Origin of the sequence: Streptohalobacillus salinus, assembly GCF_003201605.1 — a bacterium.
GTDB lineage: Bacteria > Bacillota > Bacilli > Bacillales > Amphibacillaceae > Streptohalobacillus > Streptohalobacillus salinus.
Genome location: NZ_QJJR01000004.1, coordinates 115343 through 290202 on the forward strand (window position 1 = coordinate 115343; position 174860 = coordinate 290202).

The 174860-nt window shown below is 39.2% G+C and carries 175 protein-coding genes, 1 other RNA gene, 1 CRISPR repeat array and 3 riboswitches (1 of these 180 cut by a window edge); of the genes, 107 read left to right on the forward strand and 69 right to left on the reverse strand.

Going from position 1 to position 174860, the window contains the following annotated elements; translation table 11 throughout:
- The 3 genes in view from rnz to DES38_RS04960 are tightly spaced (at most 24 nt apart) and all read right to left on the reverse strand, a layout consistent with a single transcriptional unit that may run on beyond the window.
- Positions 1–284 carry the 5' portion of a ribonuclease Z gene (gene rnz, locus DES38_RS04950; RefSeq protein WP_110250991.1) on the reverse strand. Its footprint begins 640 nt before the window's first position, so the window shows 284 of its 924 coding nt (coding positions 1–284); it begins with the start codon at positions 282–284; the stop codon falls past the left edge of the window.
- Positions 285–1295: an NADPH dehydrogenase NamA gene (namA, locus tag DES38_RS04955; RefSeq protein ID WP_110251157.1), complete on the reverse strand. Its 1011-nt coding sequence runs from the start codon at positions 1293–1295 to the stop codon at positions 285–287.
- 24 nt (positions 1296–1319) lie between these two features.
- Positions 1320–2051, reverse strand: coding sequence for a glycerophosphodiester phosphodiesterase (locus DES38_RS04960; RefSeq protein WP_110250992.1), 732 nt, complete (start codon positions 2049–2051; stop codon positions 1320–1322).
- 86 nt (positions 2052–2137) lie between these two features.
- On the opposite strand from DES38_RS04960, the gene DES38_RS04965 reads away from it, so the two are divergent.
- The 17 genes from DES38_RS04965 (at position 2138) to DES38_RS05045 (ending at position 15294) form a co-directional block, all read left to right on the forward strand.
- Positions 2138–2926, forward strand: a complete 789-nt coding sequence (locus DES38_RS04965) for an SDR family NAD(P)-dependent oxidoreductase (protein WP_110250993.1) — start codon at positions 2138–2140, stop codon at positions 2924–2926.
- Positions 2927–3057: 131 nt separating this feature from the next.
- Positions 3058–3285: a YqkE family protein gene (locus DES38_RS04970; protein ID WP_170114336.1), complete on the forward strand. Its 228-nt coding sequence runs from the start codon at positions 3058–3060 to the stop codon at positions 3283–3285.
- Between the two features lie 14 nt (positions 3286–3299).
- Positions 3300–3842, forward strand: a complete 543-nt coding sequence (locus DES38_RS04975; protein WP_110250995.1) for an NUDIX hydrolase — start codon at positions 3300–3302, stop codon at positions 3840–3842.
- A 165-nt stretch (positions 3843–4007) separates the two neighbouring features.
- Positions 4008–4457 (forward strand): ferric iron uptake transcriptional regulator, encoded by a 450-nt coding sequence (fur, locus tag DES38_RS04980; RefSeq protein WP_110250996.1) that lies wholly within the window; start codon positions 4008–4010, stop codon positions 4455–4457.
- A 66-nt stretch (positions 4458–4523) separates the two neighbouring features.
- On the forward strand, positions 4524–5411 hold the full coding sequence (xerD, locus tag DES38_RS04985) for a site-specific tyrosine recombinase XerD (RefSeq protein WP_110250997.1): 888 nt from the start codon (positions 4524–4526) through the stop codon (positions 5409–5411).
- 118 nt (positions 5412–5529) lie between these two features.
- Positions 5530–6825 carry a diaminopimelate decarboxylase gene (lysA, locus tag DES38_RS04990; protein WP_110250998.1) on the forward strand — a complete coding sequence of 432 codons (1296 nt, stop codon included), beginning with the start codon at positions 5530–5532 and terminating at the stop codon, positions 6823–6825.
- A 17-nt stretch (positions 6826–6842) separates the two neighbouring features.
- Positions 6843–7280, forward strand: a complete 438-nt coding sequence (locus DES38_RS04995) for a peptidylprolyl isomerase (protein WP_110250999.1) — start codon at positions 6843–6845, stop codon at positions 7278–7280.
- A 99-nt stretch (positions 7281–7379) separates the two neighbouring features.
- Positions 7380–7730, forward strand: coding sequence for a GNAT family N-acetyltransferase (locus DES38_RS05000; protein ID WP_110251000.1), 351 nt, complete (start codon positions 7380–7382; stop codon positions 7728–7730).
- Positions 7731–7840: 110 nt separating this feature from the next.
- A complete protein-coding gene (locus tag DES38_RS05005; protein ID WP_110251001.1) occupies positions 7841–8578 on the forward strand; it encodes a segregation/condensation protein A in 738 nt (245 codons plus the stop codon).
- Between the two features lie 3 nt (positions 8579–8581).
- Positions 8582–9151, forward strand: a complete 570-nt coding sequence (gene scpB, locus DES38_RS05010) for an SMC-Scp complex subunit ScpB (protein ID WP_110251002.1) — start codon at positions 8582–8584, stop codon at positions 9149–9151.
- Between the two features lie 36 nt (positions 9152–9187).
- Positions 9188–9928: a pseudouridine synthase gene (locus tag DES38_RS05015; RefSeq protein ID WP_110251003.1), complete on the forward strand. Its 741-nt coding sequence runs from the start codon at positions 9188–9190 to the stop codon at positions 9926–9928.
- 48 nt (positions 9929–9976) lie between these two features.
- Positions 9977–10687, forward strand: coding sequence for a response regulator transcription factor (locus tag DES38_RS05020; protein WP_110251004.1), 711 nt, complete (start codon positions 9977–9979; stop codon positions 10685–10687).
- The gene (locus DES38_RS05025; RefSeq protein WP_110251005.1) at positions 10687–12333 is read left to right on the forward strand and encodes a sensor histidine kinase; all 1647 of its coding nucleotides are present in this window, start codon (positions 10687–10689) and stop codon (positions 12331–12333) included. Before DES38_RS05020 ends, DES38_RS05025 begins: the two co-directional genes overlap by 1 nt.
- Positions 12326–12489: riboswitch (cobalamin riboswitch) on the forward strand. (Overlaps the previous gene by 8 nt.)
- 84 nt (positions 12490–12573) lie before the next feature.
- Positions 12574–12939, forward strand: coding sequence for a DUF4430 domain-containing protein (locus DES38_RS05030; protein WP_110251006.1), 366 nt, complete (start codon positions 12574–12576; stop codon positions 12937–12939).
- Positions 12939–13469 carry an ECF transporter S component gene (locus DES38_RS05035; protein ID WP_110251007.1) on the forward strand — a complete coding sequence of 177 codons (531 nt, stop codon included), beginning with the start codon at positions 12939–12941 and terminating at the stop codon, positions 13467–13469. Before DES38_RS05030 ends, DES38_RS05035 begins: the two co-directional genes overlap by 1 nt.
- 66 nt (positions 13470–13535) lie before the next feature.
- Positions 13536–14063 carry a sigma-70 family RNA polymerase sigma factor gene (locus DES38_RS05040; RefSeq protein WP_110251008.1) on the forward strand — a complete coding sequence of 176 codons (528 nt, stop codon included), beginning with the start codon at positions 13536–13538 and terminating at the stop codon, positions 14061–14063.
- Between the two features lie 4 nt (positions 14064–14067).
- Positions 14068–15294 carry a hypothetical protein gene (locus DES38_RS05045; RefSeq protein ID WP_110251009.1) on the forward strand — a complete coding sequence of 409 codons (1227 nt, stop codon included), beginning with the start codon at positions 14068–14070 and terminating at the stop codon, positions 15292–15294.
- Between the two features lie 71 nt (positions 15295–15365).
- Here DES38_RS05045 and DES38_RS05050 read toward each other — a convergent pair whose 3' ends face one another.
- Positions 15366–15599, reverse strand: coding sequence for a ferredoxin (locus tag DES38_RS05050; RefSeq protein WP_110251158.1), 234 nt, complete (start codon positions 15597–15599; stop codon positions 15366–15368).
- Positions 15600–15701: 102 nt separating this feature from the next.
- On the opposite strand from DES38_RS05050, the gene DES38_RS05055 reads away from it, so the two are divergent.
- The 43 genes from DES38_RS05055 to DES38_RS05265 all read left to right on the forward strand — a co-directional run bounded on the left by DES38_RS05055 (position 15702) and on the right by DES38_RS05265 (position 58538).
- Entirely contained in the window at positions 15702–16754 is a 1053-nt protein-coding gene (locus DES38_RS05055; protein ID WP_170114337.1) for a YpbB family protein, read from the forward strand.
- A gap of 40 nt (positions 16755–16794) precedes the next feature.
- Positions 16795–18312, forward strand: a complete 1518-nt coding sequence (locus DES38_RS05060) for a RecQ family ATP-dependent DNA helicase (RefSeq protein WP_170114338.1) — start codon at positions 16795–16797, stop codon at positions 18310–18312.
- A 31-nt stretch (positions 18313–18343) separates the two neighbouring features.
- Positions 18344–18913, forward strand: a complete 570-nt coding sequence (locus DES38_RS05065) for a hypothetical protein (RefSeq protein WP_110251012.1) — start codon at positions 18344–18346, stop codon at positions 18911–18913.
- A 103-nt stretch (positions 18914–19016) separates the two neighbouring features.
- Positions 19017–19988: an asparaginase gene (locus tag DES38_RS05070; protein ID WP_110251013.1), complete on the forward strand. Its 972-nt coding sequence runs from the start codon at positions 19017–19019 to the stop codon at positions 19986–19988.
- Between the two features lie 43 nt (positions 19989–20031).
- The gene (locus DES38_RS05075) at positions 20032–20691 is read left to right on the forward strand and encodes a flagellar brake protein (protein WP_110251014.1); all 660 of its coding nucleotides are present in this window, start codon (positions 20032–20034) and stop codon (positions 20689–20691) included.
- A gap of 37 nt (positions 20692–20728) precedes the next feature.
- A complete protein-coding gene (cmk, locus tag DES38_RS05080; protein ID WP_110251159.1) occupies positions 20729–21403 on the forward strand; it encodes a (d)CMP kinase in 675 nt (224 codons plus the stop codon).
- Positions 21404–21985 (forward strand): lysophospholipid acyltransferase family protein, encoded by a 582-nt coding sequence (locus tag DES38_RS05085; protein ID WP_110251015.1) that lies wholly within the window; start codon positions 21404–21406, stop codon positions 21983–21985.
- A 93-nt stretch (positions 21986–22078) separates the two neighbouring features.
- Positions 22079–23224, forward strand: a complete 1146-nt coding sequence (rpsA, locus tag DES38_RS05090) for a 30S ribosomal protein S1 (protein ID WP_110251016.1) — start codon at positions 22079–22081, stop codon at positions 23222–23224.
- 145 nt (positions 23225–23369) lie between these two features.
- Positions 23370–24680: a ribosome biogenesis GTPase Der gene (der, locus tag DES38_RS05095; RefSeq protein WP_110251017.1), complete on the forward strand. Its 1311-nt coding sequence runs from the start codon at positions 23370–23372 to the stop codon at positions 24678–24680.
- A 10-nt stretch (positions 24681–24690) separates the two neighbouring features.
- Positions 24691–25749 (forward strand): NAD(P)H-dependent glycerol-3-phosphate dehydrogenase, encoded by a 1059-nt coding sequence (locus DES38_RS05100; RefSeq protein WP_110251018.1) that lies wholly within the window; start codon positions 24691–24693, stop codon positions 25747–25749.
- A 355-nt stretch (positions 25750–26104) separates the two neighbouring features.
- Entirely contained in the window at positions 26105–26377 is a 273-nt protein-coding gene (locus DES38_RS05105) for an HU family DNA-binding protein (protein ID WP_110251019.1), read from the forward strand.
- Positions 26378–26449: 72 nt separating this feature from the next.
- Positions 26450–26665, forward strand: coding sequence for a trp RNA-binding attenuation protein MtrB (gene mtrB, locus DES38_RS05110; protein WP_110251020.1), 216 nt, complete (start codon positions 26450–26452; stop codon positions 26663–26665).
- Positions 26643–28064, forward strand: a complete 1422-nt coding sequence (locus tag DES38_RS05115) for a polyprenyl synthetase family protein (protein WP_110251021.1) — start codon at positions 26643–26645, stop codon at positions 28062–28064. Before mtrB ends, DES38_RS05115 begins: the two co-directional genes overlap by 23 nt.
- 85 nt (positions 28065–28149) lie before the next feature.
- Positions 28150–28920: a CheR family methyltransferase gene (locus DES38_RS05120; protein ID WP_110251022.1), complete on the forward strand. Its 771-nt coding sequence runs from the start codon at positions 28150–28152 to the stop codon at positions 28918–28920.
- Positions 28921–28966: 46 nt separating this feature from the next.
- Positions 28967–29293: a hypothetical protein gene (locus tag DES38_RS05125; RefSeq protein WP_146206354.1), complete on the forward strand. Its 327-nt coding sequence runs from the start codon at positions 28967–28969 to the stop codon at positions 29291–29293.
- A 222-nt stretch (positions 29294–29515) separates the two neighbouring features.
- Positions 29516–30682 carry a chorismate synthase gene (gene aroC / locus DES38_RS05130; protein ID WP_110251024.1) on the forward strand — a complete coding sequence of 389 codons (1167 nt, stop codon included), beginning with the start codon at positions 29516–29518 and terminating at the stop codon, positions 30680–30682.
- Positions 30682–31761, forward strand: a complete 1080-nt coding sequence (gene aroB / locus DES38_RS05135; protein ID WP_110251025.1) for a 3-dehydroquinate synthase — start codon at positions 30682–30684, stop codon at positions 31759–31761. The genes aroC and aroB overlap by 1 nt, the downstream gene beginning before the upstream one ends.
- Complete coding sequence (gene aroH, locus DES38_RS05140) at positions 31758–32123, forward strand: chorismate mutase (protein WP_110251026.1); 366 nt, start codon at positions 31758–31760, stop codon at positions 32121–32123. Before aroB ends, aroH begins: the two co-directional genes overlap by 4 nt.
- Positions 32124–32136: 13 nt before the next feature.
- Positions 32137–33240, forward strand: coding sequence for a histidinol-phosphate transaminase (gene hisC / locus DES38_RS05145; protein WP_110251027.1), 1104 nt, complete (start codon positions 32137–32139; stop codon positions 33238–33240).
- A complete protein-coding gene (locus tag DES38_RS05150) occupies positions 33237–34334 on the forward strand; it encodes a prephenate dehydrogenase (protein WP_110251028.1) in 1098 nt (365 codons plus the stop codon). Before hisC ends, DES38_RS05150 begins: the two co-directional genes overlap by 4 nt.
- Positions 34335–34348: 14 nt before the next feature.
- Positions 34349–35641, forward strand: a complete 1293-nt coding sequence (gene aroA, locus DES38_RS05155; RefSeq protein ID WP_110251029.1) for a 3-phosphoshikimate 1-carboxyvinyltransferase — start codon at positions 34349–34351, stop codon at positions 35639–35641.
- Between the two features lie 103 nt (positions 35642–35744).
- The gene (locus tag DES38_RS05160; protein ID WP_110251030.1) at positions 35745–37007 is read left to right on the forward strand and encodes a tetratricopeptide repeat protein; all 1263 of its coding nucleotides are present in this window, start codon (positions 35745–35747) and stop codon (positions 37005–37007) included.
- Positions 37008–37022: 15 nt separating this feature from the next.
- Positions 37023–37589 (forward strand): ReoY family proteolytic degradation factor, encoded by a 567-nt coding sequence (locus DES38_RS05165; protein ID WP_110251031.1) that lies wholly within the window; start codon positions 37023–37025, stop codon positions 37587–37589.
- A 32-nt stretch (positions 37590–37621) separates the two neighbouring features.
- On the forward strand, positions 37622–38200 hold the full coding sequence (gene lhaT, locus DES38_RS05170; RefSeq protein WP_484421907.1) for a lipoprotein heptaprenylglyceryl N-acetyltransferase LhaT: 579 nt from the start codon (positions 37622–37624) through the stop codon (positions 38198–38200).
- A 125-nt stretch (positions 38201–38325) separates the two neighbouring features.
- Complete coding sequence (locus DES38_RS05175) at positions 38326–38661, forward strand: nucleotide pyrophosphohydrolase (protein ID WP_110251033.1); 336 nt, start codon at positions 38326–38328, stop codon at positions 38659–38661.
- 4 nt (positions 38662–38665) lie between these two features.
- Positions 38666–39475: a 4-hydroxy-tetrahydrodipicolinate reductase gene (dapB, locus tag DES38_RS05180; RefSeq protein ID WP_110251034.1), complete on the forward strand. Its 810-nt coding sequence runs from the start codon at positions 38666–38668 to the stop codon at positions 39473–39475.
- A gap of 37 nt (positions 39476–39512) precedes the next feature.
- A complete protein-coding gene (gene mgsA / locus DES38_RS05185; RefSeq protein ID WP_110251035.1) occupies positions 39513–39917 on the forward strand; it encodes a methylglyoxal synthase in 405 nt (134 codons plus the stop codon).
- Between the two features lie 1030 nt (positions 39918–40947).
- Positions 40948–42696 carry an ABC transporter ATP-binding protein gene (locus tag DES38_RS05190; RefSeq protein WP_110251036.1) on the forward strand — a complete coding sequence of 583 codons (1749 nt, stop codon included), beginning with the start codon at positions 40948–40950 and terminating at the stop codon, positions 42694–42696.
- Positions 42693–44714 (forward strand): ABC transporter ATP-binding protein, encoded by a 2022-nt coding sequence (locus DES38_RS05195; RefSeq protein ID WP_110251037.1) that lies wholly within the window; start codon positions 42693–42695, stop codon positions 44712–44714. Before DES38_RS05190 ends, DES38_RS05195 begins: the two co-directional genes overlap by 4 nt.
- A 306-nt stretch (positions 44715–45020) precedes the next feature.
- On the forward strand, positions 45021–46220 hold the full coding sequence (locus DES38_RS05200) for a CCA tRNA nucleotidyltransferase (protein WP_170114339.1): 1200 nt from the start codon (positions 45021–45023) through the stop codon (positions 46218–46220).
- A complete protein-coding gene (locus tag DES38_RS05205) occupies positions 46193–47182 on the forward strand; it encodes a biotin--[acetyl-CoA-carboxylase] ligase (protein WP_110251039.1) in 990 nt (329 codons plus the stop codon). Before DES38_RS05200 ends, DES38_RS05205 begins: the two co-directional genes overlap by 28 nt.
- Before the next feature lies 1 nt (position 47183).
- The gene (panB, locus tag DES38_RS05210; RefSeq protein ID WP_110251040.1) at positions 47184–48029 is read left to right on the forward strand and encodes a 3-methyl-2-oxobutanoate hydroxymethyltransferase; all 846 of its coding nucleotides are present in this window, start codon (positions 47184–47186) and stop codon (positions 48027–48029) included.
- Positions 48016–48864, forward strand: coding sequence for a pantoate--beta-alanine ligase (gene panC, locus DES38_RS05215; RefSeq protein WP_110251041.1), 849 nt, complete (start codon positions 48016–48018; stop codon positions 48862–48864). Before panB ends, panC begins: the two co-directional genes overlap by 14 nt.
- Before the next feature lie 32 nt (positions 48865–48896).
- Positions 48897–49283 (forward strand): aspartate 1-decarboxylase, encoded by a 387-nt coding sequence (gene panD, locus DES38_RS05220; protein ID WP_110251042.1) that lies wholly within the window; start codon positions 48897–48899, stop codon positions 49281–49283.
- Between the two features lie 53 nt (positions 49284–49336).
- On the forward strand, positions 49337–52042 hold the full coding sequence (dinG, locus tag DES38_RS05225; RefSeq protein WP_170114340.1) for an ATP-dependent DNA helicase DinG: 2706 nt from the start codon (positions 49337–49339) through the stop codon (positions 52040–52042).
- A gap of 133 nt (positions 52043–52175) precedes the next feature.
- The gene (locus DES38_RS05230; RefSeq protein ID WP_110251044.1) at positions 52176–52349 is read left to right on the forward strand and encodes a YpmA family protein; all 174 of its coding nucleotides are present in this window, start codon (positions 52176–52178) and stop codon (positions 52347–52349) included.
- Positions 52315–52839: a hypothetical protein gene (locus DES38_RS05235; protein WP_110251045.1), complete on the forward strand. Its 525-nt coding sequence runs from the start codon at positions 52315–52317 to the stop codon at positions 52837–52839. The genes DES38_RS05230 and DES38_RS05235 overlap by 35 nt, the downstream gene beginning before the upstream one ends.
- 15 nt (positions 52840–52854) lie before the next feature.
- Positions 52855–54042 carry a pyridoxal phosphate-dependent aminotransferase gene (locus tag DES38_RS05240; protein WP_110251046.1) on the forward strand — a complete coding sequence of 396 codons (1188 nt, stop codon included), beginning with the start codon at positions 52855–52857 and terminating at the stop codon, positions 54040–54042.
- A 43-nt stretch (positions 54043–54085) separates the two neighbouring features.
- Positions 54086–55378 carry an asparagine--tRNA ligase gene (gene asnS, locus DES38_RS05245; RefSeq protein ID WP_110251047.1) on the forward strand — a complete coding sequence of 431 codons (1293 nt, stop codon included), beginning with the start codon at positions 54086–54088 and terminating at the stop codon, positions 55376–55378.
- 106 nt (positions 55379–55484) lie between these two features.
- Positions 55485–56165 (forward strand): DnaD domain-containing protein, encoded by a 681-nt coding sequence (locus DES38_RS05250; RefSeq protein ID WP_110251160.1) that lies wholly within the window; start codon positions 55485–55487, stop codon positions 56163–56165.
- A gap of 9 nt (positions 56166–56174) precedes the next feature.
- Positions 56175–56849 (forward strand): endonuclease III, encoded by a 675-nt coding sequence (nth, locus tag DES38_RS05255; RefSeq protein ID WP_110251048.1) that lies wholly within the window; start codon positions 56175–56177, stop codon positions 56847–56849.
- Entirely contained in the window at positions 56830–57153 is a 324-nt protein-coding gene (locus DES38_RS05260) for a YpoC family protein (protein ID WP_110251049.1), read from the forward strand. The genes nth and DES38_RS05260 overlap by 20 nt, the downstream gene beginning before the upstream one ends.
- 512 nt (positions 57154–57665) lie before the next feature.
- Positions 57666–58538 (forward strand): DUF1295 domain-containing protein, encoded by an 873-nt coding sequence (locus DES38_RS05265; protein WP_170114341.1) that lies wholly within the window; start codon positions 57666–57668, stop codon positions 58536–58538.
- A gap of 236 nt (positions 58539–58774) precedes the next feature.
- Here the strand turns inward: DES38_RS05265 and DES38_RS05270 are convergent, their stop codons facing one another.
- Together DES38_RS05270 and recU are read right to left on the reverse strand one after the other, a co-directional pair.
- Positions 58775–61273, reverse strand: a complete 2499-nt coding sequence (locus DES38_RS05270) for a PBP1A family penicillin-binding protein (RefSeq protein ID WP_110251051.1) — start codon at positions 61271–61273, stop codon at positions 58775–58777.
- A 2-nt stretch (positions 61274–61275) separates the two neighbouring features.
- Positions 61276–61878, reverse strand: a complete 603-nt coding sequence (gene recU, locus DES38_RS05275) for a Holliday junction resolvase RecU (RefSeq protein WP_110251052.1) — start codon at positions 61876–61878, stop codon at positions 61276–61278.
- 197 nt (positions 61879–62075) lie between these two features.
- On the opposite strand from recU, the gene DES38_RS05280 reads away from it, so the two are divergent.
- The 7 genes from DES38_RS05280 to DES38_RS05310 all read left to right on the forward strand — a co-directional run bounded on the left by DES38_RS05280 (position 62076) and on the right by DES38_RS05310 (position 67048).
- Positions 62076–62435, forward strand: coding sequence for a DUF1798 family protein (locus DES38_RS05280; protein WP_110251053.1), 360 nt, complete (start codon positions 62076–62078; stop codon positions 62433–62435).
- Positions 62436–62441: 6 nt separating this feature from the next.
- Complete coding sequence (locus DES38_RS05285) at positions 62442–62984, forward strand: SLOG family protein (protein ID WP_110251054.1); 543 nt, start codon at positions 62442–62444, stop codon at positions 62982–62984.
- A 142-nt stretch (positions 62985–63126) separates the two neighbouring features.
- On the forward strand, positions 63127–63432 hold the full coding sequence (gpsB, locus tag DES38_RS05290) for a cell division regulator GpsB (RefSeq protein WP_110251055.1): 306 nt from the start codon (positions 63127–63129) through the stop codon (positions 63430–63432).
- Between the two features lie 78 nt (positions 63433–63510).
- An RNA gene (gene rnpB, locus DES38_RS05295) (RNase P RNA component class B) lies at positions 63511–63900 on the forward strand.
- 100 nt (positions 63901–64000) lie between these two features.
- Entirely contained in the window at positions 64001–65134 is a 1134-nt protein-coding gene (locus DES38_RS05300; RefSeq protein ID WP_110251056.1) for a THUMP domain-containing class I SAM-dependent RNA methyltransferase, read from the forward strand.
- Between the two features lie 11 nt (positions 65135–65145).
- Positions 65146–66633, forward strand: a complete 1488-nt coding sequence (locus tag DES38_RS05305; protein ID WP_110251057.1) for a carboxypeptidase M32 — start codon at positions 65146–65148, stop codon at positions 66631–66633.
- Positions 66634–66787: 154 nt separating this feature from the next.
- Positions 66788–67048 carry a DUF6123 family protein gene (locus tag DES38_RS05310; RefSeq protein ID WP_110251058.1) on the forward strand — a complete coding sequence of 87 codons (261 nt, stop codon included), beginning with the start codon at positions 66788–66790 and terminating at the stop codon, positions 67046–67048.
- On the opposite strand, the gene DES38_RS05315 is transcribed toward DES38_RS05310, so the two are convergent.
- Both DES38_RS05315 and DES38_RS05320 read right to left on the reverse strand, forming a co-directional pair.
- Positions 67032–67445: a ribonuclease HI family protein gene (locus DES38_RS05315; protein WP_110251059.1), complete on the reverse strand. Its 414-nt coding sequence runs from the start codon at positions 67443–67445 to the stop codon at positions 67032–67034. The two genes, DES38_RS05310 and DES38_RS05315, sit on opposite strands and share 17 nt — an antisense overlap.
- Positions 67446–67519: 74 nt before the next feature.
- The gene (locus DES38_RS05320; RefSeq protein ID WP_110251060.1) at positions 67520–67720 is read right to left on the reverse strand and encodes a cold-shock protein; all 201 of its coding nucleotides are present in this window, start codon (positions 67718–67720) and stop codon (positions 67520–67522) included.
- Between the two features lie 212 nt (positions 67721–67932).
- On the opposite strand from DES38_RS05320, the gene DES38_RS05325 reads away from it, so the two are divergent.
- From DES38_RS05325 to DES38_RS05355, 7 genes are all read left to right on the forward strand, one after another.
- A complete protein-coding gene (locus tag DES38_RS05325; RefSeq protein ID WP_170114342.1) occupies positions 67933–68508 on the forward strand; it encodes an HD domain-containing protein in 576 nt (191 codons plus the stop codon).
- Between the two features lie 55 nt (positions 68509–68563).
- The gene (locus DES38_RS05330) at positions 68564–69523 is read left to right on the forward strand and encodes a thymidylate synthase (protein WP_110251062.1); all 960 of its coding nucleotides are present in this window, start codon (positions 68564–68566) and stop codon (positions 69521–69523) included.
- A gap of 13 nt (positions 69524–69536) precedes the next feature.
- On the forward strand, positions 69537–70034 hold the full coding sequence (locus DES38_RS05335; RefSeq protein WP_110251063.1) for a dihydrofolate reductase: 498 nt from the start codon (positions 69537–69539) through the stop codon (positions 70032–70034).
- Positions 70034–70258: a YozE family protein gene (locus DES38_RS05340; RefSeq protein WP_110251064.1), complete on the forward strand. Its 225-nt coding sequence runs from the start codon at positions 70034–70036 to the stop codon at positions 70256–70258. Before DES38_RS05335 ends, DES38_RS05340 begins: the two co-directional genes overlap by 1 nt.
- Before the next feature lie 62 nt (positions 70259–70320).
- Entirely contained in the window at positions 70321–71469 is a 1149-nt protein-coding gene (locus DES38_RS05345; RefSeq protein WP_110251065.1) for an exonuclease SbcCD subunit D, read from the forward strand.
- A 1-nt stretch (position 71470) separates the two neighbouring features.
- On the forward strand, positions 71471–74575 hold the full coding sequence (locus DES38_RS05350) for an AAA family ATPase (protein ID WP_110251066.1): 3105 nt from the start codon (positions 71471–71473) through the stop codon (positions 74573–74575).
- A gap of 30 nt (positions 74576–74605) precedes the next feature.
- A complete protein-coding gene (locus tag DES38_RS05355; RefSeq protein ID WP_110251067.1) occupies positions 74606–74854 on the forward strand; it encodes a DUF2584 family protein in 249 nt (82 codons plus the stop codon).
- Between the two features lie 135 nt (positions 74855–74989).
- Here DES38_RS05355 and DES38_RS05360 read toward each other — a convergent pair whose 3' ends face one another.
- Entirely contained in the window at positions 74990–75517 is a 528-nt protein-coding gene (locus tag DES38_RS05360) for a hypothetical protein (RefSeq protein WP_146206355.1), read from the reverse strand.
- Positions 75518–75712: 195 nt separating this feature from the next.
- On the opposite strand from DES38_RS05360, the gene corA reads away from it, so the two are divergent.
- From corA to DES38_RS05395, 7 genes are all read left to right on the forward strand, one after another.
- Entirely contained in the window at positions 75713–76771 is a 1059-nt protein-coding gene (gene corA, locus DES38_RS05365) for a magnesium/cobalt transporter CorA (protein WP_110251069.1), read from the forward strand.
- A 206-nt stretch (positions 76772–76977) separates the two neighbouring features.
- A complete protein-coding gene (msrA, locus tag DES38_RS05370) occupies positions 76978–77937 on the forward strand; it encodes a peptide-methionine (S)-S-oxide reductase MsrA (protein WP_110251070.1) in 960 nt (319 codons plus the stop codon).
- A gap of 431 nt (positions 77938–78368) precedes the next feature.
- Positions 78369–79211: a GIY-YIG nuclease family protein gene (locus tag DES38_RS05375; RefSeq protein WP_110251071.1), complete on the forward strand. Its 843-nt coding sequence runs from the start codon at positions 78369–78371 to the stop codon at positions 79209–79211.
- A 260-nt stretch (positions 79212–79471) separates the two neighbouring features.
- Entirely contained in the window at positions 79472–79978 is a 507-nt protein-coding gene (locus tag DES38_RS05380; RefSeq protein WP_110251072.1) for a YehS family protein, read from the forward strand.
- Between the two features lie 348 nt (positions 79979–80326).
- Positions 80327–80536: a DUF6501 family protein gene (locus tag DES38_RS05385; RefSeq protein WP_110251073.1), complete on the forward strand. Its 210-nt coding sequence runs from the start codon at positions 80327–80329 to the stop codon at positions 80534–80536.
- A gap of 84 nt (positions 80537–80620) precedes the next feature.
- Complete coding sequence (locus DES38_RS05390) at positions 80621–81160, forward strand: histidine phosphatase family protein (RefSeq protein ID WP_110251074.1); 540 nt, start codon at positions 80621–80623, stop codon at positions 81158–81160.
- A 55-nt stretch (positions 81161–81215) separates the two neighbouring features.
- Positions 81216–81455: a ferredoxin family protein gene (locus DES38_RS05395; protein ID WP_110251075.1), complete on the forward strand. Its 240-nt coding sequence runs from the start codon at positions 81216–81218 to the stop codon at positions 81453–81455.
- Between the two features lie 78 nt (positions 81456–81533).
- Here DES38_RS05395 and DES38_RS05400 read toward each other — a convergent pair whose 3' ends face one another.
- Positions 81534–81815, reverse strand: a complete 282-nt coding sequence (locus DES38_RS05400; protein ID WP_110251076.1) for an acylphosphatase — start codon at positions 81813–81815, stop codon at positions 81534–81536.
- Positions 81816–81973: 158 nt separating this feature from the next.
- Here DES38_RS05400 and DES38_RS05405 point away from each other — a divergent pair, with 158 nt between their 5' ends.
- Positions 81974–82966 carry a peptidase U32 family protein gene (locus DES38_RS05405; protein WP_245881961.1) on the forward strand — a complete coding sequence of 331 codons (993 nt, stop codon included), beginning with the start codon at positions 81974–81976 and terminating at the stop codon, positions 82964–82966.
- Between the two features lie 15 nt (positions 82967–82981).
- A complete protein-coding gene (locus DES38_RS05410; RefSeq protein ID WP_110251078.1) occupies positions 82982–84208 on the forward strand; it encodes a peptidase U32 family protein in 1227 nt (408 codons plus the stop codon).
- Between the two features lie 304 nt (positions 84209–84512).
- Here the strand turns inward: DES38_RS05410 and DES38_RS11975 are convergent, their stop codons facing one another.
- On the reverse strand, positions 84513–85031 hold the full coding sequence (locus tag DES38_RS11975; protein WP_170114343.1) for a DUF5412 family protein: 519 nt from the start codon (positions 85029–85031) through the stop codon (positions 84513–84515).
- A gap of 356 nt (positions 85032–85387) precedes the next feature.
- Between DES38_RS11975 and DES38_RS05420 the strand changes: the two genes are divergently transcribed.
- From DES38_RS05420 to DES38_RS05430, 4 genes are all read left to right on the forward strand, one after another.
- Positions 85388–86113 carry a carotenoid biosynthesis protein gene (locus tag DES38_RS05420; RefSeq protein WP_170114344.1) on the forward strand — a complete coding sequence of 242 codons (726 nt, stop codon included), beginning with the start codon at positions 85388–85390 and terminating at the stop codon, positions 86111–86113.
- Positions 86114–86709: 596 nt separating this feature from the next.
- Positions 86710–87111, forward strand: coding sequence for a YbaN family protein (locus DES38_RS05425; RefSeq protein WP_110251080.1), 402 nt, complete (start codon positions 86710–86712; stop codon positions 87109–87111).
- A 147-nt stretch (positions 87112–87258) separates the two neighbouring features.
- Positions 87259–87345: a putative holin-like toxin gene (locus DES38_RS12240; protein ID WP_425450535.1), complete on the forward strand. Its 87-nt coding sequence runs from the start codon at positions 87259–87261 to the stop codon at positions 87343–87345.
- A 471-nt stretch (positions 87346–87816) separates the two neighbouring features.
- Positions 87817–88299: a MepB family protein gene (locus DES38_RS05430; protein ID WP_245881962.1), complete on the forward strand. Its 483-nt coding sequence runs from the start codon at positions 87817–87819 to the stop codon at positions 88297–88299.
- A 95-nt stretch (positions 88300–88394) separates the two neighbouring features.
- Here DES38_RS05430 and DES38_RS05435 read toward each other — a convergent pair whose 3' ends face one another.
- Positions 88395–90191, reverse strand: coding sequence for a methyl-accepting chemotaxis protein (locus tag DES38_RS05435; RefSeq protein ID WP_110251081.1), 1797 nt, complete (start codon positions 90189–90191; stop codon positions 88395–88397).
- 721 nt (positions 90192–90912) lie between these two features.
- Between DES38_RS05435 and cas9 the strand changes: the two genes are divergently transcribed.
- The 5 genes from cas9 to yaaA all read left to right on the forward strand — a co-directional run bounded on the left by cas9 (position 90913) and on the right by yaaA (position 98452).
- The gene (cas9, locus tag DES38_RS05440) at positions 90913–94938 is read left to right on the forward strand and encodes a type II CRISPR RNA-guided endonuclease Cas9 (RefSeq protein WP_110251082.1); all 4026 of its coding nucleotides are present in this window, start codon (positions 90913–90915) and stop codon (positions 94936–94938) included.
- A 2-nt stretch (positions 94939–94940) separates the two neighbouring features.
- Positions 94941–95813 (forward strand): type II CRISPR-associated endonuclease Cas1, encoded by an 873-nt coding sequence (gene cas1 / locus DES38_RS05445; RefSeq protein ID WP_110251083.1) that lies wholly within the window; start codon positions 94941–94943, stop codon positions 95811–95813.
- 11 nt (positions 95814–95824) lie between these two features.
- A complete protein-coding gene (cas2, locus tag DES38_RS05450; protein WP_245881963.1) occupies positions 95825–96151 on the forward strand; it encodes a CRISPR-associated endonuclease Cas2 in 327 nt (108 codons plus the stop codon).
- A complete protein-coding gene (gene csn2 / locus DES38_RS05455; RefSeq protein WP_170114345.1) occupies positions 96138–96800 on the forward strand; it encodes a type II-A CRISPR-associated protein Csn2 in 663 nt (220 codons plus the stop codon). The genes cas2 and csn2 overlap by 14 nt, the downstream gene beginning before the upstream one ends.
- A 113-nt stretch (positions 96801–96913) precedes the next feature.
- A CRISPR array of direct repeats spans positions 96914–97675; the repeat unit is 36 nt; unit sequence GTTTTAGAGCCATGCTGAATTGAATGATTCCAAAAC.
- A gap of 33 nt (positions 97676–97708) precedes the next feature.
- Entirely contained in the window at positions 97709–98452 is a 744-nt protein-coding gene (gene yaaA, locus DES38_RS05460; RefSeq protein ID WP_110251086.1) for a peroxide stress protein YaaA, read from the forward strand.
- A 592-nt stretch (positions 98453–99044) separates the two neighbouring features.
- Here yaaA and DES38_RS05465 read toward each other — a convergent pair.
- Positions 99045–99764 carry a YwaF family protein gene (locus tag DES38_RS05465; RefSeq protein WP_110251087.1) on the reverse strand — a complete coding sequence of 240 codons (720 nt, stop codon included), beginning with the start codon at positions 99762–99764 and terminating at the stop codon, positions 99045–99047.
- Positions 99765–100104: 340 nt separating this feature from the next.
- Here DES38_RS05465 and DES38_RS05470 point away from each other — a divergent pair, with 340 nt between their 5' ends.
- Entirely contained in the window at positions 100105–101397 is a 1293-nt protein-coding gene (locus DES38_RS05470) for a hydroxymethylglutaryl-CoA reductase, degradative (protein WP_110251088.1), read from the forward strand.
- 25 nt (positions 101398–101422) lie between these two features.
- On the opposite strand, the gene DES38_RS11980 is transcribed toward DES38_RS05470, so the two are convergent.
- Both DES38_RS11980 and DES38_RS05475 read right to left on the reverse strand, forming a co-directional pair.
- On the reverse strand, positions 101423–101581 hold the full coding sequence (locus DES38_RS11980; protein WP_170114346.1) for a hypothetical protein: 159 nt from the start codon (positions 101579–101581) through the stop codon (positions 101423–101425).
- A 106-nt stretch (positions 101582–101687) separates the two neighbouring features.
- Positions 101688–102857, reverse strand: a complete 1170-nt coding sequence (locus DES38_RS05475; protein ID WP_110251089.1) for a hydroxymethylglutaryl-CoA synthase — start codon at positions 102855–102857, stop codon at positions 101688–101690.
- 220 nt (positions 102858–103077) lie between these two features.
- Between DES38_RS05475 and DES38_RS05480 the strand changes: the two genes are divergently transcribed.
- Entirely contained in the window at positions 103078–104256 is a 1179-nt protein-coding gene (locus DES38_RS05480) for an acetyl-CoA C-acetyltransferase (RefSeq protein WP_110251090.1), read from the forward strand.
- A 94-nt stretch (positions 104257–104350) separates the two neighbouring features.
- Here DES38_RS05480 and DES38_RS05485 read toward each other — a convergent pair whose 3' ends face one another.
- The 9 genes from DES38_RS05485 to DES38_RS05525 all read right to left on the reverse strand — a co-directional run bounded on the left by DES38_RS05485 (position 104351) and on the right by DES38_RS05525 (position 110535).
- Entirely contained in the window at positions 104351–104587 is a 237-nt protein-coding gene (locus DES38_RS05485) for a hypothetical protein (RefSeq protein WP_110251091.1), read from the reverse strand.
- 256 nt (positions 104588–104843) lie between these two features.
- The gene (locus tag DES38_RS05490; RefSeq protein ID WP_110251092.1) at positions 104844–105308 is read right to left on the reverse strand and encodes a hypothetical protein; all 465 of its coding nucleotides are present in this window, start codon (positions 105306–105308) and stop codon (positions 104844–104846) included.
- Between the two features lie 276 nt (positions 105309–105584).
- Positions 105585–106976 (reverse strand): sensor histidine kinase, encoded by a 1392-nt coding sequence (locus DES38_RS05495; protein ID WP_110251093.1) that lies wholly within the window; start codon positions 106974–106976, stop codon positions 105585–105587.
- Entirely contained in the window at positions 106976–107659 is a 684-nt protein-coding gene (locus DES38_RS05500) for a response regulator transcription factor (protein WP_110251094.1), read from the reverse strand. Before DES38_RS05500 ends, DES38_RS05495 begins: the two co-directional genes overlap by 1 nt.
- Positions 107660–107861: 202 nt before the next feature.
- The gene (locus DES38_RS05505) at positions 107862–108554 is read right to left on the reverse strand and encodes a hypothetical protein (RefSeq protein ID WP_146206356.1); all 693 of its coding nucleotides are present in this window, start codon (positions 108552–108554) and stop codon (positions 107862–107864) included.
- A gap of 99 nt (positions 108555–108653) precedes the next feature.
- Complete coding sequence (locus tag DES38_RS05510) at positions 108654–109226, reverse strand: chromate transporter (RefSeq protein WP_110251096.1); 573 nt, start codon at positions 109224–109226, stop codon at positions 108654–108656.
- Positions 109223–109771, reverse strand: a complete 549-nt coding sequence (locus DES38_RS05515; RefSeq protein ID WP_110251097.1) for a chromate transporter — start codon at positions 109769–109771, stop codon at positions 109223–109225. The genes DES38_RS05510 and DES38_RS05515 overlap by 4 nt, the downstream gene beginning before the upstream one ends.
- A 35-nt stretch (positions 109772–109806) precedes the next feature.
- Positions 109807–110262 (reverse strand): GNAT family N-acetyltransferase, encoded by a 456-nt coding sequence (locus tag DES38_RS05520; RefSeq protein WP_110251098.1) that lies wholly within the window; start codon positions 110260–110262, stop codon positions 109807–109809.
- A gap of 18 nt (positions 110263–110280) precedes the next feature.
- Positions 110281–110535: a hypothetical protein gene (locus tag DES38_RS05525; RefSeq protein WP_110251099.1), complete on the reverse strand. Its 255-nt coding sequence runs from the start codon at positions 110533–110535 to the stop codon at positions 110281–110283.
- A 153-nt stretch (positions 110536–110688) separates the two neighbouring features.
- On the opposite strand from DES38_RS05525, the gene DES38_RS05530 reads away from it, so the two are divergent.
- Both DES38_RS05530 and DES38_RS05535 read left to right on the forward strand, forming a co-directional pair.
- Complete coding sequence (locus DES38_RS05530) at positions 110689–111009, forward strand: zinc ribbon domain-containing protein YjdM (protein WP_110251100.1); 321 nt, start codon at positions 110689–110691, stop codon at positions 111007–111009.
- A 75-nt stretch (positions 111010–111084) separates the two neighbouring features.
- Entirely contained in the window at positions 111085–111624 is a 540-nt protein-coding gene (locus DES38_RS05535; protein WP_110251101.1) for a dihydrofolate reductase family protein, read from the forward strand.
- Positions 111625–111804: 180 nt separating this feature from the next.
- Here DES38_RS05535 and DES38_RS05540 read toward each other — a convergent pair whose 3' ends face one another.
- From DES38_RS05540 to DES38_RS05560, 4 genes are all read right to left on the reverse strand, one after another.
- Positions 111805–112467: a hypothetical protein gene (locus DES38_RS05540; RefSeq protein WP_110251102.1), complete on the reverse strand. Its 663-nt coding sequence runs from the start codon at positions 112465–112467 to the stop codon at positions 111805–111807.
- Positions 112468–112517: 50 nt separating this feature from the next.
- Positions 112518–113783: an MFS transporter gene (locus DES38_RS05545; RefSeq protein ID WP_170114347.1), complete on the reverse strand. Its 1266-nt coding sequence runs from the start codon at positions 113781–113783 to the stop codon at positions 112518–112520.
- A gap of 697 nt (positions 113784–114480) precedes the next feature.
- Complete coding sequence (locus tag DES38_RS05550; RefSeq protein WP_110251104.1) at positions 114481–115392, reverse strand: SMR family transporter; 912 nt, start codon at positions 115390–115392, stop codon at positions 114481–114483.
- 733 nt (positions 115393–116125) lie between these two features.
- The gene (locus DES38_RS05560) at positions 116126–116641 is read right to left on the reverse strand and encodes a hypothetical protein (RefSeq protein WP_110251106.1); all 516 of its coding nucleotides are present in this window, start codon (positions 116639–116641) and stop codon (positions 116126–116128) included.
- Positions 116642–117185: 544 nt separating this feature from the next.
- On the opposite strand from DES38_RS05560, the gene DES38_RS05565 reads away from it, so the two are divergent.
- Complete coding sequence (locus tag DES38_RS05565; protein WP_110251107.1) at positions 117186–117443, forward strand: hypothetical protein; 258 nt, start codon at positions 117186–117188, stop codon at positions 117441–117443.
- Between the two features lie 85 nt (positions 117444–117528).
- Here DES38_RS05565 and DES38_RS05570 read toward each other — a convergent pair whose 3' ends face one another.
- Positions 117529–118338 (reverse strand): YitT family protein, encoded by an 810-nt coding sequence (locus DES38_RS05570; RefSeq protein ID WP_110251108.1) that lies wholly within the window; start codon positions 118336–118338, stop codon positions 117529–117531.
- A 681-nt stretch (positions 118339–119019) separates the two neighbouring features.
- Here DES38_RS05570 and DES38_RS05575 point away from each other — a divergent pair.
- Complete coding sequence (locus DES38_RS05575; protein ID WP_110251163.1) at positions 119020–119562, forward strand: site-specific integrase; 543 nt, start codon at positions 119020–119022, stop codon at positions 119560–119562.
- A gap of 157 nt (positions 119563–119719) precedes the next feature.
- Here the strand turns inward: DES38_RS05575 and tenA are convergent, their stop codons facing one another.
- The 4 genes from tenA to DES38_RS05595 all read right to left on the reverse strand — a co-directional run bounded on the left by tenA (position 119720) and on the right by DES38_RS05595 (position 126037).
- Positions 119720–120409: a thiaminase II gene (gene tenA / locus DES38_RS05580; RefSeq protein ID WP_110251109.1), complete on the reverse strand. Its 690-nt coding sequence runs from the start codon at positions 120407–120409 to the stop codon at positions 119720–119722.
- Between the two features lie 77 nt (positions 120410–120486).
- Positions 120487–120597, reverse strand: a riboswitch (TPP riboswitch).
- A gap of 55 nt (positions 120598–120652) precedes the next feature.
- Complete coding sequence (gene htpG, locus DES38_RS05585; protein ID WP_110251110.1) at positions 120653–122530, reverse strand: molecular chaperone HtpG; 1878 nt, start codon at positions 122528–122530, stop codon at positions 120653–120655.
- Between the two features lie 289 nt (positions 122531–122819).
- Positions 122820–123185: an IDEAL domain-containing protein gene (locus DES38_RS05590; RefSeq protein WP_110251111.1), complete on the reverse strand. Its 366-nt coding sequence runs from the start codon at positions 123183–123185 to the stop codon at positions 122820–122822.
- 104 nt (positions 123186–123289) lie between these two features.
- Positions 123290–126037: a putative bifunctional diguanylate cyclase/phosphodiesterase gene (locus DES38_RS05595; RefSeq protein WP_110251112.1), complete on the reverse strand. Its 2748-nt coding sequence runs from the start codon at positions 126035–126037 to the stop codon at positions 123290–123292.
- 174 nt (positions 126038–126211) lie between these two features.
- Positions 126212–126394, forward strand: a riboswitch (Lysine riboswitch).
- 135 nt (positions 126395–126529) lie between these two features.
- Here DES38_RS05595 and dapA point away from each other — a divergent pair.
- Entirely contained in the window at positions 126530–127399 is an 870-nt protein-coding gene (gene dapA, locus DES38_RS05600) for a 4-hydroxy-tetrahydrodipicolinate synthase (protein WP_110251113.1), read from the forward strand.
- 394 nt (positions 127400–127793) lie between these two features.
- Here the strand turns inward: dapA and DES38_RS05605 are convergent, their stop codons facing one another.
- The 10 genes from DES38_RS05605 to DES38_RS05650 form a co-directional block, all read right to left on the reverse strand.
- Positions 127794–128423, reverse strand: a complete 630-nt coding sequence (locus tag DES38_RS05605; protein ID WP_110251114.1) for a V-type ATP synthase subunit D — start codon at positions 128421–128423, stop codon at positions 127794–127796.
- Between the two features lie 7 nt (positions 128424–128430).
- Entirely contained in the window at positions 128431–129807 is a 1377-nt protein-coding gene (locus DES38_RS05610) for a V-type ATP synthase subunit B (protein WP_110251115.1), read from the reverse strand.
- Entirely contained in the window at positions 129800–131584 is a 1785-nt protein-coding gene (locus DES38_RS05615; protein ID WP_110251116.1) for a V-type ATP synthase subunit A, read from the reverse strand. The genes DES38_RS05610 and DES38_RS05615 overlap by 8 nt, the downstream gene beginning before the upstream one ends.
- 16 nt (positions 131585–131600) lie before the next feature.
- Positions 131601–131912, reverse strand: coding sequence for a V-type ATP synthase subunit F (locus tag DES38_RS05620; RefSeq protein ID WP_110251117.1), 312 nt, complete (start codon positions 131910–131912; stop codon positions 131601–131603).
- A complete protein-coding gene (locus tag DES38_RS05625; RefSeq protein WP_110251118.1) occupies positions 131902–132909 on the reverse strand; it encodes a V-type ATPase subunit in 1008 nt (335 codons plus the stop codon). Before DES38_RS05625 ends, DES38_RS05620 begins: the two co-directional genes overlap by 11 nt.
- A 13-nt stretch (positions 132910–132922) precedes the next feature.
- Positions 132923–133513, reverse strand: a complete 591-nt coding sequence (locus DES38_RS05630) for a V-type ATP synthase subunit E (protein WP_110251119.1) — start codon at positions 133511–133513, stop codon at positions 132923–132925.
- Between the two features lie 28 nt (positions 133514–133541).
- Positions 133542–134018, reverse strand: a complete 477-nt coding sequence (locus DES38_RS05635; protein WP_110251120.1) for a V-type ATP synthase subunit K — start codon at positions 134016–134018, stop codon at positions 133542–133544.
- 22 nt (positions 134019–134040) lie between these two features.
- Positions 134041–136005, reverse strand: a complete 1965-nt coding sequence (locus tag DES38_RS05640) for a V-type ATP synthase subunit I (protein ID WP_110251121.1) — start codon at positions 136003–136005, stop codon at positions 134041–134043.
- Positions 135992–136318, reverse strand: coding sequence for a hypothetical protein (locus DES38_RS05645; RefSeq protein WP_110251122.1), 327 nt, complete (start codon positions 136316–136318; stop codon positions 135992–135994). Before DES38_RS05645 ends, DES38_RS05640 begins: the two co-directional genes overlap by 14 nt.
- A gap of 231 nt (positions 136319–136549) precedes the next feature.
- A complete protein-coding gene (locus tag DES38_RS05650; RefSeq protein ID WP_110251123.1) occupies positions 136550–137407 on the reverse strand; it encodes a CvfB family protein in 858 nt (285 codons plus the stop codon).
- 71 nt (positions 137408–137478) lie between these two features.
- On the opposite strand from DES38_RS05650, the gene DES38_RS05655 reads away from it, so the two are divergent.
- On the forward strand, positions 137479–137910 hold the full coding sequence (locus tag DES38_RS05655) for a YaiI/YqxD family protein (protein ID WP_245881964.1): 432 nt from the start codon (positions 137479–137481) through the stop codon (positions 137908–137910).
- On the opposite strand, the gene DES38_RS11985 is transcribed toward DES38_RS05655, so the two are convergent.
- From DES38_RS11985 to DES38_RS05665, 3 genes are all read right to left on the reverse strand, one after another.
- A complete protein-coding gene (locus DES38_RS11985; protein ID WP_170114348.1) occupies positions 137895–138050 on the reverse strand; it encodes a hypothetical protein in 156 nt (51 codons plus the stop codon). The genes DES38_RS05655 and DES38_RS11985 overlap by 16 nt on opposite strands.
- 90 nt (positions 138051–138140) lie before the next feature.
- Positions 138141–139400, reverse strand: coding sequence for a threonine ammonia-lyase IlvA (gene ilvA, locus DES38_RS05660; protein ID WP_110251125.1), 1260 nt, complete (start codon positions 139398–139400; stop codon positions 138141–138143).
- A gap of 149 nt (positions 139401–139549) precedes the next feature.
- Complete coding sequence (locus tag DES38_RS05665; protein ID WP_110251126.1) at positions 139550–140476, reverse strand: manganese-dependent inorganic pyrophosphatase; 927 nt, start codon at positions 140474–140476, stop codon at positions 139550–139552.
- Positions 140477–140667: 191 nt separating this feature from the next.
- On the opposite strand from DES38_RS05665, the gene DES38_RS05670 reads away from it, so the two are divergent.
- Positions 140668–141072, forward strand: a complete 405-nt coding sequence (locus tag DES38_RS05670; RefSeq protein WP_110251127.1) for a VOC family protein — start codon at positions 140668–140670, stop codon at positions 141070–141072.
- Between the two features lie 121 nt (positions 141073–141193).
- Here DES38_RS05670 and DES38_RS05675 read toward each other — a convergent pair whose 3' ends face one another.
- From DES38_RS05675 to gltB, 5 genes are all read right to left on the reverse strand, one after another.
- The gene (locus tag DES38_RS05675; protein WP_110251128.1) at positions 141194–142441 is read right to left on the reverse strand and encodes a glutamate-5-semialdehyde dehydrogenase; all 1248 of its coding nucleotides are present in this window, start codon (positions 142439–142441) and stop codon (positions 141194–141196) included.
- Positions 142438–143559, reverse strand: a complete 1122-nt coding sequence (gene proB, locus DES38_RS05680; protein ID WP_170114349.1) for a glutamate 5-kinase — start codon at positions 143557–143559, stop codon at positions 142438–142440. The genes DES38_RS05675 and proB overlap by 4 nt, the downstream gene beginning before the upstream one ends.
- Before the next feature lie 344 nt (positions 143560–143903).
- Complete coding sequence (locus DES38_RS05685; RefSeq protein WP_110251130.1) at positions 143904–145001, reverse strand: branched-chain amino acid aminotransferase; 1098 nt, start codon at positions 144999–145001, stop codon at positions 143904–143906.
- Between the two features lie 180 nt (positions 145002–145181).
- Positions 145182–146675 carry a glutamate synthase subunit beta gene (locus DES38_RS05690; RefSeq protein ID WP_110251131.1) on the reverse strand — a complete coding sequence of 498 codons (1494 nt, stop codon included), beginning with the start codon at positions 146673–146675 and terminating at the stop codon, positions 145182–145184.
- Entirely contained in the window at positions 146675–151246 is a 4572-nt protein-coding gene (gene gltB, locus DES38_RS05695; protein ID WP_110251132.1) for a glutamate synthase large subunit, read from the reverse strand. Before gltB ends, DES38_RS05690 begins: the two co-directional genes overlap by 1 nt.
- A 125-nt stretch (positions 151247–151371) precedes the next feature.
- On the opposite strand from gltB, the gene gltC reads away from it, so the two are divergent.
- Together gltC and msrA (DES38_RS05705) are read left to right on the forward strand one after the other, a co-directional pair.
- Entirely contained in the window at positions 151372–152280 is a 909-nt protein-coding gene (gene gltC / locus DES38_RS05700; protein WP_110251133.1) for a glutamate biosynthesis transcriptional regulator GltC, read from the forward strand.
- Positions 152281–152295: 15 nt separating this feature from the next.
- On the forward strand, positions 152296–152823 hold the full coding sequence (gene msrA / locus DES38_RS05705; protein ID WP_110251134.1) for a peptide-methionine (S)-S-oxide reductase MsrA: 528 nt from the start codon (positions 152296–152298) through the stop codon (positions 152821–152823).
- A gap of 225 nt (positions 152824–153048) precedes the next feature.
- Here the strand turns inward: msrA (DES38_RS05705) and hisIE are convergent, their stop codons facing one another.
- The 8 genes from hisIE to DES38_RS05745 are packed head-to-tail and all read right to left on the reverse strand — an operon-like array spanning position 153049 to position 159379.
- A complete protein-coding gene (gene hisIE / locus DES38_RS05710; RefSeq protein WP_425450531.1) occupies positions 153049–153699 on the reverse strand; it encodes a bifunctional phosphoribosyl-AMP cyclohydrolase/phosphoribosyl-ATP diphosphatase HisIE in 651 nt (216 codons plus the stop codon).
- On the reverse strand, positions 153689–154447 hold the full coding sequence (gene hisF, locus DES38_RS05715) for an imidazole glycerol phosphate synthase subunit HisF (protein ID WP_110251136.1): 759 nt from the start codon (positions 154445–154447) through the stop codon (positions 153689–153691). Before hisF ends, hisIE begins: the two co-directional genes overlap by 11 nt.
- Positions 154444–155151: a 1-(5-phosphoribosyl)-5-[(5-phosphoribosylamino)methylideneamino]imidazole-4-carboxamide isomerase gene (gene hisA, locus DES38_RS05720; RefSeq protein WP_110251137.1), complete on the reverse strand. Its 708-nt coding sequence runs from the start codon at positions 155149–155151 to the stop codon at positions 154444–154446. The genes hisF and hisA overlap by 4 nt, the downstream gene beginning before the upstream one ends.
- Positions 155148–155747: an imidazole glycerol phosphate synthase subunit HisH gene (gene hisH / locus DES38_RS05725; protein WP_110251138.1), complete on the reverse strand. Its 600-nt coding sequence runs from the start codon at positions 155745–155747 to the stop codon at positions 155148–155150. The genes hisA and hisH overlap by 4 nt, the downstream gene beginning before the upstream one ends.
- On the reverse strand, positions 155744–156331 hold the full coding sequence (gene hisB / locus DES38_RS05730; protein ID WP_110251139.1) for an imidazoleglycerol-phosphate dehydratase HisB: 588 nt from the start codon (positions 156329–156331) through the stop codon (positions 155744–155746). Before hisB ends, hisH begins: the two co-directional genes overlap by 4 nt.
- A 53-nt stretch (positions 156332–156384) precedes the next feature.
- Positions 156385–157665 (reverse strand): histidinol dehydrogenase, encoded by a 1281-nt coding sequence (gene hisD, locus DES38_RS05735; RefSeq protein ID WP_110251140.1) that lies wholly within the window; start codon positions 157663–157665, stop codon positions 156385–156387.
- A complete protein-coding gene (gene hisG, locus DES38_RS05740) occupies positions 157662–158282 on the reverse strand; it encodes an ATP phosphoribosyltransferase (RefSeq protein WP_110251141.1) in 621 nt (206 codons plus the stop codon). Before hisG ends, hisD begins: the two co-directional genes overlap by 4 nt.
- Complete coding sequence (locus DES38_RS05745; protein ID WP_110251142.1) at positions 158279–159379, reverse strand: ATP phosphoribosyltransferase regulatory subunit; 1101 nt, start codon at positions 159377–159379, stop codon at positions 158279–158281. The genes hisG and DES38_RS05745 overlap by 4 nt, the downstream gene beginning before the upstream one ends.
- Before the next feature lie 158 nt (positions 159380–159537).
- Between DES38_RS05745 and hisJ the strand changes: the two genes are divergently transcribed.
- Positions 159538–160353 (forward strand): histidinol-phosphatase HisJ, encoded by an 816-nt coding sequence (gene hisJ / locus DES38_RS05750; RefSeq protein ID WP_110251143.1) that lies wholly within the window; start codon positions 159538–159540, stop codon positions 160351–160353.
- 70 nt (positions 160354–160423) lie between these two features.
- Here the strand turns inward: hisJ and DES38_RS05755 are convergent, their stop codons facing one another.
- The 4 genes from DES38_RS05755 to DES38_RS05770 all read right to left on the reverse strand — a co-directional run bounded on the left by DES38_RS05755 (position 160424) and on the right by DES38_RS05770 (position 165912).
- Positions 160424–160891 carry a flavin reductase family protein gene (locus tag DES38_RS05755; protein WP_110251144.1) on the reverse strand — a complete coding sequence of 156 codons (468 nt, stop codon included), beginning with the start codon at positions 160889–160891 and terminating at the stop codon, positions 160424–160426.
- Positions 160892–160973: 82 nt separating this feature from the next.
- Positions 160974–163421, reverse strand: coding sequence for a DNA topoisomerase IV subunit A (parC, locus tag DES38_RS05760; RefSeq protein WP_110251145.1), 2448 nt, complete (start codon positions 163419–163421; stop codon positions 160974–160976).
- Between the two features lie 14 nt (positions 163422–163435).
- Positions 163436–165391 (reverse strand): DNA topoisomerase IV subunit B, encoded by a 1956-nt coding sequence (gene parE / locus DES38_RS05765; protein WP_425450532.1) that lies wholly within the window; start codon positions 165389–165391, stop codon positions 163436–163438.
- 113 nt (positions 165392–165504) lie between these two features.
- Complete coding sequence (locus DES38_RS05770; protein WP_110251146.1) at positions 165505–165912, reverse strand: CoA-binding protein; 408 nt, start codon at positions 165910–165912, stop codon at positions 165505–165507.
- Between the two features lie 204 nt (positions 165913–166116).
- Between DES38_RS05770 and plsY the strand changes: the two genes are divergently transcribed.
- From plsY to yidD, 3 genes are all read left to right on the forward strand, one after another.
- Complete coding sequence (gene plsY / locus DES38_RS05775) at positions 166117–166704, forward strand: glycerol-3-phosphate 1-O-acyltransferase PlsY (RefSeq protein ID WP_110251147.1); 588 nt, start codon at positions 166117–166119, stop codon at positions 166702–166704.
- A 177-nt stretch (positions 166705–166881) separates the two neighbouring features.
- Positions 166882–167814, forward strand: coding sequence for a GTP cyclohydrolase FolE2 (folE2, locus tag DES38_RS05780; RefSeq protein ID WP_110251148.1), 933 nt, complete (start codon positions 166882–166884; stop codon positions 167812–167814).
- Complete coding sequence (gene yidD / locus DES38_RS05785) at positions 167811–168047, forward strand: membrane protein insertion efficiency factor YidD (RefSeq protein WP_110251149.1); 237 nt, start codon at positions 167811–167813, stop codon at positions 168045–168047. Before folE2 ends, yidD begins: the two co-directional genes overlap by 4 nt.
- Positions 168048–168102: 55 nt before the next feature.
- On the opposite strand, the gene DES38_RS05790 is transcribed toward yidD, so the two are convergent.
- From DES38_RS05790 to DES38_RS05815, 6 genes are all read right to left on the reverse strand, one after another.
- A complete protein-coding gene (locus DES38_RS05790) occupies positions 168103–168402 on the reverse strand; it encodes a hypothetical protein (RefSeq protein ID WP_110251165.1) in 300 nt (99 codons plus the stop codon).
- A 4-nt stretch (positions 168403–168406) separates the two neighbouring features.
- Positions 168407–168826, reverse strand: coding sequence for an acyl-CoA thioesterase (locus DES38_RS05795; RefSeq protein WP_110251150.1), 420 nt, complete (start codon positions 168824–168826; stop codon positions 168407–168409).
- A gap of 3 nt (positions 168827–168829) precedes the next feature.
- The gene (locus DES38_RS05800; RefSeq protein ID WP_110251151.1) at positions 168830–171127 is read right to left on the reverse strand and encodes an AAA family ATPase; all 2298 of its coding nucleotides are present in this window, start codon (positions 171125–171127) and stop codon (positions 168830–168832) included.
- Positions 171128–171249: 122 nt separating this feature from the next.
- Positions 171250–173943, reverse strand: a complete 2694-nt coding sequence (acnA, locus tag DES38_RS05805; RefSeq protein ID WP_110251152.1) for an aconitate hydratase AcnA — start codon at positions 173941–173943, stop codon at positions 171250–171252.
- A gap of 246 nt (positions 173944–174189) precedes the next feature.
- Positions 174190–174420: a YneF family protein gene (locus DES38_RS05810; RefSeq protein WP_110251153.1), complete on the reverse strand. Its 231-nt coding sequence runs from the start codon at positions 174418–174420 to the stop codon at positions 174190–174192.
- A 206-nt stretch (positions 174421–174626) separates the two neighbouring features.
- Positions 174627–174860, reverse strand: a 234-nt coding sequence (locus DES38_RS05815; RefSeq protein WP_425450533.1) for a transketolase-like TK C-terminal-containing protein, incomplete at its 5' end; no start/stop codon positions are given.

Genomic DNA, 174860 nt, shown 5'->3' on the forward strand with positions numbered 1-174860 from the left:
CCAGCAGGTCCATAAATTTCGACAGGTGAGTGACCATCCTGAAATGAACGACTGCTCAGTAAACCGAGCAAACCATAAATATGGTCACCGTGAAGATGAGTAATAAAAATCTTTTCGATTCGGCCGGGTTTAATCGTCGTTTTTAATATTTGATGTTGTGTTCCCTCACCGCAATCAAATAACCAAATGCTTCGATTGATCGCACGCAAATCAAGTGCGATACTTGATACGTTGCGTAATTTTGAAGGCATGCCAGCACCGGTCCCGAGAAAGGTTACCTCCATCTAAGCCCAACCTCTCGCATATGGTTTTGGTGCTTCAATGACGTAGCCAAGTTCTTCAGCGGCACGTTTCGGCCAATAAGGATCATTGAGCAGAGCACGGCCAACGCAAATGAAATCAGCTCGTTGATTTTTTAAGATTTCTTCTGCTTGTCGACCACTGGTGATTAAACCAACAGCACTTGTTTTAATCTGTGCTGCTTTTTTAATGGTCTCAGCGTGCGGTACTTGATACCCAGGAAAAACATCAATGGGTGCTTGGACAAGTCCACCTGTACTTACATCAATTAAATCAACGCCTTGTTTTTTCATTTCCTTAGCGAAGTAAATAAAGTCATCCATTGTGTTACCATCCTTATGATATTCTTCTGCAGAAATGCGGACGAATAGTGGTCCCTCGAAAACAGACTGAATCGCTGTTATGGTTTCGCGTAAAAACTGATAGCGTCCTTCCCGCGTTCCCCCGTAGCGATCAGTACGAGTATTAGCAAGAGGAGAGAGGAATTGATTGATTAAGTAACCATGAGCGCCATGAATTTCAATAATATCAAACCCACTTTCTTTCGCTCGAAGTGCTGCTGCTTTAAAAGCATCAATTGTTTCAGTTACTTTTTCTTCGTTCATTTCAGTTGGGATCGCTTCATCTTCGCTAAAGGCAACGGCACTTGGGGCATAGGCAGGTTGATTCGTTTTAGCTTTGCGCCCAGCATGTCCGAGTTGAATGGCCGCAGTTGAACCATGCGCATGTATACGTGATGTTAGTGTATGTAAGCCTTCGATTTGTTCATCACTCCAAATACCAAGATCTAACGGGCTTATGCGACCATCTGCAGTGACGCTTGTTGCCTCGACCATTATTAAACCGACTTGACCGAGTGCACGTGATTCATAATGTGTGAGATGAAAAGGTGTCACAATACCGTCTTCTTTCTCTACTGAAAACATGCACATTGGTGCCATCATCACACGATTCTTAATGGTAATATTTTTAATCGTACTACTTTCAAATAACATGACCATGTTGATTCCTCCTAATGATTATTTCATTAAAGCGTGCTGGATCGCAATCGCTTTATTTGGTACATCTGTAATTACCATATCACAACCACTTCTCAATAGATGCATCAGTTGCTGTTCATCATTAACTGTGTAAACGGCAAGGTACACATCGAGTGATTGTAATAAGGTGTAAAACGAAGATTGGTAAGCTTTTTCTAACAAATGAACCCCATCTATATAGGGGCTGTGCTTCTTTAAGAGCCGCTTATGGAGTCGTTCCTTTGTTAGTAAAGCAGTCATCACGTTGGCATCAATCGCTTTTAATTGCTTGAGATAATGTAAGTCAAAGCTTGAATAGATAATCTGTGTTGCAGTTTGCGATTGTTGAACAACGTCATACACTTTTTCTGCTAAATGGGCACGATTATTTCGAGAAGGCTTAAGCTCGATATTCAAGGTAAGTGTTGCGTCATTGATCTCTGTTACCACATCCGCTAAGGATTGGATTCGCATGGTACTAAACGCTGTGTTAAACCACGATCCATTATCCATCGCCTCAAGTTCTTTAAGGGTGTAATTTCTAATGTAACCTGAATGACGCGTGACACGATCGACAGATTTGTCATGAATCACAACGGGTATGTTATCTTTCGATAAATGGACATCAAGTTCAATACCGTCAGCACCCGCCTTAAGCGCTGCATCAAAACTCGCTGCAGTATTTTCTGGGAAGGCATTACTGAATCCACGATGGGCTATTATTAAGCTCAATCAAATCACCTCGTTATTATTTGCAGTCTCTTAAAAAGAGTAGCATAATATAAGATAAAGTAACAGTAACAAGGGAGACGAAATTTATGGATTTAGAAAATAAAACAATAATTGTAACAGGTGCAACAAGTGGCATTGGGCTAAGTTTAAGCGAGCAGTTAGCTGAACAAGGGGCAAACCTCGTCCTTATTAGTCGGAATAAAGAAAAGTTAGCAGATATTACTGATCGGTTAATGAGCAAGCATCGCATCAATTGCTGGTATTTCCCCTACGACCTAACAAATACAGAAGGGATTCCCACTCTTATTGAGCAAGTATTAATTAAAACGAAGCAAATTGATGGCATTATAAACAATGCAGGGTTTGGATTGTTCGCGTATGCGGCAGATACATCTGCTGAGATTACGGAAAAAATGTTCCGGTTAAATGTGTTGGCGATTATCGAACTTAATCGCGTATTACTTCCGCACCTAAGGACACGTACCTCAGCGCAAATTGTTAACATTGCTTCTTTTGCTGGTAAGATTGCTACACCAAAAGCAAGTACTTATGCAAGTACGAAGTCTGCAGTCATTGGGTATAGTAATGCTTTGCGACTTGAACTGAAAAAGTTACCCGTCCAAGTGATGACGGTTAATTTAGGGCCAGTGAAAACTGCCTTTTTTACGGAAGCAGATCAATCAGGAAGTTATCAAGACCAAGTTGCCGCGATCATGCTTGACCCAGATCGTGTCAGTCAAAAAATTATTCAGCATCTCTTTACAAAAAAGCGTGAGATAAACTTACCGGGCTGGATGAGCATTGGAACTAGTCTATACCACTTAGCTCCGAGTCTCTTTGAAACAATCATGGCGAGACAGTTTGATAAAAAGTGAAGCCCGTTGTTGTTTAGTGAGTGAATAAAAAAATAAACACGACCTTATCAGGTTGCGAATTCAAGTACGACTGTCCTTATGGTACACTGATAGTAAATAATCTATTTATTGAACTAAAGAAGGTGATTACAGTGAGAAAACGTGAAGAAAAGCAAATAAAAGAGACGTTTGCAGCACGAGTAGGTGAAGACAAGTTTTCTAAATTAACCACATTAAAATCGAATTTGCTTGAACAAGAAGCGGCGGACCAAGCCGCGCAAAAAAAGAGAAGCGAAGCAGAAAAACTTGAACGTGAGAAGAACAAAAGCTTTGCTGAACTTCTAGAGGAAAGTGGTATGGACACAAATAAATTTAACTAATAGGAGGCATTAAGATGTGTAAATACGAAGAAAAAACAATTAAATCAACACCAATCTTTAAGGGACGAGTGATTGATGTATCCGTTGATGATGTACAATTACCGAACGGGGAAACGTCCATTCGAGAATTAGTCAAGCATCAGGGGGCTGTAGCCATTATCGCGGTAACACCTGATCAACGGTTTTTAATGGTTGAACAGTTTCGCAAACCGTTAGAGAAACAGCTCATTGAAGTACCGGCTGGTAAATTAGAATCTGGTGAAGCGCCTGATTTGTGTGCGCTACGTGAGCTAGAAGAAGAGACCGGTTTTACGACCAATCATTTAGAACTAGTCACGTCTTTTTATACAACACCTGGCTTTTGCGATGAGCTCATTTATCTGTATTTCACTGATCAGCTTGTTCCGCTTGAAGAGAAAAAGGCATTAGATGAAGATGAATTTGTTGATTTACATACGATGACGATGGAAGAACTGGATCAAGCCATAGTAGATCGTCGGATTCACGATTTAAAAACGATGTATGCTGTTCAATTACTCAAACTGAGAGGCTATTAATCCCTATGTGTCTCAATTATTTAGCAGATAGAGTCAGACTTCTCAATAAATAGTTTAAAATCATTCTTATTAAATCAATTGAGAATCATTCACAAATTATAATGATTTTAATTGACACCTTTGTTTGTTCACCTTATAATTGAGAAAGCAGGGGAGGTTTGCGTTATGGAACACCGAATTGAGCGGATCAAGAAACTATTACATGCACAAAGTTATAAATTAACACCACAACGCGAAGCGACCGTTCGCGTGTTATTAGAACGAGAGGAAGACCATTTAAGTGCTGAAGATGTTTACTTGTTAGTCAAAGAGAAAGCACCGGAAATTGGTTTAGCTACGGTTTATCGGACCTTAGAATTATTATCTGAATTAAAAATTGTTGATAAGATAAATTTTGGCGATGGAGTTTCTCGCTATGATTTAAGAAAAGAGGGCGCTGCTCACTTTCATCATCATCTTGTCTGCATGGAATGCGGCACGGTTGAAGAAATTGTTGAAGATTTACTGGAAGACGTTGAAAAAATCGTTGAACGTGATTGGCAGTTTAAGGTGAAAGATCACCGTCTCACGTTTCACGGCATCTGTCGCAAATGCCAGCAAAAAGAATTAGAATAAACATTGTGAAGATCACAGGCAGTTGCTGTGATCTTTTCTATTTATCATTTGTTAAGGGGGGATAACATGCGGGATGATATTGAAGATTTTTTGCATTACATCAAGATTGAACGCGGTTTATCTGACAATACCTGTGAATCATACTTGCGAGATTTAACCTACTACCAATCTCATTTAAGCTCGGTAGAACAAATTGCGTCGTGGGAATCTGTCACACGAGACCAGTTGTTGAATTATTTATATGTATTGAATGATCAAGGTAAAAGTCAGGCAACACTTTCAAGAACCCTGTCATCATTACGGTTATTCCACCAGTTTTTAAAAAGAGAAAAACGTGCGTCCATAGATGCGAGCCTGCACATTGAGACGCCTAAAAAGGCCCGTTACCTACCGAAAGTGCTATCAACAGATGACATTGATGCACTACTCGCAATTGAAGGAGAAGATCCTTTATCTCTCCGGAATAAAGCGATGCTTGAATTAATGTATGCAACTGGTCTTAGGGTGACGGAGTGTGTCTCACTTACCATAGCGGATGTTCACTTAGAGATGGGATTTGTCCGGCTGATTGGTAAAGGCAGTAAGGAGCGGATCGTTCCATTAGGGGAAGAAGCAACCGACGCAGTCGTGCAGTACCTGAGAAGTGGCAGACCAACATTGACGAAACATAAGAAAACCGAAGAATTATTTGTTAATCATCACGGAAACGCACTCTCACGACAAGGCTTTTTTAAAATCCTTAAACAATTAGCAAGAGATAAGGGTGTCAACAAGGACATTTCGCCGCACATGTTGCGCCACTCCTTTGCAACCCATTTATTAGAAAATGGAGCTGATTTACGGGCAGTTCAGGAAATGCTTGGACACACAGACATCTCGACTACACAGATTTATACACACATTACAAACCAACGATTGCGTGAGGTCTATCAACAATTTCATCCGCGAGCATAACAATATCATCTGAGTTTATCATAGATAGTTGATTCGATTCGGTATATGTGATAAATTAAGCCTATTCTTTATAAAGATGATAACCATCATGTACTATCGGATTTGAGGGGGAATGGGGATGCGAGAGAGAATAGAAATGAATACAAAAGGTCATATGGTTTATGCTGGAATGGATACGGTAGATTTAGCAAACCAATACGGCACACCATTATTTGTTTATGACGTGGAACGGATTAGGAAAAATGCGCGTGCATTCGTTGAAGGATTTAAAGCACTAAATGTCAAAGCACAAGTGGCATACGCGAGTAAAGCTTTTTCATCGGTGGCAATGTTACAAGTAGCAAAACAAGAAGGATTAAGCTTAGATGTTGTATCTGAAGGCGAACTCTTTACCGCAATTCAAGCTGGATTCCCTATGGATAAAGTACACATGCATGGAAATAATAAAGCCCGTCATGAATTAGAGATGGCGATTAAGCATAAAATCGGCTGCATTGTGGTTGATAATTTTCATGAGATCGAATTGTTACAGGAATTGTTAATGGAATATAAACAAGACATTGATGTTTTACTAAGGGTCACACCTGGTATTGAAGCGCATACGCACGATTATATTTTAACCGGTAATGAAGATTCTAAATTTGGCTTTGATCTCACAAAACAAGCAAGAGAGGCTTATGAACTACTTAAATTAAATCCACATGTTCATTTGAAAGGCTTGCATTGCCACATCGGCTCACAAATATTTGAAACCGACGGTTTCCTGATGGCCATTAAGCGCTTGTATGAAACATTAAATGAATGGCATGTACGCGATGGCTTCAATGCTGAAGTATTGAATTTAGGTGGCGGCTTCGGTATCAAATATACAGATGAAGATGAACCACTCGAATTATCATCTTATGTAAAAGCGTTGGTCGAACAAGTCCAAGAAGAAATTGATCACTATCAGTTGTTGTATCCTGAAATTTGGATTGAACCGGGTCGAGCCATTGTTGGAGATGCGGCAATTACCTTATACACAGTCGGATCAAAAAAAGAAATCCCGAATGTAAGAAACTATGTAGCCATTGATGGTGGTATGACCGATAATATTAGACCTGCGCTTTACCAAGCAAAGTATGATGCTTGTGTGGCAAATAAAATAACTGAAGCGCCTACTTATCAAGCATCAGTTGCCGGAAAATGTTGTGAATCCGGGGATATGTTAATGTGGGACGTGTTATTGCCAGAAGTAAAAGCAGGTGATATACTAGCTGTATTTAGTACAGGCGCATACGGTTATTCGATGTCTAGCCACTACAATCGCTTTCCAAAAGCTGCGGTTGTATTTGTTGAGCACCAACAAGCAAAACTTGTGGTGAAACGTGAATCTTATGAAGACCTAGTCAAAAATGATTTATCATACGAATAATGAGGAGGAGACAATAGATGTCTAAACAAGCAACGATTACATTTGAAAATGGTGAAAAAATTATCATTGATTTATTTGCAGATGCAGCACCAGGTACAGTTGAAAATTTCGAGAAATTAGCAAATCAAGGGTTTTACAATGGGGTAATATTCCACCGTGTTATTCCTGGATTTGTTGCTCAAGGTGGCGATCCAACAGGAACAGGCATGGGTGGACCAGGCTATACAATCGACTGTGAAACAGACGGGAACCCGCATAAACATATTGCCGGATCACTGTCAATGGCGCATGCAGGTAAAGATACCGGTGGAAGCCAGTTCTTCCTTGTTCATGAACCACAACCGCACTTAGATGGGGTACACACTGTGTTTGGTCAAGTAACAGAAGGTTTGGATACTGTACTTCGCATCAAGCAAGGGGATGCAATGGAAACAGTCGTTGTTGAGGAAGTTTAAAAACCAGTGTATAATAGACAGGTCGTAAAGGAAGTATACGTTTGCTTCTTCTTTACAAAATGCTAAAAGACTAAATGATTGGTCTAGTAAGGGGTTACTATGTTAATACGTTTTAAAAAATCAATGGAAAAAATCGCAATGGGCTTACTATCGTTTATGCCTTTGGAAAAAGATGTAAAAGTTTTGCAAGAAACGATGAAAGACTACATGGAAGATGATCAACAGCAATTGTTCTTGTGGAAGGAAAACGAAGACATGGTTGGAGCAATTGGGATTTTAGTTGATGATACGAAAAAGCTGGTCACTGTCCAGCATATTAGTGTAAATCCTTCTCACCGTGATGCAGGGATCGGTCAAGCGATGGTAAATGCAATATGCACACGTTTCGGAGATACACATGCGATTGAACCAAATGAACTAACAGAAGCCTTTTTAAGCAAATGTAAATAAAAACGTTAAAATACCACAGCTTAGTCTGTGGTATTTTACTGTCAAGTGTGTGATGTATGCTATACTATAAGAAATTTGTAATGGGCGATTGTGACGTGAGGAGAGAGAAAATGGTAAAACATTATCAAGTGAATTTAGATGTATTTGAAGGACCATTAGATTTGTTGCTCCATCTGATCAATCGCTATGAAATTGATATATATGATCTACCTGTTGCACAAGTGACTAAACAGTACATGGAATTCATTCATACCATGCAAGAGTTAGAACTAAACATTGCTAGTGAATATTTAGTCATGGCTGCCACGCTGTTACAAATCAAGAGTACGATGTTATTGCCACATCCAGAGCTAGATGATGACTACACATACGAAGAAGAAGAGGAAGATCCACGAGAAGCTCTAATTGAACGGTTGATTGAGTATCGAAAATATAAAGAGGTTGCCTCTGATTTAAAGGAACGTGCTGATGATAGTAAAGAAAGCTATACACGGCCACCAGAAAAAGTGTCGGTTGAGGCTGCGGTCGTTCCGATGAATGAAACGGGCTCGATATACGATATGTTAGCGGCCATGCAAAAAGTATTTGAACGAAAAAAATGGCAGCAGCCGATGACCCGAACAATAGAAAAAGTCGATATTCCGATTAAGAAGCGAATGGAACAAGTGTTAGACGTACTTAATGAATACCCGGATGGCATTATTTTTGATGAATTGTTTCCTTACCCATCCAAAAGTCATATGGTGATTACATTTATAGCTATGTTAGAATTAATGAAAGAACGTCAGATTTATTGCGAACAACAATCGACATTTGATGCGTTAAAGATATATAAATGGAGGTCGTAGTGATTGAATGACAAAGTGTATCAAGGTATTTTAGAAAGCTTATTGTTTGTTTCGGGCTCTGATGGTGTGTCGTTGAAACAAATCAGTCAGACATTAGAAGTGCCAATGGATAAAGCGATGACTTTAATAGAAATAATCAATGATTTTTATCACGATGATTCACGAGGTATTCAATTGATTGAAGCGGACGATCGATATTACTTGACCACAAAAGCTGAACATGCAGATTATCTTAGAGCTTTAGTGACGGGGAATCAAAGGCAAAAATTATCACAAGCAAGTCTAGAAACCTTAGCAATCGTTGCCTACAATCAACCGATGACACGATTAGAAGTTGAAGAGGTGCGTGGGGTTAAGAGTGACCGCCCTATCCAGACCTTACTATCAAGAGGATTAATCGAAGAAGCAGGCAAGAAAGACGTTTTGGGTCGTCCAATGATGTTTAAAACAAGTGTTGATTTTTTAACTTATTTCGGACTGAAATCGATTGACGAACTACCACCACTTACTGAGCAGATCAGTGAGCTATCGTTTGAAGATGAAGAGGATTTATTTTTTTCGAAACAAAGCTAGTGAAGGATAAGGTAATAAATAAAAAGGAATGATGAGATGGAACAATTTGAAGAACGTTTACAAAAGGTGATCGCACACAGCGGTGTCGCTTCGCGGCGTAAAGCAGAAACAATGATTACTGAGGGACGGGTGAAAGTGAACGGGAAAGTCGTCACTGAATTAGGAACAAAAGTGACGAATCAAGATAAAGTGCAAGTCGATGAAGTACCATTGACAAAAGAAGAGCCGGTCCATTATTTACTTTACAAACCACGTGGTGTCATTTCAAGTGTAAGTGATGATAAAAATCGGACGGTTGTAACAGACTTGATTCCTGCCATTCAAGAACGCGTATATCCTGTCGGTCGACTTGACTATGATACGTCAGGGTTACTATTGTTAACCAATGATGGTGAGTTAACCCAATTACTGATGCACCCGAGTTATGAAATAGAAAAAGTTTATGTGGCAAAAGTAAAGGGAATTCCAACTAAAACAGAATTGAATCGCTTTACCCGTGGTGTGAAATCAGACGGAGAAAAATTACAAGCCATTTCGGCACGAATTATTTCTGCTGATCATGAAAAAGGAACATCAATTGTGGAAGTGATTCTACATGAAGGAAAAAACAGACAGGTCAGACGTATGTTTGAAGCAACTGGCTATGATGTACAAAAATTAAAACGTGAACGGTATGGCTTTCTTGATTTAAAGGGGTTAAAATCAGGCGCATATCGAGAACTGACACCACATGAAGTGAAGCAATTACGCGCATATGCGCTAAGAGATAAGAAATAAGTATAAAGATGGATGGGTTAAAGTGCAGAGTAGAAAGGGGTTCATCAGATGGAGCAATCTATTTTAGTGGTTGAAGATGAGGATCGGATTCGTAAACTACTAACTATGTATCTTGAACGTGAAGGATTTATCGTTGAAGAGGCTAACAATGGGATCACGGGAGAAGAAAAAGCTTTAGAAAATGATTATTCAATGATCCTTTTGGATCTTATGTTACCGGAGCGAGATGGCATCACCGTCTGTAAAAACATCAGAGCTGAAAAAGCAACACCAATTTTGATGTTAACAGCCAAAGGAGAAGAGACCAATCGGATTGAAGGGTTTGAAGCTGGCGCTGATGACTATGTTGTCAAGCCGTTTAGTCCTAGAGAAGTGGTCTTGCGTGTGAAAGCAATGCTTAGACGCGCTGGTAATGGTGAAACAATGGGTCAAATTTCCTCGACAAAAGATGTGCTAGATTTCAAGCACATGACGATTGATAATGACGCGCATAAAGTGACAGCAGATCAAACAGAAATTACATTGACGCCGAAAGAATATGAGTTGCTCTATTTTTTAGCGAGTCACCAAGATCGTGTTTATGATCGTGAACAACTCTTAAAAGAAGTATGGAAATACGAATTTTTTGGCGACCTACGCACAGTGGATACCCATGTCAAGCGATTACGTGAAAAACTCAGTAAAGTGTCAAAAGCAGCTTCTCAAATGATTGTAACGGTATGGGGCGTTGGCTACAAGTTTGAAGTGGAAGATGAGTAATGATATGGCGCGGGCTTGTCGGTAAGTTTTGGTTTTATTTGTTTGTGCTTTTTATAGTCATTAGCTTTGGCCTATTTATTGTTCTTAGACCCGTGGTAAAAGAAACGCTCATTGACCAGCAACGGGCTCACTTATCTGAAACGTTGCTAGCATTTGAAGGTTTATCCAACGACCAAACCTGGTTACCGGTAACACTGCCGGGATTGATTTATGTTTTTCGTGAAGATCAAACAGATGCTGTAGATCTATTGCACAATACCGCCGATCTACCACCATCTGTTGCGGGTGAACAGGTTACCTTAGTTAACATCGAAACCCGTACCGGTCATTTATATGCATCTCAGCCAATAGCAAAGGTAGAGGCACGTCTTGTTCAGTATGAGCAGGTCTATATCATCACGATTCTGCTCATTCTAGGAATCACGGCATTATTTGCATACGTCTTGTCACGTCGATTAAATCAACGTCTAATGCAAATCCGTACACTCGCACTATCCTATGCGAACGCTGATTTCTCTTCAAAATTAATCGTTGATAAAAACGATGACGTTGCAGAGGTATCTTTGGCGTTTAATCGGATGGGTCGTCAGTTAAAGAACCAAATGGACCAATTGCAGCGTGAAAAGCAAATACTGTACCGTATCATAGGAGCAATGCAAGAAGGTGTCATCACCGTCAATCTTGATGGCGAGATCTTATTAGTCAATCAACCAGGGGAAACGTTGATTCGGGCAATGCGTTATCAAAACGATTCAGATTCAGATGAAGCGATCGCTCCACAACGCTTACTTGAATTATTTAATCCAGTGATGACCCATCAAGAAACAGTAATGCACAACATCCATATCCACGGACGGGATTACGTCCTTGTGGCGACACCACTCGTTGGTGAAACAGTCTTACAAGGTGTGGTAAGCGTGGTGAGAGACATCACTGAAGAGAAGCGATTAAATGAGCTGCGAGAGTCATTTATCGCCAACGTTAGTCATGAGCTTCGCACCCCGATTTCTCTAGTGCAAGGGTACAGTGAAGCGATTGTGGATGGTGTTTCAACGACCGTTGAGGACCAACAATCATTAGCATCAATCATTCTCGATGAATCACTAAGAATGGGCCGATTGGTTAATGATCTACTCGACTTGGCGCGGATAAAATCTGGTCAGTTAGAACTTCACTTGGATGAGTATCCGATTGAGGCATTTTTGATTCGTGTGACCCGCAAGTTTGCTAAAAAGGCAAGCGATAAAGGGCTCATGATCGATTATCAAGTTATGGATCAAGCATTGACACAGCTCACGTTTGATTACGATCGTTTAGAACAAGTACTGACTAATTTAATTGACAACGCAATTAGACATACGGAGTCGGGTAAGGTAACCGTTCAAGTTAAACGTGTGAGAGATGCTTGTCAATTTGATGTGATTGATACTGGAACGGGTATTCCAGCTGATGATTTACCATTTGTTTTTGAACGTTTTTATAAAGCGGATAAAGCACGCACAAGAGAGAAAAAGAATAAAAAAGGTACAGGGTTAGGTCTAGCCATTGCGAAAGAGATTGTGTATACGCATGGTGGAGATATTTCCGTTCATAGTAATGAAGGGGTCGGTACAACGTTTAGTTTTACCATCCCATATAAACATTAATAAATAAATAGGTGATTAACAGGGAATTTGGTGGAAGTCCAAAGCTGTCCTCGCAACTGTAAGTAGTATCGAACTGAACACATCCACTGCATTCGCGGGAAGGGTTCATAGTAGCACGCTACAAGCCAGTAGACCTACCTAGTTATTTTATTATATAAAATGCTTCGAGGATTGAGCGTTTATCAACGACCTACGGGTTAGCTTGCGTTTAATCCTCCAGATTAATGGAGGAATGTAAAAATGAAAAAAGTATGGTTAAGTTTAATTGTTGGGTTATTGTTACTTGTCGGTTGTAATACAGAGACAGCGTCTGATGATAAGATTGATATATCGGTAATCATCTCGATTGATAATGACGAAGAACGATTAGTTGATGAGACCTTATCAGTTGAGGAAGGCGCGATTTTACTTGATGTATTAGATGAGCAATATGACATCCAAAAAAGTGACGAAGGTTTTATTGAAGGCATCGAAGGACAAGAACAATATGACAATCATTATTGGTTCTATGAAGTAAATGATGAAGAAGCTTATGTCGGTGCTGGAGAATATGAATTAGCGGATCAAGATGTCGTTCATTTTGACTTGCACGAGTATGAAGGATAATGAAATTATCAACCCACCAACTCACCCTCATCGCTGTATTAGCAGCGATGAGCGCAGTGGGTCGAATTTTCTTTCAACAAGTGCCTAGTGGACAGCCAACAACAGCGATCATTATTTTATCTGGCTTTTTTTTAGGGCCAACGCAAGCAATGATTTTAGCTGCTTTAACAACATATTTATCGAACATGATGATGGGCATGGGGTTATGGACCCTCTGGCAAATTCTTGCCTGGTCAATGATTGGTTTAATAGCTGGACTTATTGGCAAAGTAGTGAAAAAACATGCCTACCCGGTACTTATTAGTTTTGGTGTTTTATCTGGCTTTATCTACGGGCTTTTTTTTGCCTTAATTAATTTCATGGTTTCTGGGAAGTTTTGGGGCTATTATCTCGCAGGCGTTATGTTTGATTTAAATCATGCAATAAGCAATATTATTTTTATTGTCGTGTTATACAAACCATTTTTGCTGCTATTCAAACGATTTAATCATCAACAAGTAAGGACACGTGCGGATATTAAAAAAAGGTAACATTAACGTGTAACCTTTTTTTAATGTCTAACGACAAATCTATTAAGAAAGATTGGGGGTCTGGTGTTGAAGACCACATTTGATCATTTATATGAAACGTATCATCGTGATGTATATCAATATATTTTTTACATGGTGAAAGATAAAGCAATAACTGAAGATTTATTGCAAGAAACTTATATAAAAGTGTTGCAGGCGTATGAAAAATTTCGAGGTGAGAGCAGTGAAAAAACATGGTTATTTTCTATTGCACGCCATACCGTTATGGATTATTTCCGCAAACAACAACGACGAAAACAAGTTTTTTTTGGTTTATTCTCTAAAGACGATGAAGAAGTAACCAATCAATTGATTGATAAAGCCCCTTTGCCGGAAGAACTTACCGCTCTAAATGAAGAGCTTCAAATGATATATCATTATCTGGATGCCTGCAGTCTTGATCAAAAAAATGTTATCATCTTACGTTTTATCCAATCGTTATCTATTCACGAAACAGCTAGAATTTTAGAATGGACAGAGAGCAAGGTGAAAACAACGCAGCACCGAGCGTTAAAAAAATTACGGCACTTAATCGAGCAGAATGAAAAGAGGTGACGTCATGAGTGCAACTGATGAAAAGGATCAGCAATTAATTAATGACCTCCAAAAATTGCCTAAATTAAATGACGGGTTGTCAAAAGAAGAATGGTACCAAAAGATAAAACAAAAAGAATTTTCAAATAGTAAGCCAAATCGAAAGCCACTGCTTTATATTGTCCCTTCATTGATGGGAGTGCTTGTTCTTGTATTATTATTTATTATTACTGAAGGATTTAATTTTAATTCTACCACGAATAATCGAGCAGAAGATCTAGAGGAAGCAGAAATGTCGACGTCACAGGATGTATCAATGGAAATCCTTGAAAAATCTACGCATGCCGATGACACATTGGCTTTTACCTTTCATGAAGAGACAACTTTAAATGAGGTGACACGGGGGGAACATGTCTTATTTCAAGATGAACAAGACATCATGAATTTACCGATGGCACCCGTTGGAGCGATGGATGAATCGGTCATGTTTGCTGTTCCTTTGACGATGATAAATACACCAAATGAACAGGCAGTTTTTTATAATGAAATAATTAGAGAGATAAACTTCAAGTCCCATGGTCTTACAAGTTTACCTTTTTCGCTCGTTACTTTCGGTTTTCAAAATCAACAATTAGCTGAAATCGTTGTCGATGATTCCGATCAGTTAGCAGGAACTTCTGCACAAGCAACGCTGTTTTTACAAACTCTGAGAACGATGTTTGCGACTGATGAGCCTACGTCAATCCCGATTCGTACAAGTGAAACAGATGATGTCGACCTAGGTGCTTATGGTGAGGTAAGTACGTTTGAATTTATGCCAGTTAAACAAGTAGCCTATAAATATTATCGATTTGATGAGACGCATACCTATATGGTGCCGGTTGAACAAACGTTGGCGGGCGAAAATTTCATGACGATTGATGAAGCTTTATTTAATATGCAAGAGAGTAATGAGGAACTAAAATTGTTCGGTGCGATTCCGGCAGATGCTGAGTATCAACTGGATTTATCAGATACAGGTCTATTGCAAATGACCTTTGCTGAACATGATATGTTCGGTGACAATCTCGCAACGATTGAAATGATCGAGAGCATTTTGATGACAGCCAAAAGTTTTGACTTTGATGCAGTTAATTTCTCAATTGCGGGAGTGGATTCAACGGTTGGTGCGTATCAATTAAATGCACCGCTTGATGTACCACTAGCGATTAACCCTACAACGCTAGAGCATTGGTTAGAGTATAGCGAGTAACAAAAAATGGGCTAGACGCTTATTCATTAAACGTCTAGCCCATTTTCAAGCGATATAAAAGCCGAAAAGTGTTACTCTGTCTTGTAAGGGTTACGCTTTAAACTGATGGCATCCGTTGGACAAGCCTCTTTTGCATCAATTAAATCGTCCTCAAATAATTGGGGTATTTTAGCGATGCCTTGGTTTTCATCAAGCAGATTATAGGCAAGTCCATCGTCATCATAGTCATAAATATCAGGGGCTAATGCCCCGCAAGAGCCACAAGCAATACATAAATCTTTATCAACTTTTGTATAAAAACACATCATTTTCCCACGCTTTCCTATCAATCGTCTATAATTGAGTATAGTATGTATTGTACGAGATTCATGACCTTAAAATCAATGGATAAAAAAGGATGTCATCAAATGTTTGAATGGTTGTGTCTTCATGGTTTAAATCAAATAAACGGGGATCGAACACTTTCTGCTTTTTATCATATCATGACCGGAAAGCGCTCGATACAAACGATTCAAGATACACGGTTATACCAACTAGAAAAGTACTATCACGTACTACCTGCACTTGATCGTCATAAATATGATGAGCTAATCCTTTCTTTTGAATCTAAAAACTGGATCAAAAAAATTGCCGATCAAAAAGTGATTGTGACAGAAAAAGGTCGCGCCTTTTTAACAAACAATCCAGTGTCAGCTGTCAATCATCTGTTGGAAGGCTTGGAGTATTATTTAGTCGCGCCAATCTTCATTGCGCGTTTTGAGCTAGCTGTTCAAACGTATACCCATTTATCAATGAATCAACATGCCTTTGATCCCATTCAGCAAGCTACTGATGTCCAGCAGTTTATCAAGCAGCATTATCATTTGCATCGTTCAAATCTTAACGATTGGCTTACACAACTTTATCAGCGCATTCATAAATATTTATTACCATTCCAAGCTTGCTACGCAGAGATTTTTGTTGAACGGCTGACAGCATACCAATCCAGTGGGCAATCAATCCAACAATTAACAGCAAAACACCAACTAAGTAACGAAGATGTAGAGCTTATTCTTTTAGGTTTGTATCATCAATTAATTAAACAAATAGAACAGTCATCAGACGATTTGCTGGGTTCGTTCGTACTTCTTAATCATCAAGAAGACGGTCTTAAGCTTACACGAACAGCTGCAATCACCAGTCGTTATTTAGCAAGAGGATTTGATATAGAAGCAATTGCTACACATCGAAATTTAAAGCAAAGTACCATTGAAGATCATCTCGTTGAGATATGTTACCATCGTTCCCAGTTTGATATTCGCCCCTATGTGACTGAAGCAGCGGAAGAACTTATTCTTGCCGCAATAGATGAACGGCATACTTATAAGGTGGCGACAATTAAGCAAGCACTTAATGATACCGTGAGCTACCTCGCCATTCGGCTTGTATTAGCAAAGATTTATCACCGGAAAAAGCACTAATTAACTAATGAGAATTCCAATCTCAAAGGAGGTGTTTGTTGTGACAGCGATAGAAGTGCTTAGTCGAATTTTTGATTATGAGACGTTCCGTCCAGGTCAACTTGAAGTTATTGAAAGTTTACAGGCTGGTGACGATGTCATCGCAACATTACCAACCGGTGCGGGGAAATCACTCTGTTATCAGATCCCGGCGTTAATGTCAGAAGGTTTAACCGTTGTAATCACTCCCCTACTCTCACTGATGGAAGACCAAGTTAACAATTTGAAAAAACGTGGTGTTAAACGTGTGGCGGCGATCAATAGCTTTAATACAAGAGATGAGCGTCAAAAGATTATTGCTTCTTTTTCGACATTGAAATTATTGTATTTATCCCCAGAAATCATCCAAGAATCATGGATGATTGATCACTTGAAATCACGAACAATTGCTTACGTAGTTGTTGATGAAGCGCATTGTGTTTCACAATGGGGCCATGAGTTTAGACCGGATTATTTAAAAATAAGTCCGGTTGTCCATCGCTTAGGTCAACCGACACTGTTATTGCTTACAGCAACACTAACACCGGATGTTAAACAAGATATTTTAAAGCATTTTGCTAATTTTTCTTTTATTGAACACATTTATCCGATTGACCGTGAAAATATCAGCTTTGTTGTTGAAAAAATGGCCTCACGACAAGCCAAAGACCAACAGTTATTGCAGTGGGCAACTGATTTTTTTGTTCCTAGCTTGGTTTACTTCTCAAGTAAAAAAGAAGCTGAACGACTAAGTCACTGGTTAAGTGCGCACTTACCGCATCGAAATATTGCGTATTACCATAGTGAGCTTGATAAAAAAGATCGACTATTGATTCAAACGCAGTTTATCGCCGGCGACTTAGATTTAGTCTGTGCAACAAGCGCCTTTGGTATGGGAGTAGACAAACCGGATATACGTTTAATTATTCATTATCATATGCCAACACAATTGGAAAGCTTTATTCAAGAAGTTGGTCGCGCTGGACGAGATGGTAAACATAGTGTTAGTGCAACGCTTCTCGGTCCCCACGATTTTCAAATTCCAGAGCATCTTATTGAAAATGAACTACCTGACGAGTCAGTGATCGATAAGCTCTACCAAACTTTATTTAGTTCTGAATCAACAAGCTTTGACCTTATGGAATGGGCAAATGCATTAGGCCTAAATGAGGTGAATTATCGGTTTATAAAAAACTATCTTGAAAATAAGCAGATAATCAATGATAATAAAGATATCAACAAAACAAGAATTCAACCTCAGTTATTTACCGAATGGAAAATACAGATTAGAAAGCGTCAACGCTTTAAGCGCCAAAAACTTATGGATATTTATCAGTTTTTAACAACAGAGGATTGTTTACGTCAGGCATTATATCAGCCGTTTCAAACAGTTGTAAGGCCATCAAAATGGGGCTGTTGTTCGTCGTGTGGGTTTCAGTTAACTGACTTTACCCCAACTATTTTAGAACAATCAAATCTTCAGCTAACATGGGAAGAGAAACTGAAGCAGAAGTTATTACCACATCGCATGACAAATTAGTTCAGATGTTTAGCAGGGAAGGGTGTTTGTGATGCCAGGACAAAATGAAGATCAAGCAAAGCGATTACGGGAACAATTTGAAGAAATAGAGCAAGATGATCACGTTACTGACCGTGAACCAGGCGATATTGATGTATTAGCACTGCCACCAAGAAGTCACGTGCATGAAGAGAAACAGGCGAAGGTGCGTTTTAAAGTAAGTTATGCATTGGTTCGTTTATTAGCCATATTATTTATTTTAATTGTTGTACTCGTCTTAACATATAATTATTGGGGCAGCTATTTTTTAATAAATGGTAAAGATCCAATTATTCGAGCAAATGACAGATCAGAAGAAGTATTGATCGATGCCGATCACCATCAACTGTCACAAGAAGTAACAAAGACATTTTACGATGGGAATGACGGAACTGGTAAAACATTAACGGGACGCTTTTATTTAACTCAAGGAGATGAAACGCTTGTACAAATCATTGATCGTTTCTATCCGAATATGTATCAATTACAAGATGTGCAAGAAATTAATGAAATTGCAGTAAGTGATATGATTTTGGAGAAAAATGTCCGTTTATTTTTACCTGATGTCGAGGCGACTAAATGATATAAATGAGAGACGTATATTTCTGCGTCTCTTTTCTTTTGTAACCGTCAAAGAGGATAGTCATGTGATATACTATTTAAGTTGTCGTATAAGGAGGTAAGCTATGGAAAAGATATTAATTATACACACAGGTGGGACAATTTCAATGACTGAAAATCAGTCACTAGGTATTGTAGTCCCCTCGGACAGTCATCCATTATCAGAAAACCTGGCGTATCTTAAACAAACAGCATCCATTGAAGAAGATCATCTATTTGACTTACCTTCGCCTCATGTTACGCCGACACATATGCTCAAACTAGCCAAACATATTGAAATGAAATTAAAAGAAAAACCATATCAAGGGGTTGTCGTCACCCATGGCACAGACACATTAGAAGAAACAGCCTATTTCCTTGATCTATACTTAACCGTTGATGCGGCTGTGGTGATCACGGGTGCGATGCGGTCAAGCAATGAAGTGGGTGCGGATGGTCTGTACAACTTAATTGGTGCGGTTCGAGTAGCGAAAGATCCAGAATCAATGAATAAAGGTGTGCTCGTTGTGATGAATGATGAAATTCATTCGAGCGCCTATTGTATAAAAACGTCTTCAAGTTCTGTTGCCACTTTTCAAAGTCCTCAGTTTGGACCGATTGGCATATTAACGAAACAAGAAGTATACTTTTATCATAAATGGATTGAGCGCGAAAAAATTCATTTCCAAACCGTCACTAAATGCATTCCGCTTATTAAAGCATTTGCAGGAATGGATCAGGCTTTCATGCGAGCTATTCAAACGTTACCGATTGATGGTTTAGTAATTGAAGGATTTGGTCAAGGCAATTTACCGCCTGAAACCGTTGCTGTAATTGAAGAAATTGTAGCGGAAGGCATTATTGTTGTGATGGTCTCGCGCAGTTTTAAAGGGGTAGTCCAACCGACTTACGCCTATCCAGGCGGAGGGAAAGATTTAAAAGATAAAGGTGTAATTTTTGTAAAACGCTTGTCAGGACCGAAAGCACGTCTGAAGTTACTTGCTTTATTAGAAGCGGGTTATCATCGAGCGCGGATTGAAGCTATTCTAGAAAAATAAAGGTAAAAGTGAATATATCTAATGCGATTTAAGAGGTGAACACATGATAAAGATAGGGACAACCCTTACGTTAGAACAACGAAATAAAGAGGATGAAGTGACACGCTTTAAATGCCGTATTGTCGAACATCAAGGCCATACCCTTTATATTGATTATCCAATAAATGTACAATCCGGGCGAACCGATGTTTTTCCGAAAGGTACAACATTTGAAGCATTTTACGTCGGTGAACAAGAAGCGGTATTTCATTTTTCTACGGAAATTAAAGGCCGGAAGAAAGCGAATTTACCGATGTTGTTGTTGCATTTTGATGAAAAGAAAATGAAGAAAATCCAGCGCAGAGAATATGTCCGCGTTGATGCAAATATCGATATTGCCCTTGAAGACCAAGGGATGGAAATCCCTTCCTTCTCAACATTAACCTCTGATATTAGTGGGGGTGGGGTGGCCGTAAATCTAAAAGATGGCATCAAAGTTAAACCGGGCACAACATTTAAAACGGTGCTCGTTCTCCGCACTGGACCTACTGAATATCATTACATTTATGCGACAACTGAGGCAATTCGAACACAACAAAAAAAAGATCACCGGACAGCGACCTTATCGATGAAATTTACCGACATAGATGAAAAGGATCGACAAAAAATAATTCAGTATTGTTTTGAAACACAATTAAAAAACCGTAGACAAACTAACCGATAAAAAGCGCGTGTTAAAGATTGGAGCAACTGAAATGAATATTAACAAAAAAATAGCGATTGCTATTGATGGACCGGCTGCAGCTGGAAAGAGTACCGTGGCAAAAAAAGTGGCCGAGCAATTAAAGTATACGTATATCGATACAGGTGCAATGTATCGCGCAGTAACTTACCTTGCCTTACGTCAGGGCGTTAATTTAGCGAGCGAAGAGGCTTTAGCAAAAATTGTAGAATTAATTGAACTGGAGCTGAGCCACACAGAGAACGGCCAACGTGTCCGTGTAAACGGTAAAGATGTAACGGAAGAGATTCGCTCAGATGAAGTTACACAGAACGTGTCGGAGGTTGCTGCACACGGTGTGGTTCGTGAAGCATTGGTTAAACAACAACGATTAATGGCTGAAAAACGTGGTGTGGTAATGGACGGTCGAGACATTGGCACGCACGTTATCCCAGATGCAGAGATTAAAATTTTTATGATTGCTTCTGTAGAAGAACGTGCTGAAAGACGTTACAATGAAAATAAGGCTAAAGGTTTTGAACCTGACTTAGATCAATTAAAGGATGAAATTAGAAAACGTGATCAACATGATCAAGAACGCATTGTTTCTCCGCTTATAAAGGCAGACGATGCAATAGAGCTTGATACGACGTCGATGTCGATTGAACAAGTAACAGAATTAATTCTAGAAATTATACAAGAAAAGGTGAAATAGATGTCGTTTCAAAAATTCGTAAAAACAGTTGTCTGGTATGGACTTAAACCATTCTTTCGAATGAAGGTTGAAGGAAGAGAATATATTCCAAAGGAAGGTTCTGCAATCATTTGTGCCAATCATATTTCGAACTGGGATCCCCCTGTTTTTGGTAGTTCAATTAAACGAGAAGTGCATTTTATTGCAAAAGAGGAATTATTTCATAAAAAATGGTTAGCAGCCTTAATGACGAGTTTAAAAGTTTTTCCAATCAAGCGCGGGATGAGTGATCGACAAGCGCTACGTAAGGCATTAGGCTTATTAAAGAATGGTGAAGCGCTGGGACTATTTCCGGAAGGCACACGTAGCAAAACAGGAGATCTACAAAAAGGGATGTCGGGCGTTGGCTTTTTCGCTTTGCGATCAGATGCAGTGGTTGTACCATGTGCTATAATTGGACCATATAAGATTGGTAGACAAATGAAACTTGTTTATGGTCCGCCAGTTGATATGACTGAACTTCGCGAACGAAAAGCCGATCCAAAAGAAGTAACGGAGAGAATAATGGCTGCAATATCTGAATTAATTGAAAATAATCGTTAAATCACATGGTTATCACTTGACAAATTGACTGAAATGTTAGAACTTAGAAACTGGATGATTTAATTTTTGTTGTAAACTAAGGAGGCTTTTTTGATGGAGGAAATGAACAATAGTTTATCAGATTTCAAAACATTTGAAGCAGGTGAAATTGTAACCGGAAAAGTTGTCGCGATTGAAGACAAATCAGTTTTGGTTGCATTTGGTTCAAAAGACGACGGTGTCGTACCTATTAATGAACTTTCTAGTATTCATATTGAGTCACCAAATGAAGTGGTAAATATGGATGATGAGTTAACACTAAAAATCATTAAAATTGATGATGAAGGCAAAGCAGTGCTTTCTAAACGTGCAGTGGATAGTGAAAAGGCTTGGGATGAACTTGAAGCAAAATTAGCAGCAGGTGAAGTGTTCGAAGCGACTGTCCAGGATGTTGTTAAAGGCGGTCTTGTCGTTGATGTAGGTGTACGTGGTTTTATCCCTGCTTCACTTGTAGAAACGCATTTTGTTGATGATTTTGAAGAATATAAAGGCCAAACATTAACGTTAAAAGTAGAGGAATTAGATCGCGAGAAAAATCGTGTTATTCTTTCGCACCGAGCGGTGGTTGAAGAAGAAACTTCAAAACAAAAAGAAGAAGTTCTTGATACGTTAGAAGAAGGACAGATTGTTGAAGGCAAAGTAGCGCGTCTTACTGACTTTGGTGTCTTTGTTGATTTAGGAGGCATTGATGGGTTAGTTCATATTTCTCAACTTTCTCATGAACATGTTGAAAAAGCGAGTGATGTTGTGAGTGAGGGAGAAACGATTAAAGTTAAAATCCTTTCGGTTGATAAAGAAAAAGAACGTATTTCGTTATCAGTGAAAGCGACACAAGCTGGCCCATGGGAACAAGTAGCTGAAAAGATTCAACCAGGTGACGTGGTTGAAGGAAAAGTGAAACGTTTAGTGCAGTTTGGTGCATTTGTTGAAGTATTGCCACAAGTTGAAGGTCTCGTGCATATTTCGCAAATTTCTACTGAGCACATTGGTACACCACAAGAGAAACTTGAAGAAGGTCAAGTGGTTGATGTGAAAGTTCTTGAAGTAAATCCGAAAGACAAGCGTATTTCATTAAGCATCAAAGAATTAGAAGCTGAAAAAAACAAAAAAGAATTTAAAGCATATGAGAAAGAAGATGATGATCAAGGATTCTCATTCAGTGATATGATTGGTGATCAACTTGATAAATTCAAAAAATAATTACGCTTTATCTTGAAGTTTTTTAGACATGCAGCTTGCTGCATGTCTATTTTGCATTATGGATTGTTAAATGGTGCAACTTTTGCTAAACTGTATAAGTTAGATGTATCTAACAATAAAGGATAAAAGAAAGGATGAACCTTTCATGCGTAAATCTATTGTTGCAATTGTAGGTCGACCGAATGTTGGTAAATCGACAATTTTTAATCGTCTTGTAGGCGAGCGTATTTCGATTGTTGAGGATGTCCCAGGCGTCACTCGTGATCGTATTTATGCACAAGCAGAATGGTTAACAACTGAATTTAATTTAATTGATACCGGTGGTATCGAACTAGGAGACGAACCGTTATTGGTTCAAATGCGCGAACAAGCGGATGTCGCGATTCGTGAAGCAGATGTTATCATCTTTATCGTAAATGGCCGTGAGGGCATTACCGCAGCCGATGAAGAGGTAGCGAAAATCTTGTATAAATCAAACAAACCAGTCGTACTAGCGGTTAACAAAACAGATAACCCTGAGATGCGTAGTGAAATATATGAGTTTTATAGTTTAGGATTTGGCGAACCCTATCCAATCTCTGGTACACATGGATTAGGTCTCGGTGATATGTTGGATAAAGTCGTAAGCTATTTCCCGACGCTAGAAACGGAATCAAAAGATCAAGATACCATCTATTTCAGTTTGATTGGCCGACCAAACGTTGGAAAATCATCACTGGTAAATGCGATCTTACAACAAGAGCGAGTAATTGTAAGTGAAATTGCAGGCACAACACGTGATGCAATTGACACGCCATTTACAAAAGAGGAGCAAGATTTTGTTATTATCGATACGGCAGGTATGCGAAAGCGTGGAAAGATTTATGAATCAACCGAACGTTACAGTATCTTGCGTGCCCTTAAAGCAATTGAACGCTCAGATGTTGTTTTAACCTTGATCGATGCAGATGAAGGCATTATCGAACAAGATAAAAAAATCGCCGGCTATGCACACCAAGCGGGTAAAGCAATTGTGATTGTTGTGAATAAATGGGATACCATTGAATCTGATGAAAAAGCAATGAAGGATTTTGAAGCAAAGGTACGTGTTCACTTTCCATTCCTTGACTATGCACCAATCGTATTCTTATCAGCATTGACAAAAAAACGCCTGCATACCTTAATACCTAAAGTATTAGTTGCAAGTGAAAATCATGCCCGTCGTGTCGAAACAAATGTGTTAAATGATGTGGTTATGGATGCCGTTGCGATGAATCCTACCCCTACCTCACATGGACGTCGTTTAAAAATTCTCTATACAACCCAAGTGGCAGTTAAACCTCCTGCTTTTGTCGTTTTTGTAAATGATCCGGAATTGATGCACTTTTCATATGAACGTTTCTTAGAGAATCGTATCCGTGATGCATTTGGATTTGAAGGCACACCGATCAAAATCTTTGCGCGTCGAAGAAGTTAGGAGTGATAGTATGGAGAAAATCGCTGTTTTAGGTGCGGGGAGCTGGGGAACGGCTCTCGCGATGGTACTAAATGATAATGGTCACGAGGTACGATTATGGACCCATGTGGCGGAACATGCTGAAGAAATTAATCGAACACATCAAAACAAAGCGTATTTGAAAGATGTTGTCATACCTGAAGCAATTCATGCAACAAGCGATTTAGTTGCTGCGCTTAAAGAGGTGAGTGCGGTTGTCTTCGTCTTACCGACAAAAGCAATACGTCCGGTTTGTCAACAAGTCAAAGCGGTTCTGGATCATCATGTAACGATAATTCATGGGACAAAAGGAATCGAACCGGAGACGTTTAAGCGCGTTTCGGAAATGATGGAAGAAGAGTTGGATGCTGCATGTTATGATGAGATTGTGGTGCTTTCAGGACCGTCTCACGCAGAAGAAGTGAGTGTCAAACAACCAACCACCGTCAGTGCCTCATCAAAATCAATTGCGAGTGCTGAACATGCACAGCAATTGTTTATGAATGATCGTTTTCGTGTCTATACGAATAAAGACGTTTTGGGTGTTGAGTTAGGTGGTTCTTTAAAGAATATTATTGCTCTAGGAGCTGGTATTTCCGATGGCCTTGGCTATGGTGATAACGCAAAAGCTGCGCTTGTTACGCGTGGTTTAGCAGAAATTGCACGACTAGGTACAGCAATGGGCGCAGATCCACTTACGTTTATTGGTCTAACTGGGATTGGTGACTTAATTGTTACATGTACGAGTGTGCACAGTCGTAATTGGCGTGCGGGAAATTTACTTGCGAAAGGGAATAGTTTAGATGATGTTCTTGAACAAATGGGAATGGTCGTCGAAGGTGTACGAACTGCACAGGCTGCCTATCATTTAGCAAAAGTAAAAGGGATTGATATGCCAATAACCGCGGGTATTTATCAAATTTTATTTGAAAATGCGGATGCGCAAGCAATGGTTGATCAATTGATGACGCGAACGAAACGACCAGAAACTGATGAAATTCATGAAATGTTGAAAGCACATTATTTAAAAGCATATTTAACAAACGAATAATTAAGCTTTCTTAAATTGAAACTACGTTAAAAATCTGCAAATATATGGGTAACGTTTGCAATGAAAGGCTTGCTATGATAAGCTTTTTATAATTGCAAGCCGACGTAATTTGTAAATCACTTAAGTGGTATTATCTCGATTGGGAAATAGTTCAAATATTTTTGACGAGAACTGGATATTTTGAATTATTATTGCGATTTTTGTTGAATTTCTGGTAAAAGTCGTATATCATAAGGCTTGTCATCATTTCCTTGATGACAAGAAGTGTAGAATTACAGAAACTTGTGAACAAATGGATGATTACCATTTAAATTCTAATGCTTCACGAATTTAAATGCGGGAGGAGGTGAATATCATGAACAAGACAGATCTAATTAACGCTGTTGCTGAAAAAAGCGAGCTATCTAAAAAAGATGCGACAAAAGCTGTAGATGCAGTTTTTGAATCTATCATGGATTCACTTAAAGATGGTGAGAAAGTACAATTAATTGGTTTTGGTAACTTTGAAGTACGTGAACGTGCAGCCCGTAAAGGCCGTAACCCACAAACTGGCGCTGAGATTGAAATCGCAGCGAGCAAAGTACCTGCTTTCAAACCAGGTAAAGCCCTTAAAGAAATCGTAAAATAATTTACATAGGGCGTAAAAAGGGTGCAGTTTACTGCACCCTTTTTCTATTACAAATAAAGCACGTGAGGAGCGATGGCGATGCAGTCAGATTTTATGATTATTAAAGCGTTAGAAAATGGTGTGCAAGTGATTGGGCTTACGAGAGGTCAGGCAACTAAATTTCATCATGCTGAAAAACTAGATCAAGGTGAAGTGCTTGTTGTTCAATTCACGGACCATACGTCTGCAGTGAAAATAAAAGGAAAAGCAACAATTCAAACGAGTCATGGTCAAACAGAATCAGAGTAATCATACGTTCACCATAGAAGAAATAATCGCTGATGTTGACCGTCACCATCATCCGGTTATTCATTTGAGTTGGTTAAATAGACGTAAAGAACACATATTTGTTGAACAATTAATGACGACCGTGTTATGGTTTAACGCACTGACTAATCAAGAGGTAGGCGCACTGATTTGTTTAAGACGCTCGCTACTTGCTCATCAACAGATGGCTAGTCGTCAGAATGATTTAGACCTAGTACTGGCAGGCGATTATTATAGTGCGCGTTTCTATGCTTATCTTGTTGAAACGAGATCTGTAAAGCGCTACCAGCCCGTTTTAAAGGGGTTAGAAAAATATGACCTGGCCACGGGGGATTGCAATGACATTGATGCAGCGATTTTTACTTGGTTTAAACAAGTAGATGCAGCTAAGATGAAAGAGCAAGGCACGGAGTTGAAGTCGCAGACATTTCCGTTACCACTTATTGATTCAGAAAGCGATTTTTTTAATGCACTTAAACACGCATTAATTATCGGCGTGGAAAGTCTTGATACACCTTTAAAAGATAATCTTATTGAGCTGCTGATTAGCGGCAAGCAATTACGACCATTACTGGTCTATTTGACACATGGCGAGGTTAATCTGAGCGCAGATGCTTTAAAATTAGCTGTAGTCGTGGAATATTTACATACAGCAAGTCTGATCCATGATGATATCATCGATCAAGCAAACACGCGTCGGGAAGGACAAGCCCTGCATCGCCGGGTCGGGAACTTAGAAGCTCTGAAACTGGGAAATTATTTATTTACTCAAAGTTTACTTGTTTTAACCGATATAAATAACGATCAGATTCATCGATGTATTAGTCAGTTGATGGTATCAATAACAACGGGGGAATGTGATCAACAAGCTTTACGCTATCAAACGGATGTCTCGTTAAGAAGCTATCTACGTGTAATTAATAATAAGACAGCGATGTTCATTCGGACAGTTAGCGAAGCCTCAGCATTATTAATGGATGTCTCATCGGTTCAACTCAAACACCTTCGACTATTTGGTGAATATTTTGGGATGAGTTATCAAATTAAGGATGATTTAAAAGATGTGTTAGCTGACGGGGCGGCAGGGAAAGATACACGCTACGATCTACAAAATGGTTTTTTAACGATGCCCTATTTAATGGCCAGTCAAACAACTCAGTTTAGGGAAAACTTACAGTTATACTTTAAAACAGGTGATTCTGTGATTGAAGCAAGTTTGCAGTCCGGTGAAATTTTTTCACAAGCAGTGGATGCGACAGAAAAATGGCAACGTCACTATTTAAATAAGAGCATGCATCATGCGAAAAAACTTAATAATCATGACCAGCGTCAAGCATACTTGCGTTTATGTGGCTTGCTTTTGGTACGGATAAAACGTTAATTTTCGCTTGTTTTAAAGTCATAGTAGGGTGGTGACTTTAAAGCAATTATTGCTTAATATCATTGTTAGAGAAGAGGAACTAGTTATGCCAGATTATCAACAATTTATTAATTCGATTAATAAAAAAACCGGTATAAATCTAAGCTTATACAAAGAAGTTCAAATGAAACGACGTTTAACATCATTGCGTGATAAACGAGGATTTAAGGATTTTAGTGCCTATTTCACTGCTTTAGATAAAGACCAGACAATGATGGCTGAATTTCTGGATAAAATGACAATCAATGTTTCAGAATTTTTCAGAAATAAAAGTCGCTGGGATGTGTTAGAAAAAACGATAATTCCTGAGTTGATCAAGCACAATAAAAAACTAAAGGTTTGGAGTGCTGCTTGTTCAACAGGAGATGAGCCCTACACAATTGCGATGATGTTAAGCCAACAAATGGACTTAAAAAACGTTGAAATTCTTGCGACTGATATTGATGATAAGATCTTAGCGCGAGCTAAAGAAGGCATTTATACGGAACGGGCTCTAAAAGAAGTACCACAAGCTTTAAAAGATAAATATTTCACGCATAAAGATAATCTTTTCTATTTAGATGAAAAGTTAAAGGAAGCCATCACCTTTAAAAAACACAATCTATTGAATGATCCCTATCCAAAGGGTTTTGATTTAATTGTCTGTCGCAATGTGATGATCTACTTTACTGAAGAAGCGAAAAGTGAAATTTATCATAAGTTTTCAGATAGCTTATATGACCATGGTGTCTTTTTTGTTGGCTCGACCGAACAAATTTTTAATCCGGAGCGATACCATTTCAAAGTACTTGATACCTTCTTTTATGAGAAAAATTAAGTAGACATAAAAGATAAAAGCAAGTTAAAAAGAAAAGGGGCTTGTTATGAGTAAACCGGTAATATGTGACCACTGCCATACAATCATAAAATCTAAGGATGAGTTAGTGACATCCGTTTCTTTATTTGAAGTCTTGGCTTATCATGAGCATTGCTATATAAAAGAACTTAAAGGTGTTCAAGCTTTTTATGTTTCACGTACACCAATTAACGGTTTTTCATACAATTTGAGCGTAGGCATTTCAATCATATTTGCCATTGGTTGGGGCTTGTTTGCGGATGGTCAAACAAAGTGGCTCGCCTTTTTGGTTATTTTCCCTATCTATTTTCGTCTTTATTCCTATTTTGTCTATGAGCGACATTTAGCGAAATAAGTGGGTGTGATCTGTTAAAGGTTAAGTGGTTTTTAATTATTTGAGGCGGATGCTTAAACAGAGCCCGCCTTTTTTTGTTATAATGGAAAAGATACGTATAGTACACGGCATAAAAATAAGGCGAAATATTCGAAAAAAATGAATTATCTATCAATTTAATCCACACAGACACCGTTAGATATGTTATATTAATCTAAAATTAGATAAATTGGGGGAAAAATGATGCGCTATCTTACTGCTGGAGAATCACATGGTAAACAATTAACAACGATTGTTGAGGGTGTACCTGCGGGTATGCCACTTACATCCGCAAATATAAATGCGTCACTTTTAAGGCGACAAAAAGGTCATGGGCGTGGTAAACGCATGCAAATTGAAAAAGATCTTGTTGATATTTGTGGGGGTGTTCGTCACGGTTATACGTTAGGTTCACCGATTGCAATGGTTGTGAAAAATGATGATTTCAAACATTGGGAAGATATCATGGGTGAAGACCCCGTTGATGTAGATAAAGAAATTAGACGGACAGTTTCTCGTCCGAGACCAGGTCATGCGGATTTAAACGGTGCAATCAAGTATGGTCACCGTGATATGCGAAACATTCTGGAACGTTCATCTGCGCGGGAAACGGCAGCGCGTGTAGCAGCTGGAGCGGTCGCCAAAACAATGCTTAATCATTTGGGAATAAACATTGTTGGATTTGTTCATGAAATTGCTGGGATTACTGCGCAAGATAAACCAGAATTGTCAATGGAAGAAAAGATTGAACAGTCAGAAGCATCATCGGTGCGATGTTTGGATAAGACGGTTGAGCAACAGATGAAAGATGCTATAGATCAAGCGAAAAAAGACGGCGATTCAATTGGAGGTATCTGTGAAGTACATGTAGAAGGCATGCCTGCTGGCATTGGTTCTTATGTGCACTATGATCGAAAATTGGATGCGCGAATTGCTTTTGCGGTGCAAAGTATCAATGCGTTTAAAGGTGTTGAATTTGGAATTGGTTTTGAAGCTAGTCGTAGACCGGGGAGTAAAGTCCATGATGAAATCATCTGGTCAGAAGAAGAAGGATTTAAGCGCCGTACGAACAATTTAGGAGGGTTTGAAGGTGGAATGACCTCAGGGATGCCAATTGTAGTTAAAGGTGTAATGAAGCCGATTCCTACGCTGTATAAACCCTTGCAAAGTGTGGATATCGAGACGAAAGAAGTATTCAACGCGAGCATTGAACGTTCTGATTCATGTGCGGTTCCTGCAGCGGCAGTTGTAATGGAACATGTGGTGGCATTTGAAATTGCCCGCGCGATTCTAGAACAATTCCCTAATGATCAATTTGAAAAGCTACAGGTAGCGATTGACCAATACCGTGAAGAAGTAAGGTGCTTTTAATGGAAACCATTACGATAAAAACCAGTACGCATGACTATGACGTATCGATTGGGAAAGGTCTTCGTTTTCAATTGAAGACCTTTATTCCTAATACACATAGTCATGTCTATATTATTTCGGATAGCAATGTTGCACCGCTGTACTTAGATGATGTGATTAATCATTTAAGTAGTACATACAAAGTTTCTTATACGATTGTTCCCGCAGGGGAAGGATCAAAAAATAGTCGTCTATATTTTGATGTTATGACTGAACTGATTGATTCAGGACTCGATCGTCACGGTTTGATTATTGCGTTAGGTGGTGGCATGATTGGTGATTTAGCTGGATTCGTGGCAGCGACGTACATGCGAGGTGTTGATTTTTTACAGATGCCAACAACAATTTTAGCACATGATTCGAGTGTCGGAGGGAAAGTTGCGATTAACCACCCTGCAGGCAAGAACTTAATTGGTGCGTTTTATCCACCAGTCGCAGTCGTCTATGATGTCGATACACTTCACACCATTCCATTTACGGAAATTCGTTCTGGGTATGCGGAAATTGCTAAGCACAGCATGATTCATCACCCACCATTTTGGAATACGATTCAGTCCGTTCAACTTGGCGAACAACTAAATGATGAAGCGCTCATGCGTGATTTATTGCAGGGTATTCGTGTAAAAGCAAATATTGTTGAATTAGACGAAAAAGAGTCAAACATTCGCCAGTTTTTAAATTTTGGTCATACTTTAGGCCATGCTTTAGAAGCTGAACTTGGTTATGGTGTTTTAACACATGGTGAAGCAGTTGCGATTGGAATGTTATTTGCTCTAGAGGTGAGTGAGAAGACCTTTCAAGTTGACTTGCCAAGAACGGCTTTCTTCCAATGGTTAGAACGTAATAATTACCCACTAAGTTTACCCAAAATCACTACGCAAACGTTAATTAATCGTATGAAACGTGATAAGAAATCAAAAAATGATACCGTCACTATGGTTTTACTCGAAGAATTAGGGAAGCCGGTTATGGTCGATATGGACGAACCCCGATTGTCACAGTGGTTAGATGAATTCATGAGAAAGATGGTGATTCGATGATTCGTGGGATTCGAGGTGCAACCACGGTAGAGGCTAACGATGCAAAAATCATCCATTCTCAAACTGAAGCTCTTGTAAAAACCATGATAGAGAAAAACAAGATTGAACCCGAAGACGTGGCCCATGTGATCGTATCTGTCACAGATGACATTGATCAAGCATTTCCCGCCCGGCCAATTAGAGAATTACCGGGTTGGCAGTTTGTTCCTGTTATGTGCACGAAAGAAATGTCAGTACCTGGGGGATTACCTTATTGTATAAGAGTGATGATGACAGTAAATACCTCAAAAGAACAACAGGCAATCAAACACATATATCAACACGATGCACGACAATTACGACCAGATTTATTGGATGAGTAAAGGGGAGAATGCAATGAAGGCAAAATCAGTATTTAATGGCATGTCAGCATATAAACCAGGAAAACAAATTGAAGAGGTAAAGCGTGAACTAGGTCTGGACCGAATTATTAAATTAGCCTCGAATGAAAATCCGTTTGGTTATTCCAGTAAAGTGGATCAAGTCGTAAAGGATTCAGCCAATCACTTTGAGCTTTATCCAGATGGTTATGCAACAGCTATTCGTGAAGAGATTAGTCAAGATTTAAATATTGACGGTGATCAACTTGTTTTTGGTTGTGGTTCGGATGAGGTGATTGATTTTATTTGTCGCAGTTATTTAGATGAAGGTGACAATACGATCATGGCAACGCCAACGTTTCCGCAATATAAACATAATGCAATCATTCAAGGTGCTACGAGTAAAGAAATTCCTTTAATTAATGGCTATCATGACTTACAAGGCATGTTGGATGCGATTGACGAGAATACACGTGTGGTATGGTTATGCTCACCAAACAATCCCACTGGATGCATCATTAATCAGCCTTCATTAGAAACGTTTTTAGAGGCATGTCCGCGTGATGTGATGGTGGTGATGGATGAGGCTTATGTAGAATATATTAGTGCGGATGATGCACCAGACTCTCTTTCCTATATCAAAGAATATCCTAACCTTGTCGTTTTACGTACCTTCTCAAAAGCTTATGGGCTTGCTGGTCTTCGCATTGGATTTGGGGTTTGTGATATGACTGTTGCAAATATCTTGAACATTGCCAGAGGACCATTTAATACGACTAAATTAGCGCAATTTGCTGCGCTTGAAGCATATCGTGATCAAACGTTCATTACGGAAACAGTTAAGACAACCAATCGTAATAAATTTGAATTTATGGAATTTTTAGATCGGATGGATCTAGACTACTATGACAGTGAAACCAATTTCGTCTTAGTTAAGCTACCTGTTTCTGGGGATTCAATGTTTGACTACTTGTTGAAGAATGGCTTCATTGTGCGCTCAGGTGAAGCGTTAGGTATCCCTAATTCTGTACGAATTACTATTGGTAAAAAGGATGATATGTTGTTACTCGAAGCACATATTAAAACATTTTTACGTGCCCTTGAGGATGATACGGTTTGAAGAAGGTATTAATCGCTGGTCTCGGTTTAATTGGTGGTTCGTTAGCAGCGAACTTAAAAAATCATACCTTGCATGAGTTAACCGGGTATGATCACGATCCACAAACGTTGAAATATGCCAAAGATCAACAGATTGTTGATCACGTAACATCAGATTTTGAACGAGCAATTCAACAAGCAGATGTCTGTATTCTCGCCTGTCCGGTCTCGATTACTGTCGACCTCATCGCACGCATTAAAACAATGCCGTTTAAGCGTCCCATCGTTATTACCGATGTTGCAAGTGTAAAAGGAAATGTTATGGCAATGGCTGAATCGATTGCATCGCCATATGTTACCTTTATTGGTGGGCACCCGATGGCTGGATCCCATAAGAAGGGAATTCAAGCAGCAAAAAGTCACTTGTTTGAAAATGCAATTTATGTGTTATCACCGACAAAAAAGGCAACCGATGAACACATTGCGCAGCTGAAAAACTTATTGCAATCAACCCAGTCTAAATTTGTGGTACTGGATGCGATGGAGCATGATGAAATGACGTCAGTTATTTCACATTTTCCACACCTTGTTGCGTCTGCGCTAGTTAATCAAGCCCATACGTGGCAAGAAAAACACCCCATGATCCCAACCTTAGCCGCTGGTGGTTTTAGAGACATTACCCGAATTGCCTCGAGTAACCCCAGCATGTGGCAAGATATTTTCTTTCAAAATAAAACGATATTATCACGATTGATCGACGATTGGATGCATGAAATGAAAACATTAAAAACGCTGCTTGACCATGATGATCAAGCAGCGATGTATCATTACTTAGAACAAGCACGGGAATATCGTGACGGGTTAGATCGTAAGGGAAAAGGGGCAATCCCTGCTTTTTATGATTTGTATGTTGATATCTTTGACCAATCCGGAGCATTAGAAAAAGTTATTTCATTGTTAGCTAAAGCAAGCATTAGTATTAAAAATATTGAAATTCTAGAAATAAGAGAAGGCATTACAGGTGTTTTGCGAATCAGCTTCACATCACAAGAGGATCAATTAGCCAGTCATCGATTACTCGTTAAAGAAGGCTATGAAACAATGTTAGAAGCGTAAAGGGGATGCGTAACATGAATACCGTACATCTGAACAAAACGACAAATCAATTAGTTGGCACTCTAGCCGTACCTGGTGATAAATCAATCTCACACCGGTCAATAATTTTTGGTTCACTGGCGACGGGTATCACGGAAATTACCAATTTTCTCACAGGTGAAGATTGCTTAACAACCATCGCTGCCTTTCGAGCTATGGGGGTTGATATTGAACAGACCGGTGAGCGCGTCATTATTCGGAGTAAAGGCTATCATGAATTAAAGGAACCGAACGTACCCATTGATTTAGGTAACTCTGGGACAACAGCGCGTCTTTTACTTGGGGTTTTAAGCGGCCTTGACTTTCACACGACACTTTTTGGTGATCAATCGTTAACGAAAAGGCCGATGGACCGAATTAATGACCCTCTTCGGGAGATGGGGGCGTTAATTGATGGACGTGAACAGGGAAAGTACTTACCAATTGCCGTGAGAGGCCAAGTGTTACAACCGATTACCTTTCGACCGAAAGTAAAGAGTGCACAAGTAAAGTCAGGCGTGCTGCTTGCGGGACTGCTTGCTGAAGGTGAGACAACCGTTATCGAAACAACAAAGACCCGCGATCACACGGAGAATATGTTACAAGCATTTGGCGCGGAAGTGAACGTGAATGGCCTTGCGATTACCATAAAAGGCCAGCAATCTCTTCGTGGAACAGCAATTCAAGTGCCTGGTGACATTTCTTCAGCGGCTTTCTTTATCGTAGCTGCACTTTTGGTAAAAGATAGCGAGATCACCATTAAAGATGTGGGGTTAAATGTGACGCGAACAGGTATTTTAGATGCGATTGAAACGATGGGTGTTTCACTTGATATTGCTGAGACTGCGCACGTCGGTGGTGAAGTGATTGGTGAAATCAACATTCAACATCAAGTCGCAAAAGCAAGTGTCATTGAAGGTGAGATCATTCCACGGATGATTGATGAAATACCAATTCTTGCACTGTTAGCGACGCAAGCAGAAGGGCGCACGGTTATTAAAGATGCAGAAGAATTACGTTTTAAAGAAACAGACCGGATTCAAACCGTTGTTGATACGTTAACAGCCATGGGAGCAAACATTGTCGCAACGGCTGATGGTATGGTAATTGAGGGGCCGACACCGCTTCATGGTGCTACGCTTGATTCCTATGGTGATCATCGAATTGGAATGATGATCGCAGTCGCATCACTCATTGCCGAAGGGACTGTAATTTTGACCGATGCTGCGGCAATCAATGTCTCTTATCCACAATTTTTCGATCATTTAGCGCTGTTACAAAATAGATAACCATATTTAATGCCAAGTGATATCAGTCACTTGGCATTTTGATTGAAAACCTGCCGACAATTCGATATGATTAAACTATTCGTTTAAGGGAAGGTTGTTGAATATGGAAGATGTCTATCAAGCAATACAAATGATTGAAGAAAATAAAACAGAAGAAGCGTTACTTTTGCTGGATCAAATTAAACCGAAAGCAAATGATGATGAATTGTTTGTGATTAGTGATTTATATGTGCAACTTGGTTTCTTAAAAGAGGCGAAAGCAATTTTAATGGATTTATCACTGAGGTTTCCATCTGAAACGGAATTAAAGTGGGTACTTAGTGAGGTTTGTATTGATTTAGAGGAAGATCAAGAAGCGCTTGATTTACTGGCGGAAATTGATCCTGAAGATGATTATTATTTACCGAGTTTACTCACAGCAGCTGATTTATACCAAGCACAAGGCCTTTTTGAAGTTGCTGAACGAAAGTTACTTGAAGCAAAACGGTTGGCACCCCATGAAATTTTGATTGATTTTGCTCGAGCAGAATTAGCCTTTTCAACGGGGGATTATCAAAAAGCACTGGTTCATTATCAAAAAGTGAAGCAAGAAAAGGATCAAATTGCAGATGTTGCGATTGACTTACGTTTAGCAGAGACATATGCTAATGTAGGAGAATTTGAACATGCGCTTGAACATTATCAAACCGTCTATACTGATGACCCAGAGCATCTTTTCCGATATGGTTTTGTTGGGTTCCAGTCGCATCGCTATGATATTGCAATTAAAGCATGGGAGACGTTGATTGATTTAGATCCTGAATATGCGTCAGTATACCCTTATCTTGCCGATGCTTATGAAGAAGAAGGCTTAATTAAAGAAGCATACGCGATTAGTAAAAAAGGGCTCGAATTTGATCCGTTAAATAAAGAGTTGTTATTAACGATTGCAGCTCTCGCTCGTCGAACGGGTGAAGCAGAAAATAGTTATCAATATGCGCGTGAAGCTGTTGCTGTTGACCCTGGATATAAAGAAGCCGTCTTGTTCTTAATTGAGAATTACCGAGAAGATGGCGACGAAGAAGCAATCATTGAATTATTGACCCACATCTTAGAGCAAGGTGAGGCAGAAGGGTATTATAAGTGGGAACTTGCTAAAGCTTATGAAGCAGAAGAAAATTATCCAAAAGCGTTCCGCTATTACAGCGAAGCCTATCCAGATTTCAAAGAAGATGCGGATTTCTTAAAAGCTTATGGTTATTTCCTTATCGAAGAGGGGCATCAAAAAGAGGCCACGCATGTGTTAGCTGAATACTTAGCGCTTGAGCCAACGGATACAGAAGTGGAACAATACCTTGATCGCTTAAATGATCAATTAGACAGCTAGAAGGAAGGGTATATCATGGATTTATCAGTGATTGAAAAACATGCCTTTATTGAGCATTTTTTAATTCATTACCGTGTCAAGCAAAAAGAAGTACTTTGGTTGCTTAACTATTTGTTGAAACACCATCAAATTTTAAGTCATGTCCATTTTGTCTTTGAAGTAAATGTGTGTGAGCGCGGATTGTTTATTGCAGCAGAGTGCTCAGATCGGCCCGCTTTTGTTTTTTATAAAGACAAGTTAGTCAGTACGGATGTCGAAAAAGCGTTTCATGACATGCGTATGAATAAACATGAACCACTTTATATTGAATTAGATTTTTTAAATCGAAAGCGTGACATTCATTACATGAAAGTACTTGAAGAGAACCCGTATTTGCCATGGGATTTTTACCTTTCAGATGATGATAAGCAATCGATTGATAACTGGTTAGAAACCTCGCTATATGAAAGTCAGAAGCGGGCAATTCAAACACAAATCGATGCAGCGTTAGATCGCAATGATGAAGCGGCTTTTCTACTTTACTCAGCACAACTTAAAAGCCTGCAAGTTGATAAAGATCAGGTGCATGGTTTGAGAAATTAACCCATCATGAAAAGAGAAGGTATACTAACATGATCCAAACAATTAATTATCTCTTAAGGCAACGTGCCTTTCTTATTGTTTTATTTGTCATTAACTTTTTCGGTACCGTTTACGGCTACATTTGGTACGGCCCACAATTAAGTGATACCCCGTGGTATTTTTTAATCTTTGTTCCTGACTCACCGACAGCAAGTTTATTTTTTACTATTTTTATCGGGTGCTACCTCTTTAATAAACATGTCCCACTAATCGAGGCTTTAGCTGTTGTTACTTTATTTAAGTACGGGATTTGGGCGGTTGTCATGAACCTTTTGACATTAGTCGTCAATGGATCGCTCTCGCCAGCTGGCTATATGCTGATTTTCTCGCATGGCGCAATGGCCATTCAAGGGTTGCTCTATCTCCCGGTCTATCGTTTTAAGTGGTGGCACTTAGCCATTACAGCCGTATGGACCTTACACAACGATGCGATTGATTATTTATTTAGTATGATGCCACGGTACCATTCGTTGTCAGATTATATGTATGAAATCGGCTATTTCACGTTTTGGCTATCGATTGTTACCCTGGGCATGGTTTATTATCTAAAGAAAAAGGTAAACGTTAGCTAAGGTTAGTCAGAATGAAGTATGCTGAAAGATTGTCATATTGACAGAATTTTTGTACAATGAAAACGACGTATGATTCAAATATCTAAGTGAAGGAGTTGAATCACTTACGTGATCGTGAGTGCCTTATGACTAATCCATCAACTGATGTAACAGCAATGCAAGAAAGAGTTGATCAATTCATCTCACAGTTCGATGAAGGTTATTTTTCACCTTTAGCTATGATGGCTCGTTTCACAGAGGAAATTGGTGAACTTGCCCGTGAGGTTAACCATTACCACGGTGAGAAACCGAAAAAGAATTCAGAAGATAACAATACCATTGAAGATGAAGTTGGCGATGTGTTTTTTGTGTTATTATCGTTTGCGAATGCGCTAGATATTGACCTTAGTGAAGCGTTTGACCGGGCCATGTCTAAAATAGAAACACGCGATCAGACACGTTGGACCAAAAAAGAGGAGTGAGCAAATGGAAAAAATAAAAGTAGTTGTCGCAGGTGCGAGTGGAAAAATGGGTAGTGAAGCGTTACATATGATAAAGAAACATGATGATTTGACACTTGTTGCTTGTGTTGATCTCCAACATACAGGACAAAAAGTGAGTGAAGTTGCTGGATTGCCCGATTTTGACGCAGTGTTCTATGATGATATTGAGGTATGTTTAACTGACGTTGAGGCGGATGTTCTGATTGATTTAACTTCACCCAAAGTCGGCTATAAGCATACCGCAGCAGCGATTAAGCACGGTGTTCGCCCCGTTGTTGGCACGACAGGTTTCACTAAAGAGGAGATTGACACGTTATCCGCGCAATGTAGCGAACAAAAGCTAGGTGCAGTTATTGCACCGAATTTTGCGATGGGTGCCGTACTTATGATGCAGTTTTCTAAAATGGCTGCAAAGTATTTCCCAGATGTTGAGATCATAGAGAAACATCATGATCAAAAACTTGATGCACCTTCAGGTACAGCTGTAAAGACGGCTGAATTGATTCAAGAAACACGTAAACAAAAAACGCAAGGTCATCCAGATGAACATGAAACAATTGATGGGGCGCGAGGCGCAGATTACGACGGCATGCGGATCCATAGCGTACGTCTTCCGGGGTTAGTTGCCCACCAAGAAGTCATTTTTGCCGGACCTGGTGAGAACTTAACGATTAAACATGATTCCTTGCATCGTGAGTCATTTATGTCTGGCATTAAGTTTGCGATTGATCATGTGATGGGACTGGACAAACTGGTCTATGGTCTCGAACACTTGATGATGGACAATGACTAAAACAGCGTTAATCAAATGAAAAGAGGCGAATGTAATCATGAAAATCGCGTTAATTGCACATGATAAGAAGAAAGAGTCAATCATAAATTTTTCAATTTCATATCGACATATTTTAAAAGAACATGAATTGTTTGCGACAGGAACGACAGGTAAAAAAATTGCTGAAGCAACAGGTCTTGATATTCACCGCTTTAAATCAGGTCCACTTGGTGGTGACCAGCAAATTGGCGCAAAAATATCAGAAAATGAAATGGATTTGGTTATTTTCTTTAAAGATCCGCTAACCGCTCAACCACACGAGCCAGACATTAGTGCTTTGATGCGGCTGTGCGATGTTTATGAAATTCCATTAGTAACAAATCTTGCTGGTGCTGAAGTCATGATTCGTGCACTTGAAGCCGGATTCTTTTCTTGGCGAACAATTGCAAGAGATGAAGCGTAAATAAAACATAATAAATTTACCAGGTAAAAAGCTAAGTTTTTTTCTTAGCTTTTTATTTTTGTCTATTATTACAGGAAGCTTAACTTTTAGTTCATAATTATTTCGTCAAAAAATTGGGTGATGTGTCCTCGACCAACACTTTTATATCTACGCGTCTAATTTTTTGTTTTTAAACGTCATAATAATTATCGCATTGCCTATAGCGCGTGCGATTGTGATTAAAGAATCACTATTTAGCGTACGCAAAATAATTTTCTTGATACAGGATTACGAGGAAAATCTGAAATGAAAACAATAAGTGATTGAACCGTAAATTATAGGTAAATGGATAAGTAAGCTTGCTATAACGATAGCACTTTCTGAAGATAGGGTGAGTAATTGCGTCGTCTGCTATTGACAGTTACCTTGCTCACAAGCGATTACTACGGTCGCTTAAGCTATATACTAGCTGGTATCTTTATGTAATGAAGGATCATCGATGACTTTAAGCCTCTCTTTTTACTAACGGTCATCCCGCATTCACGATGAAATTGGGATATTATGCACTTTTTTGTCTTTTTTGCTTTTTTCTGTTGACGGATAAGTATGATAGGACTATACTTTGATTATTGATTAAATAAACGAAAAGGAGGTCACGATCATGAAACCAATCATTGTAAAGCCGGTACCTATGACACAAGTAAATGATTTCACCGTGACCTCCGCTGAGATGATGTTCATCTAAATGATTCGACTTATCTGTCTTTATCGTTACGTTCTGTAGCCTTAAGTAGGGTTGTCCTATGTATTTAGCACATCTTCAAAGCACGTGGTCACGAGAATATTCGTGACCTTTTTTTGCGTACACCCATCACTTCTAGATGGTTGTTTAGCACAGACGTCTCGAATGTCTGTGCTTTTTTTTCGTTTAATCACCGACTAATGAAAAGGAGGAAAAAATAATGTTAGTAAGAACACCTGTTAAAAATGATAGCCAAGGGGAAGGTTTTGGCTAGTCAAATGTAGATGTGTTAGAAAAGGAGTGAAAACAATGTTTCAAGTGTTTAAAAAGTTAGCTTGGTTTTTTAAAGACCAATGGTTACGTTACTTGGTAGCGATTTTGGCGCTCATGTTCGCGAGTTTCCTTGACCTTATTCCACCTAGACTCATTGGGAATGCGATTGATGCCATTCAGTTCAACGAACTGACAAGGGACGCTTTATCTGAGACGCTGATCATCTATGGCGGATTAATCGTATTAACGTATGCGATTATGTTTTTATGGGATTATACTTTATTTAGCGGCGCTTTGTTGCTTGAAAGGCAAATACGTTCAAAATTAATGCGTCACTTTCTTATGATGAGCCCACGGTTCTTTAGTAAAAACCGGACAGGTGACTTAATGGCTCGGGCCACCAACGATTTAAAGGCCATCATGATGACATCGGGCTTTGGTATTTTAACTCTCGTTGATTCAACAGTATACATGTCGTTCATCGTCTTAATGATGGGTTTTACCGTGAATTGGACATTAACATTTATGGCCCTTATTCCGATGCCGATTATGGCTGTGATCGTTTACAAGTACGGAGAAATTATTCACCTGCGTTTTACCGATGCTCAGGAAGCTTTTAGTGATTTAAATAACTACACACTTGAATCGATTCGTGGGGTTAGTGTCACTAGAGCATTTGTTCAAGAAGCAGAAGACCTCGATCGTTTTAAAGAAAAAACAGAAGACGTCTTTAGCAAAAATAAAGCCGTTGCCCAGATGGAAGCTTTTTTTGAACCAACGATGAAAATTCTTGTTGGTATTTCCTACACAATTGGCTTAGGGTATGGGGCGATCATGGTGATGGACAACCGCATTTCGATTGGTGATTTGGTTTCATTTAACGTCTATTTAGGAATGATGATCTGGCCGATGTTTGCGATTGGTGAACTCATTAATGTGATGCAGCGTGGGAACGCATCCCTCGACCGGGTTAATCATGTCTTAAAACAACAATCAGACGTGAAGGAACCAACACAACCGGTTGAAGTTAAGAAACCAGAAGCAATTCAATTTAACGACGTGACGTTTCGTTATCCAGGCTCAAAAGAGCCAGCCTTAAAAGCCGTTAATTTAAATATAAAACAAGGGGAAACAATCGGGATTGTCGGTAAAACTGGCGCAGGTAAAACGACGTTGTTTAAACAACTATTAAGACAATACCCTGCACCAGAAGGGGCCTTACTGGTTAATAACGTCCCGATTGATCAGTTATCACTTGATGCGACGCGTCAATGGATTGGCTACGTACCGCAACAACACATTTTGTTCTCGAAAACGGTACGTGAGAATCTCTTATTTGGGGTTGGTGATGCGTCTGATGATGTGATTAATCAGATGCTCATATCGACCTCGTTAAAGTCTGACATCGATGCCCTTACAAAAGGTCTTGATACACTTGTTGGAGAAAGTGGTGTGACTTTATCGGGCGGACAAAAACAACGGTTATCATTAGCGCGAGCGCTGTTAATGGAACCCGAGATATTAATTTTAGATGATGCCTTATCTGCCGTTGATGGTAAAACAGAAGCAACAATTATTGCCCATTTAAAAGCAGAGCGACAACAAAAAACAACGTTAATTGCGGCCCACCGTTTATCAGCCGTCACCCATGCGGACCAAATTATTGTTCTCTCAGATGGTGAAATCACAGAACATGGAACCCATGAGACGCTTATGGCCAAAGACGGTTGGTACAAAGAGCAATTTATGATTCAACAAATGACTGAGGAGGTGGAGACGGAATGAAAGCCTCTGTAGAAAAACGTTTATTACACTATCTTTTCATTAACAAACAAACAATTACATTGGCGCTTATTGCCCTCATTATTGCAGTTGCCTTAGAACTGACGGGACCGTTTATCGCTAAACAAGTGATAGACCGTCACATCGTTGGCGTTCAAACCGAATGGGTTGCTGTCACTAACAACGATGATAACGATACGATTGAACTTAACGATCGTTACTTAAAAAGAGCCGATCGATTAAATCAAGAGGATTCGGTGATCGATACCGTCACATTTGTTCAAGTAAACCGTGACTATTATTTAGCTGAAGGCAAGGTGCCAGTTGATGAGACGCTTCGTGTGTCAGAAGATGGAGCGTTACTTATGTCTGAGTCGGAAGATTTTCAGGCGAAAAAATTATCTGCTGGTACGGCAGCTAACTTTTTCGCGCCGGAAGTACAACCGATTTTGCTGTGGTTAGCCCTTTATCTTGGTTTGATTTTAATTGCATCCGTCTTCCAATATGCCAAAACATATCTACTACAAGTCCATGCAAATAAAATTATTCAAACGATGCGCAACGATGTCTTTGAAACGGTTGAACGTTTACCGATGCGATACTTTGTGAATATGCCGGCAGGTAAAATTTTAGCACGTGTAACCAATGACACCGAAGCCATTAAAGAACTGTATGTCCGTGTACTTGAAACCTTTGTGAACGGATTTATTTATATGGCGGGTATTATTATTGCTCTTTATTTATTAAACCCAACCTTAGCAACGATGAGTCTCATGTTGTTGCCGCTGCTCATGCTATTTATGAAATTTTATAAAACGTATGCGGGGAAATACAATGAAGTGATTCGTTCGGTTAACAGTGATATTAATGCCTCGATTAATGAATCAATTCAAACGATGCCGATTATTCAAGCCTTTAGACGAACGAATGACCGGGCCAATGAGTTTGAACAGCTCAATGATAAACATTACCGTTACCAAAAGAAAATGGTCGCATTATCAGCCCTTTCGTCATACAACTTAGTAAACGTCTTACGTGGTATCGCTTTTCTTAGTTTTATTTGGTTCTTTGGTAACCAGTCCTTAACAGGGTCCATGCTTGTCTCAACAGGTTTACTCTATGCTTTTGTTGATTATTTAACGCGGCTCTTTGAACCAATGACCCAAATGGTCAATCAATTACCTCAGTTGGAACAAGCGAGAGTCTCTGCTGGGCGCGTCTTTCAGTTACTTGACGAAGAAACAGAAGCGATTGAAGAAAATACTTTACCTAGAATAAAAGGTGACGTAAGATTTAATCATGTTACTTTCGGTTATGACAAAGATGAGACCATTTTAAATGACTTGTCTTTCCATATCGCACCGGGAGAAACAGCCGCCTTTGTCGGTCATACCGGTTCTGGTAAAAGTTCAGTGATGAATTTACTGTTTCGATTCTATGACCCTGACAGCGGTACCGTTCGACTAGACGATATCAATACGCAAACGCTCACCCGTCAACAGACACGAGCACATATGGCCATCGTCTTACAAGATCCTTTTATTTTTACTGGGACAGTACTCTCTAATGTTACATTAAACGATCCACGTATTAGCAGAGACAAAGCCATTGAGTCCCTAAAAGCTGTAGGGGCTGATCGTTTTATCGAAAAGCTACCACGACAGTATGATGAGCCTGTCGGAGAAAATGGTAATGAATTCTCAACCGGGCAGCGCCAACTTCTATCATTTGCGCGGGCATTAGCATTTGATCCGGCAATTCTTATTCTGGACGAGGCAACGGCAAATATCGACTCTGAAACAGAAATGATGATTCAAGAAGCGATGAACGTTTTAAGTGAAGGGCGGACCATGCTTGTCATCGCCCACCGCTTATCAACGATTCAGCATGCTGATCAAATTATCGTGCTCAATAAGGGAGAAATTATTGAACGCGGGACGCACCTGTCGTTATTAAATGAAAAAGGAAGCTATTATCAGATGTATAAGATGCAACTAGCAGGTATAGAAGAAGCGATGTAAGAGTCAGACCTACGTGGTAATAGACAGCACAAATCCATTGCATAATATTTGATGTCAGTGAAAAGATTTAAGTCAAGCAGAGACTGTTGACTAAAAGAACTCACTGACATCTTTTTTATTATTTTTATAGATTATCCTTTTGAAAAATAGTAGGTTGCTCCTGCTGTTTTTCTTTGTCGTCACTAAGGTGTGAACTAAATGTTAACGTCTGATTTCATCTGTTTACAATCGTTCAGTGCTTTTGTATGATAGAGGGTAGATATTCAGTCTTTTCATGCGTAAAGACAGAAGATGGGAAGTGAAAAGGTGCAAACAATTGATGACGTTGCCAAAAAAATCATCGCAACCTTAAACGAAGCTGGCTTTCAGGCTTATATTGTCGGTGGTGCGGTTCGAGACAAACTATTAAATAAACCAGTCAATGACATTGACCTGGCAACAGATGCAACACCAACAGAGGTAACAGCGCTATTTGAACATGTGATCCCAGTCGGAATTGAACATGGAACCGTGATTGTCCGAGCGGATCATTTGTCTTTTGAAGTGACCACCTTCAGAGAAGAAGCAGGCTATTCTGACTTTCGTCATCCGGATGAAGTGAGCTATGTCACCGATTTGACAACCGATTTATCACGTCGCGATTTCACCATGAATGCCATGGCTGAAAATAAACAGGGCACAATTATCGATCCGTTTGATGGAAAAGCTGATTTACAAGCACGATTGATTCGGGCGGTGGGAGAACCACTGGAACGGTTTCAAGAAGACCCACTTCGGATTTTACGCGCCCTCCGCTTTGCAAGTCAGCTTGGCTTTATGATTGAAACGAACACATACGAAGCCATGCAAACGCGTCTGCCGTTAATCACAGCGTTAGCAATTGAACGTGTGCGGGTTGAACTAGACAAACTGATTCAAGCAGAAAACTGTCGGATGGGATTACATCAAGCAGAAGCACTTGGTCTGTTTGATTATTTACCTGTTTTCAAAGATTCGCCGTCATTAATTATGAAAGTACGGGCGAGTGAATGCCCGTTTAACGGCTTGACCGATTGGTTTGTCTACTTGGCTTATCTAGAAAAACAATTTGACTTATCAACCTTTATCAAAGCATATAAGTTATCAAATAAGGATAAACAAGTGATGAATGATTTAGATGACACGCTAATGTTTTATCAATCAACTGGGGTTAGTGATAGACTTGTTTATCAGTTGGATAAAGCATCTATCCACCGCTTTTGCGTCTTAGTTTTTCATATTTTTGGAGAAAACCTTAGCCCGGATGATCTGCTCGATCAAAAACAAGCGTTACCGATTCAATCACGACAAGAGCTTGCGGTTGATGGCCATGATCTACGTCGACTCTTAACGGATAAAGCGCCAGGCCCTTGGTTGCGAGAACTGATAGAAGTGATTGAACAAAATGTCGTGTCTGGGTCTTTACCGAATAAAAAACGCGCAATTGAGGAGTGGGTCAAATGGTATTATCAATCCGAGAACGCTTAGTTCGCTTACTGTCACAGGAACAGTCGGGTTATGTTTCTGGTCAGTGGTTATCAGATGAATTAAGCTGCAGCCGTACAGCGGTTTGGAAACATATCAAACAATTGGAAGAAGAGGGCTATACATTTGATGCGGTTCCTAATAAAGGCTATCGTCTAGTCGCTTTACCAAAGCATATGACGGAGAACACCTTACGCTGGAACCTTAGTTCAGATTGGCTCGGTCAATCGATTGAACACTATCCATCGATTGATTCCACGCAAGTTCGCGCACATGAACGGGCCCGCGCTGGGGCTGATGAAGGGCTTGTAATTAGTGCTGATCAACAGTTAAATGGCCGTGGACGCATGCAGCGACCGTTTGACTCTACGGATGCAAAAGGGGTTTGGCTTAGCTTTATCTTGCGGCCTCAACTCGCTCCGACTGAAGCGGCCAAGCTTACGTTAGTAACAGCGGTTGCGTTAGTTGATACGTTTAAACAAATGATCAACCTCGATGTAAAAATTAAATGGCCCAATGATATTTATCTTAACCAAAAAAAAATAGCGGGTGTTTTAACTGAAATGGAAGCGGAGATGGATCAAATTCATTATGTGATTGTTGGTATTGGTGTGAACCTAAATCAACGAACGTCTGACTTTGATCCATTACTCCAGGACCGAGTCACCTCATTATTCGAAGAGACGGGGGAAACGCTCGATAAACAAGTATTTATCCAGCGCCTGCTTGAGACATTTGAAAAGTGGTACACGGTCTTTTTAACGGAAGGGTTTGTACCTATTCAAAAAGAGTGGAATCGCTATGTATTTAAGTTAAATCAACCGGTCTACTTTCTTAAACAGAACGAACGCGTCAAAGGACTTGTGCAGGGGTTAAGCGCTGAAGGTGCCCTTGTTGTTGTCATAGAGGAACATGAACACGTTAAATTATACTCATCAGACATAGAATGGTTCAGGGGGGAATAACATGAAATCACATGTGGATTTTTTAGCAATGAAAGAGGCGGGTGAAAAGATCACGATGCTCACAGCCTATGACTACCCCTCAGCAAAACTAGCTGAAGCAGCAGGGGTTGATCTCTTGCTCGTTGGTGATTCGGTGGGGATGGTCATGCTTGGGTATGCTTCAACGGTTGAGGTCACCATTGACGACATGGTCCATCATGCCAAAGCAGCCCGACGCGGTGCGACTGACACGTTTATCGTCGTTGATATGCCCTTTATGTCGTATCATATTTCCCTGGAAACGAGTTTAACTCATGCCCTGCGTTTATTTCAAACAACCGGTGCACAAGCGTTAAAAGTAGAAGGTGCATCAACGGAGGTCTGTCAGCTTATCACACGCTTAACCAGTGCTGGGATACCTGTTGTTGCGCATTTAGGTCTCACACCACAAGCTGTCAATGTACTCGGCGGCTTTAAAGTGCAAGGTAAAACAGAAGCAGGTGCCAAACAGTTAATTGAAGAAGCGAAAAAAGTCGAAAAAAGTGGTGCGATTTTGTGTGTGCTTGAAGGTATTCCAGAACCATTGGCGCGCTTCGTTGCTGATCATTTAAAGATTCCGACGATCGGTATTGGTGCAAGTCAAGCGTGTGATGGCCAAGTTCTCGTTTATCATGATCTGTTACAGTACGGCAGCGCGCGCTTACCAAAATTCGTAAAAACATATGCGGATTTAAATGAAACTGTTCTACAGGCACTTAAGCAGTATGTGAAAGAGGTAAAGACCGGGCAGTTTCCTGCCTTGAAACATACTTATTCGTCTCAAGAACAACAAATTTTGCGTTGGGAGGATGAAGATGGAAATCATTAATTCGATCACTCAAATGCGTGAAAAAGTTAAGCACCATCAAATATTGGGTCAAACAGTTGGGTTTGTCCCGACGATGGGTTATTTACATGAAGGCCATGCGTCATTGTTAGCAGCAGCGAAGAAAGAAGCGGACATTGTTGTATTAAGTGTATTTGTGAATCCGCTACAATTTGGTGAAAATGAAGATTTAGATAACTATCCGCGCGATGAAAAGAGGGACCAAACCATTGCGCAAAAAAATGGTGTTGATTATCTTTTTATGCCCGCAATAGATAGGATGTATCCTACTGAAATGGGTATTCATTTATCAATTAATCAACGAGTGGGGGTCTTGTGTGATCGCACACGTCCGGGTCATTTTCAAGGGGTGATCACAGTTCTTACGAAATTGTTTAACATCGTTGAGCCAACCTTCACTTATTTCGGGATGAAAGATGCTCAGCAAGTAGCGGTAGTTGATTTATTGATCCAACAATTGAATTTTAACATCCAGTTACGCATGATTCCAACGGTAAGAGAGGCAGATGGCCTAGCAAAAAGCAGTCGTAATGTCAATTTGTCGGAGGCAGAACGAAAACAAGCCCCACTGATTTATCAGTCGCTAAAACATGCAGAAACAGCTATAATAAACGGAGAAGCTGATGCCGAGAAAGTAACAGCGGCTGTCGCGACTAAGATCAAAGCGGCTGGTGGGACAATCGACTATATTGAAGTCCTTACGTATCCAGAACTTTTACCAATTACTACAATTAATCAAACCGTTATTGTCGCCGTTGCTATTAAGTATCAACGTGCGCGCTTGATCGATAACGTGATTGTGAACATCGTGAACTAGATGATTGTTTTACAACTTGGGAGGCAGAACAGATGTATCGAACGATGATGAAAGCAAAATTACACCGGGCGCGGGTTACCGAGGCCAATTTAAATTATGTCGGTAGCATAACCATTGATCCAGAATTATTAGAAGAAGTCGATATTTTACCACATGAAAAAGTACAAATCGTGAACAATAATAACGGGGCACGCTTAGAAACATACGTGATTGCTGGTGAAAGAGGAAGCAGAATGATTTGTCTTAATGGCGCAGCAGCCCGTCTCGTTGAAGTTGATGACACGATAATCATCGTATCATATGCCAGTGTATCAGACGAAGAATTAGTAACTTTCTCGCCAAAAGTTGGCTTAATGGATGCTGATAATAATATTATTGAAGTGATTAATCAAGAGCCACCATTAACAAGCTATGAATAAAACGATAAAGCTAAGTTTCATGGAGCGATTGAAACCCGAAGGAGGTGTGACTGGTGAATCGATTTGTTGTTGTGGATTTAGAAACGACGGGTAATCAAGCGCAAAAAAAAGATCGCATCATTGAAATCGGTATGGTTGTGTATCAAGATCATCAGATTGTCGATACCTTTCAGCAATTGCTTGATCCTGATAAACACATTTCAAGGTTCATCACCCACCTCACGGGCATATCAAATGAAATGGTTATGGGGCAACCAAGTTTTGACGACATCGCCCCTACGGTACGTGATTTGTTAAAAGATAGTTATTTTGTTGCGCATAATGTCCCGTTCGATTTAGGTTTTTTAAATGCAGAGTTTGAACGGTGCGGCATCACTCCGATTCAACCGAAAATTATTGATACCGTTGAGTTAAGTCGCATGTTGCTACCAGAATCATCAAGTTTTAAATTATCTAATCTATCGGAACAATTAAACTTAGCTCATGATTCACCGCACCGCGCGCTTTCAGATGCTTATGTAACAGCCCGTTTGTTAGAAGTGCTACTTAATAAAATTGCTCGATTACCACTGACGACCTTAAAACGGTTAATTCCTTTTGTTGGCCGTTTGAAAAGTGATTTGACAGCCATTTTTGAACAAGCAAAAGCAGAGCATGAAACGTCAAAAACGAAAGAAGCGCATGCATTACAGTATGATTTTTTACACGGTTTAGCTGTGAAAAAACATGAATTTGTTGCAGGTAAAGAAGAAAAATTAGCGGCATTTGGTGAGTATTTAGATCGCTTCTTGCAAGCTGAGAGCCGTCCATTTACAGGTTACCAATATCGCCCCGGCCAACGGCTAATGGCGGAAGCAATTTTTCATGCCTTTACCAGTCAGACGCATGCGTACATAGAAGCAGGGACAGGTATTGGGAAAACATTAGCTTATCTGTTTCCCGCCATCTATTTTGCAAAACAGCAAAAAGAAACCGTTTGGGTGAGTACATACTTAAATCAACTGCAATCACAAATTGTTGACCAAGAACTGCCTCGGTTACAAGCGTTTTTCCCATTTCCGGTTCAAGTGACTGTATTAAAAGGAAAAAAACACTATTTGAATATTAAGCGATTTAGTGAGCGTCTGTTTGATGATCGTTTTAGTAACTATGAACAACTGTTAACCAAGTGCATTTTGCTTGTTTGGCTAACAGAGACGGCGACAGGAGATATTGATGAAATTAAACTTCCTCGCGGTGGCGAAGCTTTCTTTTTACAAGTCTCATGCCGATTTGATACCTTCTTAGATGATACTGATGCGACCGATCCTTCATTTTACCGGCGTACGCTTCGTAGCGTAGAAGGCGCGGACTTGGTGATTGTAAATCATGCCTTACTCAGTCATCTGAAGCGAATCAACCATGAGATTGTTGATAAGATGCAACATTTGATTGTCGACGAAGCTCACCACTTTCCGAGTGTAGTTGAAAAAGAGCTGGGTCAAGTTTTAACTGATCAATCGCTGCAGCAAGTCATAACACAAACACAGCAAGTGGTAGATCTATCAGCTTGTCAGGATGAAGTAACTTACTTGATGTATGAATACGATCAATTGATGCAACTTTTAGCGAGTACGAATGGATTGAAAAATTATCAGGAAAGTGTGAGTCAAGTTAAGCACCAGCAACGATTAGATGACCCAGTCTTTTTTGATTTAGCGATTGAAATGAGTCGACGTGTTGAACATATGATCATCGATCTCATTAAGCTGAGTCCACAGCTAAATAAGCACCCCATTGTTGAATTATGGATGGATTTAAAGCATCAGCTTCACTCATTTTTCTTAACACCCATTGACGCATGGTATCGTTGGGTCGAGGTTGAGGACCTAGCGAGCAAGCGGCGTGTCTATTTGCAGAGTCGGCCCAAGGCTATTGATGCCTCACTAAAAGCGCTGTTTATTGATCAATTAAAGACGTTGGTGTTAACGAGTGCAACCTTAAGTGTTCAAGGATCATTCAATTATTTGCATCAGCAATTTGGTACAGACGCACAATCGGTGAAGAGTTATAAAATTCCCGTTGACTTCCCTATTGAAGAGCAGGTCCGTTTATTAATTCCGAATGATTTTCCACTGATGAATGATCGTGATTTAAATCCTTACATCGAAGCGGTCGCTGAAACCGTCTTTTCTCTAGCGGAAATCACAAAAGGGCGAATGTTAATCCTGTTTAACAGTTATCAAATGTTGAGAAAGACGTACTTCTTGCTTAAGGAATTATTTGAAGATGATTATGTCTTAATTGCCCAAGGTATCTCAAGTGGCAGCCATGAGCGATTAAAGAAAAGCTTTCAACAATTTGATCAAACCATCTTGTTGGGGACGAACGCTTTCTGGGAAGGACTAGATTTACCGGGTGACGATCTAGAATGTGTCGTGATTACTCGTTTGCCTTTTGATTCACCAGACTTACCTATCGTTAAAGGAAAACAAGAAGATTTAGAAAAACTAGGAAAAAATAGTTTTACGCATTTATCCTTGCCTGATGCAGTCTTACGTTTTAAACAAGGATTTGGCAGGCTGATACGGAGTGAGAGCGATCGAGGGATTATTTTTGTTTGCGATGATCGGCTCATGACAAAACGCTATGGAAAAGCATTTATTGATTCGATTCCAGCCGTGCCAACCTATCATCGTCGAACCACAGAATGTTTAGAACTAACCGAACAATTTTTGCAGGCGGGTCGATATAAACAGCAAAACAATAGAAATTCATAAAAAGTAGACTAAGCCATTATTTTTCAGACGAAAACCTGCTATAATAAGAAGCAGTATTATTGTTTATTGTTGAAAGCATGCTTTTTTGTTTGACCAACAATAAATGAATTAAATTAAAAAGGGCTGATTATAGATGAGACATGATAAAATCGAAACACTATCGACCGTGAAATTACAGAACAACCCGGACCTATACAAAGTAGTGGATAGCCTAAATCGAACACTTAAAGACGATGATTTAATGTTCGGTCTAGCATTAGACGAGGACGACGATGAGACGGCAGTCTTCACAATCTATCGAACTTAATTGGTTTAAGTTAGCGCTCGCTTTTTTTGCTGTTTTATTCATCGGCATGATGATTTACTTCACGACGCTATATCAAACAATTCAACATAGTAAGGTTGATACATTCGAAGCAACACGAGCAAGGGTTGAAGCAATGGATGAAGATTATACGATACAATCAATTGACCGGTATCATGGTGAAAAGTATTTGCATGTGGTAGAAGCAAGAAGTGAACAAAGTGACTTGGTATTATTTGTTGATCCTAATGATCAAGAAGCTGCGATTAGAGTAGAGAAGCGCGAGGAATGGGTTGCTGTATCTGACGTTGTAGATCTGTTTAATCAAACGTATGCCGATCAGACCATTCGTCATATTAACATCGGGCTTCGTAATAATACCCCCTTGCTTGAAATAATTTCTAGCGATAGAAATCAGCGTTTCCGTTATGATTATTATCAATTAGATGACGGTACATATGATAGTGGTATTTCTTTCAAGCAAAATTTTTAAGGAAAAGGTGATCAGATGAAGTTAGCAAATCGCGTTCAAACGTTAACACCGTCTGCCACTTTAGCGATTACAGCTAAAGCGAAGGCGCTGAAAGAAGCAGGACATGATGTGATTGGACTAGGGGCAGGTGAACCTGATTTTGATACACCTGACTATATTATCGATGCAGCAGAAAAAGCCATGCGTCAAGGGCTGACGCGTTACACACCAGCAGGTGGTATTTTACCTCTTCGTGAAGCGATCGCCGCTAAAATGTTACGCGATCATCAACTCAACTATGAAACAGATCAAATTATTGTGACCACAGGTGCAAAACACGCCTTATACACACTGTTCCAAGTCATCTTAAATAAAGGGGACGAAGTCATCGTACCTTCACCGTACTGGGTAAGTTATCCTGAACAAATAAAATTGGCAGAGGGTACACCTGTATTTGTTCGTGGTGAAGAAACAAATCAATTTAAACTAACAGCTGCACAATTAGAGTCAGCAATTACTGACAAAACCCGTGCTGTTATTATTAATTCACCAAGTAATCCAACCGGGATGATGTATTCAAAAGAAGAACTACTGGCCCTTGGTGAGGTGTGTATTAAACACAACATTATTATTGTTTCCGATGAAATATATGAAAAACTACTTTATACTGATCGTGAACATGTATCGATTGCAAGTTTATCCGAACAGCTACAAAAGCAGACTGTCGTCATCAATGGTGTGTCAAAATCACATGCGATGACTGGATGGCGGATTGGCTATGCATGTGGACGGAAAACCATTATTAAAGCCATGACAAATTTAGCTAGTCATTCGACTTCAAACCCAACGACAATCTCACAGTATGCAGCGCTAGCTGCCTACACAGAGAATGAATCGACATTAAAACAGATGGTGGCATCATTTAGTGAGCGGTTAGACTATACGTATGAATTAATTACGCAATTGCCTGGTGTTACTTGTGTAAAACCTCAAGGTGCCTTTTATTTATTTCCGAATGTAAAAGAAGCAATCACGATGACAGGGTTTGAGGACGTCGGTGCCTTTGCTACAGCCTTGCTGGAAGAAGAACAGGTCGCACTTGTTCCAGGAACGGGATTTGGTGCACCAGATAATGTGCGTCTGTCTTACGTGATTGAACCTGATCAATTGGCTGAAGCAATGCGTCGCATCGATCAGTTTATTAAACGGCACACAGAAATTTAGATCGCAACAGATAATGAAACAGAGAGAGCTGGAGGGAAGTTTTTTGAAAACAACGATTAGTAAAGTAAGTGAACATTTAAATGAAGAAGTAACGATTGGCTGCTGGTTAGCAAATAAACGCTCAAGTGGAAAAATTGCTTTTTTACAACTACGTGATGGAACCGGATTTATTCAAGGTGTCGTTGTGAAAGCAGCAGTTGACGAAGAGGTATTTCAGTTAGCAAAATCAATCACACAAGAATCCTCTGTTTATGTGACAGGGACGGTTGTGGAAGATACACGGTCACCGTTTGGTTATGAATTACAAGTTAATCAACTGGAATTGATTCATGAAGCAGTGGATTTCCCCATTACACCTAAAGAACATGGGACTGAGTTTTTAATGGATCATCGCCACTTATGGTTGCGTTCTAAACGTCAACACGCGGTGATGAAAGTACGTAATGAAATTATTCGTGCTTCATACGAATTTTTTAATAACAATGATTTTATTAAAATTGATCCACCAATCTTAACTGGTTCAGCAGCTGAAGGTACAACGGAGCTTTTTCACACACAATATTTTGACGAAGAAGCTTATCTGTCTCAAAGTGGTCAATTGTATATGGAAGCAGCTGCGATGGCGTTTGGTAAAGTGTTCTCATTTGGTCCAACCTTTAGAGCAGAGAAATCAAAAACACGTCGTCACTTAATCGAGTTTTGGATGATTGAACCAGAAATGGCATTTGTGGAACATGATGAAAGTTTAGAAATTCAGGAACAATACGTGAGTTATCTAGCAAAAGCGGTTGTGGATAACTGTCAATTGGAACTGGATACACTCGGTCGTGACGTCGAAAAACTTAAAAACATTACAGCACCATTTCCGCGTATTACCTATGATGAAGCGGTAAAGTTATTACAAGAAAAAGGCTTTGATGACATTAAGTGGGGTGAAGATTTTGGTTCACCACACGAAACAGCGATTGCCGAAATGTATGAAAAGCCTGTCTTTATCACCCATTACCCAAAAAACATTAAAGCATTCTACATGAAGCCTGACCCAACGAACGAAGATGTTGTGCTTTGTGCTGATTTAATTGCCCCAGAAGGCTATGGAGAAATCATTGGTGGCTCTCAACGAATTGATGATTTGACGTTAATGCAACAGCGTTACGATGAACATAAATTATCAGGAGACGCCTACCTATGGTATTTAGAGCTCCGTAAATACGGTTCAGTGCCTCATGCTGGGTTTGGTTTAGGGCTTGAACGGACAGTAGCTTGGTTTAGTGGTGTCGAACACGTACGTGAAACGATTCCGTTTCCGCGTTTATTAAACCGTCTTTATCCATAAGGTGTTATTACAAGTAAATCATTAAACCCTCGAATGACAATGTCGAGGGTTTTTATTTTCAATGTTACGTGTAGATGAAATGATTAGAGAAGGGATTTGATTGACGATGCCTAAATTGCGTCTTGAAACAGTGTTGCACGATCAGATGAGCGTACCGTATACGTTATTAAAAGACTATCAATCCTTTCATATCGATGAAACTGAATTGCTTGTCATCTTACAATTGATGCGTTTTAAACATGAAGGCAATCGTTTCCCGACACCTTCAGACATAGGCGTATCAACAAAGTTTGATGATCAATTAATTAGTCGGCATTTGCGTCAATTGATGCAAAAAGACTTGTTGACAATTGAAGAGGTCGATAATGGTGACGGGATTGTTGATGAGATGTATTCACTCGAACCGTTATGGAATAAAATATATACGCAATCGGAAAAAAAACCTGTCGGGCCAACAGATGATAGTGTTGCCATCTTCAAATTATTTGAACAAGAATTTGGTCGAGTACTATCACCGTTTGAAATTGAAACGATTAACATTTGGATTGATCAAGATAACTATGAAATAAAACTGATTAAACAAGCATTGCGCGAAGCAGTGTTGATGAGTAAGTTAAACTTTAAATACATCGATCGGATTCTGTCAGATTGGGCGAAAAAAGGAATTAAGACTGAAGAACAAGCAAAAGCACAAGCCAAGTCTTTTCACCGGCCACAAACAGAGAACACGCCTAGAGAAAAAAGTGATCCATCGATCTATTACAATTGGCTAGAAGAAGATGAGTGAGGTGAGTTCATGTTAACGAAGGTTCAGATTAAGCGTGTGTTAGATACACTTGAAGACATGTACCCCGAAGCTGACTGTGAGCTTGTTCATGATAATCCGTTCGAGTTGGTGATTGCAGTGTTATTATCAGCTCAGTGCACCGATCAATTAGTTAATAAAGTGACAGCAACTTTGTTTCAAAAGTATCATACGCCTGAGGATTTTCTAGCGGTACCGTTAGAAGAATTACAAGCGAATATTCGTTCAATTGGTCTTTATCGTAATAAAGCGAAAAACATTCAAAAACTTGCTCAAACTTTGTTAGACGAATTTGATGGTCAAGTACCTAAGAGCAAACAGGAATTAGAGACACTGGCGGGGGTCGGGCGTAAAACCGCAAATGTTGTTGCGTCTGTAGCCTTTGACATTCCTGCAATCGCAGTGGATACTCATGTTGAGCGTGTCAGTAAACGATTAGGTATTTGTCGCTGGAAAGACAGTCCAATTGAAGTGGAGAATACCTTGATGAAGAAAATTCCAAAAGAAGCTTGGAGTGATACCCATCACCGTCTCATATTCTTTGGTCGTTATCATTGTAAAGCGCGAAACCCGAATTGCCCGAATTGTCCATTACTCGATTTGTGTCGAGAAGGACAAAAAAGACTACGGAAAAAGGAGAGAGACGATGAATCAAACAATCATTGAAAACTGGAAGACAGCGTATCCTGCGCTTGTTAACTTATATAAAACTGAACAGTATCAAGCGACAGTTGCTCCAATGAAAGAGGCGGCAACTGATTTCGAAACCTCGCTCTATCAATTAAATGACGCAGATCCCACCACTCCGATTCATATGCTCAGGTATAAGCCAATTAATATCGAGGAACGATTAGCTTATGTTAATGAACATCCAAATCAGTATCATGCTTGTTTACAATTAAATGGTCTATTTGAGGAGCTAGAAAAATTAATCGCAAAAAAACAAATCATTGATGAGATGGCTAAGTAAAGAATTAATACATTGACGCATTGAAAATCTTGATTATCACGTGCGCTTCCTTGATAGAATGGGAGCTTAACGTAATAGCTCGGGATATTGTGGGCGGTATATTACTATGTGATTTAGGCTTCTAGTCGAGAAAATCTTCAAGCATTTTTGTTAAAGTTCTAGATGAGTCATGTTAAACTATGAGGTAGTCTTATACTACCATAGTGTGAGCCTACAAACATAGTTAGCTAAATACTTCGTGAAAACAAAAAACCACAGATGAAGGAGTGAACAACATTTAGTTATCATCGACAAAAATAAGTTAGTTGTTACTGTTGCTGATCAATTTAAGAAGGAAGGGTGAGACAGTTGCAAACGCTTAGGTAGTGACTTAAAATCATGCGCTATCTACATTTAACAGGGTTGGCATCGCAACGAACTACTTCACAGCACACCAACGCCTATTTTTGAGCTAATTGATGAAAAGGAAATGTCGTGATTTTTTAAAAAAACTTTATAAAAGGAGCAATCAAATGGACAAAAAGCGTCTTGTTATTTATCCACTATTATTTATTATCACTTTGGCTATTGCCACAAAAGGTTTTACAGCTTTAGCTTTAAACGGACTTATCTTACCAATGGGGATTACTTTTCTATACTTTACAATCATTTTTCTAATTGCTACAGCGATTAAAAACAACTCAATTGTAGATATTGGTTGGGGAATGGGATTTGTGATAGGTAGTTGGGCCACCTTATTTATTACAGATAAGCCGACCACACTTTCTTATGTTGTTGTTGGCTTTATTACATTTTGGGGTCTGCGACTAAGTATTCGTCTACTCAGACGAAACTATGGTAAACCGGAAGATTTCCGATATGCTCAGTGGCGTAAAGAATGGGGCGAACATGTCGTACTTATTGCCTTTTTCCGCGTTTTTATGGTACAAGGAATAATTAATTTTGTCGTTGGTTCAGCAGCTTATGCAATCATTAAGTATAACGAATTTGACTTCTCTGGACTCAGTCAATTCATCGTCTACATTGGATTACTAGTTGCTTTTACTGGCTTATTCTTTGAAGTTGTTGGCGATGAACAGTTGCGACAGCATATTAAAAAAGGTTCAGGTAAGTTGCTTCAATCCGGTCTTTGGTCAGTGACACGTCACCCGAATTATTTTGGAGAGATACTGATTTGGATTGGTCTTTATTTCGCCGGGTTAGCGATGCTTATTGAGGGATCGATTAATGTTTTTTATTATGGCTCACTTATCCTGTCACCATTTATTATGAGTACGGTCTTAATAAAAATATCAACACCATTGCTTGAAAAAAACATGGAAAAATATCATGGCTGGGAAGCCTATAAAAAACGTGTCCCAATGATTTTTCCTTGGGCGAAGTAACAAAAAATTTTAAAAAACGATGACCTGGATAGTTCAGGTCATCGTTTTTTAATTTGGTGAACATGTGCGATGACATTGGTTCGATTGTGATGAAACTTTGTCGAATCGGTCCCAACGCCAGTTCGTTTTCGCGATAAAACGATAAAGCCCTTCTATCAAACCGAACTTATCTACACTTTTTTTATACAAAAAGCGAGGCGCTCTAGACTAAGAGGCCACGCTTTTTAGCTTGTTATTTAGGCAGCTTCATCGACCTCATCTGGAGGATCAACAGGCTCTTCGTCATCAATTGGTGCTTCAGGTTCTTCTTCATCATCATTTGCACCATTTCCGTTCCCATTGTTTCCATTATCTTGATCGATATCTGGTTCTTCTTCATCTTCGGTCGGTTGTTCAGGTTCTTCAACTTCATCATCGTCTGGTTCTTCTTCTTCTCTTGCAGGTATTTGTAAGTCAATGGTTCTTGTTTCACTTGTGAGTGTTACATCTTCTTGACTAAAGACGGTCACATTAATTGTATAACTGGTGTCATCGACCACTTCATTGATTGTATAGTTAGTCGCTTCAGTTGTCGTTGACTGGTTGTTCCCGTCTTGTTGATAGGTGACTTCGTATTCAACATCTTGTTCGGATTCGTGTTCCCAAGTGACATCAATTGTTGCGGTTTCTTCATCATAGGTAGCTGTCAAATTCTCTACTGGATCAAGCTGCTCATACGCATCTGATACGGCAGTCGGTTCCGTTCCTGCTTTGAATAACTCCGTCACAATTTGATCATCGGGTGTAAAGTCACTCGGGCGTTCGGCAGGGTTACTGCCTTTTTCAATCGCTACACTAACAACTGAATTTGGCTGAGTGAAGTCCGAGGTTTCAATATTTTTTGATAGCTCAGTTATCATATTTTTAAAGAGCTGTCGTGAAATGGACGTATCAGGTACACTACGTGTTGCATCTTCATGATAACCTGTCCACACAGCGATGGTGTAGTTTGTCGTTAGTCCAGCGAACCAGCTATCGACATTATCATTTGTAGTTCCCGTCTTACCTGCGATAGGTAACCCACTTACTGCAGCAGATTGGCCGGTTCCATTTCTAACAACGCTTTTCATCATATCCGTCACCATATAGGCTGTTGCTTCAGACATCGCGACAATAGGTTCTGAAGCTAATGTTTCTTCACGCCCATCAGGAAAAACCACTTTGGTGACAGCATAAGGTTCATTGTAGAGCCCTTCATTTCCAAAAGCGCTATATGCGCCAGCCATTTGAAGAGAAGAGACACTCATTTGTGAGCCACCGATGGCGTCACGAATATTTAAACCATCAGCTGGAATCGGCATACCGAGTTGTTCGGCAAAATCAGTCGCATTCGAACGACCAACTTCATCAAATGTTTTCACTGCAACCACATTTGATGAATGCGTGAGGGCATCTCGTAAAGTAATCCAGCCTCGGTAACGACTGCCTGCGTTTTTAATATCTGACGAGCCTTGGGTTGGGTATGCTTGATCATCATTCATCAGGTGATAGGTCGACCAGTCCAAATATTCAACGGCAGGACCGTAAGATAACACGGGTTTGATTGCAGACCCTGGTTGACGTTTAGCTTGAATTGCCATATTAAACCCACCGGCAGTTCTGTCTCTACCACCACCAATCGCTTGAATCGCACCTGTCTTAGTATCAACGACCGATAAACCAGATTGCAATTCTTCGTCTGGATATTGGACGGGGCTTTCTTCTGATAATAAATATTCGACATAGCTTTGAGCGTTCGGGTCTAAGGTTGTATATACTTCAACGCCATCATTGTATAAATCAATGCCGAGTTTCTCATCAAGTTCAATCCGGACTTGATCGAGAAAGGCTGTATAGGCTGTGCGGGTGGCGCTCTGCAGATTAAGCATGTCTTCAATCTCAACGTTTAATGCTTCTTCTTTTTCGGTTTCAGTAATTTTTCCGTGGCGGACCATTAGCGTTAAGACAGTTTCCATCCGTTCTTTAGCAAGATCAGGATTAACGGTTGGATCGTAAGCAGATGGTCGTTGCGGAAGGCCAGCAAGGAGTGCTGCTTGAGACAAGGTTAACTCATTAAGGTCTTCGACATTAAAATAATTGCGCGCAGCTGTTTTTATTCCGTAACCACCCGAGCCGTAAAAGATTCGATTTAAATACATTTCCAAAATTGCTTCTTTTGAATAAGCAGCGTCTAATTGGATCGCTAACCATTGTTCTTGTACTTTCCGTTCCAATGTTTTATCAGGATACAAAAATGCCCCTTTGATTACTTGTTGGGTAATCGTACTTCCACCCTCTGCGCCAAAACCATCAGAGATATTGGCAAGGACTGCGCCACCAATCCGTTTCAAATCAATACCGAAGTGATCAAAATAACGAACATCTTCAGTTGCTAGAACGGCATCAATGAGAAAATCAGGCAATTCTTCATAGGTGACTTTTTCTCGTTGCTCTTCTCCAAGATCGGCGAAAAGTTCATTGTTTTGATCATAGACCTTTGTTGATGCAGGAACACTTAGCTTGTCTGGATCCAGTTCAGGAGACCGAACAATGTAAAAAATAAATAATCCAGCAACAAACAATCCAATGATTAATACTAGGGTAACTATGGTTAACATCACCTTCTTGAAACGTGAGGTATGCTTTTTATTCACTTGCTTTTTATTTGTTTGCTCAGCTTGTCTTTTTGCTGTACGTGATTGACTGTTATCAGCCATGTTTATTCCTCCATTCTAAAAAACAACTGATCGATAACAGATAAATAATTAACGATCACAGGATACCCGGTGGGCATTTCGATACCGTGTTCAACGATATCCTGATAAGGGATAGACTTTCGTCCTCCTTTATATTGACGTTCCCAGTATGCGAAAAGTTTCATCGCGGGTAAGAAGAACGTCCGATTATGTGGTTGGAAACGAATAATAACAAAACTAATGCCACCATGTGCAACAACTTCCCGCATATGCTCAATTTGATGGGCGTGAAAGTTAGTAAGGGGAAAGGCTGTTTTATTTTTTGTTTCTTTTGCCTCGAAATCGATGTAACGTCCCCGATAGACTCCGTTATAATCGGTCGTTGATGCTTGTTTAAAATACGCTTCTTTTATCACGGCAGCACTTCGTTTTGGATAATCAACCTTAACAATTTGAACAGGCGTCGGTTTCTTGTGGACCACACATTTGTTTTGTTGATGCAAGACTTGGTTGGTCACATTAATATCCTCTTCTAAGGTCATGCCGCGGTTACTAAAACTTTGTTTTTTAACTAAGTGATGTTCTTTATTCGTTGCACTATGTTTTTTACCATTTGGATAATTCATGTTTGTCCCTCCGCATACCGTTATCATATCAGAAAATGATAACTTGTGAGAACTAAAACGAAAAAAATAGAAATTAAGCCCCAGTCATTCCATGAGGAAAGATAGGCCATGGCGCACGTTTTATCTCATTAAAGCGCTCGGTTTATCATTTACTTAAAATGGCTCAATGTGGTACATTATTGATAGGTAGGTGAGTCATGATGAATAGTTTAACAGCAACACGTCAATTAAATGACGAGAAAAATAAACTCGTCGTTCTTTATAAAACAAAGCAAATTGAACCAAGTTCCGATAAACACGCCTTCTTTTATGAGGTCAAAGAACAAACCACGCCGATCTTTGCCGCGGTGGATGAATGGGAAAAGATTATTAATGAAGCAATTAAAGACCAGTCATTGAAACTGCACCCATCATTAGTAGCGCAAACAAAAGAAAATTTTGAGTTAATCATCATGCATAGCTATTATCATGATGTAGATGAGAAAAGGTACCAGGAATTGATTAAATCGATTGATTATGTTTTGGACATCATTGAACAAGAAATGGAGGCATATTAAACAGTTATGATTATGACAGTCACGGGTTATAAATCATTTGAGATGGGCATTCATCAAGACAGTGACCCACGGATCGATTACGTTAAACATGCCTTAAAACAAAAAATTGTCACGTTTATTGAACAAGGAGGCCAATGGGTGTTAACCAGTGGTCAATTGGGCGTTGAATTATGGGCGGTTGAGGTTGTCTTGGATTTACAGGTAGACTATCAGGTTCAAGTCGCGATTATTCCCCCGTTTGATCACCAGGATGCACGCTGGAACGAGGCGAATCAAGAAAAATATCAGCACTTGACGGAGATGGTCGACTATTATCAACTGTTATATCAAGGTGATTACAAAAACCCAGGCCAATTTAAAGCAAAAAACAAATTTTTTTTAGACAAGAGCGATGTTAGTTTAATATTAGTGGATGATATAAATCCTGGCAGTGTAAAATACTATCTTGACGAAGCAAAACGTTATCAAAAAGCCAATAAACAAATGCTTGAATTTATCACCCCACTCGATTTAGATGATGTCGTCAGAGAGCTAACAGAAGACTTTTAACTAGTTGATTGTTATGATTGATCAAAGAAATTGTTGAATATAGCTAGCTAAAGCCAAAAAGTTTGCTATAATGGAAACAACGTTTATTGAATGATTGAGAATAAAGATGTAATTAGACATGCTAAATAGAGGTGAAGCAATCATGGAAAAATTAACAACACAACTCACAACAAAAGAGATTTTAGACAAAGAATTTAAGACGTCTATGCGCGGCTACAATCAAGAAGAAGTCGATGCCTTTTTAGATGTCATCATTCAAGATTATGAACAATTAATGAAACAAATTACAACATTAAAGGAAGAAAATGAACGATTACGTAAAGATGAAGATCGTTCTCAACCACAGCGTCCGCGTGTGCAATCAACAAATCATCAAGTGAATTATGACATGTTAAAGCGCGTCTCTAACTTAGAAAAAGCAGTCTTCGGTAAAAAATATACAGAATAATCGTCGCTATCGATAACGAAGGTAGCTGATTTTTAGTGTAAATGATGTTACAATAAAGATTAGCGAAAAAATTAATGAATGTTTTGATGATCGCTGCAAATGTTTTATTTGTAGAGGAAAGTCCATGCTCGCACAAGCTGTGATGCTTGTAGTGTTCGTGCTTGATGAATAAATAAGTCAAGGCAGTCTCACTCGGTGAGACTGACGGCAGGGAACTGAGCTACGTCTTCGGATATGCTCACAATACCTTGAAAGTGCCACAGTGACGTAGTCAGACGGGAAACCGTTTGAGTGGAACGCGGTAAACCCCACGAGTGAGCAACCCAAATATTGGTAGGGGCATCTTTGATTAGGGAATTTGAACCGAAACAAGGGCATAATCTTTGATTGTGCAGATAGATGATTATCACTAAGGCACGAGGCTGACCACCGTTTGTAGTGCTCTAGGACAGAACATGGCTTATAAAACATTCATTGGTCACTTTATCGATCAAACAACCTTCCTTAGACATCGGTTTGAGGGAGGTTTTTTATATGTACGTAATGGTAAAAAGAAAGGGTGACGTCAATGCAACAGGTAAAATTATTAGCAACAGCTGCGATGGGACTTGAGTCCGTCGTTGCACAAGAAGTCAAAAATTTAGGTTATACCGATTTAACTGTCGAAAATGGCAAGGTTATTTTTGATGCAGATATTAGTGCAATTCCTCGCTGTAATCTCTGGTTAAGAACAGCAGACCGGGTAAAAGTGATTGTTGGGGAATTTTATGCCAAAACCTTTGATCAGTTATTTGAAGGCGCAAAAGCGCTAGATTGGGATGCTTATATTTCTGAGGACGGACAGTTTCCAGTCATCGGAAAATCAGTTAAATCAACACTTTATAGTGTGCCAGATTGTCAACGGATCGTTAAAAAAGCCGTCGCAGAGAAGTTGAAACAACGTCACGGCGTCGCGTTAAACATGCCAGAAACTGGTGCTTTACATCGGATTGAGGTCGCAATTTTAAAAGATAAAGTAACTTTGACCTTAGACACGTCGGGTAATGGTTTGCATAAGCGAGGCTATCGTGTCGGACAGGGTGAAGCACCGCTTAAAGAAACACTAGCGGCAGCGTTAGTGCAACTGACCAACTGGCGGCCTGAGTACCCACTCGTTGATTTGTTTTGCGGGTCAGGTACGATTTTAATCGAAGCTGCTTTAATCGGCCAAAACATTGCTCCAGGTTTTAACCGTGAATTTGCAAGTGAAGGTTGGAATTTTATTCCACAAAAGCTATGGGATGAGGCATTTGAAGAAGCGGAACGATTAGCGAACTATGATCAACCATTAAACATTACTGGCAGTGATTTAGATCCGAAGATGATTGAGATTGCTAAAGCAAATGCAATCGAAGCAGGGCTTGCAGATTTGATTACTTTTAAACAGATGCAAGCCGTTGATTTTTATCCGCGAGAAGATAATGGTTACTTGATTTCGAACCCACCTTACGGTGAACGACTTAACGATGAAGAAGAAGTGAAACAAATGTATCGTGATTTAGGGGTAGCCATGGCAAAAAATAGATCGTGGAGCAGTTATGTCTTGACCTCACATGAACAGTTTGAGCAATTATTTGGCAGAAAAGCAACGAAGAAACGAAAACTCTTTAATGGTTTTATTAAAGTCGATTATTACCAATTCTTTGGTAAGCGAATTCGTTAGGAGGTTAATCCATGTCAGTCGAAGCATTTAAAGCTTATATGAAAGAAATGAAGGCTTATCAAGAGGCGCTCAACTTAATCTTTTGGGACATGCGTACCAAAATCCCAAAAAAGGCGATGGAAGAACGCACGGATGTCGTTGGTGTTTTAAGTGATAAAATCTATCAAATGCAAACGTCAGATGACTTAAAAGAAATGATTGAGACCGTCCCTACCCAAACAAGTGATCCACTAATTCTAAAAGCAATCGCTGTTGCAGAAGAAGACTATCAACGTAATGTAAAGATACCGCAAGCGGAGTACCGCCAGTTTGTCGTTGTTCAAGCAAAATCAGAAGCGGCTTGGCAAGAGGCAAGAGAAGCGAATGACTTTGAGATGCTCGCCCCTTACCTAGAACAGTTGATTGCTTATAACAAGTCATTTAGTCACTACTGGGGCTATGAAGGGCATTTGTATGATGGTTTATTAAACAGTTATGAACCGGGCCTTACGACAGCAATTTTAGACCCTGTCTTTGAAACATTAAAAGACGCACTTGTGCCGCTAATAAAAGCGATTGAAGACCAAGCGGTGGATGTGGATGTTCAACAAATCTTGCATCATTTTCCTAAAGATGATCAAAAAGCATTCGCACTATCTATTTTAGATCGCATGGGCTTTGATTTTGATAAAGGTCGACTTGATGAGACGATTCATCCCTTTGCGATTGGGATTCATCCGTTTGACGTCCGCGTCACCACCCGTTATGATGAGCGTGATTTTAGAACGGCCTTGTTTGGTACCATCCATGAAGGTGGTCATGCCCTTTACGAACAAAACTTTGATGAAGCGCTCCACCACACCGTCCTTGCCGATGGTGCATCGATGGGTATTCATGAGTCACAATCGTTGTTCTGGGAAAACTTTATTGGTCGCTCGAATGATTTTTGGGATAGTCAGTTTAAGCACTTCTTAAGTCATGCCCCTGCAGCGTTTCAAACGTTGGAGAAGCAAAGCTTTTACCGGGCGGTTAACGAGGTTAAACCGAGCTTTATTCGCATTGAAGCTGATGAACTCACCTATGCAATGCATATTATTTTACGTTATGAACTTGAAAAGGAATTAATTGATGGTTCGCTAACGGTGCAGGAATTACCAAAGGCGTGGAATGATAAAATGGAGGCTTACTTAGGCATACGCCCGGATCAGGATATTGACGGCGTCTTACAAGATATTCACTGGGCAGCTGGAGATTTCGGCTACTTCCCAACTTATTTATTAGGTTATATGTATGCGGCACAAATATATAAACGCATTGAGACGGATATCCACATGCCAATGATGATTAAAATGGGGGACTATTCACCAATTCGTGAATGGTTGACTGAACATGTTCATCGTCATGGTAAGATGAAAAAGCCGTTAGAATTAATAGAAGATATGACGGGAGAAGGATTAAACCCTGATTATTTAATCCACTATTTAACGGATAAATACACTGATATTTATCAGATCAAGTAAATGTATAAAGAAATCTATTTTTAAAGGGTGCCCCAAAGTTGCAATCATTGAATGATTAAGAAAGTGATTAGGAACGTTTGTTCCTTTTTGCTTTCTTTATCTTTCTTCTTAAGGTATACTATAAAAAAGACGTGCAGAAAAGAGGGATCAGTTGGTGACGCTTGTTGATTATCTTGAAACGTTATGGGTAAAAGGATTTAAGTTACCAGATGAAGATATCCGGTTTATATATTTTGGCAAGAAATTAACCAATGCTGATGACTGGTGTGTCAGCTTCGCGATTGAAACCACCTTGCGGTTAAAACGTCAATTTGATGGTTCCTTTTACATTAGTTTACTTGAGTTATTCCATGAACATGAAATAAAAAATCGTCATGAGGCAAAACGGCTACTAACCGTTAAGAACATGACGTGATTTTTTCGGATTTTGTGTGTAGTCCTAAGCGTGCCAGTTGATCTGCACGTTTATTTTTCATGTCAGGAATCCATTTGATAAAAACATGGGCATAGCTGTCGAGGTGACGTTCAATCGCTTGATATATGGTTAAAAAACGAGGGTTTCTCGTGTACGCCTTCTCAATCGTATCGACAAGTATTTTAGAGTCGGAGCGAATTGAGAGAATCTCCCCATTAGTGTCTAATGGTAAGGCTTCAAGCGCGAACAATAAGGCATGAAACTCCGCTTCATGGTTTGTTAAGCGAGGCATGTAGCGGTAGCCTTCTAAACAGAATTGCTTATTTTTAGCAACAAAACCGAGTCCACTCGGTCCGCTTAGACCCATTGACGCACCATCAGTGTATAATTCAATCATTTATTCCACCATCTTTCCGTATAAGATGATTAATCTACCTTAATATATGTCGCAGAGATAAAACTCTGCCTAGATTAATTTTTTGAAACGTTAATGGCCTCAAGGCCACGATGGCTTTCAATGATTTGAAACGACACCATTTGTCCTTCGTCCAAGGCTTTAAAACCTTCTTCTTGAATGGCTGTATAATGAACGAACAACTCTTGGCCATCATCTGCTTCAATAAATCCATAGCCCTTGTCGCTATTGAACCACTTTACTTTTCCTGTTTGCATGTTATTCACGCTCTCTCTCTATCTGAATTATCTATTGCTTGAATTTAAGCAGGTAAACCTTTAAAATAAACCAAACTGAACTATTATTATCGCAAGAATTTAGGTGTTATTTTGAAGCGAAGTAACGGGTTGAAATCATTCTGATTAGTTGCTAAAAATGATAGCTTAAATTATTTATGACGTCAAGGAAAGCTAACAAGGGGAGAAGACAGATGAATGAACGTCTGGTACTAGAAAAGGTACGAGCATGGGTGAAAAATGAGTTTTTAACGGATGAAACAGGTCATGATTTTGCCCACATGGTTCGGGTAAGTCGGTTAAGTCGGGAGCTGGCAGAAAAAGAAGCAAGTGAGCCTTTCTTAGCTGAAATTATTGGACTGGTCCATGATGTATACGATCATAAATTAACCGAAGACCCTAGCCGAGAACAACAGCGATTGGTAGCTTTTTTAGCAGAACAAGGCTTTGATCAACAGACAATCACGCGCATGGTTGACGCGATTGATTCCGTTTCTTTTAGTAAAGGAATGTGTGCAGCAACAACGCTTGCGAAAGTTGTGCAAGATGCCGATCGCCTCGATGCGATTGGTGCAATAGGCATTATTCGAACGCTTACATACGGCCAAGCTAAAGGCCGACCAATAACCGAAACGATGCAACACTTTCATGACAAATTATTTAAAATTAAAGCCTTGTTAAATACTTCCTACGCTAAGCAACTCGCTACCACACGCGATGAAGTCATGCATGCGTTTTATGATGCATATGAACAAGAAACAAGCTTATAACTACATCACATGAGAAATATCACCCCGTTATAAGTATCACTAGGAGGAACAAGCCATGACAGTTAATGAACAACAGTACTTAGATTTATGCCAACACGTGCTCGCTAAGGGCCATCGCAAAAGTGATCGTACCGGCACCGGGACCATGTCAGTGTTTGGCTACCAAATGCGCTTTGATTTACAAGAAGGTTTCCCGCTACTAACGACCAAAAAAATCAATTTCAACTTAATTGCTTCCGAATTAATTTGGTTTTTACGCGGTGACACGAATATTCGTTATTTACTCGAAAATAATAATAACATCTGGAATGAATGGGCATTTAAACGTTGGGTCGAGAGTGCTAGTTACCGCGGACCAGACATGACTGATTTTGGCCGGCGTCAATTAGTGGATGATTCATTTAAAGCAGCCTATCAAGCGGCAATGACGCGCTTTAAAGAACAAATATTGACCGATGATCAATTTGCGGCCGAATTTGGTGACTTGGGTCCAGTTTACGGAAAACAGTGGCGGCACTGGGAAACCTCACGTGGCGAGACGATTGACCAACTGAGCGATGTGATTGCATCATTGAAAACAAGTCCAGACTCGCGGCGCCATTTAGTAACCGCCTGGAATCCGGAGGACATCCCCTCAAACATGGCCTTACCGCCTTGTCACGCTTTGTTTCAGTTTTATGTTGCTGATGGGAAGTTATCGTGTCAATTGTATCAACGCAGCGCTGATATCTTCCTTGGTGTGCCGTTTAATATTGCAAGTTATGCCTTACTTACCCACTTGATGGCAAAAGAAGTCGGTCTTGAGGTTGGTGAATTTATTCATACCCTCGGTGATGCACATATCTACAGCAACCACGAGACCCAAGTCAACGAACAATTACGTCGACAGATGTATGAGCTACCGACCTTAAAAATCAATGAACAACTCGGATCGATTTTTGATGTGGAATTGGCAGACCTTAAGATTGAGGGTTATCAATCACACCCACCCATCAAAGCACCGATTGCGGTCTAAGGAGGACACGAACATGATAGCGATGATTGCTGCCCACGGTAAAGATTTTGTGATCGGTAAAGATAATTGGATGCCGTGGTCACTTCCACTTGATTTACAGTTTTTTAAAGAGATGACCTTAAATAAAACGATTGTAATGGGACGAAAGACGTTTGAAAGTTTTAACGGTCCGTTGCCGAAGCGTGATCATATTATTGTTACCCGCAATCAAGATTACCAAGCAGAGGGGTGTCGGGTTGAACATGATGTTGATCGCCTGATTGAGGAGTTAAAGAGACGGGATGATGAAGTCATGATTATCGGTGGTGGAGAAATATATCAACGATTCTTACCGGCAGCCGATCGCCTGTATATTACCTACATTGATCATGCCTTTAACGGGGACACCTATTTCCCCGATTACCGTCACGCGTCGTTTACTGAAACGGCCCGTGAGAAAGGGCTGAAGAATGCTGCCAATCCATATGATTACTATTTCATTCAATACGACCGAAATGAGGAAACTAACTGATGGTACAAGCTTTCTATCCATATATGATGCGTTACAGAGGTTTAAAGCAAAAGTCCGATGAACGCGAACTGGCCGACTGGATGTTTCAAGACCATGACTTTCCAAAGACATCTTCAGATTACGACGAGATTAGTCGTTATTTAGAATGGAACATTCCGTTTAACCGAGCGATTGTTACCTTTGACGAGTTATGGTCAGATTATTTAGAACAACGCGAAAAATAGCAAGACAAAGAGCTTAAACCAACTGTTTGGGCTCTTTTTCAATCGAAAAATGAGGTGTAGTGATGAAAATTTTACATACCGCAGATTGGCACTTAGGTAAAATTGTTAATGCCGTGCATATGACGGCTGACCAACGCGAGCAACTAAACCAATTATTTACCATGATTGAAACAGAACAGCCGGATCTATTAATTATTCCAGGTGATATTTATGACCGATCGATTCCGCCAAAAGAAGCTGTCGATTTACTTGACCAAACCCTGACCAGGCTTGTTAAAGATTTTCAATTGCCAGTCTTAATCACCTCAGGCAATCATGACAGCCCAGACCGGTTACAGTTCGGTCATCAATTATTTAAAGAAAATCAATTGTATATCGAAACAAAGTTAAAAAAAGACGTCGAAGCGCTAACTTTTTACGATCAATACGGACCTGTGACCTTCCATTTGATTCCTTACTTTGAACCGGAAGAAGTGAACCAATGGTTTCTTGATGAGCGGATCGTCACCCACCAGCAAGCAACTGAAAAAGTGATTGAACAAATTGAATCAAGCATCGATGATAATGAGCGGCACGTCGTCCTGGCGCATACGTTTATGGCAGGTGGGATGGAGTCAGATTCAGAAGATCGGTTATCGATGGTGGGTGGTTCACCTTATGTTGATGCTGACTTATTCAAAGCTTTTGATTATGTGGCGCTTGGGCATTTGCACCAACCACAGAAGGTGAAACATGACCATATTCAGTATAGTGGCTCATTAATGAAGTATTCCTTTTCTGAAGCAAATCATAAAAAGTCAGCGGTGCTTGTTGAACTACTGGAAAAAGGCAAGGTGTCGATACGTCGGCTACCATTTAGCCCACGCCGGGATTTACGTATCATTGAAGGTCTCTTTGAAGAATTGATGGCTGAAGAACCGGCATCCGACGACTATCTATTGGTCCGCTTGTTTGATGACGCTGAAGTATTGGATGTGATGAGTGAGCTAAGAAAGAAGTTCCCCAATGTCCTAAGACTTGAACAGATAAGACCGAAAAGTGATCGGCAGCTTGATCAATTGGCCGATATGCGCGCAAAACAAACGTTATCGAAGCGCGCCTTATTTTCGCGCTTTTATCAAGATATGATCGGCGAACCATTGACAGAAGAGCGACAAGCCATTATCGACCAAGCCATTCAAGCACTCGCTGATAAAGAAAGGGGCGAATAAGATGCGCGTTTTATCGTTAACCATGCAGGCATTTGGTCCATACAAAGACAAACAGACGCTAGACTTTCAGTTGCTTGGTCAAGAATCGATATTCTTGATTACGGGACCAACGGGCGGGGGAAAGACAACGATTTTTGATGCGATTACTTATGGTTTATATGGACGCGCCAGTGGTGAAGACCGTGATCATGACACGCTGCGCTCAGACTTTAGTGGCGTCGATACAAAAACCTATGTTTCCTTTACCTTTCGCTTAAAGAATCAGCGTTATACAGTGACCAGGAGTCCGAAGCAATGGTTGCCGAAGACACGGGGAGAAGGTTTAAAAGAAGAACCGACCCAAGCGACATTGTTGACCTATGACGAAAACGGCGAAGAGGTCTTATTGGAGTCTAAGATTAAAGATGTCAATGAAAAAATCGAAACATTGATTGGCTTAGACTACCATCAGTTTTTAAAAATGATTATGATTCCGCAAGGTGAGTTTCGCCGGTTAATCAGTGAGAATAGTTCTGAACGCGAAGCCATCTTACAAAAGATCTTTAAAACGTATATGTACCGTGATTTGCAGGAATGGTTAAAAAATGAAACGAAACAACAAAAAGAGCGGCTTGACCAGTTTAAGCATGAGCTTGCTTATCTGTTTAAAGCGGCTGGATTTTCTGAGGAGATGATTACCGCGTCGACCGATCAAGCCTTGCAAACGGAACTCGTAGCACAAATCGACACGAAACAGAAACGAGTGAAGCAGCTCGATGATGAAATCGCTGTCGAGAAGCAGAGCATTGCCAAGGCGGAAGGTCGTTTATCGGAAGCAGAACAACGGCATCAACTATTTGAAGAACTAGACGCCCATAAAGAAAAAGAAGCCCATCTCTTGGAGATGAAAACTAGTCAAGAAGAAAAGAAGCGGCAATTAATACGAGCGAAACAAGCACGTGAACTAGTTCCTTATGAACAACAGGTAACGATACGACACAACGAGGTTAAGGACCAAAGCGACGCAGTGACTTTGATTGAGCAAGACGTCAAACAATTAAAGCAACATCTAACAGAAAAACGCACACACTTAAAAACATTGGAAGCTAAAACAGAAGAAAAACAAACAGAACGCGAGCAATTAAAGCGTGAAGAAGAGCAATTAACGGAGTGGGAAACCGTTGAAGCGTTAAAAGAAACGTTACGAACTGAACAGCAGCGCTTAAAAACGTTAGAAACGGCAATCAATGAAACGAAAAAGGAAGAAGACAAAGCCCGTAAAAAACAAACCGCAATTGATCAGGCGCGAAGCGCGCTCGATCCGGTTAATGAGCAATTATATACCTTGAACGGGGAAATGAATCAACAGAATGAGCGCATGAAGTCGTTGGAGCAAGCAGCATCAGCCTACCAATTACTCGAGCAATTAATCGCTGAGTATAAACGACTAAAACTCACGTACAATCAATTAGAAGTGGCGGTGAAAGCAGCGACTGAAAAAGAAGCGAAAGCCCTCCGATTGTGGCATGAGAATCAAGCGTACCATCTAGCGACAGCACTGCAAGCGGATGAGCCATGCCCTGTTTGTGGGTCAACATCACATCCCGCCTTAGCAACAGCGGCCGAAGCGTCGGTCTCAGATGAAGCTTTAGCAAAGCTGACCGAAGAAAAAGAGCAAGCGATTGAACAATTGAAAGCACAAGAAGGGTTACTTTTAGATAAAAAAGCAGCCGGTGAGGCCAAACGACAGCTTGTGAATCATTACTTTGAGATGCTTCAATTACCTGAAGATACAACACACGTTGATTTAACCACAGCCATTTCAACAACAAAAGCAACCCATGACGAGTTAACGAAGAAATATCAGGAAAAACAAGCGAAAAAACAAGCGCTTAACGCTGAAATTAATCAACAAGACAGCCTCAAAAACGAATTGGATCGGGTTACGAAAGTCCAACAACAGCAGGCAGAACAGCGGCAAACTGCGATGAGTAAGTGCGATCGCTTAAGTGCGGTGATTGAAGAAAAAGAATCAAAGTTACCAAAGACGTCTCTTAGCTTTACAGCATTTAAGCAGACACTTGTTGAAAAAGAAGCAGCATTGACACATTTCTTTGAACAACTTACTCAAGCTGAGAAAGCTGTACAAACATTAAATGAGCGCTACAGTAATAGCGAAACAAAATTAACGGCTGCAGAGGAATTTCTTCGGACACTTTCACTTAAATACAAGGAAGCAGAGGCCGCTTTTAAGAGAGAACAACAGCGGTTAAATTTTCAGCACCATAATGACTATGTCTTAGCGAAGTTAACAGACGAAGAAATTGAAGCGATTCAAACGGAGATTGATGACTATGAGCAAACATTCAATCAAGTAAAAGCTAGGCTCAAACAGCTAGAAGAAAAGCTGCACGAACAAGTCCGCCCTGACCTTGAGGCCAAACGTAATGCACTAAAACAGCAACGTGACCAGCATCAAGCGCTCCGGGATCAGCATGTAACGCTTCAATCAGAGACCAAGCATCTTTTAAAGCTACACCAAGAGATTACCGATTTATTAAAAGAACGCGCGCTTGAACTTAAGACCTATCAAGATTATGAACATCTAAGCAGTCTTAGTCGAGGGGATAATCATTTAAAACTATCATTTGAACGCTATGTATTGTCAGCCTTTCTTGACGAGATAATTATTAAGGCAAACAGTCGCCTCAATGATTTGACCGATCATCGCTACCAACTAAAGCGGAGTGCAGATGTTGCTAAACGCGGGGCGCAAAGTGGACTTGATTTAGAAGTGATTGATTTCCATACCTCAAAAGTTCGCTCAGTAAAGACCCTGTCTGGGGGCGAGGGCTTTAAAGCATCACTTAGTTTAGCACTAGGAATGGCCGATGTCGTCCAAGAACACGCTGGTGGCATACAGCTTGATACGCTGTTTATTGATGAAGGGTTTGGTACACTTGATGAGGTGTCGCTTGATCAAGCCATCAACACGTTAAAAGGGTTGCAACAAAACGACCGAATTTTAGGGATTATTTCACATGTTCCTCAGCTAAAAGAAGAAATATATGCTAAACTAGTGATAGAAACATCACCGCAAGGCTCACATGCAGCTTTTCGTGTTTAAATGGATTACAAATGAAATGAGGGATGACTGATGTCAATGCCATTAACGTTAGAATGGGCATTAATTACCGAAGGAAAAGAAAAACGAGTGGGCGATTCAGACAATCGTTTTGTTTTAACATTGGATGGTTATCGCCTACACCCAATCAATGATCGGATTGAAATTAGACGCCATCAAACGTCTGATCAAATTGGTTTTGGAGAAATTAAAGAATTAACCTGGCGTGATGGTGAGACGATTATTATTTATCAATTGTTGTCACTTTATAGTGTGAATTAGTATTAAGTTAGTCGTTGTTAAACCTATATCTCAACGTTTATAAATGATTTTGCATAAAAGACCCGTGCTTGAAAGGTAAGCGCACGGGTCTTTTTGATGTTTTCTCAGATGGAGAGGCTGGTATTAGAGCTATGTTTAATCATAAAACAATTCAACGGAATGAACGGGAAGGTTTTGGTTTTCGAAATCTACGTATGCTTGCTTCATCTCTGTAAAGTGAATCCAGTACTTGGCACCGATTCTGTAATCATCGGTAACGGTTTCAAAGGATTGAAAGGCAAACGCAGGTTCACCTAGTACTTCAACAACAGTTATAGCCGGATCATCTGTTTTTATAACCGTGAGCACGGGCATATCATCATATGCTGGATCTAGAATTGACATTTTACTAATCGAATCATAACCCATAATCCATTCGACTTGATCCGAGGCATACTCAAGTACGGCAACGTTTAATGCGTGATTCACGTCGGTAAACACATAAATATAATCGTGTTTAATTTGATAATTAATGATCGTGTGCGGCGGGTAGTCATGTTGGTTCATAACTGTTTTTATCTGTTCTTCTAAGCTCATACTCGCATCTGGTTGATCTGCTTCTCTCACATCGGTGCATCCGACTAAGAATAAAATGAAGCCGATACACACTAATAGGTTTTTCAAATAATCGCCTCGCTTTTATGGTGGTTTGCTTCCTTAGGGTCAGAGTATAAATCCTGTTTAGATAAGTTTAACATAACTTTCTAATCATTTTACACTTATGCGTTGTGTTTCGTGACATCACGGTTTTCAGTTCTAGTTATTCCGGATCAAATCATGTAAGATAAAGGAGTAAATACATAATCAAGGAGGTAGCCCGTGCATCTCAAAGACCCATTTAAATTAAGCGCACATAAGAAAGCAACAATAGGAGAACCACCAGGCACACTTAGTTATCGAGGTCCACATAATGATGTCAATGTTCAAATTGACGTCATCGAATATGATCAGGATCATTATGTTAAAAAACAACTGGCAAGTTTGGATGAACTTATTATCAAAGATAAAAAATATTGGATTAATATCACAGGTCTTCATGATATCGATTTGATTCGAGAAATTGGCGAAAAATTTCAAATTCATGATATGGATCTTGAAGATGTGGTGCACGTCTCCCAGCGCAGCAAGATCGAAATCAAAGAGGATTATCTGTTTTCCATATTCAAGATGATTTATCTTGCGGGTGATGAAGTAAAACATGAACACATCTCGATTTTTCTTAAAGAGAATTTACTCCTCTCTTTTCAAGAGCTACCTGGTGATGTTTTTGATACGGTTAGAAAAAGACTTAAAGAGGGCAATGAACGCACCAGGGAATTGGGCGTCGATTTTCTGTTTTATACGCTTATTGATGTACTTACGGACCACTACTACCCAGTAGTTAACACGTCCTATGCAGCGTTTAATGATGTGGAACTAAGCGCGCTTGAAGAAAACGAACCGGATATGAGTGAGATCTACAGACTGAGAAAAGAACTTTTATATATGGTTAATGCGGTTACACCGATCAAAGACGCAATCTATAATTTCACCAAAACTGAGAATCCTTATTTCAAAAAAGAGAGCATTCCTTATTATGCGGATGTGATTGATCACCTAAGCCAAATCAGCGATTCGCTTAAGTCTCATCGAGAGATGATTAATTCGCTTTACGAGATGCAAATGGCAAAAGTCAGTAATGAACTTAACAAAACAATGATGACCTTGACCACATTTTCTGTCATCTTTATCCCACTATCTTTTTTAGCGGGCATATTTGGAATGAACTTTACTCATTTTCCTGGGCTGAGGAGCCCTTATGGGATTTATGTCTTTGTCATCGTTTGTGGTGCGATCGCTTTTGGTATGCTGAGTTATTTTAAACGGAAAAAATGGTGATAATAAACAGGTGATGCTTGGGTCATTGGGTTTAAAAACAGAGATTTCAAGCAAAACCATTCCATGGAAATGCCTAGCTAGAGATGTTGAGCAGTTGTCTAGGGAGTGAAGAGGTATTGCGTGACATCGATGTTTTTTGTTTCTCTGAGTGTATTGGTTGGTATTAACACAAATATTCAGTAAAATGAGAGATAGGAGGGATGACAATGACAGAACAAATTGCAACATTCGCAGGTGGTTGTTTCTGGTGTATGGTCGAGCCATTTGACGAACAACCAGGTATTATTGACGTTGTTTCAGGTTACACAGGGGGCGATTTACCGAATCCAACCTATGAACAAGTCTGTTCCAACAAGACGGGCCATGTTGAAGCGGTCCAGATCACTTATGACCCAGCGATCTTTCCATATGAAAAGTTACTACGCTTGTTTTGGCAACAGATTGATCCTACGGATGATGGAGGTCAGTTCCATGATCGGGGCGATTCTTATCGCACCGCGATTTTTTACCATAACGATGAACAAAAACAGTTGGCCGAAGCATCAAAGCAACAACTTGATGAAGAAGGTCCGTTTACAGCGTCAGTAAAAACGCGTATTTTACCAGCAAAGCCGTTTTATCCGGCTGAAGATAAACATCAAGATTACTACAAGAAAAATGGTTTTCACTACCGTCTTTATAAAAAAGGCTCTGGACGAGAAGCTTTTATTCGTGACACGTGGAAAAAACAATACAGTGACGCGGAGTTAAAGAAGATCCTCTCGCCAATGAGCTATCATGTGATGAAAGAAGAAGGAACAGAACCACCGTTTAAGAATGCCTATCATGATAATACTGCTGCAGGTATTTATGTCGATCCGATTAGTGGCGAAGCACTATTCTCTTCAACCGACCAATATGATGCGGGTTGTGGTTGGCCAAGTTTCACAAAACCCATCCAGGCCAATGAGTTAGAAGAAAAAATGGATACTCGGCACGGCATGCGCCGAATTGAAGTGCGTACAAAAACATCAGATGCCCATTTAGGTCATGTCTTTGATGATGGACCAAAAGAAACGGGAGGGGCGCGTTACTGTATGAATTCAGCTGCGCTAAAATTCATTAAGAAAGAAGATTTAGAAGCAGAGGGTTACGGTGAGTATCTCCATCTGTTTAATAAAGAATAGTTGAATGCATACCGATGATTATCAAAGATAGATGAGCGTCAAATAAAGTCTAACTCACTCGCCTCCATGTGAGCAGTGGTTCATCGGTTTAATATCAAAGTAGTGAGAGCACCCTCCTGTTAATGAATGAGATCAGGCATTCATTAGGAAAAAGGTGCTCTCTCATAATTTGAATGATACTCATATTGAACGTGTTGCTGAAAAAATCAATGTGTTGATTGTGGATTCATATGATGACGTTTAAGGAATTTACAGCAGTTTCGCAAGGTGAGCTTTACTGGTATTACAACATTTGAAAACGTGCAACAGATGGTGCAAAGCGAATGGAGAGACCTTTTGGGGAAATTACTTAAGCTATGATATTGATGAACCATGAATACTTTCAATTTTTGAAGAGTGTTCATTTGTGAAAAATGGGGGTGAAGGGATAAGTGTTACTAGCTGATATTCTTCAATTAGAAGGATTCTTTAACAAAAACATTAAAGTTGTTAGACATACGACTAATAGAAAAGAGATTAAAAATCTCGTTGACTCGGGAGCATTTGAGCTATATCAATCCTACCAGAAGACAGATGTATTCAAAGATGCTGAATATATTATCACATTTAAAGGCATGGAAGGTAAGAAAGCTGTATTGCAAGGTGTCTATAAAGTGAATCAAGTTAAAGAGGCGACTAATTTACCTGAAACCCTTCAACCCATCATTGATTTAGAAAATTGGGGAACGGGACCATACTTCATGTATGACCTCATTAGAGATGATACTCTTGCTGACTTAGAAGAGCGGTTGGTTATTGATTGGGGAGGTTCTACAGTTTCATGGTGTCAGAAAAAAATTGATAAAGAAATCATTGAAATCCTACCAAGAGGGTATGCAAAGTCGTTTCTAAGTTATGAAAATGTACTTCTAGATTTTACTGAGCTAGAAAAGATTGTCCAGTACCCCGATGTGAACAAACAGTGGAGAACGATGCTTTCAAATGTGTATGGCGTCTATTTGCTGCTTGACACAACGACTGGCCAGCAATACATTGGTTCTGCTTACGGAAAAGAAGGGTTATGGGGCAGATGGAGGAATTATATTCAAACAAAGCATGGGGGTAATAAAATCCTGATTGAACTGTTGAGTGATGATCCATTACGATACAAGAAATTTAGATTTAGTATATTGAATGTTGTTCCAAATTCATCTTTAAGGGAAGAAGTCATACATCTTGAACAGCTAACAAAAGAAAAGTTGGGAACGCGAGTGTTTGGTTTGAATTCGAATTAAGAGATGAGTTCGAAGTTGAAAAACATAGTAGGTTCAAAGACATGCTAGTTGCATTAAAAAGAATAGGGATAGAGGAAAATAAAAGGACTGAAATACTGAGCGTAAATTGGATGATTTGTTTACTAGCGCTTTAAGATGGAGTCGATCCAATCAAATACTTTTTACTTTGCAAACTAGATGGATAACCTAGACGTGCGGATACATAAGGTGGTTCCTACATGCAATGAACGAAAGAAGTAGACAACTAACGGAGGTTTATCATGAATAATAATGATCTATTGGTAAGGTTAAGATATGCGCTTGATTTAAAAGATGAAGAAATGGTTGATATTTTTAAGCTTGGTGATTATCTGATTTCAAAAGAAACAGTACAACGTATGTTAACAAAAAGCAATCCTCAATCCAATCAAACAGACACCCATACAGAAAATGAGTATGAAATCGATTGTGATTACGAACAATTAAATGCTTTCTTAGACGGGTTAATTATTTTCAAACGTGGCCAACAAGACCAAGCGAAAAAAGCCCCGCAAAAGCAGGCCTTAACGGATGAGAATGTTAACAACGTTGTGCTAAAGAAAGTCAAGATTGCGCTGACACTTACAAGTGATGATATGCTTCAGCTTTTATCTGAAGCAGGGGTTAATATTTCAAGTAGTGAGCTAAGTGCTGTGCTAAGAAAAGAAGGTCACCGTAACTATAAACCTTGTGGGGACCGTTACGTGAGAAACTTCTTAAAAGGCTTAGCCCTTAAATACCGTCATTAAGTATAGTTTCTAGGTATCATGGTGTATTAGGTGATCAAAAATTAACGCGGTGTGTTCTTTTAGAACCGCCGTGTTTTTTGCTATTAAGCAGCACATTCGCATGACGTGTGGCAAAAAGAAGCATAGCTTGTTTTTGCTTTTGCTAGGACTGGTCATAACGCAGTGACGCGACGTATGCCTGATGGTTAAGGCATGAAATGCTAGGTACTGAGCTTGCGTTCATTGATAAGGCGACTAGTTAAGTAAATTTTTGCTTTGTTTTACTAAGTAACACTTATTTTTCAAGGGAAAACATGATAAAATAAACACGTGTATCAATTTTGAGTGAAAAAGGGGGCGTACGTTGCCGTGATTCATAAAGGGTGGGAACAAAGAGATACCATTAAACAAATCAAGTGTGTGCATGCCGACGCAAAGAAATTTGTCGTGGATAACATGTTGACACCAGGTAAAGTTTACGATGTAAAGAATGAAACCGATGAATTTTATTTCATCATTGATAACTCCAATCGTATCGGAGGCTTTCGGAAAAATTATTTTTCTGAAGAAATTGAATAGACGACGTTTTTTAAGGTGAATTTAAGGTAATAGATAAGGGTAAGTTAATTGTTATACGATACTAGCGCCTAGGGAGATGAGCTCATGAAAAAAATCGTTCTTGTTCGTCATTGTCATGCAGAAGGTCAACATAAAGATACCCCACTGACTAATTTAGGGGTGAACCAAGCCCGTCGTTTGGCTGAATACTTAGAAAAAGAAGAATTGTTTCCGAAAAAAGTAATCACAAGTCCTTACATGCGAGCAGTAGAAACCATTCGTCCTTATGCAAGAAAACATGATGTCAAAATTGAGCGAGATCCTCGCTTGCAAGAACGAATTTTGAGTGATGAGCCTGTTGATGATTGGATGGCAGTTGTAAAAGAATCCTTTGAAGACCCAAATTATAAGTTACCTGGTGGCGAATCAGCGACCGATGCTTTAAAGCGGTTTAAAACAGTGATTGACGAGGTTAATGAAGATGATGAGCCGGTTATTCTTGTTACGCATGGCAATCTCTTGGGTCTGTACTTACATGAAATTAACCCAGACTATAACTTTGGTGATTGGCAAGTCCTTAAAAATCCCGATGTTTTTATCGTCCATATTGATGGCGATCATAGAGAAGTAAATCACGTTTGGTAATTGCTCATGGGATAAGTGGGCAGTGAACTTAAAGTAGATAAGGAGGCGTAGCCGTATGGCATTTGTTATTACGTCAGGATGTATTGGTGAAAAAGCGGGAGAGTGTCAAGAAGTGTGTCCCGTAGACTGTATTGAAGAGGGCGATGAGATGTACTTTATCGACCCAGATATTTGTATTGATTGTGGCGCATGTGAAGCGGTATGTCCGGTTGATGCGATTTTCATGGAAGATGAAGTGCCAGAAGATGAGCACGAATATATCGCACTGAATCGTCAGTTTTTTGAAGAAAGCTAAAAAGTATGTCTTAGATCAATGCAACGAAAAGGCCGTATCCACTTATCGATGGACACGGTCTTTTGGTTTGTTTTTTTCTTAATGAATGACTTTGAATTCATTAAAACCTGATAATTCTTCAGTCACATCAATATCAACGTTTGTTACATCAGCACTAGGGCTAGGCCCTTCTTTTAAGTGATCAATCAGTTGATAGACTTTATCCACATCACCTTCGATTTCAACCTCAACTGAACCGTCCATTAAGTTCTTCACATAGCCAAACACACCGATTTCTTTCGCTTTCTTTTGTGTCATAAATCTAAACCCAACGCCTTGTACGCGTCCCTGTATGTTTAGGTGTGCATGCAACTGATCCATGCGCCATCACTCCTTTCTTAATAACTTTAGTTATATCTTACATTTCCCACTCAGACTCTTGATTAAACACAACTCATTTTTTTGTAGATCTGACCTTGATAGGTCGATACATTAAAAAGTTGAGTATTTATATTAAAAAGTTTAAATAGGTGTGATAAATGTCACAACTTATTTCGACTGTTTCCTTTATAATAACGATTAGACTGTATGTTGAGGTGACAAAAATGACAACTGAGTATCAACCAGAATTACAAGCAACAGCAAAAGATTTAGATGAAGCAAAACGTGTTTTAGCTGCCGGCGCCGATGCCGTATTTGTTGGGAATCAACAATTTGGAAACCGGATAGCTGGTGACTTCAGCATCGCAATGATAGAAGAAATTACGCAATTTGCCCACGAACTAGATAAAAAAGTTTATGTGATGGTCAATGCGATTTACCATAATGAGCATTTACAGACATTACCTGATTATTTGATTGCGATTAATGACATGCAGGTCGATGGTATCGTCGCGGGTGATCAATCGATTTATCAATTACTGCAAGATTTAGACGTGAGCCTGCCACTGATCTGGAACCCAGCAACATTATCAACCAATTACCAAACTTTACGGTTTTGGTCTGCGCGTGGTCTAAGACGGGCAGCATTATCCAATGAGTTACGCCTAGATGCGTCGATTGAGATTAAGCAACATCTTGACCGTGCCGTCGATATTCAAGTGCACGGTATGACCTGTATTTTCCAATCAAAACGCAAGTTAGTTAAGAATTATTATGATCATATTGATCGACCATATGATCCGGAAATCGAACGCTATATCCGAGAAGATAAAAAATCAGAAACCCATTATCCGATTTTTGAAGATAGCAACGGGACACACATTATGAGTACGGAAGATTTAATGATGATTGATTACCTGGATGAAATTTTAGCGGGTAAGATAGATGGATTGAAAATTGAAGGGTTATTGAAATCGACAGACTACAATGAACAAATCGTTAAAATATATCGCGAAGCTATCGATGCGTATTTAGATGACCCAGCTGTTTATCAAATGAAAAAAGCCGGGTATCGTCAAGCAATCTATCAAATCCAACCAGACGCACGTAAGTTAAACACGGGCTTCTACTTTAAAGAACAGATTTATTAAAAAGGGGTAAGGAAAATGCAGAAACTTAAACAAAAACCAGAGTTACTTGCCCCGGCAGGTAACCTAGAAAAATTAAAATTTGCTATCCATTACGGCGCGGATGCGGTCTATATTGGTGGAAAACAGTTCGGCTTACGGTCAAATGCGGGAAACTTCACTTTTGAGGAAATGGCTGAAGGCGTTGCCTTTGCGAAACAATACAATGCGAAAGTTTATGTGGCGACAAACATCATTGCCCATAACGAAAATTTAGCGGGTGCCGCTGACTACTTCAAGAAACTTTACGAAATAGGGATTTCAGCTGTCATCGCCGCTGATCCTGCGCTCATTCAGGCATGTAAAGAAGCAGCACCAGACCTTGAGGTCCACATTTCGACGCAAGCTTCGATTGCTAACTGGAAGACCGCTGAGTTCTGGAAGAACGAAGGCTCACCACGGGTCGTGTTAGCACGCGAAGTATCTGTGGCAGAAATTCGTGAAATGAAAGAAAAAGTGGACATTGAAATCGAAGCGTTTATTCATGGGGCCATGTGTATTTCCTATTCGGGTCGCTGCGTTCTAAGCAACCATATGACTTCACGTGATGCGAATCGTGGTGGCTGTGCGCAGTCATGTCGTTGGAAGTATGATTTATTCGAAAACGGCGTTGAAACCGACACAGAAGTCTCAGAAGAAGCAGAGGAACTCTATACAATGAGCTCGCAAGATTTAAGTATGGTTGAACATTTACCTGATTTAATCGAGGCGGGTGTGGATTCACTGAAAATTGAAGGACGGATGAAGTCGATTCACTATGTTGCAACAGTAGTTAACGTCTACCGCACAATTATTGATGCTTATTTTGAAGACCCTGATAATTATCAGTTGAAACAGGAATGGGTCGATGAAATTTGGAAAGCTGCTCAGCGCAACCTTTCAACGGCATTTTATTACGGTGAACCGACCTCCAAAGATCAATTATATGGGAAACCAGAGCGTCTACCGAAATATGATTTCGCAGGACTTGTCTTAGATTATGACGCCACAACACAAATCGCCACCATTCAACAGCGTAACAACTTTGGTGTGGGAGATGACGTCGAGTTCTTTGGCCCGAACTTTCATCATTTCAAGCAAACAATCACCGAATTGTATGATGAAAAAGGCGAACCCCTTGAACGGGCAAAACATGCGATGATGATCACGAAAGTAAAAGTAGACCAACCTGTTGTCTATTTAGAAATGATGCGCAAACAAAAATAATCACTTTTAAAAACGCCTAAGTCAGTGACTTAGGCGTTTTTAGTGATCAAGTCTATGGGAACGCTTGGGCCCTCTCGCTTGCTAGAAAGCAGACTGGCCTGCATAAATTAATGACAACTAAGGCAACACCTGACGGTCCACACGCGTATTTGCTTCTGTGTCAGGCGGGACTAATAGCTCTTTTAAACCCTTAGCAAACGCTACTCATTCACTAAGGGTTTGCATCAAGCTAGGAGTTTTTAAACATAGGATGAAGACTCGTGTTGCTCTGTTTATAATGCTATCAGAAAAAAGAGAGATCTAGCTAGTCTCGGAACGTGTTGCCTTTACTCAAATCAAGTAAATGATTGTTAATGCTTACCACATGCTCGCTCTGCCATTCTACCTCGATGCTATCCTGATTATTATCATGGTAGAGGTTCTTTTTAAACCACAATGGCCCGTTTAATACGCCTTGTACAGATAGTGAACTAGCCGCACCACCATTAAGTGTGTAAAATTCGATCGTATAGGTTGAACCGGGTGATTGTGAAGTAACAATCGCTTCTTTTGCATACACATTCACGAATAGTCCGAGTATGAGGGTGACAGAAAGAATGCAGGAAAAAAATATACTCAGCCAGCTTCTGATACGTGCAGCTTTACTTGTTTTATCTCTAAATCCAAGTAATCCAATAATCAAGGTGAGAAGTGAGAGGAAAAACAACACAAGTACAGGTGGAGCAATTGACCAAATTTGATTAATTGAAGCATAATATGCATGAATAGAAACGATTAAGAGGAAGATGGACGAATAGAATGCCCAATAATTATACTTTTTCATCAAAAAATCACCCCCTTATTCGCTATTAAAATCATCAACACTGTGAAGGGTTTTATGATCTTAATTAATGTTTGAATAGTTAAGACTAGCTTAATTTTATAATGACATTAGTCGAGTTTAACATATTTTTTTAGTTCATTGCATTAACTTTCAAATTGGATGGTTCACACGGTTGAATCTTAATAAGTACAACTATTGAAATAACTGAAAGTAGACGAAACCATTTAATCGTGGTGTCATAGACTTACCATCATTGATCGATTTAGATATTGTTCATACGATGAAGGTTAAGAATGCTTAGATAGGGTATAGTAGCCTAAGTAGTTATACGTATCGTATACATGGGAGGTTTCTCGATGAAAAACCCAATTATATTGCCGTTATTTCTCATCTGGTATACCATAGGTTTTATGCTTCAAGTGTTCTTTACTGTACCGGAGGATTTAGCCTTTTCTAAACCTATCTTTTTGATCTTATATGGTTTAAGCATGATTGAATTTCTGTGGCGGTATCAACGACGTGATCGACGGTTACTTATTGGTTTAGGAATTGTTGCTTTATCAACGTTCTTTATTGAGGTATTAAGCGTTGAAACTGGTTTTCCATTCGGTGATTATGATTACTATTCAACACTCGGCCCCCGCATTCTCGGTGTTCCTTTCACCATTGCCTTAGCTTGGGTTGGTGTGTTATTAAATGCGTTATTATTGTCCTCACAACAAAATAAGTGGTTGCGTGCACTTGAAACAGGCTTTTGGATTGTGATCATGGATTTGATTTTAGATCCGGTGGCTGTCTTTGAACATTACTGGGTGTGGAGTCAACCGGGATCATTTAGTTATTTTGGTATTCCCATCACCAATTTTATTAGCTGGTTTATTGTGGGTGCCTTGTTGAGTTTATTGTTTCCGTTATACAAACGTTCTGCTCAAATGCATCGCGCGGTTATCTTTGTCTTTCAACTGATGTTGTTTTTATTTGGCATGCTTAGTGTTCGTCATGGTGAGTTTATCATTGGTGCCATGAGCTTAAGCTTTATTGCGTTAGTGGAGGGAAAGTTTCGCTACGCTATCCGAAAATAAAAGGGCGTCAGTTTCGTCAGTGGTTTTACACATTTGAAGGAACGTTTCAGTGGGACGTTTTGACAGCTTGACGTTTGGAGAAGCCGTAAACGTTTGAGACAACTCAGATGTTGAGAGGATGGGTTTGGTCAATGAAACAAACCCTTATTGTTGGTGCTGGCCTTGGTGGTCTAAGTGCCGTAATTAAATTAGCTTATGCTGGTCAGGCAAGTGGCCATTTTGGAGAAGGAAAGTGAAGTAAGGAGGAGAAGAATCGCCTTTGGGCAAGCGCTGGCTTACTTACTGCATGTCATCGATTGCTTTTTCTCAAGCTTTTTTTAAGGTAGCTAAAAAAAAGCCTAGATATGATCAGTTATACTTTGTCGCTAGATCGATACATCCTGGCGGTTAGGTACTACTTGTTACATGCTCAGGACAACTTGTTGCAGATGATGGATTAAAACACAGTCAACCATGATAAGCGGTTGACTGTGTTTGCTCTTGTTGTTATCTCAGACAAAAAATAATGAGCACAGCTTTTACTTTTTAACGTTGTAAGCTAAAATAAAGAGACAGTTAGATAAATCATTACAGATAAATGAAGGTGAGGCAGTTCGATGTTTTTAAAAGCAATATATATAATCATGGGGTCAATTTCCCTTGTTCTGGGTGTGATCGGCATGGTGTTGCCGGTATTACCAACAACGCCATTTCTTTTACTTACAGCCTACTTCTATGTGCGAAGTTCTCAGCGTTTGCATCGATGGTTGCTTAATCATCGAATATTTGGCGCGTATATTCGTAACTACATTAAATACCGTGCCATTCCAAAGCGGACAAAACAACTGGCAATCGTATTACTTTGGGTGTCAATGACGCTCACATTATTGATTGTACCTTTAGTTGCCGTAAGGGTAATGCTTATCATCATCGCAAGTATTGTAACTTTCTATATCTTTAATTTACGCACGTTAACTGCAACCGTTATTGAACAAAGGAATAGCGGGGATAGGGAATAAGAATGAGGATTTAACGGGTACGAAAATACGTTCGCATTCGACTGGATTCAATGCCACGTAGTATGTTATAATTTTACCAATAGATTTACTAACTCATGGGCGGTTCAGTACTCACCCTACCTTTTCTTCGAAAGGGGGTGATGCTGCATGACGGTATTTGAAACGTTAACCATCATGATTAATTTTTCTGTGTTGATCGTTGCAGTACTTGCCGTTAACAACACAAAAAAATAATCCGCCTATGAGTTTGAGACCTCGGCGGATTATTATGTCGATGTACTGACCCCCTTGAAGGGAGTAAGTCTATTATGCTGTTAGTGTTGGCGCACTAGCAGCTTTTTTTATGGTAATGCATACGTTTTGAAATCACTCAATTGATTGTGTGAACGAGTTTCTATAGTTAGATTATAACGAATGTATATCATGAAAACAACTATTTTGTAATCGAAAGAGAGATCGATTGATTTATTTTTAGACCACGGGGCATCACATGCGATGAATATCGTGTTTACACGAATGAAATGATTAGTTGCTTTGTTAAAGGTAGCAAGATAAATCGGATGCAGAATTACCAAGAAGATTTTTTAATAAGTAAGCACTATATTTTTGTTTAATGTCAACATCATCTAACTGAAGAGAAGGTGTCAGTTATTTAGAAGCTAAAAGCTATTAAAAGATAAAAAAATATGAATGGGGCGTACTTAAGTGGATTCTGAAAAGTTATTATTAGAAATGTTTCGAGACATCGAGGATCTTGATCTTTCTATAAAGGGTTATGAAGACCAAAATAAAGATTATGAAGCGATCCTAGTGGAAATTAATCAAACGTTATACCGGTGTCGACGCGCTAAATTAACACCAAAGAAAAAAGGTTACTTTGTGGCACTGTGGGAAAAGAATAAATTTAATAAGAATCAAACTTATAATGATCAGAATATGCCTGGAAAACTAATCATCACTGTGATCGACGGTCCTCAAATCGGTCTGTTTATTATTCCAAGGTGGACCTTAATAGAAAAAGGTATTTTACAAACTGCGAGTCAAAAAGGAAAGATGGCATTTAGAATTTATCCGCCGTGGTCGAAAGATTTAAATGATACGGCCAGTCAAACACAGACGTGGCAACTTGATTATTTTATTGACTTGTCAGATGTGGTTGATGCTAAAAAAATCCGGCAATTAATATAGCTAATTAAATAAAAGAGGGTGGATCCTCTAACGTGGTGATAAAACCCGTCTTCATGAAAGCGAAAGACGGGTTAAATCAATTATTGCTAATAACTCTATAGCTTATACATCGACAAGTAATTCTTAAATTCATCAGTAATTGCCTTAAAGTCGTCTATGCCAGCAGTTAATTTTTCGATTTCCGATGAATAGCTTGTAACATTTGAGCTTACTTCTTCAGTTGATGCTGAATTTTCAACAGCAATAGCAGCCAAAGACTCAATTGTGGTAAATAGTTGACCGATTTTAACAGATTGCTCTTTTAATTCAGTTGCCGAGGCAAGCATTTTATCGCTAACCGTCTCAATCTTCCCATAAGAAGACTCAGTTTGACTGATCGCATCTTTAATCGATTGACTTTCACCTTGGATCACATCGTGTTGTTCAGTTAAGTTATCGACCATCGTATCCATATCACCGAGAAACCCGTAGATATTTTGTTTGATTTTGTCTGCGGCTGTTTCAGACTGGTTAGCAAGTTTTCGTACTTCACCAGCAACAACGTTAAACCCTTTGCCCATTTCTCCGGCTCTTGCAGCCTCAATGGATGCATTTAAGGCGAGAAGGTTTGTTTGGTAACTGATATCAGAAACAAAATTCGCAATTTCTTCAATTTCTTTACCTTTTTCTTTAAGATTGATGCTTTCATTTTTCACCTGTTCAAACGATGTAAGAATACGTGTCAAGCGGTTAACCGTATGATTTAACCCTGAGAACGAGGATTGAATCATTGTCAAAGCTGCTTCAAGTTCTGTTTTATTTTGATTTTCTTGAGCGGAAATGGATTGAATGCTATCAATGTTCTGTTGTAATAACGTTACACTCTGTTCAGTTTCATCGGCTTGTGTAGTTGCGGTTTGAGCAAGTTCTTCAACGACACCAGCGATGTCTTTACTTGTGTCGTCCATAGTAGTAGAAATTTCTCTTAATGTTACACTAAAGCCCTGCATTTCTTCTGTCATGCTGTTAAAACCGATGAAATCTTCTTGGACATTAGCTTTATATGTATTCAAGCGTTCGTGAATCGTTTGGTACATATCACGACCACTGTTAATTTCAGTCGTAACCATGAACTCTTTATCAGTCAAACTGTCAAGCTCTTCATAGATGGCCTGTAATGGTCTTTGTAAACCCTTAAAAGCGAACCACCCAGCTGCAGCTGTTACCCCTGGTGCAATTAAGTACGCAAAGGGAAGATTTCTAGTGAAAAAAGCAGTAATAAAACCAATGATTATGGCGAAAAGTGTTGCTTTTGTGCCCACATCTTTAATAAATCCAAAGGATAAAAGTTGGTTAAAACGATATTTTTTACGTTTACGCACTTCATAAGGGAACGTTAATTGAACCACCATTTCATCAGCTGTCCGTGACTGTTCTACTACTTGCATATCTTCGTTAAAATGTTCTTTCGCGCCTTCTAATAGTCCGTGAAGGTAACTAAACATTCCGCGCTTGGAACGGTAGGTAAGTAGGACTTGATGCTTACTAATGATTTTCATATCTAAGATGGGTGGTTTTGAACCAGCAATCCGTTTTCGCACGACTTGATGGACATCATTCATGGAATCTAGAAATTGATAAAGGTTTGGCTTTCTAAAGAAAGCACCATAACCTTCATAAAATGCTTGGATGTTATCTTTACCAATAGCGCGCCATAATTCTGACTCACTGATTGAGAAGTGATTAGCGATTCCTTTGGTAAATGCAATAACTTTATCATCACTAATATCATCAAGCGGGGAGATTGGCTTGCTTGGATCCATATCGGCTTGTCTCATTTTCTCATTAACAATGTCTTCTGGGTATAAACGCTTAAGTGTTTTTATCCATGTACCTACAACTGTTCCTTTCATTAACAAACGCCTCCTAAATATCAGCGCTCATCTTTAAAGGAGATAAATGCGCTAATCCTTATTATATAGTGTATCGGTAAGGATAACAATTAAATGTTTGTAAATATAAAACGACAATTTTATGAACATTTCAAATATTAGGTTGAATAGGATTTCTATATCCAAATACCTAGGTCATTTAATGCGCATTCGGATATAGATGAAATGAAATTATGTTTAGTCTCCATATGCGAATCTAGGCTATTAGTGAAAGCAGGGCTAAATTTTTTTATGTCATTCAATCGAACGCCATTGGTCAAAACATTAAGTAAGCGATAATCGTTCCTTAGCTCCTCATTACATAAAAGTTAAACTGTCCTAAATATCAAAAACCAACCAGCTTTCAATTAAAAATTGAAAATCGGTTGGTTTTTGATTAATAAATTTGGTTTAAATTTGAAAACTATTTGAAAATAATTGGAATTGTGATACGATAAATATAGTTACATAGTCATGTGTGATTTCAAGATAACTGTGCAAGTTAACTACATCATATATAAAAAAGCGAAAAAAAAAAAGCGCCGAGACAGCGCAACTTTTCAGTTGATTTCGGACAAAGCCTTATTTTAACTCGCCATGTTGAATTGAATAATTCCAACACATATATTGTAGCAAACAAAAACAATTTTGAAAAGGCTTTTTTAAAAATCGGTTGGATTTCACAATAAAGGAGAGATTCTGGATGAAAAAGCAGTACACGATTGGCCTTGATATCGGAACAAACAGTGTCGGGTGGGCAGTGACAAGAGACGATCATGACCTGATTAGAAGACGAATGAAAATTAATGGTGATCATGATAAAGGATCGATGAAGAAAAACTTTTGGGGTGTTCGACTATTCGATGAAGGTGTTACTGCAGAAGAACGCCGTGTAAACCGAACAACGCGACGTCGTCTGCGCCGACGTAAAAACCGCCTGCATTATTTACAGACCTTCTTTATGGATGACATGCAAAAAGTCGATAAAAACTTCTTCCAACGTCTTACAGAAAGTTTTCTTGTTCCGATGGATAAAGATCATGACCGTCATCCGGTTTTCGGTACGATGACAGAAGATATTGCCTATTATAAACAGTTTCCAACCATTTATCACTTACGAAAATATTTAGTAGATAGCAATGAACAAGCAGATCTTCGCTTAGTTTACTTAGCACTTGCGCATATCATTAAGTTCCGCGGGCATTTTCTTATCGAAGGCGAGTTAAGCACGGAACATGCATCAAATGATGCGGTCGGAGAGACGTTTAAAGCCTTTCTCCACCTCTATAACCAAGCCTTCCATCTGCAACCTGATGACACTTACATTAATCGGATTCCAGAAGGATTATCTGTTGAAGCGGAATTAACGGCTAAAGTATCGAAATCAAGAAAAGCAGAACGTGTCGTACATAAAGTTGAGACAGAAAAGTCAAACGGGACGTTCCATCAATTTTTGAAATTAATTGTTGGGAATCAAGGGAATTTCAAAAAGCCGTTTTCACTTGAAGAAGACCGCAAATTAGACATGGGAAAAGAAGCGTACGAAGAAGATGTTGAGAGCTTGCTTTCAGAAATCGGTGAAGATTACCGAGAGCTGTTCCTTGCTGCTAAAGATGTTCATGACGCGATTGAGTTATCTGGCATTTTAGACGGAGCTGAACCGAATACAAAAGCACCGCTGTCGAGTTCAATGATCGCACGCTACGCTGAACATAAACAAGACTTACAGGCACTGAAAACGCTAGTGAAAGCCGAGCTACCAGAGCGCTCTTTTGATATCTTTAGAAATAAAGCAACGGATGGTTACGCTGGTTATATTGAAGGTAAAACAACCGAAGAAAACTTTTATAAATTTATGAAAAAAGAATTAAGTAAAGCAGATGGATCCGAGGCCTTTATTAAAAAAATCGATGAAGAACGTTTCCTTAGAAAACAACGGACGTATGATAATGGGGTCATTCCTCATCAAATCCATTTACACGAACTAAAAACAATCATCGAAAAACAAGGACGGTTCTACCCGTTCTTATTAGAAAATAAAGGGAAGATTGAATCGCTTGTAACATTTCGCATTCCCTATTATGTTGGTCCACTCGCAAAAACAAAAGGCCAAAGTGAGTTTGCCTGGATGGAACGTAAAGGCAGTGAAGCAGTTAGACCGTGGAATATAAAAGATGAGGTAAATCTTGTTGGTTCAGCTGAGCAGTTTATTGAAAAACTGACGAACGATGACACGTATTTACCTGGAGAAAAAGTGTTACCCAAACATAGTTTGTTGTTGCAGAAGTTTAATGTATTCAATGAATTGACGAAAGTAAGATACTCAGACGACCAGGGGCAAATATGTAACTTTTCAAGCGAAGAAAAACGAGATATTTATCAAAACCTGTTTAAAGGGCATCGCACAGTCTCACTTAAAGTATTTGAGGATTATTTAAGAAATGACTATCTACTTGAGAACCCGAAAGTGCAGGGGATTGAGAAGAAATTTAATGCGTCATTAAAAACCTATCATGACTTGTTAAAACTAAATATTTCTCGTGACATCTTAGATAATGAGAAATATGCGAATCGACTTGAAGACTTAGTTAAAATTTTAACCGTTTTTGAAGACCGAGAAATGATTCGTAAACAACTCGAATCGTTTAGTGATTTGTTTGATCAAGCAACGCTTAAGAAGTTAGAGCGTCGCCATTATACCGGATGGGGAAGATTATCAGCAAAACTGATCCACGGTATAAAAGATGAACAGACGCAAAAGACGATTCTTGACTATTTAGTCGAAGATGATCGTCCGAAGAAAAATATTAACCGCAACTTCATGCAACTGATCAATGATGATGACGTGTCGTTTAAAAAGACGATTGAAGAAGCACGTCTCAATCTCGAGTCAAATGATTTAAAAGACGCGGTTGATCAAATCCCTGGTAGCCCAGCGATTAAGAAAGGGATCTTGCAGAGCTTAAAGATTGTTGATGAGATTGTTGAGATTATGGGGTATGAGCCAGAATCGATTGTGATCGAAATGGCACGTGAGAACCAAACAACGTCTCAAGGGCAACGAAATGCAAAAGAACGTTTAAAGAACGTTGAAGGTGCGTTAAAAGAACTTAAAAGTGACTTACTGAAAAAACATCCGGTCGATCAAGACATGCTTAAAAATGATCGCTTATATCTTTACTACCTTCAAAACGGCAGAGATATGTATACCAATCAAGAACTCGATATTAATAAATTATCGAATTATGATATTGACCACATTATCCCGAGAAGTTTCACGACAGATAATTCGATTGATAACCGCGTATTAGTATCGTCTAAATTAAATCGTGGCAAATCAGATAATGTCCCGAATAAAGATGTGGTCCGCAACATGAAGCCTTATTGGACTTCGCTTTATCGCTCAAAACTCATCAGCAAGCGTAAATTTGAGAATCTCACGAAAGCAGAGCGCGGGGGACTAACAGACGATGATAAAGCGGGATTCATTAGAAGGCAACTCGTTGAAACACAGCAAATAACAAAGCATGTCGCAAGCATCTTGCATCAACGTTATAACAATCCTGAGTTAGATGAACCAGCCGTTAAAATTGTGACATTAAAGTCCGCGTTAACGAGTCAGTTTAGACAAGCCTTTGGTTTATATAAAGTCCGGGAAATCAATGATTATCACCATGCGCATGATGCCTATTTAAATGCGGTAGTAGCTCGGTTACTCATGAGAGTATATCCGCAGCTCATACCTGACTTTGTCTATGGGGAATATCGTAAAACAAGTGCGTTTAAAGAAAATAAAGCAACGGCGAAAAAGCAATTTTACACGAACTTAATTGAGCGATTCAGTAAAGAAGATAAACTGCCTGATGAAAATGGAGAAATCGCCTGGAATAAATCGAGGGATTTAGCTAAGATTAATCGTGTATTGAATTATCATCAGATGAATATTGCGAAGAAAGTTGAAGTTCAAACTGGAAACTTCTCTAAAGCAACAGTACAACCAATGGGGAATTCCAATAAATTAATTCCACGAAAAAATGATTGGGACCCTAAAAAATATGGTGGTTTTGATAGTCCTAATGTGGCCTATTCTGTTATTTTCACTTATGAAAAAGGCAAACAGAACAAAGTAATGAAAGATATCATTGGAATCACTATTATGGATCAGCAATTATTTGAAGCGGATCAGATCAAATATCTTGAAAGTAAGGGCTACAACAATCCTCAGGTTGCTTTCAAACTGCCTAAATATGCATTATTTGAGTTAGAGAATAAAAGACATCGTCTTTTAGCGAGTGCAAATGAAACACAGAAAGGAAATCAAATGGTGTTACCAAGTCATTTAGTGACATTGCTTTATCATTGTAGAAGATATATTGATTCGTCATTTAAAAATGTTGATCATGAAATGTATATAGAGAGTCATAAAGAGCAATTTAAAGAGTTACTTGATGACGTGCTCAATTTTAGCCGTCAGTATATACTTGCAGCAGCGAATGATAAAAAAATTACCGATGTTTTCAAGCGTGCATTTGATCAGGCAGAAGCTAGTCATTTGGCCACGTCGTTTATCAACTTAATGGATTATAATAAAATGGGAGCACCGTCGGCATTTACTTTCTTTGAAACGAAAATCGATCGTAAACGCTATACCAGTGTTAAAGAGCTATTAGATGCGACGATTATTTTCCAATCAGTTACCGGCCTATACGAAACAAGAAAAGAGGTCTAAGTATGGGGTGGCGAACAGTTGTAGTCAATCAACATTCAAAACTGGCTTATAAAAATAACGCGTTACTGTTTAAAACCTCTGAAAAGCAAGAAGTGATCCACTTATCAGAGATTGATATCTTGATACTTGAGACAACAGATATAACGTTAACAACGATGTTGTTAAAACGCTTAGTAGATGAGAATATTCTGGTGATATTCTGTGATGACAAACGTTTACCATCCGCAAAATTGATGCCTTATTTTGGTAGACATGATAGTAGTCTGCAACTTGCAAAACAAGTCGTGTGGGAAGAAGAAAAAAGACAAACGGTTTGGACGGAGATTATTGCGCAAAAAATTCTCAATCAACATCTTTATTTAAGGGAAATTGAGCATTATGAGAAGTCGCAATCGATTTTAAGTTTATATGACGGATTGGAGTTGTTTGATCCGACGAATCGTGAAGGTCATGCGGCGCGAATATATTTTCAATCGCTATTCGATAACTCATTCTCTCGTGAACTAAAGATGACAATAAACGCTGCATTAGATTATGGATATACACTGCTGCTCAGCGTGTTTGCGCGTGAGATCGTGAAGGCGGGTTGTTTAACGCAAATCGGCATGAAACACGTGAATCAGTTTAATGATTTTAATTTAGCAAGTGACATTATGGAACCATTCCGACCATTAGTGGACCAAATTGTCTTTGAGCATAGAGACAAAGAGTTCATGCAGATCAAGCGACAACTCTTTAAGCTGTTTACGAATAACTACGTCTATAATTTCCAACAAATGTACTTGACGAATATCGTGCAAGACTATACGAAAAAAGTCATTAAAGTACTAAATGGTGAAGCGGAACTAACTGATATTCCCGTGTTCAAGGTATGAGTTATCGCTATATGCGTATGATTCTTATGTTTGATATGCCAACAGAAACCGCCAAAGAACGAAAGCTTTACCGTAAATTCAGGAAATTTTTAATAGACGAAGGTTTTATCATGCATCAATTCTCTGTTTACAGTAAGATCTTATTAAATGGCACGGCGAAAGCGGGAATGGTCGCCCGCTTAAAAAAGCATACACCGACGTCCGGTTTAATCACGTTGTTAACCGTAACGGAAAAGCAATTTGCCAAAATGATTTACTTAAGTGGTGAAAAAGATAGTTCAATCGCTAATACAGACCAACGCATTGTCTTTTTAGGAGATGATTATGATGAAACTTAATTATCCAGTGTTTGATGAATCCATCACATTAGAAAAATCACCAATATTGGTGTTAGACAATGCGACCTTATTTTCAGACTTTGTCCAAGCAATTTTTAATTATGAAGACAGCCCTTTAAAGCTATATGATCAAAGCTATCAATCGCTTAAAGCATCTGAACTACTTGTTATCACGGATATTTTAGGGTTTGAATTAAATTCCGCGACGATTTTAAAGCACATATATACAGATCTTGAATCACAATTAAATGATGAGCCAATGGTCAAAACTGAATTAGAGAAGCTGATGATGTCCATTAATGACATCATCAGTGATCAATTACTAGAGCATGACTTAGATATTCAAACAACGGAGATTACTTTTCCAGCATTATTCAAAGCCTTAAATATAAAAATCAATAATCAAGCGGTATCTGTTAATGACAAGATCGCAGATATCATCCAGCTATTTAAATATCAATCAAGAAAAAAGCTATTGATCTTTGTTAATGTATGTTCATACCTAACAAAAGTACAAATAGAGGAAACGCGCAGCTATCTATCGCTAAATAGTGTTACGGCATTGTTTATTGAGCCAAGAACAATTCAAGAACTTTATCAATATATTTTAGATGAAGATTATTATCTCAGCTATGAAAAAGTGTTATAATTATAAGAAATGGTCCTTGAAAATTAAACATTAAATCATAAATCATTCAATTCTGAAGCTTTGCTATGGGTGAATGGCGCGATTACGAAACCTTAACTTTTTTACCTGCGAGGGTTTTAGAGCCATGCTGAATTGAATGATTCCAAAACTTGTTTTTTTGATGATTGAAATACTGTTATGTTTTAGAGCCATGCTGAATTGAATGATTCCAAAACTCAAGACCGGTGATTCGCTATCCTTCACACGTTTTAGAGCCATGCTGAATTGAATGATTCCAAAACCGGTCACCGATAACAATGATTTCATCACACGTTTTAGAGCCATGCTGAATTGAATGATTCCAAAACGGGCGATTTAATGTATACCGTTTACTGTGAGTTTTAGAGCCATGCTGAATTGAATGATTCCAAAACGATCAAACAGGTATATCAGTTAACTTGGGCGTTTTAGAGCCATGCTGAATTGAATGATTCCAAAACAGTAATCTTTGTAGCGATGCTGTCATTCTCGTTTTAGAGCCATGCTGAATTGAATGATTCCAAAACCGCATTTGGGCGTTAGTCGTAATAAAGTGAGTTTTAGAGCCATGCTGAATTGAATGATTCCAAAACTGTCAAAGCAATCGCTTGTACTTCCTGTTTGTTTTAGAGCCATGCTGAATTGAATGATTCCAAAACGATAACATGAAAACGTCGTGTGAACACTGGGTTTTAGAGCCATGCTGAATTGAATGATTCCAAAACTTGCTGATTCAGGAACAGGGGAAGTTCATTGTTTTAGAGCCATGCTGAATTGAATGATTCCAAAACTTTGGATGATGTTGAAATCACACAATACGCGTTTTAGAGCCATGCTGAATTGAATGATTCCAAAATTAATAATAGTTTTAAAAAGGGAAGGGAAGCAGTATGCGAATAATTATCTCACCTGCAAAGAAGATGAAGGTAGATACCGATGCATTTACATATGAACAATATCCACAGTTTTTAGATCAAACGAAAGAACTGTTAACGTATTTACAGACACTAAGTTATGAAGAGTTAAAAAAGATTTGGAAAGCAAGTGACAAAATATCGACAGAAAATTATGAACGGATTCAAGGTATGGATCTAGAATCTAATTTAACACCGGCAATTTTATCGTATGAAGGTATTCAATATCAACATATGGGACCGGATGTATTTGAACAGCAACAATTTGATTACTTACAAGAGCATTTAAGGATCCTGTCAGGTTTTTACGGTATCTTAAGACCCTTTGATGGGGTGACGCCATATCGCCTTGAAATGCAAGCAAAACTACATGACGATACATATAAATCAGTTTATCATTTTTGGTCCGATCAATTAGCAAAGCAATTGCTTAGTGAGACGAATACCATCATTAATTTAGCTTCTAAAGAGTACAGTCAAACAATTACGAAATACAATGAATCAGCGCAAATTATTACGTGTGTATTTGGTGAATTAAAGGATGGAAAAGTTAAAGAAAAAGGCACATTAGTAAAGATGGCACGTGGTGAAATGGTTAGATTTTTAGCTGAGAACCAGATTACTGATGTTGAAAAGATGAAAGGATTTAATCGTTTAAACTTTAGCTTTAGTACTGAACATTCATCAGTTGACACATTTGTGTTTATTAAACAAGACTGATTAGCATATTTAATTGATGAAGGTAAAAGTTCATGTAAATAGCTGAATTTTATTAAGGTTTTTGAAAAGCTTTGAAATTTCAATTTTGTCTCACTGTCTCAAGTATACTTTACTTATGAGATGTGAGATTGTCCTTTTAGTTTAACTTCCGATAATATATATTATGTAAACTAGAATTAATTTATAAAAATTATTGCTTAGGTTGATCTTACTTCGACTTCACCCTTTCTTCTTACATCGATCGTGAAAACAACATATCAGCAGATACGATGATACATGTCATTCGCTTATGTATCCGCATAAATAATTCTTTCCATCTTTATTTACTATTGAATAATGTCCATTCATTCTCTGTAATCCTGGTGGTAATGCAGCCTCCAGACCGTTCGTTTGTGTTAGTAATGAAATTACATATTCAATCAAACTTCTCGACGATAGCTCTCAGTACCATTAATTAAAACCCCTTAATTACAAGTGCTTCGCGACATTCTATTAAAGTAATCAGTTATAGTGTCATTTATCTTTTACACGAGAAAATAAATCAAGATGCATAAATCTCTCTGGTAGCTTAACTCAACGGGCTAATTGTAAGCTAGTCTCCCCTCTTTGTTTTTCTTTTAAACAATGCGAGATATAACAGTATAAATGAAGATAATGCGATGGCTTCGAGTGCAAGAATGTACCATGGATATGGACCTAGCAAATCAATAACAGTTGCATTGTTAGGTTTCCTGCTTAGAAACATATAGTTAGCACCAGTTAAGTGATTGATGATAAAAACGCATCCAACAATAAAGTTGAGAACTAAAAATGCTCTTATCACCGATGTTGCAGTGGCTTTATACCCTTCGAACCAGACCATGTAAAAGCAAGCAAGAACAATGGCAATATGAACAATAAAAAACTGAAAGAAACGCAAATGTGGTGCACCGAAGAATAGTTCTGGTGTTATGATGGCGATTAAAGCGCTTGTCATACTAATAAAAAAAGAAATCTCGAAGACTCTGTAATTCTTCGTGACTAACATGAAAGTACATAAATATATCGATATTGAAGAAAGTTGCAGAGGTAAATTGTAAATGATGTCCCACCTGTTGTTCGCTAAATACCACCCATGAAAGAATACCTCTCCACCTATTAATGCGGCGATTAATGTATACTTTATATATGTTTTTGTCTTGCGGGTCGCTCTATCTCTTAAGAAGTAAAGTAGGACTAATAAGATGATCGTCACTAGAATCATACTCATATGTGACAAAGAAAATAATTCAAACGGATATGCGCTTTGATTAAAACTATAAAGTGATTCCATTGTGTCCACACCCTTCTTAAGGTAATTTCATATTGATTTATAAGCATTTTGAAGTAACCAAGTCGTCTTATTTATTGTCATAACGCTGTTCAAAAATGATTTTCGCTTACACTGTAGATCTTCACATAGGTAACATTGTTAATAAGTAATTAACTTTATGAAAAGCGCCTCATTTCTTGCAACAAGTATACTATAATTGTTCGTTAGTGAATAGGTTCTAAGTGAGTGGTGTATGATAATTATGATATAATACAGAATAAATGAACCAATATTCATTAAATCTTTTTAAAATATAGCCGCGCATTTTTTTGCGCGATACATTATTATTGGAGGTCTAGAAATGACACATGCCCCATTGGAAAAGTTCTACAAAAAATCACTTAATGAACGGATTCAAAATTTAATTGACACGTCTCGTATTGATGCAGAAACTGTTGAACAATTTAAAACATCACTTCTGTTATCCGATGATACTGCAAATCACATGATTGAAAATCAAATTGGTACCTATCAACTCCCCTTAGGACTTGGGCTTAATTTTGTAATTAATGATCAAATTTACGATGTACCAATGGCTACTGAAGAACCTTCAGTCATTGCAGCAGCAAGCTTTGGTGCCAAAACAATTAAAGCTTCGGGTGGATTTACGACGTATCAAGATCAGCGACTCATGGTTGGTCAGGTTGCCTTACGAAATGTTAGTGATCCCCATGACAAGAAAGAACGTGTCTATGAAGCACGTGAAAGATTGATTGAGCTCGCTCATCAAGCTCATCCTTCAATTGTGAGACGCGGTGGTGGTGTGAAGGCTATTGACGTGCGTCTAATAGATGAAAATCAAGTTCAAGGCACCCCAGATTTCTTTATTGTTCACTTATTAGTGGATACAAGTGAGGCTATGGGCGCAAATATGGTGAACACAATGGTTGAAGCGATCAAAGATGAACTTGAATTAATCACTGGTGGCGATTGCTTAATGGGAATTTTATCGAATTATGCGACTGAAAACACAGTGACTTCAACGTGCATTATCCCCCCTACTCTTTTGTCCCGGGCAGAGATTCCTGGTGAAGAAGTAAGAGATCGTATTGTTGAAGCAAATCAATTTGCGATTGCAGATCCTTACCGCGCGGTGACCCATAATAAAGGCATCATGAATGGAATTGACGCAGTTGTGTTAGCTACTGGCAATGACACACGTGCGATTGCTGCAGGTATTCATGCGTTTGCAAGTCGTAGTGGCCAATATCGCGCGCTAACGAATTGGTATGTTGACGATCAAGCTAATTTAGTTGGGACAATTACGGTGCCAATGGCAATAGGCACGGTTGGTGGTTCAATATCTATTCATCCTGGTGCTCAGTTTGCGCATTCGATGCTAAATAAGCCCACTGCAAGTGAACTGGCAGGGATCATTGCATCTGTAGGACTTGCTCAGAATTTTTCAGCATTACGTGCGCTTGTCACAGAAGGTATTCAAAAAGGTCATATGTCGCTACAAGCAAAATCGTTAGCGATGGTAGCTGGTGCAAAAGGTAAAGAAATTGAAGCCATTACCAAACAATTAAAACAAGAACCCCTAATGAATTTAGCCGTCGCTGAAAAGTTACTAAAGGCTTATCGCGATCAATAATAAACAGCAATGGTCGAATGAACTGCTAGTTAAACATAAATAATAACAACTGAATCAGAGCGATAAAGAACAGGCCCAGCAATAGAATACCTATCCAAATTAAGCTCTTCAATCCTTGTTTTTTTCCGGTAATAAAGAGTAAACTACCGAGCACTAATGTAAGAGCAATGAAAAATTGTGACATGAATCCTCCTTCTTTCTTTGTCCATCGATGGTTATTTCTGATTGGTATCGTACAGGTTAAATGTAAAAGCGAGTGACACTATGTCACTCGCTTTTGTGTTTGATTACTATGCTTGATGTTTATATTGGCGCATGTGATCTTTAACACCAGTAAAAACAAACGGTGCGGGATCAGTTGTCGTATCAATCTCAAAAGAAACTTGCCCAACAGGTGCTTTGTCATTAAAGATTGCTTCGTAGTCAGCCACACTGATCGCTTGACGGTTTTTAAGCATTGTTTCATGTGTTGCGGTATTTAAATGATCTTGAAAGCCAGTTACCATGACACCGGTGAAAAATTCGCCGACAGAACCAGACCCATAGCTGAATAAGCCAATCCGGTCACCTGCCTGTAATGTTTGACTATTTTCTATCAAGGAAAGTAATGATAAATATAATGAACCGGTGTAAATATTACCGACAATCGCGTTGTAATGTTTGCTGATGTTGAAATTATTAAGTAACCGTTCACGGTCCGCTTCATTTGCATCTTCAACCGCAGCACGCAATGCTTTTAAGCCCATTTTCGTATAAGGTAAATGGAAGAGTAGCGCATGAAAGTCACTCAAATGAAGTCCGGTTTTTTCTTGATAGCGTTGTAATAAGTCATCAAAGAAATTAATGTATTGATCAACTGAGAATTTCCCCTGCACAAACGCCGTTTCTGAGTAAAGCGGTCGCCAGAAGTCCATGGCTTCCTCCGTTTTATAAACGCTAGTGGGTTCAATCGCCATAACCCGAGGATCTTTGGCGACAACAAAAGCGACAGCCCCAGCTCCCTGAGTAATCTCACCAGCTGTATTTAACCCATAGCGAGAGATATCTGACCCTAATACCAATACTTTACTATCTGGATTTAAAGCGATATGACCACGTGCTGTTTGTAAACCAGCCGTTGCACTGTAACATGCCTGTTTTACTTCTACCGCTCGAGCGTAAGGATTAATGCCAAGTAAGTCATGAATATATGTTGAAGCAGCTTTTGAATGGTCAACACCGGTTTCAGTCGCGAAAATGATATAGTCAATCGCTTGTTTGTCCTCATCAGTTAAAATAGTTTGTGCGGCATTAGCGGCTAAGGAGACCGCATCTTGTGACTTTGGTGCTACCGCCATTCTTTCCTGACCAATGCCAATGGTGAATTTTTCTGGTTCAACCCCACGTGCCACCGCTAAATCACTTGTTTCTACATACATGTGTGGCGCAAAAAAGCCAATTTTATCAATACCTATTTTCAATTGATTCACACCCTTTTTTCTAGTCTCTTTAAAGCATAAAAAAAGCATACAATACGCATGTTTCTGTTTACGCTTGTTACCCCGTATTAACTATAACATTTTTTAGACAAAATAATGTCGATATTTTTAACTTTTTGTTATACTTAGGTAGTCTTACTATAGCAAAGAGACGCTTTCTTTGTCATGATATATGATTTTAAATGTAGAGGATGTGCCACACATGGAAAAAGTAGTAATCGTTAGTGCCTGCCGGACCCCGATTGGGAAATTTGGCGGTCAGTTAAAACATACAACTGCACGTACCCTTGGTGCGCATACAGTTACAGCAGCATTAAAACAAGCAGAAGTTAGTCCGGAATACGTTGATACAGTTATATTCGGTAATGTCCTACAGGCAGGAACAGGCCAAAACGTCGCTAGACAAATTGCGATTGATGCCGGTATTCCTTACCACGTACCCGCAATGACAATTAATGAAGTTTGTGGGTCAGGCTTAAAAGCTGTGATATTAGGTAAACAACAGATTCAACTAGGAGAAGCTGAGGTCGTGGTTGTTGGTGGAACAGAAAACATGAGTCGTGCCCCGCATATGATCGATAACTACCGCTGGGACAAAACGACGGAAAATAAAAAGTTTGTTGACGCCATGGTACACGATGGTCTTACCGATGCTTTTAGCTCGGTGCACATGGGCATCACGGCTGAAAACGTCGCGAACCGATATCAAGTTACCCGTGAAGAACAAGATCAATTTGCTGTTCATTCACAACATAAAGCGAAACACGCCCGTGATAGTGGTCGGTTTACTGATGAGATTGTTCCGATTGAAGTGACGACTGAATCAGGTGACCAGGTATTATTTCAGAATGATGAGTATATTCGTGGTGAGGTTACGATTGAAGACTTGGCTCAGTTACGGACCCCGTTCTTAGAAGGTGGAACGGTCACTGCTGGTAATGCTTCGGGGATAAATGATGGTGCGGCGGCACTCGTCTTAATGTCTAAAACAAAAGCAGAACGTGAGGGCATCCCTTACCTTGCAGAAATTAAGGCTGATGCGGAAATGGGTATGGATCCGCAGTACATGGGGTACACCCCCTACTATTCGACAAAAAAACTGGTTGAAAAATCGGGGATTGATTTAGCTGCGGTTGATTTATTTGAATTTAACGAAGCGTTTGCTGCTCAAAGCATACCCGTCTTACGCGATTTAGGTATCGACGAAGATAAAGTGAACGTCAATGGTGGTGCGATTGCACTTGGTCACCCAATTGGTGCCTCAGGTTCACGCATACTTGTTACCCTCATTCATGAAATGTTAAAACGCGAGAGTCACTCAGGCATTGCAAGTTTATGTGTCGGTGGTGGGATAGGGATTTCAATGTTGATCGAACGCTAAAGCGTGTGTTTTAAAAGGTATCTATAGCCACTTACAGGATTCTATCTGTAAGTGGCTATTGTTTGAAGTGATGGTTCGATATATCCGACAGGATCTATTTAGACAGTGGCGATGTTAACGAATCACTGTTTTTTAATTTTATTTTTCTCGATGAGCGCCATACCAAAAAAAGCAGCTGTCCGATGATGAAAACAGTAAAAATGAGACCTAGTCGCTTGTTAGAAAGATAATTTGCTACTGCTATCACAAATAAAGCTGTAGCGTAAAAAGAGAATGCGATTACTGCAGCTTTTTGATAGGCACTTTTTTCTGATTCATCTGGCTTTTTCACTTGCGTTCCTCCTTGAGCGCACAGATTCAACCCTTTCCTTTCTTATCTACGCTAATGGTTAACTGAATATGATCTCTTTTTTCCTTTTTATTGCAAGCCGCCTTGCATTTGGCTCATTTAGCGTATCTGGTGGTTTCACCTTAATTTTAACTTCTAAGTTTGGCTAGACCCCTGTATTCGTCTAAAATAAGTGGTTTTGATAAAAAGAGGTTTAGTGCAGAAGCTTTTTAATCTTCTTTTAACACGCCCGTCTTGTCTATGTAAAATCATAAGCAAGTTCATCCATCGAAAATGATTTTGTGACTGTTTGTAATTCATTATCTAAGTAATAAGATAACGTAATGTTTAACGAATCGGATGGTTTTACATTGATGTTTTCATGCTTAAGATCGAATTGTTCAAGCTTAAGTGTTCGGTCACTCCATTCACTCGTGAATGCGTCTTCAAATCCACTCATTAATGATGAATAAATCATGGTTTGGTTTAATGTAATCGTAAAAGAAAGTTCCGTCATTTCTTCTGCAACTAACGGTTGTAATTCATAGCCACCTGGGATAATCAGCTGACCTCCACCTGCAACAATCCGAAAATGGTTTAAGTTTAGATCACCTAATTGCGTATCGAGTTTATAATAGGTCATTTGACTTTCTTGTAACTCAATAATTAACAGGGTAATGATGAAAATCAACCCCACAAACGAAACAATAACCCCTTTTTTCAAGTGAATCCCCTCCTGGTACAATTAGTTATAGTTAAATCATAGCATAGCTGTCATAAACCAACAATTGTCTGTGCCAATTTTTATCCTTAACGTAAACACGGGTGCCGGCATTGTGTGCGCAACAGGAAAGATAAATTTTCAGTCAAGCATGGATTGCCTTAACGTTTCATGGTCTACAAACAAAAAAACACAAGGCGCTGCTTTTGGGCCTTGTGTTTTTAAATGCTATCAATCTATAGGCAAACGTGCTTTGGAATGAAACGGTTCAAAAAACTTTTATGCCTGCTTTTGTTGACTGGGAAATGATAAATAGACAGTCGTTCCGCTTCCGCTCGCACTTTCAATCAATAATTCTCCGTTGTGCCGTTCAAGTAACGCTTTGACGATACTTAATCCGATACCAATCCCACCAGATTTGCGGTCACGACTTGCATCACCACGATAAAAGCGCTCAGTGATAAACGGTAAATGTGATTGGTCAATACCGGGTCCTTGATCAGTCACTGCTATGATAGGTCTTGATGAGGTTGTGGTATAGCTTAAAGTAATTGTACTTGCTTTCGGACTATATTTAATCGCATTCATCAATAGGTTTGTTAACATCTGTTGCACTTTATCGCGGTCAGCGCTTAAGTGGTTGTCACCAGTTACCGTTTGGATAACCTCAATCTGATGTTGACTTAACAACGTTTCAAACTGAGCCGTTACTTCAGCGAAGAGTACCGTCACATCAAACGACGTTACCTTCAGTGACAATTGTGGGTTTTCTGCTTGGATCAGTTGCTCGAGTTCATTCACTAAGCGGACCAAGCGCATCAACTCATGATGAAACTGATTCATACGCTCAGGTGTTGCTTCAAATACACCGTCTTGAATTGCTTCTAGTTGGCTTTGTAAGGTCGCCAGTGGTGTTCTTAATTCATGAGCCAAGTCACCTGTAAAACGTTCCCTTAAAGCCGCTTCTTGTTGCAAGGTAAGCTGTAGTGTATTAAAAGCCTCTGCGACCGGTTTTAAATCATTAGAAAATGCTTCAACATCAATTGCTTTTGCTTTTTTAGATGTTGTAAGTGTCGAGAGTGCTGCTGATAAGTGACGGAAATTACGAGTTAATGGTTTAACGAACAAATAACTAAAGAGGATTGAAAGCACAATCGTCACCACGATCGCAATGACTAACGTTGATTGCATCGCTTCTAAAAAATTCAGTTCAATCGCTGAATAAGTTGCCGGGTAGTAGATTGTTAATTGATGCGGTTCGTTATCTAAAGAAACAGTCAGTGTTTCATCTGTTAACTGTGCAGCTAAATTATTGTGCATCATGTCCGATTGTTGACGCATTCGCCCATTCATATTCCCCATCATATTCATTTGGGTTGAATCAAAGATGACATCCCCCTCAGGATCCTCTAACTTAAAAAACAAGCCATTCATCCCTTGCCGGTGCAATTCTTGATCAATTAAGGTTGGGTCGTTCTCAGCTAACACAAATAATAACTCTTCAGCGGCTTCTTCACGTCCTTGATCAAGGTATTGATTAAACTGGCGTTCAAAACTAAATAAAAAGCTCAGACTAACGATCAAGATTCCAATCGATGCAACCGTGATTAAGGCGAGCATCAGTTTTCTTTGGGTGGATTGATGAGTTAACCAACGTTTCAGCTTAATCATTACGATGTGCCCCCGAACTTATAGCCTCTACCAAACACTGTCTGTATGTAACGCGGGTGTTTACGATCTGGCTCAATTTTCTTACGTAAGTTTTTAATGTGCGTATCAATGGTTCGATCATACCCTTCGTAAATCATCCCTTCGTCATCAATTGCTTCAAGTAATGCTTCACGGCTGAAGACTTGACCGGGATGCTTGATAAAAAGCGCCAACAGTTCGAATTCATTTGGCGTTAAACGTAACGCATCGCCATTTAAATGCGCTTCATAACTTGATGGATTGAGGGTGAGCGCTTGATAACTGTAAACCGTTGCGGCTTGTTTTTGTCGCCGTCTTAGTTGTGCTTTAATTCGGATTACCACTTCTTTTGGACTAAACGGTTTCTTGATGTAATCATCAGCACCGCGTTCAATCCCTGCAATTAATTCTTCTTCTTTTGTTTTAGCGGTTAACATAATAATCGGTACGTCACTGTCTTTTCGAATTGTATCATTTACGGATTCCCCGCTTAAATCTGGAAGCATTAAATCTAAAACAATTAAATCAAACACGGTTTCCTGAAAGCGCATGAGGGCTTCGTGCCCTGTTGCTGCCGTGGTGACTTGCCAACCTTCTTTTTCAAAATAGGCGGTTAACACCTCGAGAATCACCGGTTCGTCATCAACAATCAGGATGTGTGTCATTGTGGCCGCCCCCCTTCTTTTCGTAGCGCTGTCAGTTTATAACTGGCTACTATTTTACTTGCTATTACCGTTACTGTCTGTTTTTATTTAGTGTAACATGAACCTGTGAAGAAGGTATGAAGAAAGGGTTGCGAATGAAGAAAAAAAAACGAAGCAGCCAATGACTAGGTCTGCTTCGTTTTGATGCCTAAACGAAATGCGGTTATGGCTTATGCCAAACAAGTTCATCAACAATAATCGCGCTTCGGGCACTAAACCCATCACCATATTCAACGGGGTAATGATAACCGAGCATAAAGGTTTCGTCACCATGTGTTTGTTGACTAACGCGACCGGTAAATCCATCTTTTGCTAACACCCATTCCGCTAGAGAATTGGTGTAAACAAACGCATCATCTTCGACACCTTCTGCGGTAAATCCTTGCGCGTTTAATAACTCAAGCATATCGTCTTGATCTTCCTCATAAATAAAGAAGCGCGCGTCTCGATTTAATGTGGCAGTAAAATTGGTAAAGATGTCAATGTTCCCGTCATCAAATTCAGCCAACATGTCTTCCGGTACATACACAGAAAAGTCTGCTGCTTCATCTTGATGCAAGTCAACTTGTATTGTTTCTTCCATGCCTTCTATTTGCATGGTCACAGTCTTTTCTTCCGCTAAATCAGGCAGTGATGGTTGGTCGTCATCTGTTTCCTCATCATCCATGTCGTCGGAGGGATCGTCATCTGAATCAGTCTCGTCATCTGAGTCGATCTCGTCCTCGTCACTTGTCATATCCTCTGTTTGGTCATTTGTTCCTGTGTTCTCTTCGTTATCGTCATCCATTGTGCCGCATGCTGTTAGTAGAAAGAAAGTTAGTAGCATCGCAAATAAAGCTTTTAATAATTGCATCATCCATGCCTCCTTTTTAAGTCATACATCTTTCCAGTAGTACTATTCCCGTTACTATCGATTTTTTAACCTCGATATCGCAATTAAATGTAACCATGGGTGTTAAAAAGAAAAGAGAATACCGACAAGCGCAGCAAAGGCAATAAAAACAACGGGATGAAGCTGCTTTAACAAGCGGTGACGCATCATGATGAAGATAACCAACGCAAGAAAGATGGATGGCCAGTTCACAACCTGTCCGAGTGAAGCAAGCGATGTATAAAGCTCAAAAGAAAAAACATCCATGATAAAAACAGAAAAGCCAGCCGCTGCGATTAGTGCTGTTGATGCTGGACGCAAACCATAAAATACCGCCGTAACGAAAGGATTTGCTTTAAACCGGTCAAATATATGGGCGATGATGATAATCACTACCAAAGATGGTGATACCAGGCCAAGTGTCGCAACGATGGCGCCAAGTGGACCAGCTGTTGCAAATCCTGCATAAGTGGCCATATTAACCCCAATGGCTCCTGGTGTTGATTCGGAGACGGCAATCATATCAGCTAGTTGTTGGTGGGTAAACCAGCCGTAACGATCGGATAAATCATAAAGAAACGGCAGCGTAGCAAGTCCACCACCCACAGCAAATAAACCGGTTTTAAAAAATTCTAAATAAAGTGTTAAAAAAATCATTGCCCCCGCTCCTTCTGCAACCATTGTTTGAGAATAAGCCCAACAACGCCACTTCCTATCACCATATAGACAGGTGATAACGGTGTGAACGCTGCTAAACTAAAGACAACAATGAAGATCATAATTCCGGCTCGGTCAACGATGGCATTTTTCCACAGTTTCATCACGGCATGTAAAATCAACACGTAGACACTGACACGGATTCCGCTAAAGGCAGATTGAAGCAATGTCGAATCGGTGAAGTTCTGTAAAAAATATGCAATCACACTGATAATGATGAGTGACGGAAACACGACACCTAACGTTGCCGCAATCCCCCCTAATGTGCCTTTTGTTTTTTGACCGATAAATGTTGCAGTATTGATTGCAATAATTCCTGGTGTTGTTTGCCCAATCGCATAGTAATCCATTAATTCTTCATCAGTGACCCATTGCTTTATTTCGACGACTTCGCGCTGGAGAATCGGTAACATCGCATAGCCCCCGCCAAACGTTATCGCGCCAATCTTCGCAAATGTAAAAAATAAATCAGTAAGTACGTGCATCGTTATGTCGTCTCCCTTTAGTTGATCTGTTCTTTTTATGGCCTAACCAGTCTGAGAAGTTGCAGCCCTTCAGCGGCATAAAATTGGGCGGCTTTGTGAAAGCCATATTTTTGATAGAGCTTGATCGCTGGTGTATTCTTAGCTGCGGTTTCGACTTGGATGGACGTGTTCCTTTTATCTTCAATTAGTGTTTCGAGTAGGTCACTGCCAATCCCTTGTCTGAAATAATCAGGATGAACAACGAGTTTATTAATGACAACGTCTTCTCGTGTGCTGTCGTACTGTAAAAAACCAACGATCTGTCCCGATTCTAACCGAATGATAAGCGCATCGGCGGACGTCGCTAACGCATTGATTGTTTCTAAGAGCGGCGGAAAAGGATCGATAGTCAGTAGCTGTTGTTCACTCGTATAGCTGAGTTGTTGCAGCGCATGTAACTGTTCAATTGTTGCTTTTGGTAACGTCTGAATCGTTTTAATCTGTTGAATCAATTCCGATCCCCACTTTCGTTATTCTAAATAGCCATCAAACGCAAAACGCGGGTCGTCTTTTAACTTATTATAGGCTGCCTTTAGTTTTGGTTTACGTGCAATCACACGGCGGGTCTGTTCGGCTAAGTGAATCAGATCTTTGTTTTGTTCTTGTTTTGGTAACGACCGCTGATGGGTCACGGTGTCATTTAACGTATGATTGAGTAAATGAAGAATGCTGTGTTGGGTTTTAATGATTTGAATTAGAACCTCATCGTCAACGTATGGTTCCATGGTTCGTCCCCCTTTTTTTCTTTACATCCTACTATACGACTCGCTACATCCTCATGCAAGCTTTTCATCCGAAATCATGGTTGCATCAGCACATTGTTCAATTAGCTAAATCCGTGTATAATAACGCTATATTAAAAGATTGGTGGCGAATTTATGCACGAATGTCCAAGTTGTGGTAGTGAATATGGTTATGATGATGGGGTCGCATACAATTGTCCTGAATGTGGTCACGTATGGACCGATGAAAGTTTGAAAGAAGAAGCGGTGAAAGATGCCGTTGGTAATGTGTTAACAACCGGTGATGATGTCACCCTTATTACTGATGTAAAATTAGGTAAAGATACGATTAAACGTGGCACAAAGGCGAAAGGTATTCGTATTTTAGACGATCCACACAATGGTCATGACATTGACGGGAAAGTTGATAAATTCGGTAGCATTTATTTAAAGTCTTCCATCGTGAAGAAATTATAAGTCATTAAAAAACCAGCATGGCTGTTCTTATGAGTCATTCATGCTGGTTTTATATGTAGATGAGGGGGTGATCACGTGTCAGCAAAACGTAACGTTGTTCTTTTTATCGCATCCAGTTTGGATGGTTATATTGCTACTGAAGATGAATCGCTCGATTGGCTTGAGCGTGTTGAAGGTGAAGGTGACAATGGTTTTTCCGAGTTTTATGACACGGTCGATACCGTATTGATGGGAAAGAAAACATATGATTGGGTGATGCGCCAAAATTTAGATGAGTTTCCTTACAAGGGGAAAGCGACGTTTGTATTTACCAGGTCTGCGGTTGAAGATGCGGACGATGTCATGTTTGTGAAAGAAAACATGGCATTATTTATGCAACAGCTGAAAAATAAAGAGGGAAAAAACATTTGGCTTGTCGGTGGTGGCGACTTAGTCCAGTCCTTTTTACAAGTGGATCTTATAGATGAGATTATTGTGACTATTGCCCCGACATTATTGGGCAAGGGTATTCCTTTATTTAAAAGGCAAGATGTGGCGGTTAACCTTGAATTAAAAGAGATGAGAAACTTTAATCAGTTTGTGGAATTACATTATGCGGTTAAAATAGATGTGTGAATAGGAAGACTAAAAGCCCAGACCTATTGCTTAAGGCTGGGCTTTTGCTTTGAGGGTGATGATTTAAAGAGGTGTGTGACTAGCCTGTCACTCCAAATGAATAGATCAATCATTCATCGCTCTGGATCGGTCTTGGTAGAATAATCGCTCGTGTCAGAATGTTTCAAAAGTGATTTTGATTTAGTTGTTATCTAAAGCCTTTATCCCATTGATTTTAAATCGTCCGCTTTCACTTTTGAATTCAAATTGATATAGCTGATTCTTTGTTGATGAATCTTCTTCAATCTCAATCGAAGCGGTCAGATAGTATAGGTAATACTCACGCTCTATCGTTTGAATATCTATCTTTTGTAGTTTAGTGTTTGGATAGTTTTCTCTTTGCATCATAGAAAAGGCAGTGTTATTTGTAAAAGTTGTTGTCAACATCTTTTCACGTTGGTCTTCTGATAATTTATCATCGGATAATTGGTAGTAGGTTTTGATGGCATTGATTCCTGTTTGCTCCAGAGTTTCTGTTGAATAAAAGTAAGGAGCAAATAGTTGATAGATGAAAAAGAATATAAGGGCAGTATTGACGAAAGACATGATCAAAAGTCCAAACGGCTTTGATGCTATCACTTTAGTTATTTGGGTAATGATGAATAGGATCAGCCCTATTACTGAAATGGTCATGATAATAAAGACAAATGAATTGATATAAAGCGCCTCAATCGGATCATTAAATGATACGTAAACTAAATATAAAAATATCGATAACAGAATCATAAATAATGCCCGCATGACATTAGTAAACAAACCATCTTTCAAGTCACCTTGCTTCTTTGACATACCTGTTTCCTGCATTGACCGTTCCTCCTTTCTGATACCTCTTCTTTTATCAGTTTGTTGCTGATTCATGAATCAAAGCTCGTTTTAAACTGCTTGGCATCATCGGTATCAAACTGGGTAAAATGTGATTGTGACAACAAATAACCACTTAATAAGATAAAGATAATCGCACTTGTGATAATAATTGACTGAACATCAAAACTTAGAAGCAATAACCCGCCAATTAAACTCCCAATTGGTGTGGCAACATTATTGACGGTACTTAATGTGGCCATAACTCTACCCATGAGATGTGCAGGTGTCATGACTTGAATTAACGACATTTGGATCACATTCATCACCCCAGAACAGGTTCCGAATAAAAGTAAAGATGTCGCGGTCAACCACCAATTAGGAGCTAAGCCAAATAACACAAGCGCCAAACCGTTACCGAGCCAGGCAATGGCCACATATAATCCCTTTGCCTTTAGTGCGTTGGAAAGAATCGCTCCGATAAAGAACCCGATGAAAAAGGCAACATAAAGGCCACTGTAGTATAACGCAGAACCATACTGTTCACCGATCATCGGTAAAATTATAATTAATAGGGCAATAATCGCTCCTGATATGATTGTTGATGGGAGGATGATTTTTAAATAACGGCTTTGATTAATGAATGAAAAACCTGCTTTAATCTCTGATAGATATAGACTGAACCGCTCCTTTATCGATGACTGATGTGTAGAAGATGGGAGATTTTTTTCCTGTTGAAATTGAGCTGTCTTTTTAGTTAATAGTCCAAGAAAACTCACGCCGGCAAGTAAAAATAAAGCAGCTGACAATAGATAGGCGTTTTGAATACCTAACCATCCAATCAATGCTCCACCAGCTAAGTAGCCGATTAAGTTGATGACTTGATCAGATGAACCAATCGCCGCATTAGCTGCTTGAAGTTGGTCCGGTTCATGTATTAACAGTGTTAACAACTTATTATTTGCTGGGTAGTACAGTGCGGAAAATAAAGACGCAATAAAAACGAGACCGATAATCAGTGCAATAATAAAAAGATCAGTAGAAAAAATTAAGGGAATCGTAAACACAATCACTGCTTGGAATAGTAAAGCGATACCAGCGAGTGTTGCGGCCGCATAACGATCAACGACCGGTCCGAAGAAGATACTGCATAAAGCGGCGGAACTAATGGCCGCATAAACAAAGCCGTTCATTGAAGCGTCCAGTGTGGATGTTTGAATTAACCATAATATTGCAATGGAATAAATGCTGTCACTCAGGTTGGCAAAACTTCTTGAGGCAAAATAAGTCGGGAAATACTTAACGCGAAACACGTTCATTGAATCGTCCTCCAAAATAAAATTTAAAAACATGGCTAATCATTCGTTTATAACTTATCAGTCGCAACATCTTTCTCGCAATAATTAACCGCTTCTTGATTAACGGGGAAATTAAGTGCATTTTCAGTCTAAGCTGAAATTAATTAATAGCTAGGAAGTTTTTCGAACCGATTACTTCCCTCGTATATTTTTTATCAGACCTCATCATTGATATCAATGATACAAGATAGCCTTTATTTAAAAAGCCGCGATCGAGTGATCATAGATTATCAATCGAGAATCGGTATAAAGACTTATAAGAATACCAACAATGATCACACTGTTAAAAAGAATAGCGTTGATCTGTATGTAGTAGAAAACTCAACTGATGGTAGCAATAATCTGCATGCGAAGTTGAATGGAGAGAGCTTGCATGATAGAACCGTCATAAGGATCAGTTTTCTTAAAAAAGTCTAATAGAAGTCTCCAAACAATCAATAAAATAATTAGTAATACAGCGAGATAAATGTTCACAAGGAGATCCAATTGATACACATCGTATTTCTTCTAATTATTTACTTTTACAAGCATCTCTTACACATTTATTGATAAATTGGGGGTTATTGGATTATTACTATCATAGCAAATATCTGATAAAAAATACACGCTATAAGAAAAAACCTAACAAAATGTTTATGTTAGGTCTTTGGTGTCTGAATTATAGGTTGATTAAAATTAAAGCGACGATAGTTAAAGCAATCGCAACTTTATTTTTTCGCTTAATGGTTTCATTGAACAACACAAATCCGCCAATGGTAATCAATACGATACTGCCGGCGCTGTAAATTGGAAAGACAACGGATGTTTTTAATGTATCCAAGGCAAGAATTAAAAAGTACGATGAGAACAAGTTTGGAATACCAACTAAAAAGCCGGTTATAATGTCACGTTTTCTTAAGTCACCTTGCTTTTTATAAGCATATGTAGTGCTGATGATAAACGCGATAAAAAATATCGCGAATAGAAAGACATCTTTATAATCATTTAACGCATACTTCTGATAGATCTTATTCGAAAACTCTGCGATGCCGCCAAACACAAACAGCAATAGCAACGTTGGCTTTAAATCAAAGCGCTCAAGTGATTCGGGTGATAAGTTGACGATTAGAATAGATATAAGTGCAAGAACAATCCCGATCCACTGAATCATTGTCGGTAACTCTTGCCAAATAATAATAGAAAAAATCATCGGAATTAAAATACCTAATTTTGCAATCGTGCCAGATAGACCTACGCCGTTTTCTCGTACGCTTTTTTGATAATAAAGAAAAGATAAAAAGAAAAACACGCCCGCAACAGATCCAATCATGAGTGCCCAAAGGATGCTTGAAGCTGGTGACAACAAAACGTTATCTGAGTTTACAACAGCGCTAAACGCACTGAGGAAATCAACATCAAGTGAAAAATCGTTCAACAAGCCCTTTGTCATCATCATGACAATAGTTGTCGTAAAAGCAATGAAATAATTGGCGCTTGTAATAACGTAACGATTTGTCTGCCGTGTCTCTGTGTACTTAAAGATTAGTGCAATCGAGGCACTACAAATAATGGCTAGCAATAAATAAAACATAAAGCTTCTCTACTCCCCTTCTTTTCATTCCTTTATCACTATAGCCTTATTTGCATTTATTATGCAAGTGTTCGTTTTAAATGGACGACATCCATGACCTTCATTTCTATCTTGTATGATATGTTGCTGCCATTTTTCTACGCGGATAAGTTAAAAAAAGGGCGAGAGAATAAATAGAAAATATATCAGTACGGAAATAATGATATGCGACAATTGTTTCTTTTTGAATGTTCGATATCCATAGAATTTTTTATTCTCGTATAACATGATGAAGAAAAGAATGGGAGACAGATAGTATGATGCGAGGACTGGAATTAAAATCATTTCCTGCAGTTGAAAAGTTGGGACTATCGGATAGATCACAAGACAAATACCCGCTATATAGATTAGATAAATATGCATGTGATACAAAAAAAGAAATTGGTCATTGTTTTTTACCAATTGGAGCCACTCCTTGCGATTTTAGATGCGTGCGATTAATATGTTAAGCGGTTAGGTATATAACTTGATAAATAGACGTGTAATGACATATTATTATACATATTTTCTGTAAAACAGTAAAGAAAATGTAAGGAACGCCCCTTACATAATTAATAGAGACAATCGCTCAAAGTCATTAAAGAGACAAAGACGTTAATGGCGGTGAATTCAAATCATTACGTATGATAAAAATAAGGATGTTCAGTGTTTTACTGAACATCTCTAAATTCATTTGCTATGACTTGATTTAAGCTCAATTAAAAAACGCCGAAGCTTGGTCTGTTGCTTCTTTAACAATTGTGTTAAAGGCCTCTGTGGTAAGATTAGGATCCTCTTGGTTATGTTCTTCCGAATACATCGCGCTTTTCACGCCCATTAAGATCTCTTGTAAATGGACAACATATGCTTCTTTTCCGTAATCATCTACATCAGTGTAAGCAGCTATTACAGCAAAATCACCATTGGGAAAGTTTGTATCATCAACTGCAATTTCAGCAAAGTCTAATAATGTCGTCATATTATTCAAGCTAACCTCTAGATTAATAAAGAGTCGGTCCATATACGCATCATCGGCCGTATCGTTTTCTGATATGAGTGAAGTGATGTGTAGACTCTTTTCCACTTCCATATAAAAATGATTTAATAGACGTTGATACGCTTGCTCATCTGCTTGTTGTTCTTGATAGAGTAACATACTTGTCCCAATCAGAAACATAGCCAATACCACAACAACCCAAATGACGCTTTTACTTCTCACCTGTTTTCGCATAAGGCCCCCCTTTTTTCATCAATACGTAAAGTAACAGCTCAACTTTTCTATCTTCACGTTAACATTGCTGTAAAAAAAGTTCAAGGAATGGTCCTAACTTCTTTTCCACTTTATATATATGAAGTTCCTCGGCTAATTGCTGTGGAATTCTTATTGCTAAGCTATACCGCGGCTTTGTAACTTGTTTACGCATAATAGGAATCGCCTCTTATGATCATTATATAAATATTATAATGCACGGTCTCTACTTTGTTTATACCTTTGTGCTGTGAATATCTTCCCACACGTTTAAGTAAGCATAAATGGTTGTCAGTATGACAATTTCATCTATGCTTACGAATCTTATTCGGTAGTTTTATTCACTTTTTATTGTTTCCTAATCTTGCTGTATGTGTTATCTTAAAAGTGAACCGCTTTTTCCAGAAATAATCCAAATCTCGCATCATTAGAAGGAAGATCTGGCGTGGTGATTACTACATAAGTGTAGGGCAACATAATTTTTATGCAAGATGTTAAGTGCTGATACCGAAGGAGGTTAGATAAGATGTACTGGAAAATGCGTATGCCACTAATCTTAGCCAGTTTCGGAATAATCGCAGGGCTTTTTGAGCGGTTTTTCACTGTTTTTATGATAAATGCTTCGTATTATACGAGAAGTGCTAGTTACCTGATCATTGTTGGGAGCATTATTTTCATTTTAGAAAAAACAGGAATCAACGAAAAACGTGTGCATGCACTAATCGGCGTGGTCATCATTCTCTTTGCTGTTGTTTTCGAAGGGTTTATGTCAACCGTCGCTTAAAGATTAACACATAGAAAAGATTAACCAAGTAGATGGATACAAAACCAAAATAAGCCAGGGGCATAAATAATGCCCCTGGCTTATTTTAGTTTTTCGCAAATTCCCCGTCAATCTCAACGGTTTCAAAAATATTAATGAATGCTTTTGGATCATGTTTTCTGACAATATCCTTAATTGTATTTGTTTCGTAGCGAGTGACAACCATCATTAAAAGATCCTTCTCTTCTAAGGTATAGCCACCTTGTCCTTTAGAGAGCGTGATGCCGCGATAGATGGCTTCCAGTAGTTCTTTGCGGATCGCTTCACCTTCGGTTGTGACAATATGCATGGTTAATTTAATATGGTTGGTATGAATCGTATCAATTACTCGTCCAGTGATGTAGATATTTAACATGGTATAGAGGGCAATCGTCCAGTCAAACACAAGGCCGGAAATCAACACAATCACACCGTTCATCGCAGTTAGGAGTAACCCAATACTCATGTTACTCACACGTGAGACGATCATGGCAATGATATCAAAACCCCCACTTGAACTAGAAAATTTCAAAATCACACCAATGCCAAGACCAGTAATCACACCACCAAAGATGCTGCCAAGCAATAAATCGTTGGCCAAGTCATAAATTGGGACGATAAATAGAAAAAAGGATAAGGTGATAACTACTAAAAATGTATTAAAGGTCACCTGTTTACCTAAGAAGTAGTAGCCTATTATAAAAATCGGAATATTAAAGACAATGTTAAGAAGGCTAGTATCAAATGGAGAAATTAAACTGACTAAAATTGCTAAACCACTAACCCCTGCACTAAGAACACCTGAAGGAATAAGAAACAAATTATATGCGAGGGCAATAATTAACGAGCCAACAATTATGGCTATATATTTTTTCATCAAACACTTCCTCCTTTTCACTTGCTTTATAAATTTAGCAAACGAAAACACGCTGGTCAAGACAATTGCCCATTCACGTTATTTTCTAAATATTAACGCTAATTTTTAATGAAACATAATAGATATTATGTTTCATTGTGAAAAAAGATGAAAACGTGATAGAATAAGGGTATTACAGTGAATAATCGCACTGTAAAATATTATCATGAAACATAACAATGTTTTTCGTTCCGAGAAATTATGGAAATATAATTTATCGCAATAAAGCGATAAATTATCGTTATGCGCCTGTCAATTTTTTGATTCACCAGAACCGTTTGCTATTTAGAACTAGATGGTTGATTTAGTTAGTGTATACCCAAAATAAGAACAATTGTTCGTTTGTTGTCAGAAGGCATTTTAACGCAATGAGTTCCATTTTTGTGTGTGATAACCCGATTAACGTAAAATATGGCGTGATCAATAAATTGAAGAGAATGGAAAAAGGAGGAAGTCCTCATGAACAAACAACAAGTGGCGAAGTACGTTTATTTAACAACGGGTGAGTATGACTATTTATTAGCTAAATTCGGTGATTATCAGCTAAAGGATAAAATTCAAAAATTAAACGCTTCTAAAATTAAAGACCCGGCCCGCCAAGTAACTATTCAGTCGGATTATCATGCTTTAATTAGTCGGGGGATGCAGACGGTTGAACCGATTCGTGATAAAGTTTTAATTCAAGCGATGAAAGAGACACTAAGAAGAAAATCAGAACGCAATTATTTTCTGTTTGTGATGGGCATTAACACCGGACTTAGAATCAGTGATTTATTACCCTTACGCGTTAATGATGTGCGCGATAAAACGCATATCATCTTAAAAGAAAAAAAGACAAACAAAACGAAGCGATTTTTAATCAACTTAGAACTGCGCCAGTTAATTGATACATATGCAGCAGAAATGGAAGATGGTGATTATCTCTTCCCTTCTTATAAGACAGGTCTACCGATTCAACGCATCCAGGCATATAAAGTTTTAAGTGAGGCAGCGAAAGCGGTAGGTGTACAAAATTTCGGCACCCACAGCATGAGAAAAACATTTGGATTTTGGCATTATACCATCAATAAAAATGTCGCGCTCTTACAAGACATCTTTAATCACGCTTCCCCGGATATTACGTTGCGATATATCGGGATCAACCAAGACATCGTTGACCGAAGTCTCGAACACTTTAGTCTCTAACTATGCAGAGGTGTTCACAGAGTTAGCCTTGTTAAAGAAAAAACTTAAACGCTCCGGATCCCAACCTATGCTAAAAGCCCCTTTCGCGAATGCGTCAAAGGGGCTTTTAGCTGAGTTTAAAATCGCCTATTCATTTTAAAGCATATGGTAATTTTTATTAGCGAATTGGTGTTTTCTGATAAGCCTCCATTGGCCATTTCTCTAACGTATAGGCCATTTCCCAAAACATATATTCATATTGACTGCTTTTTAAAAAATGACCTTTCATTCGTTCGCGTTCAGCTTCAGTAACGGTGGCTGCAATCTCATCTAAGCGATTGATTTGTTCATGGACAAGTTCAGTGAACCATTCTGATCCATACGTATCGATCCATGTCTGATAGATCGGTTCATTCGGTCTTTTATGTTTTAACTTTTCGCCGATTTCATAGTATAGCCAATAACATGGCAAAATGGCAGCGATAATATCACCTAAATGACCGAACTGTCCTGCACGGTACATATGAGAAGTGTAAGCGTAAGCGGTCGGTGCAGGTTCGAAGTTTTTCATGTCTTCATCAGTAATTCCTAACAGTGTTCGAAAGGTTCGATGTAAACTCATCTCCGCCTCGTATGTGCCTTGGGCATGCATGGCTAATCGATTGGTGACAGCCAAGTCCTCAGCTTTTGCAGCCGCTAATGCTTGGTTTTTGGCGAAGTGCGTTAAGTAATAGGAATCTTGTAACACATAATAACGAAACCGATCAAGCGGTAAGGTACCGTCCCCAATGCCTTGGACGAACGGGTGATTAAAACTTGCTTGCCAAATCGGATCTGCCTCTTGTCTTAATTCTTCTGAAAACTTCATCGTTTTCTCTCCTTCTTTTATAAACAAAAACCACTTCAAATAAAGCCTGAAGTGGTTTGATTATAAAAAGTAAGACGTTTAATCAAGAGCCACTTCCCTACGCTAGCATAAACTAGATCAGGTTCTAAGAGTCTCAAAGCCTTTACTTCGATCTCAGTCACTTATCGGTGACACCCCTAGTGGTTTTTGTTTATATGAATTTTTATACGTTTAATGTAACATAGTCAAGATGAATGTCAAGGGCTATTTCATCACTTTCCAGACATCGTTGGCGTAGCTAACAGGATCCTCTACTGGCAGACCTTCAATCAGCAATGCTTGGTTATAAAGAATATTTGCATAAGTGGCAATTAAGTCTTCATTTTCCAAGGCGTTTTCTTTTAATTGATTGAAAATCTGGTGATTGGTATTAATTTCTAATACTTTATCCGCTTTAACACCTTGATTTTCTGGCATCATACTTAAGACTTTTTCCATTTCGATTGAAATGTCCCCTTCATTTGTTAAACAAACCGGGTGCGTTTTAAGTCGTTTTGATGGACGCACGTCAGAAACTTTACCACTTAACTGTTCTTTCATTTTATCAAAGATTTTTTGATCTTCATCAGTAACCTCAGGTGCGTTTGTTTCATCGTCATCACCTAGCTCTAAATCACCGCTTGATACGGATTTAAATGTTTTGCCTTCGTATTCTTGTAACATTTTAAGTGCGAATTCATCAATATCATCAGTTAAGTAAAGGATTTCAAACCCTTTATCTTTGACCATTTCTGTTTGTGGTAAGTTCTCGATACGTGCATGCGATTCACCCGTTGCATAGTAGATAATGGTTTGATCTTCTTTCATCCGATCAACGTATTCTTGTAAGGTGACAAGTGTCTCTTCAGTTGATGAGTAAAATAAGAGCAAATCTTTCAGTGTGTCTTTGTTTTGACCAAAGTCACTGTAGACACCGTATTTTAATTGACGGCCGAACGCCTTAAAGAACGTTTCATATTTCTCACGGTCATTCATTAATAACTTTTTCAATTCTTGCTTGATTTTTTTGACTAAGTTTTTCTCGATTAATTTCAGTTGACGGTCATGTTGCAGCATTTCACGTGAAATATTTAGTGATAGGTCTTCGGAATCAACTAATCCTTTCACAAAACTAAAGTAATCAGGTAATAACTCAGGTGCTTTGTTCATAATCAGTACACCATTTGAATATAGTTCTAAGCCCTTTTCATATTCTTGTGAATAATAGTTATAAGGTGCTGATTCAGGGATATATAAAATCGCTTGATAGCGAATATTCCCATCAACGGATAAATGGACATGGGTCAGTGGATCATCAAACCCGTAGTGCTTTTCTTTATAAAATTCATGATAGTCTTCATCAGTTAATTCTGTTTTATTTTTCTTCCAGATCGGCACCATGCTGTTGACAGTTTTTTCTTCGACGACGGTCTCATACTCATCGTCACTATCTGCTTTTAATTGTTCTTCTGTGAGTTCCATTTTTATTGGGTAGCGAATAAAGTCTGAATACTTTTTCACGATTTGTTGAAGTTGCTGTTCATCTAGGAATTGATCAAAGTCATCATCTTCACTGCTTTCTTTCACTTTAAGGGTAATTGTTGTCCCAATGCTGTCTTTCTCAGCATCTTCAATTGTAAACCCATCAGCACCCTCTGAATGCCAGCGGTAGGCTTGTTCACTACCAAGTGCCCTAGAGATAACTGTTACCTCGTCAGCAACCATAAAAGCAGCATAGAAACCGACACCGAACTGCCCAATGATGTCATAGCCATCTTTGATTTCGTTTTCTTTTTTGAATGCTAATGAGCCACTTTTTGCAATGACCCCTAAGTTGGATTCAAGTTCTTCTTTTGTCATCCCAATCCCTGTGTCCTGTACAGTCAATTCACGTTCATCTTTGTTAACATCGATTTTTATGTAGTAATCGGATTGATTAAACGTTATCGAATCATCCGTTAATGCACGGTAATACATTTTATCAATCGCATCACTTGCATTGGAAATTAATTCGCGTAAAAAAACTTCTCGCTTCGAATAGATTGAATTGATCATCATGTCGAGTAGTCGTCTTGACTCTGCTTCAAACTGTTGTTTTGCCATTATTTAATCCCCTCTTATCTTGGTTAATGTATTATTAGCACTTAACTGTTATGAGTGCTAATATATATTTTTTAACACAGATTTTGTCTTCTGTCAATCGAAGTCATTATGAAAAACTTAGACGATCTCGTTGTAGCGAGAGACTATTATTCTAGATTTAGCGCAGAACGAGAGAAACTTCTTATCAGAAAAGTTTATGCATGTGCGATCACAATCCAAACCGAAAAGTTATGTTTTCTGATGCGACAAAAAAAGTCTTTGGTTCGCATTTGAACCAAAGACTTTACTATTATATATGTGACACACCGGTATAATCGATATGACGTTCGTTTTCAACTTCTCTTTTTAAATAATTGTATTGATCTGAAAGTGCGTCAAACCATGTTTTATCATTTGTTAAGAGTGCAAGATCGATTAATTGTTCAAGTTCTCCTAATGTATGATATTTACTGATCGGTTCGACTTCAAGTTTAACGGTATGGACTTGGATACTATGGCCACTTAAGAGATGATTATCACTCGCGATCACACGTAATTGTACGACCTCCTCATCTGTCATTTCTTTTTCAATGAAACCATGAATGCGTTCGCCTTTCTTTGTGCGAAGCTTTACCCAATCGCCAACTTCAACTTGTTTTCTGATTTCGTTTCCCATGCTTTGACACCACCTTTTAGAATAGTTATATTTAAATTGACAGAATTATTTGAATCGTCAATTAAAATATTTAATTGTTATTTTAATCGGTTTAGTCCAATAAGTCAATAGAGTTGCTTAAAATAATCTTTAGTTAAAGGCTGACTAAATAAGAAACCTTGCCAAGCGTCTATCGGATATGCTAGCAGATAACGGGCTTGTTCTTCTGTTTCAATTCCTTCTTGAATGACTCGAATATTGAGCGTGTGCGCATGTTCTATCATCCGTTGAAATGCTGCTAGATCAGCCGTTGAATCGAGTAAATCATTCAATACAGTCTGACTAATTTTTATCACGTTAACCGGTAAGCGTTTAAGCTTTTGACTCGTAATGTAATTTTCATCAAAATGATCGATGGCAATCCGAAAACCCGAGGTTTGATACATCATCAGAATTTTTTGGACCGGTGACTTGAGTTTAGTCACTAGTGTTTCTTCTACTTCAATGACCAAATGCTCAGCTGCCAGACCATAATCATTAGTCAATTGCTCAATGCGATCATGTGTCAACATATTAAGTAACTGTGTTTCGCTAAGGTTAATGTGCAGATCAATCGGCACAGTATGTTGCTGATTGTACTCAGCAACAGTATTGATGGCATCTTTAATTGCACTTAAACCGATGGAGTGAATCAACCCGTTTTGTTCACTAATGGGTAAGAATGTCTGTGGTGAAATAAGGCCAAGTTTTGAATGCTCCCAACGGATCAATGCTTCAACGGCGACTAAAGCCTGGGTATCCTTACTAAAGATTGGTTGATACTTTACGAGGATTTCATCACGGGCGACAGCTTGATAGAGATCGGTTTCCAGTCGTATGGCTTGAGATACTTCAGTCTGTAATTCTTTGGTGTAGATACGATACGTGTTTTTTCCCTGTTGTTTTGCTTGATACATACTTAAATCTGCGAATTTTGTTAACTCATTAATGGTTTGCGTGTGTTTTGGATACAAACTAATTCCAATGCTAGCCGTTACAACAAAAGCATGGCCATCAAATAGATAAGGTTGGGTTAACGCTCTGATTAATTGATTGGCAAGTTCATTAATTTCTAAACGACTTTCATCATAGTTAGCAATGATGGTAAATTCATCCCCACCAAAACGAAACACTTGATCTTTTTCACCAAGGGTTGCTTCAATGCGATGAGCGACTTCAATCAACAATTGATCACCAGCGTCATGACCAAAGGTGTCATTGACATATTTGAAACGGTCTAAATCTAAAAACATCACCGCAAAACTATTGTTTCCTTGATCGGACATGTCAATCGCTGCTTTTATTTGTTTTTTGAACAATTTACGATTCCCTATCGCGGTTAACTCATCATGATACACTTGATGCTCGATTAACGCTTGTTGTTCACGAATTGTTGTGATGTCGGTTGCAATTAATAGGATTTCCGTTTCGTTGCCACTTAGTCCTAAAAATGGTTGTTTGATCACCTGATACCAATGTTCAACACCGTTTGTACCCACATGATGGTCTTCATACTCCATACTGGCGTGGGTATCAAGAATGTGATGATTAATGGTTATATCTTTTTCGGCACGATGCACCAGCGCTTTGATACCCTTAATGTTCTTTCCAACCATTTCTTCTGGTGTAAGTCCGTACACGTTGGCATAGCTATTGTTGACCATTGTATAACGACCATCGACAGTCATGGTATAGATTAAAGTAGGACTTGTGTTAATGATCCGATCGAGAAAAGCTTTTTGTCTTTGAAGGCTGTCTTCTTTCTTAAAGACATCATAACGATACTGCTCTAATTGATGAACCATTTCATTAAATTGTTGATTAATGGAACCAATCTGCTGATTTGGGTTCACTGCATCAATCCGGTGTTGATAATCACCGGAACTAACGGCTTGAATCGCAGTTAAAAGTTGTTGATAAGGTCGCTGATTGCGATAAGTGACTATAGATATTACTAAGAACAGAAGGACAGACAAGCCAATTAAGACAGGAAGTAACAACTGGTTTAGGTCACTAATAAATTGTTGAGATAAATGTTCAGGGACAATCAATAATAAATGCCAGTCTGTACGTGCAAGCGTTTGATGACTAACTGCATAACCTGATCTTTCATCATGCATGAGACGCGGTTCAAATGGATGCGTGGTTTGATTCAAAGTTTCATGAACTAACGGTTTTAAGTGATCCAGTGGGTTAGGATTAGATAGAGCATTATAGGTATAGACAGGTTGTTCCGCTTTATCTAAGATAGCTAAATAATAGTCGTTAGCAAAAGAAATGGATTGAAAAAAAGATTGCATCGTTTGATTAATCGATAAATCGATAAATAAGTGAAGTTGTTCATTGGTCTGTGGTAAGGGAATAATGTATTCGAGTAAGTTAGGTTTGGCAATCATACGTGCTCGTTCAAGCGACGGTTCATCGACACGCACAACCTCTGTTTCATCAATGTCGTTAGCGCCAACAGTACCGTGAAAGACAGAGACCTCAATGAGTTGATCCTCATTAATTATCAAGCCGTAATCTACCATATTGGAATAACGAATCAGATCCAGTAAGCCCGCTCTTTTTTCGAGCCGATCTCTACTTAGTAAGCGTTCTTGAGTTTCTGCATGCGAAACTAGCCCTTCTAATTCATCGGTTAAAACGTTGAAGTGATGATTAAAGCGCTCTGTTGTCGATATGATCATTTCATCGTAATAGTCTTTTGTGAAATTGGTTAAGATGGCGCTTGATGCCCAAATTAACGCAATTGCTAAAAAAGATACAATACTGAAATTTAATAGGAGAATTTTGAAAAAGCTTTGCTTTTGACTTAATTTGAACCTTCTCATGATGTTTCACTTCCTCTTATGGTCAAATCTATTTTAATCGAGTTGAAGGAAAAAATACAATAATAAGCGTATCATAGTTATCAATTCGAATAAAATCAAATGAAAACAATTGTCATGAGCCGCTTTTTTTGATATAGTGAAACCACATTCACATAATCTTCAATCTCGTATTGAAGCGGGTATAGAGGTTGCAAAGACGATCAGTATGTAAGTGAGACGTGATTAAGCACGGTTGACCATTTACAAAAAGGAGGCTTTGCCGAAGTGATGTTAGACTTAAAACTAACAGCGCTGGTGTAGCGTTTAAGAAATGCTATGTTGTCATATAGTAAATCTATATGGAGGGCTAACTCAACAATCATTTTTGATAATCAATTATGTTGCAGCTCACCTTTGCTCTGAGCTGCTATTTGTTTGTCATAGGAATACATACCATCCGTTGAGTGTCTTTATCCAACAGAGAATGACTAAGATGAATAAGAGGTGTATATAATGAAGTTTGGTAAAGTACTAACAGCAATGGTTACGCCTTTTGATCAGTCCAATCAGATTGACTATCAGGTAACCACAGACTTAATTGAATATTTACTAGCAAACGGAACGGAAGGCATTGTAGCCGTTGGAACAACCGGCGAATCACCGACTTTAACCCATGAAGAAAAGATTGATTTCCTCAAATTTGTTGTTACGGTTGTTAACGGTCGCGTGCCAGTAATCGCGGGTACAGGATCGAATAATACTGCACAATCGGTTGAGTTAACGAAAGAAGCAGAGCATGCAGGTGTCGACGCAATCATGCTAGTCACACCTTATTACAACAAGCCATCACAAGAAGGCATGTATCAGCATTTTAAAACGATTGCAGCTGCTACAACGAAGCCCGTTATCCTCTACAACATTCCAGGGCGGACGATTGTCCGTTTGGAACTAGAGACGATCTTGCGTCTACAAGAAATTGATAATATTGTTGCGATTAAAGAAGCAACCGGTGATTTAGACTTAATTAGTCAAATCATTAAGGAAACGCCTGCTGATTTTGACGTGTATAGCGGTGATGACAATCTTCTACTACCGATTATCGCACTCGGAGGAACAGGAATTATCAGTGTGGCCTCGCACATTGTTGGCAATGAAATGCGCGCGTTGATCGATCACTATCAACGTGGTGAGGTACAAGAAGCAACGGAAATCCAACAAGCGATTGCGCCAATCATTAAAGCCTTATTTATTGCGCCAAATCCTACGGGTGTTAAATATGCCTTAACACGTAATGGTTGGCCAGTTGGCAATGTGCGTTTACCGCTTATTCCTGTTAATCCAGCTGAAATTGAAATCATTGACTTGGCTTTATCTAAAAGTTAAGCCTGTTTTACAAGATGTTTTATTTAAAGCCCACCACTACCTGGTTTTTCAAAAGTAGTGGTGGGCTTTTAAGCATGACTAAATCAGTCTAATGAACCACTGAACCGGTATAGCATTCAATTGTGGACTGTTGTGCTTGTTTGTTGTTATTCTTTTAGATACTTAATGACAGCTTAGATGATAATAGCAACGAAAATGTAAAAGAGTCATAGTAAAAAAAGCCATTTTAGAGTTTTCAAGCAAAATCTCCTTTTCAGAATCATCAAAGTATTTATGTTGGCCACAGATCTTGGTTCATCCAGACAGACAAAGAATAATCTGAGAGCAATCATACAGATAAAGAGGGTGATGTTATGTAGCTACATAACATCACCCTCTTACTATTTTATAGCATTTACTGACCCATATCTTTCACTTTCATAATGCGTGTAATGTTAGCACGTTCATCTTCTTCAAGTTTCATTTGAATGTAATGAATCGTCTCTTTAAGTTGTGGAATTTTCAAGTACTCCAGCGCGTTAACTCGACGCCGTGTCTTTTCAATTTCATCAGCCATTAATTGACACGTTTTTTCGATCTCAGAAAGCTTTAATAGTTTAGGCAAAATAACGCTAATGCGATCAATCGAATCATCTAACTCACTGTTTGAGTTTAACAAACCATATTTCATTTCAGATTCTTTATCATCTTCATCTACAGTAAAGTTCATTTCTGGCACCATGACACTCATAATATTCTTTTCTTGAATATCAAGGGTGACCGATGTATCAGGTACTGAAAATAATTCTTCGATGAATGATTCATTTAAAAGTGATTTCGCAATAACAAATGCGCGCATAGACTCAGTAAGTTCTGTTTCCACTTCATCGCGCAACTCATTGTTTTTACGAATCAAGACAATAAACTGACGCATTAATTCATCTTGTTTATCCTTTAAAAGCTTATGACCCCGAGTAGAAATAGATAGACGGTCTTTTAGGTTGGATAACTCCATCCGGGTTGGCTTGACGTTCAATCTAGCCATAGGCCGATCACTCTCCTTCCGGCATAAACTCTTCGATCAATTCACTCTTAATCCGTTTAAGTTCAGTGCGAGGTAGGATTGATAATAATTCCCATCCGAGTGTTAAGGTTTCCTCGATTGAACGGTTCGTGTAGAAGCCTTGATTAATGTAGTCTTCTTCGAATCGTTTCGTAAATTCAACATATAACTTATCTGTCTCAGATAAAGCTGACTCACCTAGGACAACGGCCAATTCTTTTGCTTCTATACCTTTCGCATAGGCTGCAAATAATTGATTCATTGTTGGGGCGTGATCCTTGCGTGTTTTACCCTCACCCGTCCCTTTATCTTTTAGACGTGATAATGAAGGAAGCACATTAATCGGTGGCTTAAAGCCTTGGTTATTAAGGTCACGACTCAAAATAATTTGACCTTCAGTAATATAACCAGTTAAGTCAGGGATTGGGTGGGTAATATCATCTTCTGGCATGGATAGAATAGGAATCTGTGTTACAGATCCTTTTTTGCCAATGAGACGTCCTGCACGCTCATAGATGGTCGAAAGGTTGGTATATAAGTAACCTGGATAACCACGACGACCTGGCACCTCACGACGTGCTGCAGAAATTTCACGCAAAGCCTCACAATAGTAAGTCATGTCCGTCATAATAACAAGAACGTGCATGTCTTTTTCAAAGGCTAGATATTCAGCAGTTGTCAGTGCCATTTTAGGTGTTGCGATCCGTTCAATAGCAGGATCATCCGCTAAATTAATAAACATAACAGAACGGTCAATTGCGCCAGTTTTACGGAAATCTTCCATGAAGAAATCAGCTTCATCGAAGGTTACCCCCATTGCAGCGAAGACAACGGCAAATTTTTCATCGCTATTTTTCACTGCGGCTTGACGCGCAATTTGTGCTGCCAATTCCTTGTGTGGTAAACCTGAACCAGAGAAAACGGGTAATTTTTGTCCACGTACTAATGTGTTCAAGTGGTCAATCGCAGAAATACCTGTCTGAATAAACTCATCCGGATAATCACGTGCAATTGGATTAATTGCTTGACCATTGACGTCTAAACTTTTTTCAGGGATAATTTCAGGTCCACCATCTTTCGGTTCACCCATCCCACTAAATACACGACCAACCATATCTTCAGATACATCTAATGATAGTGGCTTACCACGGAAGCGTACCTTTGTATCTTTAATGTTAATCCCACTTGGTCCTTCAAAAATCTGAACCATCGCTTTATCGCGATTAACTTCGAGCACTTGTCCGTGACGTATTTCACCGGTTTGAAGTTGTACTTCGACAAGCTCATCGAATTTGACGCCTTCTACACCTTCTACGGCCATCAGAGGTCCAACGACTTCGCTAACTGTTTTGTATTCTTTAAGCATTCTGCGTCATACCTCCTTCAGCAACTATTTGGTGAATTAGTTCTTTCATATCTGTTTTAATTTGTGTGATTTTTTCAAGATTGTCTTCAGGTATCGAGCGTGAACGTGCAATTCGATCACGTAAGTCACTTGTACCTTCAAGGATTTCTTTATAGTATGCACCTAAGCGCATTGCTTCACGTGCTTCTTCCTCAAAAGAAAGAATTAAGTCAAGCATATAATATTGTTTGGTGCGTGATGTAAACGTATCGATATCGTCAAATGCATTTTGCTGTAAATAGTCTTCACGGAGTGATTGAGCCACAAGCATGGTTAAGCGGTCTTTTTCAGATAAGGATTCAAGACCAACTAGACGAACAATCTCTTGTAGTTCTGACTCTTCTTGTAAAATATTCATTGAGTGTTGAACCATTTCCGCCCAACCTGTATCGAGTTCTTGGTCCATAAACTTACCAACATCATCTAGATAGAGTGAGTAAGAAGTTAACCAGTTGACCGATGGGAAGTGACGTTTCTGTGCAAGGGATGAATCAAGTGCCCAGAAAACTTTAACAACACGTAAGGTATTTTGCGTCACTGGTTCAGAGGTATCCCCACCTGGAGGTGATACGGCACCAATTGCTGTAATGGAGCCTTCACGCTCGTCTGAGCCAAATGTTTGAATACGTCCGGCACGTTCGTAATATTCTGCAATCCGGCTACCAAGATAAGCAGGATAACCTTCGTCACCTGGCATTTCTTCAAGACGACCAGACATTTCCCGAAGTGCTTCCGCCCAACGTGATGTTGAGTCAGCCATGATCGCAACACTGTATCCCATATCACGGAAGTATTCTGCGATCGTAATTCCTGTATAAATAGACGCCTCACGGGCCGCTACTGGCATATTTGATGTGTTTGCAATTAAAATTGTCCGTTCCATCAATGATTCACCAGTGTTTGGATCAACAAGTTCTGGGAACTCGTTGAGTACATCTGTCATCTCATTCCCGCGTTCCCCACAACCAACATAAACAACGAGGTCCACGTCACTAAATTTCGCAATCTGGTGTTGAACAACTGTTTTACCAGCACCAAAAGGTCCTGGTACCGCTGCAGCCCCACCTTTTGTGATTGGGAAGAATGTATCAATCACGCGTTGTCCAGTTAACATCGGTTTATCAGGGTTTAATTTCTTCTTAAACGGACGTCCCCGACGTACTGGCCAGCGCTGAAGCATGGTAAGTTCTTTCTCTCCATCTTCTGTGTCCACTTTAAAGACAACATCTTCAAGTGAATAGTCCCCGTCTGCTAGCGCTGTAAGTGTACCTTGGACACCATGTGGTACAAGGATGCGGTGTTCAATAACTTTCGTTTCTTGAACGGTCCCAACAATATCCCCAGGCTCAACAACATCGCCGACTTTTTTGGTGGCTTTAAAAGCCCATTTTTTCTCACGATCTAGTGATGAAATATTTACCCCTCTAATCAGGTAGTTACTGTTTGTTTGTTCTTTAAATGAATCGAGTGGACGTTGAATCCCATCGAACATTTGTGAAACAATCCCTGGTCCTAATTCGACAGACAAGGCTTCTCCTGTTGTTTCTACAGGTTCACCAGGTCCTACTCCAGAGGTTTCTTCGTATACTTGGATTGAAGCAACATCATAACGCATTTCTATGATCTCACCTACTAATCGCATGTCCCCAACATAACAAAGGTCCTGGATATTTGCATGCTCCATACCTTCTGCCATTACTAAAGGACCGGAAACTTTAACTATATTCCCTTTCTTCAAATAAGTCCCCTCCTAATTATAAGATGTCTTGTCCAACTGCTTTTTCCATATTCTTTCTAATTCGGCCTTTGCCGATATTCAATGAACCTTTATGATTCGGAATAAGAATAATCGCAGGTTGAACTTCTGCATCATAACGTTTAATTGTATCCGGTATTTCCTTTGCCATCGCTTCTGTTAAATAAATAACCCCGTATTGTTCACCAGCTAATCGATCAATGGTCTCTCTAGCAATACGTGGTGTTGCAGAAGCAAACACATCAAATCCTAAGATTTTGAAAGGTAAGACCGAATCTTTGTCTCCTACTACTGCTATCTTATGAGCCATAAATTGGTCGCATCCTTTCTCTAATAATATCTTCGTCAATTTGATTGTCTTTTCCGACAAGAATTAAGCGGATATTTGTTACTTCCTTTTCAATTGCGAACATAAATGCCATAACTGGCATGGGTCCAAAGGCTTGATACTTTGCTTCTTCCATCAAATCATCAACAATTTCATCAATGACTTTATCAAGAACCATTGGATTAATGTTATCTTTTGATTCAACAACTACGGCTTCCAAACGTTTGGAATACGTTTTGTCTAAGTACAATGAATTTAACACATTGATAGCACCATCATCGGCCGCATCAATTAACGCTTTTTTTGGAATTGTTCCCGAACTAGATAAGACCGTGTGCAAGAACGAACGTGATTTGTTTTGATTAATACTTCGAACAACTGTTGATAGATTATCAAGGTCAATCATCGCATCGGCCATTTTAGTAATGGTCGCATTGTTTAAACGGTCAGTGATGGCACGCATATGTTTGTAATAGTAAGTATCCATAAACACATCTGCTGTTTCTAGACGGCCATACGTTTCGAAGTCTTCGATTGCCCCAGTGACCCCTTCAATCATGATCGGGTTTAATTCGTCAGATTGGCCTGTGTTAACGAGATGACGTAGGGTAGACACAGGATATTTACCGATATGAATCAATAAATGCTCCAAGTCTTGGTCTGTAAACTTCTGTTTAAGTAGCACTTTTAAGTTGTGGTACGTGTACCGCAATGTATAAATTTGCACAACCTCTGAGTCCGGTGTAACGGAATAAAGTTCTTCATAGAGATTTTTTAATCGTTGCATGAGAAAACCATCAAACGTTTTATGTTCTAAAAGTTCTTGTTCATCGATTAAATATTCAGTGCTTTTTAATGCTTCAAGTGCTTCGCTTAAGTTTTCTGCACGAAGCATCTTTTCATAATCTTCGCGTGTAAGAAGTTGTGTTTCATACACACGAAGTAAGGTATTGACGCCCTTGTATTGAGTATCTTGCATCTATTCTCCCCCCTTATTCATTAGTTTTAAATGCTAAGGCTGCAAGTTGTGGAGAAAATTCTTTTTTCAACTCTTGAACAAGCACATCAAAACAGAAGTTGTAGTCAATACCACCATGTTGCAACAAGAAACCAGCCTTTTGTTTAACTGTTTCATTTGCAAGTGTTACGTTAGTGTATTGATCAATAACAGCTGTTACCTCATCTGATTTAAAAACGTCCTTCGAACGTTCACCAGGAACAATCATCCAATCAATCGTTTTATCAAGATCTTTTAACACACTAGCTAAGAAGATAGACAATCTTTCCCCATCCCAGTTAGCCATTTTGTTAGCGGCTTGATTGAACACATTATTTAGTAACGATTGTTTCGTGCTAAGGACAGCATTTCTTTTCTGATTTGCTAATGTTTGTGCTTCTCGTTCATAGTCATTCGTCATTTGACGTTCAATCTGCTCTTCACGATTTTTTTGACTTTCCACAAGCTTTTGACGTTGTTCTTCAATTTTGTCATTAGCAACTTTTTCGTACTCATCTAATCTGTTTTGTCCTTCCGTTTTGGTTTTCGCCAAAATTTGTGTGGACAAAGCTTGTAAATCTTTCATAGTCCCCATCCTCTCACTATTTTTTATCTTATGCTAAAACAAGTAAGAAGGAAATAACGAACCCTAAGATTGCATAAGTTTCAACCATCGCTGAGTAAATGATACCTTTTGAGTTTTGTTCTTCTCTTTTTGCTAAGATTTGAACAGCTGCTGTTGAGACACGCCCTTGTGCAATACCTGCAGTTAAGCCTGTAAATGCGATTGGCATAGCAGCCATTAACATAAATAGTCCATCAGAGAATGCCATATCAGCTGACATGTTTAGGTAAATTAAGAAACCAATAACGAATCCGTATAAACCTTGCGTACCTGGTAGCAATTGAAGAATTAAAGATTTACCAAATTTTTCAGGTTGTTCTTTAATAAGTGATGCCGCAGCTTCACCTGTCATCCCAACACCTTTTGCCGAACCCATACCTGAAAAGATTACTGCAAATGCGATACCTAAAGCTGCAAAAATTTGACCACCGTTATTTTCGATAAAAAATGTTAACCAGTTTTCCATAATATAATTCCTCCGTATCTCTTTATGATTCTTTTTGATTTTTTAGTTGAATATATTTTTCAGTAACTTTTAAAGGATTGAGCGCTTTGCCGCCACCTTCATAAAACTTACCGAAGAATTCGACAAAGATTAAACGCGCGCCGTGCACATAAGCACTAAGCATGGTTAACCCTAAGTTAACTGAATGCAACACGATAAATAGAACAATCCCAATTGTAAAGCGACCAGCACCTGGAATAAAGCCAATAATCATGTTAAAAGCTAAGGCGATACTCCCACTCGAAACACCTAAGGCCATTAGACGTGTATAACTTACAATATCACCGACATAGCCTGTAATACCATATAGATTGTATACACCTAAACCAACACCTAGCCCTTTATTGTCTGAGCCGAGCGTTGAAGCAAGGATTATACCGAGTGCACTGACAATGGCAATAATACCACCAATCGTTCCTAATAATTCATTTTCAAGTAACATGTTACCTGCTAACAGAAGAATTAGACCAACGAAAATACCAATCCAACCAATGCCATCAGCAAATGCGCCGTACTTGTCATTGTGTTTTAGTTTTAGGTACGTATTGATACCTAAACCGAAGAAAATCTGTGTGATACCAAAAATGACTGAGATAACAAGAATTGAAATAACGTCATCTGTAGTTGAAAGTAACACGAATGGCAACTCAGCACCGAAGAATGATCCGTATATTAAGCCCCAAATAATTGTTGGGTAAGATAGTAAATGGAAAAACTTCATGTTTTTCTTCATTGCTGGTGCAATTTCAGTGAATTTCAAGACGACAAAAGTTGCTAGCCATAAAAGTAATCCATAACCGACATCAGCGGCCATCATCCCAAAGAATACCAAGTAAAAAGGGGCAAGGAATGGTGTTGGATCAATTTCATTGTATTTTGGTAAATTATACATGGATGTGATGCTTTCAAATGGCGAAACAAAATCATTGTTTTTTAGAACGACAGGTACATCGTCGTACTCTTCTTCAACAACTTCACTAACCATGACCGCCACATCTGTGTCGGGAAGAACATTTTGAACGGCTGTTTTGAATCCATCGACTCGTTCTGCTTCTAACCAACCTTCCATAACAAATAAATGTTTCTCATCAACAAGTAAAAGCTTACTACGCTCGCGTTGAAGCTTTGCTTCGTAATACTCTTCAGTTAACATGAGTTGCCATTCTTCTGTGGTCATTTGTTGCAACGCTTCTTTTATGAGACGCTTCTCTTCCTTGTGGGCTGCAAGTTCTTGCTTAACATGTTCGAGTTGATCACCTGCGCTGATTTGGAAATATTCAGTTTGGTTATCAAAGTGCGCTTCATTAAGAAGTTTTTTAACATCAGTTTCTTGATCACGATCATAGTAAACCACTACCCCGTGTTCATCATTATCTTGATAGACTTCTTCGACATAAAGTAAATTTGATTCTTTCAACATATTCATGTATTCATTTTGAACATGTTGAGGGATGATACCGACACTACCTTTTACATGTCGCATCTGATCAATGGCATCTGCACTAAACGCTAACTTTTTCCAAAGGGTAAAATACGTTTCTTTTTCGTGCAAATCTTTTTCAAGTTCTCGAATTTGATCGAGTTTTCTTTCTTTGTCTAAAATATCATCCACGAGCGTTTTGGGCGAGAAAGTAAATATTTCTTGCTCAAGCTCTTCAAGCGTAAACGCTTTTCGTTTCTCACGCAATTTCTTGAATAATGGACGTTTAGGTAGATAGGATTGTAGAAAGTCAATAGAAGCTTGAACTTGATCAATACGCGTTTCAAACTTTTTAATGATTGTTTCTAACCCATCAATTTCATGTGGTGAGACTTGATAGTCACCGATATCTGATGATGGAAGATCAACAACTTCAAAGCTTTGTAACGCTTGAATAGATTGCAACAATGTATCTTTGTGTTCATGGAAAGATATGAGTGTCAGTTTGTTCATTTTAGCTATTGCCATATGTCCTCATAACCTCCTCAATAACCGCATTAACCAACTTATCTTCTTTTGTTTTAAAATTCGTTTTAAGTTGATCGATATCTTTTTGTTGTTCTTCGTTAATCGCAACTTTTAATTTCTCAAGCTTTTCTTCTTTTTTTGATGCTTGTTGATGAGTGAATTGAGCAAGGTCGGCTTCCACCTTCTCCTTCATCTCTTTAATTTTTTCATCTGTCTCTACTTCCATTTGTTTGAGTTTGTCTTTGTAATCACGTTCAAGCGTTTCCGCTTCTCGTTCAATCGTCTTAACTTCATCAATGGTATTCACACGCATTTTTCATCCGCACCCCCTATCTTCCAGCAAGCCATGTTCTAAAGACTAAAAAGCTTCAAGCATTACTATTATATCTGTTCTAGTGATTCTGTTCAAATAATTTTGATTTGTTTATTCATTTCAGCTGTTTATAAATTGCCCTGTAGTTAATAGGAAGAAAAAATCAAAAAAACTTGTTGAATTGTGTCTCAAGTCCTAATTATAAATGGGTGACCAAGACTTTTGAACCAATCACTCTTTGATTAGATATGTTTTACCATCTGATTGTTTTATTAAACGTTCTTTTAATAATAAACCGATTGCCCGTTTAAAGGCTGCTTTACTCATATTGAAGGTGGTTTGAATCAGCTCTGGTTCACTCTTATTGTCAAATGACATTTCATCGTCATGTGCTTCCAAATAAGCGAGTAAGGTAGCGGCATCTGTCGCTTGAGCATCTTGCTTTCTTGGCAACAAGCTAATGTTTAAACTGCCATCCTCTTTCACTTTAATGATACGTCCTTCAATCCATTCACCGATGCGTGGATCACGTTTCCGTTCACTGTTGTGAATAAAACCACGGTAGCCTTCTTCTGTGATAACAACGGCACCTTCACGTCCCGAGCGGAAGACGCGGCCTTTAATGTCTTGATTGAATAGTGACTCAGGAGCAATGTCCCAGTTACCTTCAAAATCTTCCTCACGAACGGGATCAGCAAGCAACCGGCCCCGCTTGTCTAGTTTTAAAGTAACATATAACACGTCACCAACTTCCGGCCAAATGGACCGCAACTCAGGAAGATCGTCACTTGAAACTAAGACGTGACGGCTCGTCCCAGTATCAACAAAGACACCTAAACCTTCTTTAATTTCAGTCACTTCGGCCCAATCAAAGATATCAAAGCGCACGTGTGGCAATGTGGTCGTTGCGATTAATTGTTGTTTTTTGTCATGATAAAGATACACTTCAACCTCATCATTTGTTGTTAGCGTAGCCTTAGCTTCATTTTGGTGCAGTAATACTTCCTCAGTGTCACCTAATACGTAACCCGTATCAATCACACGTTTTACTGGTAAGGTCAAAATTTGACCCGCTTGTAATTCACTCATGCAGTTCACTCCGTTTCATGTTATAGTAAAAAAGGCTTCAAAAAACTGTTATAGTACAAAGGGTGATTTATTTGATATTCATTGATGCTGATGCATGTCCTGTGACCGATATTGTCATTGACGTTGCCTCAATTCAAAACAAACAGGTACGCTTAGTAAAAAGTTACGCGCATTTTAGTCATAAACGCTATCCAGAGTTCGTCAAAGAAATATATGTCGACTCGGCGAGTGAAGCGGCGGATTACCGTATTATGTCGTTAATCCAAAAAGGCGACGTTCTTGTCACCCAAGATTATGGTCTTGCTTCACTTGCGCTCACGAAAGAGGCGAAAGTCATCCATCCTTCAGGCAACCATTACAGCACAGAAACGATTAATCGCTTGCTCGAGTCAAGATACCTCAATCAGCAATTGCGCAAAAGCGGAGCGAAAACAAAAGGACCGCGCGCATTCACTGAACGGGATCGTGCACATTTTAAAGCACAATTTCAAGCTCTGTTTTGATTGGTTTTACCTGCTTTAACAGGCTCTGCTAACTTACTAAGCAGCCAACGTTTTGCCGTTTCCTCATTGATATCATAAATTTTACCTTGGCGCAAAAGCTCTGATTTGTACTGGGTTTGAACTAACATTTTGATTTTCAATATCTTCAACACCTCCACACAAAAAAGAGAGGAAAACCTGCTGTAAACAAGAGGTGCCTCTCTTTTCATAGTATAGCATATTTAAGCGATTTAAATAAGTAGTTGGAACAGATCTTGATCTTTGTTTATCTCGATATAATTGAACCCTTTTTGCTCCATGCGTCGAATGAGCGGCTGATAGTCTTCTTTATTCTTCAACTCAACACCGACAAGGACTGGACCGCGGTCACGATTATTCTTTTTTGTATACTCAAAACGAGTAATATCGTCATCTGCCCCTAATACGTCAGTCAGAAATTGACGCAGTGCACCCGCTCGCTGTGGAAAACTAACAATGAAGTAGTGTTTATAACCTTCATAAATTAAGGAGCGTTCTTTAATGTCCTGCATCCGGTCGATATCGTTATTCCCACCGCTGACAATTACAACAACATTTTTCCCTTTGATTTCATCCTTATAATCTTCTAAGGCAGATACCGGCATCGCCCCTGCTGGTTCTGTAACAATAGCATTTTCATTGTATAGGTCAAGAATAGTTGTGCATATCCGTCCTTCAGGAATGGTTGCAAATCCATCCACAAGTGGTTTACTGATTTTAAATGTTAAATCACCGATCCGTTTTACGCTAGCGCCATCGACAAATTTATCAACGTAATCTAATTTCACTACTTTATTTGCTTTAAATGATGCTTGCATGGAAGCTGCTCCTGCAGGTTCGACGCCGATAATTTTCGTTTCTGGACTGATGCTCTTTACATATGTACTCACACCAGAAATTAAGCCGCCACCACCAACAGACATAAACATGTGCGAAATTGGCTCATTGATAGATTCTAAAATTTCCAGACCGATCGTTCCTTGTCCAGCAATGGTTCGATAATCATCAAAAGGATGAATAAACGTCATCTCATGGGCTTCTGCATAAGCTTTAGATTCATCACTTGCATCATCAAACGTATCGCCTGTTAAAATAATATCAACGGCATCTCCACCAAAAAAGCGGACACGATCCACTTTCTGTCGGGGTGTCGTCGTCGGCATAAAAATCTTCCCTTTAACCCCCATCGCTTGACAAGAATAAGCAACACCTTGGGCATGGTTACCTGCACTTGCACAGACTACGCCGTTTTTTAATTCATCTGGTTTTAAACTTTGCATAAAATGGTATGCACCACGAATTTTGAATGAGCGCACGACCTGTAAATCTTCACGCTTTAAGTAGACGTTACAGTCATATTTCTCTGAAAGAATTGGATCTTTAATCAGTGGCGTTTTTTTGACAACATCTTTTATTAACTGATGAGCAATAACAATATCTTTAACATCAATGGTATCTTGGTTCGCATCCATAAGTCGTGGACCCCCTTTTTGTATCTAGCTTGGTAGCTTCATCCTATCATAATTTTCGTAAAACGAAAACTATTCTGAAAATAGCAACTAAAGAAAAAGGATACTGAACCAAATGGACGTATCCTTTTTCTGTGTCACGTAAATCTGTACTAGGACAGTGCTTCTGTTAATTGCGGAACGATTTGTTTTTTACGCGAAACAACCCCAGGTAGTGTTGCCACATCATCAACAAGTGTTACATGAAAAGCTTGTTCAACAGCATCTTGTTTAGCACCTAATGTGAGAATGATTGAATCATTTGTTAAGATATTCGTGATGACGAAAACAAATAAATCAAGCTTTTGTGTTGTTAATCGTTCAGTGATTGCGCTTTTAATCGCATCTTTTTGTAGTAATAACTCTTCAGGGTCAACAGTGTTTACTTGGCCAATTTCCACAACACTACTTCCCATTTTGAACGCTTTTGCATCAAACAACAATAAATCTTCAACAGATTTATCACTTAAGTCCGCGCCAGCCTTTAATAACTCTAAGCCATAGATCTCAATGTCAACTTCGGCAATGTCAGCGAGTTCTTTGGCTGCTGAGATATCTTGATCGGTACATGTCGGTGATTTAAATAATAATGAATCAGAAACAATGGCTGAAAGCATTAATCCAGCAATCGCTTTTGGAATAGCCACGTTATGTTCTTTAAATAATTTATTGAGAATAGTAGCTGTGCAACCAACAGGTTCAGCACGGTAATAAAGCGGTTCATTCGTTTCAAAGTTAGCTATGCGGTGATGGTCAATCACTTCCTTAATGGTAACCTTATCTAAGTCAATCACACTTTGTTGCATTTCATTGTGGTCAACAAGAATCACTTGAGACACTTCGTTTGCGACTGTATCAACCATTCGAGGCACGGCTTGGTTGAAGTACTCAAGCGCAAAGGCTGTTTCTTTATTTACATCACCTAGTCGTACGGCTTCCGCCTCTTCATTTAATTGTTCTTTTAGATACGCATAACTGATCGCAGAAGCAATCGTATCGGTATCGGGATTTTTGTGACCGAAAATCAATGTTTTACTCACGTTTATCTCTCCTTATTTATAAATTCATTGTCTTCATATATTGTACATGATTTAATAATGATTTTCACGTAGAATTTCAAACGGCTTAATCGCTGGTTAAGATTTTTCCTTGCTTTCATGGAAACACTGTCCGAGTGGAACAATCTTTGTTAAAATAAAAGGCACCACATCAAAAGGAGAAGGAGAATGACATGAAACCAGGCATGCTCCATCACATTGAACTTTATGTCTCGAATTTATCAGCAAGCCTTGAATTTTGGGGCTGGTTACTAGAAACTTTAAACTATCAACCCTACCAATCATTTACTGGTGGTCAAAGTTGGAAACTTAATGACACATACCTGGTCTTTGTTGAAGCAGAAGAAGCTTATAAAACACCACCCTATCACCGAAAACAAATAGGGCTTAACCATTTGGCTTTTCACGCCGCATCACGAACACAGGTTGATTTAATCACCGAAGCATTGCGGGCTAAAGGGTATCAGATACTGTACCAAGATCAGCACCCCTATGCGGGTGGGCCGGACTATTACGCGGTCTTCGTTGAAGACCCTGATCGAATCAAGGTTGAAATCGTTGCCCCTACCAAAGCTTAAAGTGTATGCCGTTTTTTACCTGATCATCCATCAACATCCATTTTAAAACCAATCCCGTCAGAAGTTTAACGACGGGATTGGTTTTTCTAAAGGTCACGCATTGATTATCGAGCCATGCTATTTAGTGCTTATATTGGCCATTACCATACAATAAGTATTTGGTTGAAGTTAAGGCATTTAACCCCATTGGGCCACGCGCGTGCAGTTTCTGGGTACTTATCCCGATTTCCGCACCAAAACCAAATTCAAACCCATCTGTGAAGCGTGTAGAGGCATTGTGATAAACACAAGCAGCATCAACTTCAGTTAAAAATTGATTTGCTTGGTTTTCATCGTTTGTGATAATCGCTTCAGAGTGTTTTGTTCCGTACTTATGAATATGTGCAATGGCTTCTGCTGTTGACTTTACCGTCTTAATCGCAAGTTCTAAATCTAAATATTCTGTTTCGTAATCTTCGACACTTGCTAGTGTTATCGAAGGGTCAACCATTTGCGCTTTTTCATCACCATGAAGAAGGACGCCATGTTTTTTAAGTGCGTTGATGAGTTGCTGTCCGTGAGCATGAAGAAAATCTTCATGTAATATAACCGTTTCAATCGCATTGCAAACCGATGGTCGTTGGGTTTTCGCATTGATAACTAACTCAATCGCCATCTCAACATCTGCGCTCTCATCAAGATACATATGGCAGTTTCCTGCGCCCGTTTCAAGAACAGGCACTGAGGACTTTTTAACGACGGTATCAATTAAGTTTTTACTCCCCCGCGGAATTAAGACATCGAGGTAATCATTCAGGCGAAACATCTCTTCAGCTGTCTCTCTGCGCGTATCTTCAATTAATTGTACGCTATCTCTAGGCAGCTCTGAGTCGGTAAGGGCTTGTTGAATAACCTTAACAATCGCTTTATTTGAATGAATCGCAGATGAGGAACCGCGCAATATGACCGCATTTCCGGTTTTTAAACAAAGGCTAGCGGCATCAACGGTAACATTAGGCCGCGCTTCATAAATAATTCCAACCACACCAATCGGAACAGCGATTTTTTTGATTTTTAAACCATTTGGTCGCGTAAAGGTTTCAAGCGTTGTTCCAATTGGATCGGTAAGTGTGGTTAACGCTTGAAGTGCTGTGCTTATATCATTAATCCGCGCTTCTGTTAAGCGAATACGGTCGATTACAGAAGGAGAAATCCCCTTTTCTTTAGCATTTACTAAATCTTGTTCATTTGCTGTTAAAATCGCTGATTGCTCTGCGATAAGCGCCTCTGAAATAAGGAGTAACGCTTGGTTTTTAGCTTCCGTTGAGGCTCTTGCTAAGGCTTGGGTAGTCTGTTTAGCTCTTTTTCCAATCTCTTGTAGTTGACTCATTCGGTTCCCTCCTGAATGGTTAAGATTAATTGATTGCGGTGAATCACTTCTGGTTTTGCGCAACCTGTTAACAACATTGCTTCTTTGCTACTTAGTCCGCGTACTTGTCTAAGTTGATCGGATGAATAATTCACTTGTCCTTTTGCAAGTTGCTGTTTATCGTGGTACACATTGACAACGTCATCTTGATTAAAATCACCTTCAATCGCAATTATTCCTGGTGAAAGTAAACTTTTCCCATCTGTTAAGAGTGCGGTTTTAGCACCTTGATCAATCAAAATGCGTCCCTTCGGTTCAGAATGAAAGGCTATCCATTGTTTATGTTTTCTAACGTGAACGGTTTCTTTGATGCCAATGTATGTACCGTCACCATCACCGTTTAAGATATCAACTAGTTTCATTTTCCCTGAACCAGTGCCAACAAAACAATTTACTCCTAGAGTATTCGCTAACTGAGCGGCGATTAATTTTGACTGCATCCCTCCTGTACCGACTTTTGATCCTGAATTTTGACTTGTCTGTTTAATCATTGTTTCGGAAATATACGGTAAATGTTGGTAACGTTTAGCGTCTATCTCTTCTTTCGGATTTTTATCATAAATACCATTGATATCCGTTAAAAGTATAAGTTGGTCTGCATTGATTAAGCCACTGACTTGACTTGAGAGCATATCATTGTCACCAAATGTTAACTCATCAATAGCTACTGAATCATTTTCATTGATGATGGGTATCGCTTTTCTTTTTAATAATTCTGATAATGTTTGATACACATTAGAAAATTGTTCTTCGTTGGTAAAGACGTCGCGTGTGAGTAGTAACTGTGCCGTCGTGTAGCCGTGTCGTTTAAAACAATGGCTATACGCCTCAATTAATAAACCTTGACCAACAGCCGCTGCTGCTTGTTTTCCTTGAACGGTAACGGGTCGACTTGAATAACCTAGATCTCTAAACCCTGCAGAAATCGCACCAGATGAAATTAAGATAACTTCTAAGCCACGATTCATCAGTTCGACAATTGCTTCTGCATGATCTGTTAGTTTCGTCAGTGACAATGCCCCATCTTTTTCAGTTAAAGAACTGGAACCAATTTTGACAACTATACGTTTCTCATTCACACCTATCCATCCTTTCTTAACTAAAAGAAACCGCTTCTCACCCATTACATCATCTGCAATGGACGAAAAACGGTTTCCGCGGTACCACCATTATTGCTAAACCAGTTAGATTTAGCCTCTTAGTATTGATATCGCTCTCTCAATGAGCGGTTAAGTCACCTTAACGTCCTAAAGAGCAGGTTCAATGATTAGAGGTAGTGTGGTCGTTTCAGCCCAAGCAACACACTCTCTTTCGCTACATAAATCATTTACTCGTCTCTTATTATTGGTTCTGATATACGGTTTATAATTATTTACTATTATGCATAAGGAAGATATTCTTGTCAACGTACAATTAAGCAAATTTAGACGCGAACAATCCATTGGTGTGGGTCTTCAATGCGGCCGTATTGAATGCCTGTTAAAGTCTCATATACACGTTTTGATAAATCACCTGTCTTGTGATTATTGATGATATAACTTTCGCCATCAGCAAAGAGTTCGCCAATTGGTGAAATGACTGCGGCTGTTCCCGCACCAAAAGCTTCTTCTAATTCACCCTTTCGACTTGCTTCTAGGACTTCAGTTAAAGCGATCGGTCGTTCTTCAACAGCAATACCCCAGTCATTTAGCAACTGAATGACTGATTTGCGCGTTACACCAGGTAAGATACTACCACTTAAATGCGGGGTGATCACTTTACCATTTATCTTAAAGAAGATATTCATGCTGCCCACTTCTTCAATATACTTCTTCTCATGACCGTCTAACCAGAGAACTTGTGCATAACCAAGCGCTGCCACTTTCTCTTGTGCTGCCATACTGCCTGCGTAATTACCAGCAGTTTTTGCTTCACCAGTCCCACCTTTAACTGCACGAATGTATTCATTTTCAACAGCGATTTTAACAGGGTTAATTCCCGCATCATAGTAAGCACCAACCGGTGAAAGGATTACCATAAACGCATACTTACTTGCGGGGGCCACCCCCAGATAGGCTTCAGTAGCAATAACAAATGGACGGATATACAAACTCGTTCCCTCTAAATGGGGCACCCAATCGCGGTCGATATCAACTAAGGTTTGAATGCCTTTAAGTGCAGTATCTGCATCGATCTCTGGGATACACATCCGAGCATTTGACCGGTTGAGTCGAGCAATGTTCTCTGTTGGTCTGAACAATTGAACGTCCCCACGATCTGTCCGATAGGCTTTTAAGCCTTCAAATACAGTTTGTCCATAATGGAATACCATAGATGCTGGATCCATTGCGAGGGGTTGATAGGGAACAACACGGGCATCGTGCCAGCCTATTTCTTTATCATAATCCATGATGAACATGTGATCAGTAAATGTTTTACCGAACTGTAAGGCATTATCATTCGGTTTATCTTTTTTATTAGGATTTTCTGTGATTGAAATCTGTTGCAAAATAAATCGCTCCTTCGTATCAATGTGGCACATGGAACATGTACCTTTTACTATTGTAGACCTAAATGCTCTGAAAATACAATAGATAGTTTTCGAATTTTTAAATAACATTGAGTTGATATTAACACCAACTATTAATTACAAAAATACGGTCACATCATTTGCTTTTACAGCAATCGAGATGTGACCGTGAAACGTTCTTCTATGGTAGGACTAAATGGCTTGCTTTTCTCTGACCGACGGTAAATAACTCTTACCCATTAAATACTCATCAACTTCTTTTGCAACTTCTCTTCCTTCATTGATCGCCCAAACGATCAATGAAGGTCCGCGTCGTGCGTCACCAGAAGCAAAGACACCTTCAATATTGGTACGGAATTGACCATATTTCGCGCTTATTCTTCCGTTCTCTGTTTTGATACCGAAGCGGTCGAGTAATGGCATTTCAGCCCCAACAAAGCCGATGGCAACAATAATTAGTTGTGCTGGCCAGACGTCATCACCATTTTCAACACGTTCATATTGATTCCCTTGATCTGTTACTTTTTCTTCCAATTGACGCGTGAATAGTGCTTGTACATTACCTTCACCGTCATCAATAAATGCATGTGTTTCAATTAAATACTCACGAATGTCTTGATTAAAAATCGCTTTTGCTTCATGGTGTGCGTATTCATTTTTAAAAATAAAGGGATAACTTGGCCATTCATTCATCGGTTGTCTAAATTTTGGTGGTACAGGATTAATCGCAAATTGACGCACACTTTTTGCCCCTTGACGCAAGGCAGTTGCGACACAATCAGCAGCAGTATCACCACCACCAATGACAATGACATCTTTTTCTTTGGCAGTTAATGTTGTTGGCTTATCATCAAGCAATGCTTTTGTTTGATCAGTCAAATAGTCCATCGCCAAATGAATCCCGTTTAAGTCACGCCCTTTAATCGGTAAGTCACGGGCGTGTTGAGCACCTGTGGCAACAATGACACTGTCATAGTCCCGTTTTAGTGTTTCTGGTTGGATATCTTTGCCAATCTCTGTGTTTAACACGAAGGTAATCCCTTCATCTTCTAACAGTTTAATTCGACGAGCCACGACATCTTTTTCTAATTTCATGTTTGGAATACCGTAAGTGAGTAGACCACCTGCACGGTTTGATTTTTCATACACGTCAACCGAGTGCCCCGCTTGGTTTAGTTGGTCCGCAGAAGCAAGTCCACTTGGTCCGGAACCAATGATGGCAATTTTTTTACCGGTACGTTCTTTCGGTATCCGCGGCTGAATATAGCCCATTTCAAAACCTTTATCAATAATGGCACGTTCGATATTTTTAATCGCAACTGCATCATCATTCATACTGACGGTACAAGCGCCCTCACATGGTGCTGGACAAACCCGGCCAGTAAATTCAGGGAAATTATTTGTTAGCATCAATCGTTCTAATGCTTCTTTCCATTTCCCTTTATAGACGAGGTCATTCCATTCAGGAATCAAGTTGTGAATAGGGCATCCTGATGTGGTGTTATTAAATTCAAGCCCCATATGACAAAAAGGAATTGAACAGCTCATGCAGCGAGCGCCTTGACGTTTTAACGCCTCGTCATCAAGTCGTTCTTGATAGCCCCCCCAATCACTAACGCGTGTTTTTGGATCGCGTTCTTTTGGTTGTTCACGGCTAATTTCAATAAATCCTGTCGCTTTCCCCATTATTTAGTGACCTCCTTTTGTGGCTGTAACTCAATCACTGGTTGTGTGTTGTTTTTAAGTTTTTCAGCTTTAATTGCATTAAATGCTAGCATCTGCGCTTCTTCTAACAGATGTCCTTTATCTGTAAATCCTCGTATATCTGTTGTCACAATTTTATATGTTTTTGGAATAAGATGAACAAATTGTTCGGAAACAACATCCCAATTTTTCAATAAATGTTCAGCCTTTTTAGAGTGTGTATACATGTAATGCTTATGAATGTGTTGTTTGACTGTTTCTTTTTGTGTTTCAGTTAATGACGGTGTGATATGCACAAGTTCTGGATTAATGTTCGCAATTGTTATCTGTTTTTCTGGTGCATATAGATATGCTTCGCCACCAGACATTCCAGCAGCTAAGTTCTTGCCTGTCTCACCGAGAATAACAACTTCTCCACCGGTCATATATTCGAGACCGTGGTCACCGACACCTTCAACAACCAGTGTTGCGCCACTATTTCTAACGGCAAACCGTTCACCAGCTTGACCATTAATGTAAGCTTCGCCTCGTGTTGCGCCGTAGAAACAAACATTACCAATAATAATCGTCTCATCTGCCTTATCACTGAGTGCCTCATCTGTTTTCACAATAATTTTTCCGCCTGATAACCCTTTACCGGTATAATCATTTGCATCACCGGTTAAGTTTAAGGTTAAACCACTTGGAATAAATGCACCTAAACTCTGACCAGCAGAACCAAATAAGTTAAGCTCTAACGTATCTTCTTTCAAACCGGAAGCCCCATGTAAGCGACTAATCTCAGCACCGGTAATTGTTCCGACGGCACGATTGACATTGGTGACTGCTAAGTCTAATGAAACATGTTGCTTTTGCTTGATAGCTTCTCTGACGACAGGAAGAATAATTGAATCATCTAAAGTTTCATCTAATTGATGATTTTGTAACTCTTTTTCTAATACCCAGTGCTTAATCGGTTGATAGGTTAAACGCTCCAGTTCGAGATGTTTTGCTTTCCAATGGTTTGTTTTGACGTCATTTTCTACGAGTAAGTCTGTTCGACCGACAAGCTCGTCCATTTTACGAATACCTAGACTAGCCATAATCTCACGTACTTCTGTTGCGATATAAGTCATAAAGTTAACGATATGTTCTGGTTTACCACTAAACCGTTCACGTAACTCTGGATTTTGAGTTGCAACGCCTACAGGACAGGTATCAAGATGACATACGCGCATCATCACACAACCTAAAATCACAAGCGGTGCAGTCGCAAAACCAAATTCTTCAGCACCAAACATCGCAGCTAAAACAACATCACGTCCGGTAAGTAATTTACCATCCGTTTCAATCGTGACGCGCTCGCGTAAACCATTAATCAGTAAGGTTTGGTGAGCCTCGGTTAAACCTAATTCAAATGGAAGTCCCGCATGTTTAATACTTGTCTTTGGAGAAGCACCGGTTCCGCCGTCATAACCGACAATGCTAATGACATCGGCATTTCCTTTTGCAACACCAGAAGCAATTGTGCCCACACCGCTTTTAGCTGCTAATTTAACGCTGATTCGGGCATGGCGGTTTGCATTTTTCAGATCATATATTAATTCTGCTAAGTCTTCAATTGAATAAATATCATGATGTGGTGGTGGCGAAATGAGATCAACACCTGGCGTTGCATTACGTGTCTTAGCAATCCACGGGTAAACTTTCTCACCGGGTAAGTGACCACCCTCACCTGGTTTAGCACCTTGCGCCATTTTGATTTGTAACTCATTGGCGTTTACTAAATAATGACTATCAACCCCGAAACGCGCAGACGCTACTTGCTTAATGGCACTGTTCTTCCAATCTCCATTCTCAAGGCGCTGATAACGGTTTGGATTTTCACCACCTTCTCCTGAGTTACTCTTACCACCAATACGGTTCATTGCTATCGCAAGGGTTTGGTGGGCTTCTTCAGAAATAGAACCATAGCTCATTGCACCTGTTTTAAAACGTTTAAGAATCGCTTCAATCGGTTCAACCTCATTAATGTCAATTGCTTCTGTTTCTTTAAACGTAAAGAGATGTCTTAAAAAGCCGACTTGTTCATTGTTCATGGTATCTGAGTAGCGCTTGAATAGTTGGTAATCACCACGTCTTGCCGCCCATTGAAGTTGCGTTAACGTTAATGGATTGTATGCGTGATGTTCACCTGCTTTCCGCCATTGGAATTCACTTCCGGCTGGTAATTGTTCAGAATAGCGTTCTTTAAAACCATCATCATGAAACATTTCCGCTTCTGTTTGAATCGTCGCTAAATCAATACCTGATAAGACCGATGCAGTTCCAGTAAAGTGTTCGTTGATTACGTCATGATGCAGGCCAATCGCTTCGAAAATTTGGGCGCCGCGATAACTTTGAATTGTTGAAATACCCATTTTTGACATAACCTTCACTATACCTTCAACCATGACTTGTTGATACGTTGTCATTACCTCGTGAATAGGTGCCGTTAATTGCTGCTGATTTACTAGATCTTGATACGTTTCATAAACCAAGTACGGAAGAATTGCATCCGCACCATACCCAATTAATGTGGCAAAATGATGAACTTCTTTTGCTTCACCCGTTTCAACGATAATGCTCACCTTTGTCCGTAAGCCTTCACGAATAAGAAATTGGTGTAAACTTGATACCGCAAGCAATACAGGAATCACTTTTTTATCTTTGTTGATGCCCTTATCAGATAGCTTCAGTAAACCTGCCCCGCTCTCAATGGCCATTAATGCTTGTTGTTGCATACGCTCTAAAGCTTTCTTTAAATCGTTTTTAAATAAATAGTCTAATTGTTCCATTTTAAACGCAGGTTCAGTAACTGCTTCAATGGCTGCCAAACTTGCTTGGTTTAAAATGGGATGTGGCAATTTAATCCGGTGACAATTCGTCGGTGATTCTGATAAATAATCCCCTTCAGGACCTAACCATACGCTGGTTGATGTAACTAACTTTTCACGGTAGGCATCAATCGGTGGATTTGTTACCTGGGCAAACAGTTGTTTAAAGTAATTAAATAGTGATTGTTTGTGCTGGGAAAGAACAGCCAATGGGGTGTCAGTACCCATGGCACCAATCGGATCTTTTTTAGTCGTGATTGAAGGAATTAAGTAGTTCTCAATCACTTCATTGGTGTAACCAAAAGCTAACTGTTTTGATACAAGTCCTTCACTCACATCGACTTTATTAGCCGTTTTTTCATCAATGGCTAAAACATGTTTATCCAACCATGATTGGTACGGGTGACGATTAACGATCGCTTGTTTCAATTCTTCATCAGAAATGATTTTCCCTTTTTCAAGGTCAACATATAACATTTTCCCTGGTTTAAGACGGTCTTTGATTTTTACGGAACCGTCATCGATGTCTAACACACCAGCTTCAGACGCATAAATTAATTCATCATCATGGGTCACATAATAACGCGCTGGACGGAGGCCATTACGGTCTAATATCGCTCCGATTTGCTTTCCATTCGTAAAGGTAATTGAGGTCGGCCCATCCCATTCTTCAGTTAATGCACTGTGATACTCATAAAACGCCCGCTTTTGTTTTTCCATCAATGGATTTTGTTGCCACGGTTCTGGAATCAACATCATGGCTGCATGTGCGGGTGATTTACCTGATAGCATTAAAAATTCCAAAGCATTATCAAGAACGGCTGAGTCACTTCCTTCTTCGTCCAATATAGGAAGTAGCTTCGTAAGATCATCACCGAAAATATCACTTTTTAATTGTTTCTCTCTAGCCTTCATACCATTGATATTTCCACGCAACGTGTTAATTTCACCGTTATGAATTAAGTAACGGTTCGGATGGGCCCGTTCCCAACTCGGGAAGGTATTTGTACTAAAACGTGAGTGAACCAAACTGAATGCTGAAACTAAATCTTGATCCTTTAAGTCAACGTAAAATTGATCCACCTGATAAGAGGTTAACAAGCCTTTAAAGACGATTGTTTGATTTGAGAAGCTCGGAATATAAAAGGCATGATCATGCTTTTTTGCAACCTTTTCAAGTTGCTTTCTTAAAACATATAATTTTTTTCCGAATGTCTCATCTGACATATCCGTTGTTTTCTGCACGAAGAATTGCTGAACATGCGGTGCTGACTCTTGTGCGAGTTTTCCGATTTTTCCGACATTTGTTGGTACAACTCGCCACCCAATCGTTGTTAAACCGGTTTGATTAGCTAATTGACGCGCTTTCTCTTTATAGAAATCAATGTTTGAATCATCTTGGTGAAAGAAAAACATACCCACACCGTAATCACCAGCATCTGGTAATTCGAATGAAGGACATACTTTCCTGAAAAAGCGATCAGGTATTTGAATCATAATTCCGGCACCGTCACCTGTATTCGGATCACTTCCGCCGCCACCACGATGATCTAGTTTTGATAAAATTTCAATCCCGTTTTTTACTGCTCTGTGTGTTTTTTCCCCATTAATATGGGCGAATAATCCAATCCCACAGTTATCTCGTTCAAATTGTGGTTGATACATCCCTTGTGCTTTAGCTATCTGATCAAATCGCATACAGATTGCCCCCTAGTTATTATTTTTTTATGTTAGCTCTATTGTAATTCTATCGAATTATATGTACAATATATATAAACCATAGATATAATCTCATATTGAGATTAATAAACGGAGATGATTAGATGGAATTTAGACAATTAAAGTATTTTATTGAAGTCGCAGAACGCGAACATGTCTCAGAAGCCGCGGTACATTTGCATGTTGCTCAATCCGCAATTAGTCGTCAGATCGCTAATCTCGAAAATGAATTAGGTATTCAATTATTTGAGCGTGAAGGACGTAACGTTCGCCTGTTACCTATCGGGAAAATATTCTTAACCCATGCCAAAGATGCAATGAAAGCCATTGATTTTGCGAAGAAACAAATGGATGAATACATTGATCCTGAGCGCGGATCAATTAAAATTGGCTTTCCAACGAGTTTAGCAAGTTCAATTCTTCCCCATTTGCTATCAGCCTTTAAAAAAGAATACCCTAATATTCACTTTCAATTGCGCCAAGGGGCATATAATTTTTTAATTGATGCGATTAAAGATCGTGAACTTGATATTGCTTTTATTGGACCAGTAGTAACCGATGATCCACATATTAATGGTGATATACTTTTCCAAGAAAAAATGTATGTATTAGCTCCAAATAACCACCGACTTAGTAAACGCAAAAGCTTATATTTAACTGAACTCAAAGAAGAAGATTTTGTTCTTTTTCCGAAAGGTTATATTTTTGAGAAGATGGTTATTGATGCTTGTCATTCGGTGGGCTTTGAACCGCACGTGACAACCGAAGGTGAAGATTTAGATGCAATTAAAGGGATGGTCGCTGCTGGTATAGGGATAACCGTTCTTCCTGAGAGCGCCATTCATGCGCCAGTGTCTGAATTCACTGTGCAAATTCCCATCAGTAGTCCGGATTTAAAACGAAGTGTCGGAATGATTACACCAAAACATCGCGAACTAGCACCTTCAGAGAAGGTTTTTTATCAATTTGTTATTAATTATTTTACAGAACATTTTCCTAAAGGAATGTTTTAGAAAGGAAGAACATCAATGTCTAATAAACAATTAGCTACTTTTGCAGGGGGATGCTTTTGGTGTATGGTTAAACCTTTTGACCAGTGGGACGGTGTTCATGACGTCGTTTCGGGTTACACAGGTGGTCATATCGACAACCCTAGTTATCAACAAGTGAAAACTGGAAATAGCGGTCATTACGAAGCCGTACAAATAACCTTTGATGCAGAAAAAATCACTTATCAAGAAATTCTCGCTTTATACTGGCCGCAAATTGATCCAACTGATGCCGAAGGACAGTTTCACGACCGTGGTCCACAATATCGTACAGCCATCTTCTATCACAATGATTCGCAAAAAAGAGACGCTGAAGCCTCTAAACAAGCACTAGAAACTAGCGGACGTTTCGAATCAACAATCGTAACGGAAATACTGCCTGCAACAGACTTTTATCCCGCTGAAGATTACCACCAAAAGTATTACAAGACTCACGAAAAAGCGTACCTTGCGGATCGCGAAAAATCTGGCCGTGATCATTTCATTAAAAAAACATGGGATGTATAGGTATTTCATTTGCTAGTTAGGTAAACACGTTCATTTATCTTGTGATAAATGAAGAAATGCGTTTACTAGATAATAGGTGTTAAGGTATTAGATTAAAAAACGAGCTGTCATTTGCTTAAGCATACAAACTTAAACGTGCTTCAATTTATAGTAAACTGCTTATTTGCAAACTAAAAAGCCCACACGGAGAGCATAGCAATTATGCTGTCGGCGTGGGCTTTTGGCTTACCATTCCTTAATATCTTGACGATCACCTTTGTTGTTTCCTTTTTTGGTAAATCGTTTACTTAATTCTTTTTTTACATCGTTAAAGTCAACACCGATTTCTTCCATCATGACAAAGGTGTGGTACAATAGGTCACTTACTTCTAAAGTTAACTCATCTTTATCATCATTTTTAGCCGCGATGATAACTTCACCCGCTTCTTCAATTAACTTCTTCCCTATTTTATCAACACCTTTGTTAAAGAGATAATTCGTATAGGAACCTTCTTCTGGTGTTTCTTTTCTTTCTTTGATTTCTTTAGTTAAATCTTCTAATATATTCGGGTTAAAATCTTGGTTATCCGATTCTCTAACGGTATGAAAGAAACAAGAATCACGCCCCGTATGACAGGCGGGTCCATGTTTATCAACTTCAATTAACAACGTATCTTGATCACAATCAAGAACAATTGAAATCACCTGCTGTGTGTTCCCTGAGGTTGCCCCTTTGTGCCATAACTCTTCACGTGAACGCGAGTAAAATACTGTTTCATTAATTTCTAATGTTTTTTGATAAGCTTCTTCATTCATATAAGCAAGCATGAGCACGTCTTTTGTCTGATGATCGATAACGATTGCAGGAACAAGTCCTTTTGAAAAATCAGGTTTCACGGATAAACACCCCTTCTCGTTTACATACTTCTTTAACTTCATTTACGGTATACGTATTCTCATGGAAGATTGATGCTGCTAAGCCAGCCGAAACGTCGGTTTTTTTAAATACTTCCGCAAAGTGATCTGGGTGTCCAACACCACCAGATGCAATCACAGGTATTCTCACTGCATCAACAACTGCTTGTGTAAGTGGTAAATCAAACCCCGTTTTCACACCATCTGCATCAACGCTGGTTAAAAGAATTTCACCTGCACCGAAAGTTTCTGCCTGTTTAGCCCATTTAATCGCATCAATTCCCGTGTCTTTACTGCCACCATGTGTCATGACATGCCAACCATCCTCAAATTTTTTCGCATCAATTGCAACAACAATGCACTGGTTACCAAAACGCTCACTTGATTGTTTAATTAAATCAGGATTTACAACTGCAGCTGAATTCATCCCGACTTTATCAGCACCGGCTTGTAAGAGTCGGGTGACGTCATCAATGGTTCTTACACCACCGCCAACAGTGAAGGGGACGTGTATATTAACGGCGCATTTCTTTACCATCTCTGTGATGGTCTGTCTGGCTTCATTCGTCGCTGAAATATCTAAGAAGACAATTTCATCAGCACCCTGTTCTGAGTATCCTTTTGCCATTTCAATCGGGTCGCCCAATTCGCGAAGACCAACAAAATTCGTCCCTTTCACGACTTGATTATTTTTCACATCGAGACAGGGAATGATTCGTTTTGCTATCATAGACGAACCGCCTCTTTTAGGTCAATTGCACCCTGATAGATTGCTTTGCCAACAATCGCTTCTTCAATGCCTATCGCTTTCAACTGTTCTAAATCTTCCAGTTTACTTATCCCACCACTCGCTACAATCTTACAATTAACCGCTGTGTGGATCGCTTGAAGCTGTTCAATGCTCGGCCCTTCCATTGTCCCATCTTTTGATATATCCGTAAACACAATTGTTTCTACACCTAGCGCTTCCATATCTTTTGCAAAAGTAATGTAATCCAGTTCTGATACTGTTTCCCATCCATGCGTAGCTACTTTTTTGTTTTTCGCATCAATGCCAACAACGATGTTTTTTTGATATTTAGCTAACGCTTGCTTTAAAAACTCCGGATCTTCAATCGCCGCTGTTCCTAAAACAATCCGGTCGACACCAAGATTGATTAATTGATCGACTTCTTCCATTGAGCGAATACCCCCGCCGACTTCGATAGGCACATTTGCTGCTTCTACTAATGTTTTAATTAATGGATATTGACGTTTCTTTTGATCACGTGCACCGTCTAAATCAACAATATGAACAATTTCAGCACCATCTTCTATGAAACGTTTGAGCTGTTCTACTGGATCTTTTGCCACTTGTTCCGATTGATTAAAATCACCTTGATACAAACGCACACACTGTCCATTCATCAAATCAATCGCTGGTAAAATTTTCATGTACTCACCTCTTCTAAAAAAGTTTTTAAGATATTTGCGCCGACATCCGCAGATTTTTCTGGATGAAATTGAATCCCAAAAATATTATTGCGTCTAACCATTGCCGTAATCGGTTCCCCATATTCTGCTTCAGCTACCACGTATTTAGCATCTGTGTCTGCTTGATAGGTATGAACAAAGTAAACAAATGCTTGATCTAAATACCGGAATGCATGATGTTCATGAGAAATGGTAAGTTGATTCCACCCGATATGTGGTAATAAATAATCGGTTTTTATTTTCCGAACGACACCGGGGATTAAGTTTAATCCAGCTGTTTGTTCAACTTCTTCACTTGCGGTGAAAAGCAGTTGCATACCGAGACAGATGCCGAGAAACGGCTTTGTCTTTGCCAGAGCAATCAAGTCATTTTTAAGGCCGCGTGATTCAATCTCTTCCATTGCAGCTTTAAATGAACCCACACCAGGTAAAACGATGTGACTCGCTTCTTTTAATTGGTTTATATCATCTGTTAAGCTGACCTCGTGACCCAGTTTTTCAAAAGCATGACGTACACTAAGGACGTTGCCCATGCCATAATCTACAATCGCAATCATTCAATTAACCCCTTTGTTGAATTAACCCCTTTAATTGCTGGATTAATTGTGATCGCTTCTCCTAGTGCTTTCCCTAGAGCTTTAAAAATCGCTTCAATTTTATGGTGTGTATTTAATCCATATAAGACACGTGCATGTAAAGTAATTCCGGCATGAACCATAAACGCTTGTAAAAACTCACGTACCAATTCTGTATCAAATTGACCTAACTTTTCATTTTCGAAGGTTGCATCTAGGACAAGAAAAGGCCGCCCACTAATATCTAATGAAACAAACCCAAGAGACTCATCCATCGGTACATAGGCGGTTCCATAACGATTGATTTGTTTTTTATCACCGAGTGCCTCTTTAATAAGTTGACCAATTACAATTCCTACATCTTCAACGGTGTGATGCGGGTCAATATGTAAATCACCATCTGCTTTCACCTCAAGTGAAAAGCGTCCATGTGCAGCAAACAACGTTAACATGTGGTCAAAAAAGCCCACGCCCGTATCAATTGATACGGGTGCTTGTTCATCTAAATTCACTTTCACCATAATTCGAGTTTCTAAAGTGTCTCTTTTCTTTTCAGCATAACGCATGATATCCCTCATTTCGACAATTTATCATTGGCTATAATAAAGTGAAGCCTATTTTAATCTTCAAATCTTTTTAAAACGGCACGTGCGTGGCCCGCTAATTGTTCTTCCGTTGCAATCGTGACGATGTCGTCTTTGCTCTGTTCTAGAGCTTCTTTTGAGTAATACAAGAAGGTAGTCTTCTTTACAAAATCATCAACAGATAACCCGGATGAGAATTTTGCCGTGCCCGATGTTGGCAATACATGATTAGGACCAGCATAATAATCACCAAGCGATTCAGGTGTGTAATGACCGAGAAAGACACTGCCCGCATGCTTGATAAAACGTAAATAATCCAATGCATGATCAATTTGGACTTCTAAGTGTTCGGGAGCCATTAGGTTTGATAACTCAAAAGCTTCGGTTAAAGACGTTACCAGGACAAGCCCTCCAAAACGAGTTAAAGCTTCTGTTGCAATCGCTTGGCGCGGTAGAGCCTCAAGCTGCTCCACTAATTCACGTTCGGTTTCTTCTATCAAGCTTTTAGAGGTCGTAAATAGATAGGCGCGTGCTAACGTGTCATGTTCAGCTTGGGCAATTAAGTCACTCGCGATGTGTTTAGCTTTTGCTGATTCATCTGCAATAATTGCGACTTCTGAAGGACCTGCAATCATATCAATGCCGACATCTCCGTACACTAGTGATTTCGCAGCAGCCACGTAAGCATTGCCAGGACCAACAATTTTATCAACTTTTTCAACTGATTCGGTTCCGTAGCTCAAAGCAGCAACTGCTTGAATGCCTCCAACCTTATAAATCGTATCAACACCACTAATATCTGCGGCTACTGAGAGGATGGGTGCAATTTCTCCGCCTTGACGTGCTGGAGAAACCATAATCACTTTCTCAACACCCGCTAGTGCTGCCGGAATCGCGTTCATAAGGACTGATGATGGGTAACAGGCTGTTCCCCCAGGGACATAAATGCCGACTTTTTCGATAGGGCGATACAGCTGTCCTGAAACAATCTCTGCATCATGCTGCATGAACTTTGATTCTTTGATTTGTTTTTGATGGAATTTTCGAATGTTCGCCGCTGCGCGTTCAAGTGCTTGAATCGTTCTTTGATCAACTTTCTCCCAAGCTGCTTTACGCTCCTCCTTCGACACTTCGATATCCCCAGTAAGGGGGCCATCAAATTTTTCAATATATTGAAATAAAGCAGCATCTTTTTCTTCTCGAATGGCTTGAATCACTGTTTTAGCTGTTTCAAAAATGGTTTCTTTATCTTGACTAGGAGCGGCCTGCTTATTTAACTGATCAAGAAAGCTTTTCTTTGTTAATTGTTTAATCACTGAGCACCCTCCTGATTACTTAATTTTTCAATGATTGGCATTAATTCTTCTCGCTTAATTTTTAGTGATGATCGATTAGCAATTAACCGCGCGCTAAAATGCATAAATTCTTCATCAATGACTAAGCCGTTTTCCTTAAGTGTGGTACCTGTTTCAACAATATCAACAATCGCATCGGCTAAACCTAGAATCGGTGCAAGCTCAACAGAACCCTCTAATTTAATGATTTCAACCGATTCGCCCTTTTCTTTAAAAAAGGCCTTGGTGATTCCAGTATATTTACTGGCTATTGTTTTTTTCTGATCAGGCCACACTTTCCCCTTTTCGGTTGCTACAGCCATTCGACAAGCACCAAAAGGTAATGGTAGCAAATCATAGACATCTGCCGTATACTCTGCCAATATATCACCACCTACAATGCCTAAATCAGCAATGCCGTATTGTACATAAGTCACGACATCTGGTCCTTTTGCAAAAATAAATTGTAGATCATCGGTTTCGACTCGAAGTTTTCTGCCCTTATTTACAATCGGTTCAATATCAAAGCCTAGTCCACTAAAGTATTTTAAAAATTGTGTTTCTAAGCGTCCTTTTGTTAATGCAATGACTGGTTTCAATCCGATCCCTCATTTCTCAAATCAATAACTTCATCATACTCAATCGTTAGATCCTGTTGATAGACAATGTCTACGATTTCATCTTGATACGATTGACTTTTTAATTCTGCGACTACATGGGTCGCTTCACTTGCTAACAGACAAACCCTGCGTGGCTGTGTTTCATCTTTAATGTGTTCAGCTAGAATGTCGACATCAAAAGCCAATCCAACTGCAGATATTTTTTGATCGAACTGATGGTAGAGCGAATCATAACGGCCTCCTGAAAAGCATGATTGACCTGAATCTTTAATATAGCCACGGAACATCGTTCCACTATAGTATGGCAATTCCTTTACTCGCCCTAAATCAACAATCACATCATTAATGCCTAACTGATTTAAAACATTAATCAGTTGCAGAAGATGTTCAATGATTGCGGTAAGTTCCAGATGACTTTGGTATTTTTCTTTAAATGCAACCAATACTTCCTTATCACCATAGGCATGAATCAAGGCATGAAGTTGCTCTGATACGTCTGGGTTAGATGCAGTTAAACGTTGAACAACATCGGTTTGTTTATCATGCATCGCTTGACGTAGTTTATTTTCTGCCTGATGAGATAGTTGTAGCGGTGCAATAATTGCTTCATATATGCCAGTATGACCAAGTTCAATTAAATACTCGTCAATTTGTGTCTGGTTTAAAAATTCAACCGCAAAAAAGAGTGATTCAATTTCACCGAAAAGTGGTTCAGAACGAATGATTTCTATACCAGCTTGATTTGATTCGATTCCATCTTTATCTTGACGATAGACTGAACCTTGGTAGAACCATTTGAGTTGTTTAGGGTCCTGATTAACAAGGGCACGTGCAATAGCAGTCGTCCAATCTGGCCGTAACACCTCGATTTCACCATCGCGATCAAACCATTTCAGTAAGGTGTGAAACGCCATTCCGACATGCTTGTTGGTAAACGTTTCTGCATACTCTACTACGGGCGTTTCAATCGGTTTGTAAGCGCGTTTTTTCGCAACCTTTCTAAAAAGCTGATATACTTTTGCTTTACGGTCAAGTAAATGTCCGATTTGATCCTGACTTCCTGCTGGTAAAAACATCTTATCACGTCCATTCCTTTAACACTTTACCACTTTACTTCAGTAAAGTATATTGATTATTGTACTTACTTTAACATCATCTTTTTTCGAGGTCAACCTTTTTTTCTTTTCAAATTGTTCTGTTAATTATATCATATAGGAAACAAGGAGGTTTTTAAATGACTAATTTCGGGGATTATCATGTACATACGCCCTTTTGTCCGCACGGTACAACTGATGCATTTGAAGAATATATCAACACAGCACTTATGCAAGGGTTAAAGGCGATTAGTTTTACGGAACATGCACCTCTACCAGATGGTTTCATCGATCCTACACCAAATAAAGATAGCGGCATGAATGTAGCTGATGTTTCAGCGTATATTTCGACGCTGAAGCAACTTAAAACTAAGTATGCTGATAAAATCACGATTAATATTGGTTTTGAAGTCGATTATATTGAAGGGTTTGAAGAGGCAACGAGTGATTTTTTGAATCAATTCGGGGAAGAGATTGATGATGCCATTCTTTCTGTTCATATGTTAAAAAGTCCTCAAGGGGCGTACTATTGCCTTGACTTTAGTAGCGACCAATTTTCTGAATTAATTGATGTATTTGGGGACATCGATACCGTTTACCAGACGTACTATGCCACCTTGCTAAAGTCTATTAAAGCAGATTTAGGGCCGTATAAACCAAATCGAATCGGTCATATAACCTTGATTGAGAAATTTAAGCGTGTCTACCCAAATTTCAAACAATATACAAATGAACTAAATACGATCTTAGATGAGGTAATGAAACGAAACTATCACTTAGATTTAAACACTGCCGGCTTATACAAACCGGATTGTCAAACAATTTATCCGAATCCAGTTGTTGTAAAGTCAGCAATAAAAAGAGGCATCCCCCTCATACCCGGTTCGGATAGTCATGAGGCAAGCACCCTTTCTCGCGGGTTCGATCAGATCGCCCATTACCTTTCTGAAAATTAAGTGTAAACCTACAAAAACACCCTTTCTTAAATGACATCTTTTACCTGTCATCTAAAGAAAGGGTGTTCTATTATTTCAATTCATGATATTTTCCTTGGTAATAAAGCAAAGGTTTACCCTCATTAACTTCGATATCCGTGACATGTGCGATGAAGACGGTGTGATCACCAGCTTCAACGATTTCATCTGTCACACAGCGCATCCGAACAAGGGCATCTTCTATTACATCCGTTCCATTCAAAGTATCGAACCGAACGGGTTGGCTTTGTTCAATTTGTTTGGCAAAAATTTGAGACAACTCCTTTTGTGCGTTGTTCAAGATACTAATGCCAAACGCATGCGCTTCCTTTAAAGAGCGAATGATTGATCCATTGTTCCGAATTGAAATAGCAACTAACATTGGATCCATCGATAAAGACATAAAAGCATTGACTGTGATTCCTGTTGGTAATTGTGAATCAAACGTTTTTGTCGTTACGACCGTGACACCAGTGGCGAATTCACCCATTGCTTGCTTAAATAACATGTCATCTATCATGTGGGAACCATCCTTTATCTTTTATTTCAAAACCAAAACGCTGGCTTTGCTCTCAATTTCACTACACGTTTATATTCCCGAATTACTCGTCTTTAAACGGTGTTTGATAAAGGACTTGTTTAAAGACATCGAGGACTTCACCAACTTGGTCGGTATCGAGTACAAAGGAACCGTTGCTATAACGGTCACTTATACTAAGAGCCATGGGATGATGTTCACTTATATCACCACGTGTAGTTACTAAAATGAGTTTGTCATTAGGTGTTATTTCTTCAAAACCAACGACGCGGTGAGGTTTTCCCTTTAGTTCTCTTAACATGATTTGACCGCGATTTGCTCGTTTTGCTTGTTCGAATTCAGTTACATACATACGCTTCATTGCACCGCGCTGAGTCACGAGACTAAAGAAGGTATCATCACTCTCACCTTCCATCACAAGTCCTTTTACTAACTGCTCATCTTTCTTCAAATTCATAGCCTTCACACCAGCAGCACGTTGTGAGACAGGGGATACATCAGCTTCATTGAAGCGTAGACCGTAGCCCCGATCGCAAACAACGAATAAATCTTGTAATCCGTTGGAGCGTGCAACATCAATTAGAGCATCATCTTTTTTTAGATTGAGAGCAACTAATGGTTTAGAAAAACGAGAAGCCTCATACAGTTTAAGTTCACTGCGCTTAACCATACCGTTTTTCGTGAAGAATATTAAGTAAGATTGATCATTAAAATCTCGAACAGGCATGGCTTGAACGATTTTTTCGCCCTGGTCTAAACCAGCAAGATTCGAAGCATGTTGAGCAAGGTCTTTCCAACGAATATCCGGCAACGTATGAATCGGCGCATAAATATAACGCCCACGATCCGTAAACATCAGCATCGTGTCTGTGGTATTCACTTCAAATAGGCCAACTAAACGATCTCCTTCTTTCATTGCTAAGCCATCACCATTGGATGCTTGATAGGAACGTAAGCTAGTGCGTTTAATATAACCTTCACGGGTGACAGAGACTAAAACATCTTCTGATGCAATCATTACTTCAAGATTGATTTTAAGTTCTTCAACTTCTTTTTCAATTGTTGTTAGGCGTTCTGTTTTAAACCGTTTTTTAATATCTTTTAAATCCGTCACAATGACGTGATACAACGCTTTTTCATCAGACAAAATTCGTGTCAATTTTTCAATTTGTTGTTCCAAAGCTGTTAATTCATTTTGTAACGCTGAGATATCTGTGTTTGTTAAACGATATAATTGCAAATTAACAATGGCTTCGGCTTGTTCTTCAGAAAAATCAAATTGCTGTTTGATCCGTTTTTTTGCATCTTGTTTATCTTTACTCTCACGAATGGATTGAATCAGCTCATCCAAAACAGATATAGCAATGATTAGACCTTCAACAATGTGATGTCGTTTTTGAGCTTTTGTTAAATCAAACGTTGATGCACGTGTTATTACGTTTTTTTGATGACTAATATAGGCATCAAGCATTTGAGTTAAATTCATTTGTCGTGGTGTTTTATCTAAGATTGCGACCATATTGAAGTTATAGTTCACTTGTAAATCAGTATGTTTATAAAAGAAGTTCAGAATACCTTCGCTATCTGCATCTTTCTTTAACTCAATCACAATTTGCATACCAGTTCGGTCCGTTTCATCACGAATCTCGGCAATGCCTTCAACTTTCCGATCAAGCTTTAATTCATCCATCCGCTTAACTAGACTTGCTTTGTTCACTTCGTAAGGAATTTCATTAATAATGATTTGTTCACGTTTGCTTCGAAGTTTTTCAATTCGTGCTCGTCCACGGACAACAACTTTACCTTTTCCGGTTTTGTACGCTTGTTTTAAACCTTCTTCACCTTGAATAATACCACCCGTTGGGAAATCAGGACCACGCATTACCTTTAACAATTCATCTATTGTGATTTCAGGGTTTTCCATCCGTTTAATCACAGCATCAATAACTTCGGTTAAATTGTGGGGTGGAATATCTGTTGCATAGCCGGCTGAAATCCCTGTTGAACCGTTAACTAAAAGATTTGGAAAGCGAGCGGGTAAGACAACAGGTTCATGATTGGTATCATCAAAGTTTGGAATGAAATCAACTGTTTCTTTATCAATGTCACGCAATAATTCTGCGGATATTGGTGACAAACGTGCTTCCGTATAACGCATAGCTGCTGGTGGGTCGCCATCAACACTCCCGTTATTTCCGTGCATTTCAACAAGGGCATTTCTTACTTTCCACTCTTGAGAGAGGCGTACCATTGCCTCATAGACGGAACTATCACCGTGTGGATGATAGTTCCCGATAACGGTACCCACTGTTTTTGCTGATTTTCTAAAGCCTTTATCATGGGTGTTTCGTTCTTCATGCATCGCAAATAAAATCCGGCGCTGCACCGGTTTTAATCCATCTCTTGCATCAGGAAGGGCCCGTTCTTGAATGATGTATTTACTATAGCGACCGAACCGGTCACCAATCACTTCTTCTAAAGGTAAGTCTAAATAATTTTCTACTTCTGACAAAACAGTTCCTCCTCTTACGAGTCCGTATGGATATTTTCATTTTCAATAATGTTTGTTTCCTCATCTAAACCGAATTGAACATGTGTTTCTATCCATTTTCGTCGGGGGGCAACTTTATCACCCATCAATGTCGTCACCCGGCGTTCAGCACGCGCCAAATCATCAATGGTCACGCGAATCAAAGTTCTTGATTCAGGATTCATCGTCGTATCCCAAAGTTGATCCGCATTCATTTCACCTAAACCTTTATAGCGTTGTAAAATATAACCCGACTTCACTTTTTTCAATATTTCACGCATCTCTTCGTCACTCCATGCGTAGTAAAGCTCTGACTTTTTTCCTTTTCCTTTTGATACTTTATATAAAGGGGGTAAGGCAATAAAGACTTTACCAGCTTCGATAAGGGGACGCATGTATCGGTAAAAGAATGTGAGCAGTAATACTTGGATATGTGCCCCGTCTGTATCAGCATCGGTCATGATGATAACTTTATCGTATTGGATATCTTCAATGTTAAAATCGCCACCCACACCTGCACCAATTGTATGAATAATGGTCGAAATTTCTTCATTTTTAATAACATCTTCTAATTTAGTTTTTTCCGTATTAACAACTTTACCTCTTAACGGTAACACGGCTTGAAATTTGCGATCTCGTCCCTGTTTTGCTGATCCCCCAGCAGAATCACCTTCGACTAAATATAACTCATTTCGTTTAGGGTTTTTAGACTGCGCAGGTGTTAACTTACCACTTAACAGGGCATCTTTACGCTTTTTCTTTTTACCAGATCGTGCATCTTCACGTGCTTTTCGAGCTGCTTCACGTGCTTCTTTTGCGCGAATGGATTTCTTTAATAACAGTTGCGACAATTCAGCGTTCTCTTCTAAAAAGTAGGCGAGATGCTCACTGATAACATTATCCACACTTGATCGTGCTTCAGATGTGCCAAGTTTCCCTTTGGTTTGGCCTTCAAACTGAAGTTTTTCTTCAGGAATACGAACACTAATTACCGAAGTGAAACCTTCACGAATATCATTACCTTCTAAGTTTTTATCTTTCTCTTTTAACATATTATTTTTACGTGCATATTCATTGAATACTCTTGTTACAGCTGCACGAGCGCCGGATTCGTGTGTACCCCCATCTTTAGTACGTACGTTATTTACAAAACTTAACATACTCTCAGCATAACCGTCATTAAATTGAAATGAAAAATCAACTTCAATCTCTGCATGCTCTCCTTCGATAGCTACAACAGGATGAAGGACATCTTTGTCTTCGTTCAAATACTCAACAAATGATTTTAAACCATCTGGGTATTCATAGACATCTGTCACATCATGACGTTGATCAATCAAGGTGATATTTAAACCTTTCAAGAGAAATGCCGATTCTCGAAGGCGCTCAGATAATATTTCATACTGAAAACTTGTCGTTGAGAAAATTGATGCATCAGGCTTAAAGTAAATTGTTGTTCCAGTTTTCTTTGTTTTACCGATTTGTTTTAACGTGGTCGCTGGTTTTCCGCCGTTCTCAAAGCGCTGTTCCATAATCTTGCCATCGCGATGAATCGTCACGACTAATTGTTCACTTAGTGCATTCACAACAGAAGAACCAACCCCGTGTAAACCCCCTGACGTTTTATAACCGCCTTGACCGAACTTTCCTCCGGCATGTAGAACAGTTAAAATCACTTCAGGTGTTGATTTACCAGATTGATGCATTCCAATTGGCATCCCACGTGCTTCATCACTAATGGTGATGCTGTTATCTTCATGGATCGTAACAACAATTTTGTTACCATAGCCCGCTAATGCTTCATCGACTGCATTATCGACGATTTCATAGACCAAATGATGTAACCCCCGTGCATCAGTCGAACCAATATACATCCCAGGTCGTTTTCTAACAGCTTCTAATCCTTCTAATACCTGTATCGAATCATCGTTATAATTGTTTTCAACTACCAAACTGATCTTTCCCCTTCCGTCAATCAATACAAAATTCTATAGAACTTACGTTTGTATCGCCGCGTATCTCTAGTATAGCATGAATTGTTGGATTTAATAAATCTATTTCCGGTTTAGCGCATGACCTCATAATAAGCAACTTTAATACACGTGTCCATTACAATTTCGATCTGATCTTGATAGCGCTTAAACACATCACCATCATACACACCCATTTGTGCCCAGACAACATCTGCATCTATTTCAATCGCTGCCTTTGTAATATCTTCAAGAAAATTAGAACGTCTAAATACATTGACTATATCTACGTGTTCAGAAATATCAGCTAAGGATGCGACTGCTTTTTCGCCAAGGGCTTCTTCAATTGTTGGATTTACCGGTATTATCTTATAGCCCGCATTTTGCATCACCTTCGTTACTTGATAAGACGTACGATTAGGTTTGTCTGACAAACCGACAACTGCAATGGTTTTCGCGTTTGTTAAAATACGTTTTAATGTTTCATGATTGGGTTGTTGCATGGAGATCGCCTCTTTTCAAAAGTTTATCGTCTATCTCCTAGTTTAAGCTTTTTAATAGAGGTTGGTCAAATCATTTTATAGTGGTCATCTGTTAAGCTGCTTTATTATACCAGTTAAGACCTGGTACCAATCTGTGCTTTTCATTGTCCGCAAATCGTGTTAAAATAAAGCGACTAAAATCGAAAAGAGAAACGAGGAACTTTTATGTGGCAATACGTTATTTTTATTCTTATCGCTTATTTATTAGGTTCAATTCCATCTGGGTTAATTGTTGGTAAAGCTTTTTACAATGTAGATATTCGAGAGCACGGGAGTGGCAATTTGGGCGGTACCAACACGTTTCGGGTCCTCGGAAAAAAAGCTGGAATGATTGTAACAATTAGTGATGTTTTAAAAGGAACCATTAGTGTACTTCTACCAATGCTGTTTGATCAAGTCACGGTCAATCCGCTAATAATTGGTGTGTTTGCGGTGATCGGTCATATCTTCCCGTTGTTCGCCAATTTTAAAGGTGGCAAGGCAGTTGCTACTTCAGGTGGATTAATTTTAGCTTTATCTCCGCTATTATTTTTTATCATTTTAGCAACATTTTTCCTTAGTCTTTATATAACAAAATATGTTTCACTTTCTTCTATGGTTACCGGTTTTATTGCGATGCTAACAACGTTTGTTTTAGATGATATTGGTCTGATGATTTTAACTGCGGTATTATTTATATTCATCGTTTATCGTCATATCCCTAATATTAAACGGATTAAAAATAAAACAGAACCTAAGATCACCTGGATATAGTCGACAGAAATAGTCACACCTTTCTATCAGCTTAGGAAGGTGTTTTTACTATGGATAGGCAGTTTTTATTGAAAATTCAGGCGCTAAATGGCATGATAAGTTAAAAAGATTGAAACAAACAATCATCATAACGTATACTCATTAGATAAAGCGTTGTTTTGAAAGGGGTTCATCGATTTGAATAACAAACAAAAGCAGATAAAAAGATTACCCAAAAAAGCAGAACGTCATCGCATCTTTGGTTCAACGTCACCAGGAAAACGAACAAAACCAACGGTAAAAGATGCAATGGTCGATCTTCAAAATAAACAGGACGATTATTTCTTTAAACTTGATCAAGTTGGAATTTCTAATGTGAAACATCCAGTCAAGATATATGGTGAAAAAGAGCCGCAACTCCAAACATCAATTGCTACGTTTGGGTTTTACTCGTCAATAGATAAAGGCAGTAAAGGGACCAACATGTCCCGATTTACTGAACAATTGGCTGAGGCTTACCGTCATGATCAACTTGATTTAAAACTTAAAACATTAAAAGCATTTACGAAAGCTTTAGCCAACCGACTAAAAACAGAGGATGCCACCTTAGAAGTAACAGTCCCTTATTTCTATCAACAACCAGCACCTGATTCACATTTATCTGGGTTAAATCACGTTGACTTAGTCACGAAAGTGACGTACAGGGCACCTGATACGTATACTGTAGAAGTAGGACTAACCGCAACGATCACAACATTGTGTCCCTGTTCTAAAGAAATCAGTGAATATAGTGCGCATAATCAACGTGGTATTGTGCAAGTTGAAGTAGAATTACACTCAGATTTTGATGAGTCAATCGAAGATTGGAAGCACTTTATACTTGAGGCAGCGGAATCAAATGCCAGTGCGCGTATCCATCCCATCCTTAAGCGACCAGATGAAAAAGTTGTCACTGAACATGCATATGAAAACCCTCGCTTTGTTGAGGATATGGTGCGTTTAGTTAGTGCTGACATCTATGAGTGGGAAGCTGCTGCTGCATTTAAAGTTAGTTGTCGAAACGAAGAGTCGATTCACCTTCACGATGCTTTTGCTAGTATCACATTTGATAAACGTGTGGATGAACGATGAAATCGGTTTTGTTAGGTATGATTCGTTTGTATAGAAAATATATCAGTCCAGCTACACCTCCAAGTTGCCGTTTCCAACCCACCTGTTCACAGTATGGATTAGAATCAATTGAAAAGTTTGGTGCACTTAAAGGCGGTTTCTTAGCAGTAAAACGTGTGCTAAAGTGCCATCCCTTTCATCCGGGTGGTTTTGATCCGGTACCCGATAAGAAAACTAAACATAATCACCATTAAGTTATCATTGAAAAACCTCGCGGTTATTGTTGTAGCGAACAATAACCGCGAGGTTTTATAAATTAAAGCGTTCAATTTGATCGAGATAACCTTCTTTTTTTAGAATCGGTTTCTGAATCGGTGGAAACAAATCAAAATGTGGGTGTAGTGGATCAGCATGAATGTATGTGGCAGGGAGTCCGTGTTTTTGCCCCCATGCTTTTAACTTTTCAATGTCTTTGCAACCTACCTTAGTAACTGAAGTTGCCTCTGGAAAGCGAGGGTCTTGCCAGAAATGTGTCATAAATGCGATTTCTCCATTTTCGACCGCTTGCTTCCATGCGATTAATTCATGGCGTTTTAACCCAAAAGCCATGAGCTTATTCAACCATCGCTTCTAAATAACGTTCATGCCAATCCGGGAACATACGCCGCACCGACACTGGTCTAAAATTATCTTTTTTAACAATCACATGATCGGTTGCACCAGTCACACAAATCTCTCCTGCTTGATTGGTCACTTCGTAGCAGTAGCGTGTGCGCAGGCCATCATAGCTCTCCACCCAAGTTGTCACATAACAGGGTTCACCGTATTTGGTCGGTCTTTTAAAATCAATCTCAACATGGGTAACAGGAGAAACGACCTGTCTTGCTTCCATTTTCGCATACGATAAACCAAGTTCACGAATAAAAGCCGTCCGTCCAATTTCAAACCAAATCAAATAGTTCGCATGATAGACAACCCCCATTTGATCTGTTTCTTGATACCTCACTTCAATTTCTTTCGTCACCTTTTTCACAACTTATGCTCCTTTCACTTGTTGCCAAGCTTGTTTAAAATCGTCCGTTATTAAATGATTATATGCGTCTTTATTTGTTTCAAGTTCTTTCTGTAAACGCATTGCTTGGAATTGAATCGCTTCTTCGACAAGATTAACGACAAATCGAGCGTTTCCACTAATGTCTTCTTCAGTAAATCGTTCTAGCAAGTAGCTTGTTACCGAATCATCAACATGATATTGGTAACGGGCAATGTGAAAACTGCTTATTGACAATAACTCTTCAGCCGTGTAATCTTTAAAATCAAAATATTTCTTAAAACGAGAACTTAGTCCGGGATTGCTGTCAATAAAGCGCTCCATTTCCTGTTTATAACCCGCTAAAATGACGACTAAATTTTCATTGTGTTTTGTCATTTCATCAACCAAGGTATCGATAGCCTCTTTACCAAAGTCATTTTCACCTCTAAATAAACTATAGGCTTCATCGATAAACAACACCCCTCCGAGTGCCTCTCTAATTTTATTTTTAGTTTTTATCGCGGTCTGCCCCACATAACCAGCCACTAAATCACTACGTGATGCAAGCACAAAGTGTCCGCGCTTTAACAGACCACATTCTTTTAATAACTTTGAATAAATTTTAGCAACTGTTGTTTTACCTGTACCTGGATGCCCGGAGAATACAGCATGTAATTGGATGGGCACGGTCGGATAGCCCTGTTCCTTGCGTGTTTGTTGTACTGAAACAAAAGAAGAAAGTTTTTTTACTTCCTCTTTAATATTGGCTAAGCCAATTAAACCATCAAGCTGTTCCATCGGAGCCGTTTCATCTTTCTCGTCTTCCATCACCGATAAATCTTTCGATTCAATATGCATGTGATCTATCCAATCATCTTCTTCATCAACAGAAATTGAAGCCCCCTTTTTAAAAATCGCCTTCATGACGAGGTCGCGGACGGTTCTAGCATTACCGAAGGTGTCATCGACTTTCGCACGTTCAATTAGTCCATAAAAACTATTCAATGCTGTTTCTGTGAAGAAGTAGTCGTTAGCAAGTGCAGTGATTTCTGCAATCTCGAGTAGTTCTTTTACTTTAAAGTCAGGAAGATGAATTAAATTTTGCTCAGGAAATCGACTTCTAAGTCCTGGATTTGACCAGAGAAATTGTCGCATTTCTTCAGGATACCCTGCTAAAATAACTGCAAATTTATTGGCATATTCGCCACTGGTCATTGCGGAAACAAGGGTATCAATTACAGCTTGACCATAATCATTACCACTTGAATCTTGTCGATGCAAACTATAAGCTTCGTCAATAAAGAGAACTCCTCCAACTGCTTCCCGAATATAGTTCATCGTGTTTTCTTCACTTTGACCCACAAACGAACCAACCAGATGCGAGCGATTTACTTCAACCACTTTATTATTTTCAAGTAAGCCGAGTTCATGGTATATTTCTGCAAGCAGTCGGGCAATTGTCGTTTTTCCAGTTCCCGGATTACCGGTAAGGATCATATGCAAACCAGGTTCATCAATCATTTGAAAACCAAGGGCTTTCCGATCTTGTTGATACTTTAAGTAATGATAATATTGCTTCATGTAGCTTTTGACTTGATGTAGCCCAACCATCTCTTCTAATTTTTGTAGGGGCGATTGCTGTTCAGATTGATTAAATAACGCTGGAAATGTCCGATCAAATTGTTGAATGATATCAGCTAATTTTTTGATCTTTTGGTTGATTTCCTGCGTTTGTATCCCCGTTTTTTTATTTTCAATCCTTTGAATACTCGACGTGAACATCTCTTCTAAATCTAATAATTGTTCTTTGATAGTTTGATAGATGTTTGATAACTCTTGATCGTTCTTGACTTGATAGATAGAAATATGCCGTGTTTCATCATGAAATAATTCGATTGCCGCACGCCACTCTGTTAATTTTTTTAACTTTGCTTGGTCAAAATCAGTCTCTCTTATTGACCATGTTTCGACATGTAAAACGAGCAAATATTGTAAAATTTGATAAAAGTCTTTAAATTGGTTTAAGGATTGGATCATTGGAAAGGCTTCATCGTAAGTTTTGGCAATGGTTAAGAGCTTACTTGAGAGCGGATCTGTGTCTTGATGTCTCAGAAGGCGATGATAGGCTAGCATTACGTGTAAAGCAGCAATTGCACGATCTGATAGTTGTTCAGGCTCCGCACGAATTTGATCAATCGCTCGTAAGCAATCAATCTCGCGATAAGGCGGTTGTTCATTTATTGATGTCCAGTCTAACAGCGTTTCCTCTTTTACTGTTGAAAAGATGAGATGATTAGTCATAGTCTCTACCCCTTTCTTTCTCTATTAAGTTTAGCATAAAAAAATCGGTTAAAACACTTATTCGCATATGAAAGAAGTCACCCAAATGATGAGTGACTTCCTTCTCGAACGATCCATAATATTTATGCTTCTTTTAATTTATTTCTAAGCACCATTTGCAGAATGCCACCGTGGCGATAGTAGTCAATTTCAACATCACTATCGAAACGCGCGACAGCTTTAAATTGTTTAACTGAGCCATCTTCTGCTGTTGCAGTAACATCAACCAGTTGATTTGGTTCAACTGACGGGTCAATGTTCACATCAATCGTCTCACGACCAGTAAGGCCAAGTGAATCGATGCTTTCACCTTCATCGAATTGTAACGGCAAGACACCCATCATAACAAGGTTGCTACGGTGAATACGCTCATAACTTTCAGCAATCACTGTCTTAATGCCAAGTAAATTCGTGCCCTTAGCTGCCCAGTCACGTGAACTTCCCATTCCATAGTCATTTCCTGCTAAAACAACAAGACCAGTATCCGTTTCTTGATACTTCATTGCGGCGTCATAAATTGGCATGACTTCTTCTGTTGGCCAGTAAGTTGTCAATCCACCTTCTGTGCCAGGTGCAAGTTTATTTTTAATACGGATATTACCAAAAGTACCACGCATCATCACTTGATGGTTACCTCGACGTGAGCCGTATGAATTAAAGTGTCGAGGCGTCACACCATTATCCTGTAAGTAAAGACCTGCAGGCATGTCTTTCGCGATTGCACCTGCTGGAGAGATATGGTCTGTCGTTACCGAATCACCAAATTTACCGATGACGCGTAAACCATTTAATGGTTTAACAACATCTGGCTCAACAGATAAGTTTTCAAAGAATGGTGGGTTCTGAATATATGTGGATTGATCATCCCATTCATACAGCGGCTCATCTGTTGTTTCAATTTGGTTCCATTTTTCATTTGAGTTAAAAATATTCGCATATTCTTTTTTGAAAATTTCTGGCGTAACTACTTTAAAGACTTCATTTCTGATTTCTTCAAGAGATGGCCATAAGTCATCAAAATAAACAGGTTCATTATTTTCATCATAGCCAAGCGGCTCTGTTCTAAGATCAACATCAACGGTACCTGCTAGTGCATAAGCAACAACAAGTGGTGGTGATGCTAAGTAATTTGCTTTAACAAGCGGGTGAATACGTCCTTCAAAATTACGGTTACCTGAAAGTACGGATGCAACAGTTAAATCATTATCAACAATTGCCTCTTCAACAGCCTTCTCAAGTGGACCCGAGTTACCAATACATGTGGTACAACCATAACCGACCAAATTAAAACCTAGCTCTTCGAGATACGGCATGAGGCCTGCATCTTCTAGGTAGCGTGTCACGACCTTAGAACCTGGTGCGAGTGACGTTTTCACATACGCTGGTACCGTTAACCCTTTCTTAACTGCATTTCGTGCCAGTAAGCCGGACCCTAGCATAACGTATGGATTTGAAGTGTTTGTACATGATGTGATCGCTGCAATTGCTAGTGCACCTGTTTTCATCACAGAAGTTTCGCCATTTTCATGTTCAACTGTGGCTGTTTTCTCAAATTCTTCTTCTGATAAACCAAACCCTTGATTACCAGCAGGCGCTGTAATTGAGTCATTGAACGATTTTTTCATGTCAGATAGTAAAATTAAATCTTGTGGACGTTTAGGTCCAGATAAACTTGGTTCTAAATCCGACAGATTCACTTCAACTAAATCTGTAAATTCAGGATCAGGCATCGATGAATCATACCATAAATCGTTGGCTTTACAGTATGCTTCAACAAGGTCGATTTGTTCTTCATCACGGCCTGTTAGACGCATATAGTTTAGAGATTCTTCATCAACGGGGAAGAATCCACATGTTGCCCCGTATTCAGGTGCCATATTAGATATGGTTGCACGGTCAGCTAAAGGCATTTCCTTTAAGCCAGGACCGAAGTATTCAACAAATTTACCAACAACTTTCTTCTCGCGTAATACTTGTGTGACCTTTAAAGCAAGATCGGTTGCAGTAATGCCGTTAGGCATAGATCCCGTAAACTTAACACCAATGACATCGGGTGCAGGGAAATAAGAAGGTTGACCTAACATGCCAGCTTCTGCTTCGATACCACCGACACCCCAACCAAGGACACCAAGACCGTTAATCATCGTTGTATGAGAATCTGTTCCGACTAATGTATCAGGGAAGGCATCAAATGTACCATCGTCATTTTTAAGTTTGTGGACTACACTTGCAATATATTCTAAGTTAACTTGGTGAACAATACCAGTTGCTGGTGGTACTGCACGATAGTTATCAAAGGCTTTTTGTGCCCAGTTTAAGAATTGATAACGTTCAATGTTACGCTCGAATTCAAGTTCCATATTGGCAAGTAATGCATGGTTTGTCCCAAACTCATCAACTTGTACCGAGTGGTCAATTACCAAATCAACAGGTACTTCAGGATTAATCTTATTAGCTTCGCCACCCATGTCGACCATTGCTTTACGTAATGAAGCTAAATCTACCACGGCTGGAACGCCAGTGAAATCTTGGAGAATAACACGTGAAGGTTTAAATGGTACATCTGTTTTTTCGACTTTCCCCCATTTCGCTAACCCTTCGATATGTTCATCATTAATCACCCGTCCGTCATATTGACGTAAGAGTGATTCAAGTAATACGCGAATTGAAAACGGTAAACGTTCAATTTTCCCTTTACCTGCTTCTTCTAGTGCTTTCAATTGAAAATAGTTAAATGTTTGACCATTCAGTTCAAATGTTTTTTTAGTATTTATCATGTAATTTTTACCTCCTATGTAAGTCATATCTCGCTAAAAAACTGTCGGATTTTAGCAGCGACAGTTCTCTCCCTACCCTATTTTAAAGGATAAACGTAAATATGTAAAATATTTTGACAATAATCACTTCTTAACTGGTCGCTTAACTAGGTACATTTATCGATGTACTTTTTAGAATTTGCGATAAAAAAGCTCTGTTGCGATTACAACAGAGCTTTGGCAATGTATTAAAAATCAATAAATTGATTATTTCCCTTGATTTTGGTTGTTCATTGCGCGCATCATTTGATTAATTTTCTTCTGCGATGGCTTTTGACCCATTTGCATCATCAGTGTACGTAACATTTGTTCATTAATAGGTGGGTTTTTCTTTAAATAATTCATCATATACTTTCTAGCAATGAAGAATCCAAGTGCCGCACCAGCTAAGATTGCGATGATTGCGATTAGAATCACCCAACCGATACCTAATGTCATATATGCCTGCCTCCTTCAATTCATTTCTTATATAGTATATTAAAGATTTGCTGATAATACAATAAAAAGCTAAAAATTCATTTGATTATTAGCCATCACTGGTAATCTAAACTTATTTTTATAACCACTCTTCATTAACTTTTCAACTAACTCAATTGGAAATTAAAAAACGAGCCTACCAATTGGCAGGCTCGTCTCTGTAAGAATTATTTGTCTAGAACAGCTTCAAACCGTTTAACAACATTTTCAACGGTAAAGCCATATTCGATCATAACTTGGTTACCCTCACCTGATGCACCGAAGCGATCAATCGCAAGAATATCACCTTCATCACCAGCGTAACGATCCCAGCCAAGTGAAGCACCCATTTCAATGGCAAGACGTTTCTTCACGTCTTTCGGTAAAACTGAATCTTTGTAGGCTTGATCTTGTTGCTCGAA

Coding starts and splice junctions, on each gene's coding strand:
- namA (WP_110251157.1), bottom strand. CDS start 1,295: ATGTTATTTGAAAGTAGTACGATTAAAAATATTACCATTAAGAATCGT.
- DES38_RS04965 (WP_110250993.1), top strand. CDS start 2,138: ATGGATTTAGAAAATAAAACAATAATTGTAACAGGTGCAACAAGTGGC.
- DES38_RS04975 (WP_110250995.1), top strand. CDS start 3,300: ATGTGTAAATACGAAGAAAAAACAATTAAATCAACACCAATCTTTAAG.
- fur (WP_110250996.1), top strand. CDS start 4,008: ATGGAACACCGAATTGAGCGGATCAAGAAACTATTACATGCACAAAGT.
- xerD (WP_110250997.1), top strand. CDS start 4,524: ATGCGGGATGATATTGAAGATTTTTTGCATTACATCAAGATTGAACGC.
- lysA (WP_110250998.1), top strand. CDS start 5,530: ATGCGAGAGAGAATAGAAATGAATACAAAAGGTCATATGGTTTATGCT.
- DES38_RS04995 (WP_110250999.1), top strand. CDS start 6,843: ATGTCTAAACAAGCAACGATTACATTTGAAAATGGTGAAAAAATTATC.
- DES38_RS05000 (WP_110251000.1), top strand. CDS start 7,380: ATGTTAATACGTTTTAAAAAATCAATGGAAAAAATCGCAATGGGCTTA.
- DES38_RS05005 (WP_110251001.1), top strand. CDS start 7,841: ATGGTAAAACATTATCAAGTGAATTTAGATGTATTTGAAGGACCATTA.
- DES38_RS05015 (WP_110251003.1), top strand. CDS start 9,188: ATGGAACAATTTGAAGAACGTTTACAAAAGGTGATCGCACACAGCGGT.
- DES38_RS05020 (WP_110251004.1), top strand. CDS start 9,977: ATGGAGCAATCTATTTTAGTGGTTGAAGATGAGGATCGGATTCGTAAA.
- DES38_RS05025 (WP_110251005.1), top strand. CDS start 10,687: ATGATATGGCGCGGGCTTGTCGGTAAGTTTTGGTTTTATTTGTTTGTG.
- DES38_RS05030 (WP_110251006.1), top strand. CDS start 12,574: ATGAAAAAAGTATGGTTAAGTTTAATTGTTGGGTTATTGTTACTTGTC.
- DES38_RS05035 (WP_110251007.1), top strand. CDS start 12,939: ATGAAATTATCAACCCACCAACTCACCCTCATCGCTGTATTAGCAGCG.
- DES38_RS05045 (WP_110251009.1), top strand. CDS start 14,068: ATGAGTGCAACTGATGAAAAGGATCAGCAATTAATTAATGACCTCCAA.
- DES38_RS05050 (WP_110251158.1), bottom strand. CDS start 15,599: ATGTGTTTTTATACAAAAGTTGATAAAGATTTATGTATTGCTTGTGGC.
- DES38_RS05055 (WP_170114337.1), top strand. CDS start 15,702: ATGTTTGAATGGTTGTGTCTTCATGGTTTAAATCAAATAAACGGGGAT.
- DES38_RS05065 (WP_110251012.1), top strand. CDS start 18,344: ATGCCAGGACAAAATGAAGATCAAGCAAAGCGATTACGGGAACAATTT.
- DES38_RS05070 (WP_110251013.1), top strand. CDS start 19,017: ATGGAAAAGATATTAATTATACACACAGGTGGGACAATTTCAATGACT.
- DES38_RS05075 (WP_110251014.1), top strand. CDS start 20,032: ATGATAAAGATAGGGACAACCCTTACGTTAGAACAACGAAATAAAGAG.
- DES38_RS05085 (WP_110251015.1), top strand. CDS start 21,404: ATGTCGTTTCAAAAATTCGTAAAAACAGTTGTCTGGTATGGACTTAAA.
- rpsA (WP_110251016.1), top strand. CDS start 22,079: ATGGAGGAAATGAACAATAGTTTATCAGATTTCAAAACATTTGAAGCA.
- der (WP_110251017.1), top strand. CDS start 23,370: ATGCGTAAATCTATTGTTGCAATTGTAGGTCGACCGAATGTTGGTAAA.
- DES38_RS05100 (WP_110251018.1), top strand. CDS start 24,691: ATGGAGAAAATCGCTGTTTTAGGTGCGGGGAGCTGGGGAACGGCTCTC.
- DES38_RS05105 (WP_110251019.1), top strand. CDS start 26,105: ATGAACAAGACAGATCTAATTAACGCTGTTGCTGAAAAAAGCGAGCTA.
- mtrB (WP_110251020.1), top strand. CDS start 26,450: ATGGCGATGCAGTCAGATTTTATGATTATTAAAGCGTTAGAAAATGGT.
- DES38_RS05115 (WP_110251021.1), top strand. CDS start 26,643: ATGGTCAAACAGAATCAGAGTAATCATACGTTCACCATAGAAGAAATA.
- DES38_RS05120 (WP_110251022.1), top strand. CDS start 28,150: ATGCCAGATTATCAACAATTTATTAATTCGATTAATAAAAAAACCGGT.
- DES38_RS05125 (WP_146206354.1), top strand. CDS start 28,967: ATGAGTAAACCGGTAATATGTGACCACTGCCATACAATCATAAAATCT.
- aroC (WP_110251024.1), top strand. CDS start 29,516: ATGCGCTATCTTACTGCTGGAGAATCACATGGTAAACAATTAACAACG.
- aroB (WP_110251025.1), top strand. CDS start 30,682: ATGGAAACCATTACGATAAAAACCAGTACGCATGACTATGACGTATCG.
- aroH (WP_110251026.1), top strand. CDS start 31,758: ATGATTCGTGGGATTCGAGGTGCAACCACGGTAGAGGCTAACGATGCA.
- hisC (WP_110251027.1), top strand. CDS start 32,137: ATGAAGGCAAAATCAGTATTTAATGGCATGTCAGCATATAAACCAGGA.
- aroA (WP_110251029.1), top strand. CDS start 34,349: ATGAATACCGTACATCTGAACAAAACGACAAATCAATTAGTTGGCACT.
- DES38_RS05160 (WP_110251030.1), top strand. CDS start 35,745: ATGGAAGATGTCTATCAAGCAATACAAATGATTGAAGAAAATAAAACA.
- DES38_RS05165 (WP_110251031.1), top strand. CDS start 37,023: ATGGATTTATCAGTGATTGAAAAACATGCCTTTATTGAGCATTTTTTA.
- DES38_RS05175 (WP_110251033.1), top strand. CDS start 38,326: ATGACTAATCCATCAACTGATGTAACAGCAATGCAAGAAAGAGTTGAT.
- dapB (WP_110251034.1), top strand. CDS start 38,666: ATGGAAAAAATAAAAGTAGTTGTCGCAGGTGCGAGTGGAAAAATGGGT.
- mgsA (WP_110251035.1), top strand. CDS start 39,513: ATGAAAATCGCGTTAATTGCACATGATAAGAAGAAAGAGTCAATCATA.
- DES38_RS05190 (WP_110251036.1), top strand. CDS start 40,948: ATGTTTCAAGTGTTTAAAAAGTTAGCTTGGTTTTTTAAAGACCAATGG.
- DES38_RS05195 (WP_110251037.1), top strand. CDS start 42,693: ATGAAAGCCTCTGTAGAAAAACGTTTATTACACTATCTTTTCATTAAC.
- DES38_RS05205 (WP_110251039.1), top strand. CDS start 46,193: ATGGTATTATCAATCCGAGAACGCTTAGTTCGCTTACTGTCACAGGAA.
- panB (WP_110251040.1), top strand. CDS start 47,184: ATGAAATCACATGTGGATTTTTTAGCAATGAAAGAGGCGGGTGAAAAG.
- panC (WP_110251041.1), top strand. CDS start 48,016: ATGGAAATCATTAATTCGATCACTCAAATGCGTGAAAAAGTTAAGCAC.
- panD (WP_110251042.1), top strand. CDS start 48,897: ATGTATCGAACGATGATGAAAGCAAAATTACACCGGGCGCGGGTTACC.
- DES38_RS05230 (WP_110251044.1), top strand. CDS start 52,176: ATGAGACATGATAAAATCGAAACACTATCGACCGTGAAATTACAGAAC.
- DES38_RS05235 (WP_110251045.1), top strand. CDS start 52,315: ATGAGACGGCAGTCTTCACAATCTATCGAACTTAATTGGTTTAAGTTA.
- DES38_RS05240 (WP_110251046.1), top strand. CDS start 52,855: ATGAAGTTAGCAAATCGCGTTCAAACGTTAACACCGTCTGCCACTTTA.
- DES38_RS05250 (WP_110251160.1), top strand. CDS start 55,485: ATGCCTAAATTGCGTCTTGAAACAGTGTTGCACGATCAGATGAGCGTA.
- nth (WP_110251048.1), top strand. CDS start 56,175: ATGTTAACGAAGGTTCAGATTAAGCGTGTGTTAGATACACTTGAAGAC.
- DES38_RS05260 (WP_110251049.1), top strand. CDS start 56,830: ATGAATCAAACAATCATTGAAAACTGGAAGACAGCGTATCCTGCGCTT.
- DES38_RS05265 (WP_170114341.1), top strand. CDS start 57,666: ATGGACAAAAAGCGTCTTGTTATTTATCCACTATTATTTATTATCACT.
- DES38_RS05270 (WP_110251051.1), bottom strand. CDS start 61,273: ATGGCTGATAACAGTCAATCACGTACAGCAAAAAGACAAGCTGAGCAA.
- recU (WP_110251052.1), bottom strand. CDS start 61,878: ATGAATTATCCAAATGGTAAAAAACATAGTGCAACGAATAAAGAACAT.
- DES38_RS05280 (WP_110251053.1), top strand. CDS start 62,076: ATGATGAATAGTTTAACAGCAACACGTCAATTAAATGACGAGAAAAAT.
- DES38_RS05285 (WP_110251054.1), top strand. CDS start 62,442: ATGATTATGACAGTCACGGGTTATAAATCATTTGAGATGGGCATTCAT.
- gpsB (WP_110251055.1), top strand. CDS start 63,127: ATGGAAAAATTAACAACACAACTCACAACAAAAGAGATTTTAGACAAA.
- DES38_RS05300 (WP_110251056.1), top strand. CDS start 64,001: ATGCAACAGGTAAAATTATTAGCAACAGCTGCGATGGGACTTGAGTCC.
- DES38_RS05305 (WP_110251057.1), top strand. CDS start 65,146: ATGTCAGTCGAAGCATTTAAAGCTTATATGAAAGAAATGAAGGCTTAT.
- DES38_RS05315 (WP_110251059.1), bottom strand. CDS start 67,445: ATGATTGAATTATACACTGATGGTGCGTCAATGGGTCTAAGCGGACCG.
- DES38_RS05320 (WP_110251060.1), bottom strand. CDS start 67,720: ATGCAAACAGGAAAAGTAAAGTGGTTCAATAGCGACAAGGGCTATGGA.
- DES38_RS05325 (WP_170114342.1), top strand. CDS start 67,933: ATGAATGAACGTCTGGTACTAGAAAAGGTACGAGCATGGGTGAAAAAT.
- DES38_RS05330 (WP_110251062.1), top strand. CDS start 68,564: ATGACAGTTAATGAACAACAGTACTTAGATTTATGCCAACACGTGCTC.
- DES38_RS05335 (WP_110251063.1), top strand. CDS start 69,537: ATGATAGCGATGATTGCTGCCCACGGTAAAGATTTTGTGATCGGTAAA.
- DES38_RS05340 (WP_110251064.1), top strand. CDS start 70,034: ATGGTACAAGCTTTCTATCCATATATGATGCGTTACAGAGGTTTAAAG.
- DES38_RS05345 (WP_110251065.1), top strand. CDS start 70,321: ATGAAAATTTTACATACCGCAGATTGGCACTTAGGTAAAATTGTTAAT.
- DES38_RS05350 (WP_110251066.1), top strand. CDS start 71,471: ATGCGCGTTTTATCGTTAACCATGCAGGCATTTGGTCCATACAAAGAC.
- DES38_RS05355 (WP_110251067.1), top strand. CDS start 74,606: ATGTCAATGCCATTAACGTTAGAATGGGCATTAATTACCGAAGGAAAA.
- msrA (WP_110251070.1), top strand. CDS start 76,978: ATGACAGAACAAATTGCAACATTCGCAGGTGGTTGTTTCTGGTGTATG.
- DES38_RS05380 (WP_110251072.1), top strand. CDS start 79,472: ATGAATAATAATGATCTATTGGTAAGGTTAAGATATGCGCTTGATTTA.
- DES38_RS05390 (WP_110251074.1), top strand. CDS start 80,621: ATGAAAAAAATCGTTCTTGTTCGTCATTGTCATGCAGAAGGTCAACAT.
- DES38_RS05395 (WP_110251075.1), top strand. CDS start 81,216: ATGGCATTTGTTATTACGTCAGGATGTATTGGTGAAAAAGCGGGAGAG.
- DES38_RS05400 (WP_110251076.1), bottom strand. CDS start 81,815: ATGGATCAGTTGCATGCACACCTAAACATACAGGGACGCGTACAAGGC.
- DES38_RS05405 (WP_245881961.1), top strand. CDS start 81,974: ATGTCACAACTTATTTCGACTGTTTCCTTTATAATAACGATTAGACTG.
- DES38_RS05410 (WP_110251078.1), top strand. CDS start 82,982: ATGCAGAAACTTAAACAAAAACCAGAGTTACTTGCCCCGGCAGGTAAC.
- DES38_RS11975 (WP_170114343.1), bottom strand. CDS start 85,031: ATGAAAAAGTATAATTATTGGGCATTCTATTCGTCCATCTTCCTCTTA.
- DES38_RS05420 (WP_170114344.1), top strand. CDS start 85,388: ATGAAAAACCCAATTATATTGCCGTTATTTCTCATCTGGTATACCATA.
- DES38_RS05425 (WP_110251080.1), top strand. CDS start 86,710: ATGTTTTTAAAAGCAATATATATAATCATGGGGTCAATTTCCCTTGTT.
- DES38_RS12240 (WP_425450535.1), top strand. CDS start 87,259: ATGACGGTATTTGAAACGTTAACCATCATGATTAATTTTTCTGTGTTG.
- DES38_RS05435 (WP_110251081.1), bottom strand. CDS start 90,191: ATGAAAGGAACAGTTGTAGGTACATGGATAAAAACACTTAAGCGTTTA.
- cas9 (WP_110251082.1), top strand. CDS start 90,913: ATGAAAAAGCAGTACACGATTGGCCTTGATATCGGAACAAACAGTGTC.
- cas1 (WP_110251083.1), top strand. CDS start 94,941: ATGGGGTGGCGAACAGTTGTAGTCAATCAACATTCAAAACTGGCTTAT.
- cas2 (WP_245881963.1), top strand. CDS start 95,825: ATGCGTATGATTCTTATGTTTGATATGCCAACAGAAACCGCCAAAGAA.
- csn2 (WP_170114345.1), top strand. CDS start 96,138: ATGATGAAACTTAATTATCCAGTGTTTGATGAATCCATCACATTAGAA.
- yaaA (WP_110251086.1), top strand. CDS start 97,709: ATGCGAATAATTATCTCACCTGCAAAGAAGATGAAGGTAGATACCGAT.
- DES38_RS05465 (WP_110251087.1), bottom strand. CDS start 99,764: ATGGAATCACTTTATAGTTTTAATCAAAGCGCATATCCGTTTGAATTA.
- DES38_RS05470 (WP_110251088.1), top strand. CDS start 100,105: ATGACACATGCCCCATTGGAAAAGTTCTACAAAAAATCACTTAATGAA.
- DES38_RS11980 (WP_170114346.1), bottom strand. CDS start 101,581: ATGTCACAATTTTTCATTGCTCTTACATTAGTGCTCGGTAGTTTACTC.
- DES38_RS05480 (WP_110251090.1), top strand. CDS start 103,078: ATGGAAAAAGTAGTAATCGTTAGTGCCTGCCGGACCCCGATTGGGAAA.
- DES38_RS05495 (WP_110251093.1), bottom strand. CDS start 106,976: ATGATTAAGCTGAAACGTTGGTTAACTCATCAATCCACCCAAAGAAAA.
- DES38_RS05500 (WP_110251094.1), bottom strand. CDS start 107,659: ATGACACACATCCTGATTGTTGATGACGAACCGGTGATTCTCGAGGTG.
- DES38_RS05505 (WP_146206356.1), bottom strand. CDS start 108,554: ATGATGCAATTATTAAAAGCTTTATTTGCGATGCTACTAACTTTCTTT.
- DES38_RS05510 (WP_110251096.1), bottom strand. CDS start 109,226: ATGATTTTTTTAACACTTTATTTAGAATTTTTTAAAACCGGTTTATTT.
- DES38_RS05515 (WP_110251097.1), bottom strand. CDS start 109,771: ATGCACGTACTTACTGATTTATTTTTTACATTTGCGAAGATTGGCGCG.
- DES38_RS05525 (WP_110251099.1), bottom strand. CDS start 110,535: ATGGAACCATACGTTGACGATGAGGTTCTAATTCAAATCATTAAAACC.
- DES38_RS05530 (WP_110251100.1), top strand. CDS start 110,689: ATGCACGAATGTCCAAGTTGTGGTAGTGAATATGGTTATGATGATGGG.
- DES38_RS05540 (WP_110251102.1), bottom strand. CDS start 112,467: ATGCAGGAAACAGGTATGTCAAAGAAGCAAGGTGACTTGAAAGATGGT.
- DES38_RS05545 (WP_170114347.1), bottom strand. CDS start 113,783: ATGAACGTGTTTCGCGTTAAGTATTTCCCGACTTATTTTGCCTCAAGA.
- DES38_RS05550 (WP_110251104.1), bottom strand. CDS start 115,392: ATGTTTTATTTATTGCTAGCCATTATTTGTAGTGCCTCGATTGCACTA.
- DES38_RS05560 (WP_110251106.1), bottom strand. CDS start 116,641: ATGCGAAAACAGGTGAGAAGTAAAAGCGTCATTTGGGTTGTTGTGGTA.
- DES38_RS05565 (WP_110251107.1), top strand. CDS start 117,186: ATGTACTGGAAAATGCGTATGCCACTAATCTTAGCCAGTTTCGGAATA.
- DES38_RS05570 (WP_110251108.1), bottom strand. CDS start 118,338: ATGAAAAAATATATAGCCATAATTGTTGGCTCGTTAATTATTGCCCTC.
- DES38_RS05575 (WP_110251163.1), top strand. CDS start 119,020: ATGCAGACGGTTGAACCGATTCGTGATAAAGTTTTAATTCAAGCGATG.
- tenA (WP_110251109.1), bottom strand. CDS start 120,409: ATGAAGTTTTCAGAAGAATTAAGACAAGAGGCAGATCCGATTTGGCAA.
- htpG (WP_110251110.1), bottom strand. CDS start 122,530: ATGGCAAAACAACAGTTTGAAGCAGAGTCAAGACGACTACTCGACATG.
- DES38_RS05590 (WP_110251111.1), bottom strand. CDS start 123,185: ATGGGAAACGAAATCAGAAAACAAGTTGAAGTTGGCGATTGGGTAAAG.
- DES38_RS05595 (WP_110251112.1), bottom strand. CDS start 126,037: ATGAGAAGGTTCAAATTAAGTCAAAAGCAAAGCTTTTTCAAAATTCTC.
- dapA (WP_110251113.1), top strand. CDS start 126,530: ATGAAGTTTGGTAAAGTACTAACAGCAATGGTTACGCCTTTTGATCAG.
- DES38_RS05605 (WP_110251114.1), bottom strand. CDS start 128,423: ATGGCTAGATTGAACGTCAAGCCAACCCGGATGGAGTTATCCAACCTA.
- DES38_RS05610 (WP_110251115.1), bottom strand. CDS start 129,807: ATGCTTAAAGAATACAAAACAGTTAGCGAAGTCGTTGGACCTCTGATG.
- DES38_RS05620 (WP_110251117.1), bottom strand. CDS start 131,912: ATGGCTCATAAGATAGCAGTAGTAGGAGACAAAGATTCGGTCTTACCT.
- DES38_RS05625 (WP_110251118.1), bottom strand. CDS start 132,909: ATGCAAGATACTCAATACAAGGGCGTCAATACCTTACTTCGTGTGTAT.
- DES38_RS05630 (WP_110251119.1), bottom strand. CDS start 133,513: ATGAAAGATTTACAAGCTTTGTCCACACAAATTTTGGCGAAAACCAAA.
- DES38_RS05635 (WP_110251120.1), bottom strand. CDS start 134,018: ATGGAAAACTGGTTAACATTTTTTATCGAAAATAACGGTGGTCAAATT.
- DES38_RS05640 (WP_110251121.1), bottom strand. CDS start 136,005: ATGGCAATAGCTAAAATGAACAAACTGACACTCATATCTTTCCATGAA.
- DES38_RS05645 (WP_110251122.1), bottom strand. CDS start 136,318: ATGCGTGTGAATACCATTGATGAAGTTAAGACGATTGAACGAGAAGCG.
- DES38_RS05650 (WP_110251123.1), bottom strand. CDS start 137,407: ATGAGTGAATTACAAGCGGGTCAAATTTTGACCTTACCAGTAAAACGT.
- ilvA (WP_110251125.1), bottom strand. CDS start 139,400: ATGGATGCGAACCAAGATACCATTGATGTTAAAGATATTGTTATTGCT.
- DES38_RS05670 (WP_110251127.1), top strand. CDS start 140,668: ATGAAACCAGGCATGCTCCATCACATTGAACTTTATGTCTCGAATTTA.
- DES38_RS05675 (WP_110251128.1), bottom strand. CDS start 142,441: ATGAGTCAACTACAAGAGATTGGAAAAAGAGCTAAACAGACTACCCAA.
- DES38_RS05685 (WP_110251130.1), bottom strand. CDS start 145,001: ATGTGCCACATTGATACGAAGGAGCGATTTATTTTGCAACAGATTTCA.
- DES38_RS05690 (WP_110251131.1), bottom strand. CDS start 146,675: ATGGGGAAAGCGACAGGATTTATTGAAATTAGCCGTGAACAACCAAAA.
- gltB (WP_110251132.1), bottom strand. CDS start 151,246: ATGCGATTTGATCAGATAGCTAAAGCACAAGGGATGTATCAACCACAA.
- gltC (WP_110251133.1), top strand. CDS start 151,372: ATGGAATTTAGACAATTAAAGTATTTTATTGAAGTCGCAGAACGCGAA.
- msrA (WP_110251134.1), top strand. CDS start 152,296: ATGTCTAATAAACAATTAGCTACTTTTGCAGGGGGATGCTTTTGGTGT.
- hisF (WP_110251136.1), bottom strand. CDS start 154,447: ATGATAGCAAAACGAATCATTCCCTGTCTCGATGTGAAAAATAATCAA.
- hisA (WP_110251137.1), bottom strand. CDS start 155,151: ATGAAAATTTTACCAGCGATTGATTTGATGAATGGACAGTGTGTGCGT.
- hisH (WP_110251138.1), bottom strand. CDS start 155,747: ATGATTGCGATTGTAGATTATGGCATGGGCAACGTCCTTAGTGTACGT.
- hisB (WP_110251139.1), bottom strand. CDS start 156,331: ATGCGTTATGCTGAAAAGAAAAGAGACACTTTAGAAACTCGAATTATG.
- DES38_RS05745 (WP_110251142.1), bottom strand. CDS start 159,379: ATGTTTTTACCAGCAGGAAGTCAGGATCAAATCGGACATTTACTTGAC.
- hisJ (WP_110251143.1), top strand. CDS start 159,538: ATGACTAATTTCGGGGATTATCATGTACATACGCCCTTTTGTCCGCAC.
- DES38_RS05755 (WP_110251144.1), bottom strand. CDS start 160,891: ATGATAGATGACATGTTATTTAAGCAAGCAATGGGTGAATTCGCCACT.
- DES38_RS05770 (WP_110251146.1), bottom strand. CDS start 165,912: ATGCAACAACCCAATCATGAAACATTAAAACGTATTTTAACAAACGCG.
- plsY (WP_110251147.1), top strand. CDS start 166,117: ATGTGGCAATACGTTATTTTTATTCTTATCGCTTATTTATTAGGTTCA.
- yidD (WP_110251149.1), top strand. CDS start 167,811: ATGAAATCGGTTTTGTTAGGTATGATTCGTTTGTATAGAAAATATATC.
- DES38_RS05790 (WP_110251165.1), bottom strand. CDS start 168,402: ATGGCTTTTGGGTTAAAACGCCATGAATTAATCGCATGGAAGCAAGCG.
- DES38_RS05800 (WP_110251151.1), bottom strand. CDS start 171,127: ATGACTAATCATCTCATCTTTTCAACAGTAAAAGAGGAAACGCTGTTA.
- acnA (WP_110251152.1), bottom strand. CDS start 173,943: ATGATAAATACTAAAAAAACATTTGAACTGAATGGTCAAACATTTAAC.
- DES38_RS05810 (WP_110251153.1), bottom strand. CDS start 174,420: ATGACATTAGGTATCGGTTGGGTGATTCTAATCGCAATCATCGCAATC.